The organism is SAR86 cluster bacterium (assembly GCA_023703575.1).
Taxonomy (GTDB): Bacteria; Pseudomonadota; Gammaproteobacteria; order Magnimaribacterales; family Magnimaribacteraceae; genus Magnimaribacter.
Map to the genome: position 1 here is coordinate 288,357 of CP097969.1, position 230,686 is coordinate 519,042.

The window sequence follows — 230,686 nt, forward strand, 5'->3', positions numbered from 1 at the left end:
CCTGCTTCCCATTACATTGCCATAACGAGTTGAACACAGAGTAGTTTCTGTTGTCGTTCTTGATTTAGCAGCAACGAGTTTTTCCATCATAGCTTTGCTCAAGCCCATTGCATTAATAGGATAAACTGCCTTATCAGTGCTTAGGAAGACAGCATTCTTAACTTTATTATCAATCGATGCTTGGAGCACATTTTCCGCTCCAAGAATGTTTGTCTTGATTGCCTCAATGGGATAAAACTCGCATGAAGGTACTTGTTTCAAGGCTGCTGCATGGAAGACAAAGTCAACCGATGACATAGCCTGATTTATACTTTGATAATCTCTTACATCGCCAATGTAAAATTTCACTTTGTTATTATTTATATCTATTCTCATAGACTCTTGTTTCTTTTCGTCTCTGCTGAATATTCTTATTTCACTAAATTCATCTTTTTTCAAGAATCTTGACAGGACAGCTTTTCCAAATGAACCTGTTCCACCCGTTATGAGTAATATCTTATCTTTTAGCATTTATCTCCCTTTCAAGCTGAAACTAAGTTTCCTTTATGGTATTTATAGTTATGTCAATATTATATAAATATATGATACAAGCATAGGAGGTCTTAGTGTATCGTTATGTTTTGTTAGCCTTAAAACAAAAATAGCTTATATAAAATGGTAATTTTAGTAACTGGAGCAACGGGTTTCCTTGGGAAAAGAGTTTGTAATATGCTTTTGCAAAAGAATCATAAGATAAGAGTTATTTCGCGTAATTCTTCAATTAAATTTGACGATTTAGTAATAGCTGACTTGGCCAAAGATAGTATTGAAGAAACTATATTTAGTGATGTAACTTCTGTTATTCATCTTGCTGGACATGCTCATGATTTGAAAAAAAATCGCAATACAGAAAATTATTTCAAGCTAAATGTAGATGGAACAAAAAAGTTGGCGGAAATGGCGAGTATTTCTGGTGTAAAAAATTTCATCTTTATAAGTAGCACTAAAGCAGGAGTTGCTGAAGATTCTATCTCATCTGTAGGTCAGGCAGAGGGCATATATGGTCAATCAAAGCGAGCTGCAGAATTAGCAATTTTAAATTTATCACCAGCTTCGAATATGAAAGTGAATATTATCAGGCCTGCACTTATTTATGGTCCTGAAGTTAAAGGGAATCTTAGATTGATGTTGAACGGAATAAAGCAAGGTTGGTTTCCGCCCCTACCATCAATAGGAAATAAGCGTTCCATGGTACATGTTGATGATGTTGCTTCGTGTATTAGCCATATAATGGAGAAAGATAATTCTGATAAACAGATATATCAGCTTACGGATGGTAATGAATATTCTTCCTCAGAAATTTATGATATTTTGTGCAAGGTTTCTGGAAAAAATATTCACAGCATTAGAGTACCTCTTATTTTTTTTAGGTTGCTATCAAGGTTACATCCCTCGATAAGATATAAAATAAATAAATTATTAGGTGATGAAACATTTTCTAATTTAAAAATAATTTCTACCGGGTTCAAACCAAAAAAAACTTTGCAGCATATTAATGAAACGGATTATTGATATCTTAATTTCTTCTGCGCTTATAGTGTTGATGACCTTTCCTATGTTATTGGTGTACATTCTTATAAGAATAGATTCACGTGGACCGGGTTTATATTGGTCTGAGAGAGTAGGAAAGAATAATGTTAATTTTATGATGCCTAAATTTAGAACAATGCATGAAGGTACCACATCGGTTGCTACACATCTGCTGGACGATCCTTCAAATCATTTAACAAGATTGGGTAATATGCTGAGAAGGACTAGTATAGATGAATTGCCCCAATTGTATTCTATTTTAAGGGGCCAAATGACTTTTGTTGGTCCTAGACCAGCTTTATTCAATCAGAATGACCTTATCAGATTTAGAACAAAAAATAATATCCAAAGCTTATTGCCCGGGGTTACAGGTTGGGCTCAGATTAATGGACGTGATAATATAAGTATTCAAGAGAAGGTAATGTTTGATCTTGAGTATCTTGAAAAAAAGTCTGTTCTATTCGATTTACATATTATCCTTCTTACTCTTTTAAAAGTTCTTAAAAAAGAGGATGTTTCCCATTAGATGGCCAATTTAAATAAAAACTTTATATGAATTTGAAAGACCTCTTGCTTTCATCCTCAAGGCTTACTAAAAAGATTCTAGCTTTAGCCTGCGATTTCTTTTCTATTTACCTTGCAATATTGTATGCACTATTTACGAGTGAATACTTTGATATAGTCATCATTGATAACTTCTTTACTTTGATATGGATGCCTATTCTAGGAGTAATAGTTTTTTGGTATGCAGATGTTTATAAATCTGTTGTGAGATATATTGATTTCTCAGTTATTTTTACTCTTATAAAATCTATTACATTAACTCTGTGCATTTACGTAATCTTGATTGGTACATATTTATTTTCAACTAGCCAATTTCCTTTTCAAATAAATACCTATTTATTCTCTTCTGAAGTCTGGATATCTGGTTTCATGGCTGCCAGCTTCTTCATAATTGGCTCAAGATTGATTGCTAATTCATACTTGTCCGAGAGTACCTCAGAAAAAAAAGTTGTGATTTATGGAGCAGGCTCAGCTGGAATACAATTAGCCAGTGCTTTAAGAGTGAGTAAAGAAATGCAACCTATCGCATTTATCGATAGCAACCCGTCTTTGCACAATACTTTTCTAGGAGGTATTAAAGTTTTATCTCCTATTAAACTAAAAAAATTGGCTTTAAGAAAAAAACTAGATGAAGTCCTTATTGCCATGCCTTCTGCATCTAAAACAACCTTAGTCTCACTTCTGAAAGAAATTGAGAATTATTCAGTCAAAGTCAGAATACTTCCAGGTTTAGCCGCTCTTGCACAAGGGAAAGTATCTGTTTCTGAACTTAAAGAGGTCGATATTTCAGATTTATTAGGTAGATTTGAAGTTGAAGCAAATCAAGAACTAATTAATAAAAATATTAAAGACCGTGCAGTTTTGATTACTGGTGCAGGAGGCTCAATTGGTTCTGAGATAGCTAGGCAAGTTGTTAAAAATAAACCCAGAATGATCATCATTTTAGATTCTAATGAATACTCACTATATAAGATAAGGAATGAACTCGAAGCAAATTCGTATGATGTAGAGATCAAAACCATACTAGCCAATGTTACAGATAAAAAAAGAATGACTGAAGTTTGTAAGGTTTTTGACATAGATACCATTTATCATTCGGCTGCTTACAAACATGTCTCGATTGTTGAAGAAAATCCATTCGAAGCTGTATCAAATAATATTTTTGGTACTCAAGTATGCGCTCAAGCAGCTATCGATGCCAATGTAGATACTTTCGTTCTCATCTCAACAGACAAAGCAGTAAGACCAACAAATATAATGGGTGCTACGAAAAGATTCGCAGAGTTAATTCTTCAGTCCATGGCTTACGAGGAGAGTTATAATAATAGAACAAGAATGACAATGGTCAGGTTCGGTAATGTAATAGGATCTTCGGGATCAGCTATTCCACTTTTTCAAAAACAAATTAAAGAGGGCGGGCCAGTTACTGTGACTCATCCAGAAGTAATAAGATATTTCATGTCTATTCCAGAAGCTGCAGAACTAGTTATACAAGCTGGTGCAATGGGGGAAGGAGGAGATGTTTTCGTTCTTGACATGGGCGAGCCAGTTAACATCTATGAGATCGCAAAAAGATTGGTAAATTTAAGTGGAATGGAGCTAAAAGATGAAGATAATCCAGAGGGAGATATTGAGATAATTTTCACTGGCCTCCGTCCTGGAGAGAAACTTTATGAAGAGCTCCTGATAGGAGACAACGTTACCGCTACAAAACATAGTCAAATTTTAAGAGCTCAAGAAGATTTTTTAAGTAAAGTAAAATTAGAGCACTTCCTATCTTTATTGAAAGAAGCTGAAGAATCAGGCGATGTAAAGTCTCTGAAGAAAATCCTAGAAGAGGTGGTAATTGGCTTTACTCCCGAGGATGAAATAGTAGATGTAGTTTATCAACAGAAAAAGAATTAATTTGGATTGAGCTGATTTTGTATACTTTTATAAATTCCTTAGATGATTTGGCTTTCCTAAACAAGGAATTATTAAATAGACCTTATGTAGCTGTTGATACAGAGTTTAGAAGAACTACAAAAGATAATATGAGATTAGCTTTACTCCAAGTAAATGACGGTGAAGAAATTTATTTAATAGACTCAATCTCAATACAAGAGCCCAAAGGTCAAGCTAGTTTTCTTTTTACTAATTCCGTAGTAAAAATTTTTCACTCCTGCAAAGAAGATATTGAGGCGATATATGCTTGGACAGGAGAGGTTATGAATAACTTATTTGATACCCAACTTGCAAATGCATTTTTGAATGGTGATTTCTCAATAGGATATCAAGGACTTGTTGAAGAAAAATTAGGAATCATCATAGACAAAGGAGAGACAAGATCAAATTGGATTAGAAGGCCTCTTACGGATTCTCAACTAAATTATGCCGTCTCTGATGTAGAGTTCCTAATAGAGTTATATCTCGATCAAAAAAAATCACTAGAAAAGAATGACAAGTTAGGGTGGTTACAAGAGGAGCTCTCTTTACTCACTTCAAAAATATTTGAACCTTTTAATGAAGAAACCAAAACTAAAATAAGTTTGACTAAAACTGAAGAAAAAAAACTTTTGAATAAATTAAATCAGATTGTGATTAAGATATCAGTTGCAAATAGTATTAATCCCACTTTGTTCTTTTCAAAAAAAAGTCAAAAAGAATTCATGAGACTTACTTTGAATGAAGGACTTGAAGAAAGCATTAGTACGATTACAGAATGGAGATCAAATCTTATTAAAAAGCCTTTAGAGGTTTTACTTAGAGATTTCTAAATATGTTTTGGGCGGTATATATTTTTTTTTCTATAATCTTTAGTTATTTTCTAAGTAAATTTTTTAATGGAAAGACTAGGATATTCTTGTTTTTCCTGAGCTTGATCATGCTGATAACACCTGCTCAAATTGATATTGGTTTAAACAAATATTCTCCTGCTTTATTTTCTTTTCTTTTGAATATCCTATTTGAAAGAGATTTTTCTTTTCGGGTTCTAAGGCCTTTGATACTCAGCTTACCTTTGGGCTTGGTTACAATTACATTAATTTTTTTTTTCAAAAAAAGATTCTTTTAATTGAAAGATTCTTGGTATTAATTAAACCTAGAGTATTTTTTCCTTCTAAAAAGCCGGCTGATTCTCCGGGATTAAAATAGATAATGTCATTAATTGTTTCTTCCCTGTACCTATGGGTGTGACCATGAAGTATGATGTCTAGATCTTTATGATTTTGTAAATATCCATCGATTAGATCCGGTTCATGAAATACAACCACTCTTATTCCATCTAGATTTAGAGAAAGAGGTGGTTCTTGGAATTTAAAGTTATTCTCCTCGCAAACTTCTTGCAGACCAACCTCTGAGCGATCATTATTTCCAAAAACACCTGTTAATGGACAATTAAGTAAACTGAATTTTTTTAACGTTTCAGCCTTTGTTATGTCGCCAGTATGTATAACTAAATCAACTTTCTCATTATTAAGTATTGAAATTATCTTACCTATATTTTTTATGTTGTTGTGTGTGTCACTGATAACACCAATCAACATAGGCTTTTAGACTTTTTCTAGAATGTGTATACCACAGGCACTTCCTAAACCAATAACGTGAGTTAAGCCAATTTTCAGGCAAATTCAAAAATCCAAAGTTATTTCGTATATTATTTGAGAACTGTGTCTTTAGACTTGTTCCAAGAATTGTAAAAGCAGACTGGGAACGACTATCTTTTTCGAGGATAACGGCAGTGGCTGCATCTCCGAATATGAAATGTGCATCTCTGTCTTTGAAGTTTAAATGGCCTGAACAAATCTCGGGATTAACTACTAGGACCTTATCTGCAAGACCTGATTGAATGTCATTATAGGCATTTTGTTAGACTTTTTCTAGAATGTGTATACCACAGGCACTTCCTAAACCAATAACGTGAGTTAAGCCAATTTTTGCATTTTCAACTTGTCTTTTTCCAGCTTCGCCTCTTAGGTGAGTACAAACTTCATAAATATTTGCTATGCCTGTAGCTCCTAAGGGATGGCCTTTTGAAAGTAACCCTCCCGAAACATTGACAGGAATTCTTCCACCAAGCTCTACTTCACCTTCATCTATTATTCTCCCAGCTTCACCATCGTCACAAAGACCAAGATTTTCATAGTGAAGCATCTCAGCTGTAGCAAAACAATCGTGTAATTCAACAAGATCAATATCGCTTGAATCAAGACCTGCCATTTCATAAGCTTCATAAGCAGCTTTTCTTGTACAAGAGTTAACATCTGGCATAACTAGATCTCTTTCTTGGTAAGGATCACTTGTCATAACTGAAGCCTTAACTCTCACTGCTCTTTGCGTGCCAAGTTCTTTAGCTTTCTTTTCCGAGACCAAGACTGCAGCAGCAGCTCCATCAACATTTACAGAGCACATTAATTTAGTGTTAGGGTAAGAGATCATTTCTGCGTTCATTACCTCGTCTAAGGGTGTTTCAATCTGATATCTTGCTTTAGGATTCATCGTTGAGTGATGATGATTTTTTACAGAAATCTTTGCAAATTGTTCAAAAGTAGTTCCGTATTGTCTAGCATGTTCCATACCTGCTTCAGCAAAAACTGCAGGCATTGTACCCGAGCCTAACAAGCCCTCTTTCGGTATTCCTGCTCCTCCTCCAGAGCCACCTAAAAGACCAGTACCCATCTGTTCAACACCTACAGCAAGTACTACATCATATAAACCTGCTTTAATTGAAGTCCAGGCTTCTCTAAAAGCCGTTGCTCCTGTTGCACAAGCGTTAGAACAATTTACAACTGGAATACCCGTTTGACCTATCTCTTGTAGAATTCTTTGTCCTACCATGGCATTGGCTTGTCCAAGATTACCGCAATAGAAAGCCTCCATATTTCCTATATTTAGTCCAGCATCATCAAGTGCTAACAATGCAGCTTCTGCACCAAGATCCGGGACAGTTCTATCTGGAAACCTTCCAAACTTAATCATATCAACACCTAAAACATATACATCACTCATAATTTTCTCCCTTATGAAATTGGTTTAAAGAAATAGCTGATATAACTATTTCCGTCTTTATCTTTTCTACCTAAAGCATCATCAAATATAACTTCTACTGGCATATCAAAATTAATTTTATCTGGATCTGGCTCACAATCTATGAGATTTCCTTTTACTGTTCCTCCTCCATCGAGATCAACTATCGCAGATATGTAGGGAACTTCTATTCCAGGAAAAGATCTAAAAACAATAGAATAAGAATATAATTTTCCAGTATTATTCAGCTTAATAGATTGCATAGAGTCTCGCGCAAAACAATTCGAACAAACATTCCTTTCTCCTAGAAATATTGAACCACACTCACTACATTTATGACCTTCTAGATAAGGTTCTCCGCCTTCCGGCAGTTTTAGATATTCGACAACAGGTAAACTCATCATTCCCCCTATAATTAATTCTAGTTTTATATATATTTAACTTAATTACAATAGCTGAACATGAGTTTTTGGAAAGCAGGAATAGGCGGTATGATTGGTTTCTCAATCGGAGGACCTATTGGAGGAATACTTGGTGCAATAATTGGATCAAAACTTTCGGCTAGAGATCAAACTAAACCATCAATGAAGCAGAGAAATCAAGCTGCTTTTTTTACTGCTCTTTTCGCATGTTTCGCCAAAATTGCAAAAGCTGACGGTAAAGTATCTCGAGAAGAAGTAGATAAAGTTGATCACTTTATAAAGGAGAGATTCAAATTTCCATCAGATCAGAGACTATTTGCTATTGAAATATTTAATCATGCAAAAGATGATCATAATTCCTTTCGAGATTATGCTAGCCAGCTTGCTTCACTTTTGTCATCCGATAGACCAGCCTTAATAATGTTTTATGAGCTTCTATTTGAACTTTCGATGGCAGATGGCCATCTGGACCCTTCAGAAGAAAATCTTCTACTCGAAGCGTTAGAGATTTTTCAAATTGATCAAGAATTTTTCAAAATTAATAAAAAGAAGTATGGAGGGAATATATCTGATGCCTATGTCATCCTTGGAGTAACCGAAGATATGTCATTTAAAGATATAAAGGTTGCTTACCAAAGAAAAAGAAAAGAATTTCATCCTGATACTTTATTATCAAAGGGTTTGCCAGAAGAATTATTAGAGAAAGCCAAAGAAAAATTTATTGAAATCCAATCGGCCTTTGAAGAAATAGAAAAGAAAAAAAATAAATAAAGATTTCCAATTTTAATTCCCTTATTATCTGTCTACATGTCAGTAATTATTTCAGGTACAGGCTTATTCACTCCTAAAGATTTCATAACTAATGAAGAACTAGTCCAAAGTTTTAATCAGTTCGTCATAAAATTTAATGAAGAAAATAAGGATCAAATAGATTCTGGTGCCATAGATGCTTTAGAACTATCAAGCAGTGAGTTCATAAAAAAAGCTTCCGGTATTGAGCAAAGATATGTTCAAGATAAAGAAGGAATACTTGATATAACTAGAATGAGACCTAGATTGAAAGAAAGATCTAATTCCGAGGTTTCTATTCTTGCTGAGATGGCAATAAAAGCTGCTGAGGAAGCCATAAAACAATCAGGGATAAACTCTTCTGATATAGATGTGGTCATATGTGGTTGTTCAAATCTTCAAAGAGCATATCCTGCTGTAGCAATAGAGGTTCAACAAGAGCTTGGAATTTCTGGTTACGCATATGATATGAATGTTGCGTGTTCATCGGCGACATTTTCCATACAAAATGCCTATAATGACATTCAATCAGGTCTTGCAGATAAGGTCCTAGTAGTTAATCCCGAGATTTGTTCAGGCCATTTAAACTTCAAAGACAGAGATGCACATTTCATATTCGGAGATGCAGCCACTGCCGTTATCCTCGAAAAAGATAGTCGTTCCCAGTCTGCTTTTACAATTCTTGGAACAAGTCTAAAGACACAGTTCTCAAATAATATACGAAATAACTTTGGATTTTTGAATTTGCCTGAAAATTCTGATCCAAACGCCCCTGATAAATTATTCATACAGAAAGGCAGGAGTGTCTTCAAAGAAGTTGTTCCGATGGTCCAGGCTCACATAGCTTCTCATTTAGATAAACTAAATATTGATATTCAGGAAGTAAAAAGGTTATGGCTTCATCAAGCAAATTTAAGTATGAACCAGCTAATTGCCAAGAAACTTTTAGGGAGAGATCCGGATGAGCAGGAAATGCCAATTATTTTGAATGACTATGCTAATACTAGTTCAGCTGGCTCTATAATAGCTTTTCACCAAACAAAAGATGACTTTGTATCCGATGAAATTGGAGTTATAAGTTCTTTTGGAGCTGGATACTCAGTTGGAAGTGTAATTTTACAAAAGATTTAATATGAAATTTTTATCGAGAATTCATAATACGTTAAAGGGCTTTGAAGCCTTGGAGTTTTTACCCTTATTCCTTATAAGGCTCTATCTTTTTTATGTACTTTGGTTTGCTGGAATAAATAAAATAGATTCTTTTGATAAGTTTTCAGGTTATTTGGGAACTCTCGGAGTCCCTCTCCCAGATATCGTTACTTGGTTAGTTATTATCACTGAAACTGGAGGCGCAGCATTAATTCTAATAGGTTTATTTGTTAGGTGGTCCTCAATTCCACTTTTGGTTGTTATGTTTTTTGCAGGATATCTTGTCCATTGGCAAAATGGATGGCCTCATGAAGCAAATGGTATAGAGTTTGCTGCTATTTATTCATTGATGCTTTTCATTTTATTATGTTTCGGTGGAGGAAAATATTTGAGTCTCGATTATTGGGTATCAAGTAATAAATAAATGGAACTATATCAGGCCTCAGATAACCTTCTAGAACCAATAAGCAAGGTTCATGAATGGATTCAAGAAGCTCAGCAAAATGGAGCTGCATTGCCTCATGCTATGAATATCTCCTCAATAAATTTTGAGGGTAAACCGTCTTCAAGAATGGTCTTACTGAAAAGAATAGGCCAAGAAGAATTTGTCTTCTTTACTGACTATCATGGCAATAAGGGAAAGCAGATAATTAAATCACCTTATGTCGCTTTAAACTTTTGGTGGGCAAAGACAAATAAGCAAATCAGAATAGAAGGCAAATGTTCCAAGGCAACAGAAGAAGAAAATGATGAATATTTTTCTTCTAGACCAAGAGGTTCGCAGATTTCAGCCTCTGTTTCCTTGCAAAGTGAAGAAATAGATTCATATCAATCTTTAGTTGAGCGGTCTCAGGAATTTGAATCCAATCATTCTGGGAAAGATATAACAAGACCACAAAGATGGGGAGGATTCGTAGTAGAACCAGAATCTCTAGAATTTTGGGAAGACCAAAAGAATAGGTTACATACAAGAGAACTATATTCAAAACAAGGCAGTGAATGGAAAAAGGTCCTTTTGTCGCCTTAAATCAGATTATCCATTACAATATAATCTTTTAATAACATGTGTCCTTTAGTATGGGCCACCACTGAATATGCCTTCAATAAAACTTCCAGATAATTCCACAAGAAATTTTGACAATCCTTTAAGTGTTGAGGATATTGCTAAAGATATCGGTACAGGCCTTGCAAAAGCTGCAGTTGCAGGAAAAATTGACGGTAAATTAGTTGACGGGTCAGAAATCATTGCTGACGATTGCAGCTTAGAAATCATAACAATAAAAGATGATGAAGGCCTTGAAATAGTCAGACATTCATGTGCTCATTTGTTGGCTCATGCCCTTAAACAGCTTTATCCAAATGCCCAAATGGCAATAGGCCCAGTAATAAGAGACGGGTTTTATTACGATATCAAACTTGATAAAAATCTATCAGATGAAGACTTAGAGGCTATAGAGAAGAGAATGAAAAAGCTTGCTAAGACTAAATACGATGTTAAGAGAGAAGTCGTATCACAAAAAAAAGCTATCAAGACTTTCAAAGAGAGAAATGAACCTTATAAAGTAAACCTTGCAGAGGAAATACCTGATGGTGAAGTCATAGCGTTATATCACCATGAAGAATATATAGATATGTGCAGAGGACCACATGTTACCAATATGAGACATCTTCAAGCTTTTAAGCTCACGAAAGTATCAGGTGCTTATTGGAGGGGAGACTCAAAAAATGAAATGCTTCAAAGAATATACGGAACAGCTTGGCCTAATTCAAAAGACTTGGAGAATTATATTCTCCAACAGGAGGAAGCGGAAAAGAGAGACCATAGGAAATTAGGAAGGCAATTAGATTTATTTCATTTTCAAGAAGAAGCACCCGGTATGGTTTTTTGGCATCCAAAGGGGTGGTCTATTTATTCAGCTCTAAAAACCTTCATACAATCCAAACTAGCCGAATACGATTATCAAGAAATTAATACTCCTCAGATAGTTGATAGAAAGTTGTGGGAAGCTTCCGGACACTGGGATAAATATCGAGAAAATATGTTTATCACGGAAATCGATGAAGAACATGCTAATGAGAAGAGGACAAATGCCCTAAAACCAATGAATTGTCCTTGCCATGTTCAGGTATTTAATCAGGGGCTGAGGTCCTATAAAGATCTACCAATAAGATATGCCGAGTTTGGCTCATGTCATAGATATGAAGCTTCAGGAACGCTTCATGGTCTCATGAGAGTTAGAGGGTTTACTCAAGATGATGGGCATATATTTTGTACCGAAGATCAGATTCAAGATGAGACCAAGAAATTTATAGAATTACTAACGGACATATATGCTCAACTAGGATTTAATGAGTTTGATATAAAACTTTCAAATAGGCCTGAGGTTAGGGCTGGTTCAGAGCAAGTTTGGGATAAAGCGGAACAAGCGTTGGAGGATGCAATAAAAAATCTGAATTTACCGTATGAAGTAGTTGATGGTGATGGTGCTTTCTATGGTCCAAAGTTAGACTTTGTTCTTATTGACGCTTTAGGCAGGGAATGGCAATGTGGAACTTTTCAACTAGACTTTATCTTGCCTGAGAGATTAGATGCAAAATTTGTTGACTCTGATAGTGAAAAATATAACCCAGTGTTAATTCACAGAGCCGTTTTGGGTTCTTTTGAGAGATTCATAGGTGTTTTGATTGAACATTATGGCGGGGCTTTACCTACTTGGTTGTCACCAATACAGGCAGAAATTCTCAATATTTCTGATAAACAAGCTGAATATTGCTCAAAAATAGGCAATTTATTGAAAAAAAGTGGATTTAGGGCACATTCGGACTTGAGGAATGAGAAGATCACTTATAAAATTCGCGACCACTCTATGCAGAAGACACCTTTTCTTTTGATAGCGGGCAACAGGGAGATGAAAAATAACACGATTTCTGTTCGAGCTAGAGGAGGGGAAGATCTTGGAGAAATGTCTATTGATGACTTCATCCAAAAACTTCAGAATGTAGTGGATGAAAAAATATAGTTAATAGGAGAATCACATAGCTCAAAGAAAATCTTTCAAGAAGTCTGAAAAACGATTACCCATTAATGGTGAAATTAAGGCAGATAAAGTAAGACTCATTAGTGAAACGGGAGAACAATTAGGAATATTAAGCTTATCTGAGGCTCTAAAGAAAGCTGAAGAAGCAGATTTAGATTTAGTTCAAATGGCTAAGGAAGGAGATCCTTTAGTTTGCAGACTTTTAAATCATGGTAAACATATATTTGATGCAAAAAAACAAAAGGCTGCATCAAAAAAGAAACAAAAAAGACAACAAATAAAAGAGATAAAATTTAGACCTGTAACTGAAAAAAATGACTATGAGATAAAAGTAAATAAAATTAAAAGTTTTATAGAAAATGGAGACAAAGCAAAGATTACATTAAGATTCAGAGGCAGAGAAATGGCCCATCAGCAGATAGGCATGGAGCTTTTAAAAAGAGTTGAATCTGATCTAGAGAGCATGGCAAGTGTTGAACAATTTCCAACTTTAGAGGGAAGACAACTAGTAATGATGATGGCCCCCAACAAGAAAAATTAATTATGAGTAAATTAAAAGTCCATAGTGGAGCGAGTAAAAGGTTCAAGAGCACAGGTTCTGGGCTGAAAAGAAAAAAAGCCAATAAGAGTCATATTCTCACCAAAATGAAAACTAAAAGAAAGAGACAACTTAGAGGCACAACAGAGATAGCTAAAGGCGATCAGCCGCTTGTCGATAAGATGTTAAAAATTAAAACTTAAGAGAAAATAATGGCAAGAGTAAAAAGAGGGGTCCAAGCAAAGGCTAGGCATAAAAAAGTACTTAAGCAAGCTAAGGGCTTCAGAGGTGCAAGGAGCAGAACATATAAGGTAGCAAAACAAGCTGTTATGCGCGCTGGGCAATATGCCTATAGAGACAGAAGAGTAAAGAAGAGAGTATTTCGTTCTTTATGGATTGTAAGAATCAATGCTGCTGCAAGAGATAATGGGATTACTTACAGTCAGCTTATAGCTGGATTAAAAAAGGCTAATATAGATTTGGATAGAAAAGTTCTGGCTAGCCTTGCTGTCAATGATAAGGAAGCATTTTCTTTAATAGCAGAACAAGCTAAATCAAATTTAGCAGCTTCATTATAATTCTCTTCATAAGCTACAACCTATTATTAGTATAATGGTCTAAAGTATAGTTAGATCATGAACCTAGACTCTCTTAAAAAGAAAATATCTGATTTAGAAATAAATGCTAAGACCGAATTCGGCTCAGCTAATAATAAGTTGGAACTCGATAATATTTATCGTTCTTATTTAGGAAAAAAAGGTAAAGTCAATCTTCTTTTGAAGTCCCTAGGATCTCTGCCTCAAGAAAAACGAAGGGAGGCTGGAAAACTCCTTAATAATTTAAAAGGAGTTTTAGAGAATAATTATGCCCATATTTCTTCCTTGATTAATGATAAAGCCAATCTGGCAAGATTAGAAAAGGATAAGCTTGATATTAGTCTTCCTGGATTTAGCAGTAGAAAAGGATCTATCCATCCTGTCACACGAACCATCCGTGATGTCTGCAATTTTTTTGAACGGATGGGTTTTGATGTCGAGGCTGGGCCAGAAGCTGAAATAGATTATTATAATTTTGAAGCTTTAAATGTTCCTGAAGATCATCCTGCAAAAGATATGCATGATACTTTTTACCTCAACAATGAAGGATTATTAAGAACTCATACTTCTCCAGTTCAAATAAGGACCATGGAAAAGAGCGAGGCTCCCCACAGGATAATTTGTCCGGGTAAAGTCTACCGAAAAGACTCAGATTTAACTCATACTCCCATGTTTCATCAGATTGAAGGTCTCGTAGTGGAAGAGGGAGCATCCTTTGCTCAATTAAAAGGTTTATTGAATGATTTTTTAACAGATTTCTTTGGAGAGGAGGTCGAGTTGAGATTTAGGCCTTCATATTTCCCTTTTACAGAACCCTCCGCTGAAGTGGATATAAGATGGAAAAAAAATTGGTTAGAGGTATTAGGATGCGGTATGGTTCATCCAAATGTTCTTAATAGTGTTGGTGTTGATACAAAAAAATACAGTGGATTTGCATTTGGATTAGGCGTAGAGAGAATGGCTATGCTGAAATATGACATTCCAGACTTAAGAGCTTTTTTTGAAAATGATATTCGCTTTTTAGATCAATTTTAACATGCAGTTTAGTAAGAATTGGTTGAAAGATTTCATTGATATAGATCTATCAACGGAGATTATTTGCTCGCAATTAACCATGGCCGGACTAGAAGTGGATGGCTATGAAGATGTAACTTCAAAAATAACTGGCAAAGACTCAATCATTAAGTTAGATATCACTCCAAATCGAGGAGATTGTTTTAGTATTCTTGGTGTCGCTCGAGAGTTATCTGTTATAAATAATTTGAAATTAAGCTTGCCAGATATTTCTTCCATTGATGGCACTTTCAAAGACAAGATTAAAGTAAAAGCTTGCCCAGAGGCCCCCTCTTATTTTGGGCGGACCATAAGAGATATTTCTGTCAATTCTAAGACTTTGCCTTTAATAGCGGAAAGACTCAAATTCAGTGATCAGAAACTTATTGATCCTGTTGTGGACATCACAAACTATATTTTGCTTGAACTTGGACAGCCTTTACATGCATTTGACCGAGATAAACTAAGGGGAAATATAACTGTTAGAAATGCTTTTAATAAAGAAAAGATTAAGCTCTTAGATGATCAAGAACTTGTACTTGATGACTCTTGTCTAGTCATATCTGATGAAGAAAGTGCAGTAGCATTTGCAGGCATCATGGGAGGTAAAGAGTCTGCTGTTTCTGCCTCAACAAATTCGATATTCCTCGAGAGTGCTTTTTTTAAACCTTCTACAATAAGAGGTAAGGCTAGACGTTATGGCTTTCAAACAGATGCATCTCTCAGATTTGAAAGAGGAGTGGATTATAAGATACAAGAAATTGCCATCGATAGAGCCTCCATTTTATTGAGAGATACTATTGGTGGGAAGTTTAGTAAAGTCACATCATCAACTTTGAAGAATCAATTACCGAAACAAACAAAAATAAATTTAGATTTAGAAAAATCAAATGGTCTTTTAGGAACAAAGATTTCTAAACAAGTTGCTTTAAGATATTTTAAAGGACTTGGTTTTGCACCTGAAAGCTTAAAGAATAGCTCCATATCTGCTATTCCTCCTTCATGGAGATATGATCTAACTATTGAAGCAGATTTGGTTGAAGAGTTAGCTAGGCTGGAGGGTTATGATTCTCTTCCACAATTATCACTAAGCCCAATTTACAAAAAAATAGAACTAAATTCACAAAGTCATTTGAGTGATCTTTTGTCAGCCAAAGGCTTCAATGAGATTATAAGCTACTCTTTTATCAGTAAAGATGACCATGATCTTTTTGGCGAAGGAGTGGCAGCTCTGGAAGTAAAAAATCCCATTTCGCAAAATATGTCAGTTATGAGAACGAACCTTGTTTCAGGTTTGGTGAATACTTTTCTGCATAATCTCAATCATGGGCAAGATTCTCAGAGACTATTTGAAATTGGAAATACATTTTCTTTAAAAAACACTAAAGAGGTAGCTGAAAGAAATACTCTTGCCGGTTTGATGAATGGAAAAGTTAATGAAGATAACTGGAAAGAAAAAGCAAAAGATATTTCATTCTATGATGTAAAAGGTGTTGTTCAAGATCTCCTTAGAGAATTCAAAGGATCTGTTGTATTCGAGAACTGTAAAATAGATTTTTTACATCCTGGCATATCTAGCTTAATAAAAATAAATAAAAAAATTATTGGGTTTATGGGTTCTCTTCAACCAATATACTTAGATCGGTTAGGTTTAAGCAAAGATATCTATATTTTCTCAATAGAACTGAATGGTCTTCAAAAAAATGTCTCAACCTCTTATAAAGAGTTTTCAAAATTCCCCTCAAGCTCAAGAGATTTGTCATTTGTCGTAAATAAAAGTATTGCTTCTTCATCAATTGAGAATGTTATTAAATCCGCAGCGGGTAAATTCTTTAAAGATATTGAAATATTCGATGTTTATGAAGGGAAAGGCATTGAAGAAGTGAAAAAAAGTATAGCGATTTCAGTATCTTGGCAATCAACCAAACAAACACTTAAGGACTCTGATATTGATTCCGCAGTAGAAAGAATAGTAAACTCGATGAAAAAAGAATTGGGTGGAGAAATAAGAGTTTAAATGAATAGAACTATCACTAAAGCAGATATTGTTGAGCATCTTCATGATGAGCTAGGATTAAACAAGAGTGAATGTAAGCAACTTATAGAGGGCTTTTTTCAAGAAATTAGAGATTCTCTAATCAATAATGAGGCAGTTAAATTATCTGGTCTAGGCAATTTTGAACTAATAGATAAAAAAGAAAGACCTGGCAGGAACCCTAAAACGGGTGAAAATGTAACAATCAAAGCAAGAAGGGTAGTTACCTTTAAAGCAGGTAACAAATTAAGACAAAAGATAGCTTCATTTGATGAGTAAGATTCTTAATAAAGAGAAAAAATATTACTCCATTGCTGAAGTTGCCGAACTTTGCAAAGTAAAAGCTCATACCTTGAGGTTTTGGGAAAAGGAGTTTAAGGATTTACAGCCTATTACTCGTAAAGGCAGCAGAAGGTATTATCAAAATGACGATATCGAACTTATTAAGCAGATACATTCTTTGTTGTATCTAGAGGGCATGACAATCGCAGGTGCAAAAAGGAATTTAAAATCTTTTTCTCAAGAACAGAGAAAGGATGTAAGAATTCAAAATATGCTAGAGGATCTTAAAAGGCTTCTTGCTGAAATCAAATAGTCGGGGCGTGGCGCAGTCTGGTAGCGCACCACACTGGGGGTGTGGTGGTCGCTGGTTCAAATCCAGCCGTCCCGACCATTTTTAGCCACTGCTAGCCAGAAAGGATTACCTTCCCTTCTTCAATCATTCTATTTTGAGTTTCCTCACTAATACCAAGATGATCAAGTATTTCTTTGCTATGTTCTCCTAATTTTGGTGCTGGTCTTTTTATTTTGGTAGGTGTTCCATCAAATAGAGCTGCTGGTCTTGCTTGTCTGACTTCTCCAAATCCTTCATATTTATCCTTAAGAATTGTTTGGTTAGCAATAATCTGTTCATGCTCCATCAGTTCCATTCTATCCAATAAAGGAGCACTTGGTACACCTTCTGTTTGAAATCTATCTAATATCTCTTCGCTATTCCATTTTTTTATTTCTTCTCCAGTAATTTTTTTTCTCTCCTCTGAATTAATTACTCTAGCTGCAGAGGTAGCAAATCTTTCATCCTCTATAAGGTCTTCCATGTTGAGCGCATTACACATTCCTTTCCATTCAGCATCGGAGACTGCCCCTGCAGTTATATATCTATCTTTTGCTTTATAAATAAGATCTTGAGAGCCTTGTAACTTTCTAACATCGAATTCATTATCTTTAAAGACTAAACCAGTCATTCCTTCGGGCCAAAAGAATGCAACAACGGAATCAAGCATAGAAAGTTTGATATGTTGGCCTTCAGAATTCTTCTCTCTTGCATAGAGTGCTGAAGAGACAGCTTGAGCGGCAGTAAGAGATGTAACTTTATCAGCTATAACTATTCTGAACATTTTTGGTTCTCCAGAATTCCTATCGGCTTGAATATCTGTGGCACCTGATAAGGCTTGAATCACCGGATCATAAACTCTTGACTGTGCATAAGGACCTTTATTGCCAAAGCCACTTATTGAGAGGTATATTAAATTTGGATTTATTCTTTTTAATTCTTCATAACCAAAACCCATTCTATCTGTAGTTCCAGGTCTGAAGTTTTGCATGAAAACGTCTGACTCTTTGATTAGTTTGAAAAGTACTTCTTTTCCTTCTGTCGATTTAAGATCTATCGCTAAAGACTTTTTCCCTCTGTTACATGAATAAAAAGGTGCATTTACTCCATTATGAGGGGCAGCCATATGCCTAAGCTGTTCGCCCCCCAGAGGTTCTACCTTTATGACTTCTGCTCCTTGGTCGGCTAAGATCATAGCTCCCATCGGTCCAGAAATCATACTGGTCAAATCAATTATTTTTACTCCCTTTAGTGGTCCTGTCATGTCTTCGTCTTATAGTTTATGTCAAAAGCAATTCTATATGCTTCTCTATTTCTAATAGTTTTATGATACTTTGATACGTTCATTGGTAAATTAAATTCATAGGCTTCGGCCCAATCTAGACATGTAGTTAGAAGAATATCAGCTAAACCAAAGTCATAACCGAACAAAGAATCTTGGTCGATAAGGATATTTTCTACGAGTGCAAGATATTTTTCAAAATAATTCCGACAACTTTCAACTACTTTTGGTGAATCTCCATATATATCTTTCAAGTCGTAGTGCCTCCTCATCACGTATAAAGATGTTTCGTCTAACTCGCCAAATATAAAATTACACCACTCATCCTCTAGAGCTATAGCTTTATCGTCTTGAGGTATGAAAATGTTTTTTGAATTACTAATTCTTCTAAGATATCTGCATATAGCTACACTTTCTGATAAGAGAAAATCATCATGTTTGAGAAGAGGTATTTTTTGTTTTGCATTGAGTTTTGTAAATTCTTTTGTTTGAGTTTCACCAGTTCTTGGACCTATGGGAAAGAGTTTATACTTGAGACCCAATTCCTCAGCCATCCAGATGGGTCTAAGAGTCCTTGCCGTTCCTGCTCCCCAAATTTCTAAATTTAAATTCAAATTTATCTCCTTAAAATTTAATTTCATATTAGACGAATAATGAAAAAGAGGGAAATTCGGAGTAAAAGAAACTTAAAAATATATTTAATAAATTTTCTCTTTACTACTATACAAATTATTTATATGTGTATATAATTGTCATCAATATCTAGAGTCGTTTAATTCTCCCCAGAAAAAAACCTCTCCAAGGTAAGCAATCTAGATATGAACAGTAACTGAGAGACGTGTAATTCTCCCAAGAAAAACCTCTCCAAGGTAACTCACTCAGTTGTTTAAGTAAGATGTAGCTGTCACCCATTTTTTAGCTGCACTAGCGAAAATAAGCTGCATCTTACTATCTATGGTAGGTGGGGCTTTAAATTAATTTTTGGTTGGGCGCAGCAAAAAGTTTCATCTACCACTCTTTTTTAACATCAAAGACGCAAATGACAATTTATTTCTATTTAAATATTTCTTTATCCTATTTTGGTAAAATAAAAGTATGAGTCTAGAGTTTAAGGTCTTATCCCATGCTTGCCTATTAATAAAATCAGATGATACCTCGATTGTTATTGATCCTTGGCTTTTAGGTTCATGTTATTGGCGTTCTTGGTGGAATTTTCCTAAGGCCAAATTTGATGTTCAAGAGATTGAGGAAGTCGACGCTGTTTTGATTTCACATGTTCATTGGGATCATTGGCACGGGCCCACTTTAAGGAAATATTTTAATGATAAGAGAATAATAATTCCAGATGAACCAGGTTTACGCTCTAGAGGCGATTTGCAACAAATGGGCTTCAAAACGCAACCAGTTAAACATGGCAAAACCATTCAATTAGGTAGCTTTAAGATTACTTTATACCAGTTTGGTTTGATATTTACAGATGCAGCAATAGTTATCGAGGCAAATGGAAAAGTGATCCTGAATGCAAACGATGCAAAAATTGCTGGATTTCCTCTAAGACATATCTTAAAGAGACACGGCAATATAGACTTTGCCTTTAGGTCTCATTCATCTGCAAACCAGCGTATTTGTTATGAATTAGAAGGAGGAGATTATGCTCAATATGATGATCCTGAACATTACTTTAGGTCATTTGCACTTTTCATGTCCGCAGTTAAACCAAAATATGCTATTCCTTTTGCCTCTAATCATTGTCATTTACATAAGGAAGTTTTTAAATTCAATTCTTACATTTCTGATCCTATTGAATTAGAAAAGTATATAGAACAAGCAAACCATAAATATAACTGGGAGTTAAAAGTTATGATGCCCGGATCTAAATGGACTGAAGAGTCTGGTTTTCATTTAGAAGATCCAATAGAGTTTAAGAATAAGGATATAGCATTGGAAGAATACCAAAATGATGTGAAAGATAAGTTGGAAGCAACTTATGAAAAGGAAGGCAAGATAGAAATTGATGAACCAACTTGGGATAAATTCAAATTAATGACTCAAACACCTTTTTACAGAAAAGGCCTAGGAAAATTTATGGTTTCCGTTACAAAACCTGATGGTTCAGGGGGTTCAAAATTGATCCACAAAAATCAAATACAAGATATTAGTTTCACTATGAAAAGTGAATCTGGCATTCCATTAATAATAATACCAGCTTTAGTCTTTAGAGATTCTGTAAAGAAGAATATGTTTGAGCATGCTGGCATATCAAAAAGATGTAGATTCCTGGCATCTAATGAAAAGGATATGAAAAGGTTAGTAAGGATAGTCAATCATATTGAGCAGAAAGAAAGATTACCTCTTGCATTAACAGCTAGGCAATTTATGAGATTCCCGATAGCCTATGTAAGAAGATGGAGAGAATTATTTGTATACCTAGAAGCCTTTTACTTGAGATATTTGAAGAAGTTGCCTCTTTACATCGTAGAAGAAAAAATTCTAAATAAGACTTGAATTAATATCTATGACTACTTCGGATAATGAAAAACTCGCAGAGTTCAAAAAAAATACAGCTCCATGTATTGAGACCTTAGGAGGTAAACCAATAAAGTTTCAATCCGAACCCCCTTATCTTGAAATGGAATTTGTGGCTATAGAAGAATTTACACATTCCGACGGGAAGATAGTTCAGGGTGGTTTTGTAACTGGTATGTTAGATGCTCCCATGGCTCATCTTCTGATGTATTTATTTGACGAAAAAATTATACCAATGACATTAGATATAAATGTAAGTTTTCTAGCGCCAACCAGACAAGGCAATCTAACAGCCTTTGCAGAGATAATTCAATTAGGAGGCAGCACTGCCTTCATGGCTAGTCGTTTAATACAAGACAATAATATGGTTGCAACTGCAACTTCTACTGTAAAAATTATTCGAACAGAATAAAAATCAAACTCCAAAGTCCCAAGATAAACCGTCGTGATATCTATTTAAGATTTCTTTAGCTATTAAGATTCTATGAACTTCATCTGGCCCATCTGCTAGCCTTAATGTTCTGAAACCTTGGTACATTCCTGCTAATGGTGTATCGCTAGATACTCCTCTCCAGCCATGCATCTGAATAGCTCTATCAACAACTCTAGTTCCTGCTGCAGGTACAAATACTTTGATAGCTGAAATGTCTACTCTTGCATCACCTTCTTTATCCATAATTTCTGAACAGTGAATTGTCATTAGTCTTGAAGCCTGAATATCCATATACGAGTCAGCAATAAATCCTTGAATAAATTGTTTTGTTTCTAATTTTCCTCCATGAACTTCTCTTTCAGTTGCGTATTTAACCATTATGTCAAATGCCCTCCACATCTGTCCTATTGTATTCATACAGTGATAGACTCTTCCTGCTCCAAGTCTATCTTGTGCTGCTTGGTGGCCTGAACCTCGCGCGCCTAGTGCATTTTCAAGAGGTACTCTTACATTTTCATATTTTATTTCCATATGATCTCCTCCAGTATGACCCCATATGGGAACTGATCTAACTTTCGTTAATCCTGGTGAATCTGTTGGTACAATAATTTGAGTCATTTTGGAATTAGCTCCACCCTCATCTCCATCATCTTCAGTCTTGCACATGACAACTAAGAAATCCGCTCTGTTACCATTCGAGGTCATAATTTTATGACCATTGATTACCCACTCGTCTCCTTCCTTTACAGCTGTTGTTTTAAGTGACCTTGGATCTGATCCTGGCGAATCAGGCTCTGTCATTGAGAAACCTGATTCCATTTCTTGGTTAATCAAAGGGATAAGCCATTTTTTCTTTTGTTCATCTGTTCCGTATTTAACAAGAATTTTTTGATTTCCAGAATTAGGTGCAATTACTCCAAATAATCTATTACCTAGTGGTGACCAGGCAAGGATTTCATTCATGTAAGCTAACTCTAGGAAGCCATTATCCATTCCGCCATATTCAGATGGAAGATGAGGTGCCCATAAACCTTGTTTCTTTACTTCTTCATTAATTTCTTTTCTAAGCTTTTTTGATTTATCTCCACCGGCATAGATAGTTGCTTCGTTAGGTATAATTCTATTTGCAACTATATCTGCTGTTCTAAGACGTATATCATTAATTTCTTCTGAGAGAGTGGGAATTGGTGATATTTGCATTTTCGATTTCCTTATTTAACCAGTTTTAGGCTATTAATTTACGTAACAAACATTACTCATGCAAGCATTAAAGCATGGAAGATATTAGTTCTTTTATGCTTATAATAAGAAAGACTAAATAGAATTAAAAAAATGATAAAAGAAAAATCTGTATTGGTATTAGGAGTTGGACCCGATCAAGGATTAGGTGTAGCTCTTTGTAAGAAATTTGCTGAAGAAGGTTATAAGGTTTTTGGTTGTGGAAGAAGTAAAGAGAACATGGATGCCCTTAAGAAAGTTAAAGTTTCAAAAGGTTCTATTGAGGGAATAGTCGGTGATGTGACTAATCCAGAGGATGTACTGAATATTTTTTCTCAATTAGATGAGGCAGATGTCAAGCTAGAATCTGTAATTTACAATGCTGGTAACAATAATGCTAAACCTTTTCTAGAAATGGATTTAGATTTTTTTCAGGACCTATGGGAGGTCTGTGCTAAAGGAGCTTTTTTAATTTCGCAGCAAGCTATTCCAAGACTTTTAGACGGTGGAGGTTCACTTCTTTTTACCGGAGCCACTGCCTCTATCAGATCTAAACCTCCATTCACAGCTTTTGCAGCAGCAAAGAGTGCTGAAAGATCTCTGGCTCAGGGACTTGCTAAGGAGTTTGGACCTCAGGGGATACATGTAGCGCATGTAATAATTGATGGCATTATAGATGGAGATAAAGTGAATCTTAGGTTTCCTGATTTTGCAAAATCAAAAGGAGAAGATGGTAAGCTAAATATAGATAGTATTGCTGAGAATTTTCTGATGCTACATAAACAAAAGAAGAGTACATGGTCTTTTGAGATAGATTTGAGACCGTGGTCAGAAAATTGGTAAAAAAAATTAGGGGAGAAAATGAAAAAAACATTAGTCATAGGTTGTTTCTTGGCCCTCATTTACAGTTGTGGAGGCATTAACGAAGAAGACTTACTGAGAAATAGTTCGCAGGGACAATTAATTGGTGTAAAGGCAAATAACAATACATATGCATGGAAAGGGATACCTTTTGCTCAACCTCCAGTGGAAGCATTAAGATGGAAGGCTCCTGTAGCTCCATCAAAATTCGACTCAATTTTTGATGCTTCAAAATTTGCAGATATATGTTTTCAAAGAGATGGAGTGATGACAGGTAATGAAGGAGGATGGTCTGGATCAGAAGATTGTCTGTATCTTAATGTCTGGACACCTGACTGGTCTTCGGATGAAGTAAAAAATCAAAAAGCTCCAGTCATGATGTGGATTCATGGAGGAGGAAATACTATTGGTTCTGCTGACACATATGATCCATCTCATATTGTCTCAAAACATAATGTAATCGTAGTAACAGTCCAGTACAGGATGTCTAATTTAGGATGGTTTAGGCATCCTTCGCTCAGACAAGATAATTCTTCAAAAGAGGATAAATCAGGTAATTTTGGTACCTTGGATAACATAATGGCCCTTAAATGGATAGGCGAAAATATTGAAAATTTTGGAGGAGATCGAGATAACGTAACAATTTATGGTGAGTCAGCTGGTGGTCATAATGTAGCAGCACTATATGCCTCTCCTATAGCAGAGGGCCTATTTCATAAGGCTATTGTTCAAAGTGGCATACTTTCTCACTCTTCAGTAAATGATGCTGAATCTTATTATCCTGAAAGTGGTATTTCAGGAATACAAAGCTCTAAAGAAGTAATCAATAGACTTTTACTAAATGATGGAACTGTTGAGAGTCTAGAGGAAGGCAGAGTTAAACAGGACCTAATGGATTTAGAGGATCTAGAAAGTTACCTAAGAGCCAAATCACCAGAAGAACTACTTATAGCTTATTCTGATGCAAGACCAAAAAAAGGTGGCATGACTAGAGCTTTTAATGACGGTTATGTAATAAGAAAAGAAGGTATTTACGAAACTTTTGTAAATAACAAGCTTCCAAGAGTACCCATTATGTTTGGTACTACTAGGTATGAAACTAAATTATTCAACATGCGAAATCCTGACTTTGTGAAATGGGGAGAAGGAGAGGGTTTTATCGCTAGAACGCTTTCGCAATTTGGTATTGATCAACTTCCGTTAGAAATATTAAGACCAGATTATTACAATGCAATAAATCAATATGCCTCTGATTCATGGAAAGAGAGAGCAGTTGATTCTCCGTCACGAGATCTAATAAATACAGGTTATAAAAGTACATTTGCATATAGATTTGATTGGGATGAATTACCTAATGTTTTAGGTATGGATTTCGCAGAACTCATCGGATCAGCTCATGCTATGGAATTATTGTTTCTATTTCCTGCTGGACTAGAAAATATAATAGTTAAAAATTTGGTTATCGAAGATCAAGAAAGTGTAACCAAATTATCTGATCAGATGATGTCATATTGGGCAGAGTTTGCTTATTCTGGTAGTCCAGGCAGAGGAAGATCCAATGAGTTACCTGAGTGGAATGCATGGTCAGATCAGGGTAAATATATGATTTTGGATTCTGAGTTAGACCAAGGTCTTATCATGTCAAATGATGAAATTACTAAAAGTTCAATTGTAAGTAATTTAGAAAAGGATACTCGATTAACTTTAGTAGAAAAGTGTGAATCACTATTTGCACTCACCTACGGAGAAGATCTACCACAGGAAACATTCGATGGTTTTAGTGGCGGGTATTGTTTATCATTGGATTATTCAGACTTACTTAAAAGGATAGAAAATAGAGGAGATGATGATGACCAAGAAAGTTGATTTTTATTTTGATTTTGCCAGCCCTAATGCTTATTTAAGCCATAAGGTAATGCAATCTATTAAGGAGAGAACAGGTGCTGAAATTAACTATATTCCAGTTTTATTGGGTGGTATTTTCAAACTTACTAATAACAAACCTCCAATGGAACAGTTCTTTGGGGTAAAGAATAAAAATGAATATCAAAATGTAGAAATGCAACGTTTCATTCAAAGACACGGTTTGGATAAATTCCAAATGAATCCTCATTTTCCTGTAATTAGTTTACAAATTATCAGAGGTGCAGTGGCTGCTGATATGGATGGTTATCTAGAAGAATACATAGATAAGATTTTGATTCATATGTGGGAAGAGCCCAAAAAAATGGATGATCCAGAAGTTATTAAAGCTGCATTCGAGGAGTCCGGACTTGATGCAGATAAATTGATGAATCAGATGCAAGATCCAGAGGTGAAAGCGAAATTAATATCAAATACTGAAGCAGCAGCAGAGAGAGGAGTTTTTGGAATACCCACCTTTTTTGTTGAGGATGAAATGTATTTCGGTAAAGATAATTTATGGCAAGTGGAGGAGAAACTTGGTGAATAAGCTTCTTACGCCTTTAAGTTTCACTAGAGGGCCTGATATGAAGAACAGGTTTATGCTTGCTCCTTTAACGAATTCTCAGAGTCACGAAGATGGAGTAATGTCTGAAGAGGAATTCCATTGGTTAACGATGAGAGCAAAAGGCGGTTTTGGACTAACCATGACTTGTGCTTCTCATATACAGGCCATAGGCAAAGGTTTTCCAGGTCAAATGGGTGTATTTTCAGATGACCATTTAGAAGGTTTAACTAGGTTGGCCAAAGAAATTAATGATCAGGATAGTATTTCAATTGTGCAATTGCATCACGCTGGCATGCGTTCTCCAAAAGAACTGATTGGAGAAGATCCGGTTTGTCCCTCTGATAATGAGGAGTTTTCAGCTCGCGCATTAACTTTAGATGAAGTTAAAATTCTTAGAGATGATTTTATTGCTGGAGCAGTGAGATCTGAGAAAGCGGGTTTTGATGGTGTAGAACTTCACGGCGCTCATGGTTATATTATCTGTCAGTTTTTAAGTGATGAGGTCAATCTTAGAGATGATGAATATGGGGGCGATCTGAAAGGTAGAGCTCGTTTACTCAATGAAATAATTGATGGTGTCAGATCGGAATGTGCCAGTGAATTTATGCTCGGTGTCAGATTATCTTCCGAAAGATTTGGCATAAAATTGGGAGAATCTAAACAACTTGCTGAAGAGCTTATGGTGTCGGATAAACTAGATTTCTTGGACATGTCTTTATGGGATTCATTCAAAGAGCCTCAAGAAGAAGAATACAAAGGTAAATCATTGTTACAACATTTTGCTGAGCTTGAAAAAGGGAATACCAGATTAGGCGTTGCGGGTAATATCAGAACTCCACAAGATGCAACTCGTGCTATGGAAGAGGATATCGATTGGATAATGTTAGGGAGAGCCGCAATATTGAATCATAACTTTCCGGAACTTTATGCAGATAACCCAGAATTTGAAACTCCAGTCATTCCTGTATCCGTTGAATATCTAGCTGGTGAGGGTTTGTCCCCAAAATTTATCAACTATATGTCTAATTGGGGATTTGTTGATGGCTATGACGATAAAATGAAAGAAGCTCTCACTAAAGCTTAATTCAAAAAGCTATCGTCTTTCTCTACCATAAGGTCATATATAGGTTGGTAGCTTGCCCACATTCCAAAAGGTGAGCCCACCTGGCCTCTAGTTACTTCTGCCACATCATCAGGAATTCTCTGCATCTGTCCAACATTCTCTGCTAGCAGCTGAGATTGACAACAACGATCCATCGATAGGAATCCCCAAGCAGCTTCATCAACAGTTTTACCAGTTGTTAAAAGCCCATGATTTTTTAATATAGCTGCTTTTTTATCCCCCAATGCTTCTGCAATTCTATCTCCCTCACTTGTCTCAAGAACAACTCCTGTAAAGTCATCAAAAAGGACATGGTTATCATAAAAAGCACAAGAATCTTGAGTGATAGGCTCTAATAACCTTCCCATTGTTGAAAAAGTTTTTCCATACATTGAATGAGAGTGAGCCGCTGCATTTAGATCAGGATGGTTCATATGGAGTCTGGAATGGATGGCAAAAGCTGCATTATTTACGGGCCTATCTCCTATAACTATATCCCCATCATGACTTACTAATAGCAAATCAGACACTTTCATCTGTCCGAAGTGTACCCCAAAAGGGTTCACCCAAAAATGATCCTTATGTTCCGGATCTCTTAATGTTATGTGGCCTGCGAGACCTTCATCGAAACCAAAGTGCGCAAACATACGAAAAGCACTCGCTAATCTTTCTAGACCATGTCTTCTTTCCTCATCAATAGAATTAAATTCAGGAGGATTTAAGTCACCTCTATTTCTTGGCTCCGTCTTGCCTTTTGTTACATCTATTTCCATCATTTGTTCTCCGATAAAGGTAATAAATTAAATTCAGCTAATTAATCTAGCATATTTGCTAAAATATAACTCATACTACAAAAAATATAAAAGAATTTCATGGCAACAAAGAACTACCGAATTGAAAAAGATAGCCTAGGTGAGGTAAGGGTTCCTAGGCAAGCCCTTTGGGGAGCGCAGACACAAAGAGCAGTTAACAACTTTCCTATTAGCGGAATAAAAATGGATTTTCCGTTTACTAAGTCTTTTGTCTGCTCTCTTGGGTTAATCAAAGATGCAGCGGCAAGAGCAAATTTAAAATTAAAACTTCTTCCAGCCAATAAAGCCAAAGCTATATCAAAGGCTGCTAAAGAAGTTTGGCAAGAAAAGCATCATCATGAATTCCCAATAGATGTTTTTCAAACTGGTTCTGGAACTAGCTCAAATATGAATGCTAATGAAGTTATCGCAAATCTAGCAAGCAGGAATTCAAAATTAAAAATAGGACCCAACGATGATGTAAATATGAGTCAGAGCAGTAATGATGTTATTCCAACTGCAATAAAAGTATCGGCCCATATGGATTTAACTCAGAAACTTTATCCGGCATTAGATAAACTCATAAGTGAAATTGAAAATAAAGCAGAATCTGTAAAAGGTATTATAAAAACAGGTAGAACTCATTTGATGGATGCTATGCCAGTAGATTTTTCTGATGAACTAAAAGCATGGTCGAGTCAGTTAACCGCTTCTAGAAAAATGCTGGAAGTAATAGAAGAAAGGTTTTTAGACATGCCTCAAGGAGGTACAGCAGTCGGAAGTGGTATAAATGCTCACAAGCAGTTTGCGAAAATTTTTGCACAAGAGCTCACTAAATTGTCTAGAAGTAATTACAAATGCGTGGCCAGTTCTAATTTCTTTCACGAACTCAGCGCACAAGATTGCTCTGTCCAACTCTCAGGTGAGTTAAAAAATTTAGCAGTCATCCTCATGAAAATCTCTAATGATTTAAGGTGGATGAATAGTGGACCATTGGCAGGTTTGTCTGAAATTGAATTACAAGCACTACAACCTGGGAGTAGTATCATGCCAGGTAAGGTTAATCCGGTCATACCGGAGGCCGTGACAATGGTTTCAGCCGATGTTATCGGAAATGACGTTTCTATAACGGTTGCAGCCCAAGCAGGAAATTTTCAATTAAATGTCATGTTGCCAGTTATAGCCTACAACTTACTTAAGAGTATCAATCTTTTATCAGGAGCGATGGATGTTCTATCGAATAAAGCCATCAAAACTTTTAAAGTAAACAAGAAAAACCTTGAAGCTTCTTTATCAAAAAATCCTATCCTTGTTACTGCTCTTAACCCAATTATTGGTTATGAAAAAGCTGCAGAGATAGCTAAGAAAGCTTACAAGCTCGGTAGGCCAATAATTGAAGTTGCTGATGAAGAAACAGATTTGACAGAGGCCCAACTTAAGAAGTTATTAAATCCCTCAAAATTAACCAAAGGAGGAATTAGTAAATAGCTATGGAAGACTTACTCAAACAAAAATGTGTTGCCTGCAGAGCAGATGCTCCTAGGGTTACTGATGATGAGCTGCCAGCTCTTTTAAAAGAGATACCTGACTGGCAACCTATAACAAAAGATTCAGTTTTAATGCTCAATAGAGTTTTTAAATTTAATGACTATGAACAGTCTTTAAAATTTACTCAGAAAGTTGCTGCCTTAGCCGAAGAGGAAGATCATCATCCCGCGATTCTTTTGGAATGGGGCAAGGTCGAAGTAACGTGGTGGACACATAAGATTGGTGGACTCCATAAGAATGATTTTATTGCTGCCGCAAAGACCGATAACCTAATTACCTAAACTAAAAGGTTCAATTAACCTCTTGAATCATCTAATATCCCTGATTTTTTAAAAATACAAGATGGAACTTATTACAACTAATCCCGATTGGTTTAACCAAGCACTAGATAAAGAACATACAAGCAAGTTCGTTGAAGTAAATGGTGCTAGCATTGAATACATGGAATGGGGAAATCCAGAAAATCAAAGTGTAATCATGCTTCACGGTACCAATGCTCATGCACATTGGTTTAAATTCATTGGATCTATGCTCTCTGATAAATATCATTTTGTTGTCATGAGTTTTTCAGGCATGGGTGGAAGTGACTGGAGGTCTTTTTATACAAGAGATACTTTTGTCGATGATGTTTGGGGAGTAGTCAAGGATACTGGGATGGAGGATCCGATTGTAGTAGGTCATAGTTTTGGTGGTATGGTCTCTTTAATAACTGCTTCAAAACATAGTGAAGACATGTCAGGTCTTTTACTAGTTGATTTTGTGGTGAATAAACCAGAGGAACATCATGAATGGTATGAAGATAGAGCACCTGCAAGACCTCCAAGAATTGTAAAAGAAAGGGAGGAGCTCATTAAAAGATTCAGATTAATGCCTCCTCAGCAATGCATAAATCAATATTTAGTTGATTACATTGCAGATCACTCTATTAGAGAGACTGAAAATGGTTGGGCGTGGACATTCGATCCATCTGCTTACGATGGCTTGATTATAGGTTCAGATCACTCAAAGATATTATCTGAACTTAGCTGTCCAGTTGGCTTTTATTATGGAGAACATACTATTGAATTTAAAGAAGGTGAGTTGAAAACGATGAAAGACCTTCTTCCAAAAGATTCACCTATTTTTGGGTTAAAGAATGCACAACATCATTTAATGTTAGATCAACCTTTACCTTTTATTGAGAACCTTGATCGACTGATTCAAGAACTACTGACTAAATCTTCTTGAGGTTTTTCCATGAACCATATAATGAATATGGCCAACAAAACCATGAAAGTAAGCATTAGAAAAGCATTGTCATAATTCCCATAGTATTGAAATAGAAGGGCAACACCCGGTGTTCCGATTGCTTGGAATAAAAAAATAAAAGGCTGTGATAATCCTCTTGAAGTCCCAAAGCTTTTTGTAGTGAATGTATTTTTGAAAAGTATATTACTCATTGGTAGGCCAGCTCCACCTCCAAATCCAAACAAAGCTATGACTAAGGCAAGTTGAGTGGAAGATTGTGTAATAGTTATCAATACAAGCCCTATGGCCTGTAACGCTAGGGAAAGAGTTACCGCCATTCTAGGTTCAAGTTTATTTTCAACTAACCAACCGAATATAACTTTACTAGCCATAGCGGGAATAGCGTACATACCAAATATAAATGCTGCTTGATCTGCCCAACCTCTTTCTGCTGCGTAAAATGTTAAATGAGCAAGAACAGCCATCATCGATGAAAACTGAAGGGAAAAGACAGCTGTAAGGATCCAAAAATTTCTGTTCTTCAATAAATCTTTAATCTCCCAATCGATACCTAGATTTTCACTATATTCTGATTTGATTACCTCTAATGTACCATCAACTTTTTGCCCGATATCTTCGGGTTTATCAATGATTAGTAAAAAGATTAAAGGTGTGATGATAACTAATAGAAATAATCCAAAAACAAGATAGACCTCTCTCCACTCAAGCATTAAAAAATCCATTAAAAAGTACTGAGTTAGATTAGGAAATATAAAACCTGCAAACGAAACACCTACTGCGGCAAATCCTAGAGCTCTTCCTGCATGCTTCTCAAACCAGGAAGAAACTAACTTTGATGTTGCCAAATTACCCATCAAGGTTGCCCCCAAAGCGATAGGTAGTCCGTAGATGAGAATGAATGTAAAGTAATTAATCGTAAAATAAAGAGAAATCAAACTTATGGAGTAGATGAAACCTCCCCATACAATTATCTTTTTCACAGAGTATTTGTCTAATAGTCTTCCAACTATTGGAAAGAAAACAGCAGAACAAATCATGAATATAGGAATGGTAAGAGTTGTGACGAATCTGGATAGATTGAGCTCTTTTTCTAAATATAGTTGGATCACTGGATAGGTCTGAAATGCAAAACCTACAGCAAAAAAGTCTATAGCTATAGCAAATGCCACCATACGCCATCCCAAGAAAGTGTTCATACAATTTTTTTTGAATTATTTGTATTTTAACTGATAGTCAAATAAGAACAATCTAAGTTATAAGATGAAAATTTAAAACGTTTCTGTATAATTTAAAAATGTTGCGTATAGTAAACAAAGCACTCACATTCGATGATGTTCTGTTGTTGCCTGATCACTCCGATATCCTTCCAAAGGATGTAGATTTAAAAACCCGTCTAACCCAGAGAATCAATTTAAATATTCCATTACTTTCCGCTGCCATGGATACAGTTACTGAATCTCGGATGGGAATAGCGTTGAGCGAATTGGGTGGTATAGGAATAATTCATAAGAATCTTTCAATTCAAGATCAAGCTGCAGAAGTAAGAAAGGTTAAAAAATATGAAAGTGGGATTGTGAGAGATCCAATCACTATAAGGTCAGATAATAAAGTAGGTGAGTTAATTCAGTTGACCAACGAATTAAATATTTCGGGTATGCCAGTAGTTGATGATGGAAATTTAGTTGGAATTGTAACCAGTAGGGATTTTAGGTTTCAAGAGCAACATTCAGTCCAAGTATCAGAAATTATGACTCCTAAAGAAAAATTGATCACTGCGCGAGAAGGAGAGAGCCCCGATGTGATTAAGACTCTTTTGCAAGTTAACAGAATAGAAAAAATTCTACTTGTTGATGATTCTTTTGCTTTGACTGGATTAGTGACTTTGAAAGATATTAATAAATCTCTAGATTTTCCTAATGCTACCCGTGATGAGGAAGGAAGATTACTTGCAGGTGCTGCAATCGGTACTAAAGCTGATACATTAGATAGATGTGAAGCATTAATTGAAGCTGGAGTTGATGTTCTGGTTCTTGATAGCGCTCATGGCCAATCCGAAGGTGTTTTGAAACAAATCAAAGCTGTTAAATCAACCTTTAAGGATACACAAATTATCGGAGGCAACATAGCAACGGGTGAAGGTGCCCTTGCTCTGGTGGATGCAGGTGCTGATGCCGTAAAAGTTGGTATTGGGCCAGGTTCCATTTGCACAACAAGAATCGTAACCGGAGTAGGGGTACCTCAAGTTTCTGCAGTTGCAGAAGTAACTAGTGCTCTGCTTAAAAAAGATATTCCTATCATCGCAGATGGTGGAATAAGATTTTCAGGAGATATAGCTAAAGCCATAGCAGCTGGAGGTCACACTGTTATGTTAGGAAGTGTACTTGCTGGAACTGAAGAAGCTCCAGGAGAATTAGAGTTATATCAAGGAAGAAGTTATAAATCATATAGAGGCATGGGCTCTATAGGTGCTATGTCAGGTGATCAAGGTTCTTCTGATCGTTATTTTCAAGACAGCGCTGGAGCTACTGAAAAATTAGTACCGGAAGGTATAGAAGGCAGAGTCCCTTATAAAGGTTGGCTAGAAGCTGTTATTCACCAAATGATCGGTGGCCTTAGACAAAGTATGGGTTATACAGGTTCACATGATATAGAGTCAATGCGAACCAAACCAAAATTTGTACAGGTTACTTCTGCCGGAGTAAATGAAAGCCATGTTCATGATGTTAGTGTAACTAAAGAGGCACCTAACTATAGAATGAGCTAATTCTATGGCACAGGATATTCTTGCCGATAAAATTTTAATAATTGACTTCGGTTCACAATACACACAGCTCATTGCCAGAAGAGTAAGAGAATTTGGAGTTTATTGCGAAATATATAGTCACCGAGCCTCTTTCAAGGCTATTAAAGATTTTAATGCCAATGGCATTATACTGTCGGGTGGACCGGAAACAGTAAAACAAAAAGGCTCCCCTAAGGTACACGATAAAGTTTTTGAGCTTGGTATTCCACTTCTTGGGATCTGTTACGGGATGCAATCTATAGCTAAGCAACTGAAAGGAAAGGTTGAATTAGCCAATAAAAGAGAATTTGGTCATGCGGATTTATCTCTCAAGAGCCAAGGTTCAGGACTTTTTAAAGGTATCAATAAAAAGAAAATGAGTGTTTGGATGAGCCATGGAGACCATGTTTCCAAACTTCCTAAAAATTTTAAGGTTTGCGCAACAACCAATAATAGTCCAATAGCAGCCTTTCATCATCCAACAAAAAAGATATTCGGTCTTCAGTTTCATCCTGAAGTAACACACACACCTCAAGGTAAGAAGATATTGAAAAACTTTGTTAGACATATATCAGGGTGCAAAGGTTTGTGGAATTCTAAAAATATAATTGATCGAGCAGTTAGTGAAATAAAAGACCAAGTAGGAGATCAAGAAGTACTATTGGGTTTATCTGGGGGTGTTGATTCTGCTGTTGTAGCAGCACTACTTTCAAAGGCTATAGGCAATCAGTTAACCTGTATCTTTGTAGACAATGGACTCCTAAGGCTCAATGAAGGTGACCAAGTGATGGAAACTTTCAAGGATAAATTTGGAATCAAAGTAAAAAGAGCTAATGCTGGTAATCAATTCTTAAGAGATTTGAAAGGAAAAAAAGATCCGGAGCAGAAACGCAAAGCTATTGGAAAAACTTTTATAGATGTCTTTCTTAAAGAAGCAAAAAGAAATAAAAAGATTCAATGGTTAGCACAAGGGACAATTTATCCTGATGTTATTGAATCAGCTGGCACAAAGAATGGGTCAGCGCATGTAATAAAATCTCATCACAATGTAGGAGGGCTGCCGAGTTATCTTAATCTCCCTGTGATAGAGCCCTTAAAGGACCTATTTAAAGATGAAGTCAGAAAGATTGGTTTAGAGCTTGGTTTACCAAAAGAGATATTATTTAGACATCCTTTTCCAGGACCAGGTTTGGGTGTCCGAATTCTTGGTGAAATAAAAAGACCTTATATTAAAACCCTTCAATTAGCTGATGACATTTTTATTGGTGAGTTGATTAAAGGTGGTTATTACGAAAAAGTAAGTCAAGCTTTTGCAGTATTTTTACCAGTCAAATCCGTTGGGGTAGTAGGGGATGCTAGGCGTTACGAATATGTAATTGCTCTAAGAGCAGTTGAAACTATCGATTTTATGACTGCGAAGTCAGCTAAACTTCCACATACTTTCTTAGAAAAAGTTTCTAATAGAATCATCAATGAAATTCCTGAAGTATCTAGAGTAACTTACGATATCTCTAGTAAACCACCAGCTACTATTGAGTGGGAGTGAAAAATATCCCTGAAACCCTTATTTTTAAAGGTTTTTCGTTTGACAAAGTTTGACAAACTCAAGAAAAAAAGCACTTTTTTTTAAAACTTTGACAAATTTCTTCAACTATTGAAAGTCATAAGTGCGTGGCATAATTATTTAATGAATAATTTATGTGCTTGCGGTTGCGGTTTGCCGGTGAAATCAAAGACTGCAAAATTTATTACTGGTCATCACATGAGACTCATTCAAGCAAATCCTGCAAGAGATTTAACTGGTGAAAAGTGCAAACATTGCGATGTTATTTTAAATTCCAAAACACATTCAAATAGATCGAAACTTTCAGAGGAATCTAATTCTTCTAGAAGGGCATGGAGAATATGCAAAGAGTGTCTTAAGAACAGAAAAAGTCTAAAAAGAAATAATGTTAAAGACAGAGAATATAGCAGAAAGTGGAGAGTTAAGAAGTGGAATAAAGTTCTGGAAATTTCTTGCAGAAGAAGGGCAAGAGAATCATCTATTTCATGCAGTCTAACCGCTGAAGATATTTTAGAAATCTTTCAAAGACAAAAGGGTAAATGCTACTGGTATGAAATAGATTTAAAACCATCATCAAGTTCAAAAACTTTAAATCAACCATCAATCGATAGAATTGATCCATCTGGTAACTATGATAAGGAAAATTGCGTTATTTCCTCATATTTTGCAAATATTGGAAGACGAAATACCAATCATGATTTATATAAGTCTTCTGTAAAGAAAATTAAAAAATCCATTAAGGATCACTATGGTAAATAAGTCTGAATATTACAAAGTTAATAAAGTAAAATTTTGGCATAAATGGTTATATAGAACTGCCTCAAGAAAAAGGCATAATAAGAAAAAAATTGAAGTCTCTATTAATGAAGATTGGATACTTCAAAAGTATCAAGAACAAAGTGGTAGATGTTTTTGGACAGGTGTAGAACTTGAGATTACTCATATACCAAATCATCCTTTGAAACCATCTCTTGACAGAATAGATCCCAAGGGTGCATATTCAAGAGAAAACACAGTAATTACAGCATTAAGTATAAATATCGGTAGAAATGAGAATTCCGAAAAAGATTGGAAAGAATTTATTCATAACTATTTAAAACTTTGACAAAGTCTATTTATGAAAAAAAACAACTCGGAAACAGAGTCATAGCAAGGGTTTCAGAGGTGGTGTTTTGTGCAACTATTGAGTGGGAATAAGGAAAAAAAATGTCTAGAAATATAGTAAAAATTCTTGAAAAAAACTTTTCAGACTTGAAGGCAGGGCAGAAAATGCTGATTTCTTCCCCAGAAAAGATAGCTGAATATATTAAGAAAATTCCAGAAGGCAGGCAAAAGACTGCAAAAGAAATGAGATTAGATTTGGCAAAAGAAATAGGTGCTGATAATTCTTGTCCAGTCTCAACAGGAATCTTTATAAGAAAAGCAATTGAGGAACATGGGAAAGAAATTCCTTATTGGAGATTGATTGATGAAAATCACCCAGTAGTTAAAAAATTAAATTTAGATCCTCAAGAACTAAAATATTTAAGAAATCTTGAAGGCATAGATTAAATTGAGTGGGAATAAATTGAAAGATTTTATTAAAAAACATCCCGGTTTCAAATGACTTCATTGTCAAATACGTACTCGCCATGCTCACTGCCCGCAACCGCCATCATGCGACCGGCAGCTTGCGTCTGCGACAGTGCGAAGCCTCCTGCGGCTGAAATCTTCTCGTGCAGGCGCTCACTGGCTGCCTGAAGCAAGGCGCTGGGTCTCTTTGTATCCGCCACGAGCTGACCATCTTTTTTAACGACTCTGCCGTCAACCCAGACCGTATCCACGTCGGTTGACTGCGCCTGCATGACGATGGCGCCCGCAACATTGGATCGATCCCATCCCGCGAGGGTAATGGCATCGCCGCGCAGCAGCACCAGGTCTGCACGCTTGCCCGGGGTTATGCTGCCGATGACCGAGTCAAGGCCAAGCGCTTTGGCGGCATCAATTGTTCCCCAGTCCAGGACTTCCTGACAGGTGACGGGCACACCGGTCTCCATCGCCCCTTCCAGTTCGAGCACCCTGCCTCGTACTGCCTGCAGGCCGAGCCGCAGTGCCGTGAACATGTCGGCCGAATTGTTGGAGACGATGTCGGTCCCGTAGGCCTGGTTCACACCGTATTCTCTCGCCGTAATGCTGCTTGGCCACATCATGCCCATCTGTAGTTCCGTTTCCGGTGTGAAGGCAACCGATGCACCGGCATCTGCTAGCATCTGCCACTCATCCAGTTCTGTCGCTGCCATGTGGACAAACGTGATGTCGCTACCCAGCATATCCCGCTCTGCCAGCGCGGCCACATCTCGCGGTGCCTGGCCTTCGGGCGAGGGTCCGCCGTTGGCGTGCCAGAACATACGCGCACCGACGTTGCGCGCAGCATTGATCTGACGGTCCAGCGCCTCCGGTGAGCCGGCGAACGTGGCTTCTTCAGGCGCAACGCCGAGCGTTAACAGGTTATCCGGTGAGGAAAAATATCCCGCCGCGATCTCATCCAGGAAAGCGACGCGTTGATCCAGCGACTTGAAGTGAGGGGACTCGGACGGCGGGAAATTAAAGCCATAGTTCCATACGGCACGCATACCTGACTCCGCACTGCCACGGATCGCCTCATGGGCATGGTCGGGCGTCAGAATGTTGTGACAGTAATCGGTCAGCGTGGTCACACCGGCGTTGAGAGCCTCCAGACTCCCCTGCAACTGCGCGGCATACATATCCTCCGGCGTAAAGAATCGTGCTGCGTTCATCCTGATGCGGGTTGCGTAGTCCATGATTGACCAGTCAGCGCACACGCCACGGATGGCGCCCTGCCAGATATGGCGATGGGCATCAACAAAACCCGGCATAACAATACAGCCGGTGGCATCGACGACTGCGGCATCTCCCACCTCAAGATCGCGACCCACCGCTGCAATCTGATTGCCTTCTATCAGAATGTCCAGGTCTGCCTGGTTGCCGATCAGGGGGTCTTGCGATGCAACATAAGCATTGCGGATAATAGTCTTTTCCATGGCACTCTCCTCGCTAGAATAATAACCATAATTTATTATATATTTTTGAAAACCATAATTCATTATGTTATTTTGTGCAATCAGTTAAAAACACCAATGGAGCGTTACAATGAAAAAAGTTATCACCGGCCATGATGGACAGGGCAAATCCGTATTCTTCAAAGTTGAATCCGAGGCAGTCACGGTGGGCTCCCCGGTCGTTGACTGGCACGAAATCTGGGCGACACATGCCGATGACAAGATCCCGGTCGACACGTCAGCTGGCAAATCGAGAGAACAATACACCGCCGATGTGCATAACGTGTTTCCAGTCACGAACCAGTCGATGTTCAGGGTCCTGGATTTCAAACCGAGGGACGCGGCGGACGCGCCATCACCGGACGAACTCGAAGCGTTTATTTCCCAGCTACCCGGTGTTGCCAGTCACATGGAGCAGGACGACCCAAGCATGCACACCACAGACAGCGTCGACTATGGCGTGATCATTTCAGGTAAAATCAAGCTCGAACTCGACGACGGTGAGCAGGTGGAACTCACGGCAGGTGACGTGTTCGTGCAGAACGGTACCCGCCACGCCTGGCGTGTCGAGGAGCACTGCCGGATGGCTGTTGTACTGGTCGGTACCGACCGGCAGTAATATGCGAGATCTCCCGAACGTGTCGAAGCGAGCCCAGAACAAGGAACGCAAGAAAGCGCAGATCATAGAAGCTGCTACCGGGCTGATCCTGAAGCATGGCCACGCAGACTTCACGATGCCGGAACTGGCAGAACGGGCGGGGGTCGCACTGGTCACGCCCTACAGCTACTTTCAGTCCAAGGCCGGTGTCCTTGCTGCTGTACTGGACCCCGAACACGCCCTCGAAGCAGCTGCTTCGTGGAACGGTAGCGCCGACCACAGTGATGGACTCACAAAGTCTATGGCATTTGCCATGAGCCGGGTCGAACGGTACATCAGTGATGCCCCCCTGTACCGCCCGGTTCTATCGACCCTGTTCAAGCTGGCTCCAGGGTCAGCTCCGGAAACCCAGGATGCGGAGGATTGGCTCGCCTTGTGGGAAGACGGGCTGAAAGATGCCGCAGTTCAGGGTCAGATTGACACGGCGATGAGCACGGTACTCGTGGCGCACACCATCAGGAATGCATACCTGGGTTTACTGCAGCGCTGGGTTACGCAGCAGGTGACAGATCAGCAGTTCAGACTTGAAACAGAAGCAACCGTTTCCATGATGCTGGCCGGAATCGCCAAAAAACCTGCTGACAGAAAACACTGGCACGATCAGTTCATCAGAACGCAGGCAAGGATGCTCGATGCCAACCCACTGGATAATATTGCTAATGCCAGCATAAATGCCGGCGCAATAGTCGAGTCAGCACCTCGGTTGAAGTACAGCTATGAAACTAAATGATAAAGAATATTATGAAGAAAGAGAATATTGATATCGTCAAAGCAGAAGGCGAACTCATAGAATTGTATGCGAATGAAATCCCAGAATTAGCCTGGTCAACAGGACCGGTATCTTACGAATATCATATGAAACGTCGCTCCCTGTTTGATGCTTCGGTGCAACGTTCATGGCGAACCCCCGGTACACTTTTTAGTGCTGATTCGGCAATATTGAGCATTAGAGAGGGTAAATTACTTGGAGTTGCAATTGCTTTTAATGGGACTGAATTCAAAGAACGTGTCGCAGCACTAGGACCTTTATGGGAAGAAATGTTAAAAGCTGAAGAAGTAACTGCCGAAGAGATAGTCGGAGTTGCAGAAAGGTCAAAATTAGCTAGTTGGTTGAATCCCGTAATCTACTCTAATACCTTCTATGTGCATGCCATTGCAGTTAAGCCTGAGGCAAGGGGTCAACGAGTAGGTTATTTGATGATGGAGTACTTATTTAACAAAGCTAAAGAGCTTGGTTATCTTGAATTTCAGCTTGATGTTCTATCCGATAACCCCGCCGTAGGGTTTTATCGTTCTCTTGGTTTAGAAGTACTTGCTGAAACGAGGGCTCCAAAACCAGCTGAATTTGGTGTGCCAATAGAATTTAGGATGGGTAAACTTCTTAACTAAAAAAATGAGACCAGAGTTTAAAGGTTCGTGAAGTGTGTATTTTTAATAAGAGTAACAAGGAATCTTAAAATTACTTATTTTTCTTACGCGACCATCTGAGAACCAATAAAAATAATAGGATGAATATAGGAAAATCTAGAAAGGTGGTGTAGGTCAGCCAAAAGTCCTCCGAGAAATTTTCTGCTACGAAATAGTTACTCAAAGCACCAAAAACACCTGTGAAACTCATCCCTATGGCAAGCCTATTTTGATGGAGCGCTCCTCCTGGAATATAACGCTCGAACCTAGCACCGAAGTAAGTTCCTTGCCTGAACACCCCATCAAGAAAAAATACCAATGCTATCATTAGTCCAAGCAAGGTTCCTTTCATTTGTACCCAGTATTCGTCTTGTAATATCAGAGAGAAAATACCTGATATGAGTAACATGATTGTGCCAAAAACTGCGAAGCCGCCCAAAAGGTCAACCTTAACAAACCGTTGCAATAGAATAAGGCTTAAACCTGCAACTACACCCACCATTGTTGCAAAAACTAAATCCCCAGAGATTTTCCCAACTATAAAAAATATAGCTCCTAATCCTAGATCTGCATAAACAGAATACTTATTTTCTCTCCATTTATCCTTTTGGTTTATATCTGAATTTTCCCCTAAAATTTTCTTAACTAATTTTTCGCCATAGCGAACATCCTTACCAGGGTGACTTTCATATACCATCTGCCCATCTTCAATCACAGCGATACCAGTATTCCACGAATTAAAATAGCCAGACTCAACATGAGCTTCTGAATTATCCAATGCATCTAGAGAATGAATGAAAGTAGTAGTTCCTTCCATATAACTCATTGACTGCTCATCCATGAGGCTTTCATTTACATATAAGCTTGAAGTGACTTTGCTGAATGTTAAAGTCACCTTGACTAGACATTCATATCCGCGAAAGTTAAAAGGTCTAAAATAACTCCAAATTTTCATCTAGAGTGGAACAAATTATAGGAGTTGAGAAAATGCCATATAGGCAATAATTAACCAACCAATTGCAAAAATAGCAAATCTTAGTAAGACAATATTTATAGTAAGCTGAACAAGTGAATGTAATATTCTTACTATGACGAATGCCCATGCTAATTGAACCATCAAAGGTTCAATGTTATTGATTAGTGCAATCGATAAAGTAACAACATAAAAAGCTACGGGTTGTTCAAAAAGATGATTATAGTTATCTGAAGTTCTCTCAACCCAATCAGGCATCAATCCTTTTAAATCTTTTGTGTGAGCTGCATCCTGCGGATCTTTAGTAAATTTTACTCGACCGTAGGCCATAATTGCGGTGATAGCAAAGGTCCATAATACTAATATAAATACTGGTGTTAAAAGTGCTGTTTGATTCATAACCTCTCCATTTACTCAATCATTGTATGTTAATTTTAAGTTTAAGTTTATTTATTAAGCCACATTTAGTGAGTGCTAATAAAAAAAGTTACAATAAATTTATATTCATAATATTAAGGAGAAAAAATGAAAAAATATATTTTTGCTTTAACTTTAATGTTTGCAGTCTCTGCACATTCATTTGAAGTTACCGGTGATAGCTTCACTGGAAAATGGAACATTGATTCAATTACCGTTGGTAAATTAGAAAGTACCATAAATTTATCCAGTCCAGATACAGATATTGGTCAATACGGAAAAGTCTATCTTTCATATACTTTGACATCTAATCCGAATATTCCAAACTCGGGAACATGGATCGGTTATGGAAGAGGAATGAGTCCAGATGGTGTTCTATCGAGAGGTGATTTAATGGGTGTTTGGACTATGGATGGCACTAAAATAAACATTAAGTCAGTCGATAGTGTAACTGATGGAATAAATTTTCTAAGTGGAACTATTGATTTAATTGCAGGTGAAGCGGTAGCAGAAGTATTTAAAGTAGAGTAAATGCTTTGTAAGCACAAAAGCGGCAAGGCCGCTTTTGTGCTTATACTTCAAAATCTTTTGAATTTTTAAGCATAAAAGCAGGACCATGGGTCAAATTAATGGCTGCATTCTCACCATATAACATCTCCTTTTGATGGCCAAAGTTTTTTCTATTATTCGCAAGGGGAGATAATTCTTTGGCTTTTATCAAGGCTACATTAGAAAGCTCTTCAAATGAGCTTACCTCTTGAACAATTCCAGCTTCAAGAGCATCAGTACCAGTCCATCGTTTAGATAATTGAACAGTTTCAAAGAAAGCATTTGCAGGAATTTTATGCTTAAACAATGCAAGCTCTGGCCTTGGAATTGGTAGACCTAGTTGCATTTCATTGGCGCATAAAAATCCTCTATCCTCTCTCATAATCCTGAAGTCATGAGAAAGGGCAAACATAAAACCAGCACCGAAAGTATGTCCATTAAGCGCACATATAGTGGGAATTGGTAATGTGATAAACCTTCCCATTAAATACATGAATTCTTGGCCGAACACTTCTCTATCACCTCCATCTGGATAGTCTTCGGGAGCTTGCATCCAATCTAGATCTAGTCCATTTGAAAAAAACTTTGAATCAGTAGCAGATGTAATTAATGCTCCTGGACCTTCATCATCTTCAATTGTATCTAGAGCTTTAGCAATTTCTCTTACGAATGTCGTATTCCAACGATTCTCCCCAGCATCCATTGTTAAAAAATAAATAGACTCTTTTTTTTCCAGTTTTATCACAACATTTCCCTTCAAAGTTAAAGATCAAAACACTATACATAAAAAAATGGTTGAAACTAAAGACAAACTTTTGTCAGATACTTTAATATCAATAACCTTATGACAATAAAAAAATTTAAGACAATTTATTTTATCTACAATGCTGATGGTGGATTATTGAATGAAATCAAATATTGGATCAATAAGAATCTTTTAAAAAAAAATACTAAATGTGAACTATGCGATATTTCTCATAGCAAGATCTTTGTGAGATCTGAATGGTTAGAATTTATAGAAGAACTAAAAAAAGAATACAAAGTAGAAGTCTTACATCGAAATGAAATACCAGGAAGATTTTCAGAAAAAAATTACGCATTTCCTTGTGTCATTGGGGAGACAGAGGATGATCTTACAGAAATCATCAATAGTATTTCTTTTAGTTGTTTTACAAAAACTGAGGGTGTGAAAGAATTACGTGAAAAGCTATTTGAGAAAGTTATATAACTCTAAAGGTTTTATAACTTCGCATATATATAATTTTAAATAAAATCTATCTCAAGCTAAAAAAATGGATCCACTAACTCAAGGAACAGTAGGTGCCGCTTTCTCACAGTCATCTTCGGATAAGAAAAATATACTAAAGATTAGCGTTATTGGTTTTCTTGCAGGATTAGCGCCTGATTTAGATGTCTTGATTCAATCATCAACTGACCCAATTCTGTTTCTCGAATACCATAGGCAGTTCTCTCACTCACTTTTTTTTATCCCCTTCGGATCTTTAATTGTTGCAGCAATTATTTTCCCTTTATTTAAAAAATCCATGAATTTTAAGATTATCTATACAGCAAGTTTCTTGGGTTATGCGACCCACGGATTACTTGATGCATGCACTTCCTATGGAACTTTACTTTTTTGGCCTTTCTCAAATGAGAGAGTGACTTGGAATAATATATCTATAGTCGATCCTATCTTTACGATTCCTGTTTTAATCCTTATTGGAGCTGCAATAAAAACCAAAAGAAAAATTTATAGTTTTTTTTCAATTGGATGGATTATTTTTTATCTTTCCTTGGGCTTTATTCAATATGAAAGAGCATTGTCGACGGCGAATGATCTTGCCGAGTCAAGAGGGCATAATCCTGAGCGTCTTACACTTAAGCCTTCTTTTGGAAATTTAATTTTGTGGAAATCTATTTATGAACACGAAAAGACTTTTTATGTTGATGCAATTAGAACAGTTCAAACATCTACTGTGTGTTTGGGTGAGAGTATAAAGATTTTCGACTATCAGGAACATCTACCTGATCTTGATAAAGAGAGTCAGCAGGCTTTAGATATTGAAAGGTTTAGATGGTTTTCTCAGGACTATTTAGGCTTTGATCAAGAAAAAAGTCTTGTAACAGATGTTCGCTACTCAATGCTACCAAATCAAATTGAGCCAATGTGGGGCCTAGTAATTAACGATCTGCGAGATAAAAATGAACATGCAATTTGGTGGACGGGCCGTGACTTAGATGAAGGTCAGTGGGAATTATTCGTTAAGATGCTAAGGGGTAAAGTATGCAAAGTTCGATCTTGATTTTAGAGATGAAGACGAAGTGTAAGGAGGATATACTTTAATGACGGAGAAGGGAGTTTATGGAAACTATAAATGAATTAGCAAGAGAAACACCAATTATTCATCGAACGGAAGTATTGGTTGTTGGTAGCGGTCCAGGAGGTTTAGCAGCTGCTATTGCTTCAGCAAGAGCAGGAGCAGAAACTACCTTGCTTGAACGTTACGGTTGCTTTGGAGGTAATCTTACTCAGGTGGGTGTCGAAGGCTTTGCTTGGTACCGTCATGAAAAAACCGTTGATAGTGAAGGTATTGGAATAGAGTTTGAAGAACGTGCTAAATCTATGGGTGCTTCAAACCCTGAACCTCAATCAAATAGTCACGCAATAGACGGTGAAGCATTTAAATTCGTTGCAGATGTTTTAGTTGAAGAAGCAGGTATTACACCCATGTTACATAGAACAATGGTGGCAACTATAGTTGAAGATGCAGTTATTAAAGGTATTATTGTTGAGAGTAAAGCCGGTCGAGAAGCAATCTTGGCAAAACGAGTGATAGATGCAACTGGCGATGCAGATATTGCCCATAGAGCCGGAGCCATTGTTCACAAAACACCAGTTGAAAAAATGATGGCTGTATCAGTCATGTTTTCAATGAATGGTGTTGATAAAACTCGTTTTATTGAAGATGTAAAGTCTGATCCGCATACTTATAGTGATTGGTTTGGCCCAGGCTGGGGAATGAAGACATCCGGTAAAGAGGATAAATTATTTTCTCCCTACCTAAAAAAACCATTTGAACAAGCAATCGAATCTGGACTAATACCTAAAAATCTAACTACCATTACTGGAACATGGGGTGCCATAAGCGAGCAAGGTGACCTAAGTTATTTGAATATAATCCATTTAGCGGGTCTTGATGCAACTAATCCAGATCACCTTACAAAAGGAGAGATGGAGGGTCGCAAGCAAGCAATGTTTGCTATTGAAGCACTGAAAAAATATAACCCAGGCTGTGAAGAAGCTAAATTGAGAAATTTTGGTATGACTCTAGGAATAAGGGATACAAGAAAAATTGACGCTGCATACAACATGACTACTGAGGATGTACACAACGAAGCTAAATTTGAAGATAGTATAGGAATTTTTCCAGAATTTATTGATGGTTATGGCGTACTTGTCTTACCTACCACCGGTCGATACTTCCAACTGCCATATCGTTCAATGCTACCCAAGGGTGTCGAAAATTTACTCGTTACGGGTAGATCTGTTGGAGGAGATAGAGGCTCTCATGCTGCAGTGCGTAATATGATGTGCTGTGCAGTTAATGGCCAAGGTGCAGGAGTTGCAGCAGCAGTCTCAATTGAGACTAATTCTGATGTTTCAGCGGTTGATATAAAAAAAGTTCAGCAAACATTACTTAAACAAGGGGCACGAATTCACTAATTTAGAATTCATTAAAAAAAATTTGAAAATGATTAACGACTATACAGAAAGACATTATCCCTTTGAAGGTTGTTTTAACTTCAGAGATATAGGCGGTTACTTAAATCAAGACGGGCAACAGGTAAAAAAAGGGCTTTACTTTCGTACTGGAAGACAAGACAGGATGACAGATAGAGATTTATTAAAGCTATCTGAATTAAAGATCTCCACACAAATAGATCTGCGTAAACCTGACGAGGTTGCGGATCAAGGTAAAGGTCCTTTGGAAGCCATGGGGGCTAAATACATTAATATAGCGGTTATTCCTGAGGGAGGGAGTGATCAATTAAGTAGACTAGTTGGTGATACAGGCATCTCAGGAAAGAGATACTTAGGCTACTTAGAATTCGGACCTACTTCTTGGCTTAGGTTATTTGGAATATTAGCCGATAAGTCTAACTTGCCTGTTGTTTTACATTGCACAGCTGGTAAAGATAGAACCGGTGTTTCAACTGCTTTCTTACTTTCTATTCTGGGTGTGAGTCGAGATGTAATAGAAGAAGATTATTTATTAACTAATCTTGATACTGAAAGACAGGCAGACTTTATTGAGAGGACTGTTGGTTACCCTGATGGATATGATAGAAAAAAAATGATCAATATAGCAGGAGTACCTCACAATGCTATGAAAGATTTTTTAGACGGTGTGGAGTCAAAGTGGGGAAGCGTTGTGGAGTATCTTGAAAAAATAGGAATTACTAAGAACCAGATGGATAAAATCCGTCAGAATTTTCTGGAAACAATATAAGATAATTTTAATAAGGAGACATAATAAATTGTGAGTTACTCAATTTTTGTGAAAGATGGTACTGCTCAAGGCGTAGCAAAACAACGCTTAATTGAAACAATAGCAGGTCCTGAAAAGCGTGTGATAAATGATCCCTACGCTGATAAGTTTGTTATAGGTTCCGGTGTAATTAAGCTTATGGGACACAAGTTAAATGTTTGGTTGAGCAGTAAACTTGCTCCTGGTTTTCATGAACATCTGATAGCACGCACCCGTTTTATTGATGATCTGATAGAGAAAAGTACAAAGGATGGTATAGAGCAATATGTAATCCTCGGGGCAGGATATGACTCTCGAGCTATTCGACTCAATCTACCAGCTTCATTGAAAATCTTTGAAGTAGATCAACCTGAAGTTTCAGACATAAAACTTTCTAAGTTGCCGAAGGATTTGCCAAATCTAGAGAATATAACTTATGTAAATGTAGATTTCTCCTATCAATCTTTAAGCGAACAACTTTTGGCTGCGGGATTTGATCAAACTAAATCGACTATTTTCACACTTGAGGGTGTTTCGCAATACATTTCTAAAGATGCAGTAAGTTCAACGGTTAAAGAAATAGCCACGATTACTAAAGATTCTAGATCTATTTTCTTTATGTCTTATGTTGATGAACTTATGGAAAAAGATCCTGCAGCTTGTTTCGGAGAGGGTTATCCGAACCCTGTAAAAAAAGCTTACTTGATTAAAAGCTTATCAGCCAAAGTTGGTGAGCCTTGGATATCTTTCTATACAGATGAAGAGTTAGAAGGTTTACTTTTTGAAAATGGTTATTCTGTAAAAGAAAATGTCACTTTAGAAGACCTAAACTCTCTTTACTTCACTCCGGTGGGGAGAAAGCTCCATGAAAGTCAAATTTTCAAGCTTGAACATTTTATTGTGGCTGAGTCCTAAAGATGTTCAAACTTAGGACTTTTCAAATTAGTATCTTATTGATATAAAGTCACAGAAACACGACCAGAATTAAAACTGGTATCGGCTATCCTCAACTAAGTGCCGTCATAGAGTGTGCAGATGCCGCTCACGGACTTGACGCACATATCATAGCTGACGGAGGCTGTGTAAATTCTGGAGATATTGTTAAAGCTTTTGCTGCAGGAGCTGATTTTGTAATGCTTGGAGGTATGCTTGCGGGGCATGATGAATGTGATGGAGAAGTTGAAAATGGTGTTATGAAATTTTATGGCATGGCTTCTGAATCTGCCATGAGTAGACATGGTAATCATAATGCTTACAGAGGAGTGGAAGGTAAGACCGTGGAAGTGGAATATCGCGGAAAGGCAGATGATACAATTAAAGATATTCTTAGCGGAATAAGATCTGCTTGTACTTATGTTGGAGCAACAAGACTAAAAACTCTCTCTAAATGTACAACCTTTGTGCGTGTCAACAATACTCATAATACAATATTCGGTACAGAGTAAATTGCCTTTGTAGGCGACAAATAAACAACAAATATCGATACAGTAGAAGTGCGTAAATTCTTAACTACCTTTATTTTCATTGCCTCACAAAGTTTCGTTAATACCGAATCTTTGGGAAATCTAGCACAGTATCCACCCTTGGGAGTAGATTTGACTATAAGCACTACTCAAGAAGGCTTTCCTAGTCTTGCTCCTTCGGAAATTTCTCTTAATACAGGTCAATATTATCGTTTAAATATCAATTGCCCAGATGTTAAAGATGACTTAACTGGTTGGAGAATAGAAATGCCTGACTTACTTAGAAATTCTCATCTTAGGCTTGTAACAGTGGGGGATATTGAGATTCATTTACAAGGTTTAAGTTTTAATGCAATTGAATGCGATGAGATTGGTTCAGCTCACGTTAGTTTTGTACCTATTAAGCCTGGTTCTTATCAACTTTATGTTGGAAATGTACCAAGTGCTGTGAGAAGGCCAATTGGCGAAGCAGGAATCCAAGAAAAAGGTAAATTTGTACTCAGTCGTTTCATTGTCAATTAGATTACATACTCGTAAATTAAGCTAAAAACATAGCTGTACAAGCTAAAGCTAAGTAAAATATAGTTCAAAAATTAACTTAAGAATAATAAGGGGAGTTATGGGGATATCTTACTTACCTGTTTCAGATCACAGATTTAAAAAGTCACCTTTTTTTGAGTGCAATAATAGAGAAGATACTTTGTATGGTCTTTACAATAATAGACTGTATCCAATAAATTCAGGAAATGACGAAATAAAGCATTACGAGCATATGCGCTCAAATTGCTGCCTATATGATGTACCTGAAACGCCCTTAAAGATTACCGGTAAAGACAGAATTGAATTTCTTAACATGTTATTCACCAGAGATGTCAGCAAGATAGCAGTTGGAAAAGCTGGCTATGCTATTGCTTGTAATCATAGTGGAGGCATTATGATGGATGGTGTCTTGATGCGACCCAATGAAGAGGAATTTATTTATGTACAAGCAAATGGAGACTTTTTGAATTGGGCTCATGCCATATTGGATAATTTTGATGCATCCATAGAGGATTTCGATTCTTGGGTCTTGCAAATTCAAGGACCCACGTCTCTAGACGTTTTAGAAGCAGTTTGCGATAGGTCCATAGATGATTTTCCTTATTATGCAGTAGCCGAAGTAGATATAAATGGAAATTCTTTCTATATATCTCGTTCTGGTTGGACTGGCGAAAGAGGGTTTGAAATATATTCGAAAAATTCAGATTTTGATGGGGTAAAACTATGGAACTTTCTACTCGAAAAAGGATCGCCTGCGGGCTTGATGCCCTCAGATGTATCTTCTATGCATATAAGAAGAATAGAGGCTGGTATTTTTGATTATGGAACAGATATAGATCAGTCGCTTAATCCTTTCGAAATAGGCCTTGATCGTTTAGTTCATCTAGATAAAGTTGATTTTATTGGACGAAAGGCGCTCATGGAGACAAATCATAAATCTCTAAGGTTAAAAGGCTTGCTTTGTGGTGAGGCTTCATTGACTAGAGGAGATAAAGTAGTAGATTCCGGTAAAGATATTGGTTTTATTAGCGCTGGCGCATGGTCTCCATATTTAGAATCTGGGGTCGGTTTGATACGTCTAAACGAGACAAGACCTTGTGATTATGAAGTGAAAGTCATCACTTCATCTGGTGAGTTTGCTGCTAAAGTAATTGACTTACCATTCTATGACAAAGAAAAGTTATTGGTAAGGTAATGCTAGAAAAAAAGGATTTTTTATTCACTTCAGAAACAACACCTGATGTAAGTACCGATCTTTCTGGAAGTTCAAAAAAAATTGAAGCTCTATTGGGTCTTGCTGATGCAGTAAATGTAACAGATTCTCCCAATTGTAAAACTCGCTTAAATAGCTTACTAGTAGCATCAGAAATTAAGAAAAGTGGTTTGGATGTTATTTTGCAATTAACAGGCAGAGACAGAAATAGGGTAGCTTTAGAGTCAGAACTTTTAGGTGCTTTATCAGTTCAGATTGATAAAGTTCTTTGTCTCAGTGGAGATCAGCCAGATGAAGATGGGCCAACGGCTGTAAATGAATTAAATAGTAACGGTTTGATTCAGCTCTGTAAGACTATATCTGAAGGATCTTTAACCGACGGCACAGAAATCAAAAATCCTTTACCATTATATTCAGGTGCTGCAGATGACCTATATGTACAGTTATCAAATCCAAAAGCAATGAATTCTTTGGTTGGAAAGATGAAACAAGGAGCGAGCTTTATTCAGACACAATACTGCTTTGACTTTGATGTAATCAAGCAATATTCAGAAAAATTAAATGACCAAGGTATATTCAATGATTGCAAGGTGTTTATAGGAATGGGACCACTAAAATCTGCGAAACAGGCAGATTGGATGAGGAAGAATCTCTGGGGGATTAATATTTCCGATGAGATTATTTATCAATTAGAATGTAGCGATAATCCTGAAGAGACAGGTGAAGAGATTTGTATAGATTTAATTGAAAGGATTATGTCTCTTCCTTGCATAGACGGAGTCCATTTAATGGGCCCCAACTGTGAAAAAGGATCTGCTAGAGTCATATCAAATTTTAAATAATATCTTTTTTTACATTGTTCACCTTTGCGTGAAGATACAATAAATTGATGATTTGGTATTTTTAATTTAAGGTAAAACAAAAGTAGTCAATATGGAGAGGTAGGATGAAATCTTCTAACCAAGCAAAACTAAAATTGGGAACTAAATCTGATGCAGTAAGAACGAAGTTAATAAGTAGAACCGCAAAATGTGAATCGCTTGCTAAAAGAGGGCAAGCTGCTCTAGCACAAGAGGTTGTTCAGACGGTCGATCTACCTCATCCAATTTATATAGATTCAGCTGAAGGACCCTATTTAACTGATCTTGATGGAAATAAATATATAGACTTAACCGGTGGATTTGGTCCAAATGTACTTGGAAACAAACCTAAACCAATTGAAGATGCGCTTTCTTCTCAAATCAAAAAAGGTTGGCATTACGGAATTCCTGGAAGTGGACAGGCCCAATTAGCTGAGTTAATAAAAGAATCTTCACCTTCTGTGGATGAAGTGATGTTTTGTAACTCTGGTAGTGAAGCGACTATGTTTGCTTTTCGTGCAGCCAGGGCCATTACTGGCAAGAAAGTGGTTGCATTATTTGACGGTTCTTATCATGGGATACATGACTATGCTTTGTTACGAGCTGACTCAAAGAGCGAAAGATCAACACCCACAAGCCTTACACTTGGATCAGGTATTCCAAATGAAGTTTCCCAAAATCTAATGATGATGCTTCCATATCGAGATAAAAATGCCTATGAATTAATCCGAAAGTTTAAAAATGATCTGGCCATGGTTGTTATTGAGCCCGTTCAGAGCTCAAACCCAAGGCTAGATAGTCAAGAATTTTTAGAAGGTTTAAGAGATGTCTGTACTGAGTGTGATGTTCTTTTAATGTTTGATGAAGTCATAACTGGTTTCCGAATAGAGTATGGAGGATGTCAAGAATATTACAGTATAAAACCCGATGTGATTACATATGGTAAAGCTGTAGGCGGAGGAATGCCGATCGGTGTCGTTGCAGGACCAAAAAAAATTATGAATAGTTTTTCTGGAGCTGAAGATACTCCTGCAATATTTGCCGGTGGTACATTTAGCGGTAATCCTCTCACTATGGCCGGAGGTATTGGTGCTTTGGAGTATCTAAAAGAAAATAAAGAACACATATATCCTTATTTGCATGAACAGGGTGATCGGCTTGCTAAAGAAATAAATGAATTTTGTCTGATGTCCAAGATACCTGCAAAGTTGATGAATGCTGGATCTATGATGCATTTAATTTTTGGTGAAAACGAAATTAAATCTTCCAGAGATATAGAAAGACGTCACTATCATTTAGAAAACGAATTTTATCTTCATCTTTTAGGTCATAATGTTATTGTTCCTGGCATCCATTTAGCATTTTTGTCCTATGCCCATACTCCAGAAGTAGTTGATCAAGTTATTTCCGCATTTAAAAACACTTTTGAAGACCTAAGGGCAGACGGATATATTTAGAAATAACTGATTTAGAAAAAAGATTGATTTCGTAAAACATAAAAACTAATGAATAACAGAGAAGACTCACAAAATCCAACTTTTATAACGCTTGAAGCAGCAGCAGAAATGAAAACTGGAACAAGGATAACTTTTGTTCCCGGCGTCCAGGCGCTTTATGCTGAGGCGCTGAAGAATATTTGTTTTGTAAAACAGATCCCTATTACACGCGTTTTACATCCTTTAATGGGAATAGATAAAGAAACTGGAGAGGACAGACAGGCAAATCTATACAACTTAACTAAACAGACAAGTTTACCAACTATGCTCCATGAAGAAGAAAGGCCAAGAAATGTTTGGATAGAGCAACTCGCTCTTGCTGAGCAAATTGGAGCAGAAGACAGTCCTTCGATTATCCCAGAAAGTTTTGAACTCAGAGCAGAAATGTACGGACTATGCGCTATTATTCTTGCAGAGGATGGATTGGTTTGGAATATGAGGATCTTGAATGATGGTCCTTTAGGGAGAAAATATGGCTACAGCGAAGCTGCCAGCTCATCGGCTCCTTCCAAAATTATAAATGCCCTAAAAGTTATTGATGCAAAATTAAAATCCCAAGAAAAACTTAATTCAAAGTTTCTGATAGGAGATGAACTCTCAGCAGTAGACATTTATTGGGCAACTATGAGTATGTGCATGATACCGGCAACCGAGGATATCATGCCCAAAACAAAACAAAATCAGGGTATGTTAGCTGGCTTTGAAGCAATTTCTAAAATACCAGATTTTGCTAATTTAATTTCACCTCTAATGCGCGATCATCAAAGAAATATTCTTAAGACTTATTGCGAAACTCCTGCCATCCTAGGTGGCGACCCTTTATAGGTTTTAAATATGGAAGAACAGTTTGTTCAATCTAATATTTATACTAAAGAAATTCTTGAAGAGGTTAAGACTATAGCCCTTGTTGGAGCAAGTTCTAATCCGGAGAAAGATAGTTACAAGGTTATGAAATTTTTATTGGAAAAAAAATATGAGGTATATCCTGTAAATCCTAACGAAAAAGGGAAAACTATTTTAGGTCAATATTGTTATGGAGATCTTCAGTCCATAGGTTTGCCCATAGACATGGTAGAAGTCTTTAGAAAGTCTGAAGAAGTTCTAGGCATTGCTAAGGAGGCAATCAATATTGGCTCAAAAGTTCTTTGGACTCAGTTAGGCATAATTGATAAAGAGGCTTTCAAAATTGCAAAAAATGAGGGCCTGAAAGTTGTCATGAATCGATGTCCTAAAATCGAATTAAAAAAATAGAAACTTATTTAGAGTCTAAAAAATGAAAAATGAAATGAATATACTCGTGAGTGATATCCCTAGGGAAGGTATTCTTCGCCTTGTTATGGATGATCAAAAAAGTGGCAATGCTTTATCAGAGGAAATGATGAGTAAATTAATAAAGGCAATAAAAAGGGCTTCAGTTGATGACTCAGTTAAAGTCATCATTTTAGCTTCTGAGGGGAGCATATTTAGTTCAGGACATAATTTAAAGCATATTACTGATGCAAGAGAGCAAAGTGAAGATGGTGAACCCTACTTCAAAGAATTATTTGACCAATGTTCTTCTTTGATGCAGCTTGTAGTTAATTGTCCAAAACCTGTCATTGCACAAATATCTGGAATAGCTACCGCAGCGGGCTGTCAGTTGGTTGCTACTTGTGATCTTGCTTATGCTTCAAGCACAGCTAAATTCGCTACACCGGGAGTCAACTTGGGACTTTTTTGTTCTACCCCCATGGTAGCTCTTACCAGAGCAGTTAAAAATAAGCATGCTATGGAAATGCTACTCACCGGAGACTTTATTGACTCAATAAAAGCAAAAGAAATAGGATTAATAAATAATTTTTATGAAATCGATGAGTTAGAAAAAGAAACTATGGATATAGCATCCAAAATTGCCAATAAATCTTCAGTGGCTGTATCAACGGGTAAAAATGCCTTTTATACTCAATCTGATTACGACTTAGCTGAAGCTTATGACTTTACTTCAAAAGTCATGGTAGAAAATTTATTGAAAGATGATGCTAAAGAAGGGATAGGAGCTTTTTTAGAGAAGCGTAAACCAAATTTTAAAAAATAACTTTATCTTTTGTCATACTTATTAAGGGTGCTGAATTTCCCTGAGGCTATTTGGAGGAAACTAGCTCTATTGGCTTTTTCATTCTTTTTTATTACTGTAGGAATTGATCATTTTGTTAATCCAGATTTTTATCTGGCTATTATGCCTCCAATGTTGCCTTTGCATCTTGAGGCTGTATACGTAAGTGGTTTTTTTGAAATTCTGGGAGGTCTTGGTCTATTACTATCCCGCTTTAGAAAAATATCAGGTTGGGGTTTATTGGCTCTATTAATTGCTGTTTATCCTGCAAATATTTATATGGCCGCGACACCAGAGGCCTTTCCTGAAATTTCAATTCATGCACTTTACTTTCGTCTTGTCTTGCAATTTCTCTTCTTTTTCTGGGCCTACTCTTTGACAAGGCCGGCTTTCAATCCATCTAAAAATTATATTTAAATTTATGAGGTTATCACCATGATAGATTATTTTTTTGTGCTTCAATATGGTCAATGGCTAATATTAGTTATAAGCATTTTGGCCCTATATCAGGTAAGTTCGGTTAATCATGAAACAAGATTGAAAGGCTACTTGGTTACTGCCTTAAGTAGATTTTCAGGTGCTGTAATATTTTTATTTGTTGATCTGTTTGCCTTTGTAATAGCTAATTTGATTCAGACCTATATAGCCTTAAGAGGATACTTTAAAAATAGAAGTATTGGGGATATAACTAATGAAGGTAATCAAGATAATGAAAAATTTTAGGAAAATTTTCAATTAGGAGGAAAGAATGGACAAAAACCTTTTGTTTCAAATCGATGGTGCAGTAGCGATATTGACCATTAATGATGCACCTTATAACCGCATGTCCCTAGACTTTATGGACGCGTTGGAAGAAACTGTTGATAAGATTTCAAAAGATAATGCCATTAGAGCAGTGGTTTTAACAGCAGCTGGATCAGATAATTTTTCAGTAGGAATGAATCTTAAGCAATTCCAAGAAGGTATTAAGAGAAAGGGCAGTTCAGATGCGCTTTTTGATCAAAGGCTAAAAGTTATAGACGCAATTGAAAGAATGCACAAACCTTGGATAGCAACATTGTTTGGCTACTGTCTTGGTGGAGGACTAGAAGTTCCTTTGGGATGTCATTTTCGCTTTGCAGCTGATGAGGATGCACAAATAGGATTGCCTGAACTAGATCTTGGAGCAGTTCCAGCATGGGGTGGGAGTGCTCGTTTAGCCAAGTGTGTAGGTGAGAACCATGCTATGGATATGATACTCAGATCTAAGAAGATTTCTGGTAAAAGAGCTCTAGAAATTGGTCTTGTTCATGAGATTTATCCAATTGATGAATTGAAAGATGCAGCCATTGCCTTGGGCCATGAACTTGCTGCTCAGCCTGCGGCAGCTGTAGCTAGTATGATGAAAGTCTTGGTTAACAGTTCAGAAAAAAATTTAGATGAGCTTTTAATAGCTGAAAGAAAAGCAGTACATGAAAATAATAATACGAAAGACTCGCAGGAAGGAATGATGGCTTTTCTAGAAAAGAGAAAACCTCAATTTAATAAGTAAACTTGAAAAACAACATATTAACTATATTTTTAATCTCTGTGAGTCTAAAAGACCGGAGAAGAGTGATGAACTTTAATTTTTATAGAATTATTAATCTCAGTAAAAATAAATGTAAAAGCGACCTTAGTAACTTCATCTTCATTTGCAGGTTTAAACAAAAGTGTTCCCATTGATGCTAAAAAGCTATCCTCCAGAAGAAAGTTGAGTTCATCGACCTCAATGGTCTCCCAAGGTTTTAGTGCAAACCCCTTATCTTCGGAAATATCACCCTTTACAAAATAAGATATAGCATCAGCTTTAGTATTTCTGAAAACTTTTTCTGAAGTAAAGGTAGGCTTAAACAAAACATCTTCCTCAGAAAACGCATAGTGTTTTTCAATAAAGATTTCTGCAAGTTTTTGAAAATCACCATCTTCTTGATATGTTTTGCCAATCTCAATAACGCCTTGTTTCCATGAATTTAAAAAATTTTTAATTATTTCTTCCCTCATATCTGTATTTTTTTTATTAGCTTAAACTTTAATTTATACTTAATTCATTAGGTAAGTAAAATATCAATGCTAAATTGATTATAAAGGAGATTTTATGAGTGATTCTGAATATGTGCCTCCCAAGGTTTGGACATGGGACAAAGAAAGCGGTGGAAGGTTTGCAAATATTAATAGGCCCATTTCAGGTGCAACTCATGAAAAGGAACTTCCTGTTGGTAAGCATCCTTTGCAACTTTATTCATTAGGTACTCCAAATGGAATCAAAGTGACAATTCTACTAGAAGAATTGTTAGCCCTTGGTCATGAAGGAGCTGAATACGATGCATTCTTAATAAACATAGGAGATGGTTCTCAATTTGGAAGCGGTTTTGTTGAAATTAATCCGAATTCGAAAATACCTGCATTATTAGATACAAGCACAGATCCCTCCACTCGTGTCTTTGAATCGGGAGCAATATTGGTGTATTTGGCGGAGAAATTTGGAGAATTTTTACCTACAGATCCTTCAGATAGAGCTGAGTGCATGTCTTGGCTATTTTGGCAAATGGGAAGTGCCCCTTATCTAGGAGGTGGTTTTGGCCATTTTTATGCATATGCACCGGAGAAATATGAATATCCTATAAATAGATTTGCAATGGAAGTAAAAAGACAATTAGATGTTTTAGATAGAAATTTAGAATCCAGAGAATATCTATGTGGAAGTGAATATAATATTTCAGATATAGCTGTGCATTCTTGGTATGGCACATTAGTTCTGAATAATGCTTACAATGCTTCAGAATTCTTGGAAGTAGAATCTTATAAACATGTAGGACGATGGGCAAAGCAAATTAAAGAAAGGCCTGCTTATAAAAGAGGGTCTTTGGTTAATAAAAAACCGAATGGACCGGATGATAAATCAATCTTAGAGCGTCACGATGCAAGCGATATAAAGCTTTAGTTCTAAAGAAAGATAAATTTAGCAACAAAAATCATTGTAAGGAACCATGCTCCTGATGATATTTGTTTTATTTGACCAATAAAGGTTTTAATTGCTACATAAGCTAGGAATCCTAAAGCTATTCCATTCGCTATAGAGAAAGTAAGAGGAATCATGACAATCATCACTAAGGCAGGCAGTAATTCTGATTGATCATTCCAATCAAGTGTTTCCATTCCACTTAGCATTAATATTGCAACATAAATTAATGCACCTGCCGTGGCATATGCTGGCACAGCTGCAGCAAGAGGAGATAAGAAAGTAGCTAGAAGAAAAAGAAGTCCTACCACAATTGCTGTTATTCCAGTTCTCCCTCCTGCCTCTATACCAGCAGAACTTTCAACATAGCTCGTCACAGGTGCACAACCTAGAAAAGATCCAAAAATACTTGAACTACTATCTGCCTTAAGTGCTTTATCCAAATTTTTTATTTTTCCTGAATCAGATATTAGACCTGCTCTTGAAGCTACTCCGAAAAGTGTTCCTGCTGTATCAAAAAGATTAACGAAAAGAAAAGACATAATAATGCTTAACATTGTTATGTCTAAGGCACCAATAATATCTAACTTAAGGAAAACTGGAGAAATATCTGGAGGTAAAGCAAATACTCCCTCAAATTTCACAAGGCCCAAAAGGATACTCATTAAAGTCACAGCCAGTATTCCTATTATTATTGCCCCAGGTGTTTTTTTAATGGAAAGGATTGATATCAATAAAAATCCAAGACCAGCCAGTAGTGTTGGTGGATTCGTAAAGTCACCTAAACTCAAAAATGTGGCACCATTAGCTTCAATGATCCCTCCATTTTTGAGTCCTATAAAGCCTATGAATAAGCCTACACCTGCACCCATAGCAATTCTCAGATTCATAGGTATGCTATCTAGCATCCATCTACGTAAGGGTGTAATGCTCATGATAAAAAATAAAACACCTGCAATAAAAACTGATCCTAAGGCAACTTCCCAAGAGTATCCCATTTCACCAACAACTGTATAAGTAAAAAAAGCATTAAGACCCATACCTGGAGCAAGTCCAACAGGCCAGTTTGCAAAAAGACCCATAACAAAACATGCTACGGCAGCAGCCAGGCAAGTTCCCACGAAAATTGCTCCATGATCCATGCCTGATTGAGCCATCATTTGTGGATTAACAAAGATGATATAGGCCATGGTTATAAAAGTAGTAACTCCAGCAAGCACTTCCTTTTGAAAGGTTGTTTTATGTAAATCAATTGAAAAATATTTCTCTAGCATGAATTTATAAATTTTAATTTTTATGTACTTTAAAGAATTTTTACCTTGGTTGTTGTAAAAATGTCATAAAAAAAGTAAATAAAAGTATGAAAAAGTGTCTTATAGGGTTCAAAAGGATTTTTTTTTGAGATTCTTGTCATCAATCCTTGCAAGTAAAACGATCAACGGTATGATATATTTTTGGTTGCAAGACAAGGATTTTAAATGACAATATTAAAACTTCTCTTTAGGTCTTTCCTCTCAATTTCGTTTGCGCTTCCAATAATCTTCACCACATCAAATCTATTCGGTAATGAGTTAGTTATTGATGAAGTTATTGTTACTGCTGAAAAGAGAGCCGAAAGCTTACAAGATGTTTCAAAAGCGGTTACTGCTTTAAGTAGCGAAGAAATAGAAAGAAAAAACTTAGTTGATTTCGTAGGACTCAGTGCAATAGCTCCGGGTGTTACAGTAGCAAAGAATGAGGGTTATAAAACTATTATCTCTATTCGTGGAGTGGGTGATGAAACTAACCAAAATGCAATTGCTGCACCTTCGGTCGCTTTGCATATGGATGGCATTTTCATTGCTTCTAAGTTTTCATTAAGAACAGATTTTATTGATCTTGAAAGGATTGAAGTTCTAAGGGGTCCACAAGGAACTTTATTTGGGCAGAACTCAACAGGAGGTACCGTAAATGTTATTAGCACGGCACCAACCTTTGATGAACTCTCTGGTAAGGTCGATCTAACTCTGGGCGATTATGATCTCACTAAGGCCAGAGGAGCTGTAAACATTCCTCTATCAGATAGTGTAGCTACAAGATTTTCTTGGGTTTCAACAGATCATGACGGTTTTTCAGAAAATTTAGTGACTGGTCAGGATTTAGATGATGCTTCTCATTCAAGTTTAAGATCTGATTGGCTTTTTGATATCAGTGATTCAACTAGTCTAAGAGTATTTGCTCAATATTTTGAAGCCGACAACAATGGTGCAGCTATGAAAGGGCTCGATGATCCTACTCCAGACCCCAGACAACTCAGACAGGACTCCATTTCTGACTACGAACTTACTTCTGAGGTCTTTGCTGGGATCCTTACATCTGATTTAGGGGTCGCAAATTTGAAAATTCTGGCTAGTATGCAAGAAGATGATATCTACGTCGTTAGAGATAACGATAGGCACAATTATGGGGATGTACACCAAGACGGTCCCATGAAAGGCTTTCCTTATAATAGATCAGAGTTTAGACCAGAAACTTCTTTAGTTGAGACAACAACTTTTGAGATCAATCTTATATCGAATGAACCACTTTTCGGAAATACAGATTGGATATTAGGAGCCTTCTATTTTGATCATGAAATAGAAAATAATATCTATGAAGTTAAAGACGTTAATAATAATAAGCAAGCTGCACTTATGGATGGGCAATTTACTCCTTATACCCATGCACCAATCTGTGCAACAAACCCTTTTGAAGGTATTTGCTTTGCTGCTTATGATGCTGAACTAGGATTTGTTTCAGAAGCATATCCAACGAGAGAATCTCAATCTCTTTATGGGCAGGCAACTGTAAATATTGATGAGAGTAATAGATTAGTGTTCGGTTTAAGATATACCGAAGACGAATTTGAGAGTGACGTAACTAACTTTTTTGGATTGCAACAGTACCTGATTCAGGACGAGTTAGATGAAACTACAGGTAGACTCGCTTATGAGCTAGATCTTTCTGACAACACTATGATTTATCTTTCATATACGAAAGGATTCAAGCCAGGGGGTAGTAATTTGACTTTCGGATATCCTCCGGAAAATGAGGGTTTTGGTGCGGCGCCTGCACCGCAGCTTATTTTCCCTTTCTTCGAAAGTGAAATGATAGATGCTTATGAAGTAGGTTTAAAATCTGATTTCCTTGAAGGTCGTATGAGAGCAAATATATCTGCTTTTACATATGACTATGAGAATCTTCAGTTTCAGTCAACAGATCCTGATATTTACAGAGGAGGGGTTGCTAATATTCCCGAATCAGAAATGCAAGGACTTGAGTTAGAGCTCATCGGATTAGTATCTGAAAATCTATCTTTTGATCTAAGAGTTGCTTATCTCGATACTGAAGTTACATCATCTTACGAAGCTTTAGATAATCTTAATGCAGAATTGTACTTCTTCGGGGAAGAGCCAATACGTTATTCTTTGAGAGAGGACATAAGAGGAAATGAGTTAGCAAAAAGTCCTGAGCTTACCGCTAACTTTGGTATTGAATATAATACTGAAACTCAATATGGTTTATTAACAACTACTGCTGAATTTATTTACCGTGGAGATTTCCAACAGAGAGTCTTCAATAATCCTTTTATTGATCAGGTAGACTCTTACTCTATAGTTAACTTTACCGCTAGCTTAGATCTAATTGGGGATCAATGGGGTATAGACTTCATGGTTCTGAATGCTGGAGACAAAGATGGAATGAATTCCAGTATGACTGATGTTTTTGGTGTTGCCGGAACAGGTATTGAGTACATACCACCCCGTCAATACATGGGTAGAGTCAGTTATAGCTTTTAATTAGAAATAAGAGCCTTCTGAATTTAGGAGGCTCTTATCTTACTTCCCCTTTACTATTTATCATGGAAAAGCTTTACATCGGAGCCGATGAGCTTCTAGAAGACTCCTTTAAACTTGCTTGGAAAGTTTTCGAGAGTGGCTATCGTCCTAACTATATAGTAGGAGTTTGGAGAGGTGGTGCTCCGGTAGGAATCGCGGTTCAAGAGTTGTTGGATATTTTAAGTGTTCCTTCAGATCACATTTCAATACGAACGTCTTACTATTCTAGTATGGGCAAACGAAAAGATAATGTTCAAGTTTATGGATTGAGTTATTTAATAGAGAAACTCGAATCTGAAGATTCCTTGCTTATAGTTGATGATGTTTATGATACGGGTAAATCGATCAGTCAAATTATTATCGACCTCGAAAAAGCTTGTAAAAAAAATACCCCTGAAATAAGGGTTGCTACTCCCTATTTCAAACCAACGCAAAATATAACCGACAGAGACCCCGACTACTTCATTCATGAAACAGAAAAATGGTTAGTTTTTCCGCACGAGCTCGAAGGCTTGTCTACTAAAGAGATAAAGGAAAATAAACCCGAATTAAAAGATTTATTGGATAAAATCATTCCAAAACTTTAAATTTTTTCTTCCTGGATGCTAATATGTTCAAAGGGAGAAAAAATGGATAAAACTTCAAAAAATATACTAATTTATGGTGTCCCTTTTTCACAACCAGTGCGCGCTGTAATGTGGTTGATGTTAATAAAGAAATTTCCTTTCAAATTGAAGTTAACAAACCCAGGCTCTTCATCGGAGGGTGGAAGTCGTCATCCTGACTTCTTAAAAAAGTTTCCCACTGGAACCATTCCGAGTTTAGAGGATCCAGATACAGGATTTGCCATATCAGAATCGCATGCCATTATGTGTTACTTGTGTAATAAATATAATTGGGACGATTTATATCCAGTTAATCCAGAAAAAAGAGCAAAAGTAGATTCTTACTTACATCTACATCACAGAAACATAAGAGAAGCTTCAATAGGTATTGTTGCACCAAAAGTCAGAAAAGACCTAAGCTTTTCAGAAGATTTTTTAGCCGCATCTAAATCTAATATAGAAAAAGCTTTTGAGGCAATTGAAATAGGCTGGTTGAGAGACTCAAGATTTTTAATTGGAGACACTATGACAATTGCTGATATCTCTGCATATGTTGAGATAGGCCAACTGCAAAGTATGTTCACCAATGTCTATAATTTTGAGCCATATCCTAATATTCGAAAGTGGTTAAAGGAGATGCAAAATGTAGATTATCATGATGATATCCATGTCGCCTTATTTGAGTTGGGTGATATAAGTAAGGAGGCTCCACCTATAGAGGTAATAATTAATGCAAATAAGAAAGCTTTTAAGGTAATTGAAGAAAAGATAACCGATATGCTGTAAAAAATGTTGTAATATATTGGTTAAATTAATTTTTTTGAAATATGAATATTGAAGCTGAATTTAATTATAGAAAACCACTTAAAGAAAATGAAGCTAAGCCTGCTTATGGCCTAGATAATGAATCTGAAGACAAAAATACTATCCCTGAGTTCTTAAAGTCATTTAAGAAGACAGTGCACAATGCCAGAGAATTTGACTTTGACATTACAATGGGGGGGTTTGAATTAATTAACCACGTATCTTCTGTTCAGGATTTTTACAATGATGAAGAAGTTGTGAGTGTTTATTACGAAGAAATGGCTTCCCACGTTAAAGAAAAAGTAGGTGCAGATAAAGTACAAATCTTTTCTCACATAACAAGAAATGAAGCTCAAGCTGAAACTGGTGAGAGAAAAGGAGGGCACAGATTAGTCCATAATGACTTCACAACTAGTTTTGGCGCAACACTAGATCCATTTTTAAAAGAGACAGGAATAAATCCTCAAAGGATTGTTGTTTACAATCTTTGGAGGAGATTTGATGAGGACGGCGTAGATACGCCATTTGCTGTTTGCGATAAAAGATCAGTTTCTGATAAAGAATTGATACCAACAGACTTATTTAATTATCTTCCTGATCAACCAAATGCCTTGACGGTTGAAATTTGTCAGTCTTCTCACAGTGATTTACATAAGTGGTATTTCTATCCAGAAATGAATAGAGATGAAGTCCTTATGTTTAAAACTTATGATTCTGAGGAAAAACCTTTTATTCCAACATTGCACAGTGCATTCGATCATCCAGATACTCCCGAGGGCGCTTCACCAAGAGAAAGCATAGAAGTCAGAGCAGTTTGTTTCTTCGATTAGCTTTCAAATGAAAAATACTACATACGAAGTAACGAAATCAAATGAATACTTCGAAAAGGCTAAGGAAGTTATTCCTGGAGGCATATTTGGACATTATAAGTATGCGGTAAGAGATACTGGACCTAAATTTTTTTCTAGATCCGAAGGGGCATATTTTTGGGATCTTGATGATAACCGATACATAGATTTAATGTGTGGATATGGTCCATCAATTTTAGGCTATAACCATCCCGAAGTAGAAGAAGCATTCAAGACCTCTTCTGAAAAAGGAAATACTGTTAGTTTAGCATCGCCAATTATGGTTGACCTTGCAACTAAGTTAGTTGAAATGGTAGATATTGCAGATTGGGCCTTGTTTGGAAAGAATGGAGGAGATGCAACAAGCTTAGCTGTAATGATAGCTCGTGAATACACGTCAAAGAGGAAGATAGTAAAAATTGATGACGGTTATCACGGCGTTGCCCCTTGGATGCAAGATAAAAGTAGGCCAGGTATTATTGACTCTGATAATGAACATGTCTTGAAGATTAAATGGAATGACATTGAAGGCTTAGAAGAATTGCTCAGCTTGAATGGAGATGATATTGCTTGTTTTATCTCCTCGCCATACGACCATCCCGTCTCACGAGATAACTCTCTACCTGAAGAGGGCTACTGGAAGAAAATTACATCTTTATGCGAACAATATGGAGTTTTGACTATTGTCGATGATGTGAGGGCTGGATTTAGAATAAATCTAGGCGGCTCTAATGTAGCTTTTGATTTTTCACCGGATATGATTTGCTTTGGCAAGGCTATTGCTAATGGCCACCCTCTAGCATCATTGGTCGGTAAAGAAAAGCTGAAGCATTCTGCTGAAAAAGTTTACTTTACTGGTACTCAGTTTTTTAGTGCACCTCCCATGGCTGCTGCACTCGCAACTCTTGATCAATTGCAGAAGGAAAATGCTCCAAATAAACTGATTGAGTATGGTGAGAATCTTAATAGAAGACTTGTTAAAGTTGCTGAGAAAGAAGGTTTTAACTTAATTGCCTCAGGAATACCTTCTATGCCTTATTATCGATTGGAGGATGTAGACTTTGAAACCCATTTCAGATGGATTGACGAATGTGTGAGGAGAGGTGTCTACATGCTTGGATACCATAATCATTTTATTTCTCTAGCTCATCGCAATGAAGACATTGATTTTATAGAGAATACTGCAAAACAGGCCTTTCAAAGCTTATAAAGAGGGTGTATTCAAGAAGAACTTTTCTGAAGATTTCCGGAGTGCTTGCTACGCTTCTAGCAGGTGGTTACATCTTTCGCAATTCAAGTTTTACTAAAGTAAAGCATATTTTATCTTCAGCAAGTCATGAAAAACTTGCTGTTTCATTATCATTATCAAAAGGTGTCGAAAATCTTGATCTTATCCTTAATAATAAAATTCTTGTTACTGGAAGACCTATTGATCGTGAAGGCAAACATTGGCAATTTATTTCAGATGAACTTCTTTCAGATACATCTTATGAACTTGAGTTATTTTCTGAGAAAGAATCAATTTTTGAGCCTTGGCAGTTGAAGACTTTTCCTGATCCTGAATCCGAAGTCAAAAATATCTCTATGATGGCCTTTACATGTGCTGGAGGCGGAGATGGTTTTAAAGCTTCTGGTAAAGAGTTTTTTAAGTCTTTTAAGTTTAGACAAAAGATTTTTGATGAAGGCCTATCCAGAAATCCTGATTTCGCCATCTCGATAGGAGACCATATCTATTTCGATCTTAGAGGGGAAAATTTTCCTCCAGTTGGACGAAACAGTAAGTTGATAAAGTTTTTTGTGGGAGGGTATTTAAAATTTAGGTACGGTGTTTTTAATAGATCTGAAAGCGCAGACAGTGAAAATAATGAAACAATCTTAAAAAAAATCGGTAATGAACAAATAGCAGCTCTTTATGGTACTAAATTTAAAAGTACTCCAATTTTCTTTATTCCCGATGACCATGACTATTTTGAGAATGATGATGCAGAAGAAGATTTGGTAACCTTTCCGGCTGATGCATTCAGTAAAGGTGCTTTTCAAAAAATGGCTGATCTTTTTTATCCTCCTTTTATCGATACTCCAGATAATAAGCCAGGAAGAAGGACTGGCCGAATAAGGTATGGAAATGCTTTTGAGGGACTTATAGCAGATTGCGCAGGAAATATGACTCTTGGCGAAGAAAAAGCAGTTTTAATTTCTAGTGAAGATGAAAAATGGCTTATATCCCGAATAACCGACTCAAAAGCAAAGCATCTAGCTTTTATCCCATCACATCCACTAGGATATACTGCAGGAAAATGGAGGGAGTGGTATCCCGATGTTGTCGCCGAGGAAGGGACATCTGGCACAGTAATAAATGAATTACTATCAGGTAGAAAAGGATCTCTAACAATCGATGCAAATAAATACCTTTGGCAAAAGGGATGGTTTTTACAACATCAGCGTTTACTTCAAAGTATTTCAGAAAGAGCTGGTTCAAGGTTTATCTTCTCAGGAGATATACATGCATTGGGTGCCGCCTCAATCCTTCAATCAGATACAATGACTTTAAATAGAGAGGTTAAAACCTTTTTGGTTGGGCCCATAAGTAGCTCAACAGGAACTTGGCCCTCTTTTGCCCGCGGTATTACAGCTGACAATCCTAATCAACTTATCTGTCAATCTTTGTATAGAACTAAAGAAGAAAATGGTTTTACTTTCTTTACTATAGAAAATGAGCAAGCAGTTGCTGAGATCAATTCTTGTGGTGGTCACAATCCAGAAAATTTGGAAACTGGAGAGATGATTTCTAGTGAAAAGATTTACATATGAAATTATTGAGTTCTGATATCAAAACAAAGGAAATCTTGGACTGGAAGGGTGTTCACCTTTTAAATTACCAGTTTTCAGCTTGTTCGATGAAAACTAGAATTTATCTAAACTTAAAAAAAATACCATTTACATCACATCAAATAAATCTTTCTACTGGCGAGAACTTCTCTGAATGGTTTCAGGGCATTAACCCAAGATCTCTAGTGCCAGTTCTAATACATGATGGAGAGGTTCATATAGAGAGCAATGATATTCTTGAGCATCTCGAGGGATGCTTCAAAGAATCCCCTTTAATTCCAGAGAACATGGAAGAGAAGGTTAAAGAAATATTGAAATTTGAAGATAATCTGCATGTTGATATAAGAAATATTACCTTTAAGTTTTTGGTTCCACGATTTTTAAACAAAGGAAAGTCTGTTCAGCCTAAAGCAAAAAATAAAGCTACTTTAAATGGAGAATTAGACTCTATGGATGATGTAAATAGAAATTTTTGGGAGCAGTACGAAAAGTATGGGATAACGGACGAAGATGCAAGCAAGTCTTTGATTCATATTAGAACTGCTTTGGACGATCTCAACGATCAATTAAAGGATAGTCAATATATTTTAGGTGCGGAACTATCTTTAGTCGATATTGCCTGGTTTATTTACGCAACGAGAATACAACATGCAAATTATCCACTTCAAAGATTACACCCTAATGTGTTTGGTTGGTATGAAAGACTATATGCAAATAATCTCTTTAGAAAAGAAGTAAGAAGGCCTTTGATAATGCAGTTTGTATTATATGTTCATTCCTTGATCTTGCGCTTGAAAGGTAGATCAATTGAAGATTTTCTTTTAGATCAATAAATGGAATTAGATTTAATTTTCATTTTTATATTATTTGCAACCTTCGCAACAGCTTTTTTATCCTCTATTTTTGGCATGCTCGGTGGCCTTATTCTTATGGGAATATTGATTAGTTTCCTTTCCGTAGGACCTGCGATGGTGCTTCATGGTCTAATTCAAGCAACATCAAATGGATATAGAGCATGGCTCAATAGAACAGATATCAATTGGAAAATTATTTCAATGCTGCTAATAGGCAGTACTATAGCTTTAATCTTTCTATTTTTTATAGCTTTCGAACCTAGTCAAATATTGATTATATTTGCATTAGGACTATTGCCTTATATTGCATGGATAGTCCCAAAAGAACTTGCTCTGGATATAACAAAAGCAGGTACGGGAGTTTTAGCAGGTTGCGTAGTGGTTCTAACAAACTTAGTAGCTGGTGTTGGCGGTCCGTTGTTAGATGTTTTTTTTCAAAGAGTAGATATGACGAGACATCAAGTCGTTGCTACTAAGGCAGTAGCACAAACTATTGGACATATTTCCAAAATTATTTTTTTTGGAGGACTGTTGACTTATAGTCTAAAAAATTGGCCTGAGCCTATATTCTTGCTCTTAGCAATATTTTTATCTGTCGTAGGAACTACTCTTGGTAAGAAGGTTTTAGATATAATAGATGATGAAATATTTTTCAGATGGACTCAACGAATTGTCCTTTCTGTAGGAGCGGTTTTTATTGGTAGAGGTATTTTTTTACTTTCACAATAAACATGCACTGAAAAAATCAATTAAGTAGTTTTATGAATAGATTAGAAGACAAAGTAGCTATAGTCACTGGTGCAACTGGGGGCATAGGAAGAGCTACTACAGAACTTTTTCTTAAAGAAGGTGCGAGTGTTTTGATGGTTGATTTAAGTGAAGACGATCTTGTTAATGCAATTAAAGAGATTGATTCTAACAAGGTAAGTTATTTTAAAGGAGATGTGTCACTACTTTCAGACAATCAAAAAGCAGTAGATTTGGCACTTGAAAGATATGGAGGTGTAGATATTTTCATAGCTAATGCAGGTGTGGCTGGAGAAATTCAGTCAATAGTTGATTATGATGAAGAGGTATTTGATAGTGTAATGGCAGTGAATGCAAAGGGCCCTTTTCTGGGCTTAAAGGCAGTTATACCAGCTTTAAATGAAAGAGGGGGAGGAAGTGTGGTTATAACTTCAAGTGTAGCAGGCGTTACAGGAGCATCTCTATTATCCCCATACGTGATGAGCAAACATGCCGTTGTAGGTTTGACTAAATCAGCTGCTAAAGAATGTGCTGAGATGAAGATAAGGGTTAATTCGGTAAATCCTTCTCCTGTAGAGACACAAATGATGAGAGTTTTAGAAGACGGTTTCTCCGAGATTACTGGAGAAGAAACTAGTAAAGGTTCTTTGGCAGAACAGATACCTTTAGGTCGATATGCTGAAGCCGATGAGATAGCTAAGTTGATGTTATTTCTTTCTAGTGATGAGAGTGAGTTTATCACCGGTTCTGTGCACACAATTGATGGAGGTTTCACAGCATAAATGTCAGAAAAAATTGCAGTACATTGGTTTAGACAAGATTTAAGAATTAAAGATAATCCTTCGCTTGAGGCAGCCAGCAAGTGCGACTCATTTATTCCCATCTATATTTTGGACGATACTAATTCTGGAGAATTCAAAATGGGTTCCGCTAGTAGATGGTGGTTATATCACTCTTTAAATAAGCTTAATGAAAGTTTAGGTGGAAGTTTGAGATTATTTAAAGGAGACCCATGCGAAATATTGCCCAAACTTATTGAGGATTATTCTGTTTCTAATGTTTTTTGGAATAGATGTTATGAGCCCTGGAGGATCGATAGAGACAAGAAAATAAAAAACGAACTAGAGACAAATAATATAATTGTAGAAAGTTTTTGTGGTTCTTTGTTATGGGAACCCTGGAATATTTCTAAAGACGATGGGACTCCATATAGAGTTTTTACCCCTTATTATAAAAAAGGATGCCTAAATGCTAGTGAGCCAAGACTACCAATAAGCGAACCTAGCTTTGAGAATATCTCTAAGAAAGATAATGTTTCAGATAACTTGGAAAGTTTGGATCTACTGCCAAAGTCTAATTGGTATGCAGGTTTCGAGGAGGAATGGAATCCAGGAGAAAAGGGTGCAGAACAGAATTTAGAAGAATTTCTTGAACATGGTTTATTGAACTACAAAGAAGGTAGAAACTTCCCTTCACAAAAATTTGTATCAAGATTATCTCCACATTTACATTTTGGTGAAATATCACCTAATGAAGTTTGGTATCGAGCTAAAACAAAAGAAACTATTTCAGGGATAGATAAGAGCCTTGCTCATTTTCATAGCGAGTTAGGCTGGAGAGAGTTCTCATATTACCTTCTTTATCATTTTCCTGATTTTCCTAGTGTTAATTTTCAAAAGAAATTCGATTCATTTCCTTGGAAAGAAAATAAAGATCTTTTAAAACTTTGGCAGTCAGGAAAAACTGGATATCCCATTGTTGATGCAGGTATGAGAGAGCTATGGCAGACAGGCTATATGCACAATAGACTGAGAATGATTGTCGGTTCTTTTTTAGTTAAAAATCTTCTAATACACTGGCTTGAAGGTGAAAAATGGTTTTGGGATTGTCTTGTGGATGCTGATTTAGCTAGTAATAGCGCGGGGTGGCAATGGGTGGCAGGATCTGGTGCTGATGCTGCTCCATACTTTAGAATCTTTAATCCTATTACACAGGGATTGAAGTTTGATCCAGACGGAGAATACACAAAAAAATATGTGCCTGAGTTGAAGAATTTACCAAATAAGTACCTTTTTAGCCCTTGGGAAGCTCCTAAGGAAATCTTAGAATCTGCTGGTATAGAATTAGGAGTAGATTATCCAGAGCCTATCGTAGACTTGAAGATCTCTAGAGAACTTGCCCTGGAAGCTTTTGCTACAACTAAAAAAGAAGTAAATGAGTGAATTAAATATTCAGAATCAACAAGATAATTCTATTTCTTGGACTTGCAGGCATACATGGAAGCGTTCATCTATCAATACTCTCTGGTGCCTATTAGGGTGCTCTATTGGAGATTTTGGGACTATTCTTTTTTTCCAAATAAATGAAATTCCATTTCCAATGTTGGGAATAATGACCTTGGCAATTATTAATGGTTTGATTACTTCCATCATCCTAGAAACTATAATTCTTTCCAGACAGATGAGATTAAAAGAAGCATTCAGTACAGCTACTGGAATGTCTCTCATTTCTATGTTGTCAATGGAGATAGCCATGAATACTGTTGATGTAGTATTCGCTGGAGGAGTTCTAGTCTGGTGGATCATACCTTTTATGCTATTAGCGGGTTTTATAACTCCCTTACCTTATAACTACTACAGATTAAAAAAATATAATATTGCCTGTCACTAAGAATGCCAGGTAAGACTAATTTAAAAGAGATATTGCGTAATATTAATCCTCGCTTGCTTGATGAGACTTTTGTTTTCATTACTTCAAGCGAACCTCTTGAGGATTTATTTAACTCACTTAAGCCAAAAGCAACTTTTTTAGAAGATGAAGGCATTACTTTAGTGATTAATCAAAAGGACGCGGATGCGCATTCTTTACAATATGATGGTATTTTCAAGTGTATATCCTTGGGAGTGCACTCAAGCCTGGAAAGTCATGGACTCATTTCAACCATTACAAGAGAGTTAACTAAGCACAGAATATCTTCAAATATTTTCTCTGGATATTTTCATGACCATATTTTTGTTCAAAATAATTTGGCTGCAGAAGCATTAAAAGTTATATCCTCACTAGAGGATTCCTAAGATTTCTTATGACTATGTTTACCCTTATAATGAGGCTTATTAAAAGGAGAGATTTATGTTGAAGTTACATTTTGCACCAAATTCAAGAGCTGGAAGGATTCTTTGGCTTCTTGAAGAATTAGAGCTACCTTATGAACTAAATAAAATGGCGTTTAGCCCAACAGATTTAAAGTCTGATGAGCATAGAGCAAGACATCCATTAGGCAGAGTTCCTGTTCTTGAGGATGGAGATACTCAAATATGGGAATCAGGAGCAATAACCGATTACATCCTAGAGAAACATAAGAATGGAGGACTAAAACCCTCTGTTGATTCAGAACACTTTGCTAAATATTTACAGTGGTTTCACTACTGTGAAGGCATGGTAATGCCGCCAATGAATACAATCGTAGTTCATACAGTCCTACTTCCTCCGGAGAGGAGAGACGAAACAGTTTTAGGTCAAGCTCAAAGACTTCTTTCTAATGCCTTGAAGCCTGTTGATGAAAATTTAGAAGGTAAAGACTATTTGATAGGTGATTTCTCAGGGGCTGACATAATGCTTGGACATTCCTGTTTTATGAGTAATAGATTGGGCTGTGTCTCAGATGAGATGATCAATATTAAGGCTTATGTAGAGAAATTAGAAAACAGACCGGCTTTTAAAAAGGCTATTGAGACTCAATAAGCTTGAACAAGATTAGGATATTCTCTTATCTTCCTAATCCCAGGGTATGGAAGTCGATTATTACAGCCAAAATTGGTGGTATTGACCTGGAGGTTATTGGAGATAAACCAAATAACATGCCAAATTGGTTATGGGATTTTGATGCAAAGCCAATAACAGACGAAGATAAGTCTAAACTTAAGTCATTCGAAATCAAAAGCAAAAGAGGTTTTAAAGGCTCCCTATACAAGACAAACGAATTTATGGGTCAACATCCTTTTGGTACTGTACCAGCAGGATTCGTTGGCGAGGGTCGATTGGGAGTTTTTGAATCTAATAGTATCTTGAGAGCGGTTGCTAGAGAGTGTAAAGATAAATCACTTTATGGAGGCGATGATCTAAATTTAACCTCCAGAATAGATAGTTTTTTGGATGCTAATCTAGTTTTCTCAAGAGAATTTCAAGTCTATCTATTAGAGCTTGAAGATATAACCAAATATACTTATGAAAGAACTAAAGCCTCCTATGAGTTTTATCTTGATGGCTTGGAAAAAGCATTATCTCTTTCAAGTTTTATTGCTGGAGACCATCTAACTATTGCTGATATCTCATTCGTTTGTGAATTTGCACAGTTTTTAAGAGAAGGTCATTATCTAGAGCAACTGAAGAAAAAGGATTTAACTTTGATAAGCATGAATTTTCAAACAGACTATCCTTTAACATTTAAGCACTTTAAGGCTTTAAGTAATAAAAAGGAGTTTTTAGATGTTATGGGATCTTATTTAGACTGGTACGAAATGTAAATTATGGACTATGTTGAAATAGCTGTACCATTTTTTTTACTGGCTCTTGTCCTCGAATTAGCTTATGGGAAACTTATTGGCAAGAATACCTATAGATTAAATGACACGATCAGTAGTCTATTCATGGGTTCTATAAGAGGTACGAGCGGGATTCTTAAGATAGGTTTTAGCGGCTATGTGTACTATCAAATTGAAACACATTTTTCCCTCTGGAGAATGGATAGTAGTCTTTGGATTACTTGGATATTTGCATTTATTGCATACGATTTCTTTTATTATTGGTTTCACCGTATAAGTCATGAGAGACAGATTTTTTGGGCATCGCACGTAGCTCATCATCAAAGCGAAGAATATAATTTATCGACTGCTTTGAGACAGACTGGTACAGGATTTTTTATATCTTGGATTTTCTATATCCCCTTATTCTTAGTTGGAGTTCCTTCTTATGTGATGGTTTCAGTTGGTACTCTTAATTTGGTTTATCAGTTCTGGGTTCATTCTAGGCATATCCCTAAACTTGGATGGTATGAGTTATTCTTCGTAACTCCCTCAAATCATCGGGTTCATCATGCCCAGAATGATTTATACATTGACAGGAATTATGGTGGTGTTTTTATTATTTGGGACAGACTATTCTCAACTTATCAGGAGGAGAAAGATGATGAAAAGTGTGTTTATGGAATAAGAAGTGCACTTAAGACCTTCGATCCAGTGAAAGCAAATATCCATATTTATCAAAAGATTTTTAAGGATTTGTCTTACTCACTTTCCTTAAGAAACTTTTATTCTGTAATAACTGCCAGAACAGGCTGGTCGCCTGAAGGAATATCCGATGATAACTTTGATCCCAATAGTTTTGAGAAGCATGATCCGCATATAAAGACCCTTACAAAATTTTATGCCTTCATTCAGTTTTTATGCATGTCTTATGCAGCTGTAATCCTGTTTGCAGACACGAATATGGAATATGACCATGGTGTTATGTTGATTTGTATAGTTATCTTTTCAATGTTCTGTACTGCGAAATGGCTAGATGCTGAAAAGATAATTAAATTAGAGTATTTAAAGTCGGTGATGATCTTTATTTGTCTGTGCTATCTTTATTCGTTTAGTCCAGGGATTTTTCTGATTAATGTTTTGTTTTTTTACTTACTGCTAAATATTGCTTTCTTACCTTTTTTAGATAGGGAGTGAATTTATGGAAGATCTTCAAAAATGGATTAAGAGTTACCCAGATTTTCCTTCAAAAGGAATTCTTTTCAGAGATATAAGTCCCCTATTGGCTGAACCTTCAGCATTGAGCCTTTTGAAAGATAAATTTGTTGAGACCATTAGACCTCTTTCGCCAGATTACATTGCAGGTATAGATGCGAGAGGGTTTTTATTCTGTACTTTGGTAGCAGAACAATTAGGGCTTGGAGCATTGATGATTAGAAAGCCAAATAAGCTTCCTGGAAAGCTCATAGAGAAAAGTTATGAGCTTGAATATGGCACTAATTCATTGAGCATTCAAAAGATAAATCTAAAGAATAAATCTGTTGTTATTATAGACGATCTATTGGCTACCGGAGGGTCCATGCAATGTTCAAAGGAGTTATTAGAGTCTTTGGGTGCGAATGTGGTAGGAGGAGCTGTAGTTATTGAGCTTACATCCCTGAAAGGATCTTCTCAACTCAATATGCCAATCATAAGTCTCATTAGTTATGCAGACTGACTTAACTAAAAAAAATACACTCATTGCAGTTGCAATGAAAGAGGAACTGAGCCTTGAACAAGCAGACGGATGGAATGTTATCTATACAGGAATTGGTAAAGTAAACGCACTAATATCAGTCAATCAAGCTTTAAAAGAATTTAAGCCTGACAATCTTATAAACTTCGGAACGGCTGGTTCTTCCAGGAGTGATCTAAAGGGCCTGCACGAAGTGACTACTTTCAAGCAGAGAGATATGGATCTTCGAAGTTTAGGACTTTCGCTTGGCGTTACTCTTAATGACGATATAAATGATATTTGTCTAGATAGGCCTGGATTAAGTTGTGGCACTGGAGATAGTTTTGTCACAACAAATCTAGAACTAAAAACTGACTTATACGATATGGAGGCTTATGCACTTGCAAAACTTTGCTTAATCGAAAAAATCAAATTTTTTTGTTTCAAATATATTAGCGATGAAGCAAACGAAAATGCATTATCAGATTGGCATGAAAATGTATCAAAGGGAGGCGAAGCTTTCCAAAATTATTTGGAATCTTTAAGTGGATAAACTGAAAATAGTTCCATTCAATACTGATTACAAATCAGCATTTGAGCAACTGAATAGGGAGTGGATTGAGGAATATTTCATAATGGAAGAAGAGGATCTAAAGACGCTTCTAAATCCTGAGTCTTATGTAATGGAAAGAGGAGGCGAGATTTTTTTTGCTGTATTGGATGGAGATGTAGTAGGTACTGCTGCCATGATCCAAAAAAGTAAGGGTGTTTACGAGTTGGCAAAAATGGCTGTTACAAAAAACCTGCAGGGACTCGGCATAGGAAAAAAATTATTAGAACGTTGTATTGATTATTCAAAAGAAAGAGGAGCAACTGAAATTTTCTTAATTACCAATGATTCCTTGAAACCTGCTTTGAGTCTATACCTCTCATGCGGTTTTGTTTTAAATGAACAAAATGATGATAATAGATACGAAAGAGGAAACACGAAAATGAATTTAATTCTTGGAGAGTAAAATATGATTAATCTAGATTTAAAAGGGAAGAGGGCTGTTGTGACAGGAGCTAGCCTTGGTATTGGAGAAGCGACTGTGAAAATGTTGGCTGAACACGGAGCCGATGTCTCCTTTTGTGCCAGGACTGCTGATTCAGTAGAAAATTTATCAGCTTATGAAACAACCAATGGTTCAATTAAAGGTTTTGTAGCAGACATGGGTCAGAAAGATTCAACTGAAAATTTTATTGATAACGTTCTAGCTGAGGGAACTGTGGATATTCTGGTTAATAATGTTGGTGCATCGCCATCAAGAAATTTTCTGTATATGACAGATGAAGAATGGCAGGAACTTCACGAACTAAACCTTCTTTCAGCTGTAAGATGCACCAGATCTTTTCTGCCAGCAATGAGAGAGAATAAATGGGGAAGGGTAGTGATGATTTCTAGTTCAGCAGGTAAATATCCAAATGCTGCTCTTATCGACTATGGAGCAACTAAAGCAGCGATGATTTCTATTTCTAAATCTTTAGCTAAAAAATACGGATCAGATGGAGTTTTAATTAATTCTGTCCTACCCGGACTTATCCATACAGCTATGTGGGAGAGGGCAGCTACTGAGATAGCAGAGGCAACTGGAGGAAAAATGGAAGAGGTTATAAAAAGTAATGGTGCCTCAGTTCCAGTAGGGCGATATGGAACCTCTGAAGAAGTAGCATCACTTGTCACTTTTCTTTGTTCAGAGGCTGCGTCTTATATTAGTGGTACTTCAATAGAAGTTGATGGTGGTCAGTCAGGTCATATATAAGTGAAAGAGTTCTTCGGTTCTTGCCACTGTGGCACAGTACAATTTAAATTTTATACTGATGAAATATTAAATGACCTGTATAAGTGTAATTGTTCTTTGTGTTTAAAAAAGTCAATTCTTATGAAACCTATTAAGAAGGAAGAATTTACTCTTTTAACTGATGAAGAAAATATAAGTGAATATCAGTGGAATAAAAATATAGCAAAACATTTCTTCTGTAAAACTTGTGGAGTTTATACGCACCATATTAGAAGGAGGGATCCGACACAGATTAGTGTCAATATAATGTGCGTTGATGATATATTTATACCGAAGAATATACAAATTCAAATTGTAGATGGCGCAAGTCACGATTAAAAGATGGTAATTGAAAAAACTAATAAGTATCTTTTCTTACAGTCTTCTATGGTACTGGGGATAATTTTATTCTTATTTTATTTAGTTTATGACCTGGGTATTTTAAGTTTAATAATTGACTCTGATAAAAGCCGAATATCTCTTGCCATCCTAGTTATTTATTTCTGTGCAACTATTCATTGGTATATTCTAAGCATAGCATTAGGTAAGCAGATTGATGCAATTGATTCGTTTTCTATTGGCAAAGATATAAAGACCATTTCTTTAATGGAAGATGATCTATCAAATAAACATGCCCTCGGTTATATGATAGTAGATATTCTTTTAAAGCTAGGACTTACCGGGACGGTAATAGGATTTATCTTAATGCTACTTCCTATAGGTGAGATAAAAGACTTTGATACACAAATAATTCAACAACTTCTTTCAAAGATGAGTGGAGGTATGGCTGTAGCTCTTTACACAACTTTAACAGGCTTAATAACAAGTATATTTTTAAGGCTTCAGTATTTTTTATTAGATTCAAGCCTTACTAGTCTTATTAACTATTTATCCTCAAAATTACTGCATGAAGAATAGACTTCTTCAAAAAAATGAAGAACAAGATGTCTTCACTGATTTACTCTTTAATGCACTCTTAGGATTTGCCTTCATGTTTGCGATTGCATTTATGCTAATCAATAGCTCTGATGATAGTGGCAAGATTGAATCAAAAGCAGAAGTTATGATCTCTGTGAGTTGGCCAGATAGTCATCCGGATGATGTAGATGCAATAGTAGAAGATCCACAGGGAGGTTTAGTTTGGTATCACAATCGAGATAGTGGCTTAATGCATTTAGATAGAGATGACAGAGGCATATTTGCGGATAAGATGAATGTTAATGGTGCCGCGATATCTAATCCTATTAATCAAGAAATTGTAACTGTCAGAAAACTCCAGCCTGGCGAATATGTTGTAAATTTACTTCACTATAAAGCCAATTATCCCGAACCTCTTGAAGTAGATGTCAAGGTTGAGAAACTTAATCCTGAAGTTGAATTGATCTATTATGGTAAACATAATTTAGAGGGTGTGGGAGATGAAAAAACTGCTGTTAGATTCACAGTTGATGCAAGTAAGGATATTGTCAACGTAAATCAATTGACTAAGAGACTTTTAACTAGAGCTCTAAATGCAGATTCTAAGGACTAAGAAAAGTGATCGAAGAAAGACTTTTTTTGATACTTACTTATTTAGTTGTAACTACCTTACTGTTATGTTTTTATTTTTATTCCCAATTTTCTAGACTAACAAAGAATTTAACTGTTCTCTTAGTAACTTTATCTTATTTTTATACATGGTTTTCCGTTGAAGGACTTTTAGGTTGGCCGTCTCAACAAGAAATGCCTAGTCAATTTAGATTGCTTTGGATTGATATCAATGAACCAGATAAAGGAGATTCTGAAGATGGCGAGATCTTTTTCTGGGTTAAGGAATTAAATAAAGTAGATCAGCCTTACGGAAAGCCAAGAGCTTATTCTATTAAATGGTCAGAAGAAAATGCAAAAAAAGCTGAAGAGGCCATAACAAAAATGGAAGATGGAGAAATTCTAAATGGAAATATTAGTAGAAATATACTCACCGGTGATCAAGAAAAATCTGACGGTACTGTTAGTGAGAAAGACGGCACATCTAGCACAGATGAAGGAGAACCTACTTTTCAATTCAAAGAAGTATCTCCCCCAGTTTTACCAAGCAAGAGCCCACTGAGCTAATCAATCTAGTCGTCTAGGTCTTGCCAAGTCAGCCTTTCCTCTCCTGAAGCTATTTCACCTAATGCAACCAATCTATCTTGTTCAGCCCTTGCTCTAACATAATTATGAATTAATTTTGTTTCCTCTTGAGTGACTACATCGCTAAAGGAAGACATGCCATTACTGGATAGTATCCCATCCAATACTATAAGCTCAAATGTGTCATCTGTATGTGCTACTAATCTTAAATCAGGTATAACGCCTCCTGACCTAGCCACCAATCCATGGCAACCGGCACAAAAATCATGATATAAGATTTCTCCTTTCTTCATATCAGAATTACTGACATTAGTTAGAAGCTGCTGAGGTATATCTCTATTTCTTAAATTCGGCTGAGGATACTCCTGTGTTCCATTGAGCTTGAATACCAATAATCTACCAGAATTATTATAGTTTAATGAAGCTGGTTTCTGGACAGGGTCTAAAGGTTCACCAGAAAAAAGATCTCCACCCCCAGTTCCAGTTAAGATTGAAACATATTGTACTCCATCAATCATATAGGTTATTGGAGGTGCAAGCATGGAAGTATATGTATTAAACTGCCAAAGTTGTTCACCAGAATCTTTATCATAGGCTGTGAACATGCCTAGGGCATCTCCTTGAAATACCAACCCGCCTTCAGTGGCTACAACACCGCCATTCCAATAGTGAGGAATCTCTATTGACCAAGATTCTTCTCCTGTAAGTGGATTAAAGGCTTTTAGATAACCTTTAGGTGTGGGCCAATCATCAATATTATCTAAAAATAACTGAGTAATTCTTCCAAATTCTAGCCCTAAGTTTGCTCTACCTGGATTTCTTTTATAGATGCCGGTCTTTCTATACTCATCGGCTAGAGAGTAAATTAAAGGATTATCTTGAGCAGGCAGGTATACCATGCCAGATTTAGCATCAACTGACATAGCTTGCCAGTTATGAGCTCCTAAAGGTCCAGGGAGTACCCATTTTGCTTCTTCAGAGTAATCCATGTCAGGATTCTCTACCGGCCTTCCAGTTTCTAAATCAACATGAGATGCCCATGTTACTGTAGCAAAAGGATTAGCTCTTAAGAGCTTTCCATCCTCCCTATCAATTACATAGAAGAAACCATTTTTAGGAGCCTGTAAGAGTACTTTTCTGTCTACCCCATCTATGTTCATCTCTACAAGAGCCATATCTTGCACTGCTGTAAAGTCCCAATTATCTCCAGGTGTAGTTTGGTAGTGCCATTTATAAACACCAGTATCAACATCAACTGCAACAATAGACGATAAGAATAGATTATCTCCACCACCTGGAGATCTAATTTCCCTTGTCCAAGGGGAGCCGTTTCCAACTCCTAAATAAAGATTATTAAAGTCCGGATCATAGACTATGGAGTTCCAAACAGTTCCGCCACCGCCAAATTCCCACCAATTACTACCTTTCCACGTACTTGCAGCTACTTCCATAATGGGATCTTCAAAACCAAGACTAGGATCACCAGGAACTGTATAGAATCTCCAAACTTGCTCTCCCGTTTCAGTATCATAAGCAGTTACATAACCTCTTACTCCAAATTCAGCTCCTCCATTTCCAATAAATACTTTACCTTTCGCTACCCTCGGAGCCCCAGTAATTGTGTAGAATCTATCAGAATCTTCTATAGTATTTACCTCCCAAACTTTCTCACCGTTTTCAGCATTGAGTGCAAATAATCGTCCATCTAAACTTCCGAAATAAACTTTACCGTTATAAACAGCGACGCCTCTATTTACAACATCACAACAAGACTTTCTTGCTACTTCACCGGGAACTTCGGGATCAAAAGACCAAACTGTTTCTCCTGAAACAGCGTCAATAGCGAATACTTTACTCCATGAGCTAGTTAAAAACATAATTCCATCTACAACAATTGGAGTAGATTCTTGTGCTCTATTAGTTCCCATATCTTTGTACCATGCTAATGATAGCTGGGAGACATTTTCTTTATTGATTTGTGTTAGAGGAGAGAATCTATTCTCTTCATAAGTCCTGCCATGAGAAAGCCAATTACCTGGTTCAGACTCAGCAGCAATTATTCTTTGATCATTTATCTGACCTATGGTGGTAGAACCTGAAACAACAGTTTTTTCTAGAGCCTGGTCTTTTTCAGATTCACTGCATCCAACAATGGTTAAAATCGATATTAACCCAAAATAGAAGATTTTATTTTTCATTTGTAGTCCTAACTTTTCTATTAACTCTAACTCTTTTTTATAAGATTTGGAATACAACATCTCTTTAATTTTTACTATATTATTAACTCACATATGAAGAAATTAATAACAATTTTAATTATATTTACTCCATTGCTTGTTATGACAAAAGTTTTAGATAATTTATCTGATAAACGAATCGAATGGGTACCATTTTCAGATCAGGTAATGGGTGGAATTTCTGAGGTAAATTTTTTGGAAAGAGAAGAGAATGGTCTTTCGCATTATCATATGGAAGGAAATGTGAGCACTGAGAATAATGGTGGTTTTATTCAATTTAGAGCGAATGTTAAGATTGAAGATCTTCCTTATAAGGGCCTGAAAATCAAAACTAGAGGAAATGGAGAAGAGTATTTTATTCACATCAGGACACCTAAAACTCGCTTACCTTGGAATTATTATGCCTCTTCTTTTACCGCGAGTAGTGAATGGGAGTCTATAAAAGTACCATTTGATTCATTTAAAAAATCAGGATTAATATTACCGCGCAAGTTTAAAGCATCTGATATCAAATCGATTGGAATTGTAGCTTTTGGTAAAGATTTCTATGCGGATATTGATTTAGCTAGTATTGAGCTTTACTAATCCAGATCTTTGAAATTTGGTTTTCTTTTTTCAGCAAAAGCGGTAACGCCCTCCCTGAAATCTTTTGAATCGAGCCTAATTCTCTGGGTTTCTTTCTCGTAATCCAATTGTTCGCTCAAAGAACCAGATAAAGCTTTATCGTGAGCTTTCACTATTTCTTTAAGCCCAGTTATAGGTCCATTAGCTAACTTCTTTGCAATCTCTTCAGCTTTAGAGATTAATTCCTCATCTGGTACACAGTCCCAAATAAGTCCCCATTCTTTAGCTTGTTTTGCTGAAATGTCTTCACCGAGAAGTCCCATGCCATTAGCCCTAGCTCTTCCAATTAGATTAGGTACAAACCAGGACGCTCCCACATCAGAAATGATACCTAGATTAGGTCCAAAAACTAATTTAAATTTAGCAGACTCTGAAGCTATGACTATATCTCCTGTAAGAGCTAACCCAACACCACCTCCAGCTGCAATTCCATTGATCGCATTTACAACCGGTTTTGTAGATTGCGTTATAGCTTTCACAAGTGGATTGAATGCATTTTCCATATTCATAGAACCTGCTTCTCCTGCTGACAACCCTTCTGTTTTAGGCCAACCACCTTCAATTAAATCTGCTCCAGAGCAGAAACCTCTCCCATTACCCGTAATAATAATAGATCTTACTTTTTTATCGGATTTAGCTTCGTATAAGGCATCTAAAAGACCCATTATAAGGTCTGCATTCATGGCATTAAGAACTTCAGGTCTATTTAGACTGAGTTTTAGGACTCCATCATTATTTAATTTTTTTTGTATTGCGTCATTCATAATTTATCTAATCAAATTGTTTCTCTGTACTAGCAAAGAGAAAGTAAAAAATTCCTCCAAAAAAGGTAACTCCAGCAACTACGTAAAATACCATATCCCATGAATTAGTTGTATCAAGAATTATGCCTGTTAAAACGCCTCCAACCAAACCAGGTAATGCAGCCACCATATTTGTAATTCCCATTAATCTCCCTGTATGTTTCGGTCCTATATCTGCATGGTTTACTATAAAACCTCCCGCACTAAAACCACCAAAAACATTTCCTAAACACATTATTGCAATAATACCTGCAACACTCTCGAGTTCGGGGACAATACATAAACAAATACCACTTCCTCCAAAGGCTATTGAATTACAAAGCTTTCTCACAGTTAAAAGTTTTATACCTTTATTGGTTAAGTAATCTGCAAAATAACCCCCAATATTTATGAACAAAAAGGAAGCAATATGCGGCAGCATAGCTAGAACTCCTACTGCAGCCATAGGAATTCCAAGGCCATCTTTTATAAAAATTGGTAACCATGAAAGAAATACGAATAAACTGTAGTTACTACAAAAATGTGCAACTGTTATAGCCCATAAAGGAAGGTTTGTTCTTAATTTAGAAAAAGGAAGTGTCTCAGCTTTTTCACTTGCTGGAGCATTTTTGAGAATATAATCTAATTCTTCAGCAGAAATATTTTCATCTTCTTTCGGTGTTGATTGAACAATATTTTTCCAAAAAATATACCAAATAAAGCCTAATCCTCCATAAAGATAAAAAGCCCATTGCCAACCCAAGTTTAAGATAATTATTGGAGTTACCACTAACCCAAATATAGTTCCTATTGGAATGGCACTGTTGGTTATCGCGACGGACCTGGCTCTCTCGCTAAAAGGGATCCATCTTGCATATAAACTATGCCATGCAGGAAAAGTAATACCTTCACCTAGACCCATGCCTATTCTCGCGATGATTAGGGATATAAAGCCTCCAAAGAAAGCCCAAGGAGTTATAAAGGTAAATAAAGACCAAACAAGTAACCCAACTCCAAGAACTATTTTCGCACCTATTCTGTCAGAAAGAACTCCTCCATAGATTTGCGTCATCATATAACCAATGTAAAAACTACCTAAAATAATTCCTTTTTGTGTTTCTGACCATGCAGCTTCTTCACTCATAGGAATAATAGCTAAGGAAATTACTACTCTATCTATGTAACAAATGAAAACTGCTGCAACAGTTAATGAAATTACTTTAAATCTTTGATGCACTAAAAATTTCTCCCCATATTTCTAACAAGATACCTCGTAATAAGATTAATTAAAATTTTTTTTTAAATTCGTTATTATATTTATTAATGAAAGGGAGAGGACTTTGGGAACTTTAAAAAAAGATTACTTATTAAGTGGTATAAAAGTTATAGATGCTGCAAGTTTTATAGCTGGACCTTCGGCTGCAACAATAATGTCTGATTATGGAGCAGAAGTAATAAAGATTGAACCACAAAACGGAGACAGCTTGAGGAATTTGATCACTAACGGAAGAATGCCTGAAGGAACTGAAAATTACTGCTGGGAATTAACTTCTCGGAATAAAAAAAGTGTTTCTCTCAATTTAAAAGATCAAAAAGCTCATAACATCCTGATTGATCTTATAAAAGAAGCTGATGTCTTTATAACCAACATGCCATTTCCAATAAGAAAAAAATTAAGAATAACATCCGGTGATATAAGACCACATAATGCCAAACTAATTTATGCCTCTCTAACTGGTTATGGTGAAGTTGGTCCCGATGCAGATAGGACTGCTTATGACTCAGTTGCCTGGTGGGCTAGAAGTGGCTTAATGGATTTTGTCAGACCTTCTGATAACTCTCCTGTTGCATGGTCAACACCAGGCATGGGAGATCATCCTACTGGCATGGCTTTATATGCAGCAATAATGACAGCTTTATTTAATAGAGAAAAAACAGGAAAGGGGGGAGAAGTATCTACTTCATTAATGGCTAATGGAGCCTGGGCTAATGGAGTTTTTATCCAGGCAGCTTTAATGGATATTGAATTTCCAGAAAGAACTGAGCCTCTCCCAAGGCACCCTTTTTACGATTTTTACCAAACAAAAGATGATAGAGAATTTGCACTTGGCATGATTAATTCAAGAATAGAATGGCCGAAACTCACTGAAGTACTAGATAGAGCTGATTGGTTGCAAAGAGAACTATTTAATTTTGACGATGCTTTCCAAAATGCAGATCTACTTAGATCAGAATTATCAGAAGAGTTTAAGAAAAGATCACTTGACGAAATAAATCAACTTTTACGTAACTCTGGTGTTACTTATGGTGTATTAGGTAAAACTACAGATCATAGAGATGACAAGCAATTTTTAGAAACAAAAACTTTGGTTCCTCTCAGTCATGAATCTTTTGAAAATCTATTAACAATCAATAGTCCTTTCACAATTCAAGATGAGAAAAAGATAGATTTTTCTAGGGCTCCCAATGTAGGTGAACATACTAAAGAAGTTCTGGAGAATATGGGATATTCAGATACTGAATTAGAAGATTTAAAAAATGGATCCTCCATTTATTGGCCTAATGAGCTTTAAAGAATGAAAACTTACATTAAACAAATATCAGCTCTTCTCTTCATATCGCTCATCATTTCTTGCTCAAAAGAAGAGGTATGTTACGAAGCAGATTTAGTTTTAGTAAATAGTAAAATCTATACTGCCAATGCTGATCAATGGGAAGCAGCAGCCCTGGCTATTTTAGGTGATAAATTTATCTTTATTGGCAGTAATGACGATTCCTCTGCTTACGCGTGTGGATCTAATAGAGTTTTAGATTTAAAAGATTCCTTTGTATTCCCAGGATTCATTGATGCACATGCACATCTTAAAGGCATAGGTTACCGAGAAATAACCCTCAATCTTCAGGGTGCGGACAGTTTGAAGAATATGCTCACCTTGGTTCAAATCCATTCAAATAAATTATCGGACGGCGATTGGGTAGTTGGAAGGGGATGGATAGAAAAAAAATGGCCAGAAGGTAGGTTTCCTACTATTGAGGAGTTGGATGCTATTTCCAGTAAAAAGCCTATTGCCCTGGAAAGGGCAGATGGCCATGCAATTATTGTTAATTCGCTTGCTCTAAAATTAGCAGGAATTGATAGAAGTACCCCCGATCCTATAGGAGGAAAAATAGATAAAGACTCCAATGGGGAACCTAATGGAGTCTTGATAGACAAAGCATCATCCTTAGTTGAATCTATTATTCCCAAACGCACTAGGGAAGAAGAAAAGCGAGCTTTAAGGGAAGGACTTAATAGAACAGCGAAAATGGGATGGACACAATTGCATGATGCAGGCTCTCCTTTATCCGATTACGAAATTCTAAATGAACTTAAAAAAAATGAAGGCTTACCAGTTAGGATCCAATTTTATGTAAGTGATGGAGAAGATGGTAATAAGTTTCTTGATGAAGGCCCTTATTTAGATCCAGATCATTTCCTTACTTCTAGGGGTATCAAGTTTTACGCCGATGGGGCAATAGGTTCCAGGGGCGCTGCATTCTTCGACAAATATGACGATTACGAAACAAAAGGCTTTCTGATATTCCAAAAAGAAGAAACTATCCCAAAGCTAGTTAAAGCCCTTGTGAATGGCATTCAAATACAAACTCATGCTATTGGAGATTTGGCAAATAAAATTACTCTTGATTGGTATGAAGAGGCATTCAACAAAGTTTCACCAGAAAATAGAATAATTGAAAATCCTCGATGGAGAGTTGAGCATGCTCAAAATATTAAACCCGAAGATCAACAAAGATACTCAGATTTAGAAGTTATAGCTTCAATGCAACCTTCTCATGCGATTGGCGATTTACATTTCGCACACAAAAGATTGGGAGAGGAAAGATTAAAAGATGCATATACTTGGAAAAAGTTGATTGAATTAGGTGTTGTTGTTGTAGGTGGATCTGATGCACCTGTTGAAATAGGTGATCCGCGAATTGAATTTAAGGCCGCCGTTAGCAGAAAAGATTTAGACGGGTTTTATGAAGATTGGTGGAATATTGAAGAAGTGGTTTCTAGAGAAGAGGCTCTGTATATGTTTACAAAATGGGCGTCCTATTCCGTTTTTGAAGAGGATATAAAGGGAACAATTGAAGTTGGAAAGCTAGCTGATTTAACAATATTTAACAAAGATATAATGACAATCCCTGAAGAAGATATTATGAGTTCTGAAGTTATTATGACTATTGTTGGAGGTAAAGTAGTTTATTCAAAGTAAAAAAAAGGGTACATAAAGTACCCTTTTTTTCTTAGATTCATATTAGAAATCCATACCTAATCTTAGGTAGTAAAATGCGCCCATGAATCCTAATGGAGCAAACTCAGGGTATATAGCACCACAACAAGTAACTCCAGTATCATCATCAGGGTATTCATCAGTAATATTTTCTGCACCTAATGTAAGCTGCATTGTTCCAAGATCTTGTGTAATCTCTAGATCAAGTGAATACTGATCACCTAAATTAGTTATATTATCAATACCTGAGTAATAGTCTGATTCACCTACAAACATGTATCTTAGCAAAATGGTTGTATCATTCTGATTGTGTACAGCTGTAAAGTTATATCTTTTCTCGGGTAGTAAAGACTCTAATGCACCAATTCTACTTCTGCTGATCAAAGTTGATTTATCAACTTCAGTTTCAGTATTACTGTATACAAAGGTAAAGTCTGTAACTCCTTGGAATAACTCAGTTGAGTAAGAAGCTACTAGATCAAATCCTTCTGTAGTGGTATCGAAGTCATTAGTGAAGAATCTGAAAGTTTGCATATCGCTTGCTCCAGGCACTTTTGCAGCAACCAAGGCAGCTCTATCAGCATCAGTTAGGAAATAGTTTTCTGTTAGAGCAATTCTATCAGTGAGTTCTATTTCGTAAGCATCAAGCGTTATGTTGAGAGAATCAGTAACATCCCATACTAAACCGAGGCTTATATTGTCTGATTCTTCTGGTTCTAGTGCTTTACCACCAGCAGTTACGGAGATTGGGTTTGTAGGAGACAATGTTCCTTGTTGAACCAATTCACCTGTTCCTGCTGTTGCAGTTGTTACGTTTGATACATTAGCTTGACCAGGAGTTGGAGCTCTAAAACCTGTACTCATTGTTCCTCTGAATTTCAATGTATCTGACATTGTTGCTAAGAATGATATTTTTGAGTTCGTTGTAGTCCCAAAAGTATCAAAATGCTCATATCTAGTAGCAAATCCTAGTAAAAGATTTTCAGTTACATCTGCTTCTAAATTGAAATTTGGGCTGAAGTAGCCGAATACACCGGAGAAGAGCAATTTAAATTAACGACTCAAGATCTTAAAGATTATTCGGAACTCATGGATATGAGAATCGATCTAGTTCAGTCGATTGGTTTATCCTTTTTAGAAATTCAATCTTTAGTAAATAAAATGGAGCCATTTGATGGTGCAAGAGAATTCATTGATTGGGTAAGAGATAACTTTCAGTTAACTATTGTCTCTGATTCTTTTTACGAACTAGCCTGGCCCTTACTTAGAAAACTTGGCACTCCTTCTATTAACTGTCATTATTTAGATATAGAAAATAATGAATTAAAGGGGTACACCTTGAGGCAGTTAGAGAATAAGAAGAAAGTGGTTCGGGGATTAAAGGAAATGAAATTTAAAGTATTTGCTTCGGGTGACTCTTATAACGATATTCAAATGCTTCAAGAAGCAGATTTAGGAGTCTTTTTTCAAGCTCCTAAACATATAAGAGAAGAGTTTAAAGAAATTGGAGGGGTTGAAAGTCATGAAGATTTGAAGAATCTTCTGATAGAAAATTCTTCTTTTGTCGGGAGGACTTAATATGGGTCAATCTCAAGGAAAAAAACTTAAAGAGGCTATTGCAAACAATAATCCTCTAAAGATTGTCGGTACGATAAATGCTTATTCAGCTTTGTTAGCGGAAAAGGAGGGTCATGATGCCATATACTTATCAGGTGGTGGAGTAGCTGCTTCAAGTTTAGGAGTTCCTGATCTAGGCATTTCCTCTCTACAAGATGTTCTTATAGATGTTGAGAGAATTACTAATGCAACGTCAGTTCCCTTGCTAGTTGATGCCGACACTGGTTGGGGTGGTGCATTTAATATTGCAAGAACTGTAAAGTCTTTTATCAACTATGGAGCTGCCGGACTGCATATTGAGGATCAAGTTTCCCAGAAAAGATGTGGTCACCGACCAAATAAAGAGATTGTTTCTACCGCAGAAATGATTGACCGAATCAAAGCTGCAGTAGATGCCAAAATTGATAATGATTTTGTTGTAATGGCAAGGACAGATGCGCTTGCAAATGAAGGCCTTGATTCGGCTATCGAAAGGGCTATAGCCTATCAACAAGCTGGAGCAGATGCTCTCTTCCCTGAGGCTTTTATCGAACTAGATCAGTACAGAGAACTTAAGAAACATGTAAAAATACCAATCCTTGCAAATATTACTGAGTTTGGAAAGACCCCACTCTTTGGTTGCGAAGAGCTTAGTCATTCAGGAGTAGACATGGTCCTCTATCCTCTTACCGCATTTAGGGCAATGAGTAAGGCTGCTGAAGAGGTATTTAAAGAAATTAAAACGTCAGATAATCAAGAAAGTCTCTTAAAAAATATGCAAACTAGAGATGAACTTTATGACGTACTAGATTATCATTCGTTCGAAAATAAATTAGACGAGCTATTCAAAAATTAGATTAGGAAATTAAATGGGTGAGAAGAAGTTAGATGGAGCAGGTTTAAGAGGGCAGGTAGCAGGCAAGACCGCTCTTTCAACTGTAGGAAAAGAAGGAAAGGGTTTAACTTACAGAGGTTACGCCATAGAGGAGCTCGCTGAAAAAGCTTCTTTTGAAGAAGTTGCGTATATGCTTTTGTATGGAAACTTACCAAATCAATCTGAATATGACCTATATTCATCTAAACTAAAATCATACAGAGCTCTCCCAGATGAACTAAAAGAGGTTTTGGAAAGAATTCCTGCCGAAGCGCACCCTATGGATGTTATGAGGACTGGTTGCTCTATGTTAGGAAATTTAGAACCAGAGGGCGATTTCTCTAATCAAAATGAAACAGCTGATAGGATAATGGCTTCTTTTGCTTCAATAGTTACATATTGGTATAGATATTCTCATGATGGTGTTCGAGTTGAAACCGAAACAAATCATCCTACTATTGGAGGTCAATTTTTATCCTTACTTACAGGAAAAGAACCATCTGAAGACCATGCTAGAGCACTTGATGTTTCGTTGATACTTTATGCTGAGCATGGCTTTAATGCATCTACTTTTACGGCCAGAACTTGTGCATCAACATTATCTGACATGCACTCTTGCATTACAGGTGCAATTGGAACTTTAAGGGGGCCATTGCATGGCGGTGCAAATGAAGCTGCAATGGAAATGATCGAAAAATACTCCAGCCGAGAAGAGGCTAAAGCAGGAGTTCTTGATCTGCTGGCTAAAAAAGAAAAAATAATGGGCTTTGGGCATGCTGTTTACAGTACTGAAGATCCAAGAAATGCGATTATTAAAGTTTGGTCAGAAAAACTTTCAAAACTAAATGGTGATACTACACTTTTCGAAGTTTCTGACGAAATAGAAAGAGTTATGGATGAAGAAAAAGGAATGTTTGCGAATACTGACTTCTTTATGGCTTCTGCTTACAACTATCTAGGAATACCTACTGCAATATTCACTCCATTATTTGTTATAGGCAGAACCTCAGGTTGGGCTGCAAACATTATGGAGCAAAGAGCTGACAACAGAATCATTCGTCCTAGTGAAGAGTATATCGGACCAGATAACTCTGTCTGGGTCGATATGTCAGATCGTTAATCAAGGGGAAAAATTATGTCTGGTAACGTTGAAACAAACGTACGTCCTAATCCGGATGATGTACTAGTTAAAATAGCTGATTATGTTTTAACTAAGGATATTGAGAGTTCTGAAGCTTACAATACTGCAAGAAACTGTTTAATGGATACCTTAGGCTGTGGTCTCTTAGCTCTTACTTTTCCTGATTGCAAGAATTTATTAGGGCCTTATGTTGAAGGTACAAAAGTTCCTGGTGGCGTCAGGGTACCTGGGACAAAGCATGTATTAGATCCCGTAAAAGGAGCTTGGGATATAGGCGCAATCATTAGATGGTTAGATTTTAATGATACTTGGTTAGCTGCAGAGTGGGGACATCCATCAGATAATTTAGGTGGCATTTTGGCAGCAGCTGATTATCTATCACAAAAGAATTTAGCTGATGGAAAAGAACCACTATCTATGAAAGATGTTTTAACTAATATGATTAAAGCTCATGAAATTCAGGGTGTTTTGGCATTAGAGAATAGCTTCAATAGGGTCGGTTTAGATCACGTAGTTTTAGTAAAAGTTGCTTCAACAGCTGTCATATCCTCTATGTTTGGATTAAATAAAGATCAAACAATAGATGCACTATCTCAAGCTTGGGTAGATGGACAAAGTTTAAGAACTTACAGACATGCCCCAAATGCTGGACCAAGAAAATCCTGGGCAGCAGGTGATGCTACAAGTAGGGCTTTGCAGTTGGTTTTATTGACACAAAAAGGACAAATTGGCTATCCAAGCGTTCTTACAGCTCCAACATGGGGTTTTTATGATGTTCAATTTAATGGAAATAGCTTCAGTCTTCCAAGAGAATTTGATTCATATGTCATGGAAAATGTTTTGTTTAAAATCTCTTTTCCAGCAGAATTTCATGCACAGACTGCAGTTGAGGCAGCAGTAATCTTGCATGAGCAGGTCAAAGACCAGTTTGATGAAATCGAGAAAATTTTAATCACTACTCATGAATCTGCTATTAGGATTATCAGTAAAGAAGGTATTTTAAATAATCCAGCTGATAGAGATCACTGTCTCCAATATATGACTGCTATTGGACTCCTAAAAGGAGATCTTGTTGCAGAAGATTATGAGGACAACGTGGCTTCAGATCCAAGAGTAGATCAATTGAGAGAGAAAATGTTTATCGAAGAAGATAATAGATATTCACAAGAATATTTAGAAGCTGATAAAAGGTCTATTGCTAATTCAATTCAAATATTCTTTAAAGACGGCTCTTCAACAGAGAAAATTGAAGTCGAATATCCGATCGGTCATAGACGGAGAAGAGAGCAAGGTATTCCCTTACTTGTGGAGAAATTTGAACGAAATCTGGCTACTCAATTTTCAGATAAGAGATGTCAGGAAATTTTGTCATTATGTTTGGATCAAGGAACTCTAGAGAATACTTCAGTACCAGAATTTATGAACCTCTTAATAGCTGAATAATTAATTCAAATGAATAAATTAGAACATTATCTAGAGAGCCTTATTTTCGCAAGTAGGTGGCTGCTTGCACCTATTTACTTGATTCTTTGCCTGTCACTTTTGTTTATAACAATGAAAGTTATTCAAGATACCATCGTCTATTTACCTGTAATTCTTGAACAAGATGTCAAAGGAATTATGTTATTTGTCTTAAACATAGTAGATCTTATTTTGGTAGGTAATTTAGTTCTCATGATAATTTTTGCTGGTTATGAAAATTTCGTTTCTAAGTTACATGTTGCTGATGAGAGCGAAGATAAACCAATTTGGATGGGTCGAGTGGACTTCAGCGAGATGAAGTTAAAACTGGTCGCTTCAATTGTTACTATCTCTGGAATAAATTTATTAGCAGCCTTTATGGATTTATCACAAATAAGCGATAGAGAAATCTTTTGGATGATTATTGTCCATGTTGTATTCATTCTCTCCGGAGTTTTACTTGCACTAATGGATTATGTTACTTCCAAAGCCAAAGTTTATTGATCTAAAAAAGTTTAATATCTATCAAGTTATCTAACTCAGTTAACGCTTCACTGGAATTTATAACTTTAATCGTCTTCATTCCTAATTTTTTGGCGGGTTTCAGGTTTATTCCTAAGTCATCAAGAAACACTACTTCTGCCGGATTTACTTCGCCTCTTTCACAAGCACGTAAATAAAATTCTGGATCAGGTTTTCTTACATTTTCCTTGCTTGATTCAAACACAAAATCAAACATTTTCATTACTTCATCATGCTTGCCTGAGGCAGAAACATTACCTTCAAAGTTCTCTTTTCCCATAGGTTGAATATTATTTGTTAAGCAAGCTTGAAGAAGATTCCCTTTAATTTTTTTCAGAGCTCGAATCATGTCAGGCCTTACTTCACCCTTCAGTAGAGCAATTACATCTTTACCTTTGACCGAATGACCAAGCTCACTGCTTTCTTTGTGAAAAAGCTTATCAAATTCATCCAAATTTAACTCGTTCCTCTCTAATTTAGCCCATGCGTTAGAGTTAGGATTGGTAGAATTAACTAATCTTAAGAAATCTAAAGGTAATCCATTTTCTTTTTCAAACCTATTAAATGATTCAAAAGGACTACTGGTAATCACTCCTCCGAAATCCCAAAAAACTGCTTTTATCATAAAAATTCAATAATTTCTTTTCGAAGTATTTTGGAGGTTTTTAAATAAATATCAAATTTAATACCTAAATTGTTCAAAAATTCTATAATCGCACCGCGAATTACGTAATAAGATAAGAAAATGTCAGGGAATTCTTTCGGAAGCTCTTTTATTGTGACCACTTTTGGTGAAAGTCATGGAGTAGCCCTTGGCTGTATCGTTGATGGCTGTCCACCTGGATTAGAGCTTTGTGAAGAAGATATTCAGAAGGAATTAGATAAAAGAAAACCTGGATCCTCAAAGTATACAACTCAAAGAAAAGAAGATGACAAAGTAGAAATATTGTCTGGTGTTTTCGAGGGTAAAACAACTGGAACACCTATAGGTTTGCTCATTAGAAATAAGGATCAAAAATCTAAGGACTATGATCAACTCAAAGATGTTTTTAGGCCTTCTCATGCAGATTATGTTTATTCAAAAAAATATGGAATAAGAGACCACAGAGGAGGAGGAAGATCGTCAGCTAGAGAGACTGCTATGCGAGTAGCAGCAGGAGCAATAGCTAAAAAATACTTAAGCGAAAAACTGGATATAGAAATCATAGGATACTTATCTCAAATAGGTTCTATTACCATATCTAATTTTGATTCTTCACAAATTAGTCTTAATCCCTTCTTTTGTCCAGATCCTGAAGTTTTGACTTCTATCGAAGATTTAATTGATCAACTCAGGAAAGATGGTGACTCAGTGGGGGCAAAAATAGAAGTTTCAGTCAGTAATATGCCGATAGGTTTAGGAGAACCTGTTTTTGATAAGCTTGAGGCAGACTTAGCAAAAGGCCTTATGAGTATAAATGCTGTTAAAGGTTTTGAGATAGGAAAAGGCTTTGATCTCATCCATTCAAAAGGTTCGGAATCGAGGGATGAAATGACTTCAGAGGGTTATTTGTCAAATAACTCAGGTGGAATTTCAGGAGGAATAAGTACCGGTCAAGAAATAAAACTTTCCATCGCCTTGAAACCCACTTCAAGTATCAACAAAGAAGGTCAGACCATAGGTTCGGGGGGTGAATCTAAAAGGATTCAAGTTAAAGGGAGACATGACCCTTGTGTAGGGGTAAGAGCAACACCAATAGCCGAGGCTATGACTGCGTTAGTTATAATGGATCACTTTTTGAGGAACAGAGCTCAAAATGCTGACGTCGTAACTGAAATCCCTGATATCTCATAATAATCTCATGTCATTCACACTATACGATAAGCTATGGAATCTTCATGAGGTCTCTCAAAGAGAAGATGGCACCTATCTTTTATATATAGATAGACATTTGATTCACGAAGTTACATCCCCTCAAGCATTTGAAGGATTGAAATTAGCTGGCCGTAAGCCTTGGAGAATATCAGCTAATATTGCAACACCTGATCATAATGTTCCCACAACTGACAGGGACAAGGGAATAGCTGGAATAAATGATGAAGTATCAAAACTTCAAGTGGTTACTTTAGATGATAATTGTAAAGAGCATGAAATACTGCAGTTTGATATTCATGATAAACGCCAGGGCATAGTTCATGTGGTTGGGCCTGAACAAGGATTAACTTTACCCGGCATGACAATTGTTTGTGGAGATTCTCACACCTCCACTCATGGGGCATTGGCGACACTTTCAATGGGTATTGGTACTTCCGAAGTGGAACATGTTTTAGCTACTCAATGTTTGAAAACATCAAAACTAAAAAATATGAGGGTTAACATTTCAGGTGAGCTACAAAAAGGTGTCACTCCGAAGGATGTTACATTGGCGGTTATTGGAAAAATTGGAACCGCAGGAGGAACTGGTTATGCTATAGAATATGCTGGTTCAGTCATAGAAAATATGTCAATTGAAGGAAGAATGACTGTTTGTAATATGGCAATTGAAGCTGGAGCTAGGGCAGGGCTTGTAGCATATGATCAAGTAACCGAAGCTTATATAAAAGATAGGCCATTTACCCCAACAGGAGAGCAATGGTTGGTAGCAAAAGAACAATGGCAAGATCTTGTTAGCGATAGCGAAGCTCAATTTGATAAAGAGATAGAAATTGATGGATCTTTTATAGCACCTCAGGTAACTTGGGGAACTTCACCAGAAATGGTCAGTGATATTGATGGTGTAATACCTGAGCCTAATAGTGACTCTATTAGACATGCCCTGAGCTATATGAACCTTGAACCTGGGAAAAAAATAAAAGATATAAAGCTAGATCAGATTTTTATAGGTTCGTGTACAAACTCACGAATAGAAGATTTAAGAGAAGCTGCAAAAGTGCTTGAAGGCAAGAAGGTTTCTGAATCAATTAAGAGGGCTATTGTAGTTCCTGGTTCGGGTCTTGTTTCCCAACAGGCCATTGATGAAGGTTTAGACAAAATATTTATTGACTCAGGCTTTGAATGGAGAGCCCCTGGTTGCTCAATGTGCTTAGCAATGAACCCAGATCAACTGGGAGATGGTGAGCATTGTGCCTCTACTTCAAATAGGAATTTTGAAGGCAGACAAGGCTATGGAGGAAGAACTCATCTTGTATCTCCTATCACAGCAGCAGCTTCAGCTGTAGAAGGACATTTTGTAGATGTTAGGAAGTATTTACTATGAAAAATACCTCAACTTACCATAAAGGGCAGGCCGTTCCATTAAATCGAGATAATATAGACACTGACCAAATTATCCCTAAACAGTTTCTCAAATCTATTAAAAAAAGTGGCTTCGGACCAAATCTTTTTGATGCTTGGAGATACGAAGATGAAGGATTTCCAGGGCAAGATATAAGCAATAGAAAAATTAATAAGGAATTTATTCTTAACCAAGAGAAATTTATAAATTCCGACATATTAATAAGTAAGAAAAACTTTGGATGCGGTTCAAGTAGAGAACATGCAGTATGGTCTTTAATGGACTTTGGATTTAAAGTTGTAATAGCGGAGAGTTTTGCAGATATATTCTACAACAACTGCTTTAATAATGGTCTTCTGCCCATCGCTGTTTCAGAACATGAAATTTCAACCTTGCTTGATTTATCTAATAAGAGAAAAGAAATAGAAATAGATCTACAGAATCAAATTATCTTTGTTGAGGATAATGAAATAGCGCATTTTGAAATTGACCCTTTCAGGAAAAAATGCATCTTAGAAGGTCTGGATGAAATTGGATTGAGTCTTACTCATTCGTCAGAAATCAAAGAATTTGAAAGGAAACATTACTTAAAATCTCCTTGGATCTTTAATAGAGAAAATGATTGATGAATAAAAAAAACAATATTCTTGTTTTACCTGGTGATGGCATAGGACCTGAAGTATGTAATGAGGCAATAAAAGTTATTAATCATCTAAATGATATATATAAATTAGATATTTTAATTGAGGAGTTTGCAGTTGGTGGAAGTGCATATGAAGAATTCGGAAATCCTCTTCCAGAAGATACTTTGAAGGCAGCTAAAGAGGCTGATGCGATTTTATTAGGTGCTGTAGGCGGACCCAAATGGGACAATATTGATTATGAACTAAGGCCTGAAAGGGCTTTGCTCGGACTAAGAGCAGAATTAGACTTATTTGCCAACTTAAGACCTGCAATCTTATCAAAATATTTAAGCGATTCTTCTTCTCTCAAGTCAGATAAAGTTCAAGATCTAAATCTATTAATTGTAAGAGAACTAACTGGTGGAATTTACTTTGGTGAGCCAAGAGGCAGGTCTAAGTCTGGTGATTCTGCTTTTAATACTATGATTTATAGTAAAACTGAGATTGCCAGAATAGGAAGGATTGCTTTTGAAGCTGCTCAAAAAAGAAATAAAAACCTTTGCTCAGTTGATAAAGCAAATGTTTTAGAAGTAAGTGTTTTATGGAGAGAAGTAATTTCTCAACTTTCAGAAGAATATCCTGATGTCGAGTTATCTCATATGCTTGTAGATAATGCCGCTATGCAATTGGTGAGAGACCCAAAACAATTTGATGTTATCGTAACGGGTAATTTATTTGGTGATATTTTGTCAGATATTGCGGCAATGTTGACTGGCTCAATAGGTATGTTGCCTTCGGCTTCATTAAATTCGGAGAATAAAGGAATGTATGAACCTGTTCATGGGTCAGCACCTGATATCTCAGGCAAAGAGTTAGCTAACCCGATCGCAGCAATTTTATCAGTCGCTATGATGTTGAAATATAGTTTTAACATGAATGAGGCATCTTCAGCGATTGAGAACTCTATACAAGAGGTTTTGTCTGAGGGCTATCGTACTTATGATTTGGAAGGAAGTAAAAAAAATAAATTATCTACTTCTGAAATGGGTAATAAGATCATTGAAAAAATAAAATAAGGTCATGAAAAAAGCAAATAGGATAGCTGTTGTTGGAGCCACAGGAATGGTAGGTAAAGCCTTCCTGTCCATTTTTGAAGAAAAGTTTTTCGTCAATGCAAAGGTAGATTTATTGGCAAGTAAAAAATCTGAGGGAAAAAAAGTTACTTTTAGAGGTTCAGAATATGTCATCGCAGATCTTGCAGAATATGATTTTAGTAATACAGATCTAGCACTTTTTTCAGCTGGAGCTTCTGTTTCGGCTAAATTCGCTCCAATTGCTGTTTCCCAAGGTTGTGTGGTTGTAGATAATTCTTCTTGCTTTAGATATGAAGCAGATATACCCCTTATTGTTCCAGAAGTTAATGGCCATAAGTTAAATGACTATAAGTCACCTGGCATTATCGCAAATCCTAACTGCTCAACAATACAAATGTTGGTTGCACTAAAGCCTATTCATGACGAATTCAAAATTGAAAGAATAGACATCACTACATTACAGGCTGTATCTGGAACAGGAAAAGAAGCAACAGAAGAGTTACTGGATCAATTGAGCTCTTATGCAGGCAAAAAAAACATTGAATCTAATATTTATCCAAAACAAATAGCAAATAATGCCCTTCCACAATGCGATGTATTTGAGGAAAACAGGTATACGAAAGAAGAAAATAAACTTCTCAAAGAAACGCATAAAATACTTGATCCAAATATACATGTTACTGCTACATGTGTAAGAGTTCCGGTTTTAAATGGTCATTCAGAATCTATTCATATTAAAACTGCAAAACCAATATCTGAGAACACTGCAATAAAGGTTATGCAGGAAGCACCTGGTTTAAAAGTGCACTATGGATCTGGATCACAAGATTACCCAACTGCTGCTACAGATGCTGATGGAGATAACTTAGTTCATGTAGGAAGAATAAGAAAAGATTTGTGGAGTAACAAAAGAATTAATTTATGGGTTGTTGCAGATAATCTCCTTAAAGGAGCTGCATTGAATAGTATACAAATCGCAGAATTGATATTTGATTAACACAGGGATGGAAAATTTTTTATTAAGGCTTGAGACTGAGTTTTATTTTATAACAGGTATTTATTTTGAGGGCTTGAGTGGATTGGCACTTGGCCTTCTCTTTTTTTCTTTAACTTTGATTCTAATTAGATATAAAAGGGAACAAAGGCCACTTGTTACAGATACCGATATTTCAAATGAAATCGGCAATGAAAAAACTGCTAAGGTCAATCTTTCAAGAAGTTTGATAGAAATGGGTCAGTTAGATGAAGCCAAGCGTCTGCTTGAAGAAGTTTTAAAAGATAATCCTACTGAAAAAGAAGAGAATACAATTAAATTTCTACTTTCTAAAATTAATTCTTAAGCAATGGATTCTAGGATAGCTTTAGGGGTTGAGTATGATGGAACTAACTATTTCGGCTTTCAAAAGCAAAACACTACAAAACAAACCGTACAAGGCTCTCTAGAAGAATCGATTTCAAAGGTTGCAGATCATAAAGTAAAAACTTTATGTAGTGGAAGAACAGATGCGGGTGTTCATGCCTTTATGCAAGTCATGCATTTTGATACAAAGGCCATAAGATCATCTATTGAATGGACCAGAGGTATCAATTCTTACCTTCCAAAAGATATTAGAGTTTTATGGGCAAAAGAAATAGATGAGAGTTTTCATGCTAGGTTCTCTGCTACCAAAAGATCATATATTTACAATATTCTTAATCATTCGACACCCTCGGCGCTTTGGGCAGATAAGTCGCTATATGTACCTATTAGATTAGATATACAGTCAATGAAAAAAGGCTCTAAATATCTCATAGGAGAACATGATTTTAGCTCCTTTAGAGGTTCAGGATGTCAATCAAAGACACCTATTAGAAACATTCAAGAAATAAAAATCTCAAGGAATGATGATTTTGTTACATTGGAAATTACAGCAAATGCTTTCTTACTTCACATGGTTAGAATCATAGTTGGGACTCTAATAATGGTTGGCAAAAAAGAAATACAACCCAAAGAAGTTGATAAAATTCTCAAACAAAAAAATAGAAAATTAGCAGGTAAGACGGTTAGTTCATCTGGCTTATTTTTTTTAGGACCTAGCTATCCCAATAAATATAAGGTGCCGGAATTTAAAAATAATTTAATATAATTATTTTTTAGCTTTTATATAATTTCACAATGAGCTATTTCATAAAAATCTGCGGCATTACAAATCTAACTGATCTTGACCTGATCATATCTTTACCCATTGATGGAGTAGGCTTTAATTTATATGAGAAAAGTAAAAGATTTATTGATTTAAATGAAGCCTCGAAAATGTCAGAAAAACTTCCTGAACACTTGCAAGTTTTTTTAATCTTTGTAAATCAAGAAAAAGAATTTATTTCAAAATGCCTAGAACAGATACCGAGAGCAATGCCTCAGTTCCATGGGGAAGAAACAACGGAGTATTGCGAAAGTTTCGGAAGAGATTATATAAAAGCAATTAGAGTTAAGCCTGATATAGATATAGAAAAGATCAATCAAGACTTCAAAAGTGCTAAAATGTTGATCTTCGACAGTTATGATGAAAAAGAACATGGAGGTACAGGGAAGACTTTTGATCTAGATCTTATAAAAGATAAAGCAGAGGTTCCTTATTTAGCAGCTGGAGGTATCGACGAATCTAATTTTGAAGATGCTCTTTGCTTAAACAACTGCATAGGTATTGATGTATGTTCGAGCGTCGAAGATGTTCCTGGAATAAAAAATCATTCCAAGGTAGAGAATTTAATAAATAAAGTAAGGAGTATTCATGTCTGAAGAATTGTTGCCAGATAAAAATGGTAGATTTGGAATATATGGTGGCAGATATGTTGCTGAGACACTTGTCCCAGCTCTGGAAGAGTTATCTGAGCAATATGAATTAATAAAGAAGGATAAGAAATTTCTTAAAGAATTTAAAGATGATCTAAAAGATTATGTCGGAAGACCTTCTCCTTTATATTTTGCAAAACGTTGGACAGAATTGCTTGGTGGCGCAAAGATCTACTTAAAAAGAGAAGATCTTAATCACACCGGAGCTCATAAGATCAATAACACTGTTGGACAAATTTTATTGGCAAAACACATGGGCAAAAAAAGGATCATAGCCGAAACTGGAGCTGGGCAGCATGGTGTAGCTACCGCCTCTGTAGCTGCCAGACATGGTTTAGAGTGTATAGTTTTTATGGGTGAAGAAGATATCCAAAGACAATCACTTAATGTTTTTAGGATTAAATTACTTGGAGCAGAGGTAGTTGGAGTGAACTCAGGAACATCTACTCTTAAGGACGCTATGAATGAAGCTATGAGAGATTGGGTAACCAATGTAGATGATACTTATTACATAATAGGTAGCGTGGCTGGACCCCATCCTTATCCTCAAATAGTAAGAGATTTCAATGCGGTTGTGGGAGAAGAAGTTCTAGAGCAAAGCAAATCAGTGATTGGCAAAGATCCAGATATGCTTGTGGCTTGCGTAGGAGGAGGTTCAAATGCTATGGGACTATTTTATCCTTTTATTGAAAAGAAAAATGTTAGGTTAGTGGGTGTTGAGGCTGGAGGTTTGGGCTTAAGTACAGGTAAGCATGCCGCTCCTCTCAATGATGGTAAAGAAGGAGTTCTTCATGGTATGCGAACATACCTAATGCAAGACGATGTTGGTCAAGTTATTGAAACACATTCTGTTTCAGCTGGATTAGATTACCCTGGAGTTGGTCCAGAGCATGCATGGTTAAAAGATATAGGTAGAGCAGAGTATGAGTCTGCAGATGATGAAGAAGCATTAGATGCCTTTAAAGAACTAACCAGAGTTGAAGGAATTATGCCTGCACTTGAAACAGCACATGGTATTGCTTATGTGAAAAAGATTGCACCCACTATGAAAGATGATCAATCCATAGTGGTAAATGTTTCCGGAAGGGGTGATAAGGATATAAACACAGTTGCTTCAATAGAAGGAATAGAGCTTTGACTTCGAGGATCAAAGAAGTTTTTTCAAAAATTAAAGCCGAAAAGAGAAAAGCGCTAATAACATATATTGTTTCGGGTGATCCCGATACTGAGACTACAATTGAGATCATGAACTCTATGGTTCAACAAGGTACTGATATCATTGAGTTAGGTATACCTTTTTCAGACCCGATGGCAGAAGGTATATCAATTCAAAAAGGTCACGAGCGGGCATTGGAAAAGGGAATCTCTTTGAAAGGTACTTTTGAATTACTTAAAAAATTCAGGGCAAATGATGAAAAAACACCTATTGTCTTTATGGGTTACATGAATACATTTGAATCTCTGGGCGCAAAACAATTTATGTCAGAAGCTGTAAATGCCAATTTAGATGGCATATTAATAGTAGATATGCCTCCTGAAGAGAGTTCAGACTTTAGTACTGAAGCCGAAAAGGTTGGCATAGATATAATAAGATTGATAGCACCTACAACCAGCTCTTTGAGAGCTAAGAAAATTTGTTCTCAGTGCTCAGGTTATGTTTACTATATATCTGTTAAAGGTATTACAGGGGCATCCAATATAAATGCTGAAGAAGTTAAGGCAAAAGTAAGTGAGCTTAGATCTCATACAGACTTACCTATAGCTATAGGATTTGGAATTAAAGATGCCGCCTCTGCGTCTTCTGTAAAAGATGTTGCAGATGGAGTAGTTGCAGGAAGTGTATTTGTTGATTTAATTGGAGAGGGTGGCAATATAATTAAAAAGGTCGAATCTAAAACAAGAGAGCTTTCTGAAGTATTGAATTAAGAATGGCAAATTGGTTTGAAAAAATATTACCTTCTTTTATAAGAAAGGGTACGACTAAAAAGTCCACAATACCAGAAGGTTTATGGCAGAGCTGCAGCAATTGCAATAATATTTTATATGTCCCTGAGCTAGAATCTAATTTGTTTGTTTGCCCTAAATGTGATCATCATATCAGGATAGGTGCTAGAAAGAGGTTAGAATTTTTCTTAGACCCTCATGAAGCCATTGAAATTTCAAAGGATAAAACCCCAAAAGACTGGTTGAAATTTAAGGACACAAAGACATACAAAGAGAGGATAGACTCTGCAGAAAAGGTTAGCAATGAAAAAGAGGCCTTACTCGCTATGAAAGGATATTTAAAAAAAATGCCCATCGTGGCTTCTGCTTTTGAGTTTAGATATATGGGAGGCTCTATGGGGTCTGTAGTGGGACAAAAATTTGTTGATACAGTAGATTTTGCTCTTGAAAGTAAACTTCCAATGGTCTGTTTTTCTACTAGCGGAGGGGCGCGGATGCAAGAATCTTTAGTATCTCTTTTTCAAATGGCAAAGACCAGCGCAGCCATAGAAAAAATGAGACAAGCTAAATTACCTTATATTTCAGTAATGATCGACCCTATTTATGGCGGTGTATCAGCAAGTCTAGCGATGTTAGGAGACATTAACATAGCAGAACCTAGAGCTTTAGTTGGTTTTACTGGACCTAGAGTTATAGAACAAACATTAAATGTGCAGTTACCAGAAGGGTTTCAAAGAAGTGAATTCTTATTAGAACACGGAGCAATCGACATGATTGTCCATAGGAAAGATCTTAAAGATACAATTCATCGACTTCTCTCTAGTTTGATGTCAAATAAATAAGTCTATATGAATTCAGATCATTTATCTGATTGGTTAACATATATAAATTCCAATAGACCAAATGAAGGTGATTTTGGCCTAGGAAGACTTGAAGACATCTACTCACAAATCGTCCAGAGCCCCGTAGCAAGGAAAACTATTTTGGTTGGTGGTACTAATGGAAAAGGATCTACGATCGAGTTCCTTAAAAATTTTCTTCTATCTGCAGGATACAAGATTGGATCCTATACCTCACCACATTTATTAGAATTTAATGAGAGAATTAAAATAAATGATAAATCTGTAGAGGACAAAAAAATCATAAGATCTTTTGAGAGGATAGATAAGTTGAAGAAAAAGACTAGGCTTACATATTTTGATTATGCAACCTTGGCTGCTTTTGATATCTTCTCTGAGGAGGAATTAGATTTTGCGATTCTTGAGATCGGTATAGGTGGAAAGTATGATCCAGTTAATTTAATTAATTCAGATCTATCAATCATTACAAATATACAATTAGATCATGAAAAGTGGTTAGGATCATCTTTAGAGGATATTGGAGATCAAAAAGCAGCCATTTTAAAGAAAGGAAAATTAGCAATTCTAGGCTCTGAGGAAATGCCAAACTCTGTAATGACTAAGGCAACTGAAATTTGTTCTTCTCATTTCCAGCTCAATAAAGATTTTTTTGTCCACGAGGATAAGACTCACTGGTCATATTCGTTTTCGGAAAAGGACTGTAATTTAGATCTTCTCTCAAATGGTAGCTTAAATAGTGATGCGGCAGCGAGTGCTCTAACAGCTTACAATTTATTGTCTAACAGGGAAGTAGGATTTCAATCTATTATTGAAAATACACAATTAAAGGGAAGATGTGACATTGTTAATAATTTTATTTTGGATGTCTCTCATAATCCTGCTTCTGTAAAAAATCTCATCTCTTTTATTAAAAAAAATTTCAAAGAGCGAAAATTTAAAGCTATTTTTGCTTCTATGTCTGAAAAGGACAGTTCTTCGATCATAAAAGAAATAGCTCACTTAATTTCAGAATGGAATATTTGTTTTATAGATGATAATAGATTTGATATACCCTCCTTAATAAATTTAACCAAAAGTAAAGTAAAAGCTGATGTTAATATCGCTGACACAGTTTATTCAGCCGTAGAAAGAGGTTACTATGAGGGATCGCCTTATATCGTATTCGGATCATTTATAACTGTAAGTGAGGCTTATAGAGCTTTAGATAAAATAAAATTATTAAATCGTGAAAATAGTTAATTATTCTCTGGTCTTCTTTATTTTATGTTTTATTGTTCTATCTTTAGTGATGGATCCAGTTGAGTATGATTCAGATAATCAAAGGGAATTTCCTGATCAGATTCCTGAAGTGAGTCTCAATATACCTCTCGATGAAAATCTATCTATCAATAGGGATATAGACCAGAAATTGAGTATGCCCGATCATGGTTTTAGAACTAACTTTGATCAAGCCTGGACTGTAAAGGTAGATACTTACAGAGAAATATCAGAGCTAGAAACTGCTCTAAAGAAACTCAAAAATCTAGGCTACAAAGTTTATTCTAGATATGAAAATGACAATAAAGATGAGTATGGTTTATTTATAGGCCCTACGTTGAAAAAAGAGGATTCTCTCAATGTCGTTGAAGAACTAAAAAATATAAGAGGATTTAATCCGGAAGTTCAGAAATATGACTGAGAGCCTACAAGTAATTGATTGGATTTCGGTAACTCTACTTTTGGTATTCGCGATAACAGGTTTTTTTAATGGTTTTATTAAAGAATTATTTTCTGCCATGGCTTGGGTTTTCTCTTTGATTACTGCATGGCTTTATGGACCGCTAATTTTTCCCTACGTAAATACCTACTTAGATTCTGAATCTGCAAAGAATATAATCAGTTTCATAATTCTATTCGTACTTTCTTTTATTATTTTAAAAACTTTAGGCTCCATTATGTCAAAACTTATTTCTGTTATTGGTTTAAAAAGCTTGGATAAACTTCTGGGCGCATTTTTTAGTTCTTTAAAAGTATTGGCCATTTTGATTAGTTTTTTTGTCTTTAATCTGAATTATTTAGATAAAAATCAGTGGTGGTTAGATTCATATTCGAGAATTTATTCCATTAGTTTCTATGAATACTCGAAACCTATATTCGACGAATGGATAGATAAAGCAGATGCTATTCTTCAGAAAGATGATTCTAAGATTGCACTTTGATATAGAATATAAGTAATGTGTGGAGTAGTTGGAATAGTAAGTCAAACGGAAGTTTCTCCTGTCATTTATGATGCTCTTACTATTCTTCAACACAGAGGCCAAGATGCAGCTGGTATAGCTACTTCAACCAACAACAGATTTTTCCTTCGAAAGCAACTGGGCTTAGTGAGGGATGTTGTTAGAAATCAACATATACTTAATTTAAGAGGGCAGATGGGTATAGGGCATGTCAGATATCCAACAGCAGGTAGTGAAGATAGAGAACTTGCACAACCTATGTACGTAAACTCACCTTTTGGAATAAGTATTTCGCATAATGGTAATCTTACTAATCATGAAGAATTAAGAGATTCTTTGGTGAAAAAAGATTTGAGACACTTGAATACTGACTCTGATAGTGAGGTTTTACTTAATGTATTCGCTCATGAACTTCAGAAACAGGGATCTATTAATCCTGGTTCAAAAGAAGTATTTGCGGCAGTTAAGTCCTTACATAAAAGAGTAAGAGGCGCCTATTCAGTAGTAATAATGATTAATGGTGTAGGTATTGTCGGCTTTAGAGATCCTTTCGGTATCAGACCTTTGATTGTTGGCTCAAAAGAGAGAGATTTAATTGGAAAAGATTACATGATAGCTTCTGAAAGTACTGTTCTGGACTCCTTAGGTTATGAAGTAATTGATGATGTAATGGCTGGCTCTGCGGTTTTCATTAGCTCTGATGGAAAAATGGAAACAGAATCTTGTATTAATAATCCCATTCCCACTCCATGTATTTTTGAGTATGTATATTTGGCAAGACCTGATGCGAAGATAGATAAGATATCAGTCCATAAATCTCGTTTAAGAATGGGTGAATTTTTGGCTAAAAAGATCATAAAAGAGAGACCCGATCATGACATCGATGTTGTAATTCCTATTCCAGATAGTAGTACAACTTCTGCATTGCAGTTAGCGATGACACTTGGAGTAAAGTATCGTGAAGGTTTTGTAAAGAATAGATATATCGGAAGGACCTTCATAATGCCTTTTCAAGAAAAGCGTGAAAAGTCTGTTAAACAAAAACTTAATCCAATAGATTTAGAATTTAAAGATAAAGTAGTCTTGCTTGTCGACGACTCAATCGTTAGAGGTACAACAAGCAGACAAATCATAGAAATGGCTAGATATTCCGGTGCAAAGAAAGTTTATTTCGCATCTGCTGCTCCACCTATAAGATATCAAAATGTATACGGAATTGACATGGCCGCAACTACAGAATTGGTTGCACATCAAAGAACAGAAAAAGAGATAGAATCTTTTATAATGGCTGACTGGTTAATCTATCAAGACTTGGATGATCTAATTAGCACAGTTCAAGTTGGCAACAAAAAAATAAGTCAGTTTGAATGTTCAATATTCGATGGTAAATATGTTACTGATGATATAGACGATAAATATCTCAAGAACCTAGAAGATGTCCGAAATGATAAGTCTAAGCTTTCCAGAAAATCTGCAAATTAAATTTTAATTTCTTCGATCGTCACAGAAGGTAGAATAGCATTATCTGCCGCCTCTTTATAAGAAGCTATTTCATGGAAATTAAGATATCTATACACATCAGTACCCATTGAATTTATTTCTGACATATACTCAGAGTATTCTTCTTTTGTCGGGATATGACCAAGTGTAGCGGATATTGCAGCAACTTCTGCAGAAGCTAAGAAAACATTTGCACCATCTCCTAATCTGTTCGGGAAATTTCGTGTTGATGTAGACACAACAGTTGATTCTGCTTCAACTCTTGCTTGATTACCCATACATAGGGAACATCCAGGCATTTCGAGTTGAACACCAGCTTTTTCAAAAATCTCATAATATCCTTCTTCAGTAAGTTGGTGCTTATCCATTTTTGTAGGGGGAGAGACCCAAAGCTTAGATGGCAGCTTAGATTCATTCTTTAAAAGTTTTCCTGCAGCCCTGAAGTGTCCAATGTTTGTCATACATGAACCTATAAATACTTCATCAATGTGAGTATTGGCTACTTCTGATAATGGCTTTATATCATCAGGATCATTTGGACAAGCCAGAAGAGGCTCTGTTATTTGATTAAGGTCTATTTCTATAATGGCAGCATATTCGGCATCATCATCAGCTTGCATTAGAACAGGATTTTTCAGCCAAGCTTCCATTGCTTGAGCTCTTCTTTCTAAAGTCTTCTTGTCTTCATAACCCTCTGAGATAAGCCATCTTAGTAAAGTGACATTTGATTCCAGATACTCTCTTATTGGTTCTTCATTAAGTTTAATGGTGCAACCAGAAGCAGATCTTTCGGCTGAGGCATCTGATAATTCAAATGCTTGTTCAACTTTTAAATCTGGTAGACCTTCTATTTCTAAACATCTGCCTGAAAAAATATTAATTTTTCCTTCTTTAGGTAGAGTCAACTGTCCAGATTGAAGGGCAGCATAAGGTATGGCGTTTACTAAGTCTCTTAATGTTATACCAGGCTGAATTTCTCCAGTGAATTTTACCAATACAGATTCGGGCATATCTAAAGGCATTACTCCAAGGGCTGCTCCAAAAGCAACTAACCCAGAACCTGCAGGGAAACTAATTCCTAATGGGAATCGAGTGTGTGAGTCCCCTCCGGTTCCTACCATATCTGGCAATAGCATCCTATTTAACCAGGAATGGATGATGCCATCTCCGGGTCTAAGAGCAACACCACCTCTGGTTTGGATGAATTCGGGGAGTGTATGTTGTGTTTCTATGTCTTTAGGTAAAGGATAAGCTGCAGTATGGCAAAAAGATTGCATAACTAAATCAGAGTTAAAACCTAGACATGCTAACTCTTTCAGTTCATCTCTTGTCATTGGACCTGTGGTGTCTTGACTGCCAACAGTAGACATTCTTGGCTCACAATATATTCCAGGCCTTATTCCTTCCACTCCGCAGGCTCTTCCAACCATTTTTTGAGCTAGTGTAAATCCTTTCTCGCTTTTCTCTGCTTCTTCGGGACGAGTGAAAACAGATGAGCTATCTAAATTTAGAATCTCTCTAGTCTCATCTGTCAGACTTCTCCCAATAATTAAAGGTATTCTTCCTCCCGCTCTAACGCCGTCCAATAAAGTATTAGATTTATATTCATAATTACAAAGTAATTCTTGTGTTTCGGAATTAAGAACTTTCTTTTCATATGGATAGATTTCAATTACATCACCGAGTTTCATTTTGCTAACATCACATTCAAATGCTAATGCACCAGAATCTTCAAGTGTGTTGAAAAAGATTGGAGCAATTTTTCCACCTATGCATATCCCTGCTTGTTTCTTATTTGGTATAAAAGGAATATCCTCACCTATATGCCACAGAAGTGAGTTGGTGGCTGATTTTCTTGATGAACCTGTTCCTACTACATCACCAACAAAAACCACAGGTAATCCAGATTCTTTAAGCTTATCAATTGTTGCTATAGGATCTTGCATAGTTTTTTTAAGCATAGCCAGAGCATGAAGGGGTATATCGGGTCTAGAAGGAGCATCTGGTGCTGGAGAGAGGTCATCCGTATTTATTTCTCCATCCACTCTAAAAACTATGGCTTTTATCATCTCTGGAAGTTCAGGTCTATCTGTAAACCATTCTGCTGCTGACCAAGATTCTACGACTCTCTTTGCGTTTTCATTTTTTTTAGCTAGTTCGATAACATCGTGCTTGGCATTAAACATTAACAATGTTTTGCATAAACCATCAGCTGCTATGGAGCCAACATCTTTATCATCAAGTAAATTAATTAACGATTCAACATTGTATCCACCTAGCATTGTCCCTAATAGTTCTGTTGCGAGCAGCTTATCTATTAAAGGCGAAGAAGCCTTTCCCTTTGCTACATCTGTTAAAAAAGCTGCTTTAACGTAAGCTGCAGGATCGACCCCAGCAGGTGTTCTATTTGTTATCAAATCAACAATGAATTTTTCCTCTCCAACGGGAGGTGATTTGAGGAGCTCAACTAGTTCTGCAACTTGCTCAGCATTTAAGGGAAGAGCAGGTATTCCTTGAGAAGACCTTTCTTCTGCATGTTTTTTATATTCTTCTAGCATGATTTTCCAGGAGGATATTCATAATTGATGCAAGATTTTACCATATTCTTGAATTTAAAGTTGCGCTGAAATTACAGGGATATATCATAAGCTTCAATGAAAAGGTCAGTTAAAACTCCCTGTATCGGTGTCTGCTCTACCGTCTTCGGAGATGAAGTTTGCCGAGGTTGTAAACGTTTCCAACATGAAATAATTGAATGGAATTCATTTAATGATTCTGAAAAATCAGCTGTGTTAGATCGTCTTGAGTCCTTAAAAGTCCAGATATTACAATCCAAGATACAACTATTAGACAAAGATCTTTTAAGGGACAAATTACTCCATTACAAAATAAAATTTGATGGTGACAGAGATCCTCTCTGCTGGGTATTTGATTTACTAAGATCTGGAAGCCAATCTATTGCAAACCCTAAAGAGTTTGGTTTTGATCTTGTAACAAGAGATTCTTTGAGTTTATCAGAACTAAAAAAAATTATTGAAGAAGAGCTTTTTGAATTATCTGAAGCCCATTATCAACGTTATTTTAAAGTTGAGAAATATCTCAATGTCTGAAACTTGGGAAACTATCATAAGTTCTCCCACACCAAAAGCTTGGATAGATAGAGCTTTAGATTCTTTAGACATTCTGTTAATTGATCATGCTCATTGTGAAAAAAAGGCTGCTACTTCAGCAATATCTTTAATTCACAAGTATCCCCATTATGATTTAGCAAAATATCTTTCGCCTCTTGCAAGAGAAGAGCTGCTGCATTTTGAACAGGTACTGAGACTTATAAACAGACACGATTTTCAATATAAAAACCTAAAACCTTCCAAGTATGCAAAGACTCTTTATGATTCCTCTTCAAATAAAGAACCAGATAAACTCAAAGATACTTTAATTATTTGTTCACTTATAGAGGCCAGATCATGCGAGAGGTTTCATGTTTTAATACCTCACCTGCCTCCTACTTTAAGTAGCTTCTATTCCAGGCTTTACAAAGCTGAAGCACGACATTGTGATTTGTATTTAGATATTTTCTCTGAAATTTTCTCTGAAGACTGGTCACAAAGGCTTAAAAGATTATCTCTTATCGAATCTAATTTTATAAACGAGAAAGACGAGTGCTTTCGATTCCATAGTGGTTATTAACACTACTTAACAACTGGTATTTCTTCCCAATTAGTAAGATATCTTGGTGACTTTAATAGTCTTCTCATAGACCATGTTTTCTTAATTCCTTGAGAGGCAAAAGTTATTTTTCCTACTCCAGAAGTGTTTATTTTATCTATGGTCGTCATCAATTCTTTACTATTAATTCTTTTATCTACGGTTCTAAATAAATCACCTTGATATACATTTTCATCATAAAAATCACTTAGCATTACACCTGCTTTTATAAAATTGATATTTGTTTTAAAGATTTGTTTTGTTAATTGTCTTGTAGCATTCAAAATATCTCTAGTGTCATTTGTTGGAGAAAATAATTTATAGCTTCTAAATCCATGATACTGTTTATCTTGTTTGCGAAAATAGTTAGTCCTCATAAAAACGGAGACCATCTTGCAGTATTGATCTTCTCTTCTTAATTTTTCACATGCTCGCGATGCATAATCACTTACAGCTTCACTGATAGAGTCGAGATCATCAACTTTTTTACTGAACGTTCTACTCACTACTATTTGTTTTTTAGTTTTGGGTTGTTGCTCCAAACCAATACACGGATAACCCTTTAATTCCATTACTGTTCTCTCAAGAACACTACTAAATTTTCTTTTGATCAACTTAGTATCTATCTCAGCTAACTCAAGAGCCGTCTCTACTCCCAGGCTATTCAGTTTTTTATTAATCCTACTACCAACCCCCCAGACTTCCCTTACAGGCATCAATCCCATTAATTTTTTTCGTCTCTCTGGATCTGTTAAATCAACTACTCCATTGGTAGCTGGATAATGCTTTGCACCGTAATTAGCTACTTTGGCTAAGGTTTTTGTTGGACCTATGCCTACACAAACTGGTATACCGATCCAGCGATCTATGGTTTTACGACATTGATGTCCGAATGCTTCATAGTTTCTAAGACCTGTTATATCTAAGAAGGCTTCGTCTATACTGTATACCTCGACTGCAGGAGATAGGTGCTCTAAGGTTTGCATGACCCTAGAAGAGACATCGGCATATAACTCATAATTTGAAGAGAAGGCAATACCTCCTTTTTTTACAAAAGACTTTTCTATTTTGAACCAGGGCTCGCACATTTTTATCCCTAACTGCTTAGCTTCTTTTGATAGGGCAACGACACAGCCATCATTATTCGATAATACAACTACGGGTCGTTTTTTAATATCTGGTCTAAATATTCTCTCGCATGATGCATAGAAGCTATTGCAATCAACTAAAGCAAAGGTCATGACTTAATAAAGATTTATAGAGGCTATTACCGTACCAGCTATTTCCAGTTCATCTTCCTGATTAATTGGTATAGGCGGATATTTTGGATTTTCAGACATAAGACATATTTTTGGCTTGAGTAACAATCTTTTACATGCATAAGATCCATCTACCGAAGCTATGACAATTTTGTTATGGCTTGGCTCTATACTTCTATCGACTATTAAGATGGCACCATCTCCTATGTGTGCATTGATCATCGAATCCCCGCTGACACGAACAAAGTATGTAGCAGCTGAATTTTTAATTAAATATTCATTCAAATCTATAGGTCTCTCTACATAATCATCAGCAGGACTTGGCCAACCAACCCTGACAGTATTTAAAAAATAGGGGATCTCTAGAAGAGACAAGTCTTCCTCCGATGCATCGCCCAGATAGTCAATTTTCATAGGGGTTTTATAAATTAATACTGTATATATATACAGTATAATTAATGGATGATTTTGTAAAGCTTTTAACCTACTATTCTTCATGTTAAAAATATCAGGTCTTAGGGAATATGAAAATTTGGTTAGTTTTAGGGGCAATCTATGTTGGGTTTTTCTTCTGGTATACAGATATGGGAGGAAAATTAACTCAAGAAGAAATACAAGGTTTTATCGAAAAACAAGAACAAAATATTCTTAATAGCGGAGTATCTAGAGACTCGGAAGAGTTTCGACTGAGAATAGATTTCATTAGAAGATTTATGGAAGAAGATAATGGTAAACAATTTATTATGGTCAATAATATTGAGATGAATAAAGATCCTGGAGATGTGTCTGGAATAAATCCCAGCGAGTCTTCTGATCAATTACTATCTAGATATATGGAACATCTGTGGCCAAACCTCCTTAAAAGAGCCTCTCACCCAGTTTTCGGAGGTAATACTATTTTTCAATCTATGGATTTAGTTGGTATAGAAGGAGCCGAAACTTGGGATCAAGTAGCACTTATGAGATATAAAAGTCGCAGAGCCTTTCTTGAGATAGTTACTCATCCAGATATGATCGATAGCCATGAGTTCAAGGTTGCGGCAATGAAGAAGACAATTGCTTATCCTGCTGAGCCAATAGCTTTTTATAGCGATGTGAGAATTTTTTTGGGCATGTTGATATTAATCATTGGCCTGTCAATTCAATTATTTTTTTCTAAGAGATAGAGAATCTATTGAGTGCACAAGAATCAGAGTCCATCCATATATACCAACCATATTGATCCCAGTCTCCAAGCACCATCCTTTTGGCAGGTTGATTATTTATTTGAATATCATGAGAATCTGGACGATGAGTATGGCCATGAATCAGAAGATTTACAGCAGATCGTTCCATGGTATTGAGAACTTCAGAAGGATTTACGTCCATGATTTCTTCCTTTTTTTCGCTAGTAGCTTTTTTACTAATAGCTCTTAAATCTTTAGCAATTCTCTGTCTTTCTTTCAAAGATTTACTGAGAAACTCTTCTTGCCACTCCTTATCTCTGCTAGTTTTTCTAAACGATTGATAATCTACATCATCAGTACAAAGCAAATCCCCATGCATTAATAGAACCGACTTACCGAACATTTCTTCAATATAAGGATCGGACAAAAGTTTCATACCAGAAGAAGCTACGAATTCAGAGCCTATGAGAAAATCCCTGTTTCCATGCATTATGAAAATTTCGGTTGTTTTGTTAGCCTCTTTTAAGGCATGACGAATTTCTTTGATAAAGTCATTTTGGAGGTCATCTCCAATCCAGATTTCGAACAGATCCCCAAGTATATAAAGCTTTTCTGATCTTGAGGCGGTTTCCTCTAGAAAGTTTAGAAATGCTTCAGTGATATCTGGTCTATCTTCTTGTAAGTGAAGATCAGATATAAAGCAGTAAGACATATTTATTCAGTTGTCACTTTCGTCTCTGTAATTAATATTTCTTCAATCGGAACATCTTGATGAAAACCTGAACTACCTGTTGCTGTCGCAGCGATTGCTTCAACAGTCTCAAAGCCATCGACAACTTCGCCGAAAACTGCATATCCCCAACCTTGTATAGTTTCTTCCGTATGGTCAAGTGAAACATTATTTACTAAATTTATAAAAAATTGCGAGCTAGCTGAATGAGGATCGTTTGTTCGGGCCATAGATAAAGTCCACTTGAGATTTTTAATACCATTATTTCCTTCATTCATGATTGGAGGGTTACCTTCTTTGTTGACCATCCCTGATTCCATACCACCACCCTGTATAACAAATCCTGGAATGACTCTGTGGAATAATGTCCCATTGAAGAAGCCACTCTCAGCATACTCTAAGAAATTTTTAGAGGTTATAGGTGCCTCTTCTTCAAACAGTTCTATTACTATTGGCCCCAGTGTTGTTTCAAAAGTTATCACTTTTATCTCCTTTTCATTTTGAGAACAGCTCACTATCCAAGTAAGACCAACTAAAATTAATATTAAGCCTTTGAAAGAAGAGAGTTTGTTCATATTTCATTTAAATTCATTGGTATGTGAGGGCTATAATAGGACTTTATGCTTAAGCTTCCAATATATAAAGGTCATGAAGGTAAATAAAACTAGATTTTGTCCCAGTCCCACAGGTCTCTTGCACCTAGGAAATCTGCGTACTTCATTGTTCAGCTTGCTGCTGGCCAAAAAGTCAAATGGGAGTTTCTTATTGAGAATTGAAGACACTGATTTGGAAAGATCAAAGAAAGAATTTTCTGATGCAATATGTGCAGATCTAAAATGGGTAGGTTTTGAGTGGGACGAAGGTCCTGAAGTGGGCGGAAAAGAAAAGTCTTACTATCAATCTCAAAGACTAGATCTTTACGAAGAGTTTTATGAGAAGCTTTTGGAACAGGATCTGATTTACCCATGTTTTACAAGCGAGGATGAATTAAAGATCATACGCAGAAATCAGATTGCAACGGGGCAACCCCCTCGATATACAGGCATATGGTCTCAAGCCTCTAAGGAAGAAATACAGGAAGAATTAGATAAAGGAAATAAGCCTGTTTACAGGTTTAGAATTCCCAAAAAAGAAACAATTACCTTTTTGGATATTGTTAAAGGTGAACAATCCTTTTCAACTGATGATTTAGATGACTTCATTGTAAGAAAAAAAGACAGCTCTCCCACTTTTATGTTTGCTAATGCTATTGACGATTCTTTAATGGAAGTAGATCTCGTTTTGAGGGGAGACGATCATTTGAGCAATACACCGAGGCAGATAGCCTTATTGGATGCACTGAGTCTTTCAATTCCCAAGTATGCTCATGTGTCGTTATTTACTGGGACTGATGGGGCACCTTTATCTAAAAGAAATGGAAGTCTTTCCCTAAGTGACTTGAGAGAAATGGGATATCTACCTATTGCTGTTGCAAATTATTTATCCAGAGTTGGCCATAAGATGAATGATAATGATCTCAAGACATTAAAGGAGCTGGCCGATTCGTTCCAAACCAAAAATATTTCAAGCTCACCTAGTAAGTTCGATTTGGACCAGTTACTTTTTTGGCAAAAGAAAGCTGTTGATAATTTAACTATTGATGAGTGCGGTAGTTGGCTGAGTGGAAGTTTGGATAACTTACCGCCCACAGTCCATGAGAGAAGCTTTATAGAATTGATAAAAGAAAATATAAATTTTCCAAATGAAGCCAGAGAATATGTAAATAACTTATTTGTTAATGCTCTTAGTGGAGATGAAGAAAATTTGAGAATCATAAAATCTGCAGGTCAGGAATTTTTCATTCTGGCATTGGAAGTGGTAACTTCGGGAATTTCTGATTGGAAACAAACATGTAAGGATATAGAGACGAGAACTGGTAAAAAAGGCAAGGAATTGTTCATGCCATTAAGGGTAGCTATAACCGGGCAAACTAGAGGACCTGAACTGGACAAAGTCATTGAACTAATCGGTTTTGAAAGAGTCCTTGAGAGATTAAATGAGGCTTCGCAGATATGAAAATCTTTAACACTCTCTCTGGAAAGAAAGAAGTCTTTAAGCCTTTAGAGAATAATAAAATCCGAATGTATGTATGCGGTATGACTGTTTATGATGATACACATATAGGTCATGCAAGAACCTTTCTGTCTTTTGATCTTATTGTCAGATATTTAAGAAGTATCGATTACGAGGTCCAATATATAAGAAACATCACTGATGTAGACGATAAGATTATTGCGAGGGCAGAAGAGTTAAATATAACTCCTTCAGAATTAACAAAAGATTGTATAGACTCAATGGAAAAGGATTTTCACTCATTAGGAATGATTAGGCCCGATGCAGAACCGAGGGCTACCGAGAATATTGACTCTATTATTTCCCTGATTACACAACTTATAGATAAAGGTCATGCTTATGTAGGTGAATCTGATGTCTATTTTTCAACTGAATCTTTTAAAGAATATGGAAAGCTTAGTAAAAGAAACTTAAAAGACATGCTGTCTGGGGCCAGAATTGATATTGATTTAGATAAGAAAAATCCTGCTGACTTTGTTTTATGGAAAAAGGATACTGAGGGATTGAAATGGGACTCGCCTTGGGGACCGGGACGACCGGGTTGGCACATAGAATGCTCAGCAATGAGCATGGATGCTTTGGGAGAAACCTTTGATATCCATGGTGGAGGTTCAGATCTTAAGTTTCCTCATCATGAAAATGAAATAGCTCAATCGGAATGTGTAACTGGCAAAGAGTTCGCAAAAGTATGGATGCACACCGGCTCCTTAAGGATTGATGATCAGAAAATGTCCAAATCTCTCAAAAACTTCATAACAATAAAGGAAGCCATCAATGAGAATGCTTCGGAAGTGCTCCGTTTTTTCTTAATTTCTAGCCACTATCGTAGTCCATTAAATTACTCTGATGAGGGATTGAAGGAAGCAAAGAATTCTCTTGATCGTCTATACAACTCATTACAAGACCTTTCTTATGAAACCGATAAGCATCTTCCTTCGGAATATTCAGAGAAATTTCATGAAGCAATGAAGGATGACTTTAACTCTCCGTCAGCTATATCTGTCTTGTTTGAAATAGTAAAACAAATAAACATTCTAAAGAAAGAGGATAAGTTGACTCAAGCCAGCATCTTGGCTTCAGAACTCGTTGCCTTATCAAATATTTTAGGAATACTTTTAGATAATCCCGAAGATTACTTCACAACTGGCGTTAATCTAAGTAATCAAGATATTGAGGAGGCCATTGAGATAAGAAATAAAGCCAGAAAAGATAAGGACTTCGAACTTTCTGACAAAATTAGAGATGATCTTCTTAAAAAAGGGATAATCTTGGAAGACAAAGGAACAAAAACGATATGGAAAAAGTCTTAGTTTAGACCATTAAAGTTTTTTTGACATAAGAGCAGTAACTGCACTTTGCATTGGCTTCTGGTACTTCATCCCTCATTAAACTTTCTTTTAAACTACGAAGAGTTGGTTCTACCCAAGAGTCACTACCCTTATAGGGTATAAGCTTTGTTTTGAATTCAAGAATATTATTAAATTCATCTTTCTCAAAAATCCCATTACAGTAAACGAAATATCCAATATCCGATACATCAAAAGAATTTCCTCTCAATAACCATTGATAAAACTCAATTTGTCTCTTGTAACCAATCTGCCATTCAGCATCAATACTAACTTCTCCTTTTTTAGATGTTGCTTTGTAATCAACCACAATCAGTTGATTAGTATCTGTATTAATCCATAGATCATCTAATCCTCCGCGTAATACTAAATTTGTTTCTGGATGATATCTCTTAATGCCATGTCTTAATGATTCTCTCCATTCTTCGAGATCTGGATGCTTATAGGGTAAAGCATTAAGATTATTTTCTACCATTATTGGATGAGGCTCCTCTTTTTCTCTGTAGACATCAAACTCATTTTTTAAAAGTTCATCAACAGCATTATTTAAGTTGAAGGGAAAGGAGGGCGGTCTAGCTATTCCAATTTTATTTGTTAGATAGAAGCATCTTTCACATTCTATAAAATTATCTATTCTGGAGCGACTTAAAACAAAAGGTTCCTCAGAATTTGGATTAAATAGTTTAGCTGGCATATAAGAAATTATACTACCATAAGTAAAAGGCCCACTTTTCAAAGTGAGCCTGGAATTTGGCTCCCCGAGCTGGGCTCGAACCAGCGACCCAATGATTAACAGTCATTTGCTCTACCAACTGAGCTATCGGGGAATAATCTAATTATAACGCTTAGAAAGTTAGCGTTATAATATTTTTTATAAAAAGTATGTCAAAAAAATTCGACTTAGTTTCTAACTATAAACCTGCTGGAGATCAACCGAAGGCCATCAAGGAGATAGTTAAGGGTTTAAATGATGGATTACTGAATCAAACTTTATTGGGAGTTACTGGATCCGGTAAAACATTCACTATGGCAAATGTTATACAGGAAGTTCAAAGACCAGCTATAGTGATGGCCCATAACAAAACTCTAGCAGCACAGCTTTATGGTGAGTTTAAAGAATATTTTCCAAATAACGCAGTCGAGTATTTTGTTTCTTATTATGATTATTATCAGCCCGAAGCTTATGTTCCAACCACTGATATCTATATCGAAAAGGATGCATCCATCAATGAACATATAGAACAAATGAGGTTATCTGCGACAAAGGCAATAATGGAAAGGAGGGATGTAGTAATTGTAGCTTCTGTTTCGGCAATTTATGGCTTAGGAGATCCTCAATCCTACCTGCAGATGGTTCTTCATCTAGATAGAGGTGATGAAGTAGATCAAAGAACTCTCTTAAGAAGACTTGCCGAACTCCAATATCAAAGAAATGAAATGGAATTCAAAAGATCTATGTACAGAGTTCGTGGCGATGTTATTGATGTATTTCCCGCGGATTCTGAAAAAGAAGCTTTAAGAATAGAGCTTTTTGGAAATGAAATAGATGCATTAAAACTCTTTGACCCCCTTACAGGTGAAATATTAAGGGAAGTTCCAAGGATAACGATATATCCCAAATCTCATTATGTTACTTCAAGAGAAAAAGTCCTGCAGGCAATTGAGTTTATAAAAGAAGAACTGGTACAAAGATTAGATTACTTGAGAAAGGAAAATAAACTAGTTGAAGCCCAACGACTTGAGGAGAGGACAAAATATGATATCGAAATGCTCAAAGAACTTGGGTTTTGCTCGGGCATAGAAAATTATTCTAGGTTTTTGTCAGACAGACAACCTGGAGAGCCGCCTCCAACTCTTTATGAATATCTGCCCCAAGATGCATTAGTTTTTATTGATGAGTCTCATGTCTCTTTGCCTCAATTGGGAGGAATGTATCGTGGTGATAGATCTAGAAAACAAACTTTGGTCGATTATGGTTTTAGATTACCAGTAGCTTTAGATAATAGGCCTCTCAGATTTGATGAATGGGAGAAATTATCTGGTCAAAGAATATTTCTTTCTGCAACTCCAGCAAAATATGAACTCGAAAATTCCGGAAGTGTTACTGAATTAGTTGCTAGACCAACAGGCTTGACGGACCCTGAGGTTGAAATCAGACCTGCTACTCATCAGGTAGATGATCTCCAAGAGGAGATAAATCAAATAGTTTCGAAAGGGGACAGGGTGCTAGTAACTACTTTAACAAAAAGAATGGCTGAAGATCTTACAGAATATTTAGATGAGAATGGAACCAAAGTAAGATACCTTCATTCCGATATTGATACTGTGGAGCGAGTAGAAATAATAAGAGACTTACGTCTTGGCGCTTTTGATGTTTTAGTGGGAATTAATTTATTAAGGGAAGGTCTAGACATTCCAGAGGTCGCTTTAGTAGCAGTTTTAGATGCAGATAAAGAGGGCTTTCTTAGATCTGAAAGTTCTCTAATTCAAACAATCGGAAGAGCAGCCAGACATCTGGAAGGTAAAGCAATTCTCTATGCAGATAAGATTACTGGATCTATGGAAAGAGCTATCGAGGAAACTAATAGAAGACGTGATATACAAGAGGCCTTTAATAAAAAGAACTCTATAAAACCTATCGGAATTAAAAAAAGTATAGGGGATATTATGGAAGGAGCAAGATCTGTAAAAGGAAAATCTAAAACAAGAAGAAAACTGGACAAACTTGGAGCCATAGATTTTGATCCAATTGAGAATTTTGATAACCCTGAAAAGGTCAAGAAAGAAATAATTAAACTTGAAGATCAAATGTATAAATATGCTAAGAACTTAGAATTTGAAGAAGCTGCAAGTTACAGAGATAGAGTTGAGGAACTTAAAGAAAAACTACTTTTGAGCTAATAAAAGGAGTTCTTCATCTTTGTAGAGCATCGATAAAGTTTTGTAGTATAAATCTATACGTTTTACGTATTGCATGACTTGATCATATTTAACAAATTCATTTGACTCTTTTCCGTAGCGATCAATCAATATTACCTCTAAGGCCTTAGAGACTTCAGACCATAAGTTAGGATTAAGACCACCAGATTTAGAGAGATCTCGAGCCAATTCAATATTTTTAAAGCCCAGATTGTAGGCAGCTAAAGACATCCAAATGGTATCTAACTTGGAAATCTCACTTGGGAATTTGTCCATTATCTTTTGAAAGTACTTCGCTCCCCCTGAAATACTGTCTCCTGGATGAGTTCTCTTCTTTATACCCATTTCTTTAGCTGTCTTCTGTGTCAACATCATCATTCCACGAACGCCTGTATTAGATATAGCTTTAGGATTCCAGTGTGATTCTTGGTAACTTATTGCTGCGATCAGAGTCCAGTGAACATCTATATCCTTTGCTGCCTCTTGGAAATAAGATTCATATTTTGGCAATCTTGTATGTGCTCTTCGTAGAAAAGTATTAAATCCGGCTTTATCTTCTTTCCACAGATAATTTAAATCATCCTGAAGAAATGACTTATTTTCTTCTGCATAGGACGCCAGAATAGGAGCTTCTATAGTAAGAACAGTCAATAGACTGAGGAAAGCAACAAAAGAGTATCGAAATTTTAAATTATTCAACATGACTCCCCAAAATTTTCTGCTTAGATATATAGAAAATTTCTACAATCAAAACAATAATAAATTAAAGTATACCATATATAGTGTTTTTTTCTTAGTGAAACCACTATATAAGGTATTTACTTAGCAATGGCTTTAATTACAATGTTGATTTGATATCAATGAACTCTATTATCGAAGTTTCACCAAAAATCATTGCCATATTAGGCGCTGAAAATAACTCTGAATTCAAATTAAACCAACTTAGACAATCTATTCAGCTGGAAAATATACAAGATATTGGTTTTCAAGAAATTTATTTTTGCCTCCTCAACAAGGATATTTCTAGAGTTACAAAAAAAGAATCACAAGAATTATTTGGCTTATTGAATGCCAGTGATAATCAAATTTTCTCAGCATTAAGTTTCTTCTTAATAACACCCAGAATAGGAACAATATCTCCTTGGTCTTCAAAAGCTACAGAAATTTTAAAAAATTGCGGACTTTCTTTCGTTGAGAGAGTTGAAAAAGGGGATTACTTTTCAAGTTCAGAAAAAATAAACTCCCAAGACTTAAAACTGGCTGGTACTTTCTTAGCGGATAGGATGACACAAGAAATTATTTTAAATTTAAATGATGCCGCTAATCTTTTTTCTCATCTCCAGCCAAACCCGGTAAGAGATATCGATATATCTTCGCAACAATTACTCCCCCTCCAACAAGCCAATCTTGAATTAGGTTTGGCACTTAACGATGAAGAAATATTGTATCTATTCGATAGCTATTCAATGACTAATAAAGATCCAACCGATGCAGAGTTGATGATGTTTGCTCAAGCGAACTCAGAACACTGTAGGCATAAAATCTTTAATGCCAGCTGGACAATAGATGGAAATACCCAGCCAAATAGTCTCTTCGATATGATAAGAAATACCCATATTAATTCTTCCGAAGGAGTCATATCTGCTTATGAAGACAATGCTGCAATTCTTTCAGGAAATAAAGCAGAAAGGTTTTACCCACGAGATGGCAAGTATTCATCATATAAAGAAGATGTTGATTTGGTTATTAAGGTAGAAACGCATAACCATCCGACTGCTATATCTCCATTTTCAGGAGCCTCCACTGGCTCTGGAGGAGAAATTAGGGATGAGGGTGCAACAGGAATTGGAGCAAAACCTAAGGCAGGCTTAACCGGATTTTCCGTTTCTAACTTGCGTTTGCCAAGCCTAAAAGAGAGATGGGAAATAGATGAAGATAAACCAGATAGAATAGCGTCACCACTAGAAATAATGATTGATGCACCTATTGGAGCGGCCTCATTTAATAATGAGTTTGGAAGACCAAATATCCTTGGTTATTTTAGAACTTATGAAGCTAAAACTAATAATACTCATTTTGGATATCACAAACCGATAATGCTAGCGGGTGGATTAGGCAATATAAAAAAAGAGCATGCATTTAAGAAGAGAGTTCCAGTTGGTTCGAAATTAGTTGTCCTTGGAGGACCTGCAATGCTAATTGGATTAGGTGGAGGTTCTGCATCATCTCTATCTTCCGGAGAAGGCGATACAGATTTAGACTTTGCTTCAGTTCAAAGAGAAAATCCTGAGATGGAAAGAAGATGTCAGGAGGTGCTAGATAGGTGCTGGCAGGATGAAAATAACCCAATATTATTTATTCATGATGTTGGTGCAGGAGGTCTCTCTAACGCAATTCCTGAACTTGTAAAAGACAGTGGACATGGTGGCCTAATTAATCTGCGTGATATCCCTAACTCAGAGCCGGGAATGAGTCCGATGGAAATATGGTGCAATGAATCTCAAGAGAGATATGTATTAGCAATTGATGAAGATGATTTAGAAAGATTCTCTTTTATTTGCTTAAGGGAGAGATGCCCCTATTCTGTTGTCGGTGAGATTACAAATGGTAATAATCTTGAAGTCTATGATTCCCATTTTGATAATTATCCTATAAGTATTTCCTTAGAGACTCTTTTTGGAAAGCCTCCAAAAACTCATTTATCTTTTCAGAGTTCAAGTAAAAATAGTTCCACATTAAATTTACCAGAAGAAATTACAGAGGATTTACTTTGCGAAGTTCTAAGACATCCAACTGTCGCAAGCAAGGGTTTTTTAATCACCATTGGAGATAGATCCGTTACAGGTTTAATCTCTAGAGATCAGTTTGTCGGCCCTTGGCAGGTTCCAGTTGCAGATTATGGCTTATGTAAAACTAGTTTTTCAGGCAAATCTGGTGAGGCTATGGCGATAGGTGAGCGAACCCCACTATCATTAATAAGTTCTAAGTCGGCCGCAAAGATTTCAGTAGCTGAGGTTATCACAAATATAATTCCTTCCGGTATTGCTAAGCTTTCAGACATAAAACTTTCTGCTAATTGGATGGGTTCACCAGGAAAATTAGATGGAAATAAAGACCTATTTGAGGCGGTAGAAGCTATTGGAATGGATCTTTGTCCTAAATGGAATATAACTATTCCTGTTGGAAAGGATTCCTTATCAATGTCCACAGAATGGTCTGAAAGTAAAAATAATAAGTCAGTAATATCTCCATTATCATTAATAGTGTCTGGTTTCGCGGCTGTTAAGGACATCAGTATTGCGACAACCCCTCAATTAAAAGCAGATAAAGATACTTCCTTAATTTTTATAGACCTAGCAAAGGGAAAAAAAAGAATGGGAGGCAGCATTTTAGCTCAAGTAAATAAACAGATGGGAGGTGAATCGCCCGACGTAGAATGCTTAGAAGAAATGCCGAATTTTGTTGAAGCTATTCACAAGCTTTTAACTGATAAAAAGATATTGGCTTACCATGACCGATCCGATGGTGGACTAATAACCACTTTAATTGAGATGTCATTTGCAAGCAGATTGGGCTTAGAGATTAACTTAGATTCCGTTTTAGAAGATAATAATAAATTAGTTGATTTACTCTTTAATGAAGAATTAGGAGTAGTAATACAGGTTAATACAAAAGATTTAGATTATGTTTATGAGCTTCTTGATAAATCGAGTCTTAAAGATCATTCTCATAACCTCGGTTGTATTTCTACAGAAAAAGAAATTAATTTTAGTTATAGAGACAAGAAAATATTATCTTTTCCTCTTAAAGTTTTAATAGAGAACTGGCATAAAGTAGGTTTTGAAATTCAGTCTCTAAGAGATAACCCTATCACTGCAGAGGCGGAGTTTAGACATGACTCTGATATAAATAATTTAGGATTGAGACCGAAAATAAATTTTTCTATACCTAAAAAAATTCAAATAAATAGCACTAGACCTAGAGTTGCCATACTTAGAGAACAAGGAGTTAATGGTCAAAACGAGATGGCTGCAGCTTTTAATGAAGTTGGTTTTGACTGCATTGATGTACATATGACTGATTTAATATCAGCAAGGCATACTCTAGCTGAATTTGAAGGTTTAGTTGCTTGTGGAGGTTTTTCATATGGCGATGTCTTAGGTGCAGGGGGTGGTTGGGCAAATAGTATTCTTTTTAATAAAGACTTAAGGACACAATTTGGAGACTTTTTTCATAACGAAAATGTATTTTCACTAGGAGTATGTAACGGATGTCAGACATTGTCTTTATTAAAATCTTTAATACCTGGAGCGACTAATTGGCCAGATTTCAAGAGAAATAAATCAGAGAAATTTGAAGCAAGATTAGTTCAAGTTTCTGTAAAAGACTCTCCTTCAATCTTCTTTAAAAATATGGGAGATTCGATTATCCCAGTTCCAGTGGCTCATGGAGAAGGCCGGGTAGAGGCATCCGTGAGTGATATTTCTGAATTAAATAACAATCATCACACAACAATTACATATGCAGATGATAAGGCTAGCTTTACCGAAGAATATCCCGCAAATCCAAATGGGTCTTTAAATGGTATTGCTGGAGTAACTAATATCAGTGGAACAGTTACTATTATGATGCCTCATCCCGAGAGAGCATTTTTGAAAGATCAATATTCTTGGAGTCCTGATGAATGGACACATTATAGTCCTTGGATAAAATTCTTTAATAATGCAAGAGAGTTTATTAACTGAGATTATTTTTTTCTCTCAATTGTTTCAGTAGTTAGGGGATACTCGCCAACTTTACCATCAGAAAAGAAGTTTTTAAGAGTCATTGGAACAAAAGGAAAGGCTAGTTCATCCCATGGTATCTCGTCTTCTTTAAAGAACTGCACTTCCAAACTTTCCGAAGTTGGTGAAAAATCATCTGAAATAACTTTTGCTAAATGAAGCATATAAACTTGATTGATTTGAGGGACATTGTAGATGGCATACAGTTCGCCCATTTCTACTTCTGTATTCGTTTCTTCAAGAGTTTCTCTAAAAGCTCCTTGTGAAACAGTTTCTCCATTTTCTAAGAAGCCACCGGGCAAAGTCCACTTTCCATATCTAGGCTCAATACCTCTTTTGCATAAGAGAACTGCGGAGCCTCTATAAGGTATAGTCCCAACAATAATTTTAGGGTTTGTATAATGTATGGTGCCACAGTTTTCACAACAGTCTCTTTCCCTATTGTCACCCTCAGGTATCTTTTTCACCGTCAGAGAACCACACACGCTGCAGTATTTCATTTACTTATTTTATTTCGATTAAGGCGCCAGAAGTATAAACTATCTTCAATGAGATATTACATTTATTGATGTTAGATAAGATTGCGAACAAAATACAAACCTATTCTGGAAAACCGCCTGTAGCTGAGTTAAGAAAAGCGGCAGTGCTAATAGCTGTTACAGAATCTAATGAGCCAGAGCTCATATATACCTTACGCTCTAATAAAGTTGGCACACATGGAGGAGAGGTTTCATTCCCTGGGGGCATGTATGAAAAGGAAGATGTTGATTTAGAAAATACAGCGCTGAGAGAAACCGAGGAAGAAACCGGACTGGATAAAACAAAAGTTAATGTTATAGGACCCATCGACACAGTAGTTTCAAGATTTAACATCAGCGTAACGCCTTATGTGGGCTTAGTCCCTGAGGATATTGTATTAAATAATAATTCTGAGGAAATAGAAGCTTGTTTTAGAGTTCCTGTTAAGTTCCTTTTAGAAGACAAGAGGCATAGAAATGACGAAATTAATAGAGATGGAGATAAATTTTTTATGCCCGCCTATGAGTATGACTCTTATATAATATGGGGCCTTACAGCTATGATGACTGTCGATTTTTTGAATGTAGCTTTAGACGCAAACATAGATTTAAAAACAAAAGGTAATTAGTAGAGGAAAAATTATGCTTTATAGACTTGGAGAACATGAACCAGTTATTGATGGCAATTTTTATGTTGCCGAGTCTGCAACTGTTTTAGGTAAGGTTAGATTATGTAATGATTCAAGCGTTTGGTTTGGTGCTGTTTTGAGAGGTGATACAGAACTAATTACAATAGGTGAAGGATCAAATGTGCAAGAATGTTCTGTTTTGCATACAGATATGGGATTTCCTCTAAATATAGGAAAAGACGTAACTGTTGGCCATAAAGTCATGTTGCATGGATGCACCATAGGTGACGGCAGTCTAATTGGAATAAACTCGGTAATTTTAAATGGAGCAAAAATTGGAAGAGGTTGTTTAATAGGAGCAAATTCTTTAATTACCGAGGGCACCGAAATACCCGATGGTTCTCTGGTGATGGGATCTCCTGGAAAAGTAAAAGGTGAGCTTAACGAAGATCAGCAACAAGGTTTGATCTTATCTGCAAAGCATTATGTACAAAACTCAAAAAGATTTAAATCTGAACTTCAATCCTTAGGTAAATGATATGAAAACACAAGAAATTAATTACAACTTAGGCGATCAAAACTTCAAAGCTTACGTCGCGCATCCTGAACTAGATAAAGCACCTTTAATTTTAATAGCACACACTTGGGCTGGAAAAGACGATTTCGTAGAGCTTAAAGCACGTGAGCTTGCTGAGGAGGGATTTATTGCAATGGCTGTTGATATGTATGGGGATGGCAGGGTTGGTTCTTCTACTGAAGAAAATCAATCTTTGATGACTCCACTTGTGGAAGATAGAGAAAAGCTTAAGTCAGTAATAAATGCTGCTTTACAAGCAGGAAAAGAACTTGAGGGTGTTGATTCTTCCAAGATTGCAGCAATTGGATATTGTTTTGGTGGTCTAGTGGTGCTTGATTTAGCTAGGTCAGGAACTGAATTAAACGGTGTTGTAAGTTTTCATGGTCTATTGATGGGATCAGACATTTCAAGTGATGGTATAAATGCAAAGATTCTAGTTTTACATGGTGAAAGGGATCCAATGGTTCCATTAGCTATGGTGGACGAATTCCAAAAAGAGATGACTGAAGCTGGAGCGGACTGGCAACTACATAGTTATGGTAATGCATATCATGCTTTCACTAATCCAGATGCTGATGATTTAGATTTTGGTGTTCAATATAATAAGAATGCTGATAAAAGATCTTGGCAATCAATGATGAACTTTTTTTCAGAAATATTCTAATGGCAACTTCTCCTCTTACAACGAATGAAGTAAGAAAGATTTATTTAGACTTTTTTGAAGAGAAAGGTCACACACTCGTCGAGAGTGCTTCATTGGTTCCATTGAATGACCCCACCTTGTTATTCATCAATGCCGGAATGGCACCTTTTAAAGATCTTTTATTAGGAGTGGAAAAAAGAAATTATACAAGAGCGGTCAGTTCACAAAGGTGTATGCGGGCAGGTGGAAAGCACAATGATCTTGATAATGTAGGTTATACCGCCAGACACCATACCTTTTTTGAAATGCTCGGCAATTTTAGTTTTGGAGATTACTTCAAAGAAGATGCAATTTCTTTTGCATGGGAACTTTTAACAGAAAGATACAAGATAGATCCAAAAAAATTATGGATAACCGTCCATGATAGTGATGATGAGTCTGAAGAAATTTGGATCAAAAAGATAGGTATTGATCCTGAAAGAGTTTCAAGACTCGGTGATGAAGATAATTTTTGGACAATGGGAGATACAGGACCTTGTGGACCATGCAGTGAAATATTTTATGATCATGGCGATCATCTTGAAGGCGATCCTCCAAGACCAGGTAATGAACCAGGAGACCGATATATAGAAGTTTGGAACCTTGTTTTTACTCAATTTGATAAAGGTCAAGATGGATCTCTGAAGCCACTACCTAATCCATGCGTCGACACAGGCATGGGCTTGGAAAGGATGGCAGCTGTAATACAAAATGAACATAATAATTATGATACGGACATACTAAAGGCTATTGTTGTTAAGGCAGGGGAGTTAACAAAAGAAGAGGATTTTTCGAATCCTTCTCTGAGAGTTATTGCTGATCATCTCAGAGCTGCTTCATTTTTAATTGCGGATGGCGTGATTCCTTCAAATGATGGAAGAGGTTATGTATTACGAAGGATTATCCGACGTGCTCTAAGACATGCTTATAAGCTTGAAATGAAAGATCCCATTCTTTCTCAACTTGTTACTACTCTTGAAGATCAAATGGGAGAAACATATCCTCTATTAATAAAGAACTCAGAGATCATAAAAGCTAATCTCTTAAAGGAAGAGAAACAATTTGCGCTTACTCTAGAGCAAGGTATGCAGCTTCTTGAAACAGAATTAGAGAATTTAGAAGGTAATGAAATATCAGGAGAAATTGTCTTTAAACTATATGATACCTATGGCTTTCCAGCTGATATGACAGCGGATTTTGCCAGAGAAAGAAACTTAACTATAGACGAAGATACATACGAAGTCCTGATGCAAAAGCAAAAGGAACGTGCAAGATCTTCCTCTAATTTCAACTCTATAATTCCTGAGTCTCTGGATATAAGAGGTGAAACAGATTTCTTAGGTTACGAGTCTTATTCGTCAACTTCAAATGTGATTGAAATAATTTCGAACTCATCGTTCCAAGAAGAAATTAATGAAGGCGAGGAAGCTTTGATATTGCTTGATCAAACACCATTTTATGCTGAGTCGGGTGGTCAAGTTGGAGATACAGGACTCATAAAATCAAATAATTGTATTTTTGAAGTGTATGACACTCAAAAAAAAGGGGACCATTTTCTTCATTTAGGACATGTTAAATCAGGGTCCATAAAAAAGAGTGATTCAGTAGTTGCGGAGATAAATTCTGAACAAAGAAATAGGATAAAGGGCAATCATAGTGCTACCCATTTACTTCATGCCGCTCTGAGAGAAGTGTTGGGCGATCATGTGGAACAAAAAGGCTCATTAGTTGAAGAATCAAGATTGAGATTTGATTTTGCTCATAATAGTTCTATCGATACTGAAGATATTCTTGCTATTGAAGATTTAATTAATTCAGAGATTAAGAAGAATTCTGAATCAATCACTGAGATTTTACCTATTAGTGAAGCCATTGAAAAAGGCGCTATAGCGTTTTTTGGTGATAAATATGGCGAAGAGGTCCGTGTCCTCAATATTGGAAATGGTTTTTCTATTGAGCTTTGCGGTGGAACTCATGTTGAGAGGACAGGCGAAATAGGCATGCTAAAGATCACTTCTGAATCAGGAGTATCTGCTGGTGTAAGAAGAATAGAGGCAGTTACTGGCGTTGGCGCTAATTTATTATTGGATGAGCTTTCGCAAAATTATTCTGCTATTACTAATGAACTTTTTATTGAAGATATTGATTCTAGAGATGGAGTTGATGCATTGGATTACTTACGTTTTCTAGAAGAAGAAAATTTATCCTTTGCAAAAGCCCTCAATTGCTCAAATGATCAAGTTTTAAAAAAGATTATTCAGATAAAAGAAGAAAACAACGACTTGTTGAAAGAGTTAAATAGAGGGCCTTTGGAATTTAAAATCTTTGATACCTGCATTGAGGCAATTGAAGATCTAATGAATACAAATAAGTCTCTGAAAAAAGAAGCAAAACAACTTCAATCTGAAGATATAGGGTCATCCATTCAGGCTTTAATTGATTCATCTTTGCTTGTAGAGGGATATCAGCTCATTTCTAGTACTTTTGAAGATACTGACTCAAAAGAATTAAGGGAAATTGCCGACAGGCTCAGAAATAAAAATGAGAACTCTATAATTGTATTGATATCGATATCTGAAGATAAAGCACCCGCGATAGTTGCATGCTCTAAAGATGTAGACATAGATGCAAGAGAAATAATGAAACATTTAATCAATCAATTAGGTGGAAGTGGAGGAGGAAGGTCAGACTTTGCTCAAGGTGGAGTAGAAAATACTAATGATTTAGATTTAGCTTTGACTTCAGTTGCAGACTTAATTGTTTCATTAAATAATCAATAATATAGAATACCCGCCTTTTTTATGGGCAAATTAATCGTCAAAAAATTCGGAGGTACCTCAGTTGCTGATGCAGAACGCATTGAAGCTGTGGCAGATAATATTGAATCTGAAATTCTTATGGGAAATAAGGTAACCGTGGTTCTTTCCGCAATGGGAGATAGTACCGATGAGCTTATTAAATTAGCAAAAGAGATTAATCCCGAACCCGATCTCCGCGAATATGATGCTCTTGTATCTACGGGTGAGCAAATATCGGTAGCTTTATTAGCAATGGCCCTTCTTAAAAGAGGCATAAAAGGTAAGTCTTACACCGCATATCAATTAGGTATAAAAACCAATTCAAGCCATAGTAGGGCAAGAATATTAGATGTTGAAGTAAGTAAGATTACCTCTGAATTAAATGAAGGTTTTGTGCCAGTTATTACTGGTTTTCAAGGAATGAATGAGTCTGGTGACATTACTACTCTTGGAAGGGGAGGGTCTGATACTACTGGAGTCGCTCTTGCTGCAGCTTTGGATGCTGATGAATGCCAAATTTATACAGATGTAGATGGCATTTTCACCACAGACCCAAGAGTTTATGACAAAGCTAGGCTTCTCAAGGAGGTCAGTTTTGAAGAAATGTTAGAATTATCAAGTTCTGGTGCAAAAGTTTTACAATTAAGAGCTGTGGAATATGCCAGTAAATTTAATTTACCAATTAGGGTGTTGTCTAGTTTTAACGATGGCGAAGGAACATTAGTTCAAGAGGAGAAAAATATTATGGAACGACCAATTGTTTCAGGAATAAGCAGTATAGACTCTGAGGCCAAGCTAACAATCAGAGGCGTGCCGGATATTCCAGGTGTTGCAGCAAAGATTTTAAGCCCAATAAGTGATGCTGGTATCGAGGTGGATGTGATTGTCCAGAATATTGGGGCTGATAACACCACTGATTTTACATTTACCGTCAATAAAGATGATACAAAACAGGCTGAGGAGATTCTCAAAAAAACATCTACTACCCTAGGTGGAGGTTTAATAGATGTAGATGATGACATAGCAAAGATTAGTGTGGTCGGAAGAGGTATGAGGGCTCATGCAGGTGTTGCAAGCAAGATGTTCCAGGCACTTGCAAAAAGTGAGATAAATATTTCAATGATTACAACTTCGGAAATAAAGATCTCAGTAGTAATTAAAAAATCAGAAATGACTAAAGCAGTAGCAGCATTGCATGATGCTTTTGATTTGGACAAAGAACTGGATGAATAGCTTTTATATAAGTATTTCATTCCAGCTGTGATACAAAATTCCCATAATTTAAAAAAACTTCATTAAGTTGTTGCATATGAGAATCATTCTCATCTATAATGCTTCGCAATTAATAAGAACCATTCTCATTCTCATTCTCATTCTCATTTGGATCTTATTAGGCATTTAACACAACGGGAGTTAAAAAGATGATTCAAATAATTAAAGCTTTTAATAAGGCATTAATACTAGCGGCTTTGGTTCTTACGGTTAATTTGCATGCTGACGAGCCGGTGGAAGAAATAGTAGTCAAAGGTAAAGTACTTTATTCAGATCAAGTTAAAGCACTTAAAACACCAACAGCTATTATAGATGTTCCCCAGAGTCTATCCATCGTTACTGATGAAGATATAAGAAAACAAGGCATTAGGGAAATTGGAGATATTATACGCTACACGCCTGGAGTAAATACTTCTCAGGGTGAGGGACACAGAGATGCAGTCGTATTCAGGGGTGTAAGATCAACTGCTGACTTTTACCAAGACGGTGTCAGAGATGATGTTCAATACTATCGATCTTTATATAACATAGAGCAAGTTGAGATTCTAAGGGGACCTAATGCTCTATTATTTGGTAGGGGTGGAACAGGTGGAATTCTTAATAGGGTCACAAAGAAAGCAAAAATTGGAGAGCAGTTCGGTTCATTTGATATAGGAGCTGATGATTTCGGTGCATTTGATTTTGCAGCTGATTACAACACTGCCACCGGAGACAACACTGCTATTCGTTTAAATATCCACAGTGACACTTTAGAAAACCATAGAGATTTCTTTGATGGAGATCGTGTTGGATTTAATCCAACAGTAAGGATTCAAATGAGTGACAGAACTACTTTGGATCTCTCATACGAGTATGCTGATCATGAACGTTTTATCGATAGAGGTATACCCACAGCTAATGGGCAGCCCGTTGAAGCTCTTAAGGATGTGGTATTTGGAACTTCTGATCTTAACTTGACTACGTTAGAGGCAGATATATTTAGAGGGACTTTAACTTCAGACTTAACAGACACTTCAAAAGCAATATTTACGTTAACTTCTAGTGAATTTGAAAAAATGTATAAAAATTTATACGCATCAGGATATGATTTAACGACAAATGTCGTTACTCTTGATGGATACTATGACCCAACCGAGCGTGAAAATCTCATTTTTTCTGCCAATCTTGTAAACGAACTTCAAATAGGTGGCGCAACCCATACTCTTTTAATAGGAGCTGAAGTAATCGATACAGATAACAAAAACGTGAGATTCGACACATATTGGTCAACTACAGGAAAAGATAAAGAATCTTTTAACGTAAGTAGACCTTTGAATATAGCTACTAATTCAGCGGGCGTTGCCACTATGGTGGATTACACTACAAAACTTAAGAGCAGTACAACTTCAGATATTGAAGTAACTTCTTTTTATATACAGGATCAAATAGATCTTTCAGATAACTTAGTAATTCTCCTTGGAGGCCGGCTAGATCAATTTGACATTACCGTTGATGATGTCAAGGCTGGTTCGTCACAGTCAAGAGATGATGATGAGTTTTCCCCAAGGGCTGGAATAATATTTAAACCTCAAGAAAATATCTCACTCTATCTAAGTTATAGTGAAAGCTTTTTGCCAAGATCTGGTGAACAATATAAGAAACTTACAGCAAGTTCAGCAGCTCTTGATCCGGATGTATACGAAAGCTCAGAAATTGGAATTAATTGGGATATTACCCCTGATTTGAGTCTTAGAGCTAGTTACTTTGATAGTGAACAAACAATCGCTACAAGAGATGAATCAGGCGAAGGTGCTGAGATAGTTGGACTTCAAGTAGATGGAATTGAGCTTGAAGTCAAGGGACAAGTAAGCGACCAACTATACATTTCATTTGGTTACAGTGACATGGATGGAGAAACATCTTCTGGAGGAGAGCCTAGAGAAATCCCTGAGAATACCATGTCTCTTTGGACCACTTATCAAGTCAACGACAAGTTTGGTTATGGTTTAGGTGTCACTAGACAGGGTGAATCAAATATAAGCAATAACAAACCTGGTTTAATCCTACCTGATTATACAAGGGTTGATTTTGCTGCGTTCTATGATGTTTCCGAAGATCTGACTATCAGATTGAATGTTGAAAACATTACAGATGAAGTTTACTTCCCGCACTCACACAGTACTCACCAAGCATCGGTGGGTGAAGAAGTGAATGCTAGGTTGTCAATAACGAGAAGGTTCTAATCAACCAAGGTTGATATAGTGCAGCATGTAATAACTAATATAGTTAACTTATGAAGATTAGTTATTACAACCGCGCCCTAGAACGAGTCCCAAGCGCAGTGGACTCGTTCTAACCCTAGTCGGAATCTGTTACAGACTGAAAATATTAACAGATTAATCATACCCCTCCCCAAAGGATGATTAAGAAAGGGATCCAGGCCCTCTGGATCCCTTTTACCTTTTTGAGGCATTGACGAGGAAATCTACCCAAGATTCCTCTGTATTTAAGCAAGGTATGTAATTAAAAGATTCGCCACCAGCATCCAAAAAAGTCTCTCTGCCACTAATATTCATTTCTTCAAGTGTCTCAAGATTGTCTATTACGAATGCAGGACAAACAACATCTAGTTTTTTTATTCCTTGATTGACTAAATTAACTAGTTCTTTATCTGTAAACGGCTCTATCCAACCAGGACCTATACGAGACTGGAAAGAAACTCCCCACTCATGATCTTTTAAATTTAATTCGTTTACACACAACTTAGATGTTTCTAAAACTTGAGCTTTGTAACAGAAAGGTGTTGCGTCTGATTGCACATCACAACAGCTTTCAACCTTAAGACAGTGTTTTTTTGTTGGATCCGTTTTCAATAGATGGCGATTTGGAATTCCGTGATAGCTGAATAATAGAAAGTCGCTATCTTCTTGTCTGTTACTAGCTATCACAGCACTTAAACTCTTTATGTATTCTTCTTTATTGTAGAAAGTACCAATAAATTTTAAATTGAGACCTAAATTCAATTCACTTGCAATCCTTTTCACTTCATTTTCTGTAGTCAACGTAGTCGACATAGCATAATGAGGGTAGAGAGGAACAACAAAAATATCAGAGCAACCTTTATTTTTCAGCTTAAGCAAACCCTCTTCAATACTTGGATATTGGTATCTCATAGAGACTTCAACAGGAACTCCTGCCTTAGAGCTTATTTTTTCTCCTAAGTGTAAAGTGCTATTTATAAGAGGGGAGCCTTGATCTGTCCATATCTCTGAATAAGCTTCTCGAGTCTTTTTATACCTGGAAGGAACAATTATCCAATTCACAAGAATTTGCTGTAAAAATTTCGGGTAATCGATGACAAGATCATCTGATAAAAACTCTTTTAAATAATCTTTGATTGATTTAAATTCTAAGTCCTTAGGAGAGCCCAAATTTATTAAAAGAATGCCTTTCATAGAGGCAATTATAGATTAAGTTTAAATGAAGATAATCTAATTTATACATTGCAAGTATAGTAAAATGAGCAAATCTAAAATAATGTCAATTTTAAAAGATATACAGACACGAAACTCAATCCCATTTCTTGAAGAGCCTGCACCTTCAGAAGAAGAGATGATTGAAGTATATAAAGCTGCATTACGTGCTCCTGATCATGCTTGGCTTAGACCTTGGCGATATCTGGAAGTAAGAGGAGAAGGAAGACATAAACTCTCTAAGGCTTTTTTGGATGCAGCAATGAAGGATGATGATTCCTTAACTGATGAGCTAAAGCAAAAGTTAGAAAATGCTCCTTTCAGAGCCCCTATGATAATAGTTCTTGTTGCAGATGTTAAAGAACATCCTAAAGTGCCAAAAGTAGAACAATTGCTATCTTTAGGTGCTTCTGCTCAAAACATACTCCTTGCAATTGATTCATTGGGTTATGGAGCAGTCTGGAGAACAGGAAAAATGGCCTTTAACCCATATGTAGTTGAGGCTTTAAAGTTACCAGAAAACTCAGAGATAATAGGTTACCTTTACGTTGGAACACCCACTAGACAAGGTAAATCTATTCCAGAGCTAAATATCGACGATTTTTTGACAAAAATAATATAAGTCTCGTCACCCAAAAGCTGTCTAAATGTTACATAAGATAGTAAAGTGGTTTCTTACATAGATTAAATTTCACTAAAAAACAGGGGAGAAAATGAAAACAAGGAATTTTTTATTATGCCTTTCGCTTATAACTATTCCTTCAACGAGCATATTTGCTGAAGAAGAAGTATCTGTATTCGATGAAGTAGTTGTTACGGCGCGAAAGAGGGCCGAGTATTCACAAAGCGTTCCAATACCTATAAGTGCTTTGAATGAAGAGCAGCTAGAGATCAGGAACATTGTAGAGTTAACAGATATTGAAAAGTTAGCACCTAACTTAAGTATTCAAGCATCTTCTGTTAACAGTGGTGTTCTAGAGGTATACATGAGGGGAATTGGCCAGGCGAACTGGGCTATACCTCATGATCCGAAAATTGGACTTTATACAGATGGCGTATATGCAGCTAGACCTCAAGGAGGGCTAGTTGACTTGTATGATCTTCAACGAGTAGAAGTCTTAAGAGGACCTCAAGGAACACTATTTGGCAAAAATACGACAGCAGGATTGATAAACATTATCACTAATCAACCCACTCAAGAGACTGAAGGTAAAATCAGACTAGGTGCAGGATCAGATAGTCATCAATTGATTGAAGGTATGTTCAATACACCTCTAAGTGATTCATTAGCGTTTAGATTTTCATTTTTAACCAAGGAAACGGATGGTTTTATCATCAATTCTATAACTGGAAATGATAGAGGAAACGAAGATACAACATCTTTCAGGGCACAACTCAAATATGATACGGATGCTTACTCGGCAAACTTAGCATTTAGTAGATTTGACCAAGATGAAAGGGCTGCTTTAGGTTCATGTAGATTCACAGGTCCAGAGAATGGCGCTCTTTCTGGAGGATTGGGAGCTGTAGCAAATATCTTTGGGATATATGATGCATTAAAAGAAAATTGTAGGTCTACAACAAAAGATGTTTCTCTGGATACTTCTCCTAATGAGAACAATACGGCTGAAAAAGATTCTATTACCCTAACTCAAATCTTTGAAACGGAAGTTGGAACTATTGAGTCTATCAGTAATTACTCAGAGTTAGATGCATTTAACGGAACTTGGGGATGGGTAATGGGAAATGGACCTGGAGTCAACTTTTTAGAGATTCACGATGACACAATGACTCATGAACAATGGTCACAAGAACTGAGACTTTCGGGGTCCACAGAAAATATGGATTGGGTTATTGGTCTTTATGCTTTTGAAGAGGATGGTGAAGCAACCATTGATGTTCCTCTATTTAGAGGTGTAAACCCCTCACCTTTGCTCCCTCCTGCGCTTGCAGCAGTAGCATTACAAACTAAGTTACTTGGAAGTGAGACTCAAGGAAGTATCACTAATATGCAAAATCAGGCTGTATTTTTCGAGGGTACTTACGGTTTGAGCGATAAATTAGATCTGACTATAGGTGCAAGATATACAGAAGATGAAAGAGAATATACTAGAAGCTCCAAACTCTATGAGGATGCTGCTGCTATTGGAATGCCCGGAACTTTTAATCTGTTTTATGCTTGTCCAACTATGGTTACAAATGCCTTTGGCTTTGCCACATCAGACAGATGTACAAGAACGGTTGAGTACAGCGAGACAACTCCACGAGCTATCCTCAGTTATCAGCAAACCGATGATGTACTTTTCTATGCTAGTTACAGTAAAGGATATTCAAGTGGTGGCTTTAATGGTGACGTTGCTATGAGACGTTTCTTACCTGAAACATCTGACAACTATGAATTTGGAATGAAGGGAGAATTCTTTGACAACAGGTTAAGAGTGAACGCTACTGCCTTTAGTACAACTTACGAAAATCAACAGGTTACAGTTGGAAGAATTGTAAATGGTACTCCAATTGCTGATTTGGTTAACGCACAGGAAGCAACTTTAGAGGGCATGGAATTTGAAATTCTTGCTCAGTTATCTGATTCCTAATCTATATGTCTGAAGGAATAGCCGAAGTAAACAACATCAATATTTGGTGGGAAGACTTCGGCAATCCCTCTAACCCTTCCGTCCTTTTGATTATGGGTGCGAATGCAAATGCACTTTTATGGAGAGAGGATTTCATAAATCCAATTGTAAAATCAGGTTTTCACGTTGTTAGATTTGATAATCGAGATGTTGGTAAAAGCACTTGGGTTACCACTGAGCCAACCTTTAATATTGACGCTGGATCAGTTGTAGCCTCTGAAGTCTCTTATACCCTAGAGGATATGGCATCCGATGCAGTGGCACTTATGGATCATTTAAATATACAAAAAGCTCATATCATAGGTGCATCTATGGGGGGCATGATTACCCAAGTAATTGGTTTAGATTACCCGGATCGGGTTTCATCATTAACTCCTATAATGTCATCTCCAGGTATCGGACTAGAAGATTCAAATCTGCAAGGTCCCACACAAGAGATGATGGAGGCTATTATTGAATCCATGAAATTAAATATGGAAGGTGAGTATGAGGATGCTCTAGTAGTAAATTATAGAGTTTTAAGTGGTTCTAGATTTCCATTTAATGAAGAAAAATTTAGAGAACAAGCCAAGGATGTTATTGCTCATGGGCACAATCCTTTTCCAGGACATGGAGCAGCTGTAGGTCAAAGCCCTCATCGAGGAGTGAGATTATCTGAGATAGATATCCCTACATTAGTAATTCATGGAACAGAAGATGCAATACTTCCTTATGACCATGGACAGGCTCTAGCAGAAGGCATAAAAAATGCGGAATTGATGACTTTGGAAGGGGTGGGGCATGAAATACCTGAGGAACTTACAGAAGAAATCACGCAAAAGATTATTGGTCATATTAAAGGCGCATAAAAGAATTTACTTTTAAGATTTACTCTATATAATCACAGCTTATACCAACATATAATTCTTAATAATATCAAAACTCTCATAACCATGCTTCCGGTTTTAATATCGGACAAATTTGCTCACTCTATGACTCGCTTCTTTAGATTCATAGCAGACACCTTTTTTGTTGATAGATACGGGCATAGGGCTGTTGTCTTGGAGACAGTTGCAGGAGTGCCTGGAATGGTAGCTGGGGTACTAATGCATTTTAAGAGCCTCAGATCTATGAAAGTGGGTTACGGTGAATCTATCAGAGAGATGTTGGCGGAAGCTGAAAATGAAAGAATGCATCTGATGTTCTTTATTGAAATAGCGAAACCTAATTTTTTTGAGAGACTCCTTGTCTTATTAGCGCAAATGATATTCGGGTTTTTTTACTTAATAATGTATTTATTTTTCACCAGGACAGCCCATAGAATGATCGGCTATTTCGAAGATGAGGCTGTAAAGAGTTACACAGAGTATTTACAAAAGGTTGAAGATGGTGAAATTGAAAATTTCCAAGCTCCTTTGCTTGCCATTCAATATTACGGATTAGATCGTAATGCTAAACTTTCTGATCTAATAATAGCCGTAAGAAATGATGAACAAAAACATAGCAAAGTAAATCATTCTTACGCAGATAACTATTCTTAAATCTTTCCATTTTTATTACTTGTTTTTAGCTTAGAATTGCCTATTCTAAAATTTTAATTTAGGGGAATTTAATGGAAAGAAATTTTGACTACATCGTCATTGGTGCTGGGAGTGCAGGTTGTGTAATGGCTAATAGACTCTCTGAGAATGGAAAAGATTCTGTTCTTAGTATTGAAGCGGGTGGCAAAGATAGAAACTTCTTTATTCATATGCCCTCAGGCTATTCACAAATAGTACCTAAAAAAAGTAACTTAAATTATGGTTATGAGACTCAGCCTGAAACAACTACTAATAATAGAAAACTTTACTGGCCAAGAGGTAAGGTTTGGGGTGGTTCATCTTCGATAAATGCAATGGTCTATATCCGTGGTCACTCTTATGACTATGATCTATGGAGGCAGCTTGGTAATACAGGATGGTCATATGATGATGTTCTGCCGTATTTTAAAAAAGCTGAAAATTTTCAAGGTGATGGAGATGATGAGTTTCATGGATTTGATGGGCCATTGAATGTAAAAAAATCTTCCCGAACAGATGATCTTTTAATGGATGTTTTTCTAGAAGCAGGCCAAGAAGCCGGTTTCCCATTAACCGATGACTTTAATGGTAAAGAACAAGAGGGATTCTCTAGATACGAACATACCATGAAAAATACAACTTTTGGACCTAGAAGATGGAGCGCTGCAAGAGCATATCTTCATCCCGCACTCAAGAGAAAAAACCTATCAACAGAGACAAATGTACAGGTTAATAGGATTCTTTTTGAAGGAAAGAAAGCCATCGGTGTCGAGTATCTAAAAGATGGAGAGACATTCATCTGTAAATCAAATAAGGAAATCATTTTGTCTGCTGGGGCTATTAATTCTCCTCAGATACTAATGAATAGTGGAATAGGGGACCCTGAAGAATTAAAAAAACATAATATAAATATCGTTCATGAGTTAAAAGGAGTTGGAAAAAATCTTCAGGATCATTATGGAGTACTAAATTCCTTTTATGCAACTCAGCCAGTAACACTTCATAGATCAGCCGGTTTATTAAATACAGGGTTATCTGGAGTGAAATACCTTTTGTTTGGTACTGGAGATGCTGCATACCCCCCAACAAGTGCTGGTGCTTTCTTCAAATCTAGTCCTGATAAAGACATCCCAGACACTCAACTTCATTTTACTTCAATTCAGACAAAGGATCTTCATGGTCGAGAAGGTGTGGATAAAGATCATGGATTCACAGCTGTAATTTATATATGTAGACCACAAAGTAGGGGGCATATAGCACTCAAAAGCTCTGACCCAAGTGATGAGCCTCTCATGTTCCCGAATTATTTATCTGAAGAACAAGATATGATAGACACCAGAAATGCACTTAGAGAAACAAGAAGAGTTTTTTTACAAAAGGCATTTGATCCTTACAGAGGAGATCAATCTAAGCCTGGTAGTGATGTAGATGTTGACGATGATGATCAACTCGATGAGTGGATACGAAATACAGGAGAAACCCTTTATCATCCTGTAGGCACTTGCAAAATGGGTGATGACGACATGGCGGTTGTAAATAATAATTTACAGGTGCACGGCCTTGAAGGTTTGCGGGTTGTAGACGCTTCAATCATGCCTACCTTGATTGGAGGTAATACTAATGCACCTACAATCATGATTGCCGAGAAGGCAGCAGATTCCATTAGACAATAATAGACATAGCCTTAGAATAGACTGTCCCGGAGAGGTGGCTGAGTGGTTGAAAGCGCTCCCCTGCTAAGGGAGTATAGGGTAATCCCCTATCGAGGGTTCGAATCCCTCCCTCTCCGCCAGCCTATCTATGCAAAAAAAATAACATCCGCAACTTAATTCAGTTAATATTTCTGTACAACAAGGAATAATTATGAATTTAAAAAGTTTAGCTTTAACATTTTTAACAATTTTTTTAATTAACTGTTCAGGATCAGATAAAACTGAGCAAAATAAAAAAATGGCAGGAAATTTTCTTGATTTAGCATTATCAGAAAATCCAAAGTCGGCTCAACCTTTAACGCATCCAGATTTTACTTTTACTTTTATGGGAGAGACTGAAATATCGAATATTGCATTTGATAGAGAAGCTTACTTTGATGATTGGATACCCAATGTTGTTGGTGCTTTATTGCCAAATGGCATAACTTTAACTACTACAGATATGATTGGAGATGAGAGCGGTGTGGCCGTTATTATGGAAGGAGATGCCGAAGGTATAAACGGAGAATATGATAATAAGTATGTTTTTGTTTATAAATTTAAAGATGGAAAAATATTATCTATAAATGAATATAACAGTGACCTATTGGTGGCAACTAGACTGTATAAAAATAAATTAGTACCACTTGATTAGATCAATCTTTCAAAAAAAACCTTTTACCTTTTATTATTCTTTTTATTATTGGTTGCTCTGCTGAAGATAGTTCATCTAATAAATCTTCATGGAGTTTATCCGAGGGAATGGAATATCCGAAAGGTAATCAACTTTCTAGAGCCGAAGATGGTGTCATACTTGATGATGGAACTTTAATCGTTGCTGATCAAAGACATGGTTTAGCTAAAATTGATCTATCTGGAAATGTAACTCCTTTTGGTAATTTTGAAGCTTTGGAATATGCACATAATCCTCCAAAAGTTGAATCCGGGCCAAACGGCGTGCACCTGTCACCGGATAAAAAATTTGTCCTCACTGCGGATGTCTTCAACGGAAAAATTTATAAATCTTCTATTGAAAGTAACTCAACAGAAATTCTCTATTCTCATGAGTATGGAGTAAACACTGCGAGAGAAGATTCAACTGGAGCAGTTTGGTTCACTCAATCAACCGAAAATCAAAATGAGGAAAGAGTGTTTGAAGCTCTAGAGAGAGCTATTCCAGACGGTGCCTTATATCGTATTTCAAGTTTTGAAGGTGAAGTAACTCCTGAATTGATCATAGACGGACTTTATTTTGCGAACGGATTTTACATAGATGAGAGAAGTAACAAATTTTATCTCTCAGAAATGATGAAAAATAGAGTCCTCGTATTTGATTTGGATTTGTCGACAGGCTCACTTTCAAACCAAGTAATATTAGCAAGTATACCAACGCCTGATAATATGGAGCTCAATCATGATGGCAGATTATGGGTAGCGTCACTATTGTCAAACCAAATTTTGGCAATAGATTTAGAAACTGGAGACACTTCAGTTGTATTTGATGCACAGACAGAGGTAGGTCATGAAAATTTGCAAATAGGCTTACAAGATATGGAGAATGGAGAAGGTTTCGCAGATCTTCTTACTGAAGAGCTTATAGGTGACATGCCTGGGCTTCTAACAGGGATGATAATTGGAGATAATTCTCAGCCATTCTATGTAGCCAATTTAGGTTCCGCGCTAATAAAAGTCTCTAAAGAATAATATATAACCTTCTGTTGAATTTTTAAGTTCATATAGATCTACTGTAGGCTTTAATTTTATCCCAGTCACCGCTGATAATAATGGTTTTACCTTCATGTTGGAGATTTAGCCCCATCCTCGTTCCATCTGGGGAAAAACAAACCCCAGATATTTCTGTTGATCGTTTAGAAGAAACCCTGCCGAGAACATACATTTTTCCTTTAGGAGTAAATCCTATCAATTTACAAGCATTACTATCATTATCCTCACAGACTATTAAGTCACCCCAAGGAGATATAGTAATGTTGTCTCCCATCCAGAATTCATCTTTAGACTTAGATTCATAAAATAGGGTGATGTAATCATTTGCAGGGTTGTATCTCCAAATTTGTCCTAAACCAGCAAAACCTCCAGACTTGCAAGTAAAGTAAATTTCACTTTGATTAAGGTTATTAGTATCGACGATGATTCCCTCAGAGCCATTAAATGTTGTTCCACCTTTTTCCATGCCTTGAATTTTCGTTTTCTTTGAGGTTGCTTCTGGGTCCAATATAGAAACCCAAGATGTTTTAAGAGAATCACCAATTTTAATTTCCCCTTTACTATTATTGGCATTAACTAGGCCTTTTATACTTAATGCATAAAGTTTTCCCTCACCATCTAAATTATTTTTTGAATTAGGAATGAATTTATAGAAGAGTCCAGATGGATCGTCTTCAGTTTGATATACGCTTCCTTCTTTATCATTTATATCTACTGCTACAGCCTCTCTCTTAAATCTCCCCATTCTGCTCAATTTTTTATAACCTATTGAATTATTTCTTGGATCGATCTCAAATGCATAACCGTGGTTTTCTTGATAAGTCTCCTCACAAGAAATCCAAGTATTCCACGGAGTTTTACCGCCTGCGCAATTTTTTATTGTTCCGCTTAAACTTCTATAAGATTTTTCTACTTCTAGAGTTTCAGTATTCAAAATCAAAGTACTTGTTCCTCCCGAGTAAGGAATTCCATTGATAGTATCATAGGCTTTTGAAGCATCTAAGGACACATCAGGACTAGTAGTTTCATGATTTATAATTAAGGCCAATTTATTATTATCCAATTGGAAGAACTCCATACCATCTGGATCTCCTCCATAAACCAAACCATCAGACATCAAGTTACCTGTCTGCATAATTTCTTTGTAATGGAGTGGGCTAGGCAAATCAAATAAAGTATCAGGATCTTTAAGCAGTGAACCATTCCATTGATTTACATTCTCTTTTCCTCTTTTGTTATCCGCAAAAAGTGCTTTATTTCCGCTTGCATGAAAAGCCATAAGAGCTCCAGACATGACGAAGGTAACTTTAAGAAACTTTCTTCTTGAGAATGTTGATTTCATAAAAACGATAATTATATTTTGTAAGAAACAGTTTTGCTGCAACATTTATGAAAAAAAAATTTTATTTTTTAAAACTTTCTATATCATTCTTTTCCTAAATCAAAGGGATCAAGGAGGAATCAGTGAGTATTTATTCATCATCAAATCCGGTGACTATATCAACTCTTAATGAAATGAAAGTTAGAGGAGAGAAAATTGCTTGTCTCACTGCATATGATGCAACATTTTCAGCATTAGAAAGCTCTTGCGGCATAGAAGTTATTCTAGTTGGTGATTCTTTAGGAATGATTTTACAAGGTCATGACAGTACTTTACCTGTAACAATGGAAGATATTGTGTATCACCTTGATAATGTTAAAAGAACAAACCATGGCTCTATGATTATGGCTGATATGCCATTTATGAGTTATGCATCAGAAGAACAAACACTCGAGAATGCAGCAGCCTTGATGAGGGCTGGTGCAAATTGCGTCAAACTTGAAGGCACTTCGTGGATAAGTAGATCAACAGAACTTCTTGCTGAAAGAGGGATTCCAGTTTGTGCTCATATGGGTTTAACTCCTCAATCTGTAAATAGAATAGGTGGTTATATCGTACAAGGCAGAAATCCTGATAAAGCAGAAGAGTTAATAAAAGAGGCTAAATTGTTAGAAGAGTCTGGTGCAAGTATGCTTTTGTTAGAGTGTGTTCCTTCTGAATTAGCAAAAAATATAAGCGAATCTCTAAAGATCCCTGTGATAGGTATAGGAGCCGGTGTCGAAGTAGATGGTCAAATAATGGTAAATTATGATCTGCTTGGTATTACTCAAATGGAAAAGCCTCCTAAATTTGTGAAGAATTACCTGCAAGGCGCATCTTCTATTGAGGAAGCCATAAGAAGTTATGTTTCTGAAGTAAAAGAAAAAAAATTTCCTGGTATAGAACATAGTTTCAAGTAATGCTGATAATCTCCGATACTGCTGAACTTGAAGAGGCATTAAGGATATACCGAAGAAAATTCAAGCACATATCCTTAGTCCCTACGATGGGAAATCTTCATGAGGGCCATCTAAAGTTAGTAAATCAAGCAAGTGAAATTTCTGATTTCGTATGTGTTTCCATCTTTGTTAATCCTCTTCAGTTTGGACCAAAAGAGGATTACAGTGCTTATCCCAGAACTTTAGATGAAGATATTAGTAAACTAGAAAACACAAATTGTTCTCTTCTATTCCTTCCAGAGTCAAAGGATTTACTACGTAATATACGAGAATGCAAAGCCGATCCTTACTTATCCTCAATTTTATGTGGAAAAACAAGAACAAATCACTTCGATGGAGTAGTTACGATAGTCAACAGACTTTTTGAATTATTTAAACCAAAATCAACTTACTTTGGCGAAAAGGATTACCAACAATTAATGATTATTAAAGAGTTTGTTACCAGACATGATCTAAATATTAAGATTGAAGGAATATCAACTGAAAGAGAGGAGTCTGGTTTAGCAAAAAGTAGTAGGAATAAGTATTTGAGCAATGACGAAAAAGAGAAGGCAACCTTAATCTATAGAAGCTTGTGCAAAGTAAGACAATCTATCCTAGATTTATCGTCTCTAGATCAAGCTATATGTGAAGCTATCGAATTACTGGAAGAAAATAGTTTTAAAGTTGACTACTTCGAGGCAAGATCTAGAGTAAGTTTAAAGTCATCTAATGATCTTGAAGATATTATTCTTTTTTGTGCGGCTACTATCAATAATGTGAGATTAATAGATAACCTTAAGGTTTAGTTAGTGTGAAACGAATACATGAAAAAGATTTATTTGAAGTATCAGATACTCTTTATCCTCATGGAAGGCTTACTAATGCAAAAAGGTTAGAAGGAGGGTTTTCATGCGATGTCTTCATTCTGGATATCCAAACAGCTAATAAAGAAACCAAATTAGTTTTCCGATCCGAGGGCTCTTTTCCAGCTGATAACTCAATCGAAACAGAATTTAATTTACTCAAAGTACTCAATACAACCAACTTACCGGTTTCTGAAGCAATCTATTTAGACACAAGCTGCAAGATTTTACACAGACCTTTCATGATAATGTCTTACTTAGATGGATCATTAGGAACTTCTAATGAAAAAGTAATTTGCGATCATGAATTGATGGCAACCCAACTTAGAAATATCCATCAAATAGAAATTGATAAATTATCTGAGTTATCTCTTAGAGTTGATCCTCTAGATCAATTACTTTCTTTTATTCCAAAAGGAAGAGATTGGAATGAGATTAGAAACTTTATAAAAAATCTTACTATAGATGAATATAAAGGAAAGAAATGTCTTTTACATGGAGACTATTGGCCAGGGAACATACTTTGGAACAATGAAAACATAAGCGGTATTCTTGATTGGGAATATGCCGCTATTGGAGATCCGCTAGCAGACCTTGCTGTGACTTGTTTGGATGCAAGATACTCTAGTGGAGAAATAGGAATGAATTCCTTCAAACAAAAGTACCTTGGAAACGAAAAGATTGATGAATATAGATTTAATCTTTGGTTAATCTATATTGCTGCATCTACACTGCATTACATAAATAATTGGAACTTAGATAAGCAAACAAAATCTATAATGAAAAGAGAGTCAAAATTAACGATATTGGGTTCTTTTAACATTATTAAGAATCAGTCATAGGATAATCATACAACTACTAAGTTTTCCATTGAGTAATGATGTATATTCATTAAACCTATAGACTCAATAAAGAATGAAATGTTATTCTGATTTAAATTCTGGGGTCATCTTATGTGGAAATTTATTGTAGTAATTTATTTAGGCATTTTCGCTTTATCAGTTTCAAGTTCACCTATCTGTAATATCAATCAAGAACTTAATAAAGATACTGCAGCTAAATTAAGTGAATTTAGAGATCAGACCTATTCAACTTGTTTAACATGTGCTGATAATTCTTGTCAGTTGAAAAACTGGCCTGAAGAAAAAAAAGGGGATGAGACAGTGTGTAAACTTCTTTTTTGCACACCTAGTTATGTTTCCAAATTTTTTGAAAAGCCCGATAACGTTAAATCAGGCAAAACTAAAATTGAATTTTCCTACATCATTAATTCAAAGGGGAAAATTAAAGAGGTAGAAGTAAAATCTGCCAAAGGTGCTATGAATGCTAGGGAGTCTTATAAATACTTACAAAGCTTTACTTCTAAAACTCAATTTGAGCCCTTATTAGTTAATGATAAGGCAATTACATTAATTAATCTTGAAGGGGAGCATATTGCCTATACAGGAAAATATGAAGACATTGATAAAAATATGCCAGTTAATCAAGGGATTTGGAGAAATTAGATAGATTTAAATTAGATGATCGAGAAATCTAAGCTTATTCGTGAATTAGAATTAGTTTCCACGGATAAGGATTTTATGGAGCCATTTAATGTATTGATAGATTCCCTCAATGATGAGGCTAATTTAGGTTCTATCGGTCAAATAGCTGTTGAATATCAATTAAAACAACATATAAATAATCGAATACTTATCGATAAGGCTTATAGTTTAAAAAAGCATTCAGTATCAAAACCTCTCATTGTCATTGGTTTGCCTAGATCAGGAACAACATTTCTATTTAATCTTTTAAGCAAAGATCAAGATAACAGAAGCCCCTTGTTTTGGGAGATGATGAAGCCTTTTCCTTTGCTAAAAAAAGATGGCTTAAGAAAGAAGGCTAGAATATTCCAATCTGATTTAATTTTATTCTTTAAAGAAAGATTAATCCCAAATCTTGATAATCTTCACAAAATAAAATCTATTAGTCCTGAAGAATGTTTATTAATTAAGGTATTTGGTCTGCAAAGTATTTTATATTTCTATATGGCGAATGTTCCTACTTACTTAAATTATTTATCAAATTGTGATACTCGGATTAGTTATTCATGGCACTATAAATTTTTAAGTATTCTTGAGAATCAACTTAAGCCCAAGAGATGGTTGCTCAAAGACCCCAGTCACTTAGGTAATCTTAAGGAAATATTAAGCGTTTACCCTGATGCATGCTTTATTCACATTACTCGAGATCCTGTTGAAACTATTCCTTCAATTTGTAGCTTAACCGCCCAAGTAAGAAAAGGGTTCTCGAAAGATTTGGATAGAAAACGCTTAGGTCAAGACACACTTAATTTTTGGGCAAAATCAAATGACAAAAATGAGGCCCAAAGATCTGATTTATCCTCAAATCAATATATGCAAGTTCAATACGATGATTTATTAGATGATCCAATTAATTTAATAAAAGACATATACAGGAATTTTTCTATTTCGTTGGATGATCAAACTCTGTCTCTTATGAATGCTTACATCGGGGAAGATTCTAATGATGCGAAAGCTGAACACAAATATTCTCTAGAAGATTATGGACTTGAAAGGAGAGAAGTACATAATAAGCTGGATTATTCTTAATTTATTACTTAAATATGAAAATTCTTGTTATGGGATTACCCGGGAGTGGTAAAACCTATTTGTCTGAAAGACTTCAGCCATTGTTAGAGTCTGCGTGGTTTAATGCTGATAAAGTTAGGTCTATGGCAGGTGATTGGGATTTTAGTGAGGAAGGTAGATTAAGGCAAAGTTTAAGAATGAAATCAATCGCTGATTTCGAATCACATCATAATAGGATTGTAATTTGTGACTTCGTCTGCCCAACTGAGGAAACTAGGAAGATATTTGATGCAGACGTAACTATTTGGCTCGATACCATCGTAGAAGGTCGTTTTGAAGACACAAATGCGTTATTTGAACCACCTTCTTCAGTTGATTTTCATATCACCGAATGGAATGATCACAATCATGAAGACATAGCAAAACAAATTAAAAAAAATGTTTGATTGGAAAAAACCTACAGTTCAAATGCTCGGCAGATGGCAACCTTGGCATACTGGACATCAAGAATTATTTAAAAGAGCAATAAAAAAAACTGGTCAAGTTATCATACAAGTCCGGGATGTACATGGTGCTTCAGGTGGTGATGGCCAAGATGATAACCCCTTTGATTGGGATGAAGTTTGTCGAAATATTTCTGATGGACTCCTTGAAGACGGATATCAAAGAGGAATTCACTATGAAATTATGATTGTTCCTAACATCGTGAATATCACTTATGGAAGGGGAGTTGGATATGTCTTTGAAGAGGAAACTTTTGACGAATCGGTAACTAGAATCAGTGCAACTAAGATAAGAAAAAAAATGAGAGAAGAAGGAGATCTGGATTAAAGCATGAAAATTTGCATAAGTGAGTTTACCTATAATTCTTTTGAAGAACTGCTAGAAAATAACTTCAAAAATGATGAGTTCATTCTTATAGATTCAGAGGCAAATATAATCTCAGGAGAGGGTAAGCCAGATATTGCTTTGGTCTCTTACGAACTTATGTTCAAGGCTTTGAAGTCAGAAAGTTTTTTTGAAAAATATCTCGCTTTGATTGATGAGTGTTCTTTTGTTCAAGGATCATGGGCTGGCACCGAATCTCCTCAAGCACAAGCCTTGATCTCTCATGCTAAAATTTTTTCTCACGGAGGCGGTCTTCATGCTATTCCAATAGCGACTTATGTTTTTGCACAGATTTTAAGATCAATAAAGTCTATAGATGCTCATATTGAACTTCAAAGAGAAAAGAGTTGGAAGCAAATGATGTCTGTCGGAGAGCTTACGGATATGACAATAGGAATTACTGGATTTGGTGGTATAGGACAAGAAGTGGCAAGACTAGCTAAGGCTTTTCGTATGAATGTATTCGCTACGAAGAGAACACCTGTTGTGTCAGATAATCTTGACAGGCTGTTTAAACCAAGTGAACTAGATGAAATGCTTCCTCTTTGTGATTTCGTAGTAAATTGTCTTCCATCAAGCGACGAGACCTATAAAGTTTTTTCAAAGTCTCGATTTGACTTAATGAAAACTTCCTCGATGTTCATAAATGTTGGTAGAGGGGAATCAGTAGATGAAGTTAGCCTTGCTGAAGCTCTTAAAGAAAAAATGATACTGTGTGCTGCTATTGATACAACCGATCCAGAACCTCTCGATTCTGATTCACCTTTGTGGACTCTAGAAAATTGTTTCATTACCCCTCACGATTCAGCATGGGGTCCAAGGGCACCTTTGAGAGCAGTTGAGCTGTTTATTGATAATTACAGACGTTTGAAAGAGGGAAAAAAATTACTCAATCAAGTATAAAAAAGGCCGCTAACGCGGCCTTTTTAGTTAGATAAGATTTAGCCTGTAAAGCCCACAACCGCTTTAACTTCCAAGAATTCTTCGAATCCAAATATACCCCATTCTCTTCCATTTCCAGACTGTTTATACCCACCAAAAGGAGTTGTGAAATCTGCACCAGCTCCGTTAATGGCTATACTTCCAGCTCTTATTCTGTTCGCAACTTTTTTAGCATGCTCTACATCTCCAGATGATACATAACCGTAAAGGCCATACTCTGTATCATTAGCGATTTCAATTGCTTCTTCTTCATCTTTGTAAGGAAGAATTGAAAGAACGGGTCCGAATATCTCTTCCCTTGCAATTGTCATGTCGTTATTTACATTTGCAAATACTGTCGGTCTAACAAAGTATCCTGCATTTAGACCTTCAGGTTTTCCTGGTCCGCCCGCTACTAGTTCAGCTCCCTCTTCAATACCTTTCTCAATCAGACCCTGAATTTTATTGAATTGAACATCACTTACTACTGGTCCGATACCTGTATCTTCTGCAAAAGGATCACCCACTTTTGTAGCCTCAGCTGTTTTCTTCGCTATTTCTTTTGCCTCTTCATGCCTTGATTCTGGAACCAACATTCTGGTTGGAGCATTACAAGACTGGCCGCTATTATTGAAACAATGTTTTGCTCCACCTGATATAGCTGATTCAAAGTCTGCATCATCTAATATTATATTCGCAGATTTTCCTCCTAATTCTTGAGCTACTCTCTTAACAGTGTCCGCAGCACCTTTGGCAACGGCAATACCTGCTCTTGTTGAACCAGTAAAAGACATCATATCAATACCCGGATGAGAAGACATAGCTTCACCAACTGTAGGACCATCACCATTTACAAGATTGAAAACTCCTGCGGGTACACCAGCTTCATGAAGTATCTCAGCAAAGATCATTGCATTTAAAGGAGCCATTTCAGTTGGTTTCAGAACCATCGTACATCCTGCAGCTAGTGCAGGCGCTACTTTGCAGGAGATCTGATTAATGGGCCAGTTCCATGGAGTAATCATACCTACAACACCTATAGGTTCGCGTCTTAAGACTGTTTTACCTCTTGTTTCTTCCCACTCAAAGTTTTGTAAGACTTCTATTGCTTGTGCAAAATGGCCAAGGCCTGTTGCGGCTTGAGCTGCCTTTGACAAAGATAATGGAGCTCCCATTTCTGAAGAAATAGTTTCAGCTATTTCGTCATACCTAGATTGATAGACCTCAACAATCTTGCCAAGTATGGCTAATCTTTCTTCGACTGTGGTTTGGCTAAAGCTATCAAAAGCTTTGGAGGCTGCTTTGACAGCGTTATCTACGTCAGCCGAAGTCCCCATAGCAATTTGTCCTATTACTTCTTCATTAGAAGGATTTAAAACATCAAACATGTTTTTTCCTTCCACAGGATCAACCCATTCTCCGTTTATATAAAATTGTTCATAAGTTTTCATTATTACTCTCCGTATATTTGTACTGTAAGTATATATTAGGATTAGACAAAGTTAAGTTAAATTTACTTTGTTTACCTGCTCATTAGACTGGCTTTCAGTTGACTTTGAATTCTTTCAGCCCATAAAGAAATATATTTTCTTGTCTCCCTTGGATCTATTATTTCATGAACTGAAAAAGCTTCCGCCCTAGGAAAAGGATTTTGATTTTTAGCCATTTTTTCTTCTAGCTCTTTTCTTTTTGCTTCAGGATCTTCCGCCTCAGAAATTTCCTTTTTAAAAGCTACAGCTACTCCGCCTTCTAGTGGAAGCGGTCCAGACTCGGCAGAAGGCCAAGCGAGAACATAACCATCTGGACCATAATGGGCTGCAGCAGCTACCCCGAATGATTTTCTAATCATTACCGTAGTCCATGGAACAGTAGATTCTGTAGTTGCTAATACTGCTTCAGTGCCATGTAAAATTGTTCCAGCCTTTTCTGCATCTGGTCCAATTAAGAATCCTGGTTCGTCTACTAAGCTTACAATTGGAATATTAAAAGTGTCACATAATCGTATAAATCTCGTGGTTTTTTGAGCACCCTCTGCGGACATGGACCCAGCATAAAAATTTGAATCATTAGCAAAAATCGCAACTGCATACCCATTAATCCTTGCAAAGCCCGTAATTATGCCTCGTCCATAATATCTAGTCATTTCAAAGAAAGATCCCTTATCAAATATAAAATTGACAATGTCTCTCATTTCATAGGATCTTTTTCTATCTTTTGGAATAATTGATAGTAAATCTTCTTCCATTCTTTCTATAGGATCGTCACAATCTATTTTTTCAGTAATTTCATATTTATTTTGAGGAAAGTAAGAAAGGAACTTCTTGATTTGTAAGAATGCATCTTCTTCTGTGGAGGCAACATTATCTGTCACGCCATTTACCTTGTGGATTTCTGAACCACCTAACTCTTCCTTAGACATCTTTTTCCCAAAAGCTCTTTCCACAACCGCAGGACCTGCAACAAGTATTTGAGCCGTTTCTTTTGTCATTACTCTAAAGTGTGAACCAACAAATCTAGCAGCAGGCATACCTGCAACAGGACCTAACGCTGCTGATGCTACTGGAATTTCTTTCAAAGTATCCGCAATAGATTTAAACCTAGACTTAGAAAAGACGGGATCACCTCCATAGCCTCCAGATTTTTTTCCAGGACCAGCAACAGATCCGCCACCACCTTCATGAAGCCTGATAAGTGGGATTTTGTACTTAAGGGCAAGCTCCTCTGTATAAACACTTTTTCTTAGACCTGCTGAATTAGGTGATCCACCTTTGACCGTAAAGTCTTCTCCACCAACTACTACTTGTTTATTATTAATTTTCCCAAAACCTAGGATAAAATTTGCAGGTGTTAAAGATTCCAACTTACCTTCATCATTAAGTTCTGACCCGCCTGCGATTTCACCTTGTTCTTGAAAAGAGTTAGGATCTAACAAAAGCTCTATTCTTTCTCTTAAAGTTAGCCTTCCTTTTGCATGTTGAAGCTTAATAGCATCCTTTCCACCTTGTGCTTTAGCAAGTTTTCTTCTTTTTTTAATTTCTGTTGTTTCTTTTTTCCAACTCATAATTCTAGTGCCCCGTACAGGATTTGAACCTATGGCCTCTGGATTAGGAATCCAGCGCTCTATCCGACTGAGCTAACGGGGCATTTTAAAGACATTTTAGCAATTTAGTCTTGATTTTAAATTCTCTTTGATTATTATTCATTGAGCACCGATTTGAACCAGATTGCGGGTGCTTTATAAATACTGCTAAATAGGATACTTGAAGACAAACCTGTTTAGCGAAAGCTGGCAGGTTTTTTTTTGGAGAAAATAAGATGAGTAACGAAGGTAAAAATTTAGAAACAATAGCACTGCATGCAGGCTGGAGAGCAGATGCGACTACAGGATCAGTAGCTGTTCCCATACACCAAACAACTAGCTATCAGTTTGAAAGTACTGAAAAGGCTGCAGATCTATTCGCTTTAGCGGAATTAGGTAATATTTATACAAGAATAATGAATCCTACTACAGCTGTTCTCGAAGAGAGGATGGCAGCTCTTGATGGAGGTGCAGCTGGTTTAGCGGTTTCATCAGGACAAACCGCCTCGGCTTATTCCATTCAGAACCTAGCCAGAGCTGGAGATAATATTGTTGCCTCTTCTCATTTATATGGAGGTACTTACAACCAGTTCAAAAACAATCTATCCGAAATGGGTATTGAAGTTAGATTCGTTGATCCAACAGATCCTTTGATGTTTATCAAGGCTTCAGACACCAAAACACGAGCTTTTTTTGGAGAAACCCTACCTAATCCAAAGCTACAAGTTTTTCCTATTAAAGAAGTTGCAGATCTTGGAAGAAAAAATGGAATTCCTCTAATAGTCGATAATACTGCCGCTCCAATATTTTGTAGGCCCTTTGATCATGGGGCGGCAATAACTACCTACTCGACTACAAAATATATTGGAGGTCACGGAACTTCAATAGGAGGTTTAATAATAGATGGCGGAAATTTTGATTGGACCGAAGCTGGTCCAGAACGACAACCAACTCTTAATACACCTGATCCTTGCTATAACGGAGTAGTTTGGACTGAAGCTACTAAAGAAATGGGGCCGATAGCCTATATTATGAAAGCTAGAACTACCTTGCTTAGAGATTTAGGCGGAGCAATGAGTCCATTTAATGCCTGGTCATTCATTCAGGGTCTTGAAACTTTACCTTTAAGGATGAGAGAGCACGGCAAGAATGCCCTTCAAGTTGCTCAATATCTTGAGGATAATAGTCTTGTTTCTTCAGTAACTTATCCTGGAATTTCAGAAGGCATTAGTAAAGAGAGGGCAGATTCATATTTAACAGGCGGCTATGGTGCTTTAATAGGTTTTGAGTTACCTGGAGGAGTCGAAGCAGGAAGGAAATTTATTGATTCTTTAGAGCTTCTTTACCATGTTGCAAATATTGGAGACTCCAGATCACTGGCAATTCATCCAGCCTCTACAACGCACAGTCAATTAACACCAAAAGAACAATTATCTGCTGGCGTAACACCTGGATATGTAAGACTATCAGTTGGTATAGAAAATGTAGAAGATATTATTAACGATATTGATCAAGCCATTAAAGCGGCAAGTTAGTTTATCAAGGAAATTTACCTAAAGCTTGGTTGGATTTTCTATACCAGGATAAACTTCCTCTGGATCGAATACTTTTTCGGACTCGGTGAAATTTAGAATAACTTCATCATTTTCTATTGAATCGACTGATCGATAAAAGCATGATTTATAACCAACATGACAGCTTGCCCCTAAGCCTCCTATGGTTACTTTCAGCCAGATGGAATCTTGATCATCATCTATAAGTATTTCATCTATTTTATGGACCATTCCACTAGATTCACCTTTTTTCCATAAAGCTTTTCGACTCCTGCTCCAGTAGTGTGCTTCTTTAGTAAGAATTGTTTTATCTAAAGCTTCTTTATTCATGTAACCATGCATTAACACCAAACCTGATTTAGTTTCAGTAACAACAACAGGGATGACGTCCTCTGCATTAAACTTGGGTGCAAGAATGTTCCCTTCTTCTACAAATTCAACAGATGATCGTTGGGCAAATTTTATTTTATTCACAATTTTTCCTATTAAGAAGTTTCATTTTAACAGAACATAATTGTCCCAAGCCATTAGCATCTAAAATTCAGTTTAAAGGAGTTTTTTGTTAAAATAGATTTATCAATGCTTCCTAATTTAAAAGTAGAGAACCTGTCTTGTGTTCGATCAGAAAAGGCTATATTCAAAAATTTAAACTTTGAAGTTCTGCCTGGTCAAAATATAGAAATTGTTGGTTCTAATGGTTCTGGAAAGACTACATTACTAAGAACACTATTAGGTTTAATTGACAAAGAGGAAGGGACTATTAATTGGCTGGATGAAGATAATAATTTCAAGGAATATCGATCTTTTGACTGTTTCTATCAAGGACACCAAATGGGCATAAAAAACTTGCTTACGGTTTTTGAAAACTTGAAGTTAACTCACAACGCAAAAGGGATGAGCGAAAAGGATATAAATAAGTGCCTTGAGAGGGTAGGTCTGTATAAGATAAATGAGATGGCATCAGATCTATCCGTAGGACAAAGAAAGCGAATTTCAATTGCAAGATGGCTGCTCAAAGATTTTAAAATTTATTTTATAGATGAACCTTTTACTGCTTTAGATGATCCTGCCTCTGATCTAATTAAAGAAATAATTAATGAACTTAATCAAAAGGGCAGCTCATTTGTTATAACAGGGCACAGATCCTCAAACATTAATGCAACCCTTGTTGAGATTTGATATGAATAGTTCAGTATTGGATTGGTTAGGTCTTTTATTAAAAAGGGATTTAATTATTGCTTTTAGAAGGTCCTCAACATATATAACGCCTTTAGTCTTTTTTTTAATTGTTATCACTTTTTTTCCTTTAGCACTGGGACCTCAAGAAAGTTTATTAAGCTCTTTGGCTCCTGGAGTAATTTGGATTGCCGCTTTACTAGCTTCATTGCTTGCGGTAGAAAGTATATTTAGTGAAGACTTTAGAGATGGTTCTCTTGATGATTTCTTTATTTCTTTAGAACCTTCTTTTGTCTTAGTATTTGCAAAAGTAATGATCCATTGGCTAATTACCGGGCTTCCGATTCTCCTTGCCTCTTCTCTTGCAGCAATTATTTTATATCTTCCTTTAGAAAGTTTTGTTCCTATGATTATAAGCCTTCTTCTTGGAACGTCTTTTATGAGTTTGCTAGGTGCTCTTGGTGCTGCTTTATCTTTAGGAAAATCAGCTATTTTAAGTGCAATTATAGTTTTACCTTTTTCTATACCAACATTATTAATGGGTACTTCTGTAATAACTTTTTCGCTCAATAATCAAGATTATTCAGGTTTTCTTATGTTAATGGGCGCCATGCTTGCAATAGGTATTCCATTACTATGTTTGTTAACTGTAGAAGCCTTGCTGTTGAATTATGACTAGGATTTGGAAAGTTACTAAAAGGTGGTTTATTGAAATGGGATCACCTCCTTTATTTTATCGATGGTCTTCAAAGATCATTTCTTGGTTAGGGATTTTAGCCATAATTTTTTTATCAGTAGGACTTTTTTGGGGATTACTAATTGCTCCAACTGACTATAAGCAAGGTGATGTTTATAGAATTTTATATGTTCACGTCCCTTCAGCGATACTTGGTCAGTCAATTTTTATGTTTATGGCAGCTTGTGGTCTTATTAATGTTGTCTGGAGAGCAAAGATATCAGGAATGATGTTGAAATCTGCTGCGCCAATAGGAATGAGCTTTACTCTCATAGCTCTAGTAACAGGTTCTGTGTGGGGTAAACCAACTTGGGGAACTTGGTGGGTATGGGATGCACGTCTCACTTCAACTCTTATATTATTATTTATTTATGCTGCATTAATGGGTCTGTATTCATCAATTGAAGATAAAACCAAAGCTGATAGGGCAGTCTCTATCTTGTCGATTGTAGGTTTGGCGATTATACCCGTGATTAAAAAATCAGTAGATTGGTGGCAAACACTTCATCAGCCATCTACTTTTACATTGACTTCTTCTCCCTCAATGTCTCCTGAAATGTATCAACCTCTTTTATTGTGTGTTATTGGATTTTATTTAATTTTCGCATTTGCATTAACTTTAAATCTAAGGAATGAAGTCATTGACAGAGAAAGATCAAAGAATTGGGTCAAGCAAATATTTGTAAACTAGGAAATGTTAGAAAATTTTAGTGATTTACTTTATATGGATGGCAATGGCCTTTTTGTATGGTTCTGTATGGCTTTTGTTATTCTTATTCTCAGTCTAAACATCCTTTATGCCATTAAGAGGAAAAGAAAACTTATTAAATTAATCAGATCTTCATGAACCCATTAAGAAAACAGAGACTCTATGCTTTGATTGCAGTTCTAATAGGATCACTTCTAGCAACTTGGCTAGTTGTTTCAGCTTTATCCGAGAATATGAATTTGTTTTATTCACCTAGTGAAATATTAGGAGTTGATATTGATGAAAATGTCTTGATCAGAGCTGGAGGAATGGTGAAGCAAGGCTCTATTGAAAAGAGTAAAGATTCTTTAAATGTCAGATTTACCGTCACAGATTATCAAAATGAGTTGATAATAAATTACGAAGGCATATTGCCAGATTTGTTTGACGAAAATGCTGGAGTAGTTGTAAGAGGAAATTTGAAAACCGATGGCACCTTTAAGGCTATCGAAGTTCTCGCTAAGCATGATGAGAATTATATGCCTCCAGAGGTAGCCAAGTTAATTGAGACGAAAGAATGATACCTGAATTCGGCCATTTAATTTTAATCGTCCATTTAATTTTGAGTTTATTGGGTGGATCACTGCCACTTTTAGTAGTTTATGCAAACTATAGAGCTTTTGAGATTTCAATAAAGAAATTATCAGTGACACTTTTTATATTAATAACAATCTCTTTTCTGTCTTTAGTTTATTCCTTTCTAGTAGATGATTTTTCTGTCGCATATGTTGCCCAAAACTCAAATATCAATTTACCAGTTTATTATAAGTTAGCTGCAACATGGGGTGCCCATGAAGGATCATTGGTTCTATGGATTTTAGCAATGAATGCTTGGTTAATAGGCTTTATCTTTTTTACTCGTTCTAAAGATAAAGACTTTCTCGCAACAGTATTTTCTATTTCTTGTCAGGTCATCTTTGCTTTTTCACTTTTTACACTCTTCACATCCAATCCTTTTGAGAGAATTTTACCTATACCTCCTCTAAATGGTGCTGATCTTAATCCTTCACTACAAGATTTTGCATTTACAGTGCATCCACCCTTACTTTATTTTGGATATTCTGGTTTATTAATTCCTTTTGCTATAGCAGTATCTGCAATGCTGATTAAAAAAGATACTAAAGACTGGGCTAGTCATTCTAGACCCTGGACACTTTTATCTTGCAGTTTCTTAACAATGGGAATAGCGTTGGGAAGTTGGTGGGCTTATTATGAATTAGGCTGGGGCGGATGGTGGTTTTGGGATCCTGTAGAAAATGCAGCTTTCGTGCCTTGGCTTTTATCAGTTGCTTTATTCCACTCTTTGATCACCAGTCAAAATAGAGGAGTTTTTGGTAAGTGGTCCATACTTCTTTCAATCTTTGCTTTTGCTACAAGTTTACTGGGTACTTTTTTGGTAAGGTCTGGAATTTTAACTTCCGTTCATGCCTTTGCTTTAGATCCAGAAAGAGGCTTATTTATATTAGCTATTCTTGCTTTTTTTGTAATAGGAAGTCTTTTTATCTACTCAATAATGGACTTCGGACATGTTGAAGAAAATAAATATGAGCTCACTTCCAAAGAATTTGGTTTCTTATTGAATAACTTGCTGCTTGTCGTTCTTGCTATCTCAATTTTATTTGGAACAATCTTTCCTCTTATCTACGAGGCATTTACTGGAGGAAAGCAAATATCGGTAGGGGCACCTTACTTTGAAATTATACTTTTTCCCTTTGCCTTAGCATTAGGATTACTGCAAGGCATTGCTCTTTATCTCTCTTGGGGTAAATCTTCGTCTTTTAGTTTTTTACCTAGAATGCTCATAGAGACTTTATCTATATTTTCGCTAATCATTCTTATTTTATTTGTTCTCTTTGACAATCTATATCTCAGTTCTTTTGCAACAATATTCTTAGCCTCGTGGATCCTAGTAGGAACATTACAGATAGCCAAAAAAAGAAATTTGAGCTATTGGAATTTCTTAAGAAAGAGATTAGCTGTAACATTTGCTCATGCAGGAATGGCTATTCTGACCATTGGAGTAGGGGTAGTATCAAGTTACTCTCTGGAAAAAGAGATAATTTTATCGCCAGGAGATTCAACACAATTTAGTGATCAAACCATTAATTTTCAATCAATAGATGATCTATTGGGACCAAATTACACATCTAAATCTGCCATTGTCTCTTTTGATGATGGAGGGGAACTTTCTAACATAGTAACTGAGAAAAGAACTTATTTACCCTCGGGCCAGATGACAACTGAGGCAGGAATTCAAGCGGACCTTTTCAAAGATTTATATATATCGATTGGAGATAATTTACAGTCTAATATTTGGTCTTTTAAGGTTCAAATTAAACCATTTATCCGTTGGATTTGGCTGGGTGCTCTTTTGATCGCAATTGGTAGTTTCTTGGCGGGAGTGAGACAATTTAAAAGAAGATGAAAAAAATCATAGACGCATTACCCCTTGTTGTTTTTGCCTCATTAATCATTGTACTTTTCTCTTTTTTAAGCGACAGAGATGATCAGTTAGAAACAGCACTGATAGATAGCTCCTTTCCAGAATTCAAACTTGGATCATTATCAGACGAATCTAGGGTGTTGACCAAGCAAGACATAATTAAATTACCAGCTTTGATAAATGTTTGGGCTACTTGGTGCATAGCGTGTAGGGTTGAGCATCCTTTTTTAATGAAATTAAAAGAGGAATCTAGACTTACAATATACGGCCTAAATTACAAAGATAATAAATTAAAAGCTCTCGATTTACTTGAAAGAGATGGAGACCCATTCGAATTTTCTATATATGATTTTGAAGGCAGATTGGCCATTGATTTGGGAGTATATGGGGCACCTGAAACTTTCTTTATTGATAAAAATGGTCTTATTCGAGAGAGGCATGTTGGTGTAATTGATGAAAAGGTGTGGGAAGATAAATTTTCTAAATACCTCGATGAATAAACTCATTTTCTTTTTATTATTTCTCATTTGCTCTATACATATTAGTGTTGAGGAGAAAGTAAATTTTGACAATGAGGCATATCCTTTTGCTAGTGAGGCTCAAGAGTCATTATTTTATTCTCTTCTAAATGAGTTAAGGTGTCCTAAATGCCAAAGTTCAAATCTTGCAGGTTCTAATTCACCTATTTCAAATGATTTGAAGCGAGAAGTTTATGAATTAGTGGTAGAAGGCAAATCCTCTAAACAGATTAAAGATCATTTAGTTGATAGATACGGTAATTTCATAATCTATAATCCGCCTATTGAGCCAGCTACATATGCATTATGGTTCGGTCCATTCATTTTGATACTCCTATCGGTGTTAGTAATTATTTTTGTTAGGAAAAGAATAATTTAATGAGCTATATCTATTTTTTTTTAATCATATTTATTCCTTTGTACGCTCTATTAGTTAAAAAGGATGATTTTTTTAAATTTAATATCAAAATAATTATTGTTGGATTAGTTTCAGTTTCTTCTTTGCTAGTTTATGAAAATATACTTTCTGATGGATCTCTAGAATTAGCTTATCAGAAACAATCATTGGATATATTTCTTGGAGAAGATAAGCAAAAAAAAGAAAATAAAAGAGAAGAAGTAAATAACTTGATTACTCAGCTTGTTAAAAAAAAAGATGTTGAGCCAGGAGAATTATACATTCTTGCACGTCAGCTAAAGAACATTGATGAATTTATGCTTTCTAGAGAACTTTATAAGGAGATTTACAATAGATTTGGTGATGATTTGGACGGAGAAGTAGTTGCTGAATATGCCCAAGTATTGTTCATGAGTGCCGGTAGGGAATTTAGTGACACTGTATATATTTTGTTAGAAGAAGCACTTAAAAAAAATCCAAATAATCCTTCAGCCTTAACTCTAAAGGGTTTAGCTGAACTTGAAAAAAGTAATCCTCAATTGACTATTGAATTATGGAACCAAGCTATTCCCTTGTTGAATTCTGAGAAAGAGAAAGAAGATTTAAAGTCGCTAATTGAAGCAGTAAAAAAAAGAAAAAATCAGTAGTTTCCTAAGCATATATAGACTAAAATTTCTGGGCAAATGAAAGTTAATTTTGTTTCATTCATGCCTTTATTCAAGGCATTGGTTTCTTGCCCCCTAAAGGAATTACAATTATGAGACTCAATTCTATCAAGCTTTCTGGTTTCAAATCTTTCGTTGATCCAACTTCTGTTACCTTTCCATCGAGCATGTCATGTATTGTTGGCCCAAACGGTTGTGGGAAATCTAATGTTATAGATGCCGTTCGTTGGGTTCTAGGTGAGAGTTCGGCAAAAAATTTGAGAAGTGATTCTATGACTGATGTAGTTTTTAATGGCTCATCTTCAAGAAAACCAGTCTCAAAAGCTTCAGTAGAATTATTTTTTGACAACAAAGAGGGACGTATAGGTGGAGAATTCTCAAGTTATAGTGAAATCTCTGTAAGGAGGAGTTTAGAATTAGATGGTCAATCTAATTATTATTTAAACGGAACAAGCTGCAGAAAAAAAGATATAACCGACGTTTTCTTAGGTACAGGATTAGGACCTAGATCGTATGCAATCATTGAACAAGGAATGATATCGCAATTAGTTAGCGCTAAACCTGAAGAAATGAGAGGCTACATAGAAGAAGTAGCTGGCATCTCAAGATACCTTGAGAGAAAAAAAGAAACCGAATCAAGAATAAAAAGAACTAAAGAAAACTTATCAAGACTAGATGATTTGAGGGAAGAGATTACGAGATTATTGTTCAAACTCCAGAGACAAGCTAAGGCTGCAGAAAAATATCATGAGCTAAGAAAAGCTGAGACACAAGCCCAATTAGTGCTTTTAGGTTCAAAATGGAGAGATGTTTCATCAGCACTAATAGTAAAAGAACAGGAAGTTAAGAATCAGGAACTCAAAGTCGAAGAGATAAATTCTGAAAAAAATACATCTGACAGCGAGATTATTAAACTAAGGGCAAAGCAAATTGAGCTCCAGACAGCATTAGATAAAGTTCAACAGGAGTTTTATAGTTTCGGTGCAGATATATCAAGAACAGAACATGATATTTCCCTTAAAAAAGATAGAGTTAATGAAATAAATGAAAAAATTTCTACTAATTCAATTCTTATTGATGCAAGATCTAAGGATTTACAAAATCTTGATGAGAGTAAATCATCTACTCAGAAAGAACTCATTAATATTGAAAAGGAATTACAGTCTCTTAAAGAATCGGGTAACGAGGAATCTAATAAAGCGGAGGCTAAGAAAATCGAAGGTTCTTGGCTGGTATTCATAACTCGAACTAAAAACTTAATAGCAGATCTTTCTGGTGCTATTGAAAATGTACAGTCCAAGTTATTCAAAAAAGAATCAATAGAAGATGAATTTGCAAAGGTAGATTTTATTCGGAAGGAGATAAGTTATCTAGAATCTGAACCTGTAAAGTTGACAAAGTTGACGCAAGATTTTTTGATTAATGCATCTGAAGGCGCGAAGCAACAAAGAATAAACTTAATAGATAAAACTGATAAGTATGCAGAATTACAGGCAAAACTTGCTTCACTAAATTCTGAAGGGTCTCATTTAGATGGGAAGATGCATGATCTAAAAGAAGAAAATTCAAAACTCGAAGTCGAGTTAAATGAATTGAAGGAACCAATCAGTCAAATACAAAAGAAGTTAGATTCACTTTTATCAGATAGACTAAAGGTTGAAGACAGATTACTACAATCAAGGAAAGATATTGAAGAATGTAATGCCTCTATACATAACATTGAAAGAGAAAAAATCGAGAAAGAACAGGCCGCAATAACACTTAGAGAATTACTAGAAAATCTTAGGTTAGACCGACAAGCCTCTAAGATTGAACAAGAGAATATTGAATCGCAAGTTGTTGGTTTAAATGGAAATCTCTCAAAAATAAAAGAAGATTTAGATAAAGACAAAACTGTTGAGAACTATGCTGCTGAATTAGAGCAAATTGAATTAAAGATATCTAGATTGGGTGCAATAAATCTAGTAGCAATGGAAGAATATGATCAAGAGTTAAAAAGAAAAACATTACTTGATGAGCAACATAAAGAACTTATGGAAGCTCTAGAAACTCTAGAAAGTGCCATAACTAAAATAGATAAAGAGACTCGTACCACTTTTAAAGATACTTTTGATAAATTGAACAAAAGTCTTTCTCTTTCTTTCCCAAAATTATTTGGGGGAGGTCATGCTGAATTGGTAATGCTGGGAGATGATTTACTCACCTGTGGAATAGGAATCACTGCAAGACCACCAGGAAAAAAGAATGCGAGCGTTTCTCAATTGTCAGGTGGTGAGAAGGCACTCACTGCAATAGCTACTGTCTTCGCTTTTTTTGAACTAAATCCAGCCCCTTTCTGTCTTCTTGATGAGGTAGATGCACCTTTAGATGATCTCAATACCATGAGATTTATCGACCTTGTTGAGGAAATGTCTCAGAGAGTCCAGTTTGTATACATCACTCACAATAAGATTTCTATGGAAAAAAGTAAGCATCTTATGGGAGTTACAATGCAAGAGCCTGGTGTTTCTAGAATGGTAGCAGTTGATGTAGATCAAGCTGTGGAAATGGCAGCAAGTTAATATGTTTAATCTGGCAGAAATTCTTACATTACTTATTGGCTGTTTATTAGCATTGGTCTTCATAGACGGTATTAGAAGAGCTTTAAGAATAAGAAGGAGCAAGCTGAAAGTTGATCTAATCAATCTCTCATCTGAAGAAAGTGAAGATTTCGAAAAGGAATGGCAGGGGTATGAAGATAAAGAAGAATCTGAATCATTATCATCAGAAGACGATCATGAAGAAGATTTAGGTATTGCTCCCCCTTCTAACTTAAATATTATTCGTCTTCACGACGAAAGTGATTCAGTATTTTCTGAATCTTCATTATCTCAAGCCTTAGTTTTTTATAACTACAGATATGAAGAAAAAGGCATATTTACAATATTAGATTCGGAAAATAGTCCTTCATTTACGATCTTGAATGGCAAGAACCCTGGTTTCTTTTCTGAATCTATTAAATCGAATGATATTGCATTAGTTCTTGACCCCCAAAACCTAACTAATCCAATCGAATCTTTCGAGTTATTTGTCGAGGTCTCTCAAAGCATCCAGGAGACCTTCCAATGCCAAATACTGGATGAAGATCGAAACTTTATGACCAAACAAATGATTGAACATATGAAAAATCAATTTCATGAATATCAAAGGCAATTTCTTGCTTCTGCTAGTTAGTTCGATTATTGATGAAAGATAGTCCGAAGATCAAAGAAAGGGTACTGGAACTCCATAAACTTATAAATCTCCATTCTCATAACTACCATTCCTTGGATGAACCTTCTATTGAAGATCATCAATATGATGCTCTGTTTAATGAGCTACTCGATTTGGAAGCCAAATTTCCAAAATATCAATTTTCTTATTCTCCTTCCCAAAGAGTCGGCGGCAAGCCTCTTGATGGTTTTAAGAAAATAGAACACTTGACTCCTATGCTTTCTTTAGACAATGCATTTAATGATGATGATATGGAAGACTTTAATAAACGCATCCTGGAGAGGCTACTTGTCAAAGGCAACATAAGCTTTTCATGCGAACCTAAGTTAGACGGAATTGCAGTAAATCTGTTATATAAAAGCGGTCACCTAGATATAGCTAGCACTAGAGGAGATGGAAAAGTTGGTGAAGATATCACTCATAATATAAGAACCATCAATTCAATACCTCTCTCACTTATAGGTGATAGTTCTGACCTGCCAAGCCTAATAGAGATAAGGGGAGAAGTTTTTATCGAAAAAAAGGATTTTGATTTAGCAAATAAAAAAGCAATCAAAGAAGGAGAAAAAACTTTTGCCAATCCTAGAAATGCTGCGGCTGGTAGTCTTCGCCAATTGGATCCATCTATTGCTGCTTCAAGGCCTTTGAAATTTTACGCTCATGGTATTGGTTACATTAAGGAAGGAAACTTTAAACTGCCTGACTCTCAATCCGAGATGTTAAAACAATATCAATCATGGGGGCTCCCAATTAATCCTTTCAGTGATGTGGCTGATGATTTAAAAGCTTGTGAAGAATATTTTCATAAAATTTCGAATGAGAGAGATAATCTTCCGTACGAAATTGATGGCATAGTTTTCAAAGTTAATAACCTAGATAAGCAAATTTCTTTGGGACAAGTCTCCAGGGCGCCCAGATGGGCCATTGCAAGAAAATTTCCTGCTGAGATAGGAACTACCATTGTAAAAAAAATCTCTTATCAGGTTGGAAGAGTGGGTGGGATCACGCCTGTCGCCGAATTTGCTCCGGTCAATATTGGAGGAGTTACCGTTTCACATGCCAGCATTCATAATTTTGATGAGATAAATCGATTAGATGTAAGGGAAGGTGATACAGTCGATATTAAAAGAGCTGGAGATGTCATACCTCAGATAATTTCTGTGGATTTGAATAAAAGAAAAAAGGAATCTTCAAAAGTATCTTTACCAAAAAGATGCCCATCTTGTAATACTGATTTAGTAAAAATAGAAGGGGAGGCTATCTTAAGATGCACCATGGGACTCGATTGCCCTGCACAAAGAATTGGAGCTTTAATCCATTTTGTTTCAAGAAATGCTTTAAATATTGATGGCCTAGGCGAAAGGATTATTGAATTATTGGTAGATAAAAATTTAGTATTAAATTTCGCCGACTTATTTAGATTAGAAATAAAGGATATTGTCGATCTTGAAGGATTTGGTGAGAAGTCAGCTACTAATTTAATTCGTTCTATTCAAGAAAGTAGAGAAACCACTTTACCTAGATTTATATATTCACTTGGAATAAGGGAGGTTGGTGAAGCAACGGCTATGAACCTTGCTTTAAATTTTAATAACATAACTAATTTTCTCTCAGCAAAAGAAGAAGATTTATTAGAGATAAATGATATAGGTCCGGTTGCATCTAATTTCATAAAAGAATTTCTAGCCTTAGAAGAAAATATAAGTTTAGTTAAAGATTTAATCACTTTAGGAGTCAATCCTAAAGCAGTGGAAATCAAAGGGGATAATCCTTTTAGCTCTAAATCAATAGTTATTACAGGTTCGTTTAATGGCATAGCAAGGAGTCAGCTGAAGGAAGAATTGATAAGAGTAGGGGCGAAGGTTTCTAGTTCTGTATCTAGTAAGACTGAATTTTTGATTGCGGGAGAAAAACCTGGTTCAAAACTAAAAAAGGCCTCTGACCTTAATATTCCAATTCTTGATGAAGAAGAGGCCTTAAAGATTCTGGACAGTTAGATGTATAAAGTATTCACTAGTATTTTCATTTTAATAATATTGAATGCTTGTGCATCAAATAGCCCTCCAAGCACCACCACAGATGTTTGTAAGATCTTTAAAGAAAGATACAGCTGGTATAAAGCTGCAAAAAAGACTGAGAAGAGATGGAAAATTCCAGTTTCTGTTTCAATGGCTATTATCAAACAAGAATCAAGCTTTAGGGCTGACGCACGACCAGAGAGAAGAAAGCTTTTAGGTTTTATACCCTGGAAAAGAGTTACTAGTGCTAGAGGCTATGCTCAGGCAGTTGATGGCACTTGGGAAATGTACCTAAATGACCGAGGGGGATGGTTTGTTAGTAGAAATGATTTTGAGGATTCTGTCGATTTTGTAGGTTGGTACAATTATAAGACTCATAAGCAACTGGGCATATCACTTACAAATGCTAGGGCCCTATATTTGGCATATCATGAAGGGCGAGGTGGGTATAAAAGAGGAAGCTATAGAACTAAGCCATGGCTATTATCAGTAGCGGACAAAGTACAAAGACAAGCTGATAGGTATCAAGTACAATATGATGGCTGCAAAAAAAAATTAGGAAAAAGATTCATCTTTTTCTAATAATTACATATGAAACAAAAAATTAAAATATCAATTAGTGTAGCTTTCTTATCATTACTTACCTCATGTGCTAGCTCTCTTGTTGTTCAATCTGACTCTGATTCGCAGTACGACATATCTGCATATAAAACCTATTCGATTGTCACACCTTCTCTTGATGATCAAGACGAGATGATCAGCATAAACCCGATCCTTATTCAAAGGATCGCAAGATCATTGGACTCTGTATTAACTCAAAAAGGACTTAAAAAGTCTGACAATGCAGATATAACAGTTAGATTTTACATAGGTACAATGAGGGAAATAGAAAGAGCAACAGACCTTGGAGGCTATGGTTATTATCGATATGGATACCTTGATTCTAGGGACCAACGTTTTATTAGATCAGAAAAAGATGAAATATCAATTAGATTTCATGATACGAGGACTGATGACGTCGTGTGGTATGCCTTCACTAGATTCAAAAGAGCGAGTGATAAGTATGATCAAGCTGGTGTAGATTCTTTAATTCAAGAGGTCCTTACTAATTTCAATTAAATCTTTCAGGTGATAAGGACTTTAATTCTCTGCCCATTAAAGGCGGTGCCTCTCCCGCAATCATACTTGCAATAATTTCAGCGCTAATAGGTGCAGTAACAGATGCTCTCGAGCCATGAGATGTATTAATGAAGATACCATTTTTCTTCCCTACAAGAGGCATATGGTCCTTGGAAACTGCTCTATGACCTGTTTGTCCAGAGACAACATTCATTTCTTCATCTATTACTAACTTTAAGTTATTCAGATTATATAAATGGTCATCCTCAGATAAATCATTATCTTCACTATCGCTATAACTTGAGCCGACTAGATGAATATTATTTACTCGAGGTGAAATATATCCCTTTGCGCAAATAGGTAATTTGATTTTTGAAACACTATCTAGACTTTCTATATGGGTTACTTGACCCCTTTTTATACTGATACCATCTATATCTAAAATCTCAGAAGTATCACTACCAGTACATAAGCAAACATTCTGATATTTAAACTCTTTCTTTCCAATATTGAAGTAAACAGCTTCTTTCTTTTTGGTTATGTTTTTTATCTGTGAAGAAGTAAAAACATTTATTTTTGGAGATTCTATAAGAAATTTACACATCTCCTTAGGTAGAATATATCCTGCATCTTCATAGATAAGCCCATTCAATTTAATATCTATTCCTGATATTTCTGAAGCTTCGACAGGATCAATAAATCGATAGATCTCTCCATCAGCTCTTTTTTCAAGAAGAGATGATTGCCTTTTTTCTGTTGCTGCATCATGGTTAAGGACAATAACTCCTGTTCTTTTCCAGGCATCCGTTTTTAGCCGTTTATAAAAATTTGTTGCAAAGATATATGAATGGAGTGTGAAAGAACCAAAGGCAGTGTCGTGGGCAGAAAGTCTCGGGTAGGTAACAAGTAGTTCATGTGAAGAGGCGCCTGAACAAATATTGTCAGACTTTTCATATAAGTCAACCTCCATGCCTTTCTTGGCAAGTGTATAACTCAATATACATCCTGCTATTCCAGATCCAATAACTGCCACTTTCGTATTTAAAGAGTTCTTCTTTTGTTCCTTAACAACCTTACCTTTAAGCATATGTCTTTTATCTAAAAATCCCTTTGTTCTTTTATGATTGAAACCAGATTCAGTCAAATTATTCTTTACTAAACCAGAAGATGTATAGGTAGAAAATGTTGTTTCTTCATGACAAGATTTATAAATATACTTAAGTAGCTTTATAGACCAAAGATCGGGATTTTTTGAAGGAGAGAATCCATCAAGATACCATGCATCAACGTTATTCATTAATTTAATATATTTTTGAGTGTTATCAATTTCTCCGACAATTAAATTAAGAATAATCCTCCCATTAAATAATGGTATTTTTTGAACACCTCGAATATTTCTTGGATAGTTAAGTTCTAATTCAGCAATATATTCTTTAAGCTCCGGATACGAATCATTTAACTTTCTAAAATCACTTAATCTGAATAAATATTTATCAAAGGAGTAAAACTCTAGTACCTGATCTTGTTTAACATAGTTCAACCAAGCCATGCATGTGGTAATAAAATTAATTCCGATGCCAAAACCTATCTCTCCGATGTAAAACCTTGAATTTTCTTCGAGGTTTTCAAATCTCTCTTTAAGGTTATTACCCTCGATAAATACGTGATTACACTCTGCGACTGCACCTTGCGAAGATGAGTAGAGATCATCGAATTCCTCTGAAAAGAGGGTGTTATTTTTTATTGAAAAAGGCGCAAACTCAGAATTAAGAAAAGAGTTTACGCCTTGTTTGATATTTTTTTCTCTACTTATTTCCTGTAGGTATTTCGTTAAAGGGTAGCCCTTTATCTGCTCTCATATCCTGAGGCATACCAAGCACCTGTTCAGAAATAATATTTTTAAGTATTTCATCTGTACCACCGGCAATTCTAATACCAGCAGCTCCCCAAAAGCCAAACTGATACATGGATTGCTCAGCACCTTCTTCGTCTGATCTTACAATGCCCGCTGAATCAAGCATATCAAGACCAAAATTAGCAATTTCCTGAAGTTTATTCCCACTAACTATTTTTGTTATAGATGACTGTGGTCCAGGTGTTTCTCCTCTTGATAGGGCTGAAATATTCCTATACTTTGCATATTTCAATCCACTCTGTTGACAATACCAATCAGCAAGTTTTTCTCTGACAGAGTCATTTTCTATGGCTAATTTACCATTTAGGTCTTGTCCTCTAGCAAGCGAAAATGCTTCTTCGAAGTCAGGTCCCGAGGCATCACCAACAGCTAATCTTTCATTCATTAATGTAGTAAGAGAAACTTTCCACCCATCTCCTACAGCCCCTAGTCTTTGACTGTCTGGTATTTTTACATCAGTGAAATAAACTTCATTGAAATTCGCACCGCCAGATATTTGTTTAATTGGTTTTACTTCTATCCCCGGAGACTTCATATCTACAAAAAAGAACGTTAAACCTTTGTGCTTAGGTGCAGTAGGATCGCTTCTGGTTACAAGTATTCCGTAATCACTAAAGTGGGCACCGGAAGTCCAAACCTTTTGTCCATTAATAGTCCAGGTATCCCCATCCAGTTCGGCTTTAGTTTTGATACCTGCCACATCAGAACCAGCAGCTGGTTCGCTGAAGAGCTGACACCAAATTTCTTCGCCTGTTGCCATAGGAGGCAGATACCTTTCTTTTTGTTCCTCAGTTGCGTACATCATCATTACTGGGCCAGCCATTCCTTGACCAATTTCTAGGTAGCCTCCAGGTACTTTGAATTTCGAGACTTCTTGGCCCCATATGACCCTCTCTATAGGAGTTGACTCTCTGCCACCATATGTTTTAGGCCAATGAAGACATGCCCATCCACCTTCATGAAGTTTCTTTTGCCATATTTTGACCTGCTTTAGGCCTTCTTCTTCCGACGATGCTCTCCAACTATCTTTTGGTCCTTCTTTAAGTTCAGCATTTGAAGCAAGCCAGTCGTAAGCTTCTTTTCTAAATTTAGCTTCTTCGGGAGTATCATTAAAGTCCATATCTTTCTCCTATATTTGATTGGCTCTTTCTAAAGAACCGATTAGTTTATCTTTCCAAATTGATTGGCTACCTATGTTTGCAGCAAGTTGGCGACATCTCCTGTAATAGAGATGGCAGTCAAATTCCCAAGTAAAACCCATACCTCCATGAGTTTGAATGTTTTCTTTAGAGCACTCGTGAAAAGCCTGACTTGCACTAACGCGACAAGTTGCAGCAGCAGTGGGTAGCTCAGGAGCATCGGTACTTAGTGCCCAAGCTCCGTAGTAGCAATTTGAACGAGCAAGTTCGACAGCTATAAACATATCTGCCAGCTTATGCTTTATTGCTTGGAAGGAAGCAATAGATCTTCCAAATGCGTATCTTCCCATAGCATATTCCTTTGCCATGTCCATACAAGCTTCAGCACCACCTAACTGCTCAAATGAAAACAAAACAGCTGCTCTATCAAGTAAACATAGAACATCTGACCAGTCTGATTTAAGTTCAGTTGCTGGAGTATTAGTAAAAGTGATAGAAGCATGAGATCTTGAAGGATCTAGCGTAGATTGAGGTTCTATTTGAATGCCATCAGCTGATCCATCAACTAAATACAGGCTTACACCTGTCCCGTTATTAGCCGTCACTATAAAAGTATTTGCAACATCTCCGTCAGCTACAGCAATTTTTGTACCCGATAAAGTTCCGCCGGTAAAAGAGCAGCTGATGTTAGCTTCTGTAGGTGAAGTATTGGTTTCATTATGAGCAAAGGCGCCTATTTTTTCTCCAGAAGCAAGACCTGGAAGAAAAGATTGTTTCTGTGATTCGTCACCAAAATTTAATATTGCTTCAGATGCCAAGTACACACTAGAAGAGAAAGGTGTTGGAGCCAAGCTTCTTCCTAGCTCTTCAGCAATAACACATAATTCTAAGTACCCTAATCCGAGTCCGCCATATTCTTCAGGGATTGCAGTAGCGGTGAAACCCATTTCTATAATTTGAGCCCAGAGATCTTGATCAAATGATTCTTCACCTTCTAATACTTTTCTAGCTCTTTTAACTGATTCTTCTTTTTCAAGAAATTTTCTAGCAATATCTTTTAATTGCATTTGATCAGCAGAAAATTCAAAATTCATAATATTCCTCTATTTTAATCTAATTCTATTTTAGATTAATTGTTAAACTTTATTTTAGAATCTATTGTATATGCGATCAAATAGAATGAAAGAGCAAATTAAGAAACTATGAATCAAAATCTTAGTGAAGAAAAAAAGGACATAAAACCTGAAAGACCGGAATTACCCTCAAATAGAAAAACGAGAAGGACAGGTGGAGGAGGTTTTTTATTTTCCTCTTTGTTATTGGTATTAAATTCAATCGGTTTGATAATTTTATTTCTATGGTTTTTTAATACCTCAGGAAATCAACAAGAAGCAGGACAAAATTTTGTGGAAAGAATTAGTATTCTGGAAGAGAGACTCGCAGAGAAGGATGATCAAATAAGTATCTTAACTGAAGAAGTCAATGCAGATTTAAAGTTTGTCAATAAAGAAGTAAGAAAATTGTGGGATCTTAGTAATAAGAGAAATAGAAAAAATATTTCTGAAAATTTAAATTCTATTGAGAGTTTGAATGAAAAAATTGAAAGTATAGATAAAAAAGACGAAGTTTTATCTGCTCAACAAAGAGCCCTTACACTCGAGTTAGCTAGAATTAAAAATATTCAAGAAAATATTAATATTGAGATAGATAGCTTTGATAATACTGCACCTGTAGAAATAGGATCTGATAGATTGACAAATATTGAAGAGAGTATCGATTCCTTTAATGCATATCGCGTTCAGGTAAATCAATCATTACTTAATCTAAGAGAGGAGCTCAATGAACTTGAGTTAGCCTTGTCTCAAGCTGAAAACGAATAGGTTACATTCTTCACTTGTATGCCTATAATGATCGCTCTCGCGGATGTGGTGGAATTGGTAGACACGCCAGATTTAGGTTCTGGTGCCGCAAGGTGTGGAGGTTCGAGTCCTCTCATCCGCACCAATAATCAACTAACTTGTTGAAGTTTTCCGTATGTTTTTAGCATCAGATCTCTCATCCATTTTGATGAAGACTCGTTATCATTATTCTCGTGCCAATACAGATGCAAAACTAGTGGATCAATATCGAAAGGTAATTCTCTCCAGGCTAGATTTCGATCGACGGCAAACCCTTTGGTAGTAGTTATGGCCATATCGGACTGTTCAACTATGTAAGGTGCTACAAGGAAGTGTTGAGCTCTTAAGTATATGTCCCTGGTCAAACCTAATTTGTAGAGTGTCATGTCCACATGGCCCATCCCAGTCTTTCTGTTTGAAATATGGATATGAGAAAGATCTAGGTAATCTTCAATGGTTATTTTTTCCTTATCTAATATGGGATGATCTTTTCTTACGATCATCACATAATCCTCTTGATATATTTTTTCATGTTTTAGGTGTTGATCACTTTGAAGGGGAGGGTCAATGCTAAAATCTATAGCACCTGAAGCGAGTTCTCTCGGAGCGTCTTTTCTAGGGGTGAGATAAGTTTCTACTTTTACCCTAGGAGCTATCTCCGCAAGTTCTTTGATCAATAAAGGAAGAAGTCTATATTCTGAAGTATCACCAATTGAAATTTTAAAAGTCATTTCTGCAGTTGATGGATCGAACTTTTCACTTACGGAAATTGTATTCTGTATTAGGGATAAAGCGTTTCTTATGTCTCCAATCAATTGATTTGCAACAGGTGTTGGAATCATTCCTCTTGAGGTTCTTATAAATAACTCATCATTAAAAAGGTCTCTTAACCTTGCCAACGCATTACTTACAGCCGGTTGTGTTATACCAAGAACTTGCCCAGACTTGGTCAAGTTTTTTTCTGTATAGATTACATCAAATGCTATGAATAAATTTAGGTCCGTGTCTTTAATTTTCATATTGGTTTAGATTTTTTGCTGAATTAATTGAGACATATAGACTAAGCAGGCATATATCTCTATGATTTACAAAATAGGTAATAAAACGTTATAACTAAAATTTATAATATACCAAAATAGTATTTATATAAATGATAAGGGGAAAAAATGAGTTTTGAATTTTCTGATAGATCAAAAGATTTGCAATTGCGCATTTCTAAATTTTTAGATGATCATGTCTATCCTGCGGAAGCTATATATGCTCAACAAATGGAAGAATTTACTCAGCAGGGAGATAGATGGCAAATTCCACAAATAATTGAGGATAAAAAAGAAATAGCAAAGTCTGAGGGTCTTTGGAATTTATTTCTTCCTGAGAATCCTATGGGTGAAAGCATGAGTAATCTGGATTATGCACCTTTAGCTGAAATTATGGGAAGATCGGGTATAGCTTCAGAAATATTCAATTGCTCTGCTCCGGACACTGGCAATATGGAAGTCTTGGCAAGATATGCAAATGAGGAGCAACAAGAAAGATGGTTAAAGCCATTATTGAATGGAGAAATAAGATCTGCATTTGCAATGACCGAACCTGCCGTCGCTTCTTCTGATGCAACAAACATATGTTCTTCGGCCGTACTTGATGGGGATGAGTATGTGATAAACGGCGAGAAATGGTGGACATCAGGAGCGGGTGATCCTCGATGTAAAGTCCTCATTTTTATGTGCATGACCAATCCAGATAACCCTAAACATCAAAGACAATCGCAGATTATTGTTCCTATGGACACTCCTGGAATAAAAATTGAAAAAATGATGCATGTTTTTGGATATGATGATGCACCTCATGGACACGGTCGCATTTCTTTTAAAGATGTAAGAGTGCCAAAGGAAAATTTACTACTTGGTGAAGGGAGAGGTTTTGAGATCTCTCAAGGAAGATTGGGTCCAGGAAGAATCCATCATTGCATGAGAACCATCGGTGTTATGGAAAGGGCACTTGAATTTATGATTAAACGATCTGAAGAAAGAATTGCTTTTGGAAAGAAAATTTCAACTTTAGGCGCTAACTATGACTATATTGCTGAAAGTAGAATAGATATAGAAACATCAAGACTACTCACTTTAAATGCCGCGCATATGATGGATACTGTTGGAAATAAAGTTGCTAGAAGTGAAATCGCACAAATAAAGGTACATGTACCTATTGTGGCATGCAGGTTAATTGACAGAGCAATACAAATGCATGGTGGCGGAGGAGTTAGTCAGGACTTTCCATTAGCTAGCATGTATGCTCACATGAGGACACTCAGATTAGCTGATGGACCTGATGAAGTGCATAGAAGAGTAATTGCTAGGGAAGAGCTTTCCAAATACTCCGACCAATCTGCCGAAACTATTGTCACAAGAGATTAAAGTTTCATAATATTAGTCAATAAAAGGTCCAGTAGGGCCTTTTATTTTATAAGCCCTTTAAACTCTTCGCATATCTCATCTATGGATTTTTTTATACCTGGCACTTCAAGCATATTAAAGAAACCATGGATGTATGCAGGGTATTCTTTGTAAACAACAGTAACATTTTCTTGTTTTAACTTTTCTGCATATTGCAGTCCTTCATCTCTTAATGGATCAAAACCGGCGGTTATAATCAAAGCTGGGGGAAGGCCTTCAAATTTTTCTGCTAGCAAAGGCGAAACTCTTGGATCGTTTTTTAGTTCATCCAAATCCAGATAATGATTAACAAACCATTTCATGAGTTCCTCAGTAAGTACAAATCCTTCATTACAATCTTTTATCATTGAATTAGTTACCAATCTAAGGTCGGTCGCAGGGTAGATAAGAAGTTGAGCGTTTGGTAGAGGTTTTTCTTTTTTCTTCCTCTCAATACATATTGAAGTAGCTAAGTTTCCTCCGGCACTGTCTCCACCGACTGATATCATTTCTGGATCAACCTCTAAGAGCTCTGCATGATTTGATATCCATTCGTAAGCATCAAAGCAATCATTAAAGGGAATAGGAAATTTATATTCTGGTGAGAGCCTGTAATTTACTGAAAATATTTTTATATTTAATTTCTTACAGATATATCTGCAGACATTGTCATGAGTATCGGTATCACCAATTACCCAACCACCTCCATGAAAGTAAACTAGTGATGATCCAGATTTATTAATACTATCAGAAGAATATTCTCTTACTTCTATGGTATCGCCTTCAACAGGCACCTTGTGGTTTGAAGTAATTATCTCTTCAAGGCCAATCTTGGAAATATTCTGAGATATATAATTCGCTCTTAAGTCAGTTGGTGATATATCTTTATATTGGATTCCTAGCTTTTCGTTTTGCTCACAAATAAGTTGAAATGCAGGAAGTAATTTTCTTCCTCCTAGTGTGATTTGTTTTTTGCCAGATAACCACAGAAGGATAAAATTTGGCAGCATCAGTATCAGTCTTATCATAATTAATTAAAAGCCCCATAATAAGTTTCTTTTCACTTTATAAATATACCTTAAAGTTTTATCTCTTAAGAATAAAGAATTAATAAGGAGAATTTATAGATGATATGATTACTACATTTTTAGTATGTACGACATTGTAATAATTGGAAGCGGACCGGCAGGATATGTCGCTGCAATAAGAGCTGCGCAACTCGGACTGAAAGTAGGGTGTGTTGAGCAATCATCTATTGGTGGAACTTGCTTAAATATTGGCTGTATTCCATCAAAATCGTTACTAGATTCTTCATATAAGCATTATCAATTGGAAGACCAGTATTCAAAACATGGTATAGAAATAAAGGATGTAAGTATTGACTTGAAAAAGATGATGTCCAGGAAAGATGAAGTCGTGAAGCAGCTGACTAATGGAGTGAGTGCGTTATTTAAGTCTAATAATATTGATCTGATCGAAGGCAAAGCAAAAGTTACATCTCATACATCAGTTGAAGTATCTAAAGTTAGTGAAAGTCATATTTATGAAACCAAGAATATAATTATTGCTACTGGTTCTAGCCCTACAGAATTAAATAATATCAACTTCACAAGCAACATCGTCGATAGTGAGGGAGCTTTGAAGTTTGAAAGAATACCCAAACAATTAATAGTTGTTGGAGCAGGAATAATCGGGCTGGAATTAGGAAGTGTTTGGGCAAGATTAGGGTCCGAAGTAACAATTTTGGAAGCTCAACAAGAGTTCTTGCCAATGTTGGATGCAAGGATGTCTAGACAAATTCTTAGAGAATTTAATAGACAAGGGTTAGATATAAGATTTGGGTCTAACATTTTAGATATTTCAGACACAACGAATGGTGTGGAAGTCAAGTTCCAAGAAAATGGAGAAGATATTGATCTGAAGGCTGAAAAAATGATTGTAGCAATCGGAAGAAAGCCCAATACTCAAGATTTATTCAATAATGATTTAGTTTCCATAGATGATAAAGGCTTTATCGAAGTCGATGAACATTGCCAGACTAAGACTAAGAACATATGGGCAATTGGAGATGCTGTGAGAGGACCAATGCTAGCTCATAAAGCTTCGGAAGAAGGAATTATGGTTGCGGAGAGAATATCTGGTGAAGATTCCCTAATCAATTATGCACACATTCCCAATGTTATTTATACTCATCCAGAAGTGGCTTGGGTTGGTAAAAGTGAAAAAGAGCTTAAGAAACTTAAGGTAGATTACAAATCTGGATCTTTCCCTTTTGCTGCTAGCGGAAGAGCACTCGCATCTGGAGATTCAATAGGTTCTGTTACCATCCATGCTGATAATCAAACAGATCAAATACTAGGGATTCAAGTCTTTGGACCTTCCGCAACTGAGATCATGCAACAAGGCTTGATAGCAATGGATAATAAAGTTACATCGGAAAAATTTAGTACAACTATATTCAGTCATCCCACCGTTTCAGAGGCGCTTCATGAAGCGACACTAGCGATGAATCAAAAGGCTGTTCATATTCAAAATAGAAAGAAGAAAATAAGCATCTAGGCAGAATTCTCATCTGCCCTTTTACAACTTACCCATTTCTTTCTGAGCTTATTTCCATAATTCGGGAATGTTCTATCACACTTTTTCTTTATTGACTCTTCAACTTTGCTCAATCTGGAATCATCAGTACTTATAATATTTTTTAGTTGATAATCGAAAGATAAAGAATAAAGACTATAAGAAGATAAAAACCATAGTGTTAGCAGTAATTTTTTCATAGATATATTCTAATTTCGTTTATTTTCCTTTAGGTTGTCGAATACTGAATTGACTTCTTCTTCCTCGAGGCTTTCACCAAACTCATCTATCAGCTGAGACATATCATCATAATCCCTCTCATCACTTATGAGAGACCTTTTACTAAATTCGTCCTCTGTCATTAGTTGACGCATAGGCGGCTTGACTTCATCAACGCCTGCTCTCCAAAACAATTTGAGCAATTTTTTTATCACTATTCAAAAGGCTCCCAAAGCTCTATAGGAAAACCTTTTTTTGAGTGCTCAGTTGAATAACCTTTAAAGTAAATTTTCCTACCTTTTCGGTCTTTTTTTGTATCACCAATTTTATAAAGTTTTTTTGGCATAGACTTAAGATCATTAATTAAAGTTTCCATTGGTAATAAGTAACCATACAAAAAAACCACTCACTACAAGTATTGAGATGTAGACACTCCATTTATTAGCCATTTGTTTTCTTGCTTTTTCAACATCTGGATTTTCTTCTTTATTAGAGTTATCGGATAAATTTCTAAACCATAATATTCCGACAAAAATTAATATAGCTAATAAAATAAGCTCAATCATATTTCTTTAAAAGAAGAGTTCAATTGCAACTACAATTATAAGACAAATACCTATTACCCAATTCACCCAGTTATTCATTCAAATTAGTATATTCTTTTTTCTTCCTATAAATGTAGATGATTTCGGGAATTCCTAAAAGATTAAAAATTAAAAAAAATAAAAAAGACTTTTTTTCATTTAGTTTGGAAGCAATCCAACAAGCATGATAAGTCCAATAAACCTCCCAAGCAGTTAATAAAACTAATAAAATTATCAACATTTGATGATTATTTTAGATATTAAGAATAATATTAATTACTCTTTTTTAATCATTTATTTTCTTCCAGGGTAGAAAGTGTATCTTCCCAACTAAGGTGTACCTTGCTAGCCAACCTAATCCAGAACAAGAAAAGAAAACGAATAAAGCAAACACAATTAAACCAAACCTTTGAATATTATATAAATTTGGAAGGACACTAATATAAAGCGCAGTGAGCGCAAAAAGAATTCCCGATAGGAAACTTCCCCAATGAACAACTAAACTAAATCCTTTAAGTATATTCATCAGGGCTATGTTTATTTATCCTCAAAATCTGTGAGGATTATCAGAGTAAATAAAACTTCACTAACGTAGTTCATCTAGAATAATCTCGAACTTTCAATATCCTGCAGTCTTATTTCTCTAGCCTCTGCAGATTGTTCAATAGTAATCCTTTTACATTGATAAGTTTCCAAATCGCATGCGGGACATTTTTTTAAAGTTACCTGACCCGTATTTCTATTGATAAGTGCATCTTCATTGCTCACAACAAATTTAATTTCGGTTGGCTTCATTTCAATACTTTTCAAAATAAGCGGAGTTTTGGGTTCATCATATTTCCAAGCAAGATGCTCATTTCTGACTAAATCAATTTGAAACCAATAAGTTTTTTCACATTCCAGTTGGATAGTTTCATCATCTGTTCTTACATCAGTCCAAGCACAGGTAGAATGCAGAACTCCTGTTATTAACAAAAGTTTTTTAATCATAAATGTTAATTAATAATACAAAAATTATTATGGCAGAAAAGAAAATAAATACATCTTTCATCTAAGCAATAATATCAATCTCTATAGTTAAGTGATTTCCAGCCTAGATAAGAGATTCCGATGGCAATTAATATTGAAACTATGTAAGGCAAACTTATACCAAAAAAAATCATTTCTGCCCCAAAGACAACCCTTGCAGTGTGAGCAACTGCCATTGAAAAGTATATGCAAGCAGTTATTGTTAGTAAGGTATTTTTATCCATTTAAATCTCCTTTATGTTGTACACAAAGCACTTCTACTTCTATTTTTTATTTTCTTCGTTCTTAGTTCTATCTTACATTTGTCTTCTATACAAAGGAAACTATTACTCATGCAAATCTCTATCGATTGGAAAAGTAGAGATTTTTACCCCTTATGTGTACCTTAAATTTGTCATCAAACTCTTAATATTCTCTATATAATGTTTCAACGATAGACACGTAGCTCAGTCTGGTTAGAGCACCACCTTGACATGGTGGGGGTCGGTGGTTCAAGTCCACTCGTGTCTACCACCCCTCCCAGCTAGTTTTCCATTGATTTAAAGGCTTTTCAGCTAAATCCCGTTTTACAGATTAAGAAGGTTTAAACCGATTAAGTTCGTTTTAGCACGCAAAAAAGTGGTATACAAAGTGGTATACTCAAATCCAATAATATGGGTTATTTCATCTTCATAATCTTAAGTGCTGGGTTAATTTTCTTCTTATATAAAGTCCAGTCTCCAAGCCAAAAGGCAGAAAATCATAAATCTGAAGTTTTTTTTCCTAAGGATCAAGATATAGAAAAGTATTCCTCTCTTCTTAAAGAGGCAACATCCTATAAAAAAGAAGATATCGAAAAGTCTATTGAGTTAATTAGAAGCGCATTAGATATCACAAAAAGTTATCCTGTATCAGCAAAGAGACAGGCAATAACAAAACTAGCCGACTACGAACGTATAAATGGCAACTTTCAAAGTTCGCTGACCATCTTACATCAAGCCTATAAGGAGAGTATTTATTCTAATGATTTTTACATGAGAGCCATGGAGGCAAGCATTTTAATTAGCTATATAGACATACAGTTAAGAAAGATGAATATAAAGAATTTCTCATTTCAAACTGAGGCTGATAAATTACAGATAATTGCATTAGCGGTTCAGGGCAGGGTAGATTCAATCAAGGATCGTTTGCCCCAAAGCCTTACAAATTTAGAGATTAAAGAATTTATTGAATTGCATTCCAGAACCTTAGAATTTTTTCAAGATAATGATCCCTTGAATAATGATAAAAATTGGGTGTCTAACCAATCTCTCAACAACGCTTATTTCAAATTAATAGAAGAGATAGATCAGGGTATTGAAGAAAAAATAATAAATCTTTTAAGAGAGGTCATAACTTGATGGAAGAAACAGAAGAGCAAATATTAAAAGCTATTCAAGAGGTAAGGGATTTTTTAGAAAAGAATCCTTCGGAAAAAAATCCAAAAAATAAAGAATCTATCTCTCAAAATATTAGAAATGGTTTTACAAAAGTTATAGCTCCAAATGAGCCTACGACTACCCCAGATGACTTAACCTCCGAAGTTTTAGAGATTGCATATGATCATCCCTCAGAGGATAGAAAAAAAATTCAAAAACAGTACCTAGACCAAAAGCAAGCTGAGATGATGATAGGTGAACTACTTGAAAGGTATATATATTCCAAAGGTCAAAAATACGGATGGGTATTTACAGCCGAGTGTATTGGGGCTGTAGATTTTATAAAAAGGACTGATAATGGGTGGACTTCATTGCAAATTAAAAATAGCGACAATTCAGAAAACTCCTCATCAAAGTCAGTTAGAGATAAAACCGAAATAATGTTTTGGTTTAGAAGATATTCTGAGCAAGAAAAGATTACCCCCACGCTAAAAAAAAATGGAGAGCTTAGTAAAAGATCAAGGGGGTATACTAAATTTCCTCACATATATAAAAAAATGCAAGAATCTGGCATCTATGAACCTTTTGAATCACCACAATATAATTGGCACAATTTTCCTGACGAGGAACTCAAAGAAGAATTAAGTGAAAAAGATTTTCGTATTTATATCAAAAATCACTTTACTAGCCTTGACTAAATTTGCCTCGAGAATTCTCAAGATTTGATTCCCGAGGCACAAATTTTAATGATGTTTAGAATTTAAAAATAACTCTAATTCGTTAATTCTAGAAATAACTTCTTCAGTTGAATCGAAAAGATCCCTTAATTTAAGGTTCTCTTCGTTTTCTCTCTTTGAAAGAGACAACTCAATTAACAGTTTTGCAATAAGAGTAAAGTTTCCTTGTCTGAAATAAATCTCTTCTAGTCTAAAACAGATGTATTTACTTCCATCCAAGAGCGCCTCTTTGATTTCTTCTTGAATATCATTTTTATCCATTAGATTCTCCATAAGATCACAATAGTTAATGCGATCGATTAATAAAAAATTATCGATATTCTTTCGTGGTTCGTGGTTCGTGGTTCTTAGTTCGTGGTTCTTAGTTCGTGGAAATTTAGCTTTTTTAGATTACATGGAATTAATTTTGTCTTCAAGCTTTTCTCTTAATTCATTGCCAGTTTCTAAGAATAAAGCTACAAGCTCATCATAAATCTTTTCTCCAGCTAGCCAATCCCAAAACTCTTCTTGAATTAGTACTTCTCTAGAATCTAGACTAAACAGATCACTTCCTGAGAATCTTTTATAAGGTTTTGGAAAATAAGGATTAAAAGGGAAGGCAATTGATGGAAATACTTCTATATCCTTTCTAATGCTGTATCTAAGTGCTGTCCAGCGAAGAAGCTTCTGTTTAAGCGCTTCAAATTCTTTTTTATTTGGTTTGGGGCTTGTTATATCGATGTAATATTCTTTATTTCCTTTTTTTAAGAAAAGATCGACTGTAGTGTCAGGATAATCATAATCAATTTCAGATTTATTGATGCTTTCAACTATTTTCTTTATCTTTTCTATATCGTCTAAATAATCAGGACTTTTTGCTTTGCTTTGAATATTTTTAAAGGTTGTAAATATTTTATTCTCTGTTTTATTGTCTATAGACCCTTCCAATTCATATTGAGTATATGCTTTGAATCCTCCTTTTTCTTCAGCAATAAGAGCAGCTATTTGTTCAAACATAGACATACCGGCTGAAGTTGTTACAGAATGAACAAAGGAATGAATTGCGCTGTACTTTTCTCCCACAAGACTCTCTTTAAATGGAGAGTATTTGGATTCTCTTTTATAAGATTCTATCTTCTTAAGAAAAGGCTTCTTAATTATTTCTTTAATCTTATTTTCTAATTGGATGTTCAATTTATAAATTTTTGTTTCATCAGTTCTCCAATAATAGAATTAACAACATTTACAGGAACTGCATTTCCAAATTGTTTTTTCGCTAATTTATCATTTTCGTCAATATCGAATTTATCTGGAAATCCTTGAAGTCTTGCCGCTTCTCTACCTGTGATGAGTCTTAAATTATTCTTTTTATATATCTTTTCTATAAAGTCTTTTTTGTATTGATCTTTATCTTTCGAAGGAATCTTTTTAGTTGCAATGTAATCTCTATTTTCTGTTGCTGTGATTGTTGAGAAAACTGGTGATTGAGGGAGAAAAACTCTATACACCCCATCAATACCTGCAGAATTCTTTGTATTTCTTAGCTCATATCTTCCATCTTCTTCCTGCTTTAAGAAATTTCTATCCACAAGCTTATCTAATTCTTTTACCTTTAAATCAGGAATGAGCTCCTTCAAATCTTCATAGGACAATGGATTGCCATCCCAAGGTCCGTATTTTGATTTCCTTCTGTTTTTTAAGACTGTAAGACAAATATCTCTATCTCTTTGAGAGCTTCTTTTTATATCCCATGAATGTATTGATGTGTGACCGTCTCTGGTATCACAGAATATAAAGAAATCATTCAGCTCACCAGCTGTTTGAAAGAAATTGGGAGAGAAGCTAACCCTATCTCCTAGAAGATCTCTTTCTACAGTTCTCTTTGCAATCTTCTTATCTTTAAAGTCATCGATAATATCTGATAGGGAAGGGTTCTTGTTTAAGGCTTTGGGGAATTCAAAATCAATTTTCGGTAAGATATCTTTTCTAATACCAACCAAAAATATTCTCTCTCTATTTTGAGGCAAACCAAAATCAAAGGCATTTAATAATTTAAAGTAAGTTCTATACCCTGCTTTTTTAAACTCTCTAAGAAGAAGGTCAAGGTTATCTCTATTTCTTGGATCATAAAGTCCTTTAACATTCTCATACACAAAGACTCTAGGCTGATTGAGTCTAGTAACTCGAATTGTATCTTCCCAGAGTTTTCCTCTGGGATCATCAAATCCTTTTTTTGAACCTGCAATAGACCAGCTTTGACAGGGAACACCACCAAAGTACACATCTGCATAAGGTAATTTCTTTAATTGAGTTATATCTCCAAAAGCAGTTTCTTTAGATGTCCTAAAATTTTTTTCATAAACTGCTATGGCAGGCTTATCAACTTCTGAAAAGCCTATAGATGTTCCGCCATTCTTTTCTGCAGCCACTCTGAAGCCTCCCACGCCAGAGAAGAAATCAATAAAGGTAAATTTTTTTGACATCTGAATAGATAAATTTTAAAACTTTAAGTTTCCTTTATATTTAAATATATCTCGCAGGTACTCAGTGACTACATCTTCAGGGGTAGTGTTTTCAGGAATCCAAGTTTCATGATTTTCATCAAATTTGATTTCTATCCCTTTTGAGATTAGCTCTTCTTTCAGCCATTCAGTCGTATTTCGGTACTTATAAAATTTATCTTTATAAAAAAGTATTTCTCTTACAGCTATCAAGTTATCCTTCCATGGTAATTCCGCGAATTTAACAGAATGCTCGTTCTTTAAAGGAATTGCTTTAGCGGGATAGTCAGTTTCAGGCGGCATGTCATAACCTCCAAGATAAATGGATACTTTATCTCTTAAGTCTCGTATAGAAGAGGTTACATCGCTGTCCTCATTTCTAGTGAAATGTCTGCTGTAGTAACCTATAGTCTTGTAAAATGTTTCTCCTTCAATTTCAAAATAAATTTTAAAACAATCATTTTGAGAGGATAAATTTCCAGATTTGATCAATTCCCATTTAGGTCTCGGCATAATTTCTGTTGAAATAAATTTACAACCTAAACCTGGTACATCATCTAGCTTTTGACAGTTTGATCTGAAAGATTCCAAAATAGATACGGTCTTCTCCCTCCAAATGAAGTATTCCTGTTCAAGACTATCATCTTTTTTTGCTGTAAAGGCTTCAATAATCCCATCTATTCTAGATTTACTGGTTCTAGATTTTTCAACTGTTTGGTTAGCAATAGCCAAACTATCCATTTGAGATTGTGCTACATGTGAAATAAAATCATCCCACTCTCCTTGGTCTGCTTCTTCAAGCAAATCAAGATACTTTAGACGATCAAATGAACCTGCAGCTGAAGGAAGATAGTTATTCTTATACAAAACCCAGTCTTGAAGTGTTCTGGCTAATCTTCCATTGCCATCTTTAAAGGGATGGATTTTAGTAAATTGATTATGAAGCCAACAAGCCAAAACAATAGGATCACGTTCTTCAGATGCCTCAAAAAAAACGTGCAAATCACTTAATAATTCTTCTAATCTAATAGGTAAAGGAGGCTTGTGTATTCCTCCAAAATCTACTGGTATATTCCTTAGATTACCTGGATCAGCGGATTGATTGCCTTCGGTCACTATTCCATGCAACCTAAGAATGAATTCTAAAGTTAGTTCAGAGTTTTGAGCTTCATCAGAGGTTATAAAATCATTGGCTTTTTGAAGGTTAATAATTTCCTGGTTACCTTTACCTTCTTTAATTTCATCTTTAAGCCTAAATAGCTCTATCACTTCTTTTGTTTGTCTTGAGGATGCTCTAATACCTTCTATATTCAGACTAGTTCTTATTTGATCAACTACCAAAGCTTCTCTGATTTGTTGGAGTTCTTCTGGACTAAGATTTCGTTTGTTGTGTTCATCAATACCCTTTGATATGAACCTGAGTGTTTCTTGAGTCTTCTTGGTTACTGGTATTTCGCTGGGATCGATTATGTCCATAATAGTTCTTAAGGATTAACATATCATATAGAAACACTCTTATAAACTATCGCTGTTTATAGCTGCATAAGAACCAGTAAAGAGGTGCACACTACAAAACCTGTATTTAAAGTAACATCTAAAAATTTTATTTCGATTTCAGCTATAACTTTCTCAACACCAAAATCTATAAGACCTAAGAGACTTATTACAAAAACATAAAGTGTAATGAAAAGTGACAGTAGTGTGGCTACGTATAAGAATAATTTTTCATGTGTTAACAGAAAGATAAATAGAGTAACTGATCCACTTATTCCTATAGCATTTGAAAACAAGAAATGTGTTACAAAAGAAAAAATTTTTTTTATTGGTGATTGTTTAGTGTTTATTTTTTTTAATTGTGTCATATATTTTGGAGATAAAAAGAATACCTTGGCATATAAGGCGTCATGAGGTGACTTATTAGAATGCCCGTCTTTCCAGGCTGTCAATGCGATCACTTCAAGGAGGAAAGCTCACATTGCAGATGTTTTTATATGTAGCACACCGTCTGCTGGCACTACCTCTTGTAGGAGGAGTAATTTTTAAAACTAGCTTGTAAGTAGATCTATACCTTTCAGGAGACTTTGTGCTACTTGTCGATTTCTAAATGATAGTTCATATCGTATATCTTCAAGCTTTAAGGTATCACCAGCTATATGAGCAGAGAAGGTTTCTTCGATTAATTGGCTATTTTGGAACTTAACGTAAGGTCTTTGTTGAGAGTAATAATTATGCATAGGTTGATCAATAAAATTTGGCTTAATATAAAAAAATTTTATACTATTTTTTGACCATTGTCAACCTTTTCTAAGTATATTTTTATAAAGCGTCCTATAATGACGTCACAATTAATTAAATACATTCATGCCTGAAAGTAGTCTTAGACAGCTCCAACTTCTTCAGATATTGCCAAGACATCCTAGCAAGATCAGTACATTGGAAATCCAAGGTCAATTAAATGACTTGGGATACTCGGTGTCACTTCGAATGATACAAAGAGACTTAGAGTCTCTTGAGTCTGTTATGCCAATCGTATGCGATGATAGAGAAAGACCCTTTGGATGGTCGTGGCATCAAAGCGCTTTTGGTTTACAACCTTCTATGGACCCGATTGAAGCGCTGACTTTTAGTTTGGCAGAACAGTACTTAGAACCTTTGATGCCCAGCAAGAGCTTTAAAAGAATTAAAGTTTTCTTTGATCGTGCTAATTCTATTTTGAAAAAAATAAAGAGAAATGAAATCAGTCGTTGGAGAGAGCGTGTCAGGGTAGAGCATCAATGGCAAAGATTAGAAGCTCCTAAGATTAATGATCAAGTTGAAGCTGAGATTTACGATGCTCTTCTTAAGGGCAGACAGCTTTCAGTGCTTTATACGAATAGAGCAGAGAAAAGGGCTAAAGAGAGAATTATTAATCCGTTAGGGTTAGTTTTAAGGGGACAGATACATTATTTAATCTGTTCCATGGATGAGGATAAGGATAATCCGAGATTTTTACCTTTGCACAGATTTACTAAAGCCGAGTGGAATGGCAATACCTCCTATGAACCTAAAGGATTCTCTGTAGATAAATATATAAAAGATAATAATTTGGGATACCTCTATTCCAATAAAGCTATAAACCTAGAGGCTAAATTTGATAGATCTGCTGGCTTTCATTTGACAGAAAGCTCTTTATCTAAAGATCAAGAAATTACACCTCTTGATGATGGTAGGTTGCTTGTAAAAGCTAAAGTAAGTGATACAGCTCAATTAAGATGGTGGCTACTTGGTTTTGCAGGACAAGTTGAAGTTATAAAACCGAACTTTTTAAGAGAGGAAATGATTCAAAATATCAAATCTATGAATAAGAGATATAAATGAACGATATTAAGAGACATTCACCATCCAGTCTAATGAGATTCTTTGAATCACCTTTTGAGTCTCTTATTTATAAGTACCTAAGGGAGGTTGATAAAGACGCTGTGAAGGAAGACCAAGAAGATCCTTTTATGCAAGTTGCTTCCAAGAAAGGGGATCAGCATGAAATGGAATTATTTCATGATCTTTCCTCCGAAATGTCTTCACGAATCATTCTAGATGGAGATCAAGAGGATATGATTGATGCCACTAAAGAAGCTATGAAAGAGGGTGTCGAACTTATTTATCAAGCAGCTTTAGGAGATAAACATTTTTTTGGAAGAGCGGACTTCCTTCATAAAATTGAAGGTAAATCAGATTTTGGTGATTATGCTTATGAGATTTGGGATGCAAAACTAGCTAATAAATCCAGACCTAAGTTTTTGATACAGCTATGCTGCTATTCAGAGATGTTGTCGGAACTCCAAGGCACTCTGACTGACACTTGCGTTCTTATCTATGGAAATAAAGAAAAGGAACGTTTTCAAGTAAAAGATTATTTTGTTTTTTATAAAGAAATCAGGAAACAGTTCTTAGTTTTCCAAAGCACCAACATGACTAGTGAGCTTCCTGATCCTGATATGTATAGAAATTGGGGACGTTTTAGTGAACATGCGAAAAAAACTCTTGAAGAAAGAGATCATTTATTTCAAGTAGCAAATATCAAACATTCTCAAATTATTAAATTAAATGAAGCGGGTATTAATACTTTAAAAGAATTAGCTACCAGTGATATCAAAGTTCACAATTTAGATAAGAGAGTTTTAGACAGATTAAGGTTGCAGGCAGTTATGCAAAATCAAGCCAAAGAAAGCGGAGGCATACCTTATTCTTTACTCTCAAATGTAGAAATAGGGCTTGGTTTATCCTCACTGCCTCCTAAATCTGAATTAGATATTTATTTCGATATTGAAAGTAATCCTCTGCTTACTAAGATTCCTCTTCATTATTTATGGGGTGCAGCACATGAAGATAACGCTGAAGGTTTCGACTGTTGGTGGGCTCATTCTGAAGAAGAAATGAAAACTGCTTTTGAAGACTTCATTGATTGGACTTATGCAAGATGGGAACAAGATAACGAAATGCACGTATATCATTACGGTCAATTTGAGATAACAGCTATAAGGGAGCTCATGGGTCATTTTGGGACTCGCGAAAGAGAGGTAGACAATCTTTTAAGAAATGAAGTGTTCCTGGATTTATATAGAGTAGTAAAACAGTCTTTGTGCATAGGAGCGGAAGGCTACGGTTTAAAAGCTATAGAGCCTCTGTTTAGAGAGGAAAGGGATAACGAAGTAAGTAGTGGTCAAGATTCAACGGTAGTTTATGAAGTCTGGTCTTCAGAAAGGGGAGATACAAAAGATCATACTGATAGTGAATATTTGAAAGAGATTTGGGATTACAACAAAGATGATTGTGTTTCATTAATTTCTTTGTCCGATTGGTTGAGAGTTATTCAAGAAAAAGAAGGTATTTCTTATTTCTTCAGAGCAAGCAAAGAACGAGAGGTTGAGAGGATTGATGCATCAAATCTTTTAGATGAATTAGTCCAGAACTTATCAGAGAAAGATGAAAAACCTCATGCCCGGATCTTGGCAAATCTATGTCTTTACCATAAAAGAGAAAATAAGCCTGCCTACTGGCGACTTTTTGATCGACTAGAGTCAACCGATGAAGAGCTTGTTGATGATCTAGATTGCCTGGGAGATTTAGTCGCTACTGGAGAAATTGAAGAAATCACTAGCAAGTCTTCAGCGTATACATTTTCATTTGATCCAAACCAAGAAACAAAGATCAAACGAGGAGATTCAGTGCGTGTAAAGCAAGATACAAATATAAACGTTACCGTGCATGAGATGAATTCTAATGACGGCAATATAAAACTTAAATCAACTAAGGAACTACCCAATCATTTAAGTTTGATTCCTCTCAATGTTGTTCCTGCAAGACCTATTGATACAAGCATTCAAGAAATAGCGGAAAACTATTTAAAAACTGGTAAGTTAAATAAATGCCTGGACAATTTTTTGTCCAAAGATCGACCGAACCTAAAAAAGGAGGGAGATACTAATTTATCAAAATGGGGCAGTAATACTCTGGAAGCAGCTATCGAGATCTCTTCTTCTTTGGATGGAGGGTATCTATGTATGCAAGGTCCGCCGGGTACAGGAAAAACCTATGTTGGCTCAAGAGTTATATCTTCCTTAGTCAATCAAGGTTATAAGATTGGGATTGCCTCTAATAGCCATAAAGCTATAAATAATATTCTCGAAAAAGTAATAAATGTTATGGATGAGGACGGTATCTCGGGTGATATCGCTAGAATACATAGTGGGCAGGATGAACTTTATGATAATTCTAGGATTCAACTTTTTAAAAATGTTGGTCAAGCCGAATTATCAGATGAAATTAAGATAGTTGCCGGGGTGGCTTGGACATTTGCAAATGACAAAATGGAAAGCGAACTGGATTATCTTCTTATAGATGAGGCTGGACAAGTATCTTTGGCAAACATGGTAGGAATGAGTAAATGCTGTAAAAATATTATTCTTATGGGAGATCAAATGCAGTTATCTCAACCAACTCAAGGAGTCCATCCCGAGGACTCCGGGGTTTCTTGCCTTGATTACTTGCTAGGAGAATTTTCTACTGTTCCAGCAGATAAAGGCATACTCTTACCTGATACCTATAGACTTAATTCAAATATATGTAATTTCATATCATCTAGGGTGTACGACGGAAGATTACAGTCCGTAGATGTAGCAAACTCTAGAAAGATACAAATAAGTAAAGCGAATTTAGAAAAGGAGTCAGGTATCTGTTACTTACCTGTTCAACATGAAGGCAATGAGCAATCTAGTGCAGAAGAAGTTGAGGCTATAGAAAAATTAGTTGTTAATCTTCTAAAAGGTAAAAAAACAGATGAAGAGGGCAATGAGTCGTCCATAACTCCAAAAGATATTCTAATAGTCTCTCCATACAATCATCAAATAAGATTACTCCAAGAGGCTATGGGGTCATCATTTGAAGTTGGAACAGTTGATAAGTTTCAAGGCAGAGAAGCACCTATTGTTCTTATCTCTATGGCTGCAAGTGATTTAGAAAGTGCTCCAAGAGGTGCAGATTTTCTTTTAGAGAGAAACCGTCTCAACGTAGCTCTTTCACGAGCTCAAACTTTAGCTATTCTTGTAGCTTCTCCAAACCTCAATCAACCAATAGCAAATTCCTCTAAAGAGATGTCCTTGGTAAATTTCTATATGGACTTGGTGGATTACGCTATACATTAGTGCGTCATGATATGACGTCAAATAAGTTATTATTTCCAGATGGAAATAAAAGACTTAAACCAAGAAGCAATCATTAAAATATCTTTTCCTGATGAAGAAGAAATAGAAGATGACACTCATCGGATATTCTTAGGACTAGACTGTCTAAAGGAATACTTCCTAGATCTAGGACTTGATCCAGAAGAAATATCTGATGCTATGGCGTTTTTTTGTGTTTCAAGGTTTTGTATGGAATCAAAGGACTTAGAGTTCGCCAGGCAAAGAGTAAATGCATTTTTGGAAATAGGTCTAGAGCGTTCCTTAGAAGAAAAGAAAAAACTTGATGATTCATCGGATATTCATCAAGCAGATTTCTTTTCAGTTTTTTTAGATCCATCAAATAAACCAACCATTCAATAATTGTATGAAATTTTTTCTTTTTTTCTTTGCCTTCTTTCCTTTTAGTATCTTCTCTGAAATCGATATTACAACAATTGACTCATTCAGGATTATAAATGCCGGACCTCATATGCTTTTAGTAAAAAAGTATTCAGAGAATCCCCGGTCAGATAATGGCTTTATCTTTCATGTCAAAAGACCTCATTGTTTTGCGGATCAACCCAGTTTTGTAATGTATTCCCCTGATTCAGAAGATTTTGATGAGCCAGAAGAGGACTCGGTTTTAAAAGCGAGTATAAGAGTCAATCTCAAAAAGAAAAAAGAGATTGATCTTAAAGTTTATCTAGCTTTAGAGGAAAGATCAGTTCTTGAGCTTAAAGGAAATTTTCCTAGCTTAAGAGGTGTAAGAGTAATGGAATTAGATTCTATTTATGGGAAAGATAAGTGGGTACTAGATCATTTAGATAAGGCAATTGAGGAAGCTACAAAAATTTGTGAATCTTTCGCTCCTTATGAGGAGGAAGAAGAGACCGTGAAGGAGACTAAAGTCTAATGAGATTAATAGGATTTTTTATCTATATGCTTGGCTTGTTCTCTTTTATTGTTTTAGCTTTTGCATATAGAGACTATTCTTTTCAACTATTATTTATATTTTTATTCTCCACCTCAACCTTAACCTTAGGAACTTATATCCTGTGTTTGAGTAAGGTGAAGCATTATCAAGAAGATTCAGAAGAAGATTTAGAAGTTATAGGTAAATTTTCTCTTTACTGAATTTAATAAATTTTTTTTCAACATATGAAAACTAAAGAACAGCTTAAAAAAGAGATCTATGCTCTACGACAAAATATATGTTGGATACATGGAGATGATCTTTTAAAAGGTATCGCAGAGCCAAGTTATGGAATTCCATCAGGATATGACTCTGAGGTACAAAAGCAATATCCTTTTCACGGTCTATTTGTTGATTTAGGTTGCTTGGCAGCTCCATCAGATCAAACAAAAGGGCAGGTTGTTAATGTATGCCCAACTTGCAAAAAAGAGGCATTAATTTATCTGGAAACTCATGAAAATGAATAGATCAATACATATATTAGTTGTCCTTTTATTTACAGATATCATTTTCGGCGAAGTTGAATATAACTCCTTGCATGACGAGACATATTGGTTTCCTAATAGCGAATTCACTCTCAAAGGTGTTCAAACAGGCAGTGTAAGAAGTAACTTAGTTTGGAAGGACAGAATGTACGTGATGGTTGACGAAGAGAACTGTTTAGGCGAACCCTCAATTTTTGTCCAACTCTCAACCAATAAAGTAAAAACTAAATTCCCAGATTTTGATTTCACTTCTTTAGAAGATAAACACGTTGATCTGGTCTTAAATTTTGATGGCAAATATATTGAAAATAATCATGCCAAGATAATTAATGCTTTAGAATTTGATGATGGAAACCACGCTATTCATCTTAACTTGGGAAGAGTCTATAAATCCTTTTTGGCTATTGAGGAAGCTTATGAGAATTTACTAGGGTGGAAAGTATTAACCATAAAAATTCAAGATGATGATCCTAATATTAAATATTTTGCTTTTCCTGAAAGACAATACAGAATGTTGGGTTTTAGAACACTAATGGTGCACCTTATAGAAGAGTGTAAGAAAAGTTCTAAATATCGCTAAAATTTTTACAATTTAAAAAAGAAAGACTCTCTAGACAAAACACTTGTTGTAAATCCGTTAAGGATTTTTGAGTATCCATTTTTCTTCTGGCTCTGAATAAACTAATGGTATCTCACAACTCATTCCATCTTCACCTAACTCGTTAAGAACCTTTATATATTTAGTTCTCAACTTATCTTGATGTATTTCATCCAATAAGTGTGCCTTTGAAAGATTGTGTGATGAGTCTGCAATTTTCACTTGAGTGGCAATCTTGTTTGCTTTTAGTCGTGGTAAGTAATCTTCAAAATAATCTTCACCTTCTCTCTTACTCATTGCTTTTATTGCGAGAACAATTTCTTTACTGAAACTAGTTTCTATTAGTTCAGTGATTTCTTTTCTGAAATCTTCAGGCTCTGCATCTTCAATGGCATCATGAAGCAAACCAACAACTTCATAGGGCTCACCAAGATGTGCAACTCTCGAGGCAACATCAAAAATGTGAGCCATGTAAGGATAATTTTTCTTATCTAGCAAGTCTCCGTGGACTCTTGTGGCTATTTCTTTTGCTTTAATGACATTGCTTGTATTCATAGCAGTACTAATTTAGGAAGTATTCCTATTGAGGTTGTCTACTAAAACCTTAAATAACTTATCATTTCTCTTTTTAAGCTCTGGCTTAACTACTGGTTTTAGATTGGATAAGTCTATTGTGGATTTTCTGTGATAATTTACCCTTTTAACAGGTCTAAGTTTGTTTATTATTTTTCTTTGCTTACACTTACTTGTATTGTGCTAAATAAGATAATTTCAATGGGAAAATAAAAATTTTCGGCAGTTAACTCAAGCTATTCAGAATTTAATCTTTTTTTAAGCCATAGAACACCTTCTTTATAATATTCCTCATAGTCGTTGAGATTATTTGTCACATTACTGAGGTGAGGTATTGCTAATATCGTAAGTTCATCAAAGTTTTCATAATTAGTCTGTAAAGCTCCAGTAAAATAACTTGCTACATGGTTATAGCGCCCATAACTTTTCATTTCTTTTTTCTTATCCTCTTTAATCTTAGTCATCTTCTTCCTGAAGAAGTCTCTCGGTTGTGCACCGTTTGTAATTATGAATCTTGGTTTTACAACAGATAGAAAAAATTCATGAATAAACCAAAAAGTGTTGTAATCATCTTTTAAGTTTCTCTCGTAAGTTTCAGTTCGACTTGATCTTATAAAACTAAGATTTGTTGAAAAGACATTCTCCAACTGTACCTCTAAATCGCTAAACATTTTCTTTATATTATATTGGTGAATTTTTCCTTTTGTGCCTGTCCATTCTCCTTCTGTGTACTCGTTATGTTCACCTGAATAAATTAACTGATTTAAAATGGAATCTTCTCCATACTTATTTTCTTTATTACCTCCAGGGTTTTGCCCTAGGAAATAAAATTTACCTTTTTTTAATGTACTATCTGCTGAATAAATAATTGACCCTCGTTCATTATGAAGATCAGTCTTTTTCAGTAATTCTTTAGTTTTCTCTATTTGTAGATTCACAAAGAAAGTATAGCAAAAAGGATTTTTATTAGACTCTTAGAGGCAAGAGACGCAAAACTGTTAGAAATCGTAGAATTGTTACACTAAAGTGGTATAAATAGTGGTATACCAGCAAAGTTGATACTCTGAAACGTAGATATAATAAGGATTGTTAGTTTAAGGCTGTAACCTTGACATGGTGGGGGTCGGTGGTTCGAGTCCACTCGTGTCTACCAAGTCTATTGGTCTTCTTCAGTTTCTTCCTCTTCATCTGACAATACACTACCAACTACTTTAAAGGGAACTTCAACAACTTTGACAGCAGTTGACACAGCTGTTGTGGTTAAACTAGCTACTGCACAACTTGATAAGGAAAATACCATGAAAATTAAAAAGAAAGATTTCATTTTTTACACCTACTTAAATAACTTTAATACAATACACTTTTGTCAAATTGAATTATAGAGATTAAAATGGTCACACTTTTTTATGCCTGCGCACTCACAATACTTGCATTGATATTGGCTTATTTAACCGGACGTCAAAGATTTAAAACTGGAATAAATCTTGGCTTAGGCGATAGCTTTGAATTGTTACAAATATCAAGAGCTCACGCTAATTTGTTAGAAAATGCACTTCTTTTTCTTATTCTTTCATTCCTCCTTGAGACAGTTGGAAACATTCCAACTCTGGCTATCGCGATCCTTGGAGATGTATTTTTAATCTCAAGAATATTTCATGCTTATGGTATCACCAGAGAAGGGGCAAGCAGCATATTTAGAGCACTAGGTACTATCGGTAGTCTAATAGTTTTGATTACTCAATCCATCTGGGGCTTTATTATTTCGATAAGTTGGTTGGCGAATAATAATTGGGGTCTATAATTTAAGATGAAAAAATTTCTTACTGTTTATAGTGTCTTTTTAAGTGTTCTGTTATTTTCTTCTGAGAATGAATCTACCAGCCATGTAGAGAAAATCGTACTAGGTTCTGGTTGCTTTTGGGGAGCGGAGAAAGGTTATGAGGCGCTTGATGGGGTCATAGATGCTGTATCTGGTTACGCTGATGGAGAAGGGGTAAGACCAACTTATAGAGATATTACGAAGTTCTCTAATAAATTTAACCCAAATAATCATGCTGAGGTTGTAGAGGTTACCTACAACAAAAATTTGATCACACTTGAAGAATTGATAATTCATTATTTGGAATCTCATGATCCCACTCAGCTAAACAGGCAGGGTAATGATATAGGAACACAATATAGATCAATAGTTTTGTATTCAGATCAGGCGCAGCAGAGCAAAATCTTGGAATTAATTGAGGAATATCAAATATTATTAAAAGATGGAGGATACGGTGACATTCAAACAATCGTAAAGCCTTTATCACAATTTTTTGTTGCAGAAAATTATCATCAAGACTACATAAAGAAGAATCCGAATGGTTATTGCCCAGATCATTCAACCGGCATTAAGTTTGTAAGGAACGATTATGAGCCGAAAAAAGACAATAATCTTTTAAAGATTGGAAAGAGTATAGTAGTAATTGAACCTGAAGGTTTCTGTCCATATTGCCAAAAATTTCGTGAAGATGTTTCTGATGAATACGCAGGAAGCATCCCTTTGGTTTACAGAGATGCATCCAACTTGGAAGGTTTAGTGATAAAAACTCCAACTTGGGCAACTCCTACTATCCTTTTTTTGGAAAGAGGTTCTGAAGTTTTCGGACATCAGGGATATCTTTCCCCAAAAGAATTTTATCAAGCCTTGGGTTTATTTAAGCTAGGAAATACTGAGGCGTACCGAGTGGCATTTAATGACGGGACAGATGCAAGATATTGTAAGGAATACGAAATCTTTAAGAATACGCCCGATGGAGTTTTCGTTGATAAATTAAGTGGAGCCCCTTTATTTGATACAAAATATAGATTTAATTCGAGAACAGGCTGGTTATCTTTTACCAGACCTGTTGAAGGTTCGGTATACAGACTCGCAGATAATAGCTACGGAATGAGAAGGATTGAAATAAGATCTGTTACTTCGGATATACATTTAGGTCATGTATTTCCAGATGGGCCAAATGGTTTACCGAGATACTGTATTAATGCTACAGTTTTAGAATTCTTAACTAGGGATGAATACAACAAGATAAAAATAAAGGAGAAGGTATGAAGGGAAAAATAGCTAAATATGTGACAGTTGGAACTAATGATTTAGAACGAGCAAAAAGCTTTTATGATGCTTTGTTTGAAGACATGGGAGCAACCAGCTTTGGACCTAATGAAAGAAGTTTTTTTTGGACTATCCCAGGAGACGACACAAATTTTGCAGTATTTGTACCTTACGATGGTGAAGAGGCAACTGTTGGAAATGGAAGCATGGTAGGTTTTACTATGGAAACTGAAGAAGATGTCAATGCTCTTTATGAAAAGGCTATATCTCTAGGAGCTTCAGACGAAGGTGCTCCAGGACAAAGGGCGCCCATTTTTTATGGTGGTTACGTCAGAGACTTAGACGGCAACAAACTTACGATTTGTAAATTTGGTTAGATTTATAGAAGATCAGCAATAGTATCGAATATTACATAAGCGAGTAATATTCTTATTGTGAGTGTAGTTCTTAGCGAATCACTCATTTCAATACCCCATTTCTTTTTGGTATTGTTTGGCGTTATTTCAGCAGACATAAGCTTAGGTCGAGCTTACAAAGCTTGCTATGAAATAGACTCCCATTACCAAAGGAATGAAATAGCTGATTTCTTTTCCTATCTTGCCGAGGGTTTTAAGTTTGAGATTTTTTTTAGTTTCCATACCAATTGATATGCAATCTCTATGCCAAACCCTTTATTTCTTTATCAACGCAAATCGAGCTATTTTAGTGCAAGCGCAAATTCTTTTGTATAAAAAGCGAACAATTGCTACTTTCTTGCTGTTACTATCCAAGTTGCACTTGGAAACAACAGCCCATCGCCATTGTGAAACTCTGAAAACTTAGGAACTAATGCTTTAAGGATTTCATCTTTAAGTTCTTCTTTTGAATTTTTAAGCATTTCAGTCACTACAGGATTAATAGTTAAGTAGTCTTCACAAGCCTCTTCGATGGATTTTCCTGAAAACATAACAATGTCTTCTTGATTATCTTCTATCTCTATATCTTTAAAATTAGATTGATTGAGGATATCTGAAATATAATTTTTATCTTCAAACGCAAAGGGTCCAGGACTTTTTGGAGGAGGAGAGGGAAGATCAAGGAACTCTTTTATAACTTGTATGGATAAACTTTGCCAAGGATTTAAAGATGGATTTTGCCAACATACAAAACTGAGTTGACCATTTTCTCTTAAGGATTTGTATATGTTTGAAAATGCCTGGTATGGATCTTCAAAAAACATAACACCAAATCTAGAAAAGGCAATATCAAAATCAGATGGCATATCGTCAACTTGCACATCTAAAACTTGAAAATTAGCATTAGATAAAGATTGATCAGAAGCATTTTGAGCTGCCCTAGCCAGCATAGGCTCGGATATATCTACCCCTATGATCTCTCCTTCACTTAATTGCTTTGCAATTTCTAGAGTAGTTGCGCCACAGCCACAACCAATATCTATTATTTTTGTTACTCCACTTAAATCTAGTTTACCTATTGCTTTAGTTCCCAATGGATTAAGCATAATATCCATCTCACTTTGTTTGTTTACCCAAACATCACCACCTGAACCAGACCAGAATTCTTTCTGTTTTAAATTTATTTCTTCCATAGTCATATCCTTATATTGATGCATATCATTTTATAAGAATTAATGTAAGATTTGCACCTTATGAATATGGACGTGAATGACTCCCTTTTAGATCTAATAGGTAATACACCTATGATGAAATTGAAGTCTCTTGATACAGGGCCTTGCGACCTTTATGTGAAATTAGAATTGAATAATCCTGGAGGATCCATAAAAGATCGAGTCGGTCTTTCTATTATTGAGGAAGCAGAGAAGTCGGGTGAACTTAAACCCGGTGGAACAATTATAGAAGCAACAGCAGGTAATACTGGAATTGGGTTAGCATTAATAGCTGCGTTAAAAGGTTATAAAATTATTTTGGTAATTCCAGACAAGATGAGTAGAGAAAAAATCTTACACCTCGAGGGTCTTGGCGCTGAGATAATTTTAACCAGATCTGATGTTCCAGAAGGTCATCCTGAATATTATCAAGATATGGCTAGAAAGTTAGCCCAAGAAACACCAGGAGCATTTCTTGCAAATCAATTTGGTAACCCAGCTAATCCAACTGCTCACAGGACAACCACAGCACCTGAAATATGGGAGCAAATGCAAGGGAATATCGATGCAGTAGTAGCAGGGGTAGGCTCTGGTGGAACACTTACAGGACTTGCAGAGTTCTTCAAGTCTAAAGATCCATCTATCTGCATGGTTGCAGCTGATCCTGAAGGTTCCATAATTTCAGATGCAGTTCTCAAAGGTGAATATAATTACGATGGCGGAAGCTGGCTAGTAGAAGGTGTAGGAGAAGATTTCATTCCAGATACATTCGAGGTCTCTCTTATGGATGATGCTGAAACAGTCTCAGATAAGGAAGCTTTTGAAGTCTTACAAATCATTTTAAAAGAAGAGGGTATTCTTGGTGGATCTTCCACAGGCACTTTGGTTGCTGCTGCAGCAAAGTGGTGTCGTAAGCAAAAGGAACATAAAAATGTAGTGACCTTTATATGTGACACAGGTAACAAATATTTATCAAAAGCTTTCAATAAGGCCTGGTTGCAGGATAACAATCTCCTTGATTTAAAAACTTATGGAGACTTAAGGGATTTAATCAACAGAAGAGCTGATAAAGGAGAAATGATAAGTGTTAACGAAACCGATTCTCTACTTGTTGCATACAATAGAATGAGAGCATCGGACGTATCTCAAATACCGGTAATGAAAGGTGATAAGTTAGTGGGTATTCTCGATGAAGAAGATTTACTTTTTGCTGTCAGTAAAGATCAATCTTCTTTCTCTAATAATGTTTCTGATTACATGATGGATCATTTAGACACATTAAAATTTGATGCCTCGAAAGATGAATTACTTTCAATACTTACTGAAGGTAAAGTAGCCATAATTTTTGATGGTGAAACTTTTATTGGTTTCGTAACTAAAGTAGATTTAATTAATTACTATCGTAATAAATTCAAATAGTTTTTATGTCTTTAAAAAAGAATAAACAAGGGTTTGAAACAAGAGCCATTCATGCTGGACAAGAACCTGATCCAACTACTGGGGCCATAATGACTCCTATTTATACAAGCTCAACTTACGTGCAAGAAAGTCCAGGAGTTCACAAAGGCTATGATTATTCAAGAAGCACCAATCCAACTCGTAAAGCACTGGAATCTTGCATAGCTGATCTAGAGGGTAGTACTTTCGGATATGCTTTTGCTTCCGGTATGGCAGCTAGTGCAACTGTATTAGAACTGCTAAATGCCGGAGATCATGTGATTGCAATGGATGATTTGTACGGGGGAACTTATCGACTTTTTGAGAATGTAAGAAAACGCTCTGCTGGACTCGATTTTACATTTTGTGATTTAAGCGATCTAAATAACCTTGAAGCATCAATTAATGATAAGACCAGAATGATTTGGGTTGAGAGCCCTACAAATCCTCTTCTTAAAATCGCTGATTTATCTGCTATCTCCGCTTTTGCTAAACAACATAACTTAATCTCAGTTTGCGATAATACTTTCTGCTCTCCTTTTGTTCAGAATCCAATAGAACTAGGTTTTGATATTGTCGTTCATTCTGCAACTAAGTACTTGAATGGTCATTCGGACTTAATAGGAGGAGTTGTAGTTTGTTCGCCAGATAAAGAAAAAATAGCTAACGAAATTCTTTATCTTCAAAATGCCGTAGGTTCAATTATGAATCCATTTGATTCATTTTTGCTATTGAGAAGTTTAAAGACCCTGCCAGTTAGAATGGAGAGACATTGTAAAAATGCGCTGGATATTGCTTTTTTTTTAGAGTCCCATTCTTCAATTGAGAAAGTAATTTATCCTGGTCTGGAAAGTCATCCACAGCACAATATTGCCAAGAAGCAAATGAATGGATTCGGAGGCATGATATCGGTGGTAATAAAAGGCGGTTTAGAAAGTGCTACTAACTTTCTTGAAAAAACGAAATTATTTTCTTTGGCAGAGAGTCTAGGGGGAGTTGAGAGTCTTATTGAGCACCCAGCAATTATGACTCACGCATCAGTTCCACCTGAAATTCGAGAAGAGATTGGAATAAGCGATGGTCTAGTGAGGCTTTCAGTAGGTATAGAGTCTATCGACGATTTATTGGAAGATATAGAAAGTTCTTTAACCTAATTATCCAAACCCACATTCCAGTTTACTAATTTTGAAGATTCCTCAATTTTGTCCTCTATACCCAGAACTAAAGCAAACATGGCCATTCTAATTACAACGCCATTATCTGCCTGCCTAAAAATTGCTAGATTGGGATTTTCGTATAAGTCGCTATCTAATTCATTTGCATCACTTCTAGAGTCTCTGGGTAAAGGATGCATAATTACGGTATTTGGTTCACAATTAGCAGTATAAATAGACTGGTTAAGGCTTAGTAGTCCTCTGTATTTATTGGCATCTGATTTGCTCTTAAACCTTTCTTCTTGAATTCTCGTTATATAAATAATATCGACTTCAGATATTCCCTCTTCAAGATTCTCAGTCTCAGATAGACTTAGACCAGATTCATTTAGCTGATTTAATAACTCCGGAGGAAGTTTTAGTTCTTTAGGAGAAATGAGATTTAATTTTACATTAGAGTAAAAAGAGAGAATTTTACATAACGAGTGAACGGCTCTTCCATATTTCAAATCTCCCACTAAGGCGATTCTAAGGCCATCTAACGTTTTATTATTTTCTGACAGTTCTTTTTGAATAGTATAGAGATCTAGAAGAGCTTGAGAGGGATGCTCATTTGATCCATCTCCAGCATTTATTACCGGAACTCTACTTGAATCTGCAAAGCGTTTTACAGAGCCATTCTCAGGATGTCGCATAACTATAATATCGCTGTATCCACTTAGAACTCGAGCTGTATCTGCAAGAGATTCACCTTTAGCTAGGGAAGAGCTTCCTACTTCTGTAATTTCTCTAACATTTCCTCCAAGCAAGTTAAACGAAGCACCAAAGCTTATCCTAGTTCTTGTGCTAGGTTCAAAGAACATATTCCCTAGGATCGCGCCTTCAAGCACTCGTGTTATTTTTTCTTTGGAAGCGAAAGGTTCTAATTTGTCTGCAACAGAAAATAATTTTTCTATGCCTTTACGATCGAACTGATCTATAGAAAGGATGTGGTTACCTCTAAAATCCATCTATTATTAACTTTTGAGACGGCATCTTATCATCTTTAGCTTTAATTAAGATAGTTTAAGAAAATTGGGGATGACCAAGCCCTTTCTCCAATAGGAGCTAAACAGTCATCAGAAGGTTCAAATTCTGGTCCACTGGCATAACAGGGCTTAATTTTTATACATTCTCCTTTTTCGTTATATTCACAACGAAGAGGATCTCCTCCTACAGCCATGCTTTCTTCTTGAATGGCTCTTATGTAGTAAACCGAACTAACTTTGTCTTTAGTAAATTGTTTGTCTTCGAAAGACACTAAACAACCTTGGCCGGTATCATCGCAGTCAAAAACTAACCATGGATCTTGAATAGCATTGTCCAATGCATCTAAATTTTCGGTAGGTATTATTTTTATAACCTCAATTCTATCTATTAAATTTCTTTCGTTAGTTGGGTTATAGCACTCATTTAAGCAAAGACGTTCTATTTCTTCTTTTGACATAGAATTATTTACATAATCAGGACACCCAGGAAGTTGTTTATAGGATCCGACAGCTCTTACTTCAAAAAATGGATTCTCAGAAAAACTTAATTCACTTCCCATAGGAACTTCTTCCTGACCATTAACCAAATTAAACCAAAGTAAGATTCTTTCACCTGATGTTGCATATACCTCTCTCTCATACAAAGAATTATAAATTTTATTCCTATCTAGCCTATCAGCATGCACTGCAACCAAACCTCCTGTTGAATAAAAAGAGGCACCTCGTTCAGGAGGTAGTATCCAGGTTAAATTATCTTTAGCTCCCCAAGAATCTCCCATCGATTTTCTTGCAAATTCTTTATATCCAGCTCCAGCCCTGGCCTTATGATTATCTGTTGATCCTATAAGACCTAATTTAAAGGAATTTAAGACTCCACTTGTATTAATTTGAGATGCTAGGGCAGCTTGAGAGCTCATAGCAGGCCTGTAGGTATAGGCTGGAAGAAAAGAATCTTTAAGCTGTCCACATTGATTCCAATCTTCTTCTGTTGCATTTTCAACTAGACCAAATCTTAATAATCCTGAGGCATTATTGGCAAACTGTTCTTTAATATCATTTGCTTTATCTGTACATGCAACACCAGTTTCCTTTTTACATTGCTCATTAACTATTAAGCCTGCCCTCCAGCAACAAGGCTCAAAGTTATCTGTTGGAGGAGGGCATTTGAATACTCCTGGAGAAATTTCTTCAGCATGAAGAAATTTCTGATAGATTTCTGAATTTCCGTGACCCGAATATACTTCCATAAGTCTTTGTTTATCAGGATCATGATTACCATTATAGAGTTGGGAACTCATACTAGAATTCGCTGGAGAGTGTATTCCCCATGTTGTCCCATGCGGTATTACAATTGCTTCTAAACCAAGCTCATCAAGTCTAGTAAATAGTTCTTTCGGAGTCTCAGCCCTCTCTTTACATTCTTCTTTTAAATTCCTTTCTTGATCACAAAATGGAATCGAATAGGATTCTTCTCTGAACTTAAGGAAATCAAAATCAATTGCTTCAGGAGGAAAATCAGCCACTAAGGGCAAAAAGGGGGTAAGACTATTTTCAATCAACAAATCAAGACCGGTTAGGCCCGCCCCAATTGGTACATCAGGAACATTATTTAAATCTCTAAGGATTACATTTTTATGAGCATAGTGTGTTTCTGGATTGGCCCCCATTTGTGTCCATTCCCAACCGGCAAAAACAACCAGATCCTTATTGTTTTCATCTGAAATAGAATCACAGTTCCTCATAGATTCTAAGGAATCCTGCCACATCTTTTTAGTCATACCTTCTGCGTGATCAGTAATTGAAAAAAAGTCCAAAGAGGAGCAAAACCGAGCAAAATTACAAGCATCAGCTGGAGGATGAACTCCCTCTCCCTGAAGCATGGGTAAGCTGAAAAGAAAAGCATCTTGTGAAAAGGTAGTGTGAACATGCAAATCACCAAAGAATATTTGCTTTTCACTTAATGGAATATTGTCAACTGGTCTAGGAGAATAGACTAATTCTCCATCTTCAGGAAGGTTGCCAACTAGGCCAGAAGAGGAAATAAAGACATAGATAAATATTAAAAGAAAAGGACTTAAAACTAATCCTATAAATTTTAACGCTTTAAGCATTTAGTCCACGACCTCTAATAGAGATCCATTCGTTAGTTGGACTATCAATAGCTCCATAGTCAGTGCCGGTTTCAGCAAAATGATAAACCATTGCTGTTCTTCTAGAATCTGACTTATTGTCATAGGATTTATGCATTAGGAAGCTGTGAAATAACAATAAATCCCCTTTATTTAAGGTCATAGGTATTTCATTGCTGAAATCATGATCCTTTATTTCGGTATATCCATAATTTGATTCTTTTCTATCATCCGGTAGATGTTCATGAAGATGTTCATGATGTGAACCAGGAAGAACTACCAGACATCCATTATCTAGTGTAGCTTCGCTTGTTGCTAACCAAGCTGCAACTTGCGGTTCTCTGTCGAAAGGAAAATAAGAAGAATCTTGATGCCAGGGTTGTCCCCATGCACCTGGATTCTTGAATATAAATTGGCTTAGAAAACAATCTATATCAGGTCCAATTATATCTTCCAGTAGATTACACAAGGTCTCATTTTTGATAAATGAATTAAAAATACCTTTTGAATGAATTCTAAAGAGCTTGGATATTTCATCCTCGATGCTAGTAGCATTTTTACTGGGTTTCATTTCTCTTATCGCTATGTGACCATCACCCGCATAGGCATGACTAAAGGCACTATCCTCTGGAACAATAGATTTTATGATGCTTATTACTTCATCATTCATCTCATTACAGAAGTTCTCATCAACAAAATTAGGTATTAAGATATAACCGGAATCATTCCAACTTTTTTTCTGTTCATCAGTCATGTACTTTGTGAGAGTTAACTCTCTGCTAGAAGTTCTTCCTGCTTGCTCATTAATTTTATTTGAGAAATCTTTTTTAGCTTGTAGATCTATATCTTTTCTATCCATGACAAAAATTTTATCAATTTATTTCCATATAGGGTGGTTTAAGTTCACTTAATTTGAGAAGATGAGTTCTCAAAAAATTGAAATGGAGTAAAAATGGCGACTTTTGAAGAATTAAAAACTGGACTTGAAACTGCCTTTGATGCTGATGGTGCTAAAGGAATAGAAGCAACAATTCAAATTAATATTGAAGATCTTACCAATTTCTATGTGGATATAAATGATGGAGCTTTATCTGTAGTAGAATCTGAGCACGAAGATCCAGGTTTAACTTTAACCTTTGATAGCCAAGAGACAATGGAAAAAGTATTTTCTGGAGATCAGCAAGCTGCAATGGGAGCTTTCATGCAAGGAAAAGTAAAGTTTTCAGGAGATATGGGATTAGGACAAAAGCTAGGATCTGTATTTAAAGCACCGGAATAAATCTCTCAAGAGGCATATTTTACAGAACACCCATAGGGCTTTGTAACTGGTGAAGAAATTTCTTCGCCGGTGCCCATCTCTCTCAAGCTCTCTTTTACATAGTTCTTTGCTTTGAGAAGATCTCTACTCATGAACCCTCTACCACCGGCATCATCAATAGCTCCCTGGTATTTCAACAGACCTTCCTCGTTGATTATATACATATGAGGAGTAGTCTTGGCATCATAAGTTCGACCTACTTCGCCTGTTGGATCGAAGAGAACATGCGTTGGAGAAGCCTTCCTTGCAATGGTAAGCCTATTAGCTTCATCAGATGAAACGTATCCTTGAGTACCTGGAGCTGAGGAAATAATACTCAACCATATGATTTCTTCTTCTTTGGCAAATTCTTGAGTAGACTGCATATTTCCTGTCTCGTAATGCTTTGCAACATAAGGACACCCATGATTTGTCCACTCCAGTACAACTTTTTTACCTATGAATGAACTAAGGGATATTTCATTTCCATAGCTGTCAGATAATTTGAATTCGGGTGCGCTATCCTCATTTTCCACAAAACTCGATAAGAATTGTGAAAAATAGAAAATCAAAAAAGTAAGAGTAATAAATTTTTTCATCAGCTAAGCTCGTTTAGATATCTCAATAGAATATCTTCTGTAAGAATTTCTGGCAATATAATTGGTTCACCCTCTGAAGGATAAAGTACATATAGAGGTACACCAGTTCTACCAAATTGTTCTAACTTTTTGGCAATGACTCCGTCTTTCCTGGTCCAATCCGCCTCTAGATAGAAAATATTTCGTTTACTCATTAATTCATTCACTTTCTTTGAACTCAAAGCAACTCTTTCATTTACCTTACAAGTAATACACCAGTCAGCTGTGAAATTTAAAAAGATAAGTTCTTTAGCTTCTCTATATTCATCTAATATTTCTTCGCTATAAACTATTTCATCTTGAGTATCTTTAGTGCTGTATTCAGTAGGAATAATTGATATTGAAGCTAGAACTAAAATCAAAACAACAAATCTTACCAACCATCTTATCCACTTTTGAGGTGAAGTATTCTTTTCTAATATCCATAATGAAAGGCTGATAACTAGACCTCCTACTAAGACCAATAACACTGTATTGCTATCAACCTGACCGCTTAATACCCACAAAAGCCAGAGTGCGGATGCCCACATAGGAAATGCCATAAATTGTTTGAACGTCTCCATCCAGGCACCAGGTTTTGGTAAGAAAGATAATAATGAAGGTTTTACACTGAGCACTAAGTAAGGAAGTGCGAATCCAAGTCCTAAGCTAAGAAAAATAAGAAATGAATTTCCACTGGGCTGTAGCAATGCAAAACCAATTGCAGATCCCATGAAAGGAGCTGTGCAAGGCGAGGCTACTACTACTGCTAAGATGCCTGTAAGGAAAGACTCAAGAGATTCATTCTTTACTTGGGCAATAGAACTCAATTGCCCCATTTGACTGCCAAATACTAAATTACTCATAAACATGAAGCCTAATGCAACAAATAAATAAAAAAGAATACTTATCACTAAGGGGTACTGCAGCTGAAATCCCCAACCTATATTTTCACCGCTTGATTTTAATAAGATTAAGAGTAGGGCAATTAACAAGAAACTCAAGATTACCCCTAAGGTATAAAATAAGCCGAATTTATAGGCTTGCGAGGATGAATTTTTTCCATGTTCCATAAATCTCAATATTTTGATACTGAGTATGGGAAATACGCATGGCATGATGTTTAGGATCAACCCGCCGAGGAAAGCAAACACGATCAATAGCAATATTCCTTGTTCGTTTTTTGGTAAATCTGCAGTCAGCGGGAATGATATTTGATAATAGGATTTGCCTTCTTTGTTTGATGCCTCTATTACACCTTCAAATTTACTGAAATTAAGATCAGCTTCAGAAGCTTTAATTTCTAAAATGAAACTATTTTGATTCTTTTCATAAATTTGTTCTTCAGCATAACTGGTTAAGCCATATTCTTTTGGAAAGAAATAGACGTCATCGAAATGTTCTCCATCTTTTATATCAGTTTGAAGGAAGAAACTATCATCTAATTTTTCAATTCTGTATTCCTGATTAAAGTCACTAGGTACTGTTTCTAAATAATTATTTATTTCTTCTCGATTGGATGAAGGTATGAATAAACCTTCAGTTATTTGAATGGCTACGATACCTTCTTGGGGAATGCATATATCTTTGCATGTAAACCAACCAACTTTTGCTTCAATATTAATAGGAAACTCAATATCTTTTGAAGAAGATATCTTTGTTAACAAAACCACTTCATCGTTGTAACCAAAAGTCATTAAGGGTTCAACGGGAATCCTTTCTGGTCCTGGCCAAAGAATTGATGAAGCTTCTAAACCTTTTGGCAATATCCAATCTATAGTAGCTCCTTCACCGGCATCACCTGGATTTTCCCAATAGGTATGCCAATCTTTTGCAAGTTTAAATTTCATACCCAACATAAAATTGTCTCCAGGTTGAATGGAGTATGTTTCTGAAATTAGTTCGATGGTTGAGTCGCTTTCGTAGTACTTTGCCTCTGAAAATACATTGTGATTCGTAAAGATAACTCCACAAAAAATTAAGCACTTTATGATATTCTTATTAAGTTTGTAATTAATCTCTTTAAGCATGTTTGAAGATTTAAAAAAAAGTTTTAACGAAGACGGTTTTGTAGTCGTAAGAGACTTATTTGATAGCTCTGAAATTAAATTTTACAGAGAACTAATAAAAGAAGCTATTAAAGAGAGAAAACACTTTGATGAAAGGATTTTAAAAGACCGATCAGAATATGAGCAGTCATTTACTCAATGTCAAAATTTATGGGAAGATTACCCAGATATTAGAAAGCTTACTTTCGATCAAAGGGTCTGCAAAATAGCATCAAAGCTTTTAGATACTGAGGTAATTAGATTATGGCATGATCAAGCTTTAGTGAAGGAATCGGGCGGCAGAGAAACGGACCCTCATCATGATCAGCCTTATTGGCCTATAAAGGAAACCAAAACAATAACAGCCTGGATTCCCTTATGCGATGTCGATGAGACCAATGGTCAATTAGGATTTTATTCAGGCTCTCATAAGATTGAGGACAAAAAATTTATCAATATTTTTTCAGGCAAGGTTGATGAAAATAATTTTTTGGAAACTGCTAACGTAAGTCCAGATCAAATAAATTATCAAACTATGAAAGAGGGTGATGTTTCCTTTCACCATGGTTTGACATTTCACAGAGCTAAATCAAATATTTCAAACTATGACAGAATAGTTCATACCGCGATTTTTTTTGCTGATGGATGCACTAGAGGCGATGATAAATTTCATTTTAGTGTCGATAGATCTAAGATAAAGGTAGGAGAAAAAATTGATAGTGACGTAACTCCTATTGCTTTTCCCATTACTACCCTCCCTGAGAGACCAAAAAATGGTATTTCAGATGATTTTATTGGTTATAAAATGTTTGGATTATTACCTAAAGAGTAAACATTGTTTTTAAGTGCTCTCTGACTAGTTTTGTCCAAATCTCATACCCCTTAGCACTCATATGGAGACCATCTTCAATAAAAAGGTCAGGAATCCGTTCTCCTTCAGCCGATAACATACCATCCCAGATATCAATAAAAGTTACCAAATCATCTCTCGAAGCTATTTTGGCAATCATCTCGTTGTAAGCTATCTCTTCTTTTTCTAAATAAACTCTAGCTGGAGACGGTTTTATACCTATTACGAATAAATGAACGCCAGGTAAAGCTTGATGAATCTTGTCTTTTAGGATTTCGAAATCTTGAATAGTTTCCTCAGGTGTTTTCAAAGCAGTTAAGTCATTTGTGCCACAAAAGAAAACAATAGCTTTAGGAGAGTAACGTTGAATGACATCTTCAAAATGATGATTGACATGGGAGATATGAGCACCACCAAAACCTCTGTTTAAAACTTTGAGAGGTTGCATATCCTCTTCCAAAGAATTCCAAAATCTTATACTAGAACTACCTGTAAAAAGAACTTCAATTTCTTTTGGAAAATCTAACTTATCCTCTTCTAAGAACTCATTTATTTCATCCTTATAAAAATCTTTTTTACTCCAAGCATTGAGATAGAGTGCAGTCTTTTTTATCTCTGCAGAAGAAATTTCTGTATTATTTAATTCTGCTTGAGTTTTAATTCTCTCTTCCAAAATTTGAATATCATCAGAGCACCCAAAAAAGGTAAGTGCTAATAATATTGATACTAATTTGCTTATTTTCATGCGTTACCAAAATTGGGACTTATCATTCGAATATCATAACCAACTATTTTTGACATTTCATTGATTTGGTCACTTGGATTTATTTTAAATATTAAATTACTATTTTCTTCAAATGCAATCCAAGCATTATCTGCGATTTCAGTATTAAGCTGTCCTGGACCCCATCCTGTATAACCCAGTGTCAGCCTAAAATTTTTGGGACCATCTCCTCTAGCAATATCCTCTATAGCCTCAAAATCTGTACTCATGTAAACATTTTCACTCACTTTTAAGGTTCCTTTCCAGCATTTATCTGAACTATGAAGTATAAATATTGCTCCGGGATTAACGGGCCCACCTAAAAATACATTCCCTTTAGCATTATCAACTTCACTAATCTTTAAGCCTCTTAGTAGTTCCTTTAAATCGAGCTCTAAAGGTCTATTAAAAATTAAGCCAAGGGAACCTTGTTCATTATGATCGCAAATGTATATTAATGAGTCTGTAAAATAAGATGTTCCTTCTTCATTCGGAGAAAAGAAAAGAATTTTTCCTTTTATTTTGTCTTCTTCAGTCCACATTACATATTTTCACTCAGCTTATACAAGTTATAAAAATAAAAGGCACTTATAACCAACGCATGTTCAATCTCCCGATTTTTTATCAAAGAAGGTATCTCGTCAATATTTTTACTGATAATCTCAATGTCTTCAGTTCCATCCAAATTCTGATCAGCAGACTTTTCGCAATTAAGAGCAAGGTATGTATAAGTATGGTTGGCCAAAATTGCAGGATTAGATTCTACTCTTCCTATTTCAACAACTTCACTTCCTTCAAAACCTGTTTCTTCTTTCAATTCTCGAATAGCTGCTTGTTTTGGATCTTCCCCATGATCAGCCATTCCTCCAGGTATTTCTAAGGATGTCTTTTCTAAACCAAATCTATATTGATTTACCAAAATTACCTCTCCTGATGAGGTAATAGGAATAATATTTACCCACGTGGGTACTTCCATTACCCAGACACTATGTTCTGTGCCAAGTTTTGGAGAAGTGACTTGATCTTCCCTCATTTTAAAGATTTTATTCTCTAATAAATATTTAGAAGAATTTTTTTCCCATTTCTTTATCATGTATCTAACTTAAATTTAAAATTTTCTTAATAAATATCCTAACTCAAATGAATTCAGAACAGTTCTTAAATTGGATTATAAGCAATCCAGAGTATGCTGGCCTTGCGATGTTTATTATAGGTTTTCTTGAATCTTTTTTTATTTCAGGTGCAGTATGGCCTAGTGTGATTCTTTTATTATTTGCAGTTGGACTCAGTGAATCTGATATTAAGCTTGCTTTCATTTGCATAGGGGCCGGATTAGGTTCTTGGGTTGGGGATACCCTAAGTTTTTACTCTGGTTTACTTTTTGGACCGAGATTGAAGAGACTCAATTTTTTACAAAAAAGACAAGCAGTCTTTAATAGAGGAGAAGATTTTTTTAAAAAATATGGTTGGGTTGGAATTCTAATTGGAAGACTGATACCAGCAATAAGACCTTTTATTCCGTTTATAGCCGGCATTTCATCGATGAAACCTATTGTTTTTTTTATTAGCTCAATACTTGCTTGCTTAATATGGTCAATTGCACTGGCAATTTTGATAATAGGAATAGATAATATAATTAACTTTTTTTAATAGATAATAAAATTATGTCAAAACATCAAGCTTTAGATACTTTCGGAAGATCAGGAAATCCTGTCTTCGGAAACAAATTTGATGGAGATGCTCAATTTAGAGATCTTCCTGTTGCACAAAAAATGACTTTAGATGGTACGGTAAATAAAACTGGAATCCTTTTATCTTTGTGCTTTGCAACTTCAGCTATCAGCTGGAACATTCCTAATCCTGCATTAATGGGCTTTGGGGCTATCGGAGGATTAATACTGGCCCTGATAACAATGTTTCGTCCTACATCGGCTGGCATGACAGCTCCTTTATATGCTGCTTCTCAAGGCCTTTTTCTAGGTGGTATAACGGTCATGTTTGAATCTCAATTTCCGGGTATTGCTATACAAGCCATCGGTCTTACTTTTGGAACACTAGCTTCTCTACTTGTGTGTTACAAAACTGGCATAATTAAGCCGACTGAGAATTTTAGACTAATGATAGTTAGCGCGACAGCGGGTATAGGACTTCTCTATATTGTTAATATTGGAATGCTCTTGTTTGGTGGAGGAGAAGGTATTGGATTTATTCACTCTAACGGAATTATGGGAATTGGATTTAGTCTATTTGTAGTTGGTATTGCTGCATTAAACTTAGTTCTAGATTTTGATTTTATTGAACAAGGCTCTGAGAATGGACTTCCTAAACATATGGAATGGTTTGGGGCATTCTCTTTAATGGTTACTTTAGTTTGGCTTTATTTAGAAATACTCAGATTACTTACAAAACTAAGAAGTAACTAGATGGATTTAAATACCATCTTCTTTGGTGGTCTTGCATTGCTTTCTTTTGCCGTGTTTTTCTACTTAGGTAAGATGAAGGCTTCTAAGTCTCAAACTGAAAGGGAAGATAGAATAGATTGGTCGGGCAGAAAATTTTCGTTCAGAAGTTGTATAACGATAGCCCTTGCATTCTTTCTTATACTTTATTTCCTTAATTTCTTTATTCTTTCCTAAACTACATTGCATCTAAGAAGAGTTTTTCCCACTCATCTTGGGTAGGTAGTCTCGGTGTTGTAGCATTACTAGGGTCAGTCATGGAGTGAGCTACAAGCCCCGGAATCATTTCTTCCGTAATTCCCATCTCTTTTAAGCCACTGGGTAGACCGATGGCTTTATTAAGGATTTCTATCTCCTCTGCTAGATCCTTGGATTTATCTTTTCCCATGGCACGCAATATTTTTGAATACTTATTGCCAACATGATCTCTATTGAATCTCAAGACTGTGGGCAAGATAACACCATTTAACGTTCCATGATGTAGTCTAAGTTCTTGGTCTGCACCTATTGCATGACTCATGGAATGGACTGCGCCTAGTCCTTTTGAAAAAGCCATTGCTCCCTCAGTAGAGGCCATCATCATATTCCATCTTGCTTCTTTATCTTGACCATCTTTTACTGCCCTAATCAAGCTCTCTTCACCAACAACCTTTTCAACTCCATCTAAACCTACTGCTTCAGCAGGCGGGTCTATAACAGGAGAAAGTATCGCTTCTATACAATGCGTTAAAGCATCCATTCCTGCACCTGCAGTTAGAGTAGGAGGCAATCCAAGGGTAAGCTCTGGATCACATATAGCAGCATCAGGTCTTAAATGATCACTAGCTAAAATAAGCTTTCTTCCATCATTCATGATTATCACTGCTCCTAATGATACTTCGCTTCCAGTCCCTGAAGTTGTAGGAATAGCTATCATCGGCATAGTTTCATTAATTTTTCCTACGCCCCCCTCATTAACAGAATAATCTACAACATCTCCTTCATGATTAGCCATTAATGCAACTGCTTTGGCTAAATCCATACTTGAACCACCGCCAAAACCTATTACTCCGTCACAATTATTTTCTTTATATGCTTTGAGGGCAATATTTACTGCCTCTTCGGTAGGATTAGCGGGAGTTTCTTCATAAAAAGTAGGAGATAATTCATTTGAAAGAAGACCCCTAATCTTGTCGGACATCCCAATGGAAGCTAGGCCAGGATCAGTGCATATGAGTGGGTTTTTTACTCCAAGATCTTGTAAAACTGAAGATATATTTTTTATTGACCCATTTTCAAAGTAAGGTTTATTTAAATAATTTAGCTGCATAATTTTCTTCCAAATTAAAGAACATAATTCTATATGTTTTTTATTATATTTAGAAAGAATATACTTAATGAGGAATGAAAATTTTAGATCAACCACAAACAATTAGATTAAAGATTATGGATTTTCTTTCAAGAAGAGAGCACTCCGTAAAAGAAATTTTTCAAAAACTTTCGCACAGGGTTGAATCTCAAGATATGTTGCTTCAAGCCATTGACGATCTAGTAGAGGATGGCTTATTGAGTGATGAAAGATTTGCCGAAAGTTATTTTCAAAGCAGAAAAAATAAAGGTTTCGGCCCTCTCAGAATCAAGAATGAACTTAGCCAACGAGGTATAAAAGAAAGTATTTTTGATTCTATTCAAAGAGATACTGATTGGACGGCATGTGCTCTGAAAGCTTTAAAAAAGAAGACGAATGGAAAAAATCTTACGGAAACTAAGGAGATTCTTAAATTAAAAAAATTCTTAAATTACCGAGGTTACGAATTTCAAGATATAGATAAGGCTTTTTTAGAATTCAATAAGGAAAATTTATAAAACTTCTTCTTACTTAAACTATACTAATGAAGACAACATGAGTTACCAAGTTTTAGCTAGAAAATGGAGACCCAATGACTTTTCAGAAGTCGTCGGGCAAGAACATGTGGTTCAGGCCCTATCTAATAGCTTAGATAATCAAAAGGTTCATCAGGCATTTGTTTTAAGCGGCACCAGAGGTGTTGGAAAAACTACCATTGCCAGGATATTGGCTAAAAGTCTAAATTGTGAAGAGGGACTAGATTCTAAACCTTGTGGAAAATGCCCTACATGCTTATCAATTGCTGATGGAAGCTTTATGGATTTCCAGGAAATAGATGCTGCATCAAGCAGAGGGGTTGATGATACGAAACAGCTTTTAGAAACAGTTATGCATATGCCTAGTTCTTCAAGATATAAAGTATACCTGTTAGACGAAGTTCATATGCTTTCAACTCAAAGTTTTAACATGCTTCTAAAAACTTTAGAAGAGCCACCAGAGCATGTTATTTTTATTTTAGCTACTACCTTGCCTGAGAAAATTCCTGCCACTGTAATTTCAAGATGTCTGCAATTCAATCTTAAAAATCTCACCAATAAACAATTAATAGAAAGACTCTCTTATATTTTGAAAGAAGAGGGCATCGATTTTGATATTGATGCTATAGAGCAAATAGCCAGAGCAGGAAGAGGAAGCTTGAGAGATTCCCTGACAATTACCGATCAAGCCATTGCTTTTTGTAAAGGCAGGCTTTCAAGTGAAGCTGTGGCGAATATGTTAGGTACACTTCCCTCAGACAACGTACTAAAATTGATCAACAATATTGCACAAAGGGATCCAAAGTCTTTATTGGATAATCTCAATGAAATCAATCAATTAAGTATCGATTATTTTAGGTTGATGGACTTAATTCTAGAAAACCTACAATTACTATCTTTCGCCAAAGTCTCTGAAGAAATTCTTGATGAAATTGATCTCAACAAAGGTGAAGCATTGAAATTGATGGAACTTCTTTCTGAAGAAGATCTCCAGATGTTATATCAAATAGGACTGATTGCTAAACGTGATATGGAATTAGCTCCAAGCTTGTCTGGTGGTTTCGATATGGCTCTTCTCAGAATGGTCTCTTTTATTCCTAATGAAATGGAAGAACTTAAAAAAAAAGTTGAGTCATTGGAAATAGACAGTAAAACTGATACTTTTTCAAAAATAAGCAAAACTGAAAATTCACCTGAAGATGTAAAGGTAGAAAAAAAAGAAATAAATCAAGATATTGAAGTAAAGAATTTACAAAAAATTGATATCAGTTCAACAAATTGGAAGAGAGTGTTTGACAAATTAAAACTCGATCCGGGTACAAAGCAATTAGCTTCTCACTGTTCCTTTATCAAGTCTGATGAAACGGTAATTTATTTATCTATGCCTAGTGAAAAACTAAGTGTTTTTAGTGGAAAGCATAGAAAACAACTTCAAGATGCTCTTTCTTCTCACTTTAATACTCAATGTAACTTATTTTTAGAGGAGGGGGGGTACTCAGACGAATCTCCAAATCAGATTAAGGAAGAAGAAAAAAGAAAAGAATTAAAACAGGCTAAAAGAGAAATTGAGCAAGATCCTAATGTTCAAAATTTAGTTGAAGCATTTGGAGCTAAGGTGGTTGAGTCATCAATAGAACCTAGAACAGAAAAGTGAGTAAAGTTAGCCCTCTAGTAGATAGCCTAATAGAGGCTTTTCAGTGCTTGCCCGGCGTAGGCCCTAAGTCAGCTCAGAGGATGGTTCTTCATCTTCTTGAAAGAAATAAGAATGCTGGCTTAATATTAGCGAATACTCTTAGTAATGCCTTGGAAAGCGTGGATAAATGTTCGAATTGTAGAATATTTACAGAAGATGAGATTTGCCAAATTTGTTCTAATGAAAAACGCAACAAGAAGCAGATATGCGTTGTTGAATCTGTTTCGGATGTATTTGCAATTGAGATGAGCAACCAATTTACAGGTCAATATTTTATATTGCATGGGCACCTTTCACCGATTGATGATATTGGCCCTGATGAGCTCGGACTTGAAAAACTTTTTGCAAGAGCTAGAGAAGAAGGGATAGAAGAAATTATTTTAGCTACCAATTCAACGCTAGAGGGAGAAACTACATCTCATTTCATTTATGACAAAATCAAGACTATAGAGAATCTTAAGGTGACAAAATTAGCTAGAGGTGTTCCTTTAGGAGGAGAATTAGAGTATGTTGATAGAGGAACTATAATGCATGCGTTTAGTGGAAGACAAAACATACGAATGGAAGACTAAATGAAGTTTTTCTTTGGTCTTCTTTTTACAACATTAGTAAATTTTACATGTGGACTTGCAGGTTTTTACATTGCGAGTACATTTCTAATTTCTTTTGTTCCTGAGCATCAAAATGCTGTTACCACCAATGACTTTTTATGGAGTTTCCTTCTGAAATTTACTGTTATTCTTATTTTAACTTGGATAATGTACAGAGTGATGTCTATGTTAGATACACCAAAAAAAAGAATATTATTTATTTTTCTTTTGGGAAGTTCTTTTTCTATTTATAACGAAGTTGATATTTTTTGGTCTAATAATTCACTAACTTGGAGTTTGGTAATTATTTTCGGTAAATCAATAAATTGGCTAATAACAGGCTACTTATTATCAAAGTTTGTAAAGCCAAAACATTTAGGTGCTTTTTAAAAGAAATAGCTAAGCCACTTCATTCTTGAAATAAATATTTATGTTTTTTATTTACTCCGCATTATTATACGTAGTAATAATCAATAAAAAAAATGAGTATTAAATCTGATAGGTGGATCAAGGAAATGGCAATTAATCATGAAATGATTAAGCCTTTTGAATTAAACCAAGTACGGCTAGGAAAAAATGACGAGAAATTAATCTCTTACGGTACTTCTTCATATGGCTATGATGTTAGATGTTCAGATGAATTTAAGGTCTTTACCAATATCAATTCTGCTACTGTTGATCCGAAGAGGTTCGACGAGGATAGTTTTGTTGATGTTCAAAGTGAGGTTTGCGTAATTCCACCTAATTCTTTTGCGCTAGCTAGTACTATTGAATATTTCAAAATCCCTAGAAATGTTTTAACTATTTGCTTGGGTAAATCTACATATGCACGGTGTGGGATTATAGTGAACGTAACTCCTCTAGAACCAGAATGGGAAGGCCATGTTACCTTGGAGTTTTCCAATACCACTAGCCTGCCTGCTAAAATTTATGCCAATGAAGGCGTGGCTCAGATGCTATTTTTAGAATCTGATGAAGAATGCGAAGTCAGTTACAAAGATAGAGGTGGTAAATATCAAGGCCAAAGAGGCGTAACTTTACCTAAGGCCTAACCCATCTCCTGAAAGTCTTTAATCTTTATTTCAACTTCTCTATCATTCTTGTCATAAATTTTAATGACTGAGTAATCTAAATCAGGTGCTAGCCAAAATACTTGTGATCGATCACTTTCGTCATTAAATTTTCTAGAAACTTTATAAGCCTCATAAGTGCCAAAAGAAGTTTCGACAGATTCTTTATCTTTTTTTACACTATAAACTCTATTTTTGATGGCACCTTTCCAATATACGATGTAAGAAATCTCATCAGGAATATTTTCTTCACCAAACTCTCTAAAGTCTAGGCGTAATTGCAACGATGCCGAACTTGGGCCTAATACATTATCTTGGAGAGCAATAATTCCTTGATCTTTATTTTCAATAAATGAAACTTCATCTTTATTCCAGTCAAATTCAGCTGAAGCCTTATACCTTCTGAATAATATTCTTTGATTAAATTTATAGTTTAAAGGTTTAATTTGATTATCAATAAGTTCAAAAACCTCAGATTCCTCCCTTCTGACTATTGAACCCCCATCTAATAAAGACGTTAACTTCCAAGAGCCATTATCTAATTTGATCATTTCAACCTGCATTTCACCCACATTACTCTCTAATGTAGCACGAGAAGGTTTAATTTCTTCTTCAGCTCTTAATATTTGCATTGATACAGCAATTATTAATATCAAGGAGTGTATTATTTTCATTATCTATACTTTTTTAACTATTTCCCCGTCGGACAAAAAGATTTTTTTATTTGCTATTTGATCAATAACCCATGGATAAAGTTCATGCTCTAATTCATGGATAGCTCTTTGCAGTTCTTCTATATCTTTTGTTTCTACTTTTAAACTCGATTGGGCACATATTGGCCCTCCATCTAACGTATTGTCAACAAAATGAACTGTAACGCCATGATATTCTTCATTATTTTCTAATACTCTTCTATGAGTATCTAGGCCTTTGTATTTAGGTAATAAGGAGGGATGTATATTTATTAACTTACCTAAGTATTTATTTACAAATAGAGGACTAAGAATTCTCATAAATCCTGCCAGAACAACTAAATCAGGTTTGTATTTTTCCAGAGTTCCTATTAACTTCCTATCAAAGTCCTCCCTAGAAGGGTAATTAGTATGGTCTACAAAAAAATTATCAATATTTGCTTTGGAAGCCCTCTTTAATCCATGTGCATCTTTTTTATTGCTTAAAACGCAAGACAATTCAATAGTTTCGTCTGATTGGAACTTATCAATGATAGCTTGTAAATTAGAACCACCGCCCGATATAAGGACAGCTACTTTAAACTTACTCATTTAAATTAGACATATAAGATTTGCGATTCGTTCGGTTCTTTTTCTTGAACTTTTCCTATGGTTTTTGCAAACAAAGATTGATTCAAGGCACCTAAAGCATCTTCTTCATTTGATTTATTTACAGAGATTATCAAACCTACACCGCAATTAAATGTATTAATTAGATTCTTTTTAGGTATACCAGTTGTTTCCATTAGCCATTTGAAATATTTTCCAGAAGGCCAATCATCAAAGTCATGTTTAATAATAGCCTTTTGATTTTCTCCAAGCATACGTGGAATATTCTCATCGAATCCGCCTCCTGTTATGTGTGCAATGGCATTGATACTTGTTATTTTTTTCAAAGCTAAGATTTCATTTACGTACACATGAGTTGGTTTTAGAAGTATGTTCCCTAGTTTTTCACGACCAATTTTTTTTTCTAGATCAATATCAAACTCATTTATAACCTTACGGATTAAAGAAAACCCATTAGAGTGAAAACCAGAGGATTCTATCCCAATTAAAATGTCATCATTTTTAGGACCTTCTATACCCAAAATTTCGGTTTCCTCAACAACACCTAGTGCAAACCCAGCAAGATCAAAACTATTTTCAGGAAAGGCACCGGGATGCTCCGCTGTTTCACCGCCTACCAAGGAACAATTTGCTAGCTCACAACCTTTTGCAATCCCTTTGATGACATCTGCAGCAGTTTCAACTTTCAGCTTATCAGTTACATAGTAATCTAAAAATACGAGTGGTTCTGCTCCGCAGACGATCAAATCGTTGACACACATAGCTACAAGATCAATACCAATACTATCAAAATTATTTAATTCCTTTGCTATTTCGATCTTTGTGCCCACACCATCTGTGCAAGTCACTAAAATAGGATTCTTTATATGTTTTGGTATTCTACTCAGAGCTGAAAAGGAACCAAGTCCACTCAAGATTTCCGGTCTTTTTGTTTTTTCCACAAAAGGCTTAATTTTATCTATAAGAGCATATCCAGCTTCAACATCAACACCAGATTTTTTGTAGCTCAATTCTTTATGTTCTTTATCTCTCTTAGCCATCGACTTAAATTAGATTTTGCTTTATTTTATCAACCTTAGGTAAATACTTCCTGATTTATTAAAGATGTTACAAAAATTAATTCTCTGCTTCGCAATTCTTCATTTAACTTGCTTTGTCAACTCACAAGAAATATTCAGCTTAAAAAAGACTTATGAATCTCAAGTTTTTATTGAGGGAACAGATCAGGTTTCAATTAAAGAGGGAATGCAACTTGCACTATCTTCACTATTAGTGACTATCAGTGGAGATTCACAAATAATAAAAGGAAAATCTATTTCCAAAATGTTACAAACTCCTGAAAAGTATATAAATCAATACAAATTGGGAACGGAAGATGAAAAAATTTATGCAAGTTTTATTTTTGAAGGGGATCTGATTAGGTCTTATTTATCCGAAAATGAATTACCCCTTTGGTTATCTAATGACAACTTAATTTTGTCTTATCTTCCATGTAAAGAGGAGAGCAATGGCATTAAATCAAAAGAAGAGTACGAGAAATGTAACAATTTAGAAAAAATACTTACTCCGTTATCTAATAAGAGAAATTCAAAAATTATAAATCCGTTAATGGATTTGATGGATATCAATTATTTTGAAGCTTTAGGATCAATATCTGCAGAAAAATTTATGAAAAGAATGTCCAGAAGATATGATTTAGATGCATGGTTACTATGCACCATTAAAGATGAATTCGGTCTTCTATTAGATAGTCCTAAATGCTTAACATCTCTAGGAAGACAGTCTTCTCCCCAAGAAGCCCTCAATTATTTATTAGATAGAGTTAATTCAAAAAAATCACTAGTTGTTGACAAGAAATTAAAGAATAAAACCTCTATAAGGATTGTCGGTATAACTAGTCTTTCATTTTTAGAAGATGTTTTGAGTAACTTGAACTCGCAAGTACTTGTGTATGGGGTTTCTTTAGAAAAGGTTGAGGGAGATAAACTAGATATTTTACTTTCACATTATGGCAAATCTGAAGATCTTAAAAACTTATTAAATATCAATGATGATTTCAAAGGAATAGATAATAGTTCTAGGGAAATAATTTCTTACAAATATAATAATAGTTAAGTCATGTTATCTGCTATCCCAAACATCATCACCTCTCTGAGATTTATTTTGGTAGTACCAATTAGCTTTTATATTTACCAAGGTAATGATCTTTTGGCTTTGATTCTTTTCATTATTGCCGGTCTATCAGATGGCTTAGATGGATATTTAGCACGTAAATTCAATTGGCAAAGCGCCTTTGGTCAATTTGCTGATCCATTAGCTGATAAATGTCTGATTGTGGCAACCTTATTAGCTCTTGCTTTTTCGGACAAACTCCCTCTGTGGTTTGTATATATAATACTTTCAAGAGATGGAATTGTACTAATAGGAGCTATGCTACATCTTCTTCTATTCAATAATAAACAAGCTCTTTCTAATAGATGGGGAAAACATTACACAGGATGGACAATAGCGTTATTTATTATTCTTTTAGTTCAATCTGCTTTCCAAATTTTACCTTTTTACTTTGCATGGATAGCTATGTCTGGGGTGATAATTTTTACATTATTAAGTCTTTTTTATTACTTTAAAAGCGAGGGCAAATTAATTTTTAAACAATTTTTATGAGCAAATCACCAGATCAGCTTAGTCTAAACATCAAACTTGATGATACTGTAAGCTTGGATAGGTTTATTGAATGCGATAGTAATAGAGATTGTTTAAACTTCCTTAAAAGTACACTACGAGAAGACTCAATCTCAAATTTATTTTATATATGGGGAAGAGAAGGGGTTGGAAAATCTTACATAATGCAAGCTTTAAATAGAGAGTTTATTAATCAGGGTAAGAGAACTTTTCACTTATCCCTCACTGATAGGAAAGTATCATCTCACAAAATCTTACAGCACCTAGAGGCCTTAGATGTCATACTGATTGAGAATATAGATAATCTTCCAAAAAGTGAGGAATGGGAAACTCAAATTTTTTCACTCATCAACAGTGCCCTGACAAGCAAAATCAAAATTTATCTATCATCTAGAATAGTTTCAAAAGATCTTGAAATAGACCTTAAAGATTTACACTCTAGATTGGCATATTTTACTGCCATCGAAGTTCCAGAGATTACCAATGAAGAAAAATTAGATGCAATATCTCAGTCATCAGCTAGAAAGGGCATTGATTTGGATACAAAAACAAAAGAATTTATTATCAACAATACTTCTAGAAGCTTATCCGATCTATTGCAACTCTTAAGCGACATTGATGACTTCTCTCTTGAGAAAAAGAAAAAAGTAAACCCATACCTTATCCGACAACTATTAAAAGTTAGATCGGGCAGTCCTCACAAATGATATAAATTCCTTTAGGATCATTAAACTGATTTATATCTTTTAGAGCATTGATTGCATTTTTTACTACCAAATTATCTTTTATGTAAGGTGGTATCACCCAACTTACATAGCCTGAAAATCTTTTCGCCAATTGCGTTCTCCAATCAACAGATTGAGTAGGATAATAGGTTGTGTATTCACTAATTTCAGCTAGCTCAGCTGCTCTTTTTATAGCCATTTTTAGATTTCCGATTTTATCAACTAAGCCTAGCTCTTTTGCTGATGTTCCGGCCCATACACGACCTTGAGCAATTTGATCAACTTGATCTATTGGAATATTTCTCGCTTCGCTAACTAATCCTATAAAACGTTTATAACCATACTCAATTTCACTTTGGATTATGTTTGATAAACCTTCACTTAATGGTTGAGTGACATCTCCTGATAGATCGATCTTTGAGGTTTTGACACCATCGCTGTTGATACCAATTTCATTAAGGGCTCTATTAAATGTTGGAAGCAAACCAAAGATTCCTATCGATCCAGTTATAGTGTTATGAGAAGCCCAGATTTCATCTGCATTAGCTGAAATCCAATATCCACCGGAAGCAGCGACATTTCCCATTGAAGCAATAACTTTTAAACCTTTTTCTTTCGCCTCTAAAAGTTCTTGTCTAATTTGTTCAGATGCAAATACTCCACCCCCGCCTGAATCGACTCTCAGGACTATAGCTTTAACATTTTCATCTTCATATGCTTCCCTAATAAGTCTTGAGGTTGAATCACCTCCAATTGTCCCTGGAGGCTGCACACCATCAACTATAGTCCCTTTAGCCACTATGACAGCTATCTTATCTTTACCTCCTAGGTCTTTTTTTTCTGAGCGAATAAGTTGAAGATACTCAAAACCAGAGATTCTGGCAAAGGATTTCTTGTCTTCAGATTCACCAAATAATTCTCTGAGATAAGATCTTGTTTTTGTTCTTGGTAATAACTTATCTACCAACCCATAATCAAGGAAAGCTTCAGATGTAGAGCCACTTTTATCTGTTAAAACCTTATCAGCATTATCAACTAGGTACTGAATCTCATCGGACGTCATCTCGCGATTCTTTGAAACTTCATCTTTATAAGAGTCCCAAAGAACATTTAAATAAGCCAAATTAGCTTCTTTAGCTTCTTTAGACATTTTATTATCAAGATATGGTTCTACTGCAGATTTATAAGTACCTACTCTGAAAACATTAAAATCTATTTTGATCTTATCGAGAAAAGATTTAAAGAATAATCTACTGCGTCCAAATCCATCTAAGCCAACCAATCCATCATTATTCATGATTATCTCATCGGAAAATGACGCAAGATAATAACCACTTCTAGAATAATAATCCCCAACAGCGATTATCGTCTTATCTGCATCCTTAATTTTTTGCAAAGCAACTCCGACATCATATAAAACTGCCTGACCGGTTTCATCCATATTATCTAAGTTTAATAAGACATTCTGTACTCTTTCATCTATGGCTGCCGATTCCAGAACTTCCAGTAAGTCCCCAACATACAATTCCCTTGGTAAATTACCGCTAAATTGATCGATAGGATCATTTGTACCTGTAATTTGTTCAACAATTGGTCCCATCGGGTTAATTACTAGTGCTTTATTAGTTGGATCTTTAAATTCATCTACAAATAAAGAGCTGATAAAAGAAAATATTGAAATGATTATGACGATTGAAAAAATTATATTCAGTGATAAAAAAAATAATTTTCCTGAAAAAAGCCAAAAAAGTGGATTACTTTTAAATTTTTCTAAGAGAGTTTTTTGTTCCATATTCCTTTTAGTTTATTAAATTTAAGACATTTTCTGGAGGTCTACCTATGATAGCTTGATTGCTTGAAACAACAATTGGTCTTTCAATTAATTTTGGATTTTCAGACATAAGTTTAATAATTTTTGAGTTGTCTAGAGTCCTGTCTTTCAAATTCAATTCTTTATATTCGACTTCACCGGTTCGAAGTAATTCTCTAGGTTCAATTCCTAAGAAATCCAAAATTTTCGTTAAATCAGATTCTGACGGTGGGTCTTCAAGATATAAGACGATTTTTGGATTAATACCTTCCTGCTTTAATAAATCTAATGTTTGTCTGGATTTACTACACCTTGGATTGTGGTAAATGGTAAAATGCTTCATAGGATAAAAAATTAAATGACATTAAAAGATCTATATTACAAGACAAAATATATTTTACTTATAAATCTTATTTTTATTTTAAGTGCTTGCTCAGAACCAGATTACAGGCTTGCTGATGGAGGTTCTGGGAAAGTGGATGACTTTTTAGGAAAGTGGTTAATCGTAAATTATTGGGCAGACTGGTGCCCACCTTGTATTAAAGAGATGCCTGAACTTGAAAATTTTTATAATGATAATAAGGCACAGGCTCTAGTATTAACTTATAACTTCGATAGACTTGAAGGTAAAGAATTGGAAAATCAAATTATCAGATTTGGTGTTAATGTCCCAAGTATTTTAAATGATCCTGGAGCATTGTTTGGATGGGAGTCTCCACCAAGCTTACCAGCTACCTATGTTCTTGATCCCGAGGGTGAGCTCATCCACACATTAATAGGACCTCAAACACAGGAGAGCCTCGAAGCTCTATTAGGGCTTTGAAAATAACTAATTAATAAATATTTCTGGATTTATTGGTATGCCTAGGAAATATACCTCCCAATGTAAATGAGGTCCTGTAACCCTTCCTGTGCTACCAACATATCCAAGTACCTCTCCTGCAATCAACGATTGGTTCATTACGACAGCCTCTTTACTCATATGAGAATAACTACTTACCAAGCCATTTCCATGATCTAGGTAAACGACATTTCCTTTATAAAAGAAATTACCGATAAGAATTACTTTACCATCTAAAGGAGTTCTAATAGGTTCTCCCTCATTGGCAGCAATATCCAAACCTATGTGTCTATTTCTAGGCTTCCCATTTATAAACCTTCTTACACCAAATTCACTGCTAGTTATACCTATTACGGGTATAACCATCTTTGTTTGCTTGAGATCTGAGGACGATAAGGTATTTTTCGCGGTCAAACCTTGTAGGTACTCTCTTTCGATTCTTTCTTGCATTGAACTTGGAGGATTGACTAAGTCTTTATTCTTTATCTGTATCCTAGATTCCCTATAAAATTTATTCTCAATACCTATCGAGTCTATAAGTTCATTATTGAGGATTACTTCAATTTTATTCTTACTATAAGTAAGCGGAATTGGAACAAGAATGTTCGCATTAAAATCGTCATCTCTACAAATCGTAAATTTGAGATTGCTCATTTGTAACTTATTCTTTAAATCTGAATCATTCGACTTCAGATAATAGTTAACTAATCCTCCTGGATAATTCTTATCCATAGGATAAGAACAGCTTTCGATGTTGTTAAGAGTAGGAAGGTTTGCACAAGATGATAATAAACATATCAATAAAACTAAAGACTTAGTCTTCATCAATCTTATTAAGTATTTGAGCAAGAATTTCTCCTTTTTGAAATCTTGCTTTAATTTTTTGATTTATGTTTAACTCTTCAGAAGAGGTAATAATTTTATTAGTATCGTCTGTCACAATTGAGTAGCCCCTGCTCAATACAGCCAAAGGGCTTACCGCCTCTAAAGTATTGATATTTTTAAGATAGCTTTTTTTGGTTTTCTCAATATTCAATTTTATGGAGTTAATAAGATTTAAATAACTTTCGTTTATTTTAGTTTGTTTAAATTTGATATCTATTTTTGGAGAAGAGGCCTTCAGTTGTGAGGTATTTCTCTCTAATCTATTTTTCTTATCTAAGGCTATATTCAACAAAAGATCTTTCATCCTTGTTTCAAAATTATCTAATTTTTGTGATGTCTCTCTCAATTTTTCGCCAGGATGTCTGATGAGAGCCATTTTAAAATCGAGCACTTCTTTTAAGGCTTCAATTTTATTTAGCAATTCCTTTTCAATAGTGTCTTTATTCCTTGAGAAGGATTCCAATAAATTAGTATGATTCTGACTTATTATTTCAGCGGCTGCAGACGGCGTAGGTGCTCTCAAATCCGAAACAAAATCGCTAATTGTAAAGTCAGTTTCATGACCAATGGCACTAATTATTGGAAGTTGAGATTTTGAGATCTCTCTTGCAACAGATTCCATATTAAAACACCACAAGTCTTCTATTGATCCGCCACCTCTAGCTAAAATAATCACATCAAAATCCACTACTTTATTGGCTCTCCTAATTGCTTTAACAATTTCTTTATCTGCCGTTCTTCCTTGAACTTGAGATTCCACCAAAGTGAGTTTAATAAATGGTGATCTTCTTCTAAGCACGTTTATGATGTCTTGAAATACCGCTCCCGTTTCCGAAGTGATTACAGCAACTGCTAAAGGAAGTTTAGGAATCAATTTTTTTCTACTTTGATCAAAGAGACCATCATTTTCTAGCTTTATTTTTAGATCTTCAAATGCTTTTAATAATGCTCCTTCGCCAAAAACCTCTATATGTTTTACATTAAATTGATATCTTCCTGAAGGTGCGTAAATACTAATATTGCCATTTAGAATAAGTTCATCCCCGATCTTAGGATCAAATAAAACACTTTGGTTTTCAAATTTAAACATGACACAACTCAAAGAGGACTTCTTATCTTTTATGGTAAAGTACCAATGGCCTGATCCATGAGCTGTGAAGCTAGAAATTTCGCCTTGTATCCAAACATTAGATAAATCCTTTTCTAATAAACCTTTAGCAAGGTTATTAATGTCAGATACCGAAATAATTTCTTGATTATTCGATGGAACTTGGCTCATGTTACAAAAGTATAACTGAAGATTTTGAACGAAGAAAAAAATATATCGAGAGATCTTGTTAAAGGTATTTTCTTATTACTTATTGGTGCTTCAATGTTGGGAGGTTCCGGAATTTTTGTAAAACTAAGTGATTCATCACCCTCATTGATAGCGTTTTATAGATCCCTCTTTGCATTGCCTTTTTTATATGCCTGGATGAAATTTGAAGAAAGAAATGATTCCGCAAAGATTATTTGGGATAAAAAGACATTTTTCTTTCTGGTATTAGGCGGATTATGTTTTGCTTTGGACATGTCAATTTGGAATTGGTCTTTGACCTTTACGTCGGTTGCTAATGCAACACTCATGGCAAATATAGCGCCAGTCTTTGTTGTTATCTTTGGTGTCTTATTTCTTGGCTATAAAATTGAAATCTTTTTTATAGTTACTTTATTGCTTGCCTTAATGGGAGTATTTCTTGTCATATTGCCAGGAGAGCAAATAATGATTTTCGGGGATTCATTGGGAATCCTAGCTGCTGTTTTTTATGCAGGATATATATTATCTATAAAAGATCTGACCAATATACTTCAACCAGCAAGAACTCTTTTTTTGGTAACAATAATAACTACTCTTTGTTTGCTTCCCATTAGCTTGATTGAAACGGACAGCTTGATCCTAAGCAAATCAGAGTTTTTTATACTCATCTCTTATGCTATTTTTTCTCAAACTCTTGCTCAAGGTTTAATTACGTCAGGAATTTCAAAAGTTTCCGCCCATTTATCTTCATTAGTACTTTTGATGCAACCTGTGGCGGCTGCATTTTATGGATGGTTTTTTCTGCAAGAGTTATTGAGCCCGTTACAAATGGCCGGGGGATTAATAGTTTTGGCTGCTATTTATTTAGCTTCAAGAGAATGAGCTAATCCCATTTAGGTTCTCTTTTCTCAAGAAAAGCTGCTATACCTTCTTGGGCATCAGGGCCGGCGAATGTTTCAGCACTCTTCTTACCTAGATATGGAAGAGCTTCATCAAAATTCATAGCATCTTGATTAACATAAGCTTCTAAACCAAATTGCATTGTTCCGGGTGCTAAGTTTGCAAGATCCGATGCTAGTCTATCAACAGCTTCATCTAATTGATCGCTAGGTACAGATTGATTAATTAAACCCCATTGCTCAGCCTTCTTAGAATCGATTGCTTGACCTCTCATACAAAAATCTAATCCAGCTCTTTTTGGCATAACTCTAAATAATCCGGCCATAACCATATGAGGCCAGACACCTCTAAGAATCTCTGGAGCTGAGAACTTAGCTTCTTCAGTCGCAATAGCATGTGTGCAATTTGTAACCATTAAAAGGGCACCTGCGTGAACTGAGCCTTGTATCTTACAAATTACAGGTTTGTATAAATGTCTAATGAGAAGACTAATATCATCAGATCCCTCTATTTTGGGCACATTTGATTCTGCCTTTTCTCGTCTGAGATCGGCTCCCGCACAAAAAACATCTCCTTCGGCAGCAATTATTACAACTCTGATTTCCCTTTCTTGCTTTGCATAAGACAATGCATAACAAATTTCATTCATCATCACATTATTAAGTGCATTTTTCTTTTCAGGCCTATTAAGGGTAATGGTGAGTACATTATTTTCTACTTTTATTTTGGTGGCTTGAAATATTAATCCTTCGAGAGATAGTTTATTTTCCATAGTCGTATTAATTTTTTAAAAAATCGGGTATTTCAATATCTTTCGCTCTCAAGTATTCACCTAAAGATTTTGCTTGGCCGTCTAGACGAGTCGAGGAGGAAACTCCATCTTGTAAGATGTCATGAACATAGAAGTTCAGTGAGAGTATATTGGGCAGTTCGTACCTATCTATTTCATATTGTTTCAGATCTGGTAATAGCTCCTTAAGCTTTTCTACTGAGAGAAATTCATATAGATATGAATATGCCTCCTGAGTTTTTGCCCAAACACCTAAATTAGCGCATCCACCTTTATCGCCGGATCTAGTTCCATAAAGGCTTCCAAATTTTGCCGTAGAAACATTTTCGTAAGATGGGACTTCATTTTCATAAGGTTGCTTTTGATAATAGGTTTCTTCGAAATCCATTTGACTAGTTGGTTCGACTTCTATTATTTTTCCTTCAAAATGAACGTTTTCTTTTATAAATTTAGAATCGATTAGAGCAGGCCAATATTGAATGTAAGGACCTGAAGGCATTCCGGATCTTCCCGTATAACCGGGTATGCTCGCCAAACCTAATTCAACTATCTTTGCACTAAAAAGTCGTCCAACAAGATCAGGATTTTGTGACAATACAGAAATTCTTAGAGATGCTTGTGCTTCTTCATTAGAAATCGGATTATCATGATCTGTCCTTATAAGTTGAATATCAACATGATCAAATTGATCCTTCCCTCCTACATTATCAAATATTAGATCTGTGACTAGTTTAGCTTTATCCTCAATATCAATTCCTGTTAATAGGATCTCTGTTCCATTTCTAAAACCGCCAGCAAGGTTTACGCAAACTTTATGAGTCTTTGGAGCACTTGACCCTCTGCATCCACTTACAAAAACTCTGTTTTCTGCCTCTTGTTCCATCTTCAGGGTGTCAAAGTGTCCAATGACATCAGGATTCATATAAGCAGGTGAACCAATTTCATATAAAAGTTGTGCAGTGACTGTACCAACAGATACTAAACCACCTGTTCCAGGATGTTTTGTTATCGTGAAACTTCCATCTTCATATATCTCAGCAATTGGATAACCGATATTGAAGAAAGAGGGGACTTCATGAAAAAAAGAATAATTACCTCCAGTAGCTTGAGCTCCGCATTCAATTACATGACCCGCAGCTAAAGCTCCGGCTAAAGCATCATAATTATCCCTAGACCAATTATATTTCCAAGCTGCTGGACCAATTACAACTGCAGCATCTGTTACTCTAGGACAGATCACTACATCAGCGCCATGATCTAGGGCTTCTTTGATGCCCCAGGCACCGAAATATGCATTTGCAGTAAGAGGCCTTTTGGAGTAATCATGAAGAGAAATACCTTTTTCCATATTAGCTAGAGGCTCATTTGCTTTTTTTAGCTCTTCAAACCTTGGAATAAGATCATCACCGTCAATATAAGCAACTTTTAAATCTAAATTTAATTCTTGAATAATTTCTTCAATTTTGTTCGCCATAGACGAGGGATTTAGACCTCCTGCATTCGTAACTATTTTTATATTTTTTTCTTGGCAAGACGCTGCTACATCTTTGAACTGCTTCAAAAAGGTACCTACATATCCTTGATCTGCTCCTCTATTCATCTTTTGGTTGTAGAGGATTGTCATAGTTAGTTCAGCTAGATAGTCACCTGTGAGGACATCAATAGGTCCACCATCAACCATGTCTTTTGCGGCCGAAAGTCTATCTCCATAGAAACCACTGCAGTTACCTATAATTATTTTATCTTTAGAGTTTGCCATTAATTTAGTTATCAACGACCATTAATAGAGCACCATTCTCTAATTGATCGTCCTTTTTAATTAAAACCTTAGTAACCTTACCATCCTCAGAAGCCTTAACTTGATGTTCCATTTTCATAGCCTCTAGAATCACGAGGGTATCTCCCTTTTTAACTTTCGAGCCTACCTTAACTTTCAGATCAATAACTTTTCCTGGCATAGGAGCAACTAAGCCTCCTGCTTGCTGCTCTGAGCCAGGTAAAGTAAATCTAGGTAAGATTTTAAATAGTACATCTCCCCAAGGACCATGGACTACAATACTGTCACTGTCTCTTGTTATCTTCGAAAAGAATCTTGAATTATTGACTTCAATATCGATACCTGAAGGAGTCCATTCAATTATTTTTGCAGTTGTTCCATTATTCACTGTAAAAGAACCATCTCTATTTGATCTGTAAGTAATTTCAATATCTTGATCAAGATAATTAAAGGTTATTTTTTGTCCAGGAAGTCGAGAATTCCTCCATCCAGTAGGTATTTCTCTTAAAATAGTTGCATTCTCTCTATTTTGACCTTGTATCCATAATGAAGCAGCTGATAAAGCATTTTCAAGAGACTCGCCGTCAAGAATTACTGCTCTTTGAGGATTAGTCTTTTCGATGAAGTCCGAAGTTGTTTTTCCATTTAAAAAGTCTTTTGATCTCAATGAAGCTACTAAAAAATCTCTATTAGTAGTTACTCCACCTATGTGCAAGCTTTCCAGGGCTAAGGCAAGTTTATTCGCGGCATCCACTCTAGTTTTGCCTTTAGTTATGACCTTTGCAAGCATTGGATCGAAATCTGTACCTACTACTGATCCTTGTTCAATTCCTGTATCCCACCTTGCATCTATATTGATGTCACTTTCATAAGCAATAAGAGTTCCAGTAGCAGGTAAAAAGTCATTAGAGGGATCTTCAGCATATAATCTGGCCTCTATAGAAGAACCTGTCCAAGTAATATCATCTTGAGAATAGCCAAGTTCTTCTCCCCTAGCAATGCGCAGTTGCTCATAGACCAAGTCCTTACCAGTAACTTCTTCAGTGACAGGATGCTCAACTTGTAATCTGGTATTAACTTCTAAAAACCAAAACTCTCCAGTCTTATCATCTACTAAGAATTCAACTGTGCCTGCGGACTCATATTTAAGCTTTTTAGCAAGCTTAATTGCTGCATCACCCATCGCAGCTCTCATCTCTGGATTAACTCTTGGAGAAGGAGACTCTTCTATGATTTTTTGATGCCTTCTTTGTATAGAGCATTCTCTTTCTCCGAGGTGGACTACATTTCCATGAGAATCCCCTAAAATTTGTATTTCAATATGCCTAGAGGATGCTACGTATCTTTCTATGAAGACTCGATCATCTCCAAAACCAGTCTTAGCTTCTCTTTGAGCTCCAGCAATAGCTTCTTTCAGATCTTTTTTATCTTCAACTATCCGCATACCTTTTCCACCACCGCCTGCG

243 protein-coding genes, 6 tRNA genes and 2 pseudogenes (2 of these 251 only partly in view) are annotated in these 230,686 nt (G+C 35.9%); 174 read left to right on the forward strand and 77 right to left on the reverse strand.

Annotated features, from left to right (window positions below; translation table 11 throughout):
* Nucleotides 1-510: the 5' portion of a polysaccharide biosynthesis protein gene (locus M9C83_01415; protein URQ66884.1), read on the reverse strand. Its footprint begins 498 nt before the window's first position; the window shows 510 of its 1,008 coding nt (coding positions 1-510); its start codon is at nt 508-510; its stop codon lies off the left edge, out of view.
* A gap of 144 nt (nt 511-654) precedes the next feature.
* On the opposite strand from M9C83_01415, the gene M9C83_01420 reads away from it, so the two are divergent.
* The 4 genes from M9C83_01420 to M9C83_01435 are packed head-to-tail and all read left to right on the forward strand — an operon-like array spanning nt 655 to nt 4,889.
* Nucleotides 655-1,551, forward strand: coding sequence for an NAD-dependent epimerase/dehydratase family protein (locus M9C83_01420; protein URQ66885.1), 897 nt, complete (start codon nt 655-657; stop codon nt 1,549-1,551).
* A complete protein-coding gene (locus M9C83_01425; GenBank protein ID URQ66886.1) occupies nt 1,535-2,095 on the forward strand; it encodes a sugar transferase in 561 nt (186 codons plus the stop codon). Before M9C83_01420 ends, M9C83_01425 begins: the two co-directional genes overlap by 17 nt.
* A gap of 26 nt (nt 2,096-2,121) precedes the next feature.
* Nucleotides 2,122-4,038, forward strand: a complete 1,917-nt coding sequence (locus M9C83_01430; GenBank protein URQ66887.1) for a polysaccharide biosynthesis protein — start codon at nt 2,122-2,124, stop codon at nt 4,036-4,038.
* A gap of 17 nt (nt 4,039-4,055) precedes the next feature.
* Nucleotides 4,056-4,889, forward strand: a complete 834-nt coding sequence (locus tag M9C83_01435; GenBank protein ID URQ66888.1) for a ribonuclease D — start codon at nt 4,056-4,058, stop codon at nt 4,887-4,889.
* A 276-nt stretch (nt 4,890-5,165) separates the two neighbouring features.
* On the opposite strand, the gene M9C83_01440 is transcribed toward M9C83_01435, so the two are convergent.
* The 4 genes and pseudogenes from M9C83_01440 to M9C83_01455 all read right to left on the reverse strand — a co-directional run bounded on the left by M9C83_01440 (nt 5,166) and on the right by M9C83_01455 (nt 7,538).
* Nucleotides 5,166-5,657, reverse strand: coding sequence for a metallophosphoesterase (locus M9C83_01440; GenBank protein URQ66889.1), 492 nt, complete (start codon nt 5,655-5,657; stop codon nt 5,166-5,168).
* An 82-nt stretch (nt 5,658-5,739) separates the two neighbouring features.
* Nucleotides 5,740-5,979 (reverse strand): annotated as a pseudogene (locus tag M9C83_01445) (beta-ketoacyl-ACP synthase III).
* Nucleotides 5,980-7,119 carry a thiolase family protein gene (locus M9C83_01450; GenBank protein URQ66890.1) on the reverse strand — a complete coding sequence of 380 codons (1,140 nt, stop codon included), beginning with the start codon at nt 7,117-7,119 and terminating at the stop codon, nt 5,980-5,982.
* 11 nt (nt 7,120-7,130) lie between these two features.
* The gene (locus M9C83_01455; protein URQ66891.1) at nt 7,131-7,538 is read right to left on the reverse strand and encodes a Zn-ribbon domain-containing OB-fold protein; all 408 of its coding nucleotides are present in this window, start codon (nt 7,536-7,538) and stop codon (nt 7,131-7,133) included.
* A gap of 60 nt (nt 7,539-7,598) precedes the next feature.
* Between M9C83_01455 and M9C83_01460 the strand changes: the two genes are divergently transcribed.
* The 13 genes from M9C83_01460 to M9C83_01520 all read left to right on the forward strand — a co-directional run bounded on the left by M9C83_01460 (nt 7,599) and on the right by M9C83_01520 (nt 17,430).
* The gene (locus tag M9C83_01460) at nt 7,599-8,330 is read left to right on the forward strand and encodes a TerB family tellurite resistance protein (GenBank protein ID URQ66892.1); all 732 of its coding nucleotides are present in this window, start codon (nt 7,599-7,601) and stop codon (nt 8,328-8,330) included.
* A 36-nt stretch (nt 8,331-8,366) separates the two neighbouring features.
* Nucleotides 8,367-9,479, forward strand: a complete 1,113-nt coding sequence (locus tag M9C83_01465) for a beta-ketoacyl-ACP synthase III (protein URQ66893.1) — start codon at nt 8,367-8,369, stop codon at nt 9,477-9,479.
* Between the two features lies 1 nt (nt 9,480).
* A complete protein-coding gene (locus tag M9C83_01470) occupies nt 9,481-9,921 on the forward strand; it encodes a DoxX family protein (protein URQ66894.1) in 441 nt (146 codons plus the stop codon).
* Complete coding sequence (pdxH, locus tag M9C83_01475; GenBank protein ID URQ66895.1) at nt 9,922-10,524, forward strand: pyridoxamine 5'-phosphate oxidase; 603 nt, start codon at nt 9,922-9,924, stop codon at nt 10,522-10,524. It begins immediately after the preceding gene.
* 67 nt (nt 10,525-10,591) lie between these two features.
* Nucleotides 10,592-12,517: a threonine--tRNA ligase gene (gene thrS / locus M9C83_01480; GenBank protein URQ66896.1), complete on the forward strand. Its 1,926-nt coding sequence runs from the start codon at nt 10,592-10,594 to the stop codon at nt 12,515-12,517.
* A gap of 16 nt (nt 12,518-12,533) precedes the next feature.
* Nucleotides 12,534-13,076: a translation initiation factor IF-3 gene (gene infC / locus M9C83_01485; GenBank protein URQ67381.1), complete on the forward strand. Its 543-nt coding sequence runs from the start codon at nt 12,534-12,536 to the stop codon at nt 13,074-13,076.
* Nucleotides 13,077-13,078: 2 nt separating this feature from the next.
* The gene (gene rpmI / locus M9C83_01490; GenBank protein URQ66897.1) at nt 13,079-13,276 is read left to right on the forward strand and encodes a 50S ribosomal protein L35; all 198 of its coding nucleotides are present in this window, start codon (nt 13,079-13,081) and stop codon (nt 13,274-13,276) included.
* A 9-nt stretch (nt 13,277-13,285) separates the two neighbouring features.
* Nucleotides 13,286-13,651: a 50S ribosomal protein L20 gene (gene rplT / locus M9C83_01495; GenBank protein ID URQ66898.1), complete on the forward strand. Its 366-nt coding sequence runs from the start codon at nt 13,286-13,288 to the stop codon at nt 13,649-13,651.
* Nucleotides 13,652-13,708: 57 nt separating this feature from the next.
* Nucleotides 13,709-14,704, forward strand: a complete 996-nt coding sequence (gene pheS, locus M9C83_01500; GenBank protein ID URQ66899.1) for a phenylalanine--tRNA ligase subunit alpha — start codon at nt 13,709-13,711, stop codon at nt 14,702-14,704.
* A gap of 1 nt (nt 14,705) precedes the next feature.
* Nucleotides 14,706-16,739 (forward strand): phenylalanine--tRNA ligase subunit beta, encoded by a 2,034-nt coding sequence (pheT, locus tag M9C83_01505; protein ID URQ66900.1) that lies wholly within the window; start codon nt 14,706-14,708, stop codon nt 16,737-16,739.
* Nucleotides 16,740-17,036, forward strand: coding sequence for an integration host factor subunit alpha (locus M9C83_01510; GenBank protein URQ66901.1), 297 nt, complete (start codon nt 16,740-16,742; stop codon nt 17,034-17,036).
* Nucleotides 17,029-17,352 carry a MerR family transcriptional regulator gene (locus M9C83_01515; GenBank protein URQ66902.1) on the forward strand — a complete coding sequence of 108 codons (324 nt, stop codon included), beginning with the start codon at nt 17,029-17,031 and terminating at the stop codon, nt 17,350-17,352. Before M9C83_01510 ends, M9C83_01515 begins: the two co-directional genes overlap by 8 nt.
* 1 nt (nt 17,353) lies before the next feature.
* Nucleotides 17,354-17,430 (forward strand) — tRNA-Pro (locus tag M9C83_01520).
* A 13-nt stretch (nt 17,431-17,443) separates the two neighbouring features.
* Here the strand turns inward: M9C83_01520 and M9C83_01525 are convergent.
* Both M9C83_01525 and M9C83_01530 read right to left on the reverse strand, forming a co-directional pair.
* Nucleotides 17,444-18,634 carry a CoA transferase gene (locus M9C83_01525; GenBank protein URQ66903.1) on the reverse strand — a complete coding sequence of 397 codons (1,191 nt, stop codon included), beginning with the start codon at nt 18,632-18,634 and terminating at the stop codon, nt 17,444-17,446.
* On the reverse strand, nt 18,631-19,266 hold the full coding sequence (locus M9C83_01530; GenBank protein URQ66904.1) for a glutathione S-transferase family protein: 636 nt from the start codon (nt 19,264-19,266) through the stop codon (nt 18,631-18,633). Before M9C83_01530 ends, M9C83_01525 begins: the two co-directional genes overlap by 4 nt.
* A 481-nt stretch (nt 19,267-19,747) precedes the next feature.
* On the opposite strand from M9C83_01530, the gene M9C83_01535 reads away from it, so the two are divergent.
* Nucleotides 19,748-21,157 (forward strand): MBL fold metallo-hydrolase, encoded by a 1,410-nt coding sequence (locus M9C83_01535; GenBank protein ID URQ66905.1) that lies wholly within the window; start codon nt 19,748-19,750, stop codon nt 21,155-21,157.
* 10 nt (nt 21,158-21,167) lie between these two features.
* Entirely contained in the window at nt 21,168-21,590 is a 423-nt protein-coding gene (locus M9C83_01540) for a PaaI family thioesterase (protein ID URQ66906.1), read from the forward strand.
* A 3-nt stretch (nt 21,591-21,593) separates the two neighbouring features.
* Here the strand turns inward: M9C83_01540 and M9C83_01545 are convergent, their stop codons facing one another.
* Nucleotides 21,594-22,811 carry an acyl-CoA dehydrogenase family protein gene (locus M9C83_01545; GenBank protein URQ66907.1) on the reverse strand — a complete coding sequence of 406 codons (1,218 nt, stop codon included), beginning with the start codon at nt 22,809-22,811 and terminating at the stop codon, nt 21,594-21,596.
* A 132-nt stretch (nt 22,812-22,943) separates the two neighbouring features.
* Here M9C83_01545 and M9C83_01550 point away from each other — a divergent pair, with 132 nt between their 5' ends.
* Genes M9C83_01550 through M9C83_01565 form a run of 4 tightly spaced genes read left to right on the forward strand, consistent with a single transcriptional unit; the run spans nt 22,944 to nt 27,244 of the window.
* Entirely contained in the window at nt 22,944-23,672 is a 729-nt protein-coding gene (locus M9C83_01550) for an SDR family NAD(P)-dependent oxidoreductase (GenBank protein URQ66908.1), read from the forward strand.
* Nucleotides 23,673-23,690: 18 nt separating this feature from the next.
* Nucleotides 23,691-25,556 carry a carboxylesterase family protein gene (locus M9C83_01555; GenBank protein URQ66909.1) on the forward strand — a complete coding sequence of 622 codons (1,866 nt, stop codon included), beginning with the start codon at nt 23,691-23,693 and terminating at the stop codon, nt 25,554-25,556.
* Nucleotides 25,540-26,142 (forward strand): 2-hydroxychromene-2-carboxylate isomerase, encoded by a 603-nt coding sequence (locus tag M9C83_01560; protein URQ66910.1) that lies wholly within the window; start codon nt 25,540-25,542, stop codon nt 26,140-26,142. The genes M9C83_01555 and M9C83_01560 overlap by 17 nt, the downstream gene beginning before the upstream one ends.
* Nucleotides 26,135-27,244, forward strand: coding sequence for an NADH:flavin oxidoreductase (locus M9C83_01565; protein URQ66911.1), 1,110 nt, complete (start codon nt 26,135-26,137; stop codon nt 27,242-27,244). The genes M9C83_01560 and M9C83_01565 overlap by 8 nt, the downstream gene beginning before the upstream one ends.
* Here M9C83_01565 and M9C83_01570 read toward each other — a convergent pair.
* Entirely contained in the window at nt 27,241-28,038 is a 798-nt protein-coding gene (locus M9C83_01570) for a class II aldolase/adducin family protein (protein ID URQ66912.1), read from the reverse strand. The two genes, M9C83_01565 and M9C83_01570, sit on opposite strands and share 4 nt — an antisense overlap.
* Nucleotides 28,039-28,134: 96 nt before the next feature.
* Between M9C83_01570 and M9C83_01575 the strand changes: the two genes are divergently transcribed.
* The 3 genes from M9C83_01575 (at nt 28,135) to M9C83_01585 (ending at nt 30,828) form a co-directional block, all read left to right on the forward strand.
* Nucleotides 28,135-29,541 carry a class II fumarate hydratase gene (locus M9C83_01575; GenBank protein URQ66913.1) on the forward strand — a complete coding sequence of 469 codons (1,407 nt, stop codon included), beginning with the start codon at nt 28,135-28,137 and terminating at the stop codon, nt 29,539-29,541.
* A 2-nt stretch (nt 29,542-29,543) separates the two neighbouring features.
* The gene (locus tag M9C83_01580) at nt 29,544-29,882 is read left to right on the forward strand and encodes a 4a-hydroxytetrahydrobiopterin dehydratase (GenBank protein URQ66914.1); all 339 of its coding nucleotides are present in this window, start codon (nt 29,544-29,546) and stop codon (nt 29,880-29,882) included.
* A 61-nt stretch (nt 29,883-29,943) separates the two neighbouring features.
* A complete protein-coding gene (locus tag M9C83_01585; protein URQ66915.1) occupies nt 29,944-30,828 on the forward strand; it encodes an alpha/beta hydrolase in 885 nt (294 codons plus the stop codon).
* On the opposite strand, the gene M9C83_01590 is transcribed toward M9C83_01585, so the two are convergent.
* On the reverse strand, nt 30,801-32,045 hold the full coding sequence (locus tag M9C83_01590) for an MFS transporter (protein URQ66916.1): 1,245 nt from the start codon (nt 32,043-32,045) through the stop codon (nt 30,801-30,803). The genes M9C83_01585 and M9C83_01590 overlap by 28 nt on opposite strands.
* A 98-nt stretch (nt 32,046-32,143) precedes the next feature.
* Between M9C83_01590 and guaB the strand changes: the two genes are divergently transcribed.
* From guaB to M9C83_01615, 5 genes are all read left to right on the forward strand, one after another.
* Complete coding sequence (gene guaB / locus M9C83_01595) at nt 32,144-33,613, forward strand: IMP dehydrogenase (GenBank protein URQ66917.1); 1,470 nt, start codon at nt 32,144-32,146, stop codon at nt 33,611-33,613.
* 4 nt (nt 33,614-33,617) lie between these two features.
* Entirely contained in the window at nt 33,618-35,177 is a 1,560-nt protein-coding gene (gene guaA, locus M9C83_01600; protein URQ66918.1) for a glutamine-hydrolyzing GMP synthase, read from the forward strand.
* 141 nt (nt 35,178-35,318) lie between these two features.
* A complete protein-coding gene (locus M9C83_01605) occupies nt 35,319-35,954 on the forward strand; it encodes a hypothetical protein (GenBank protein URQ66919.1) in 636 nt (211 codons plus the stop codon).
* Nucleotides 35,944-36,300, forward strand: coding sequence for a hypothetical protein (locus M9C83_01610; GenBank protein ID URQ66920.1), 357 nt, complete (start codon nt 35,944-35,946; stop codon nt 36,298-36,300). The genes M9C83_01605 and M9C83_01610 overlap by 11 nt, the downstream gene beginning before the upstream one ends.
* A gap of 101 nt (nt 36,301-36,401) precedes the next feature.
* Nucleotides 36,402-36,746: a hypothetical protein gene (locus M9C83_01615; GenBank protein ID URQ66921.1), complete on the forward strand. Its 345-nt coding sequence runs from the start codon at nt 36,402-36,404 to the stop codon at nt 36,744-36,746.
* 47 nt (nt 36,747-36,793) lie between these two features.
* Here the strand turns inward: M9C83_01615 and M9C83_01620 are convergent, their stop codons facing one another.
* Complete coding sequence (locus tag M9C83_01620) at nt 36,794-38,236, reverse strand: amidohydrolase family protein (protein ID URQ66922.1); 1,443 nt, start codon at nt 38,234-38,236, stop codon at nt 36,794-36,796.
* A 109-nt stretch (nt 38,237-38,345) separates the two neighbouring features.
* Here M9C83_01620 and M9C83_01625 point away from each other — a divergent pair, with 109 nt between their 5' ends.
* The 3 genes from M9C83_01625 to M9C83_01635 are packed head-to-tail and all read left to right on the forward strand — an operon-like array spanning nt 38,346 to nt 40,301.
* Nucleotides 38,346-38,873 carry a cupin domain-containing protein gene (locus tag M9C83_01625; protein URQ66923.1) on the forward strand — a complete coding sequence of 176 codons (528 nt, stop codon included), beginning with the start codon at nt 38,346-38,348 and terminating at the stop codon, nt 38,871-38,873.
* Between the two features lies 1 nt (nt 38,874).
* Nucleotides 38,875-39,642, forward strand: coding sequence for a TetR/AcrR family transcriptional regulator (locus M9C83_01630; GenBank protein ID URQ66924.1), 768 nt, complete (start codon nt 38,875-38,877; stop codon nt 39,640-39,642).
* An 11-nt stretch (nt 39,643-39,653) separates the two neighbouring features.
* Nucleotides 39,654-40,301: a GNAT family N-acetyltransferase gene (locus tag M9C83_01635; GenBank protein ID URQ66925.1), complete on the forward strand. Its 648-nt coding sequence runs from the start codon at nt 39,654-39,656 to the stop codon at nt 40,299-40,301.
* A gap of 70 nt (nt 40,302-40,371) precedes the next feature.
* Here M9C83_01635 and M9C83_01640 read toward each other — a convergent pair whose 3' ends face one another.
* Together M9C83_01640 and M9C83_01645 are read right to left on the reverse strand one after the other, a co-directional pair.
* On the reverse strand, nt 40,372-41,214 hold the full coding sequence (locus M9C83_01640; protein ID URQ66926.1) for a septation protein IspZ: 843 nt from the start codon (nt 41,212-41,214) through the stop codon (nt 40,372-40,374).
* 75 nt (nt 41,215-41,289) lie between these two features.
* On the reverse strand, nt 41,290-41,691 hold the full coding sequence (locus M9C83_01645; GenBank protein URQ66927.1) for an MAPEG family protein: 402 nt from the start codon (nt 41,689-41,691) through the stop codon (nt 41,290-41,292).
* 126 nt (nt 41,692-41,817) lie between these two features.
* Between M9C83_01645 and M9C83_01650 the strand changes: the two genes are divergently transcribed.
* Nucleotides 41,818-42,240 carry a hypothetical protein gene (locus tag M9C83_01650; GenBank protein URQ66928.1) on the forward strand — a complete coding sequence of 141 codons (423 nt, stop codon included), beginning with the start codon at nt 41,818-41,820 and terminating at the stop codon, nt 42,238-42,240.
* 40 nt (nt 42,241-42,280) lie between these two features.
* On the opposite strand, the gene M9C83_01655 is transcribed toward M9C83_01650, so the two are convergent.
* Nucleotides 42,281-43,003, reverse strand: coding sequence for an enoyl-CoA hydratase-related protein (locus M9C83_01655; protein URQ66929.1), 723 nt, complete (start codon nt 43,001-43,003; stop codon nt 42,281-42,283).
* A gap of 99 nt (nt 43,004-43,102) precedes the next feature.
* Here M9C83_01655 and M9C83_01660 point away from each other — a divergent pair, with 99 nt between their 5' ends.
* From M9C83_01660 to M9C83_01735, 16 genes and pseudogenes are all read left to right on the forward strand, one after another.
* Nucleotides 43,103-43,486, forward strand: coding sequence for a hypothetical protein (locus tag M9C83_01660; GenBank protein URQ66930.1), 384 nt, complete (start codon nt 43,103-43,105; stop codon nt 43,484-43,486).
* 64 nt (nt 43,487-43,550) lie between these two features.
* Complete coding sequence (locus M9C83_01665; protein ID URQ66931.1) at nt 43,551-44,561, forward strand: metal-dependent hydrolase; 1,011 nt, start codon at nt 43,551-43,553, stop codon at nt 44,559-44,561.
* A 59-nt stretch (nt 44,562-44,620) separates the two neighbouring features.
* The gene (locus tag M9C83_01670) at nt 44,621-45,982 is read left to right on the forward strand and encodes an FAD-dependent oxidoreductase (GenBank protein ID URQ66932.1); all 1,362 of its coding nucleotides are present in this window, start codon (nt 44,621-44,623) and stop codon (nt 45,980-45,982) included.
* Nucleotides 45,983-46,010: 28 nt separating this feature from the next.
* On the forward strand, nt 46,011-46,769 hold the full coding sequence (locus M9C83_01675) for a tyrosine-protein phosphatase (GenBank protein ID URQ67382.1): 759 nt from the start codon (nt 46,011-46,013) through the stop codon (nt 46,767-46,769).
* A 30-nt stretch (nt 46,770-46,799) separates the two neighbouring features.
* Nucleotides 46,800-47,702, forward strand: coding sequence for an SAM-dependent methyltransferase (locus tag M9C83_01680; GenBank protein URQ66933.1), 903 nt, complete (start codon nt 46,800-46,802; stop codon nt 47,700-47,702).
* A gap of 59 nt (nt 47,703-47,761) precedes the next feature.
* A pseudogene (locus M9C83_01685) lies at nt 47,762-48,232 on the forward strand (IMP dehydrogenase).
* A 48-nt stretch (nt 48,233-48,280) separates the two neighbouring features.
* Entirely contained in the window at nt 48,281-48,772 is a 492-nt protein-coding gene (locus tag M9C83_01690) for a hypothetical protein (GenBank protein URQ66934.1), read from the forward strand.
* A 97-nt stretch (nt 48,773-48,869) separates the two neighbouring features.
* A complete protein-coding gene (locus M9C83_01695) occupies nt 48,870-49,985 on the forward strand; it encodes an aminomethyltransferase family protein (protein ID URQ66935.1) in 1,116 nt (371 codons plus the stop codon).
* A complete protein-coding gene (locus M9C83_01700) occupies nt 49,985-50,845 on the forward strand; it encodes a methylenetetrahydrofolate reductase (GenBank protein ID URQ66936.1) in 861 nt (286 codons plus the stop codon). The genes M9C83_01695 and M9C83_01700 overlap by 1 nt, the downstream gene beginning before the upstream one ends.
* Before the next feature lie 104 nt (nt 50,846-50,949).
* Entirely contained in the window at nt 50,950-52,320 is a 1,371-nt protein-coding gene (locus M9C83_01705) for an aspartate aminotransferase family protein (protein ID URQ66937.1), read from the forward strand.
* A 48-nt stretch (nt 52,321-52,368) separates the two neighbouring features.
* Nucleotides 52,369-53,184: a hypothetical protein gene (locus M9C83_01710; protein ID URQ66938.1), complete on the forward strand. Its 816-nt coding sequence runs from the start codon at nt 52,369-52,371 to the stop codon at nt 53,182-53,184.
* A gap of 9 nt (nt 53,185-53,193) precedes the next feature.
* Nucleotides 53,194-53,610, forward strand: a complete 417-nt coding sequence (locus M9C83_01715) for a CoA-binding protein (protein ID URQ66939.1) — start codon at nt 53,194-53,196, stop codon at nt 53,608-53,610.
* Nucleotides 53,611-53,632: 22 nt separating this feature from the next.
* Nucleotides 53,633-54,433, forward strand: coding sequence for an enoyl-CoA hydratase (locus M9C83_01720; GenBank protein URQ66940.1), 801 nt, complete (start codon nt 53,633-53,635; stop codon nt 54,431-54,433).
* A 69-nt stretch (nt 54,434-54,502) separates the two neighbouring features.
* A complete protein-coding gene (locus M9C83_01725) occupies nt 54,503-54,868 on the forward strand; it encodes a DoxX family protein (protein ID URQ66941.1) in 366 nt (121 codons plus the stop codon).
* Nucleotides 54,869-54,886: 18 nt separating this feature from the next.
* Nucleotides 54,887-55,174, forward strand: a complete 288-nt coding sequence (locus tag M9C83_01730) for a hypothetical protein (GenBank protein ID URQ66942.1) — start codon at nt 54,887-54,889, stop codon at nt 55,172-55,174.
* Between the two features lie 25 nt (nt 55,175-55,199).
* The gene (locus M9C83_01735; GenBank protein URQ66943.1) at nt 55,200-55,982 is read left to right on the forward strand and encodes an enoyl-CoA hydratase/isomerase family protein; all 783 of its coding nucleotides are present in this window, start codon (nt 55,200-55,202) and stop codon (nt 55,980-55,982) included.
* Between the two features lie 44 nt (nt 55,983-56,026).
* On the opposite strand, the gene M9C83_01740 is transcribed toward M9C83_01735, so the two are convergent.
* Nucleotides 56,027-56,473 (reverse strand): hypothetical protein, encoded by a 447-nt coding sequence (locus M9C83_01740; protein ID URQ66944.1) that lies wholly within the window; start codon nt 56,471-56,473, stop codon nt 56,027-56,029.
* Between the two features lie 94 nt (nt 56,474-56,567).
* Between M9C83_01740 and yghU the strand changes: the two genes are divergently transcribed.
* Entirely contained in the window at nt 56,568-57,413 is an 846-nt protein-coding gene (yghU, locus tag M9C83_01745; protein ID URQ66945.1) for a glutathione-dependent disulfide-bond oxidoreductase, read from the forward strand.
* Between the two features lie 2 nt (nt 57,414-57,415).
* On the opposite strand, the gene M9C83_01750 is transcribed toward yghU, so the two are convergent.
* The gene (locus M9C83_01750; protein URQ66946.1) at nt 57,416-58,705 is read right to left on the reverse strand and encodes an NCS2 family permease; all 1,290 of its coding nucleotides are present in this window, start codon (nt 58,703-58,705) and stop codon (nt 57,416-57,418) included.
* Nucleotides 58,706-58,909: 204 nt separating this feature from the next.
* Here M9C83_01750 and M9C83_01755 point away from each other — a divergent pair, with 204 nt between their 5' ends.
* From M9C83_01755 to M9C83_01865, 23 genes are all read left to right on the forward strand, one after another.
* The gene (locus tag M9C83_01755; protein ID URQ66947.1) at nt 58,910-61,249 is read left to right on the forward strand and encodes a TonB-dependent receptor; all 2,340 of its coding nucleotides are present in this window, start codon (nt 58,910-58,912) and stop codon (nt 61,247-61,249) included.
* A gap of 62 nt (nt 61,250-61,311) precedes the next feature.
* Nucleotides 61,312-61,875 carry a hypoxanthine phosphoribosyltransferase gene (locus M9C83_01760; GenBank protein URQ66948.1) on the forward strand — a complete coding sequence of 188 codons (564 nt, stop codon included), beginning with the start codon at nt 61,312-61,314 and terminating at the stop codon, nt 61,873-61,875.
* A gap of 42 nt (nt 61,876-61,917) precedes the next feature.
* Nucleotides 61,918-62,679: a glutathione S-transferase family protein gene (locus tag M9C83_01765; protein URQ66949.1), complete on the forward strand. Its 762-nt coding sequence runs from the start codon at nt 61,918-61,920 to the stop codon at nt 62,677-62,679.
* A gap of 41 nt (nt 62,680-62,720) precedes the next feature.
* On the forward strand, nt 62,721-63,527 hold the full coding sequence (locus M9C83_01770) for a hypothetical protein (protein ID URQ66950.1): 807 nt from the start codon (nt 62,721-62,723) through the stop codon (nt 63,525-63,527).
* A 7-nt stretch (nt 63,528-63,534) separates the two neighbouring features.
* The gene (locus M9C83_01775; GenBank protein ID URQ66951.1) at nt 63,535-64,755 is read left to right on the forward strand and encodes an aminotransferase class III-fold pyridoxal phosphate-dependent enzyme; all 1,221 of its coding nucleotides are present in this window, start codon (nt 63,535-63,537) and stop codon (nt 64,753-64,755) included.
* A 5-nt stretch (nt 64,756-64,760) separates the two neighbouring features.
* Nucleotides 64,761-66,356, forward strand: a complete 1,596-nt coding sequence (locus M9C83_01780; GenBank protein ID URQ66952.1) for a phosphodiesterase — start codon at nt 64,761-64,763, stop codon at nt 66,354-66,356.
* 86 nt (nt 66,357-66,442) lie between these two features.
* Entirely contained in the window at nt 66,443-67,207 is a 765-nt protein-coding gene (locus tag M9C83_01785) for a glutathione S-transferase family protein (GenBank protein ID URQ66953.1), read from the forward strand.
* Nucleotides 67,208-67,957, forward strand: a complete 750-nt coding sequence (locus M9C83_01790) for a sulfite exporter TauE/SafE family protein (GenBank protein ID URQ66954.1) — start codon at nt 67,208-67,210, stop codon at nt 67,955-67,957.
* A 32-nt stretch (nt 67,958-67,989) separates the two neighbouring features.
* Complete coding sequence (locus M9C83_01795; protein URQ66955.1) at nt 67,990-68,757, forward strand: glucose 1-dehydrogenase; 768 nt, start codon at nt 67,990-67,992, stop codon at nt 68,755-68,757.
* On the forward strand, nt 68,758-70,197 hold the full coding sequence (locus tag M9C83_01800; GenBank protein URQ66956.1) for a DNA photolyase family protein: 1,440 nt from the start codon (nt 68,758-68,760) through the stop codon (nt 70,195-70,197).
* The gene (locus tag M9C83_01805) at nt 70,190-70,645 is read left to right on the forward strand and encodes a DUF4396 domain-containing protein (protein ID URQ66957.1); all 456 of its coding nucleotides are present in this window, start codon (nt 70,190-70,192) and stop codon (nt 70,643-70,645) included. The genes M9C83_01800 and M9C83_01805 overlap by 8 nt, the downstream gene beginning before the upstream one ends.
* 2 nt (nt 70,646-70,647) lie before the next feature.
* Nucleotides 70,648-71,049, forward strand: a complete 402-nt coding sequence (locus M9C83_01810; GenBank protein URQ66958.1) for an ACT domain-containing protein — start codon at nt 70,648-70,650, stop codon at nt 71,047-71,049.
* A 55-nt stretch (nt 71,050-71,104) separates the two neighbouring features.
* Entirely contained in the window at nt 71,105-71,716 is a 612-nt protein-coding gene (locus tag M9C83_01815) for a glutathione S-transferase family protein (protein ID URQ66959.1), read from the forward strand.
* 2 nt (nt 71,717-71,718) lie between these two features.
* Nucleotides 71,719-72,498: a glutathione S-transferase family protein gene (locus M9C83_01820; protein URQ66960.1), complete on the forward strand. Its 780-nt coding sequence runs from the start codon at nt 71,719-71,721 to the stop codon at nt 72,496-72,498.
* Nucleotides 72,499-72,501: 3 nt separating this feature from the next.
* Complete coding sequence (locus M9C83_01825; GenBank protein ID URQ66961.1) at nt 72,502-73,692, forward strand: sterol desaturase family protein; 1,191 nt, start codon at nt 72,502-72,504, stop codon at nt 73,690-73,692.
* A 4-nt stretch (nt 73,693-73,696) separates the two neighbouring features.
* Nucleotides 73,697-74,212: an adenine phosphoribosyltransferase gene (locus M9C83_01830; protein ID URQ66962.1), complete on the forward strand. Its 516-nt coding sequence runs from the start codon at nt 73,697-73,699 to the stop codon at nt 74,210-74,212.
* Complete coding sequence (locus M9C83_01835; protein ID URQ66963.1) at nt 74,202-74,762, forward strand: 5'-methylthioadenosine nucleosidase; 561 nt, start codon at nt 74,202-74,204, stop codon at nt 74,760-74,762. Before M9C83_01830 ends, M9C83_01835 begins: the two co-directional genes overlap by 11 nt.
* On the forward strand, nt 74,755-75,225 hold the full coding sequence (locus tag M9C83_01840; protein ID URQ66964.1) for a GNAT family N-acetyltransferase: 471 nt from the start codon (nt 74,755-74,757) through the stop codon (nt 75,223-75,225). Before M9C83_01835 ends, M9C83_01840 begins: the two co-directional genes overlap by 8 nt.
* Before the next feature lie 3 nt (nt 75,226-75,228).
* Nucleotides 75,229-76,011, forward strand: coding sequence for an SDR family oxidoreductase (locus tag M9C83_01845; GenBank protein URQ66965.1), 783 nt, complete (start codon nt 75,229-75,231; stop codon nt 76,009-76,011).
* Nucleotides 76,012-76,131: 120 nt separating this feature from the next.
* Nucleotides 76,132-76,368 (forward strand): hypothetical protein, encoded by a 237-nt coding sequence (locus M9C83_01850; GenBank protein URQ66966.1) that lies wholly within the window; start codon nt 76,132-76,134, stop codon nt 76,366-76,368.
* A 3-nt stretch (nt 76,369-76,371) separates the two neighbouring features.
* Nucleotides 76,372-76,947: a MotA/TolQ/ExbB proton channel family protein gene (locus M9C83_01855; protein ID URQ66967.1), complete on the forward strand. Its 576-nt coding sequence runs from the start codon at nt 76,372-76,374 to the stop codon at nt 76,945-76,947.
* A complete protein-coding gene (locus tag M9C83_01860; protein ID URQ66968.1) occupies nt 76,937-77,560 on the forward strand; it encodes a hypothetical protein in 624 nt (207 codons plus the stop codon). The genes M9C83_01855 and M9C83_01860 overlap by 11 nt, the downstream gene beginning before the upstream one ends.
* Nucleotides 77,561-77,565: 5 nt before the next feature.
* Complete coding sequence (locus M9C83_01865) at nt 77,566-78,123, forward strand: hypothetical protein (GenBank protein URQ66969.1); 558 nt, start codon at nt 77,566-77,568, stop codon at nt 78,121-78,123.
* 5 nt (nt 78,124-78,128) lie between these two features.
* On the opposite strand, the gene M9C83_01870 is transcribed toward M9C83_01865, so the two are convergent.
* Nucleotides 78,129-80,339, reverse strand: a complete 2,211-nt coding sequence (locus M9C83_01870; GenBank protein URQ66970.1) for a PQQ-dependent dehydrogenase, methanol/ethanol family — start codon at nt 80,337-80,339, stop codon at nt 78,129-78,131.
* A 93-nt stretch (nt 80,340-80,432) separates the two neighbouring features.
* Here M9C83_01870 and M9C83_01875 point away from each other — a divergent pair, with 93 nt between their 5' ends.
* Nucleotides 80,433-80,963: a CIA30 family protein gene (locus tag M9C83_01875; GenBank protein ID URQ66971.1), complete on the forward strand. Its 531-nt coding sequence runs from the start codon at nt 80,433-80,435 to the stop codon at nt 80,961-80,963.
* Here M9C83_01875 and M9C83_01880 read toward each other — a convergent pair.
* Together M9C83_01880 and M9C83_01885 are read right to left on the reverse strand one after the other, a co-directional pair.
* Nucleotides 80,960-81,766: an enoyl-CoA hydratase-related protein gene (locus M9C83_01880; protein ID URQ66972.1), complete on the reverse strand. Its 807-nt coding sequence runs from the start codon at nt 81,764-81,766 to the stop codon at nt 80,960-80,962. The two genes, M9C83_01875 and M9C83_01880, sit on opposite strands and share 4 nt — an antisense overlap.
* Nucleotides 81,767-81,773: 7 nt before the next feature.
* Nucleotides 81,774-83,021 carry an ACS family MFS transporter gene (locus tag M9C83_01885; GenBank protein ID URQ66973.1) on the reverse strand — a complete coding sequence of 416 codons (1,248 nt, stop codon included), beginning with the start codon at nt 83,019-83,021 and terminating at the stop codon, nt 81,774-81,776.
* A 103-nt stretch (nt 83,022-83,124) separates the two neighbouring features.
* On the opposite strand from M9C83_01885, the gene M9C83_01890 reads away from it, so the two are divergent.
* Both M9C83_01890 and M9C83_01895 read left to right on the forward strand, forming a co-directional pair.
* Nucleotides 83,125-84,357: a CoA transferase gene (locus M9C83_01890; protein URQ66974.1), complete on the forward strand. Its 1,233-nt coding sequence runs from the start codon at nt 83,125-83,127 to the stop codon at nt 84,355-84,357.
* 3 nt (nt 84,358-84,360) lie between these two features.
* Complete coding sequence (locus M9C83_01895; GenBank protein URQ66975.1) at nt 84,361-86,043, forward strand: amidohydrolase; 1,683 nt, start codon at nt 84,361-84,363, stop codon at nt 86,041-86,043.
* A 42-nt stretch (nt 86,044-86,085) separates the two neighbouring features.
* Here the strand turns inward: M9C83_01895 and M9C83_01900 are convergent, their stop codons facing one another.
* On the reverse strand, nt 86,086-87,108 hold the full coding sequence (locus M9C83_01900; protein URQ66976.1) for a TonB-dependent receptor: 1,023 nt from the start codon (nt 87,106-87,108) through the stop codon (nt 86,086-86,088).
* Between M9C83_01900 and thrH the strand changes: the two genes are divergently transcribed.
* The 5 genes from thrH to M9C83_01925 are packed head-to-tail and all read left to right on the forward strand — an operon-like array spanning nt 87,070 to nt 91,637.
* Nucleotides 87,070-87,639: a bifunctional phosphoserine phosphatase/homoserine phosphotransferase ThrH gene (gene thrH / locus M9C83_01905; protein ID URQ67383.1), complete on the forward strand. Its 570-nt coding sequence runs from the start codon at nt 87,070-87,072 to the stop codon at nt 87,637-87,639. The genes M9C83_01900 and thrH overlap by 39 nt on opposite strands.
* 1 nt (nt 87,640) lies before the next feature.
* Nucleotides 87,641-88,513 carry a methylisocitrate lyase gene (gene prpB / locus M9C83_01910; GenBank protein URQ66977.1) on the forward strand — a complete coding sequence of 291 codons (873 nt, stop codon included), beginning with the start codon at nt 87,641-87,643 and terminating at the stop codon, nt 88,511-88,513.
* A gap of 13 nt (nt 88,514-88,526) precedes the next feature.
* The gene (gene prpC, locus M9C83_01915; protein URQ66978.1) at nt 88,527-89,651 is read left to right on the forward strand and encodes a 2-methylcitrate synthase; all 1,125 of its coding nucleotides are present in this window, start codon (nt 88,527-88,529) and stop codon (nt 89,649-89,651) included.
* Between the two features lie 15 nt (nt 89,652-89,666).
* On the forward strand, nt 89,667-91,115 hold the full coding sequence (locus M9C83_01920; GenBank protein ID URQ66979.1) for a bifunctional 2-methylcitrate dehydratase/aconitate hydratase: 1,449 nt from the start codon (nt 89,667-89,669) through the stop codon (nt 91,113-91,115).
* A 9-nt stretch (nt 91,116-91,124) separates the two neighbouring features.
* On the forward strand, nt 91,125-91,637 hold the full coding sequence (locus M9C83_01925) for a TIGR00645 family protein (protein ID URQ66980.1): 513 nt from the start codon (nt 91,125-91,127) through the stop codon (nt 91,635-91,637).
* Nucleotide 91,638: 1 nt separating this feature from the next.
* Here the strand turns inward: M9C83_01925 and M9C83_01930 are convergent, their stop codons facing one another.
* Nucleotides 91,639-92,280, reverse strand: a complete 642-nt coding sequence (locus M9C83_01930) for an HAD-IA family hydrolase (GenBank protein ID URQ66981.1) — start codon at nt 92,278-92,280, stop codon at nt 91,639-91,641.
* A gap of 120 nt (nt 92,281-92,400) precedes the next feature.
* Here M9C83_01930 and aroC point away from each other — a divergent pair, with 120 nt between their 5' ends.
* From aroC to purF, 15 genes are read left to right on the forward strand one after another with little or no spacing between them, the layout of a single operon-like run.
* A complete protein-coding gene (aroC, locus tag M9C83_01935; protein ID URQ66982.1) occupies nt 92,401-93,489 on the forward strand; it encodes a chorismate synthase in 1,089 nt (362 codons plus the stop codon).
* 7 nt (nt 93,490-93,496) lie between these two features.
* Nucleotides 93,497-94,891, forward strand: coding sequence for a 3-isopropylmalate dehydratase large subunit (gene leuC / locus M9C83_01940; GenBank protein URQ66983.1), 1,395 nt, complete (start codon nt 93,497-93,499; stop codon nt 94,889-94,891).
* Nucleotides 94,888-95,535: a 3-isopropylmalate dehydratase small subunit gene (gene leuD, locus M9C83_01945; GenBank protein ID URQ66984.1), complete on the forward strand. Its 648-nt coding sequence runs from the start codon at nt 94,888-94,890 to the stop codon at nt 95,533-95,535. Before leuC ends, leuD begins: the two co-directional genes overlap by 4 nt.
* Complete coding sequence (gene leuB, locus M9C83_01950) at nt 95,535-96,608, forward strand: 3-isopropylmalate dehydrogenase (protein URQ66985.1); 1,074 nt, start codon at nt 95,535-95,537, stop codon at nt 96,606-96,608. The genes leuD and leuB overlap by 1 nt, the downstream gene beginning before the upstream one ends.
* A gap of 4 nt (nt 96,609-96,612) precedes the next feature.
* Entirely contained in the window at nt 96,613-97,623 is a 1,011-nt protein-coding gene (locus tag M9C83_01955; protein URQ66986.1) for an aspartate-semialdehyde dehydrogenase, read from the forward strand.
* Between the two features lie 7 nt (nt 97,624-97,630).
* Nucleotides 97,631-97,966 carry a hypothetical protein gene (locus M9C83_01960; GenBank protein URQ66987.1) on the forward strand — a complete coding sequence of 112 codons (336 nt, stop codon included), beginning with the start codon at nt 97,631-97,633 and terminating at the stop codon, nt 97,964-97,966.
* A 3-nt stretch (nt 97,967-97,969) separates the two neighbouring features.
* The gene (truA, locus tag M9C83_01965) at nt 97,970-98,752 is read left to right on the forward strand and encodes a tRNA pseudouridine(38-40) synthase TruA (protein ID URQ66988.1); all 783 of its coding nucleotides are present in this window, start codon (nt 97,970-97,972) and stop codon (nt 98,750-98,752) included.
* A gap of 29 nt (nt 98,753-98,781) precedes the next feature.
* Nucleotides 98,782-99,405 (forward strand): phosphoribosylanthranilate isomerase, encoded by a 624-nt coding sequence (locus M9C83_01970; GenBank protein URQ66989.1) that lies wholly within the window; start codon nt 98,782-98,784, stop codon nt 99,403-99,405.
* Nucleotides 99,398-100,597, forward strand: coding sequence for a tryptophan synthase subunit beta (gene trpB, locus M9C83_01975; GenBank protein URQ66990.1), 1,200 nt, complete (start codon nt 99,398-99,400; stop codon nt 100,595-100,597). Before M9C83_01970 ends, trpB begins: the two co-directional genes overlap by 8 nt.
* Nucleotides 100,594-101,385 (forward strand): tryptophan synthase subunit alpha, encoded by a 792-nt coding sequence (gene trpA / locus M9C83_01980; GenBank protein URQ66991.1) that lies wholly within the window; start codon nt 100,594-100,596, stop codon nt 101,383-101,385. Before trpB ends, trpA begins: the two co-directional genes overlap by 4 nt.
* A gap of 2 nt (nt 101,386-101,387) precedes the next feature.
* The gene (gene accD, locus M9C83_01985) at nt 101,388-102,245 is read left to right on the forward strand and encodes an acetyl-CoA carboxylase, carboxyltransferase subunit beta (GenBank protein URQ66992.1); all 858 of its coding nucleotides are present in this window, start codon (nt 101,388-101,390) and stop codon (nt 102,243-102,245) included.
* A gap of 6 nt (nt 102,246-102,251) precedes the next feature.
* Nucleotides 102,252-103,502, forward strand: coding sequence for a Mur ligase family protein (locus M9C83_01990; GenBank protein URQ66993.1), 1,251 nt, complete (start codon nt 102,252-102,254; stop codon nt 103,500-103,502).
* Nucleotides 103,489-103,941: an SPOR domain-containing protein gene (locus M9C83_01995; protein URQ66994.1), complete on the forward strand. Its 453-nt coding sequence runs from the start codon at nt 103,489-103,491 to the stop codon at nt 103,939-103,941. The genes M9C83_01990 and M9C83_01995 overlap by 14 nt, the downstream gene beginning before the upstream one ends.
* Nucleotides 103,934-104,461, forward strand: coding sequence for a CvpA family protein (locus M9C83_02000; GenBank protein URQ66995.1), 528 nt, complete (start codon nt 103,934-103,936; stop codon nt 104,459-104,461). The genes M9C83_01995 and M9C83_02000 overlap by 8 nt, the downstream gene beginning before the upstream one ends.
* A 15-nt stretch (nt 104,462-104,476) precedes the next feature.
* Complete coding sequence (purF, locus tag M9C83_02005; protein URQ66996.1) at nt 104,477-105,961, forward strand: amidophosphoribosyltransferase; 1,485 nt, start codon at nt 104,477-104,479, stop codon at nt 105,959-105,961.
* Here the strand turns inward: purF and acnB are convergent.
* Nucleotides 105,958-108,537, reverse strand: coding sequence for a bifunctional aconitate hydratase 2/2-methylisocitrate dehydratase (gene acnB / locus M9C83_02010; GenBank protein ID URQ66997.1), 2,580 nt, complete (start codon nt 108,535-108,537; stop codon nt 105,958-105,960). The genes purF and acnB overlap by 4 nt on opposite strands.
* Before the next feature lie 96 nt (nt 108,538-108,633).
* On the opposite strand from acnB, the gene M9C83_02015 reads away from it, so the two are divergent.
* Both M9C83_02015 and M9C83_02020 read left to right on the forward strand, forming a co-directional pair.
* Entirely contained in the window at nt 108,634-109,089 is a 456-nt protein-coding gene (locus M9C83_02015; protein ID URQ66998.1) for a DUF1289 domain-containing protein, read from the forward strand.
* A complete protein-coding gene (locus tag M9C83_02020; GenBank protein ID URQ66999.1) occupies nt 109,082-109,669 on the forward strand; it encodes a tRNA-(ms[2]io[6]A)-hydroxylase in 588 nt (195 codons plus the stop codon). Before M9C83_02015 ends, M9C83_02020 begins: the two co-directional genes overlap by 8 nt.
* A gap of 2 nt (nt 109,670-109,671) precedes the next feature.
* Here M9C83_02020 and umuC read toward each other — a convergent pair whose 3' ends face one another.
* Both umuC and umuD read right to left on the reverse strand, forming a co-directional pair.
* On the reverse strand, nt 109,672-110,928 hold the full coding sequence (gene umuC, locus M9C83_02025; GenBank protein ID URQ67000.1) for a translesion error-prone DNA polymerase V subunit UmuC: 1,257 nt from the start codon (nt 110,926-110,928) through the stop codon (nt 109,672-109,674).
* Between the two features lie 3 nt (nt 110,929-110,931).
* A complete protein-coding gene (gene umuD / locus M9C83_02030) occupies nt 110,932-111,360 on the reverse strand; it encodes a translesion error-prone DNA polymerase V autoproteolytic subunit (GenBank protein URQ67001.1) in 429 nt (142 codons plus the stop codon).
* A 110-nt stretch (nt 111,361-111,470) separates the two neighbouring features.
* Between umuD and M9C83_02035 the strand changes: the two genes are divergently transcribed.
* Nucleotides 111,471-112,112, forward strand: a complete 642-nt coding sequence (locus M9C83_02035; protein ID URQ67002.1) for a hypothetical protein — start codon at nt 111,471-111,473, stop codon at nt 112,110-112,112.
* Here the strand turns inward: M9C83_02035 and M9C83_02040 are convergent.
* On the reverse strand, nt 112,102-112,824 hold the full coding sequence (locus tag M9C83_02040) for a UDP-2,3-diacylglucosamine diphosphatase (protein URQ67003.1): 723 nt from the start codon (nt 112,822-112,824) through the stop codon (nt 112,102-112,104). The genes M9C83_02035 and M9C83_02040 overlap by 11 nt on opposite strands.
* A gap of 2 nt (nt 112,825-112,826) precedes the next feature.
* A complete protein-coding gene (locus M9C83_02045) occupies nt 112,827-113,324 on the reverse strand; it encodes a peptidylprolyl isomerase (GenBank protein URQ67384.1) in 498 nt (165 codons plus the stop codon).
* A 166-nt stretch (nt 113,325-113,490) separates the two neighbouring features.
* Here M9C83_02045 and gltX point away from each other — a divergent pair, with 166 nt between their 5' ends.
* Together gltX and cysS are read left to right on the forward strand one after the other, a co-directional pair.
* Nucleotides 113,491-114,897 carry a glutamate--tRNA ligase gene (gene gltX / locus M9C83_02050; GenBank protein URQ67004.1) on the forward strand — a complete coding sequence of 469 codons (1,407 nt, stop codon included), beginning with the start codon at nt 113,491-113,493 and terminating at the stop codon, nt 114,895-114,897.
* Nucleotides 114,894-116,264 (forward strand): cysteine--tRNA ligase, encoded by a 1,371-nt coding sequence (gene cysS / locus M9C83_02055; protein ID URQ67005.1) that lies wholly within the window; start codon nt 114,894-114,896, stop codon nt 116,262-116,264. The genes gltX and cysS overlap by 4 nt, the downstream gene beginning before the upstream one ends.
* 1 nt (nt 116,265) lies before the next feature.
* Here cysS and M9C83_02060 read toward each other — a convergent pair whose 3' ends face one another.
* Together M9C83_02060 and M9C83_02065 are read right to left on the reverse strand one after the other, a co-directional pair.
* Nucleotides 116,266-116,994, reverse strand: a complete 729-nt coding sequence (locus tag M9C83_02060) for a PD-(D/E)XK nuclease family protein (protein ID URQ67006.1) — start codon at nt 116,992-116,994, stop codon at nt 116,266-116,268.
* 57 nt (nt 116,995-117,051) lie between these two features.
* Nucleotides 117,052-117,127: transfer RNA gene (locus M9C83_02065), tRNA-Asn, on the reverse strand.
* A gap of 55 nt (nt 117,128-117,182) precedes the next feature.
* On the opposite strand from M9C83_02065, the gene uvrB reads away from it, so the two are divergent.
* Entirely contained in the window at nt 117,183-119,201 is a 2,019-nt protein-coding gene (gene uvrB / locus M9C83_02070) for an excinuclease ABC subunit UvrB (GenBank protein ID URQ67007.1), read from the forward strand.
* Here the strand turns inward: uvrB and M9C83_02075 are convergent.
* Complete coding sequence (locus tag M9C83_02075) at nt 119,187-119,921, reverse strand: transglycosylase SLT domain-containing protein (GenBank protein URQ67008.1); 735 nt, start codon at nt 119,919-119,921, stop codon at nt 119,187-119,189. The genes uvrB and M9C83_02075 overlap by 15 nt on opposite strands.
* 158 nt (nt 119,922-120,079) lie before the next feature.
* Here M9C83_02075 and purL point away from each other — a divergent pair, with 158 nt between their 5' ends.
* A complete protein-coding gene (gene purL, locus M9C83_02080) occupies nt 120,080-123,964 on the forward strand; it encodes a phosphoribosylformylglycinamidine synthase (GenBank protein ID URQ67009.1) in 3,885 nt (1,294 codons plus the stop codon).
* A gap of 2 nt (nt 123,965-123,966) precedes the next feature.
* On the opposite strand, the gene M9C83_02085 is transcribed toward purL, so the two are convergent.
* Nucleotides 123,967-124,503 carry an NUDIX hydrolase gene (locus M9C83_02085; protein URQ67010.1) on the reverse strand — a complete coding sequence of 179 codons (537 nt, stop codon included), beginning with the start codon at nt 124,501-124,503 and terminating at the stop codon, nt 123,967-123,969.
* Nucleotides 124,504-124,571: 68 nt separating this feature from the next.
* Here M9C83_02085 and M9C83_02090 point away from each other — a divergent pair, with 68 nt between their 5' ends.
* The 6 genes from M9C83_02090 (at nt 124,572) to M9C83_02115 (ending at nt 132,701) form a co-directional block, all read left to right on the forward strand.
* A complete protein-coding gene (locus M9C83_02090) occupies nt 124,572-125,150 on the forward strand; it encodes a CoA pyrophosphatase (protein URQ67011.1) in 579 nt (192 codons plus the stop codon).
* A gap of 13 nt (nt 125,151-125,163) precedes the next feature.
* Complete coding sequence (locus tag M9C83_02095) at nt 125,164-125,688, forward strand: gamma carbonic anhydrase family protein (protein ID URQ67012.1); 525 nt, start codon at nt 125,164-125,166, stop codon at nt 125,686-125,688.
* Between the two features lies 1 nt (nt 125,689).
* Nucleotides 125,690-126,391, forward strand: a complete 702-nt coding sequence (locus tag M9C83_02100) for a dienelactone hydrolase family protein (protein URQ67013.1) — start codon at nt 125,690-125,692, stop codon at nt 126,389-126,391.
* Complete coding sequence (alaS, locus tag M9C83_02105; GenBank protein ID URQ67014.1) at nt 126,391-129,189, forward strand: alanine--tRNA ligase; 2,799 nt, start codon at nt 126,391-126,393, stop codon at nt 129,187-129,189. The genes M9C83_02100 and alaS overlap by 1 nt, the downstream gene beginning before the upstream one ends.
* Before the next feature lie 21 nt (nt 129,190-129,210).
* Nucleotides 129,211-130,440, forward strand: a complete 1,230-nt coding sequence (locus M9C83_02110) for an aspartate kinase (GenBank protein ID URQ67015.1) — start codon at nt 129,211-129,213, stop codon at nt 130,438-130,440.
* 188 nt (nt 130,441-130,628) lie between these two features.
* Complete coding sequence (locus tag M9C83_02115) at nt 130,629-132,701, forward strand: TonB-dependent siderophore receptor (GenBank protein URQ67016.1); 2,073 nt, start codon at nt 130,629-130,631, stop codon at nt 132,699-132,701.
* 213 nt (nt 132,702-132,914) lie between these two features.
* Here M9C83_02115 and hemH read toward each other — a convergent pair whose 3' ends face one another.
* Entirely contained in the window at nt 132,915-133,913 is a 999-nt protein-coding gene (gene hemH / locus M9C83_02120) for a ferrochelatase (protein URQ67017.1), read from the reverse strand.
* 64 nt (nt 133,914-133,977) lie between these two features.
* Here hemH and M9C83_02125 point away from each other — a divergent pair, with 64 nt between their 5' ends.
* From M9C83_02125 to M9C83_02160, 8 genes are all read left to right on the forward strand, one after another.
* On the forward strand, nt 133,978-134,553 hold the full coding sequence (locus M9C83_02125; protein URQ67018.1) for a nitroreductase: 576 nt from the start codon (nt 133,978-133,980) through the stop codon (nt 134,551-134,553).
* Between the two features lie 91 nt (nt 134,554-134,644).
* Nucleotides 134,645-136,525 (forward strand): TonB-dependent receptor, encoded by a 1,881-nt coding sequence (locus M9C83_02130; GenBank protein URQ67019.1) that lies wholly within the window; start codon nt 134,645-134,647, stop codon nt 136,523-136,525.
* Between the two features lie 5 nt (nt 136,526-136,530).
* Nucleotides 136,531-137,412, forward strand: a complete 882-nt coding sequence (locus tag M9C83_02135) for an alpha/beta fold hydrolase (protein URQ67020.1) — start codon at nt 136,531-136,533, stop codon at nt 137,410-137,412.
* Nucleotides 137,413-137,535: 123 nt separating this feature from the next.
* Nucleotides 137,536-138,084: an alternative oxidase gene (locus tag M9C83_02140; GenBank protein URQ67021.1), complete on the forward strand. Its 549-nt coding sequence runs from the start codon at nt 137,536-137,538 to the stop codon at nt 138,082-138,084.
* Nucleotides 138,085-138,155: 71 nt separating this feature from the next.
* A complete protein-coding gene (locus M9C83_02145) occupies nt 138,156-139,775 on the forward strand; it encodes a choline dehydrogenase (protein ID URQ67022.1) in 1,620 nt (539 codons plus the stop codon).
* A gap of 28 nt (nt 139,776-139,803) precedes the next feature.
* A tRNA-Ser gene (locus M9C83_02150) sits at nt 139,804-139,894 on the forward strand.
* 71 nt (nt 139,895-139,965) lie between these two features.
* The gene (locus tag M9C83_02155) at nt 139,966-140,448 is read left to right on the forward strand and encodes a hypothetical protein (GenBank protein ID URQ67023.1); all 483 of its coding nucleotides are present in this window, start codon (nt 139,966-139,968) and stop codon (nt 140,446-140,448) included.
* Between the two features lie 107 nt (nt 140,449-140,555).
* A complete protein-coding gene (locus tag M9C83_02160; protein ID URQ67024.1) occupies nt 140,556-141,497 on the forward strand; it encodes an SMP-30/gluconolactonase/LRE family protein in 942 nt (313 codons plus the stop codon).
* A 28-nt stretch (nt 141,498-141,525) separates the two neighbouring features.
* Here the strand turns inward: M9C83_02160 and M9C83_02165 are convergent, their stop codons facing one another.
* Nucleotides 141,526-142,860: a PhoX family protein gene (locus tag M9C83_02165; GenBank protein ID URQ67025.1), complete on the reverse strand. Its 1,335-nt coding sequence runs from the start codon at nt 142,858-142,860 to the stop codon at nt 141,526-141,528.
* 173 nt (nt 142,861-143,033) lie between these two features.
* Between M9C83_02165 and panB the strand changes: the two genes are divergently transcribed.
* From panB to M9C83_02205, 8 genes are all read left to right on the forward strand, one after another.
* Nucleotides 143,034-143,798, forward strand: a complete 765-nt coding sequence (panB, locus tag M9C83_02170) for a 3-methyl-2-oxobutanoate hydroxymethyltransferase (GenBank protein URQ67385.1) — start codon at nt 143,034-143,036, stop codon at nt 143,796-143,798.
* On the forward strand, nt 143,798-144,625 hold the full coding sequence (gene panC / locus M9C83_02175) for a pantoate--beta-alanine ligase (protein ID URQ67026.1): 828 nt from the start codon (nt 143,798-143,800) through the stop codon (nt 144,623-144,625). Before panB ends, panC begins: the two co-directional genes overlap by 1 nt.
* A gap of 5 nt (nt 144,626-144,630) precedes the next feature.
* A complete protein-coding gene (locus M9C83_02180; GenBank protein URQ67027.1) occupies nt 144,631-145,524 on the forward strand; it encodes a phosphotransferase in 894 nt (297 codons plus the stop codon).
* Nucleotides 145,525-145,635: 111 nt separating this feature from the next.
* Complete coding sequence (locus M9C83_02185; GenBank protein ID URQ67028.1) at nt 145,636-146,187, forward strand: hypothetical protein; 552 nt, start codon at nt 145,636-145,638, stop codon at nt 146,185-146,187.
* A gap of 15 nt (nt 146,188-146,202) precedes the next feature.
* Complete coding sequence (locus tag M9C83_02190) at nt 146,203-147,294, forward strand: sulfotransferase (protein ID URQ67029.1); 1,092 nt, start codon at nt 146,203-146,205, stop codon at nt 147,292-147,294.
* A gap of 14 nt (nt 147,295-147,308) precedes the next feature.
* Nucleotides 147,309-147,719 (forward strand): adenylyl-sulfate kinase, encoded by a 411-nt coding sequence (locus M9C83_02195; GenBank protein URQ67030.1) that lies wholly within the window; start codon nt 147,309-147,311, stop codon nt 147,717-147,719.
* Entirely contained in the window at nt 147,712-148,104 is a 393-nt protein-coding gene (locus M9C83_02200) for a cytidyltransferase (GenBank protein ID URQ67031.1), read from the forward strand. The genes M9C83_02195 and M9C83_02200 overlap by 8 nt, the downstream gene beginning before the upstream one ends.
* A gap of 3 nt (nt 148,105-148,107) precedes the next feature.
* Nucleotides 148,108-149,064 carry a D-2-hydroxyacid dehydrogenase gene (locus M9C83_02205; GenBank protein URQ67032.1) on the forward strand — a complete coding sequence of 319 codons (957 nt, stop codon included), beginning with the start codon at nt 148,108-148,110 and terminating at the stop codon, nt 149,062-149,064.
* A 38-nt stretch (nt 149,065-149,102) separates the two neighbouring features.
* Here the strand turns inward: M9C83_02205 and M9C83_02210 are convergent, their stop codons facing one another.
* The 3 genes from M9C83_02210 to M9C83_02220 all read right to left on the reverse strand — a co-directional run bounded on the left by M9C83_02210 (nt 149,103) and on the right by M9C83_02220 (nt 152,225).
* Nucleotides 149,103-150,533 (reverse strand): aldehyde dehydrogenase family protein, encoded by a 1,431-nt coding sequence (locus M9C83_02210; GenBank protein ID URQ67033.1) that lies wholly within the window; start codon nt 150,531-150,533, stop codon nt 149,103-149,105.
* Nucleotides 150,534-150,604: 71 nt separating this feature from the next.
* Complete coding sequence (locus M9C83_02215; protein ID URQ67034.1) at nt 150,605-152,143, reverse strand: propionyl-CoA carboxylase; 1,539 nt, start codon at nt 152,141-152,143, stop codon at nt 150,605-150,607.
* Nucleotides 152,144-152,151: 8 nt separating this feature from the next.
* A tRNA-Arg gene (locus tag M9C83_02220) sits at nt 152,152-152,225 on the reverse strand.
* 172 nt (nt 152,226-152,397) lie between these two features.
* Between M9C83_02220 and M9C83_02225 the strand changes: the two genes are divergently transcribed.
* A complete protein-coding gene (locus M9C83_02225; protein ID URQ67035.1) occupies nt 152,398-153,696 on the forward strand; it encodes a PLP-dependent transferase in 1,299 nt (432 codons plus the stop codon).
* An 18-nt stretch (nt 153,697-153,714) separates the two neighbouring features.
* On the opposite strand, the gene hisI is transcribed toward M9C83_02225, so the two are convergent.
* Nucleotides 153,715-154,188 carry a phosphoribosyl-AMP cyclohydrolase gene (gene hisI, locus M9C83_02230; protein URQ67036.1) on the reverse strand — a complete coding sequence of 158 codons (474 nt, stop codon included), beginning with the start codon at nt 154,186-154,188 and terminating at the stop codon, nt 153,715-153,717.
* A gap of 105 nt (nt 154,189-154,293) precedes the next feature.
* Between hisI and ccmA the strand changes: the two genes are divergently transcribed.
* From ccmA to M9C83_02295, 13 genes are all read left to right on the forward strand, one after another.
* Nucleotides 154,294-154,893: a heme ABC exporter ATP-binding protein CcmA gene (gene ccmA, locus M9C83_02235; GenBank protein ID URQ67037.1), complete on the forward strand. Its 600-nt coding sequence runs from the start codon at nt 154,294-154,296 to the stop codon at nt 154,891-154,893.
* Nucleotide 154,894: 1 nt separating this feature from the next.
* Nucleotides 154,895-155,569 (forward strand): heme exporter protein CcmB, encoded by a 675-nt coding sequence (ccmB, locus tag M9C83_02240; protein URQ67038.1) that lies wholly within the window; start codon nt 154,895-154,897, stop codon nt 155,567-155,569.
* Nucleotides 155,562-156,317, forward strand: a complete 756-nt coding sequence (gene ccmC, locus M9C83_02245) for a heme ABC transporter permease CcmC (protein URQ67039.1) — start codon at nt 155,562-155,564, stop codon at nt 156,315-156,317. The genes ccmB and ccmC overlap by 8 nt, the downstream gene beginning before the upstream one ends.
* 152 nt (nt 156,318-156,469) lie before the next feature.
* Entirely contained in the window at nt 156,470-156,895 is a 426-nt protein-coding gene (gene ccmE, locus M9C83_02250; GenBank protein ID URQ67040.1) for a cytochrome c maturation protein CcmE, read from the forward strand.
* Nucleotides 156,892-158,799, forward strand: a complete 1,908-nt coding sequence (locus M9C83_02255) for a heme lyase CcmF/NrfE family subunit (GenBank protein ID URQ67041.1) — start codon at nt 156,892-156,894, stop codon at nt 158,797-158,799. Before ccmE ends, M9C83_02255 begins: the two co-directional genes overlap by 4 nt.
* Nucleotides 158,796-159,317, forward strand: a complete 522-nt coding sequence (locus tag M9C83_02260) for a DsbE family thiol:disulfide interchange protein (GenBank protein ID URQ67042.1) — start codon at nt 158,796-158,798, stop codon at nt 159,315-159,317. The genes M9C83_02255 and M9C83_02260 overlap by 4 nt, the downstream gene beginning before the upstream one ends.
* Nucleotides 159,310-159,714 carry a cytochrome c-type biogenesis protein CcmH gene (locus M9C83_02265; protein URQ67043.1) on the forward strand — a complete coding sequence of 135 codons (405 nt, stop codon included), beginning with the start codon at nt 159,310-159,312 and terminating at the stop codon, nt 159,712-159,714. Before M9C83_02260 ends, M9C83_02265 begins: the two co-directional genes overlap by 8 nt.
* Nucleotides 159,714-160,379, forward strand: coding sequence for a hypothetical protein (locus M9C83_02270; GenBank protein URQ67044.1), 666 nt, complete (start codon nt 159,714-159,716; stop codon nt 160,377-160,379). Before M9C83_02265 ends, M9C83_02270 begins: the two co-directional genes overlap by 1 nt.
* A gap of 110 nt (nt 160,380-160,489) precedes the next feature.
* Nucleotides 160,490-162,958 carry a chromosome segregation protein SMC gene (locus M9C83_02275; protein ID URQ67045.1) on the forward strand — a complete coding sequence of 823 codons (2,469 nt, stop codon included), beginning with the start codon at nt 160,490-160,492 and terminating at the stop codon, nt 162,956-162,958.
* Nucleotide 162,959: 1 nt separating this feature from the next.
* A complete protein-coding gene (locus tag M9C83_02280) occupies nt 162,960-163,610 on the forward strand; it encodes a cell division protein ZipA C-terminal FtsZ-binding domain-containing protein (protein ID URQ67046.1) in 651 nt (216 codons plus the stop codon).
* Between the two features lie 11 nt (nt 163,611-163,621).
* Nucleotides 163,622-165,646: an NAD-dependent DNA ligase LigA gene (ligA, locus tag M9C83_02285; protein URQ67047.1), complete on the forward strand. Its 2,025-nt coding sequence runs from the start codon at nt 163,622-163,624 to the stop codon at nt 165,644-165,646.
* Nucleotides 165,647-166,249 (forward strand): transglycosylase SLT domain-containing protein, encoded by a 603-nt coding sequence (locus M9C83_02290; protein ID URQ67048.1) that lies wholly within the window; start codon nt 165,647-165,649, stop codon nt 166,247-166,249.
* A 9-nt stretch (nt 166,250-166,258) separates the two neighbouring features.
* Complete coding sequence (locus M9C83_02295) at nt 166,259-166,786, forward strand: DUF4136 domain-containing protein (protein ID URQ67049.1); 528 nt, start codon at nt 166,259-166,261, stop codon at nt 166,784-166,786.
* Here M9C83_02295 and mnmC read toward each other — a convergent pair.
* The 3 genes from mnmC to M9C83_02310 form a co-directional block, all read right to left on the reverse strand.
* Nucleotides 166,779-168,530: an FAD-dependent 5-carboxymethylaminomethyl-2-thiouridine(34) oxidoreductase MnmC gene (gene mnmC / locus M9C83_02300; GenBank protein URQ67386.1), complete on the reverse strand. Its 1,752-nt coding sequence runs from the start codon at nt 168,528-168,530 to the stop codon at nt 166,779-166,781. The genes M9C83_02295 and mnmC overlap by 8 nt on opposite strands.
* Nucleotides 168,531-168,591: 61 nt before the next feature.
* Entirely contained in the window at nt 168,592-169,821 is a 1,230-nt protein-coding gene (locus M9C83_02305; GenBank protein ID URQ67050.1) for an acyl-CoA dehydrogenase family protein, read from the reverse strand.
* 9 nt (nt 169,822-169,830) lie between these two features.
* On the reverse strand, nt 169,831-170,934 hold the full coding sequence (locus M9C83_02310) for an acyl-CoA/acyl-ACP dehydrogenase (GenBank protein ID URQ67051.1): 1,104 nt from the start codon (nt 170,932-170,934) through the stop codon (nt 169,831-169,833).
* Nucleotides 170,935-171,042: 108 nt separating this feature from the next.
* Between M9C83_02310 and M9C83_02315 the strand changes: the two genes are divergently transcribed.
* Complete coding sequence (locus M9C83_02315; protein ID URQ67052.1) at nt 171,043-171,720, forward strand: hypothetical protein; 678 nt, start codon at nt 171,043-171,045, stop codon at nt 171,718-171,720.
* A gap of 39 nt (nt 171,721-171,759) precedes the next feature.
* A tRNA-Leu gene (locus tag M9C83_02320) sits at nt 171,760-171,844 on the forward strand.
* 4 nt (nt 171,845-171,848) lie between these two features.
* Here the strand turns inward: M9C83_02320 and M9C83_02325 are convergent.
* A complete protein-coding gene (locus tag M9C83_02325; GenBank protein ID URQ67053.1) occupies nt 171,849-172,757 on the reverse strand; it encodes a LysR family transcriptional regulator in 909 nt (302 codons plus the stop codon).
* Nucleotides 172,758-172,904: 147 nt separating this feature from the next.
* Between M9C83_02325 and M9C83_02330 the strand changes: the two genes are divergently transcribed.
* Entirely contained in the window at nt 172,905-174,152 is a 1,248-nt protein-coding gene (locus M9C83_02330; GenBank protein ID URQ67054.1) for an acyl-CoA dehydrogenase family protein, read from the forward strand.
* Between the two features lie 41 nt (nt 174,153-174,193).
* On the opposite strand, the gene M9C83_02335 is transcribed toward M9C83_02330, so the two are convergent.
* Nucleotides 174,194-175,180, reverse strand: a complete 987-nt coding sequence (locus tag M9C83_02335; GenBank protein ID URQ67055.1) for an alpha/beta hydrolase — start codon at nt 175,178-175,180, stop codon at nt 174,194-174,196.
* Nucleotides 175,181-175,313: 133 nt separating this feature from the next.
* Between M9C83_02335 and lpdA the strand changes: the two genes are divergently transcribed.
* Entirely contained in the window at nt 175,314-176,729 is a 1,416-nt protein-coding gene (gene lpdA / locus M9C83_02340; protein URQ67387.1) for a dihydrolipoyl dehydrogenase, read from the forward strand.
* On the opposite strand, the gene M9C83_02345 is transcribed toward lpdA, so the two are convergent.
* From M9C83_02345 to M9C83_02375, 7 genes are all read right to left on the reverse strand, one after another.
* Nucleotides 176,726-176,947: a hypothetical protein gene (locus M9C83_02345; protein URQ67056.1), complete on the reverse strand. Its 222-nt coding sequence runs from the start codon at nt 176,945-176,947 to the stop codon at nt 176,726-176,728. The genes lpdA and M9C83_02345 overlap by 4 nt on opposite strands.
* Before the next feature lie 9 nt (nt 176,948-176,956).
* Nucleotides 176,957-177,181: a hypothetical protein gene (locus M9C83_02350; GenBank protein ID URQ67057.1), complete on the reverse strand. Its 225-nt coding sequence runs from the start codon at nt 177,179-177,181 to the stop codon at nt 176,957-176,959.
* Entirely contained in the window at nt 177,181-177,342 is a 162-nt protein-coding gene (locus M9C83_02355) for a hypothetical protein (protein ID URQ67058.1), read from the reverse strand. The genes M9C83_02350 and M9C83_02355 overlap by 1 nt, the downstream gene beginning before the upstream one ends.
* Complete coding sequence (locus tag M9C83_02360; GenBank protein URQ67059.1) at nt 177,326-177,532, reverse strand: hypothetical protein; 207 nt, start codon at nt 177,530-177,532, stop codon at nt 177,326-177,328. Before M9C83_02360 ends, M9C83_02355 begins: the two co-directional genes overlap by 17 nt.
* Nucleotides 177,533-177,836: 304 nt before the next feature.
* Complete coding sequence (locus M9C83_02365) at nt 177,837-178,076, reverse strand: hypothetical protein (GenBank protein ID URQ67060.1); 240 nt, start codon at nt 178,074-178,076, stop codon at nt 177,837-177,839.
* A 74-nt stretch (nt 178,077-178,150) separates the two neighbouring features.
* The gene (locus M9C83_02370; GenBank protein ID URQ67061.1) at nt 178,151-178,540 is read right to left on the reverse strand and encodes a hypothetical protein; all 390 of its coding nucleotides are present in this window, start codon (nt 178,538-178,540) and stop codon (nt 178,151-178,153) included.
* A 74-nt stretch (nt 178,541-178,614) separates the two neighbouring features.
* Nucleotides 178,615-178,803 (reverse strand): hypothetical protein, encoded by a 189-nt coding sequence (locus tag M9C83_02375; protein URQ67062.1) that lies wholly within the window; start codon nt 178,801-178,803, stop codon nt 178,615-178,617.
* Nucleotides 178,804-179,014: 211 nt separating this feature from the next.
* On the opposite strand from M9C83_02375, the gene M9C83_02380 reads away from it, so the two are divergent.
* From M9C83_02380 to M9C83_02390, 3 genes are all read left to right on the forward strand, one after another.
* Nucleotides 179,015-179,092, forward strand: a tRNA-Val gene (locus M9C83_02380).
* A 140-nt stretch (nt 179,093-179,232) separates the two neighbouring features.
* A complete protein-coding gene (locus tag M9C83_02385; protein ID URQ67063.1) occupies nt 179,233-179,958 on the forward strand; it encodes a hypothetical protein in 726 nt (241 codons plus the stop codon).
* Complete coding sequence (locus tag M9C83_02390) at nt 179,958-180,674, forward strand: SinI family restriction endonuclease (protein ID URQ67064.1); 717 nt, start codon at nt 179,958-179,960, stop codon at nt 180,672-180,674. The genes M9C83_02385 and M9C83_02390 overlap by 1 nt, the downstream gene beginning before the upstream one ends.
* Nucleotides 180,675-180,719: 45 nt before the next feature.
* Here M9C83_02390 and M9C83_02395 read toward each other — a convergent pair whose 3' ends face one another.
* The 6 genes from M9C83_02395 to M9C83_02420 all read right to left on the reverse strand — a co-directional run bounded on the left by M9C83_02395 (nt 180,720) and on the right by M9C83_02420 (nt 185,427).
* Nucleotides 180,720-180,974: a hypothetical protein gene (locus M9C83_02395; GenBank protein ID URQ67065.1), complete on the reverse strand. Its 255-nt coding sequence runs from the start codon at nt 180,972-180,974 to the stop codon at nt 180,720-180,722.
* Between the two features lie 129 nt (nt 180,975-181,103).
* The gene (locus tag M9C83_02400) at nt 181,104-181,886 is read right to left on the reverse strand and encodes a TdeIII family type II restriction endonuclease (GenBank protein ID URQ67066.1); all 783 of its coding nucleotides are present in this window, start codon (nt 181,884-181,886) and stop codon (nt 181,104-181,106) included.
* Nucleotides 181,883-183,175 (reverse strand): DNA cytosine methyltransferase, encoded by a 1,293-nt coding sequence (locus M9C83_02405; GenBank protein ID URQ67067.1) that lies wholly within the window; start codon nt 183,173-183,175, stop codon nt 181,883-181,885. The genes M9C83_02400 and M9C83_02405 overlap by 4 nt, the downstream gene beginning before the upstream one ends.
* A 15-nt stretch (nt 183,176-183,190) precedes the next feature.
* Nucleotides 183,191-184,669, reverse strand: coding sequence for a Fic family protein (locus M9C83_02410; GenBank protein ID URQ67068.1), 1,479 nt, complete (start codon nt 184,667-184,669; stop codon nt 183,191-183,193).
* 56 nt (nt 184,670-184,725) lie between these two features.
* On the reverse strand, nt 184,726-185,139 hold the full coding sequence (locus M9C83_02415) for a hypothetical protein (GenBank protein URQ67069.1): 414 nt from the start codon (nt 185,137-185,139) through the stop codon (nt 184,726-184,728).
* A gap of 99 nt (nt 185,140-185,238) precedes the next feature.
* Entirely contained in the window at nt 185,239-185,427 is a 189-nt protein-coding gene (locus M9C83_02420) for a hypothetical protein (GenBank protein URQ67070.1), read from the reverse strand.
* A gap of 127 nt (nt 185,428-185,554) precedes the next feature.
* Between M9C83_02420 and M9C83_02425 the strand changes: the two genes are divergently transcribed.
* Genes M9C83_02425 through M9C83_02455 form a run of 7 tightly spaced genes read left to right on the forward strand, consistent with a single transcriptional unit; the run spans nt 185,555 to nt 191,929 of the window.
* The gene (locus M9C83_02425; GenBank protein ID URQ67071.1) at nt 185,555-186,550 is read left to right on the forward strand and encodes a WYL domain-containing protein; all 996 of its coding nucleotides are present in this window, start codon (nt 185,555-185,557) and stop codon (nt 186,548-186,550) included.
* Nucleotides 186,547-189,873, forward strand: coding sequence for a TM0106 family RecB-like putative nuclease (locus M9C83_02430; GenBank protein URQ67072.1), 3,327 nt, complete (start codon nt 186,547-186,549; stop codon nt 189,871-189,873). The genes M9C83_02425 and M9C83_02430 overlap by 4 nt, the downstream gene beginning before the upstream one ends.
* 39 nt (nt 189,874-189,912) lie before the next feature.
* Nucleotides 189,913-190,272, forward strand: coding sequence for a hypothetical protein (locus M9C83_02435; protein URQ67073.1), 360 nt, complete (start codon nt 189,913-189,915; stop codon nt 190,270-190,272).
* Between the two features lie 4 nt (nt 190,273-190,276).
* Nucleotides 190,277-190,804 carry a hypothetical protein gene (locus tag M9C83_02440; protein ID URQ67074.1) on the forward strand — a complete coding sequence of 176 codons (528 nt, stop codon included), beginning with the start codon at nt 190,277-190,279 and terminating at the stop codon, nt 190,802-190,804.
* Nucleotides 190,804-191,025, forward strand: coding sequence for a hypothetical protein (locus tag M9C83_02445; GenBank protein URQ67075.1), 222 nt, complete (start codon nt 190,804-190,806; stop codon nt 191,023-191,025). Before M9C83_02440 ends, M9C83_02445 begins: the two co-directional genes overlap by 1 nt.
* Nucleotides 191,026-191,049: 24 nt before the next feature.
* Nucleotides 191,050-191,331, forward strand: coding sequence for a hypothetical protein (locus M9C83_02450; protein URQ67076.1), 282 nt, complete (start codon nt 191,050-191,052; stop codon nt 191,329-191,331).
* Nucleotides 191,324-191,929, forward strand: coding sequence for a hypothetical protein (locus tag M9C83_02455; GenBank protein URQ67077.1), 606 nt, complete (start codon nt 191,324-191,326; stop codon nt 191,927-191,929). The genes M9C83_02450 and M9C83_02455 overlap by 8 nt, the downstream gene beginning before the upstream one ends.
* A 57-nt stretch (nt 191,930-191,986) precedes the next feature.
* On the opposite strand, the gene M9C83_02460 is transcribed toward M9C83_02455, so the two are convergent.
* The 3 genes from M9C83_02460 to M9C83_02470 form a co-directional block, all read right to left on the reverse strand.
* Nucleotides 191,987-192,502, reverse strand: coding sequence for a GTP pyrophosphokinase (locus tag M9C83_02460; protein URQ67078.1), 516 nt, complete (start codon nt 192,500-192,502; stop codon nt 191,987-191,989).
* Between the two features lie 254 nt (nt 192,503-192,756).
* Nucleotides 192,757-193,458 carry a hypothetical protein gene (locus tag M9C83_02465; protein ID URQ67079.1) on the reverse strand — a complete coding sequence of 234 codons (702 nt, stop codon included), beginning with the start codon at nt 193,456-193,458 and terminating at the stop codon, nt 192,757-192,759.
* Between the two features lie 218 nt (nt 193,459-193,676).
* Nucleotides 193,677-193,844, reverse strand: a complete 168-nt coding sequence (locus M9C83_02470; GenBank protein URQ67080.1) for a hypothetical protein — start codon at nt 193,842-193,844, stop codon at nt 193,677-193,679.
* A gap of 66 nt (nt 193,845-193,910) precedes the next feature.
* Here M9C83_02470 and M9C83_02475 point away from each other — a divergent pair, with 66 nt between their 5' ends.
* From M9C83_02475 to M9C83_02485, 3 genes are read left to right on the forward strand one after another with little or no spacing between them, the layout of a single operon-like run.
* Entirely contained in the window at nt 193,911-194,321 is a 411-nt protein-coding gene (locus M9C83_02475; protein ID URQ67081.1) for an MAPEG family protein, read from the forward strand.
* Between the two features lie 6 nt (nt 194,322-194,327).
* Nucleotides 194,328-195,608 carry a peptide-methionine (S)-S-oxide reductase MsrA gene (gene msrA / locus M9C83_02480; protein ID URQ67082.1) on the forward strand — a complete coding sequence of 427 codons (1,281 nt, stop codon included), beginning with the start codon at nt 194,328-194,330 and terminating at the stop codon, nt 195,606-195,608.
* Complete coding sequence (locus M9C83_02485) at nt 195,605-195,985, forward strand: VOC family protein (GenBank protein ID URQ67083.1); 381 nt, start codon at nt 195,605-195,607, stop codon at nt 195,983-195,985. Before msrA ends, M9C83_02485 begins: the two co-directional genes overlap by 4 nt.
* Before the next feature lie 368 nt (nt 195,986-196,353).
* Here M9C83_02485 and M9C83_02490 read toward each other — a convergent pair whose 3' ends face one another.
* Nucleotides 196,354-197,196, reverse strand: a complete 843-nt coding sequence (locus M9C83_02490) for a methyltransferase domain-containing protein (GenBank protein URQ67084.1) — start codon at nt 197,194-197,196, stop codon at nt 196,354-196,356.
* Nucleotides 197,197-197,262: 66 nt separating this feature from the next.
* On the opposite strand from M9C83_02490, the gene M9C83_02495 reads away from it, so the two are divergent.
* Entirely contained in the window at nt 197,263-198,633 is a 1,371-nt protein-coding gene (locus M9C83_02495) for a pyridoxal-phosphate dependent enzyme (GenBank protein ID URQ67085.1), read from the forward strand.
* A gap of 5 nt (nt 198,634-198,638) precedes the next feature.
* Entirely contained in the window at nt 198,639-199,805 is a 1,167-nt protein-coding gene (locus M9C83_02500) for a cystathionine gamma-synthase (protein ID URQ67086.1), read from the forward strand.
* Here M9C83_02500 and M9C83_02505 read toward each other — a convergent pair.
* Genes M9C83_02505 through M9C83_02515 form a run of 3 tightly spaced genes read right to left on the reverse strand, consistent with a single transcriptional unit; the run spans nt 199,802 to nt 203,821 of the window.
* Complete coding sequence (locus tag M9C83_02505; GenBank protein URQ67087.1) at nt 199,802-200,815, reverse strand: aspartate carbamoyltransferase; 1,014 nt, start codon at nt 200,813-200,815, stop codon at nt 199,802-199,804. The two genes, M9C83_02500 and M9C83_02505, sit on opposite strands and share 4 nt — an antisense overlap.
* Nucleotides 200,816-200,856: 41 nt before the next feature.
* Complete coding sequence (locus M9C83_02510) at nt 200,857-202,944, reverse strand: DUF3604 domain-containing protein (GenBank protein URQ67088.1); 2,088 nt, start codon at nt 202,942-202,944, stop codon at nt 200,857-200,859.
* Entirely contained in the window at nt 202,937-203,821 is an 885-nt protein-coding gene (locus M9C83_02515; protein URQ67089.1) for a phytanoyl-CoA dioxygenase family protein, read from the reverse strand. Before M9C83_02515 ends, M9C83_02510 begins: the two co-directional genes overlap by 8 nt.
* Nucleotides 203,822-203,914: 93 nt before the next feature.
* Between M9C83_02515 and M9C83_02520 the strand changes: the two genes are divergently transcribed.
* Nucleotides 203,915-204,241, forward strand: coding sequence for an SCP2 sterol-binding domain-containing protein (locus M9C83_02520; protein ID URQ67090.1), 327 nt, complete (start codon nt 203,915-203,917; stop codon nt 204,239-204,241).
* Nucleotides 204,242-204,246: 5 nt separating this feature from the next.
* On the opposite strand, the gene M9C83_02525 is transcribed toward M9C83_02520, so the two are convergent.
* Complete coding sequence (locus tag M9C83_02525) at nt 204,247-204,858, reverse strand: redoxin domain-containing protein (GenBank protein URQ67091.1); 612 nt, start codon at nt 204,856-204,858, stop codon at nt 204,247-204,249.
* Nucleotides 204,858-206,906 (reverse strand): thioredoxin family protein, encoded by a 2,049-nt coding sequence (locus M9C83_02530; GenBank protein URQ67092.1) that lies wholly within the window; start codon nt 206,904-206,906, stop codon nt 204,858-204,860. Before M9C83_02530 ends, M9C83_02525 begins: the two co-directional genes overlap by 1 nt.
* Between M9C83_02530 and M9C83_02535 the strand changes: the two genes are divergently transcribed.
* Nucleotides 206,905-207,756 carry a phytanoyl-CoA dioxygenase family protein gene (locus M9C83_02535; GenBank protein URQ67093.1) on the forward strand — a complete coding sequence of 284 codons (852 nt, stop codon included), beginning with the start codon at nt 206,905-206,907 and terminating at the stop codon, nt 207,754-207,756. The two genes, M9C83_02530 and M9C83_02535, sit on opposite strands and share 2 nt — an antisense overlap.
* On the opposite strand, the gene M9C83_02540 is transcribed toward M9C83_02535, so the two are convergent.
* Genes M9C83_02540 through M9C83_02550 form a run of 3 tightly spaced genes read right to left on the reverse strand, consistent with a single transcriptional unit; the run spans nt 207,746 to nt 209,570 of the window.
* The gene (locus tag M9C83_02540; GenBank protein ID URQ67094.1) at nt 207,746-208,519 is read right to left on the reverse strand and encodes a GDSL-type esterase/lipase family protein; all 774 of its coding nucleotides are present in this window, start codon (nt 208,517-208,519) and stop codon (nt 207,746-207,748) included. The genes M9C83_02535 and M9C83_02540 overlap by 11 nt on opposite strands.
* On the reverse strand, nt 208,516-209,079 hold the full coding sequence (locus M9C83_02545) for a YqgE/AlgH family protein (protein ID URQ67095.1): 564 nt from the start codon (nt 209,077-209,079) through the stop codon (nt 208,516-208,518). The genes M9C83_02540 and M9C83_02545 overlap by 4 nt, the downstream gene beginning before the upstream one ends.
* Entirely contained in the window at nt 209,079-209,570 is a 492-nt protein-coding gene (locus tag M9C83_02550) for an NUDIX hydrolase (GenBank protein ID URQ67096.1), read from the reverse strand. The genes M9C83_02545 and M9C83_02550 overlap by 1 nt, the downstream gene beginning before the upstream one ends.
* Before the next feature lie 107 nt (nt 209,571-209,677).
* Between M9C83_02550 and M9C83_02555 the strand changes: the two genes are divergently transcribed.
* Nucleotides 209,678-210,187 carry a DedA family protein gene (locus M9C83_02555; GenBank protein URQ67097.1) on the forward strand — a complete coding sequence of 170 codons (510 nt, stop codon included), beginning with the start codon at nt 209,678-209,680 and terminating at the stop codon, nt 210,185-210,187.
* Nucleotides 210,188-210,201: 14 nt separating this feature from the next.
* Nucleotides 210,202-210,960 (forward strand): Bax inhibitor-1/YccA family protein, encoded by a 759-nt coding sequence (locus M9C83_02560; protein URQ67098.1) that lies wholly within the window; start codon nt 210,202-210,204, stop codon nt 210,958-210,960.
* Between the two features lie 214 nt (nt 210,961-211,174).
* Here M9C83_02560 and M9C83_02565 read toward each other — a convergent pair whose 3' ends face one another.
* Complete coding sequence (locus tag M9C83_02565) at nt 211,175-212,305, reverse strand: iron-containing alcohol dehydrogenase (protein URQ67099.1); 1,131 nt, start codon at nt 212,303-212,305, stop codon at nt 211,175-211,177.
* A gap of 74 nt (nt 212,306-212,379) precedes the next feature.
* Here M9C83_02565 and M9C83_02570 point away from each other — a divergent pair, with 74 nt between their 5' ends.
* The 5 genes from M9C83_02570 to dcd all read left to right on the forward strand — a co-directional run bounded on the left by M9C83_02570 (nt 212,380) and on the right by dcd (nt 216,194).
* Nucleotides 212,380-212,841 carry a recombination regulator RecX gene (locus M9C83_02570; protein URQ67100.1) on the forward strand — a complete coding sequence of 154 codons (462 nt, stop codon included), beginning with the start codon at nt 212,380-212,382 and terminating at the stop codon, nt 212,839-212,841.
* A gap of 37 nt (nt 212,842-212,878) precedes the next feature.
* A complete protein-coding gene (gene dnaX / locus M9C83_02575) occupies nt 212,879-214,513 on the forward strand; it encodes a DNA polymerase III subunit gamma/tau (protein ID URQ67101.1) in 1,635 nt (544 codons plus the stop codon).
* Complete coding sequence (gene recR / locus M9C83_02580; protein ID URQ67102.1) at nt 214,510-215,124, forward strand: recombination mediator RecR; 615 nt, start codon at nt 214,510-214,512, stop codon at nt 215,122-215,124. The genes dnaX and recR overlap by 4 nt, the downstream gene beginning before the upstream one ends.
* On the forward strand, nt 215,125-215,532 hold the full coding sequence (locus M9C83_02585; protein ID URQ67103.1) for a hypothetical protein: 408 nt from the start codon (nt 215,125-215,127) through the stop codon (nt 215,530-215,532). It begins immediately after the preceding gene.
* Nucleotides 215,533-215,624: 92 nt separating this feature from the next.
* Entirely contained in the window at nt 215,625-216,194 is a 570-nt protein-coding gene (dcd, locus tag M9C83_02590) for a dCTP deaminase (GenBank protein ID URQ67104.1), read from the forward strand.
* Here the strand turns inward: dcd and M9C83_02595 are convergent.
* Genes M9C83_02595 through purM form a run of 3 tightly spaced genes read right to left on the reverse strand, consistent with a single transcriptional unit; the run spans nt 216,191 to nt 218,553 of the window.
* Nucleotides 216,191-216,886, reverse strand: a complete 696-nt coding sequence (locus M9C83_02595) for a DUF3108 domain-containing protein (GenBank protein URQ67105.1) — start codon at nt 216,884-216,886, stop codon at nt 216,191-216,193. The two genes, dcd and M9C83_02595, sit on opposite strands and share 4 nt — an antisense overlap.
* Nucleotides 216,887-216,889: 3 nt before the next feature.
* A complete protein-coding gene (gene purN / locus M9C83_02600; protein URQ67106.1) occupies nt 216,890-217,495 on the reverse strand; it encodes a phosphoribosylglycinamide formyltransferase in 606 nt (201 codons plus the stop codon).
* A gap of 5 nt (nt 217,496-217,500) precedes the next feature.
* Nucleotides 217,501-218,553 (reverse strand): phosphoribosylformylglycinamidine cyclo-ligase, encoded by a 1,053-nt coding sequence (purM, locus tag M9C83_02605; protein URQ67107.1) that lies wholly within the window; start codon nt 218,551-218,553, stop codon nt 217,501-217,503.
* 64 nt (nt 218,554-218,617) lie between these two features.
* Here purM and M9C83_02610 point away from each other — a divergent pair, with 64 nt between their 5' ends.
* The 3 genes from M9C83_02610 to M9C83_02620 are packed head-to-tail and all read left to right on the forward strand — an operon-like array spanning nt 218,618 to nt 220,902.
* Complete coding sequence (locus M9C83_02610; protein URQ67108.1) at nt 218,618-219,628, forward strand: DUF2066 domain-containing protein; 1,011 nt, start codon at nt 218,618-218,620, stop codon at nt 219,626-219,628.
* A 3-nt stretch (nt 219,629-219,631) separates the two neighbouring features.
* Nucleotides 219,632-220,177, forward strand: coding sequence for a CDP-alcohol phosphatidyltransferase family protein (locus M9C83_02615; GenBank protein URQ67109.1), 546 nt, complete (start codon nt 219,632-219,634; stop codon nt 220,175-220,177).
* Nucleotides 220,174-220,902 (forward strand): DnaA/Hda family protein, encoded by a 729-nt coding sequence (locus M9C83_02620; GenBank protein URQ67110.1) that lies wholly within the window; start codon nt 220,174-220,176, stop codon nt 220,900-220,902. Before M9C83_02615 ends, M9C83_02620 begins: the two co-directional genes overlap by 4 nt.
* On the opposite strand, the gene sppA is transcribed toward M9C83_02620, so the two are convergent.
* Both sppA and arsC read right to left on the reverse strand, forming a co-directional pair.
* Entirely contained in the window at nt 220,877-222,712 is a 1,836-nt protein-coding gene (gene sppA / locus M9C83_02625) for a signal peptide peptidase SppA (GenBank protein URQ67111.1), read from the reverse strand. The two genes, M9C83_02620 and sppA, sit on opposite strands and share 26 nt — an antisense overlap.
* A 7-nt stretch (nt 222,713-222,719) precedes the next feature.
* Entirely contained in the window at nt 222,720-223,073 is a 354-nt protein-coding gene (gene arsC / locus M9C83_02630; protein ID URQ67112.1) for an arsenate reductase (glutaredoxin), read from the reverse strand.
* Nucleotides 223,074-223,088: 15 nt separating this feature from the next.
* On the opposite strand from arsC, the gene M9C83_02635 reads away from it, so the two are divergent.
* Nucleotides 223,089-223,553, forward strand: a complete 465-nt coding sequence (locus M9C83_02635; protein ID URQ67113.1) for a TlpA family protein disulfide reductase — start codon at nt 223,089-223,091, stop codon at nt 223,551-223,553.
* 6 nt (nt 223,554-223,559) lie between these two features.
* Here M9C83_02635 and M9C83_02640 read toward each other — a convergent pair whose 3' ends face one another.
* A complete protein-coding gene (locus M9C83_02640; GenBank protein URQ67114.1) occupies nt 223,560-224,420 on the reverse strand; it encodes a M23 family metallopeptidase in 861 nt (286 codons plus the stop codon).
* Complete coding sequence (xseA, locus tag M9C83_02645) at nt 224,386-225,735, reverse strand: exodeoxyribonuclease VII large subunit (protein ID URQ67115.1); 1,350 nt, start codon at nt 225,733-225,735, stop codon at nt 224,386-224,388. Before xseA ends, M9C83_02640 begins: the two co-directional genes overlap by 35 nt.
* 93 nt (nt 225,736-225,828) lie before the next feature.
* Here xseA and M9C83_02650 point away from each other — a divergent pair, with 93 nt between their 5' ends.
* Complete coding sequence (locus tag M9C83_02650) at nt 225,829-226,635, forward strand: DMT family transporter (protein ID URQ67388.1); 807 nt, start codon at nt 225,829-225,831, stop codon at nt 226,633-226,635.
* 1 nt (nt 226,636) lies between these two features.
* On the opposite strand, the gene M9C83_02655 is transcribed toward M9C83_02650, so the two are convergent.
* The 3 genes in view from M9C83_02655 to M9C83_02665 are tightly spaced (at most 7 nt apart) and all read right to left on the reverse strand, a layout consistent with a single transcriptional unit that may run on beyond the window.
* Entirely contained in the window at nt 226,637-227,425 is a 789-nt protein-coding gene (locus M9C83_02655; GenBank protein URQ67116.1) for an enoyl-CoA hydratase-related protein, read from the reverse strand.
* Nucleotides 227,426-227,432: 7 nt separating this feature from the next.
* Nucleotides 227,433-229,202 (reverse strand): DUF1446 domain-containing protein, encoded by a 1,770-nt coding sequence (locus M9C83_02660; protein URQ67117.1) that lies wholly within the window; start codon nt 229,200-229,202, stop codon nt 227,433-227,435.
* Between the two features lie 4 nt (nt 229,203-229,206).
* Nucleotides 229,207-230,686, reverse strand: the 3' portion of a protein-coding gene (locus M9C83_02665; GenBank protein URQ67118.1) for a biotin/lipoyl-binding protein. The gene runs 443 nt beyond the window's last position; only the last 1,480 of its 1,923 coding nucleotides appear in the window; its start codon lies beyond the right edge, outside the window; its stop codon occupies nt 229,207-229,209.

Coding starts and splice junctions, on each gene's coding strand:
- M9C83_01670 (URQ66932.1), top strand. CDS start 44,621: ATGGAAACTATAAATGAATTAGCAAGAGAAACACCAATTATTCATCGA.
- M9C83_01735 (URQ66943.1), top strand. CDS start 55,200: ATGGACAAAAACCTTTTGTTTCAAATCGATGGTGCAGTAGCGATATTG.
- M9C83_02125 (URQ67018.1), top strand. CDS start 133,978: ATGAGCAAATCTAAAATAATGTCAATTTTAAAAGATATACAGACACGA.
- purF (URQ66996.1), top strand. CDS start 104,477: ATGTGTGGAGTAGTTGGAATAGTAAGTCAAACGGAAGTTTCTCCTGTC.
- guaB (URQ66917.1), top strand. CDS start 32,144: ATGTTGCGTATAGTAAACAAAGCACTCACATTCGATGATGTTCTGTTG.
- M9C83_01925 (URQ66980.1), top strand. CDS start 91,125: ATGAATAAATTAGAACATTATCTAGAGAGCCTTATTTTCGCAAGTAGG.
- leuC (URQ66983.1), top strand. CDS start 93,497: ATGTCATTCACACTATACGATAAGCTATGGAATCTTCATGAGGTCTCT.
- M9C83_01470 (URQ66894.1), top strand. CDS start 9,481: ATGAAATTTTTATCGAGAATTCATAATACGTTAAAGGGCTTTGAAGCC.
- M9C83_01605 (URQ66919.1), top strand. CDS start 35,319: ATGAATAATTTATGTGCTTGCGGTTGCGGTTTGCCGGTGAAATCAAAG.
- M9C83_01775 (URQ66951.1), top strand. CDS start 63,535: ATGAAAAATACTACATACGAAGTAACGAAATCAAATGAATACTTCGAA.
- M9C83_02255 (URQ67041.1), top strand. CDS start 156,892: ATGATACCTGAATTCGGCCATTTAATTTTAATCGTCCATTTAATTTTG.
- M9C83_02520 (URQ67090.1), top strand. CDS start 203,915: ATGGCGACTTTTGAAGAATTAAAAACTGGACTTGAAACTGCCTTTGAT.
- xseA (URQ67115.1), bottom strand. CDS start 225,735: ATGAGCCAAGTTCCATCGAATAATCAAGAAATTATTTCGGTATCTGAC.
- M9C83_01875 (URQ66971.1), top strand. CDS start 80,433: ATGAAGAAATTAATAACAATTTTAATTATATTTACTCCATTGCTTGTT.
- M9C83_02655 (URQ67116.1), bottom strand. CDS start 227,425: ATGGAAAATAAACTATCTCTCGAAGGATTAATATTTCAAGCCACCAAA.
- ccmE (URQ67040.1), top strand. CDS start 156,470: ATGAACCCATTAAGAAAACAGAGACTCTATGCTTTGATTGCAGTTCTA.
- M9C83_02495 (URQ67085.1), top strand. CDS start 197,263: ATGGACGTGAATGACTCCCTTTTAGATCTAATAGGTAATACACCTATG.
- M9C83_02470 (URQ67080.1), bottom strand. CDS start 193,844: ATGAAATCTTTCTTTTTAATTTTCATGGTATTTTCCTTATCAAGTTGT.
- M9C83_01920 (URQ66979.1), top strand. CDS start 89,667: ATGTCTGGTAACGTTGAAACAAACGTACGTCCTAATCCGGATGATGTA.
- M9C83_02475 (URQ67081.1), top strand. CDS start 193,911: ATGGTCACACTTTTTTATGCCTGCGCACTCACAATACTTGCATTGATA.
- M9C83_02555 (URQ67097.1), top strand. CDS start 209,678: ATGAATTCAGAACAGTTCTTAAATTGGATTATAAGCAATCCAGAGTAT.
- M9C83_02460 (URQ67078.1), bottom strand. CDS start 192,502: ATGAATACAAGCAATGTCATTAAAGCAAAAGAAATAGCCACAAGAGTC.
- purN (URQ67106.1), bottom strand. CDS start 217,495: ATGAGTAAGTTTAAAGTAGCTGTCCTTATATCGGGCGGTGGTTCTAAT.
- M9C83_01740 (URQ66944.1), bottom strand. CDS start 56,473: ATGAGGGAAGAAATAATTAAAAATTTTTTAAATTCATGGAAACAAGGC.
- leuB (URQ66985.1), top strand. CDS start 95,535: ATGAATAAAAAAAACAATATTCTTGTTTTACCTGGTGATGGCATAGGA.
- M9C83_02430 (URQ67072.1), top strand. CDS start 186,547: ATGAACGATATTAAGAGACATTCACCATCCAGTCTAATGAGATTCTTT.
- arsC (URQ67112.1), bottom strand. CDS start 223,073: ATGAAGCATTTTACCATTTACCACAATCCAAGGTGTAGTAAATCCAGA.
- M9C83_02330 (URQ67054.1), top strand. CDS start 172,905: ATGAGTTTTGAATTTTCTGATAGATCAAAAGATTTGCAATTGCGCATT.
- M9C83_02540 (URQ67094.1), bottom strand. CDS start 208,519: ATGAAAATAAGCAAATTAGTATCAATATTATTAGCACTTACCTTTTTT.
- M9C83_01460 (URQ66892.1), top strand. CDS start 7,599: ATGAGTTTTTGGAAAGCAGGAATAGGCGGTATGATTGGTTTCTCAATC.
- M9C83_02085 (URQ67010.1), bottom strand. CDS start 124,503: ATGAAATACTGCAGCGTGTGTGGTTCTCTGACGGTGAAAAAGATACCT.
- M9C83_01855 (URQ66967.1), top strand. CDS start 76,372: ATGGTAATTGAAAAAACTAATAAGTATCTTTTCTTACAGTCTTCTATG.
- M9C83_02015 (URQ66998.1), top strand. CDS start 108,634: ATGAAAAGGTCAGTTAAAACTCCCTGTATCGGTGTCTGCTCTACCGTC.
- M9C83_01580 (URQ66914.1), top strand. CDS start 29,544: ATGGAAGACTTACTCAAACAAAAATGTGTTGCCTGCAGAGCAGATGCT.
- M9C83_01630 (URQ66924.1), top strand. CDS start 38,875: ATGCGAGATCTCCCGAACGTGTCGAAGCGAGCCCAGAACAAGGAACGC.
- purL (URQ67009.1), top strand. CDS start 120,080: ATGAACTCTATTATCGAAGTTTCACCAAAAATCATTGCCATATTAGGC.
- M9C83_02280 (URQ67046.1), top strand. CDS start 162,960: ATGTTTAATCTGGCAGAAATTCTTACATTACTTATTGGCTGTTTATTA.
- M9C83_02610 (URQ67108.1), top strand. CDS start 218,618: ATGTTACAAAAATTAATTCTCTGCTTCGCAATTCTTCATTTAACTTGC.
- M9C83_02275 (URQ67045.1), top strand. CDS start 160,490: ATGAGACTCAATTCTATCAAGCTTTCTGGTTTCAAATCTTTCGTTGAT.
- M9C83_01880 (URQ66972.1), bottom strand. CDS start 81,766: ATGAATGACGCAATACAAAAAAAATTAAATAATGATGGAGTCCTAAAA.
- M9C83_01555 (URQ66909.1), top strand. CDS start 23,691: ATGAAAAAAACATTAGTCATAGGTTGTTTCTTGGCCCTCATTTACAGT.
- M9C83_02370 (URQ67061.1), bottom strand. CDS start 178,540: ATGATTAAAAAACTTTTGTTAATAACAGGAGTTCTGCATTCTACCTGT.
- M9C83_01845 (URQ66965.1), top strand. CDS start 75,229: ATGATTAATCTAGATTTAAAAGGGAAGAGGGCTGTTGTGACAGGAGCT.
- M9C83_01575 (URQ66913.1), top strand. CDS start 28,135: ATGGCAACAAAGAACTACCGAATTGAAAAAGATAGCCTAGGTGAGGTA.
- M9C83_01830 (URQ66962.1), top strand. CDS start 73,697: ATGGAAGATCTTCAAAAATGGATTAAGAGTTACCCAGATTTTCCTTCA.
- M9C83_01930 (URQ66981.1), bottom strand. CDS start 92,280: ATGATAAAAGCAGTTTTTTGGGATTTCGGAGGAGTGATTACCAGTAGT.
- M9C83_02265 (URQ67043.1), top strand. CDS start 159,310: ATGAATAAACTCATTTTCTTTTTATTATTTCTCATTTGCTCTATACAT.
- M9C83_01620 (URQ66922.1), bottom strand. CDS start 38,236: ATGGAAAAGACTATTATCCGCAATGCTTATGTTGCATCGCAAGACCCC.
- M9C83_02335 (URQ67055.1), bottom strand. CDS start 175,180: ATGCTGCCAAATTTTATCCTTCTGTGGTTATCTGGCAAAAAACAAATC.
- M9C83_02615 (URQ67109.1), top strand. CDS start 219,632: ATGTTATCTGCTATCCCAAACATCATCACCTCTCTGAGATTTATTTTG.
- M9C83_02270 (URQ67044.1), top strand. CDS start 159,714: ATGAGCTATATCTATTTTTTTTTAATCATATTTATTCCTTTGTACGCT.
- dcd (URQ67104.1), top strand. CDS start 215,625: ATGAGTATTAAATCTGATAGGTGGATCAAGGAAATGGCAATTAATCAT.
- panC (URQ67026.1), top strand. CDS start 143,798: ATGCTGATAATCTCCGATACTGCTGAACTTGAAGAGGCATTAAGGATA.
- M9C83_01430 (URQ66887.1), top strand. CDS start 2,122: ATGAATTTGAAAGACCTCTTGCTTTCATCCTCAAGGCTTACTAAAAAG.
- M9C83_01695 (URQ66935.1), top strand. CDS start 48,870: ATGGGGATATCTTACTTACCTGTTTCAGATCACAGATTTAAAAAGTCA.
- M9C83_01535 (URQ66905.1), top strand. CDS start 19,748: ATGAGTCTAGAGTTTAAGGTCTTATCCCATGCTTGCCTATTAATAAAA.
- M9C83_01790 (URQ66954.1), top strand. CDS start 67,208: ATGGAATTAGATTTAATTTTCATTTTTATATTATTTGCAACCTTCGCA.
- M9C83_01805 (URQ66957.1), top strand. CDS start 70,190: ATGAGTGAATTAAATATTCAGAATCAACAAGATAATTCTATTTCTTGG.
- guaA (URQ66918.1), top strand. CDS start 33,618: ATGGCACAGGATATTCTTGCCGATAAAATTTTAATAATTGACTTCGGT.
- acnB (URQ66997.1), bottom strand. CDS start 108,537: ATGCTAGAAGAATATAAAAAACATGCAGAAGAAAGGTCTTCTCAAGGA.
- M9C83_01825 (URQ66961.1), top strand. CDS start 72,502: ATGGACTATGTTGAAATAGCTGTACCATTTTTTTTACTGGCTCTTGTC.
- M9C83_02185 (URQ67028.1), top strand. CDS start 145,636: ATGTGGAAATTTATTGTAGTAATTTATTTAGGCATTTTCGCTTTATCA.
- M9C83_02435 (URQ67073.1), top strand. CDS start 189,913: ATGGAAATAAAAGACTTAAACCAAGAAGCAATCATTAAAATATCTTTT.
- ccmC (URQ67039.1), top strand. CDS start 155,562: ATGACTAGGATTTGGAAAGTTACTAAAAGGTGGTTTATTGAAATGGGA.
- sppA (URQ67111.1), bottom strand. CDS start 222,712: ATGGAACAAAAAACTCTCTTAGAAAAATTTAAAAGTAATCCACTTTTT.
- M9C83_02165 (URQ67025.1), bottom strand. CDS start 142,860: ATGAAATCAACATTCTCAAGAAGAAAGTTTCTTAAAGTTACCTTCGTC.
- M9C83_01625 (URQ66923.1), top strand. CDS start 38,346: ATGAAAAAAGTTATCACCGGCCATGATGGACAGGGCAAATCCGTATTC.
- M9C83_02315 (URQ67052.1), top strand. CDS start 171,043: ATGAATCAAAATCTTAGTGAAGAAAAAAAGGACATAAAACCTGAAAGA.
- M9C83_02525 (URQ67091.1), bottom strand. CDS start 204,858: ATGAAAAAATTTATTACTCTTACTTTTTTGATTTTCTATTTTTCACAA.
- M9C83_01420 (URQ66885.1), top strand. CDS start 655: ATGGTAATTTTAGTAACTGGAGCAACGGGTTTCCTTGGGAAAAGAGTT.
- panB (URQ67385.1), top strand. CDS start 143,034: ATGAAAGTTAGAGGAGAGAAAATTGCTTGTCTCACTGCATATGATGCA.
- M9C83_01660 (URQ66930.1), top strand. CDS start 43,103: ATGACAATAAAAAAATTTAAGACAATTTATTTTATCTACAATGCTGAT.
- M9C83_02585 (URQ67103.1), top strand. CDS start 215,125: ATGAAGTTTTTCTTTGGTCTTCTTTTTACAACATTAGTAAATTTTACA.
- M9C83_02040 (URQ67003.1), bottom strand. CDS start 112,824: ATGTCTTACTGCTTTATATCTGATCTTCACTTACAAGAAGATAGACCA.
- M9C83_01795 (URQ66955.1), top strand. CDS start 67,990: ATGAATAGATTAGAAGACAAAGTAGCTATAGTCACTGGTGCAACTGGG.
- aroC (URQ66982.1), top strand. CDS start 92,401: ATGTCAGGGAATTCTTTCGGAAGCTCTTTTATTGTGACCACTTTTGGT.
- M9C83_01425 (URQ66886.1), top strand. CDS start 1,535: ATGAAACGGATTATTGATATCTTAATTTCTTCTGCGCTTATAGTGTTG.
- M9C83_01955 (URQ66986.1), top strand. CDS start 96,613: ATGAAAAAAGCAAATAGGATAGCTGTTGTTGGAGCCACAGGAATGGTA.
- M9C83_02090 (URQ67011.1), top strand. CDS start 124,572: ATGTTAGATAAGATTGCGAACAAAATACAAACCTATTCTGGAAAACCG.
- M9C83_02345 (URQ67056.1), bottom strand. CDS start 176,947: ATGAAAAAATTACTGCTAACACTATGGTTTTTATCTTCTTATAGTCTT.
- M9C83_01785 (URQ66953.1), top strand. CDS start 66,443: ATGAAAACTAGAATTTATCTAAACTTAAAAAAAATACCATTTACATCA.
- M9C83_02210 (URQ67033.1), bottom strand. CDS start 150,533: ATGAAAACTTATGAACAATTTTATATAAACGGAGAATGGGTTGATCCT.
- M9C83_02395 (URQ67065.1), bottom strand. CDS start 180,974: ATGGATAAAAATGATATTCAAGAAGAAATCAAAGAGGCGCTCTTGGAT.
- M9C83_02595 (URQ67105.1), bottom strand. CDS start 216,886: ATGAAAATAATACACTCCTTGATATTAATAATTGCTGTATCAATGCAA.
- leuD (URQ66984.1), top strand. CDS start 94,888: ATGAAAAATACCTCAACTTACCATAAAGGGCAGGCCGTTCCATTAAAT.
- M9C83_01815 (URQ66959.1), top strand. CDS start 71,105: ATGTTGAAGTTACATTTTGCACCAAATTCAAGAGCTGGAAGGATTCTT.
- M9C83_01960 (URQ66987.1), top strand. CDS start 97,631: ATGGAAAATTTTTTATTAAGGCTTGAGACTGAGTTTTATTTTATAACA.
- gltX (URQ67004.1), top strand. CDS start 113,491: ATGAAGGTAAATAAAACTAGATTTTGTCCCAGTCCCACAGGTCTCTTG.
- M9C83_01755 (URQ66947.1), top strand. CDS start 58,910: ATGACAATATTAAAACTTCTCTTTAGGTCTTTCCTCTCAATTTCGTTT.
- M9C83_02440 (URQ67074.1), top strand. CDS start 190,277: ATGAAATTTTTTCTTTTTTTCTTTGCCTTCTTTCCTTTTAGTATCTTC.
- ccmA (URQ67037.1), top strand. CDS start 154,294: ATGCTTCCTAATTTAAAAGTAGAGAACCTGTCTTGTGTTCGATCAGAA.
- M9C83_01760 (URQ66948.1), top strand. CDS start 61,312: ATGGAAAAGCTTTACATCGGAGCCGATGAGCTTCTAGAAGACTCCTTT.
- M9C83_01635 (URQ66925.1), top strand. CDS start 39,654: ATGAAGAAAGAGAATATTGATATCGTCAAAGCAGAAGGCGAACTCATA.
- trpB (URQ66990.1), top strand. CDS start 99,398: ATGTCTGAAGAATTGTTGCCAGATAAAAATGGTAGATTTGGAATATAT.
- M9C83_02565 (URQ67099.1), bottom strand. CDS start 212,305: ATGCAGCTAAATTATTTAAATAAACCTTACTTTGAAAATGGGTCAATA.
- M9C83_02215 (URQ67034.1), bottom strand. CDS start 152,143: ATGAGTTGGAAAAAAGAAACAACAGAAATTAAAAAAAGAAGAAAACTT.
- rplT (URQ66898.1), top strand. CDS start 13,286: ATGGCAAGAGTAAAAAGAGGGGTCCAAGCAAAGGCTAGGCATAAAAAA.
- M9C83_01705 (URQ66937.1), top strand. CDS start 50,950: ATGAAATCTTCTAACCAAGCAAAACTAAAATTGGGAACTAAATCTGAT.
- M9C83_01770 (URQ66950.1), top strand. CDS start 62,721: ATGAATATTGAAGCTGAATTTAATTATAGAAAACCACTTAAAGAAAAT.
- M9C83_01810 (URQ66958.1), top strand. CDS start 70,648: ATGCCAGGTAAGACTAATTTAAAAGAGATATTGCGTAATATTAATCCT.
- pheT (URQ66900.1), top strand. CDS start 14,706: ATGCAGTTTAGTAAGAATTGGTTGAAAGATTTCATTGATATAGATCTA.
- M9C83_01650 (URQ66928.1), top strand. CDS start 41,818: ATGAAAAAATATATTTTTGCTTTAACTTTAATGTTTGCAGTCTCTGCA.
- ccmB (URQ67038.1), top strand. CDS start 154,895: ATGAATAGTTCAGTATTGGATTGGTTAGGTCTTTTATTAAAAAGGGAT.
- M9C83_02200 (URQ67031.1), top strand. CDS start 147,712: ATGTTTGATTGGAAAAAACCTACAGTTCAAATGCTCGGCAGATGGCAA.
- rpmI (URQ66897.1), top strand. CDS start 13,079: ATGAGTAAATTAAAAGTCCATAGTGGAGCGAGTAAAAGGTTCAAGAGC.
- M9C83_02505 (URQ67087.1), bottom strand. CDS start 200,815: ATGGATTTTAGAGGTAACCACATCCTTTCTATAGATCAGTTCGATCGT.
- M9C83_02360 (URQ67059.1), bottom strand. CDS start 177,532: ATGATTGAGCTTATTTTATTAGCTATATTAATTTTTGTCGGAATATTA.
- M9C83_01525 (URQ66903.1), bottom strand. CDS start 18,634: ATGACAGGACCACTAAAGGGAGTAAAAATAATTGATTTGACCAGTATG.
- M9C83_01860 (URQ66968.1), top strand. CDS start 76,937: ATGAAGAATAGACTTCTTCAAAAAAATGAAGAACAAGATGTCTTCACT.
- pheS (URQ66899.1), top strand. CDS start 13,709: ATGAACCTAGACTCTCTTAAAAAGAAAATATCTGATTTAGAAATAAAT.
- prpC (URQ66978.1), top strand. CDS start 88,527: ATGGGTGAGAAGAAGTTAGATGGAGCAGGTTTAAGAGGGCAGGTAGCA.
- M9C83_02560 (URQ67098.1), top strand. CDS start 210,202: ATGTCAAAACATCAAGCTTTAGATACTTTCGGAAGATCAGGAAATCCT.
- M9C83_01545 (URQ66907.1), bottom strand. CDS start 22,811: ATGCAAATATCACCAATTCCCACTCTCTCAGAAGAAATTAATGATATA.
- M9C83_01570 (URQ66912.1), bottom strand. CDS start 28,038: ATGATGGAAATAGATGTAACAAAAGGCAAGACGGAGCCAAGAAATAGA.
- M9C83_02205 (URQ67032.1), top strand. CDS start 148,108: ATGAAAATTTGCATAAGTGAGTTTACCTATAATTCTTTTGAAGAACTG.
- M9C83_02500 (URQ67086.1), top strand. CDS start 198,639: ATGTCTTTAAAAAAGAATAAACAAGGGTTTGAAACAAGAGCCATTCAT.
- M9C83_02455 (URQ67077.1), top strand. CDS start 191,324: ATGAATAGATCAATACATATATTAGTTGTCCTTTTATTTACAGATATC.
- M9C83_01665 (URQ66931.1), top strand. CDS start 43,551: ATGGATCCACTAACTCAAGGAACAGTAGGTGCCGCTTTCTCACAGTCA.
- truA (URQ66988.1), top strand. CDS start 97,970: ATGGATTCTAGGATAGCTTTAGGGGTTGAGTATGATGGAACTAACTAT.
- M9C83_02355 (URQ67058.1), bottom strand. CDS start 177,342: ATGGAAACTTTAATTAATGATCTTAAGTCTATGCCAAAAAAACTTTAT.
- M9C83_02155 (URQ67023.1), top strand. CDS start 139,966: ATGAATTTAAAAAGTTTAGCTTTAACATTTTTAACAATTTTTTTAATT.
- M9C83_02410 (URQ67068.1), bottom strand. CDS start 184,669: ATGGACATAATCGATCCCAGCGAAATACCAGTAACCAAGAAGACTCAA.
- M9C83_02445 (URQ67075.1), top strand. CDS start 190,804: ATGAGATTAATAGGATTTTTTATCTATATGCTTGGCTTGTTCTCTTTT.
- M9C83_02135 (URQ67020.1), top strand. CDS start 136,531: ATGTCTGAAGGAATAGCCGAAGTAAACAACATCAATATTTGGTGGGAA.
- dnaX (URQ67101.1), top strand. CDS start 212,879: ATGAGTTACCAAGTTTTAGCTAGAAAATGGAGACCCAATGACTTTTCA.
- M9C83_02225 (URQ67035.1), top strand. CDS start 152,398: ATGAGTAACGAAGGTAAAAATTTAGAAACAATAGCACTGCATGCAGGC.
- M9C83_01710 (URQ66938.1), top strand. CDS start 52,369: ATGAATAACAGAGAAGACTCACAAAATCCAACTTTTATAACGCTTGAA.
- ligA (URQ67047.1), top strand. CDS start 163,622: ATGAAAGATAGTCCGAAGATCAAAGAAAGGGTACTGGAACTCCATAAA.
- M9C83_02490 (URQ67084.1), bottom strand. CDS start 197,196: ATGGAAGAAATAAATTTAAAACAGAAAGAATTCTGGTCTGGTTCAGGT.
- M9C83_02650 (URQ67388.1), top strand. CDS start 225,829: ATGTTGGGAGGTTCCGGAATTTTTGTAAAACTAAGTGATTCATCACCC.
- umuC (URQ67000.1), bottom strand. CDS start 110,928: ATGACCTTTGCTTTAGTTGATTGCAATAGCTTCTATGCATCATGCGAG.
- thrS (URQ66896.1), top strand. CDS start 10,592: ATGCCTTCAATAAAACTTCCAGATAATTCCACAAGAAATTTTGACAAT.
- M9C83_01765 (URQ66949.1), top strand. CDS start 61,918: ATGGATAAAACTTCAAAAAATATACTAATTTATGGTGTCCCTTTTTCA.
- M9C83_02550 (URQ67096.1), bottom strand. CDS start 209,570: ATGAGGGAAGATCAAGTCACTTCTCCAAAACTTGGCACAGAACATAGT.
- M9C83_02620 (URQ67110.1), top strand. CDS start 220,174: ATGAGCAAATCACCAGATCAGCTTAGTCTAAACATCAAACTTGATGAT.
- M9C83_01730 (URQ66942.1), top strand. CDS start 54,887: ATGATAGATTATTTTTTTGTGCTTCAATATGGTCAATGGCTAATATTA.
- M9C83_02295 (URQ67049.1), top strand. CDS start 166,259: ATGAAACAAAAAATTAAAATATCAATTAGTGTAGCTTTCTTATCATTA.
- M9C83_02000 (URQ66995.1), top strand. CDS start 103,934: ATGACTGAGAGCCTACAAGTAATTGATTGGATTTCGGTAACTCTACTT.
- M9C83_01645 (URQ66927.1), bottom strand. CDS start 41,691: ATGAATCAAACAGCACTTTTAACACCAGTATTTATATTAGTATTATGG.
- M9C83_01560 (URQ66910.1), top strand. CDS start 25,540: ATGACCAAGAAAGTTGATTTTTATTTTGATTTTGCCAGCCCTAATGCT.
- M9C83_02510 (URQ67088.1), bottom strand. CDS start 202,944: ATGCTTAAAGCGTTAAAATTTATAGGATTAGTTTTAAGTCCTTTTCTT.
- M9C83_02290 (URQ67048.1), top strand. CDS start 165,647: ATGTATAAAGTATTCACTAGTATTTTCATTTTAATAATATTGAATGCT.
- umuD (URQ67001.1), bottom strand. CDS start 111,360: ATGAAAATTGACTATCTGGGCGATGCATCGGAGGAAGACTTGTCTCTT.
- pdxH (URQ66895.1), top strand. CDS start 9,922: ATGGAACTATATCAGGCCTCAGATAACCTTCTAGAACCAATAAGCAAG.
- M9C83_01590 (URQ66916.1), bottom strand. CDS start 32,045: ATGAACACTTTCTTGGGATGGCGTATGGTGGCATTTGCTATAGCTATA.
- M9C83_02390 (URQ67064.1), top strand. CDS start 179,958: ATGGAAGAAACAGAAGAGCAAATATTAAAAGCTATTCAAGAGGTAAGG.
- M9C83_01715 (URQ66939.1), top strand. CDS start 53,194: ATGGAAGAACAGTTTGTTCAATCTAATATTTATACTAAAGAAATTCTT.
- M9C83_01835 (URQ66963.1), top strand. CDS start 74,202: ATGCAGACTGACTTAACTAAAAAAAATACACTCATTGCAGTTGCAATG.
- M9C83_02545 (URQ67095.1), bottom strand. CDS start 209,079: ATGTGGACTGAAGAAGACAAAATAAAAGGAAAAATTCTTTTCTTTTCT.
- M9C83_01465 (URQ66893.1), top strand. CDS start 8,367: ATGTCAGTAATTATTTCAGGTACAGGCTTATTCACTCCTAAAGATTTC.
- M9C83_01675 (URQ67382.1), top strand. CDS start 46,011: ATGATTAACGACTATACAGAAAGACATTATCCCTTTGAAGGTTGTTTT.
- M9C83_01510 (URQ66901.1), top strand. CDS start 16,740: ATGAATAGAACTATCACTAAAGCAGATATTGTTGAGCATCTTCATGAT.
- M9C83_01440 (URQ66889.1), bottom strand. CDS start 5,657: ATGTTGATTGGTGTTATCAGTGACACACACAACAACATAAAAAATATA.
- M9C83_02635 (URQ67113.1), top strand. CDS start 223,089: ATGACATTAAAAGATCTATATTACAAGACAAAATATATTTTACTTATA.
- M9C83_02305 (URQ67050.1), bottom strand. CDS start 169,821: ATGGACTTTAATGATACTCCCGAAGAAGCTAAATTTAGAAAAGAAGCT.
- M9C83_02310 (URQ67051.1), bottom strand. CDS start 170,934: ATGAATTTTGAATTTTCTGCTGATCAAATGCAATTAAAAGATATTGCT.
- M9C83_01720 (URQ66940.1), top strand. CDS start 53,633: ATGAAAAATGAAATGAATATACTCGTGAGTGATATCCCTAGGGAAGGT.
- M9C83_02325 (URQ67053.1), bottom strand. CDS start 172,757: ATGAAAATTAAAGACACGGACCTAAATTTATTCATAGCATTTGATGTA.
- M9C83_01750 (URQ66946.1), bottom strand. CDS start 58,705: ATGCTAGAGAAATATTTTTCAATTGATTTACATAAAACAACCTTTCAA.
- M9C83_02140 (URQ67021.1), top strand. CDS start 137,536: ATGACTCGCTTCTTTAGATTCATAGCAGACACCTTTTTTGTTGATAGA.
- M9C83_02160 (URQ67024.1), top strand. CDS start 140,556: ATGGAATATCCGAAAGGTAATCAACTTTCTAGAGCCGAAGATGGTGTC.
- M9C83_01850 (URQ66966.1), top strand. CDS start 76,132: ATGAAACCTATTAAGAAGGAAGAATTTACTCTTTTAACTGATGAAGAA.
- M9C83_02375 (URQ67062.1), bottom strand. CDS start 178,803: ATGGATAAAAATACCTTACTAACAATAACTGCTTGCATATACTTTTCA.
- M9C83_01455 (URQ66891.1), bottom strand. CDS start 7,538: ATGAGTTTACCTGTTGTCGAATATCTAAAACTGCCGGAAGGCGGAGAA.
- M9C83_01700 (URQ66936.1), top strand. CDS start 49,985: ATGCTAGAAAAAAAGGATTTTTTATTCACTTCAGAAACAACACCTGAT.
- M9C83_02450 (URQ67076.1), top strand. CDS start 191,050: ATGAAAACTAAAGAACAGCTTAAAAAAGAGATCTATGCTCTACGACAA.
- M9C83_02405 (URQ67067.1), bottom strand. CDS start 183,175: ATGTCAAAAAAATTTACCTTTATTGATTTCTTCTCTGGCGTGGGAGGC.
- alaS (URQ67014.1), top strand. CDS start 126,391: ATGGCAACTTCTCCTCTTACAACGAATGAAGTAAGAAAGATTTATTTA.
- M9C83_01610 (URQ66920.1), top strand. CDS start 35,944: ATGGTAAATAAGTCTGAATATTACAAAGTTAATAAAGTAAAATTTTGG.
- M9C83_02365 (URQ67060.1), bottom strand. CDS start 178,076: ATGAATATACTTAAAGGATTTAGTTTAGTTGTTCATTGGGGAAGTTTC.
- M9C83_02485 (URQ67083.1), top strand. CDS start 195,605: ATGAAGGGAAAAATAGCTAAATATGTGACAGTTGGAACTAATGATTTA.
- M9C83_01970 (URQ66989.1), top strand. CDS start 98,782: ATGAGCTATTTCATAAAAATCTGCGGCATTACAAATCTAACTGATCTT.
- M9C83_02130 (URQ67019.1), top strand. CDS start 134,645: ATGAAAACAAGGAATTTTTTATTATGCCTTTCGCTTATAACTATTCCT.
- M9C83_02035 (URQ67002.1), top strand. CDS start 111,471: ATGAAAATTTGGTTAGTTTTAGGGGCAATCTATGTTGGGTTTTTCTTC.
- M9C83_01615 (URQ66921.1), top strand. CDS start 36,402: ATGTCTAGAAATATAGTAAAAATTCTTGAAAAAAACTTTTCAGACTTG.
- M9C83_02425 (URQ67071.1), top strand. CDS start 185,555: ATGCCTGAAAGTAGTCTTAGACAGCTCCAACTTCTTCAGATATTGCCA.
- M9C83_02530 (URQ67092.1), bottom strand. CDS start 206,906: ATGCTTAAAGAGATTAATTACAAACTTAATAAGAATATCATAAAGTGC.
- M9C83_02020 (URQ66999.1), top strand. CDS start 109,082: ATGTCTGAAACTTGGGAAACTATCATAAGTTCTCCCACACCAAAAGCT.
- uvrB (URQ67007.1), top strand. CDS start 117,183: ATGTCAAAAAAATTCGACTTAGTTTCTAACTATAAACCTGCTGGAGAT.
- M9C83_01990 (URQ66993.1), top strand. CDS start 102,252: ATGAATTCAGATCATTTATCTGATTGGTTAACATATATAAATTCCAAT.
- M9C83_01895 (URQ66975.1), top strand. CDS start 84,361: ATGAAAACTTACATTAAACAAATATCAGCTCTTCTCTTCATATCGCTC.
- M9C83_02535 (URQ67093.1), top strand. CDS start 206,905: ATGTTTGAAGATTTAAAAAAAAGTTTTAACGAAGACGGTTTTGTAGTC.
- yghU (URQ66945.1), top strand. CDS start 56,568: ATGAGTGATTCTGAATATGTGCCTCCCAAGGTTTGGACATGGGACAAA.
- prpB (URQ66977.1), top strand. CDS start 87,641: ATGGGTCAATCTCAAGGAAAAAAACTTAAAGAGGCTATTGCAAACAAT.
- M9C83_01550 (URQ66908.1), top strand. CDS start 22,944: ATGATAAAAGAAAAATCTGTATTGGTATTAGGAGTTGGACCCGATCAA.
- M9C83_02570 (URQ67100.1), top strand. CDS start 212,380: ATGAAAATTTTAGATCAACCACAAACAATTAGATTAAAGATTATGGAT.
- purM (URQ67107.1), bottom strand. CDS start 218,553: ATGGCTAAGAGAGATAAAGAACATAAAGAATTGAGCTACAAAAAATCT.
- M9C83_02190 (URQ67029.1), top strand. CDS start 146,203: ATGATCGAGAAATCTAAGCTTATTCGTGAATTAGAATTAGTTTCCACG.
- M9C83_01515 (URQ66902.1), top strand. CDS start 17,029: ATGAGTAAGATTCTTAATAAAGAGAAAAAATATTACTCCATTGCTGAA.
- M9C83_01450 (URQ66890.1), bottom strand. CDS start 7,119: ATGAGTGATGTATATGTTTTAGGTGTTGATATGATTAAGTTTGGAAGG.
- M9C83_01585 (URQ66915.1), top strand. CDS start 29,944: ATGGAACTTATTACAACTAATCCCGATTGGTTTAACCAAGCACTAGAT.
- cysS (URQ67005.1), top strand. CDS start 114,894: ATGAAAATCTTTAACACTCTCTCTGGAAAGAAAGAAGTCTTTAAGCCT.
- M9C83_02515 (URQ67089.1), bottom strand. CDS start 203,821: ATGGATAGAAAAGATATAGATCTACAAGCTAAAAAAGATTTCTCAAAT.
- M9C83_02660 (URQ67117.1), bottom strand. CDS start 229,202: ATGGCAAACTCTAAAGATAAAATAATTATAGGTAACTGCAGTGGTTTC.
- M9C83_02060 (URQ67006.1), bottom strand. CDS start 116,994: ATGCCAGCTAAACTATTTAATCCAAATTCTGAGGAACCTTTTGTTTTA.
- msrA (URQ67082.1), top strand. CDS start 194,328: ATGAAAAAATTTCTTACTGTTTATAGTGTCTTTTTAAGTGTTCTGTTA.
- M9C83_01540 (URQ66906.1), top strand. CDS start 21,168: ATGACTACTTCGGATAATGAAAAACTCGCAGAGTTCAAAAAAAATACA.
- accD (URQ66992.1), top strand. CDS start 101,388: ATGGCAAATTGGTTTGAAAAAATATTACCTTCTTTTATAAGAAAGGGT.
- M9C83_01870 (URQ66970.1), bottom strand. CDS start 80,339: ATGAAAAATAAAATCTTCTATTTTGGGTTAATATCGATTTTAACCATT.
- M9C83_02195 (URQ67030.1), top strand. CDS start 147,309: ATGAAAATTCTTGTTATGGGATTACCCGGGAGTGGTAAAACCTATTTG.
- M9C83_02095 (URQ67012.1), top strand. CDS start 125,164: ATGCTTTATAGACTTGGAGAACATGAACCAGTTATTGATGGCAATTTT.
- M9C83_02115 (URQ67016.1), top strand. CDS start 130,629: ATGATTCAAATAATTAAAGCTTTTAATAAGGCATTAATACTAGCGGCT.
- M9C83_01800 (URQ66956.1), top strand. CDS start 68,758: ATGTCAGAAAAAATTGCAGTACATTGGTTTAGACAAGATTTAAGAATT.
- M9C83_02260 (URQ67042.1), top strand. CDS start 158,796: ATGAAAAAAATCATAGACGCATTACCCCTTGTTGTTTTTGCCTCATTA.
- M9C83_02385 (URQ67063.1), top strand. CDS start 179,233: ATGGGTTATTTCATCTTCATAATCTTAAGTGCTGGGTTAATTTTCTTC.
- M9C83_02075 (URQ67008.1), bottom strand. CDS start 119,921: ATGTTGAATAATTTAAAATTTCGATACTCTTTTGTTGCTTTCCTCAGT.
- M9C83_02145 (URQ67022.1), top strand. CDS start 138,156: ATGGAAAGAAATTTTGACTACATCGTCATTGGTGCTGGGAGTGCAGGT.
- M9C83_02110 (URQ67015.1), top strand. CDS start 129,211: ATGGGCAAATTAATCGTCAAAAAATTCGGAGGTACCTCAGTTGCTGAT.
- M9C83_02420 (URQ67070.1), bottom strand. CDS start 185,427: ATGCATAATTATTACTCTCAACAAAGACCTTACGTTAAGTTCCAAAAT.
- M9C83_02100 (URQ67013.1), top strand. CDS start 125,690: ATGAAAACACAAGAAATTAATTACAACTTAGGCGATCAAAACTTCAAA.
- hemH (URQ67017.1), bottom strand. CDS start 133,913: ATGAAAGGCATTCTTTTAATAAATTTGGGCTCTCCTAAGGACTTAGAA.